Here is a 229,378-nt window from a genome sequence, read left to right as displayed (position 1 = left end):
GAAGACGGTCTCGCCGCCGCTGCCGTGGGCGATCTCCCACAGCGCGTTGATCCAGTCCTCGGCGGGGCCCATGCTGTACTGGCCCCGGTGGTTGTCGAGTCGGTCGACGCCCGCCTTCACCGCCACCGGATCGCTCGTCAGTCCCTGAAGGACCGTATAGACCTCGTCAGTGTCGGCGTCGACCTCCTGGTCGCCGTACGTGGCCACGGCGAAGCGCGAATCGGGCTGGGCCGCGAGCACCTCCTCGGTGATCTCGGGGAGCTCCTCCTGAAGTCTCTCGATCGGCGTCGCCATGCTGTACGTACCGTCCACCAGCAGCACGATGTCCGGCTTCGGCGGGATCACCGGCGTCAGCACCCGCTTGGCCACCGGCAGCGTCGCACCCGGGTCGAGCCGCTCCGTCACCACCGCCGGCGTGACCGGGTTCTCCGGGGCGGGCGCCTCGACGGCGGAACTGGGCAGGCTGCCCGCCAGAAGCAGCAGCAGTGCGAACGGGAGGACGCGCAGGGCGGGGGCCGGCCGCCTCCCGCCCGGACGCGGCGACCGTGCCGATACTCTCCCCGCCGCCGATTCCCACGCGCCCCGCGGTGCCCATCGGGTGGCCCACGACCCATGTGACCTCCGGGACCACCGCCCCAACCTCTGAGACCGCCGCACGGAATCCTCCCCCGATCATCGGCACGCGGCCCCCCACCATCCCCCGCTCGCGCTCCCCTCGGCAGGGGAGCGCGAGTCAGTCCTGTGGGAACGGGACTCTGCCCTTTCGGGCATCCGTCTCGCACCTGATTCCGCGCTGCTGCTCAGTGGTGGTTCCGCAGGTCGGTCGGTGTGCGGATGGTGAGCGGAATGTGCGGCGGAAATGTGTGAGTGGTACGAGTCGTGCGAGTCCTGTGCGGCCCGGTGAACAGGATTCGGGCCGCCGCGTTCCGAATCGCCCTCAGATCAGTCCCTGACGCAGTGCGTAGGCCACCGCGTGCGAGCGATTCCTCAATTGGAGCCTGGTCATGACCGCGTGCAGCACGTTTTTAATCGTGCGTTCGGAGTAGGCGAGCTTTGTCGCGATCTCCGCGGTGTCGTACCCCTCCGCGACCAGTCGCAGAACATCCATTTCGCGCGACGAAAGGCCGGTGAAGTGCAGTCCGCGCGGTCCGAGCACCTGGCCCTGCAACCGGCCGACCTGCTCCAACAGCCTGCCGAGCAGGTCGGCCGGCACATGCCCCTCGCCCTTCGCCACGGAGACGATGACGCGCGCCAGATGGTCCGGGGTCGCCTCCGAACGCCTGACCACCCCGGCGACGCCGCACTCCGCCGCGCTGACCAGCTTCTGTTCGTCGATCTCGGTGGCCACGAGCACGCCGCGGGCGCTGCCGCTGCGCTGAATGGAGCGCAGCATCCGCAGAGCTTCCTCGTCAATGACATCCACCACCACCACGACCACCTGTGGGGTGGGTCCATTCTCGTCCGAGCCGGTCAGCGTCACCTCCGGTCTGGTCCGTAATTGGCTGGCCACCCCCGCCTGGGAGATTGGATCCTGCGCGCGCAAACCAACGATCGTGCGTTCTGTCATGAAATTCCCCCTCCGCAAATGCGAACCGATCGCGTCATCACGGGCCTTGCAGGGCCAGGAGACATGAGCCTCTGTCGCCATACGCGTCGGCAGATACTCCTTTCCCATCCCATGCTGATGTGAAATCCGGACACGCCCGCCGGGCACCACTTCTGCCCGAAAGTGTTCCTGTCCGGCCGGTGTTCGCCGGAAAGCGCGGATCTACGGTGCCTCCTATGAGTGTTACGGCCAGCCTCGACGTCACGTCCGTCACCGCCGAGCCGGGCGGGGATACGGATGTCCCCCTACAGATCCTCAACTCCAGCAGCACCGTCGAGGAATACCGCTTCGAGGTGATCGGCGCGTGTGCGGCCTGGGCGACGGTGGAGCCGCCGGCTCTCTCCCTCTATCCGGGAGCCTCCGGCACGGTGCGGCTGCGGCTGCGCCCGCCGCGGGACGCGTCGGTGCCCGCCGGGGAGAGCCCCTTCGGCATCCGGGTCGTGCCGACGAGTGAACAGAGCGAGACGGTGGTGCCCGAGGGCACGGTCACCGTGGCGCCGTTCACCGAGGTGACCTCGGAGCTGGTGCCGCGCGGATCGAGCGGCGCCCGCCGGGGCCGGCATCAGGTCGCCGTGGACAACCGGGGCAACGCGCCCGTGACCGTGCGGCTGACGGGCCACACCGGCACCGAGCGGGCCCGCGTCGAGTTCACTGCCCCGGAGCTGGTGATCCCGCCCGGTCACGCGGACTTCGCGAAGCTGTCGGTGCGGCCCGCCCGGCGGCTCTGGCGCGGCACGCCGATCACCCATACGTTCCAGACCTTCGTGGTGCCGGTGGTGGCGGAGGGTCAGGAGCCGTACGAACAGCTGACGTTGGACGGCTCGTACGAGCAGCAGGCGATCCTTCCCCGCTGGCTGCCCCGCGCCCTCGTGCTCGCGGCGGTCGCGCTGATCGCGCTGGCCGGTCTCTGGTACGCGCTGCTGCGGCCGGCGGTGAAATCGGCGGCCAGGGAAGCCATCACCCCGGAGGCGATCGAGTCCGCCGCCGAGAAGACCCGGTCACCCGATGGCGGGGCGACGAACAGCGGTGCGGACAACGGGGGTTCCGGGAACGGGGCGGCGAACAGCGGGTCGTCGAGCGGCGCCGACGGCGGTGCGGACGGCGGTGGTACGGGCGGGAACGCGGGAACGTCGAACGGCTCCGGTTCCGGCGGTACGGCCACGGGTGGAGGTACGGCCGGGAGCGGCGCGGGCGTACCGACCAGCGCGCGCGTCGAGGTCAGGGACGCCGTCGGCGGTTCGCCGACCACGGACTCCGCCTACAAGGTGCCGGGCGGCAGCATCTTCGAACTCACCGACATCGTGGTCCAGAACCCGCAGGGCGACGCCGGCACGCTCATCGTCTCCAGCCGGGACGCCCCCGTACTGCGGCTGGCCCTGGAGAACTTCCGGGACTCCGACTACCACTTCGTGACCCCGATCCTGGTGCCGGCCGAGGGAGAGATCACCATGACCGTCGACTGCCGGCAGGTGGGCAAACCGGTCAAGGCCCCGACGCCGACGCGCTGTTCGCAGTCGCTGCTCCTGGGCGGCACCCTGCGGCCGGACATGGAGTCGTCCGACTCGTAAGCGCCGTCGGAGGGACGGACGGCGCACGAGCGGGGCCGCCGGGGGGAACATTCCCCCCGGCGGCCCCGCTCGCGCGCCGTGGTGCACCGACGTCCCGTGGTACCTGCCACGCGCCTCTCGCCTGCCGCTCCTCGTGCGCCGCTCAGTCGGCCGGGGCCTCCTCGTCCTCCTCCTCGGCCCCCTCCTCCGCCCGCTGGACGAACGAGCCCTGCACATCGGCCGGTTCCTCGTCCTCGTCCTCGGCGGACTCGCGCTGCACCGATTGCACGGACTGTACGGACGGGGTCGCCGGGGCCGGTGCCGGCTCCGCCGTCCGTACCGGATCGGGCACCGGCGCCGGGTCCGGGCCGGCCAGCACCCGGTCGGCGTTGGCGACCGCCTCCTGCTCGAAGCGGTCGGACGGATCGCTCACCCGGATGCCGCCCGGCGCCTCCGAGCCCTCGACCGGGCCGCTGCGCTGCTGCACCACATGGGTCAGTTCGTGCGCCAGCGTGGTGCGCCCGGCGGGCGAGGACGGGTCGTAGCTGTCGCGCTGGAAGACCACATGGTTGCCCACGGTGTACGCGTGCGCCCCGACGCCCTTCGCGGATTCGTGGGCCGCCGAGTCGGTGTGCACCCGGACGTCGGAGAAGTCGGCGCCCATCCGGCTCTCCATGTCCGTACGGGTGTCGGTGTCCAGGGGCGAGCCGCCGCCGGAGACCACGTCGTGCACGGGCGAGCGCTCCGCCACGGGCTCCGGCGCCTCCTCGGCCGCCTCCCTGCTGAGCACCGACCCGGCGGCGCTGTTTCCCACCGAGCGTTGCAGGCTTCTCATCCCGGCCGTCCCGACCACGTCGGACCGGCCCGCCACTGCGGCCCTGAACAGGTGGGTGGTTCCCGCCGGGTCCCGTGCGTCCTCGGCCTTCGTGGACCGGACGGATTCGTCGTGCTCATGCTCGTGGTCGTGGTGCCGCTCGTGTGCGCGCATCTGCGCCTCCTCCGGACCGTACCGCTCGCCCTGTTCCGGTCGTTCCGCTCCGCCTCCTCCCACCCTGGGGCCGGAATCGACGGCCCGTCCAGGCTGCCGCTCCACGGGGCGGGGGCACGGTGCCCTGCCCCTTGGGGCAGACGGCACCGATCGCGGGACCGCCGGACGGCAGGTGGGGGGAGAGGAAAGGGAGGAACGCCGGGGGCGGATCCGGCCGGGGCGCTACGCGGCCTTGTCGACGTTGTCGCGCAGGGCCGCGGCCCACTCCAGCAGGAGTACTTCGTACGCCTCCGCGGGCCACGTCCCGTCGGCCGCGTCGACAAGCGCGCGGATCCGCTCATTGGCCGCGGCGGCGCTGGAGGCGGCCGGGCCTGCGGATGCGGAAGAAGAGGACATGTGACAACCCTAGAGCCGGGGGAGTGCGCCGGCGGCCGTTCTGGGAGCGTCCTTGCTCACACTCACACCCCGCGACCGCCCGTATCCGCCCCGTACCCCCCATGTGCCCCCGCGATGCGCCTGCCGCCCCGGCGCCCGGGGGCTCCGCCGGGACCGGGAGTCCGGGACGGGGAGTCCGAGCCCCCGCCCCGGCCACCGTCGGCGGTCCCGGCGCGTCTACTCGCAGCCCACTCCGTCTCCGTCACGGTCGAGGTGTTTTCCGTACCCGGGATCCCCCGCGTGTACGGGCGCGGCACCCGCCGCGCGGGCGGCGTCGCAGTTCTTGTAGTAGACGGACCCGCCACCGGCACTGCCGCCGCCCGTGTCGCCCGCACTGTCGATCGCGGGTTCCACCGTGACCTTGACCGTCTTCGTCTCGGTGACGGTCGGGGCGGGCTTCGGTTTGGCCGTGACGGTCTCGGTGACCGCGGGCTCGGGCGCCGCGGTCTGTGTGGCCGTCGCCGTGACGGTCGCCACAGGGGCCGCCCGCACGCTGGCGGCTTTCTCCGCCTGCGCCGGATCATCGGCCGCGCCCATGCCGACACCGATGAGGAACAGGACCCCGGCGGCCGGGAGAAGCACGCGTTTCCGGGTCCACTTCGGGCGGCCCCCGGGCGGTGGGGGCGCGCCGTACGGGTTCGTGCCGGCTCGGGGCGGCTGCCCCCAAGGCGGCGGCTGCGGCGGCGGATTGTGCGACATGCGTCCCCCAGAGGTGGTTCGTGAGCGATGACCGTAACGGGTGATGTGGAGGAAGCATCACGGATGTGCACAGACAGTAATGTATTTGTGACCACGGGGTGGACAGGCGGTGTGCGCGACGCATGGGCGGTGTGCCCCGCCGGGGACGCCGACAGGCCCCCACCGTCTCCGGCGGGGGCCTGTCGGGGCCTGTCGGGGCCTCTCGGGGCGGACCTCGGCCCTCGGTGTCACGGCTCTGTGGGCGGACCTCAGTCCTTGTCGCGCACGGAGTCCTTCACGCCCTTGGCGCGGTCCACGGTGTCCTTCGCCTTGCCCTTGGCCTGGTCGGTCTTGCCCTCGGCCTCCTTGCGGCGGTCGCCGGTGACCTTCCCCGTCATCTCCTTGGCCTTGCCTTTGGCCTTGTCCATCGGGCTGTCGCTCATTGCGGCTCCTCGGTGATGCGAATGCAGACCCTCCCAAACTAGGGCGTACGGGTCATTCGCGCCTGGTGGGGCTGGAGCGCCGCCGCTTGGGTCTGTCGAGCGGCGGGCGCGCCTCCTCGGCCGCGCCGCCTCAGCCCGACGACTCGCCCGCGTGCGGGCTCAGCGTGTCCGTACCGACGAGAACGAACAGGGCGATGCCCAGAAGTACCCGGTAGATCACGAACGGCATGAAACTCCTGGTCGTGATGAACCGCATGAACCACGCGATGACGGCGTACCCCACCGCGAAGGCGATGAGCGTCGCGAACGCGGTCGGCCCCCAGGAGACATGGCCGTCGCCCGCGTCCTTCAGCTCGAACGCCCCGGAGGCGAGTACCGCCGGGATCGCGAGGAGGAACGAGTAGCGCGCCGCCGCCTCTCGTGTGTACCCCATGAGGAGGCCGCCGCTGATCGTGGCGCCGGAGCGCGACACGCCCGGTACGAGGGCCATCGCCTGGCAGAGGCCGAAGATCAGGCCGTCCTTGACGCCCAGATCCTTGAGCGACTTGCGCTCCCTGCCCGCCCGGTGCCTGCCGCCGGCCTCGTCGCGCGCCGCGAGCCGGTCCGCGACGCCGAGGACGACGCCCATCACGATCAGCGTGACGGCGATCAGGCGCAGATCGCGGAAGGGGCCGTTGATCTGGTCCTTCAACGTGATGCCGAGGACACCGATCGGGATCGAGCCGACGATGACCAGCCACCCCGTCCGGGCGTCGTGGTCGCGGCGCATCTCCCTGCTCACCAGCGACCGGCACCACGCGGAGACGATCCGGACGATGTCCTTCCTGAAATAGATCAGGACGGCCGCCTCCGTACCGATCTGGGTGACCGCGGTGAAGGCCGCCCCCGGGTCCTGCCAGCCGGCGAACGCCGCGGTCAGCCGCAGATGCGCGCTGGAGGAGATGGGCAGGAACTCGGTCAGTCCCTGAACGAGCCCGAGGACGAAAGATTCGAACCAAGACATGAGGTACTACGCCATCCAAGGATGTTCATGCACCGGCGGCCGGAGGCGCGGCGCGGTGACGGATCGGGCTTGCGGGCGGAGCGCTGCTGAGTGCTCAGGGGTGCTTCCGAGCACTCCGGAAGCGTGTCGTGTCGTGCGGGCGATCGCTCGGTCGTGCCGGGGATCGGGTCCTCGTCCAGATGGCTCCGCCCGGCGGTTCGGCAGTGAACGGACAGGACGCCGATGTGATGGCGGTCACGTTTTCGGCCTCGGCAGCGTATCGCCCGCGGGTTACGGGACGGTGGCACGCACCTGAACGAGGCGGGGTCCCCCTAGGGGGTTCCCCTGTTCGGAGTCCCGCCCGGCGCGGGAGACAGTGGCGGCCGGACCCGCGCGACGCTGGTGACACGCCCGGTCCGCCCGGCCCGTACCGAGGTCGCGCACCCCCCTACCCCGCCCCCTGCCGGACGGGGTACGGGAGAGCCTCCCGGCCCGGGCGCTCCGGCGAGTTGTAGGTCACAGCAACACGCTCTGCTGCGCCGCGATCGGACTGCCCTAACATCTGGGCCATGACGGTCCTGCCTGATGACGGGCTATCCCTGGCAGCAGAGTTCCCCGACGCGACCCGTGAACAGTGGCAGAGCCTGGTGGCAGGCGTGCTGCGCAAGTCCGGCCGGGACGCCGAGGGGCCCGCGGCCGAGGAGGCGCTCTCCACGAAGCTCCAGGACGGCGTGGTCACCCGTCCGCTGTACACCGCCGACGACGCCTCGGCCCAACCCGGATACCCCGGCTTCGCGCCCTTCACCCGGGGCGGCCGGCCGGAGGGCAGCGCGGTCGGCGGCTGGGACGTACGCCAGCGCCACACGGGCACCGACCCGGCGCGCGTCAACGAGGCCGTGCTCGCCGACCTGGAGACCGGCGTCACCTCCCTGTGGCTGGCCGTCGGTGACACCGGTGCCCCGGTCGCCACGCTGTCCACCGTGCTCGACGGGGTCTACCTCGACCTCGCACCCGTCGCCCTCGACGCCGGTGAGCAATTCGACCCCGCCGCCCGCGAGTTGCTCCGGCTCTACGACGAGCGCGGGGTGGCGCGGGACGCCGCGCGCGGCACCCTGGGCGCCGACCCGGTCGGCCAACTCGCCCGTACGGGACGGGAGGACGCCGACGCCACGGCGCGCGCCGCCGAACTCGCCGCGCTCTGCGACCGGGAGTACCCCGGACTGCGCGCCATCGCCGTGGACGCCCTGCCCTACCACGACGCCGGCGCCTCCGACGCGCAGGAACTGGGCTGCTCGCTGGCGACCGGCGTCGGCTGGCTGCGCGACCTCACCGACGCCGGACTCACCGTCGAAGCCGCCTGCGGACAGCTCGAATTCCGCTACGCCGCCACCGCCGACCAGTTCCTCACGATCGCCAAACTCCGCGCCGCCAGAAGGCTCTGGGCCCGCGTCGCCGAGGTCTGCGGCGCGCCCGCCGCCGGCGCAGCGCAGCGCCAGCACGCCGTGACCTCGGCGGTGATGATGACCCGTCGCGACCCCTGGGTGAACATGCTGCGCACCACGGTCGCCTCGCTGGCCGCCGGGGTGGGCGGCGCCGACGCCGTCACCGTGCTGCCCTTCGACCACGCCCTCGGGCTGTCCGACGCCTTCGCCCGCAGGATCGCCCGCAACACCTCCACCATCCTGCTGGAGGAGTCCCACCTCGGCCGGGTCATCGACCCGGCGGGCGGCTCCTGGTACGTCGAGCGGCTCACCGACGAACTCGCCCACGCGGCCTGGGCGTGGTTCCAGGAGATCGAACGCGCCGGTGGCCAGCGCGCCGCCCTGCGCGGCGGTCTCGTCGGCGAGCGGATCGCGGCCACCTGGGCGGAGCGCTCCGGCAGGCTGGCCGAGCGCCGCGAACCCATCACCGGTGTCAGCGAGTTCCCCCAGCTCGCCCAGGCGCCCGTCGCGCGCGAGCCGGCCCCAGGACCACCGGGCGGCGGGCTGCCCGTCGTCCACCGCGACGACGCCTACGAGGCGCTGCGCGCCCGCTCCGACGCCCACCTCGCCGCCACCGGAGCCCGGCCGAAGGTGTTCCTCGCCGCCCTCGGGCCCGCCGCCGCCCACACGGCCCGCGCCGGATTCGCCGCCGGCCTCTTCCAGGCCGGCGGGATCGAACCCGTGCACGACCCGGTGTCCGTCGACGCGGACACCGCCGCCGAAGCCTTCACCCGCAGCGGCGCCACCGTCGCCTGCGTCTGCTCCAGCGACGCGCTCTACGCGGAGGGCGCGGCGCCGGTCGCCGAGGCCCTCAAGTCGGCGGGCGCGCTGCGGGTGTTCCTCGCCGGGAGACCGGGCGACCAACGCGAAACGTATCTACGGGCCGGAGTCGACGAGTTCGTCGTCGCGGGCGGCGACGCGATCGCCGTCCTCACCTCCGTCCTCGACCGGATGGGAGTGGCGTGATGCGGATTCCGGACTTCTCCGAGATCGCACTGGGCTCCGGCGACAGCGCCGGAACCACCGAGGACCAGTGGCGTGGCGCCCTCAAGGAACAGACCGGCAGGACCGACCACGAACTCTTCTGGGACACCCCCGAGGGCATCGCCGTCAAACCGCTCTACACCGAACGCGACCTGGCGGGCCTCGACTTCCTCGGCACGTACCCCGGCATCGCCCCGTATCTGCGCGGCCCGTACCCCACCATGTACGTCAACCAGCCCTGGACCATCCGGCAGTACGCCGGTTTCTCCACCGCCCAGGAGTCCAACGCCTTCTACCGGCGCAACCTCGCCGCCGGACAGAAGGGACTCTCGGTCGCCTTCGACCTGCCGACACACCGCGGCTACGACAGCGACCACCCCCGGGTGACCGGGGACGTCGGCATGGCGGGCGTGGCCATCGACTCGATCTACGACATGCGCCAGCTGTTCGACGGCATCCCGCTGGACCGGATGAGCGTGTCGATGACGATGAACGGCGCCGTGCTCCCCGTACTCGCCCTCTACATCGTGGCCGCCGAGGAACAGGGCGTACCGCCCGAGAAGCTGGCCGGGACCATCCAGAACGACATCCTCAAGGAGTTCATGGTCCGCAACACCTACATCTATCCGCCGAAACCCTCGATGCGGATCATCTCCGACATCTTCGCCTACACCTCGCGCAGGATGCCGCGCTACAACTCCATCTCCATCTCCGGCTACCACATCCAGGAAGCGGGGGCGACCGCCGACCTGGAGCTGGCGTACACCCTCGCCGACGGCGTCGAGTACCTGCGGGCCGGACTCGGCGCGGGACTCGACGTGGACGCCTTCGCGCCCCGGCTCTCGTTCTTCTGGGCCATCGGCATGAACTTCTTCATGGAGATCGCCAAACTCCGCGCCGCCCGGCTGCTCTGGGCCAAACTGGTCAAGAAGTTCGATCCGCAGAACGCCAAATCCCTCTCCCTGCGCACCCATTCGCAGACCTCCGGCTGGTCCCTCACCGCGCAGGACGTCTTCAACAACGTCACCCGCACCTGTGTCGAGGCCATGGCCGCCACCCAGGGACACACCCAGTCGCTGCACACCAACGCCCTCGACGAGGCGCTCGCCCTGCCGACCGACTTCTCCGCCCGCATCGCCCGCAACACCCAGCTCCTCATCCAGCAGGAGTCGGGAACCTGCCGGGTCACCGACCCCTGGGGCGGCAGCGCGTACGTCGAGAAGCTCACCCACGACCTCGCCCGGCGTGCCTGGCAGCACATCGAGGAGGTCGAGGCGGCGGGCGGCATGGCCAAGGCCATCGACGCCGGAATCCCCAAACTCCGCGTCGAGGAGGCCGCGGCCCGCACCCAGGCGCGGATCGACTCCGGGCGCCAGCCCGTCATCGGCGTCAACAAGTACCGTGTCGAGACCGACGAGAAGATCGACGTGCTCAAGGTCGACAACTCCGCCGTACGCGTGCAGCAGATCGAGAAGCTGCGCCGGCTGCGCGCCGAACGCGACGAGGGCGCCTGCCGGCAGGCGCTGAACGCCCTCACCGCCGCCGCCGAGGCCGGACCCGGCCCCGGACTTGAGGGCAATCTGCTCGGCCTCGCCGTGGACGCGGCCCGCGCCAAGGCCACCGTCGGAGAGATCTCCGACGCCCTGGAGAAGGTGTACGGGCGCCACTCCGGCCAGATCCGTACGATCTCCGGTGTGTACCGCCACGAAGCAGGCTCCTCCCCGGCCGTCGACCGCACCCGCGCCGCCGTCGACGAGTTCGAACGCGCCGAGGGCCGCAGGCCGCGCATCCTGGTCGCCAAGATGGGCCAGGACGGCCACGACCGCGGCCAGAAGGTCATCGCCACCGCCTTCGCCGACCTCGGCTTCGACGTCGACGTCGGCCCGCTCTTCCAGACGCCGGACGAGGTGGCGCGGCAGGCCGTCGAGGCCGACGCGCACATCGTCGGCGTCTCGTCCCTGGCTGCCGGGCATCTCACCCTCGTCCCGGCGCTGCGCGAGCGGCTGGCCGCCGAGGGACGGGAGGACATCATGATCGTCGTCGGCGGGGTGATCCCGCCCCAGGACGTCCCCACCCTGCTGGAGATGGGCGCGGCGGCCGTCTTCCCGCCCGGCACGGTCATCCCGGACGCCGCTGGGGACCTGCTGACCGCGCTGTCGGCCGCGCTGGGCCACGGCGACGACGCGGACACCGACGCGCCCGCCGCTCCCGGCACCGAGCGGTGAGCGCGTGCCACCCCGTATCGACATCGACAGCTACGCGAAGGGCGTCCTGGACGGCTCGCGCTCGTACATCGCGCGCGCCGTCACCCTCGTGGAGTCCACCCGCCCCGACCACCGGCGACTCGCCCAGCGACTGCTGACCGAGCTGCTGCCGCACTCCGGCAGGGCCCGCAGAATCGGCATCAGCGGCGTACCCGGCGTCGGCAAGTCCACCTTCATCGACGCGCTGGGCACCCTGCTCACCGGCCTCGGCCACCGCGTCGCCGTCCTGGCCGTCGACCCGTCCTCCACCAGGACCGGCGGTTCCATCCTCGGCGACAAGACCCGCATGGAGCGTCTCGCGGTCGACCCGGCCGCCTTCGTCAGGCCCTCGCCGACGGCGGGCACGCTGGGCGGGGTGGCCAAGGCGACCCGCGAGACCATCATCGTGATGGAGGCCGCCGGATACGACGTGGTGCTGGTCGAGACCGTCGGCGTCGGGCAGTCCGAGACGGCCGTCGCCAACATGGTCGACTCCTTCCTCCTGCTCACCCTCGCCCGCACCGGCGACCAGCTCCAGGGCATCAAGAAGGGCGTCCTCGAACTGGCCGACGTCATCGCCGTCAACAAGGCCGACGGCCCGCACGAACGCGACGCCAGGTCCGCCGCCCGTGAACTCGCGGGCGCGCTGCGGCTGATGCACCCCGTCGACGCCGCCTGGACACCCCCGGTGCTCAGTTGCAGCGCGCGCGAGGGCAGCGGACTCGACACGGTCTGGGCCCGGCTGGAACAGCACCGCGAGATCCTCGAAGCGGACGGCCGGCTCGCGCGCAAGCGCGGCGACCAGCAGGTCGACTGGGTCTGGACCATGGTCCGCGACCACCTCCTCGATCTGCTGCGCCACCATCCGGGGGTACGGGAGTCGGCACCCGCCCTGGAACGGGAGGTACGGGACGGGAAACTGACCGCGACGACGGCCGCGGAACGGCTGATCGAAACGCTGGCGCTGCAACCCCCCGACCCCAACACGCCCTAGGGCGTGGCCGGTACGGCGCATACTGGCTCGCATGATCCATGACGACGCACCCGTACTGCTGGCGAGGGCGGGCGGTACGGCCCGCATCACCCTCAACCGTCCGCGCGCCCTCAACGCCCTCAACCCGGCCATGGTGGCGGCCGTCGACCAGGCACTCACCGAGTGGGAGCGGGACGACGGCGTCACGGCCGTCGTCCTGACCGGGGCGGGCGAACGCGGGCTGTGCGCCGGAGGCGACATCCGGATGATCCACGAGGAAGCCCGCACCGGCGGCGACGGCCGCGCCACGGCCGCCTTCTGGCGCGCCGAGTACCGGCTCAACGCCCGTATCGCCCGCTACCCCAAGCCGTACGTCGCGCTGATGGACGGCATCGTCATGGGCGGCGGCGTCGGTGTGTCCGCCCACGGAGACATCCGGATCGTCACCGAGCGGTCGGCCGTCGCCATGCCCGAGACCGGCATCGGCCTCGTCCCCGACGTGGGCGGCACCCATCTGCTCTCCCGCGCCCCCGGCGAACTCGGCACCCACCTCGCCCTCACCGGACGGGCCGTCGGCGCCGCGGACGCCATCCTGTGCGGGCTCGCCGACCACTTCGTACCGTCGGCCCGGCTGCCAGGACTGACCGCCGCGCTGGCCGGACCCGAAGTGCGCGACGCCGACGCCGTACGGGAGGCCGTACGGCGGCACGCCACCGAGGCGCCCGCCGGGACGCTCGGCGAGGACCGCGGGTGGATCGACGCCTGTTACGCCGCCGACTCGGTGGAGGAGATCGTCGAGCGGCTGCTCGGCAGCGGGCGACAGCCCGCGCGGGACACCGCGGGCATCCTGGCGACGCGCTCGCCCACCGCCCTCAAGGCCACCCTCGCCGCGCTGCGCCGGTCCCGGGGGCTGGCCACGCTGGAGGAGGCCCTCGACCAGGAGTACCGCTCCTCGTGCGCCGCCCTCACCTTCCCCGATCTGGTGGAGGGCATCCGCGCCCAGGTCATCGACAAGGACCGCGCCCCGCGCTGGTCGCCCAAGGAGCTGACCGAGGTCACGGACGCCGACGTCGCCCGGTTCTTCGCGCGGCCGCCCGGCGGCGACCTCGGACTCGGCGGCCACGCCTCCTCGTAGCGGACCCGGCGGCCGGAACCCTCCCGCGGTCGAGGAACGGCCGGGCGCCTCCGGTGTCGCTTCAGGACAGGTGGTGGCGCTTGCGCCAGGCCACCACCGCCGCGACCGCGCCGGTGACCACGATGAACCCCGTCGCGCCCAGGAACAGCGGAGACGTCGGGGAGGTCGCCCGGCTGCCCGCCACCACATAGGCGGCGGTGTTGGGGACCGAACCGACCGCCGTCGCCGTCAGGAAAGGCGCCCACCCCATCCGGGAGACCGCCGCGCAGTAGTTGGCCACGGCGAACGGCACACCGGGGAAGAGGCGGATCGCCAGCATCGACCGGAAACCGTGCCCGCTCAACTGGCCGTCGGCCGCCCGCAGCCAGCGGCCGCGCAGCAGCGGACGCAGCGCCTCCTGGCCCAGCAGACGGCCGAGACCGAAGGAGATCCCCGCCGCCAGCACCGTCCCCGCGACCGCCGCGAGCAGCCCGAACGCCGAACCGAAGACGGCGCCGGCGGCGAGATTCAGCAGCGGACGCGGGACGAACGCCACCGCGCACAGCCCGTACGCCACGGCGAACACCAGCACCGCAGCGCCCCCGCCCACCTGCGGCGGCCAGCCGTCCGCCAGCAGCCGCTGCGGCTCGTACAGCAGGACCAGCGAGGCCGCCGCGCCCAGCAGAGCGACCAGCAGGCCCAGCCGGGACCAGGGCGAGAGCAGCGCTCTGGAGGCGAGGCCCGCGGAAGGACGGGGGACGGACTCGGCGGCGGGCTCGGCGACGGACCCGGGGACGGTGTCGAGCATCCCGGGAGACTAGCCGACCCCGGTGAACAGCGGTGCGTCCGGGCGCTCACCGCCCGGGAGTCCGGCGCGCCGGCACCCGCCCGTCCCGCGCGTGAAAACCGTTCGACGCGGCGCCCGCCGTGCGCCATCATCGGGGCCATGTTCCGGTACGCCTTCCTCGCAGCGCCGTCCGCAGTCGCGGACGCGCCGAAGGCTGCCGCGTTCCTCGCAGCGGCACCGGCCGCCGCGACGGCGCCCCTCGGCGGCGCCCGAAGCTGACCCTTCCCGGAACGTCCGGCGGACCCCGTAGGGGGAGGGTCGGCAAGGCTCCGGGGTCCCGCTCACGCTTCGAGTACAAGCAGGGACGGCGATCATGCCCAAGACGGCGTACGTACGCACCAAACCGCATCTCAACATCGGCACCATGGGCCATGTCGACCACGGCAAGACCACCTTGACCGCCGCCATCACCAAAGTCCTCAGCGACCGGGGGACCGGCACGTTCGTGCCGTTCGACCGGATCGACCGGGCCCCGGAGGAGGCCGCGCGGGGGATCACCATCAACATCTCGCACGTCGAGTACGAGACCGACACCCGGCACTACGCGCACGTCGACATGCCCGGCCACGCCGACTACATCAAGAACATGGTGACCGGCGCCGCCCAGCTCGACGGGGCGATCCTCGTCGTCTCCGCGCTCGACGGGATCATGCCGCAGACCGCCGAGCACGTCCTGCTCGCCCGCCAGGTCGGCGTCGACCACATCGTCGTGGCGATCAACAAGGCCGACGCCGGCGACGACGAGCTGGCGGACCTGGTGGAGCTGGAGGTGCGCGAGCTGCTCACCGAGCACGGGTACGGGGGCGAGGCGGCCCCCGTCGTCCGGGTCTCGGGCCTGCGGGCGCTGGAGGGCGACCCGCGCTGGACCGGGGCCGTGGAGGCGCTGCTCGACGCCGTCGACACCTATGTGCCGATGCCCGTGCGGTACACGGACGCGCCGTTCCTGCTGCCGGTGGAGAACGTCCTCACCATCACCGGGCGCGGCACGGTCGTCACCGGCGCCGTCGAGCGCGGCACGGTGCGCGTCGGCGACCGCGTGGAGGTGCTGGGCGCCGGCCAGGAGACGGTGGTGACCGGTCTGGAGACCTTCGGCAAGCCGATGGAGTCCGCCGAGGCGGGCGACAACGTCGCACTGCTGCTGCGCGGTATGCCGCGCGACGCGGTCCGCCGCGGCCATGTGGTGGCGGCCCCCGGCAGCCTCGCGCCCAGCCGGCGCTTCACGGCGCGGGTGTATGTGCTCTCCGCCCGGGAGGGCGGCCGTACCACCCCGGTGACCAGCGGCTACCGGCCGCAGTTCTACATCCGGACGGCCGATGTCGTCGGCGACATCGACCTGGGCGAGGTGGCGGTCGCGCGCCCCGGCGACACGGTCTCCCTCACCGTGGAGCTGGGCCGTGACATCCCGCTGGAGGCCGGACTCGGCTTCGCGATCCGCGAAGGCGGCCGTACGGTCGGCGCCGGGACGGTCACCGCACTGCTGTGACGAAGTGACCGGCCCGTGCCCGCCCCTCCCGCGCCGGGGAGGGGCGGGCACGGCGCACAATGGGCGGGTGAGCGAACCGATCCCCGTCACCCGCGCCGTGGACCACGGCACCGCCAAGCTGCTGCCCGATGTGGACCGCGAGCGAGCCTGGCTGCTGACGGTCGACGGGGCGCCGCAGTCGTACGTCGACCTGGACGACCCGGCGCACCTGGAGTTCGAGTACGTACGGCGTCTCGCGCACGTCGTCGACCTCGCCGCCGGGGAGGGCGAGCCGCTCACCGTCCTGCACCTCGGCGGCGGCGCGTTCACCCTGCCCCGCTACACCGCCGCCACCCGGCCGGGCTCGGCGCAGGACGTGGTGGAGGACGACCACGGCCTGCTGGAGCTGGTCGCCGCGCATCTGCCGATACCGGGCTCCGCCGGAATCACCGCGCACGCGGCGGACGCCAGGAAGTGGCTGGAGGCCGCGCCGGACCGGTCCGTGGACGTGCTGATCGGCGACGTCTTCGGCGGCACGCGGGTCCCGGCGCACCTCACCTCCGTCGAGTACGCCCGGCAGGTCGCGCGGGTGCTGCGTACCGGCGGTGTCTACGCCGCCAATCTCGCCGACGGGGCGCCCTTCGGCTTCCTCCGCTCCCAACTGGCCACGTTCGCCGAGGTCTTCCCGGAGCTGGCGCTCGTCGCCGAGCCCGGCGTCCTGCGCGGCCGGCGCTTCGGCAACGCGCTGCTGATCGCCTCGCACACCCCCGTCGACCTCGCGGGCCTCGCCCGGCGCACCGCCGCCGACGCCTTCCCCGCCCGCGTCCAACACGGCGCCGCCCTGCGGCGGTTCACCGGGGACGCGACGGCGGTACGGGACAGCGACGCGGTGGACTCACCCCGCCCGCCCGACGGCGCCTTCGGCATCGGCTGACCCGGCGGGCGCGCCCGCCGGATCGCCGGTGACCCGCTCCGTACGCCTGGTCAGGTTCCGTACGTCGGGCACGAGCAGCACGGCCGCGGTCAGCAGCACGACCAGCGCGGCGCATCCCCACAGCGCGGAGGTGCGTCCGAACGCGTCCTCGGCCGGCCCCGCCAGCGCCGTGGCCACCGGGATCATGGCGAACGAGCCGAACATGTCGTACGAGGAGACCCGCGACAGCTTCTCCTCGGGGATCTCCTGATGGAGCATCGTCATCCAGGAGACCCCGAACACCTCGACCGACAGCCCCGTCGCGAACATCACCGCCATCAGACCCGAGGCGGACAGCGGTATCGCGAGCCCCACCGCCGGAAGGGCGAGCGGGAAGACCGCCAACGTGCCAGCGAGCAGCGGCCGGCGCGGGCGCCAGCGCACCATGACCAGCGCGCCGACGACGGTCCCGGCGCCGAACGCGGCGAGCGCCAGCCCCCAGGGCCCCGGACCGCCGAGTTCCTCCTCGGCGACCACGGGCCCGTACACCGCCTGGGTGGCCACGACGACCCCGTTGACCACGGCGAACTGCACGACGATGGTCCACAGCCAGGACCGGCCGGTGAACTCCCGCCAGCCGTCGCGCAGATCGGCGATCACGCTGCCGCCGGAGGCGCGCGCCGGGATGTGGCTGACATCGAGGAAGGCGCGCAGTGTGCCCGCGACGAGGAAGGCTCCGGCGTCGATGGCCAGCACCCAGCCGGGCCCGGTCACCGCGATGAGCGCGCCGCCCAGCGCGGCGCCGCCGATTCCGGCGCCGTGCGTGGCCATGCGGTAGAGGGCGAAGGCCCGGCCGGCCTGTTCGCCACTGACGCTGGACATCAGCATGCCCTCGTTGGCCGGGCTGAAGAACGCCTGCCCCGTGCCGCCCAGACCCGACAGCAGCATCATCTGCCACAGCCGCGGCTCGCCCGTCAGCACCAGCGCGGCGAAGGCGGCCTGCGAGACACAGTTGAGGGCGTTGGCCGCCACCATCACCCGGTGCCGCGGCAGCCGGTCGGCCAGCGCGCCGCCGACGAGCAGGAAAAGGACGAGCGGGACCGTGCGGGCCGCCGCCACCAGCCCCACGTCGCCCGCGCCGCCGCCGGTCTCCAGCACGGCGAACGCCGAGGCGATCAGCGCGCCCTGGCTGCCCAGTTGGGTGGCGACCGCGGCGGCGGTCAGCAGAGGATAGTTACGGCTCGACCGGCCGGCGGGCGGGTCCGGGCGGCGGCCGGGTCCGGCCGGGTCGGTGGTGGTCACCCGTGGACTATTCCGTGGCCGCGCCCGGATGCCAATCGATTTAGCGCCGGGGACATACGTACGTACCTCCCCGGCCGGCCCTCCCCGTGCCGGCCGGGTCGGTCAGGTCGGTCAGGAGGTGCTCTCCGGCTCCCCGGCCAGCCGTACGGTGCTCAGGATCTTCTTGATCGTCGCGTCCGGCAGCTCGTCCTTCACACTCGCGCTCGCGTGCAGGATCCAGGTCTTGAAGTCGCCCTCGGCGTTGGCGAAGGAGAAAGCGAACGCCTTGCCGTCCGTGTCGCACTTGTTCTTCTTGGTGATCCCGACGGACGTGGCCTTCGCGAGGCTGCCCTTGAGACCCGACGTGGTCGTGTAGGGCTTGGCGTCGCCGACCTTGATCTTCTCCTTGAGGGCGCTCTTGGGTTCGTGCTGCGCGTACGGCGCCCACGCCCAGTTGCCCGCCTCGTTCTGCGCCGCCTGCGCGGTGCTCTTGGCGCCCCTGGCGCCCTTGGTGCCCGTACCGGCGAGGGCCGTGTACTCCAGCTTGCCGTCCTTGTCGGTGTCCTGGGAGCACCACTCGGACTTGAAGTCGGCGGGTGCCGAGAAGGACACGACAGGCGTGCCGTCGCCCTTCGCCTCGTCCTCGAAGCCGGATATGACGCCGGGCTTGCTGACCTCCCAGTCGGGGGGCACGTCGAACTGCGTCCCGTGCTTGGGGTTGGTCACCACCTTCCACCCCGCGATCTGCGGCTCGGCGGCGTCCGAGCCGTCCCGGGGGTTGGCGAGCGAGGGCGCGGCGCCCGGGTCCTCGCCGGCGGACGCGGAGGACGTGGCGCCCGCCGCCGCCTGGTCGTCGCCGCCGCCGTCGTCCTTGTTCACCACGAAGTACGCGGTGCCGGCCGCGGCCACCACGACGACGGCGGAAGCGACGACCGCGATGACGGTCGTCCTCCTTCTGCCGTTGTCCTTCGTGGGCCCCGGACCGCCGGGACCACCCGGCTGCCCGGGTACGGCGTACTGCGGCGCCGTCGGCTGCTGGTACGGGTTGGGCTGCGCGTACCCCGGCTGCTGCTGCGGATATCCGGGCTGCTGCTGGGGATAGCCGGGTTGCTGCGGGTATCCGGGCTGCTGCTGATAGCCGGGCTGCTGATACGGATTCGGCTGCTGGTACCCCGGCTGCTGGTACGGATTGGGATTCTGGTCCTGCGGGTTCTGCTCGCCCCCGGGCGGCTGCTGTCCTGGCCACATGGCCAGTAACGATAGAGGGGCGCGGCCGCCCGGTGCCGGCCGCCCTGTCAGGGGATGGTCAAAATACGCTACTGACCGGTAACCTGCGGTTCATGAACGCTGAACAGACGACCGTCGGCGACATGCTCGCCGCCACCGTTCCCATGGTCAGGACCCTCGGGCTGGAGTTCGTGGCGGCCGGTGCCGAGCGGGCCGTGGTCCGGCTGCCCGACCAGGCCGAATACCACAACCACATCGGCGGACCCCACGCCGGCGCGATGTTCACCCTCGCCGAGTCCGCCAGCGGCGCCATCGTCATCGCCGCCTTCGGCGACCAGCTCCACCGGGCCGTCCCCCTCGCCGTCAACGCCGGGATCGCCTACCGGAAGCTGGCGATGGGCGCCGTCACGGCCACCGCCACCCTGGGCCGCCCCGCCGCCGATGTGGTGGCGGAGCTGGACACCGGCAAGCGCCCCGAATTCCCCGTCACCGTCGAAATCACCCGGGAGGACGGCGCCGTCTGCGGCGAGATGACCGTCGTATGGACCCTCCGGCCGCACTCCTGAGACCCCCTGCGACGCCGCCACGCCACCGGCGCCGCCCCCGTGTTCCGGACACCGCTGATTCCGGGCCGCGCCCCGCCAGCGGGTAGGCTGCCCGGCGTGCGCCTTGGCGCGCACGCCGGGCAGCCGGGCACGGGCCCCTCGGAGGCCGGCCCGGCCACCGGTCAGTCATCCACGGGAGGAACCGGCGTTGCACGTCCAGGAGTGGCTCGAAACCGTCCCCGCGGTCAGTGTCTATGTCCTCGTGGGGGTGGTGATCGGGCTGGAGAGCCTCGGGATCCCGCTGCCGGGTGAGATCGTCCTCGTCAGCTCGGCCCTGCTCGCCTCCCAGCACGGCGAGATCAATCCGTACGTCCTCGGCGCCTGCGCCACCGCCGGCGCGATCATCGGTGACTCGATCGGCTACGCCATCGGCCGCAAGGGCGGCAGGCCGCTGCTCGCCCGGCTCGGCGCCAAGTTCCCCAAGCACTTCGGCGAGGCGCAGATCGCCATGGCGGAGCGGTCCTTCCAGAAGTGGGGCATGTGGGCGGTCTTCTTCGGCCGCTTCGTCGCGCTGCTGCGGATCTTCGCCGGGCCGCTCGCGGGCGTGCTGCACATGCCGTACTGGAAGTTCCTGATCGCCAACGTGCTCGGCGGCATCGTCTGGGCCGGTGGCACCACCGCCGTCATCTACTCGGTGGGCGTGGTGGCCGAGGCGTGGCTCAAGCGCTTCTCCTGGCTCGGGCTGCTCCTCGCCGTGCTGATCGGGATCGTCTCGATGCTCGTGGTGAGGAACCGGGCCAAGAAGGCGGGCGAGCGCCCCGCGGCCGGCGACGAGACCGCCACCGAGCGGCCCGAGCCGGTGTCCGCCCCCGCCGCCGACTGATCCGGACCCCGGACGGGGTCACTGCACGACGGGCGTGAACGTCACCGGCAGTGAGGTCAGGCCCCGCATCAGAATGGAGGGCCGCCAGGTCAGCTCGTACGGTTCCACCGCCAGCACCACGTCGGGCAGCCGCTCCAGCAGCGTCTCGACCGCCGTACGCGCGATGACGTCGGCCAGCAGCGGACCGGGGTAGGGACAGCGGTGCTCACCGTTGCCGAAGGACAGGTGCGCCGAGTTCTCCGCCCCGATGTGTCCCTCCGGCCAGATCTGCGGATCGGTGTTGGCGGCGGCGAGCCCCAGGACCAGACAGTCGCCCGCCCTGATGTGCTGGCCGCCGAGCCGGGTGTCGCGCACGGCCCACCGGCCGATGTAGTTCTGCATCGGGGTGTCCAGCCACAGCACCTCGTTGAGCGCCTGCCCGACACTGAGCCGGCCCCCCGACACGTTCAGCGCGAACCGGTCGTCGGTCAGCAGCAGGCGCAGGGTGTTGCAGATCCAGTTGGTCGTCGGCTGCTGCGCGGCGGCGATGAGGGCGATCAGGTCCTGGACGATCTCCTCGTCCGTCAGCCCGACCGGATGCGCCAGCATCCGGGAGGTGATGTCCGGCCCCGGATTCTCCCGCTTCTCCTTCACCAGCAGCTCGATGCGCTCCTGCGCCCGCCGGTAGGCGGCGACGGGGTTGTCCGACTCGGCCGCGTCCAGGGAGATCCCCAGATCCCGTACGAGGTCCTCGGTGTCCTGGCTGTCGGGCGCCATCCCGCAGAGCCGGACCACCGCGTGCATCGGCACCGCGTGCGCGTACGAGGCCATCAGCTCGGCCCCGCCGCTGCCGGCGAAGGTGTCGATCAGTCCCTCGGCCAACTCGCGGCAGAGCTGCGCCAGTTCGAACTGGTCGACCGCCTCCAGCGCCTCGGTGATCACACCGGCCCGCTGCTGGTGCTCCGCTCCCTCCGCGAACAGCACCGAGGGCTGGTGGCGCAGGAAGGGCATCATGGGCCAGTCCTCGGGGATGGAGCCCCACTGGTTCCAGCGCCGGGAGTCCCGGCCGAACAGCTCGTCGTGGCTGGTGACATAGGTGACCTCGGTGTAGCCGAGCACCAGCCACGCGGGAATCCCGCCGTCCAGGACGACGGGGGCGATCGCGCCGTGCTCCGCGCGCAGCCGGCGGTAGAGCTGGGAGGGCGTCTGATGGTGTTCGAGACCGCTCAGCAGCGGCGCGTCCGGCTGTACGGGACAGCCCGGAGCCGCGACAGCCGCTTCGGGGCCGGTTCCTTCAGGGTCGGTCATGGTGTCAGCTCCCTGGCCACGGCCAGTTCGTAGAGGTGGTCCACGAGGGTGATCAGGACGTTCTTGCCGGATGCGCGCACCCGCGCGTCGCAGTCGATCAGGGGGACGTGCTCGGGCAGCGAGAGCGCCTGCCTGATCTCCGCCAGCGAGAAGGCGGAGACATCGTCGTCGAACCGGTTGACCGCGACGACGAACGGGGTCCGATGGTGTTCGAGCCGGTCGACCGCGTACCAGGACTCGCTCATCCGCCGGGTGTCGACGAGGACGACGGCGCCGAGGGTGCCGGAGAACAGCCGGTTCCACAGGAACCAGAACCGCTCCTGGCCCGGCGCCCCGAACAGATAGAGCACCATCCGGTCGTTGAGGCTGATGCGGCCGAAGTCGAAGGCCACCGTGGTGGTGGTCTTCGTGGTCAGTCCGGCGGTCTCGTCCACACCGATTCCGGCCTGGGTCATCACCTCTTCGGTGTTGAGGGGCCGGATCTCGCTGACCGAGCGGACGAGGGTGGTCTTGCCGACCCCGAATCCGCCCACGATGACGATCTTCAGACCGGTCTCGGCGGCATCGGGCAACGGGGTCCGGCGGGCCGGGAGTTCAGAGGTTGCGGAGTCCATGCAGCACCTCCTTCAAGAGGGCGGAGTCGGGCAAAGCGGAGGCGGAGCCGGCCGCGCGCGGGTGCCTGGCGGTGATCCGGCCCGTCGCGAGCAGATCGCCGAGCAGGATCCGTACCACCGTCACCGGCAGGTTCAGCTCGGCGGAGATCTCCACGACCGCCGTGGGATGGCGGCACACGTCGAGAATGCGTACATGCTCCGACTGCATACCCGGCGTGGGTTCGCACTCGCTGACGATCAGCGTGACCAGGTCGAACGAGTTGTCGTCAACCCGGCTGCGGCCTCCGGTGACGGTGTACAGACGGTCGGGGTCCCCGGTGTCGACCGGTCGCCCGGTCATGACGGAGTGCTCTCCTGGACCGGGGTGCGGGGCTCGGCCCGCAGGTGGTCACCGATCTGCTCGACCAGCTCGGTCATCTGATGCCCCACCACTCCGGGGTCGGCGCCGTCCTCGGCGATGACCGCGAGATGGGCGCCCGCGCCCGCCTCCACGATGAAGAGCAGACCGCCGTGGAATTCCGTCATCGAGTGCCGTACCCCGCCGGTGCCGTTGCCGAACTCGACCGAGGCGCCCTGGGCGAGCGCCTGGATGCCGGAGCAGATCGCGGCCAGCTGGTCGGCCTGGTCGAGCGTGAGATGGCGGCTCCAGCAGAGCTTCAGCCCGTCGCGCGAGAGGACCAGTGCGTGCCGGGTGCCCGGGGTGCGTTCCAACAGGCTCTCCAAGAGCCAGGTCAGACTGTTGTCAGTGGTCTGCATGGTGTGTGGGGCGGGGAGCGCCCGATAACGAGGTCACCTGCCCGTGTCTCCAATCTGGCGTTCGCGATGAGATGGGGCGCCGGTCCTCCGGACGCCGTACGGGGGAGCGCACCGTCGCCCGCTATCCGGCCGGGTGCTGCGCGGGCGGTGTGCGGCCCTCCGGCGGGTCGGGCGGCGCCTGGGACGGTGTTCCGTACGGCGCCTGCGGCGCGGAGGTGTGGCGCGCCCGGTGGAAGGCCCCGAACTGCGCACCCGCGTCGCGGCCGTCCCCCGTACCCCCCTCCTCCGGCTCCGTCCCCGGCAGCGGCCTGCCCCGGTCGGACGCGGCCATCGTGCGGCCGGGCGGCCGTACCGGCAGCCCGTTGGGGGTCGCCACCCGGGGGCCGCCCCCCGGGGCGGACGGCGAGGGCAGCCAGGCGGGCGCGGGGAGCGCGGGCTCGGCGGGGGAGTGGGGCGCCGGTGAGCCGTGCGAGGCGGACGAGCCCCGGGGGACGGGCGGTGAGGGCATCGTCGTCTCCGGGTCCGGGCGCCGCAGGAACTGTTCCGGAGCCATACCGCGCTGCTGGGCGAGGAGCTGGGGCGGGAGAAGCACCACGACACCGGTACCCCCGCGTGACGAGGGCCGGTAGTTGACGCTGACGTGGTACTTGGCGGCCAGCCGGCCGACCACGGCGAGCCCGAGCCGGGTGCCCTGGAGGTGGGCCAGGTCGGTGACCCGGCCCGACACGGACTCCTCGGCCCGCCGCATGGCGGCGGCGGCCATCTTCAGACCGCTGTCCTCGATGGTCACCACGATGCCGGCGGTGCGCTCCTCGACATAGACATGGACCTCGTCGATCGGCGGCGAGAAGTTCGCCGCGTTGTCCATGAGTTCGGCGAGCAGGTGCATCACGGGCTCGGCGGCGAACCCGGCGATCGCTGCGCCGCTGGAGCAGTGCAGCCTGACCCGCTGATAGGCGGCGATCCGGCCGACCGCGCCGCGCAGGATGGACTCCATCCGGATCGGCTTGTTCCAGGCCCGGCTGGCCCGGCCGCCCATCAGCAGGGCGAGCCGGTCGGTGAGCAGCCCGAGTTGGGAGGTGTTGTGGTCGAGCTTGAGCAGATCGCCGAAGACCTCCTCGCCGTGCCGGTCCTGCATCTCACGCAGGTCGGCCAGCATGCTGACGGCCTTGGCCTGCACCCGGCTCAGCGCCTTGGCGCTGGCCACCTGCGCGGCGGTGGCCCGTCGCTCGCTCAGCGCGAAGTCCCTGACCAGGGAGTCGATCAGGACCCGCAGCCGTGGATCCTCCGGCGGATCGACAGTGGCGAGCACGGTGTCGGCCGAGCCGCCGGAGCGCAGCCCGTTGAGCGCCGAGGGCAGTGTCCTGGTGGTCAGCCGGTCCAGGTCGTCGGCGGCCTTGGTCAGCTGGGCGACGGCCCGGTCCCGGTCCTCGACCGCCAGCGCCGCGCGCTCCTCGGCGTCGGCGATCTCGGCGGCGAAGACCTGCAGCACGCGGCGCAGTGGCGGATCCGCCGGTTCCGGGACGGCGGCGAGCGTCTCCTCGGGACCGACGCCGTCCCGCAGCCGCTTGGCCACGGCGGGCAGGGTGACGTTCAGCAGCAGCGCGCAGTCCGCGCCGACCTGGGTGAGCTGCGACTGCGCCGTCCTGCTCTCGCTCTCCGTCACCACGGCGCCGCGCCGGCCCTTCCGCAGCACCGCCGTCGCGGTGCCGGCGGTGACCGCCAGACAGGCCCAGGCGACGGCGACGGTCGCGGCCACCCAGGTGCGGACCGCCACGGGAGCGGTGACCGTCGCGGCGACCCCGGCGGCGCCCGCCACGACCAGCAGCGCCAGGGGAACGGTGAGCGGCAACGGCCGTGCTTTGCGTATGCGGCGCGGGCTGGGGGCGACAGGCACTGACATTCCGCGGTCCCTCGTACTTGAGTGCGGTGGGGGAATCTCGACTGCGGGTGGGGTGTTGCGCGGCCGACCCGGCGGGACTTCCGCACCACATGAGGCGCTCATGCTGCCACGGGCGGGGCCCCCGGAAGCCGCTTGACGGCCTCAGCCCACACAACGGGGGATTTCATGCCGAAGTGGCACACCGACGAGGGGTCTCGTGGTAAGTGACGGGCGCCTTCGGGCGCCTTCACCGGGCGGTCGTACGAACCGGTCGTACGAACCGGTCGTACGAACCGGTCGTACGGAGCGGTTGTACGAACCGGTCGTACGGAGCGGTTGTACGAGAGCGGCCGCGCCGCCGGGTCCCCGGGCGAGCGCCCGGCGCCGGGGGCGCGGCTCGCGGGCGGCCCGGAGCGGCCGTGGGGCGAAGGTCACAGCACCCGCCCCCGGCCCCACCGGGCCCCGCCGACTACGGTGTGCGCGTGCCGAAGAACAGAATCGCGTTCTCATCGCTGACCGCCTGGCGGCGGCGGATCGCCTCGGCGGCCGTGCACCGCGGCTGGCGCTGGATCCAGCAGGCGGGCGCGGTCAGCGCGGACCGGCCGGGCCGGCTGCGCTTCCGCCGGATCGGCACCGGCACCCGTCTCGCCTTCCCGCAGGGCACCGTCTTCGGCGAACCGTGGATCGAGCTGGGCGACCACTGCGTCATCGGCGAACAGGTCACGCTCACCGCCGGGATGATGCCGGGGCTCGACCTGGGGCCCGACAAGCTGCTGACGCTGGGCGACGGAGTGGTGCTGGGACGCGGCAGCCATGTCATCGCCGACACGACGGTGACCATAGGGCCGGATACGTACTGCGGCCCCTACGTCTACATCACCTCGACCAATCACAGCTACGACGACCCGAGGACACCCGTCGGCAAGCAGTGGCCCAGGACCGAACCGGTCGAGATAGGTCCCGGCTGCTGGCTGGGCACCGGCGCTGTGATCCTCCCCGGCGCCCGGCTCGGCCGCAATGTGGTGGTCGCCGCCGGAGCCGTCGTACGGGGAGCGGTCCCCGACCACGCCGTGGTGGCCGGTGCGCCCGCCCGTGTCGTACGGAGATGGGACCACGAGCGCGGCTGGCAGCCGCCGCTGCGCACCCCCACACCGGTGCCGATACCGGAGGGGGTCACCCCGGAGCAGCTGCTCGCGCTGGTGGAGCGGGCCCCGGACGCCTGATCCCCGTACAGTGCGAGGAACGGCCGGGCGCACCGCACGGCACGCGGGGTCCGTGCCCGAGGGGGCTCGTGCGCGCAGCCGCACGCTCCCGTGGAACAGAACGACCTTTGGACCGCAGGGGACGGAAACGTGTCGGACCTCGACCAGCTCACGCAGTCGCTCGCCCGCAATCTCAAACGCTGGCGCGGCGAACGGGGTTTCACGCTCGACGCCCTCGCCGCCCGCGCCGGGGTCAGCCGGGGGATGATCATCCAGATCGAGCAGGCCCGCACCAACCCGAGCGTCGGAACCACCGTCAAGCTCGCGGACGCGCTCGGCGTCTCCATCGCCACCCTCCTCGACCACGAGCAGGGCCCCCGGGTCAGGATCGTGCCCGAGGCGCGGGCCGTCCGGATGTGGTCCACCGGGGCGGGCAGCCGCAGCACGCTGCTCGTCGGCACGGAGGCCAGAGGCCCGCTGGAGATGTGGTCGTGGACCCTGACGCCGGGCGAGGCCGGGGTCTCCGACGCGCACCCGCCCGGCACCGTCGAACTGCTGCACGTCACCGCCGGTGAGCTGACGCTCGTGGTGGACGGCGCGCCGCATGCCGTACCCGCCGGAGCCTCCGCCACCTTCGAGGCGAACGTGCCCCACAGCTATCGCAACGACGGCACCGACACCGTCGAGATGATCATGTCCGTGGCCATCCCGCCGGCCCGCTGAGACGGCCGGAACGCGGGGGCGGGGCGGCTGTTAGCGTGTCGCTCATGCGCGCGCCCATCGGAGACTTCGACCACGCCACCCCGGCCCCCGACTGCCTCGACCTGCTGACCCCGCCCGTCGCCGACGCGGTGCGCGGCTGGCAGGGCGATGTCCCCGCCGAACAGCTGCTGTTCGTGGACACGGACCCGGCGATCGCCGACACGGCGGTCTTCGTGGAGCACTACGGTCCCCGTCTGCTCGACCAGTCCGCCAACTGCGTGGTCGTGGCGGGCAAGCGGGGCGGCGACGTCACCCTCGCGGCGTGCCTGGTGCTCTCGCGGACGCGGGTCGACGTCAACGGGGTGGTGCGCAAGCAACTCGGCGCGCGCAAGGCGTCGTTCGCCCCGATGGACACGGCGGTCGGCGAGACCGGCATGGAGTACGGCGGCATCACACCGATCGGACTGCCCGCGAGCTGGCCGCTGCTGGTCGACTCCGCCGTGCTCGACACCGAATGGGTCCTGATCGGCAGCGGCCGGCGGCGCGGCAAGATGATCGTGCCCGGCAAGGTCTTCGCACAGCTGCCCGGCGCGGTGGTCCTGGAGGGGCTGGGCGTCTGAGCCACCCGCCGGGCGGGCGGGCTCGCGCGGGCCCGCGTCCCGCCGCCCTCGCGCGTCTCAGTCCGCGAGTCTGGGGATCTCGATGGCCGGACACCGGTCCATGACCATGGCGAGACCGGCCGCCCGCGTACGCTCGTACGCCTTCTCGTCCACCACCCCGAGCTGGAACCACACGCCCTTCGCGCCGATCTCCACCGCCTCGTCCGCGACGGCTCCGGCCAGGCCGCTGTTCACGAAGACGTCCACGACATCCACGGGGAAGGGGATCGCGGCGAGCGAGGAGTACCCCCGCTCGCCGTGCACCGTCTGCGCGCTCGGATGCACCGGGACGACGCGCTTGCCGTATCGCTGGAGCACGGCGGCCACCCCGTACGCCGCCCGCGACCGGTTGGCCGACAGCCCCACCACCGCCCAGGTGTCCCCCGTGGCGGTGAGGAGGGAACGGACCGTCTCGTCGTCCGCGAAGGCGCCTGTGTCTGCGTACATGCCAGGGGAACGGTCCGCACGCCCCGGCCATTCCCGGACACGGGCCCCGCATAGGGTGGCCGGATGCAGGAGCAGTACCGCACCGTCGCCCGCCGGGGAATCCACGAGACCGAGATCAACCGGTCCCGCTTCATCTGCGCGCTGGCGCCCGTCGCGACGGAGGAGGAGGCACGGGAGTTCGTCGCCCATGTCCGCGCGGAGCATCCGACGGCCACCCACAACTGCTTCGCTTACGTGATCGGCGCCGACGCCTCCGTACAGCGGGCGAGCGACGACGGCGAGCCGGGCGGCACCGCCGGAGCGCCGATGCTCCAGATGCTGCTGCGCCGCGAGACGCGCTACACCGCCGCGGTCGTCACCCGGTACTACGGCGGGGTCAAGCTCGGCGCGGGCGGCCTGATCAGGGCCTATGGCGGGGTGGTCGGTGAGGCGCTGGACGCGCTCGGCACCCTGACCCGGCAGCGCTTCCGGCTGGCCACCGTCACCGTCGACCACGCCCGCGCCGGCCGGCTGGAGAACGAGCTGCGCGCCACGGGACGCGCGGTGCGCGAGGTGCGGTACGGGGAGGCCGTGACGATCGACGTCGGGCTGCCGGACGCGGAGGTGGCGGCGTTCCGCGCGTGGCTGGCGGACAGCACGGCGGGTACGGCGCGGCTGGAGCTGGGCGGCGAGGCGTTCGCGTGAGCGCCTGTCTGCCGGCCACGGCCCTCGGACCGCGGCGCCGGGACCCGGGGTCCGCCCCCCTCCGGGCGCCCGGCTAGCGTGGGGCCTCGACCACTGGGGGAGAGCTTGCGCATTCTGCACACGTCGGACTGGCATCTGGGGCGCTCGTTCCACCGCGTCAGCCTGCTCGAAGCCCAGGCCGCCTTCCTGGACCACCTGGTCGCCACGGTCCGGGAGCGGGAGGTGGACGTGGTGCTGGTGGCGGGGGACGTGTACGACCGCGCCGTACCGCCGCTCAGCGCCGTGGAGCTGTTCGACCGGGCGCTGCACCGGCTGGCCGGGGCCGGGGTGCCGACCGTGATGATCTCCGGCAACCACGACTCGGCCCGTCGGCTCGGTGTCGGCGCGGGGCTCATCGGCCGCGCGGGCATCCATCTGCGGACCGACCCCGCCCACTGCGCGGAGCCCGTGCTGCTCGCCGACGGCCGGGGCGAGGTCGCCTTCTACGGGCTGCCCTATCTCGAACCGGCTCTGGTGCGGGACGAGTTCAGGGCGCCGAAGGCCGGACACGAGGCGGTGCTCGGCGCCGCGATGGAGCGGGTACGGGCGGATCTCGCCGCCCGGCCCGCCGGGACGCGCTCCGTGGTGCTCGCGCACGCGTTCGTCACGGGCGGTGAGCCGAGCGAGAGCGAGCGGGACATCACGGTCGGGGGCGTGGCCTCCGTACCGGCCGGGGTCTTCGACGGTGTGGACTACGTCGCCCTCGGCCATCTGCACGGCGCGCAGACGCTGACGGACCGCGTGCGGTACTCCGGCTCCCCGCTCGCCTACTCGTTCTCGGAGACGACGCACCGCAAGACCATGTGGCTGGTGGAGCTGGGAGCGGACGGCGCGATCGCGGCCGAGCGGATCGACTGCCCGGTGCCCCGGGCGCTGGCCAGGATCCGGGGACGGCTCGACGACCTGCTGGCCGACCCGGAGCTGGCGCGCCACGAGGAGTCCTGGGTCGAGGCCACGCTCACCGACCCGGCCCGGCCGCACGAGCCGATGGCGCGGCTCGCGGAGCGGTTCCCCCACGCGCTCAGCCTGGTCTTCGACCCGGAGCGCGGCGACGACGACCCGCTCTCCTCGTACGCCCGGCGGCTGGCGGGCCGCACCGACCAGCAGATCGCGGAGGACTTCGTGGCGCACGTACGCGGCGGAGGCGGCCCCGACGAGGAGGAGCGGTCCGTGCTGCGCGCCGCTCTCGACGCGGTACGGGTCGACGCGACGGTGCGCGAGGTGACCCCATGAGACTGCACCGGCTGGCCCTCACCGCCTTCGGCCCCTTCGCCACCACGCAGGAAGTGGACTTCGACGCGCTCTCGGGCGCCGGGCTCTTTTTGCTGCACGGCCCGACCGGCGCCGGGAAGACCTCGGTGCTCGACGCGGTCTGCTACGCGCTGTACGGCTCGGTCCCCGGCGCCCGGCAGAGCCCGGGAGCGACGCTGCGCAGCGACTACGCCGCACCGGGCACCCCCACCGAGGTCACCCTCGAACTGACCGTCGGCGGAAGGCGGTTGGAGTTCACCCGGCGGCCGGCGCAGACGCGGCCCAAGAAGAAGGGCACCGGCCTCACCACCGAGAAGGCGCAGAGCGAACTGCGCGAGTACGACGCGCCGAGCGGCGGCTGGAAGGCCCTGAGCCGTTCGCACCAGGAGATCGGCGAGGAGGTCAAGCAGCTGCTGGGAATGACCCAGGAGCAGTTCTGCCAGGTCGTCCTCCTGCCGCAGGGAGACTTCGCACGCTTTCTGCGCGCCGACGCGGAGGCGCGCGGCAAACTCCTCGGCAGACTCTTCGACACCCGCCGGTTCGCGGCGGTCGAGGACCATCTCGCCGAGCTGCGCCGGGCCGCCGAGCAGCGGGTGCGCGCCGGGGACGAGCGGCTTCTCGCCGTCGCCCAGCGCATCGCTCAGGCGGCCGGCGAGGGCGTGGCGGGCGCGGGGTCGGACGCACCGCCGCCGGAGGGCAGGCCCGGCGATGTGGGGCTCGCGCCCGCCGTGCTGGAGTGGGCGGCGCTCGCCCGCTCCGCCGCCCGGGAGCGGGCCGACATCGCCGGCGCGGCGCTGACGGCCGCCGAGCGCGGGGAGGCCGCCGCGCGGCGCGCGCTGGACGCCGCGCGGGAACTCGCGGCGGCGCAGCAGCGGTTCGCGCAGACGCTGCGCCGCGAAGCGGAACTTGAGGCCCGTCGCCCCGAACACGACCTGGCCGAGGCGTCGTTGCGCGGCGCCCACCGCGCGGAGCTGGTCGCGCCCGCGCTCTCGCTGCGGGACGAGGCGGATCGGGAGCTGCGCGACGCGACCCGCGCGTACGACGCGGCCCGCGCACTCCTCCCGGCGTCCGCCGCCGAGGCCGGCGCCGAGCAACTCGCCTCGCTGGAAAGGTCGATGCGCCAGGAGCTGGGCGCGCTCGACGCGGCCGGACGCGACGAGGAACGCGACGCGGCGATCACCGCCGAACGCGCCGCGCTGGACCGGCAGGCGCGGGCCGACGAGGAGGTCCTCGCGGAGCCGGAAGGCGGCCCGGAGGGCTGGGAGTCCGAACATCGCGCGCTCCAGGGCCGGGTCGAGGCGGCCCGGGAGGCGTCCACCCGCGCCGAACGGCTGGCCGGACAGCTCGAACCCGCCGTGGGGCGGCTGGCCGCCGCCCGGCGGCGCGACACGCTCGACGAGGCGCTGACGGCGGCGCGTCGGCGGCTGACCGACGCGCAGACCCGGGCGGGCGACGCCCGCACGGCCTGGCTCGATCTGCGCGAGGAGCGGCTGCGCGGCATGGCCGCCGAGCTGGCCGCCCGGCTTGTCGACGGCGAACCCTGCGACGTGTGCGGCTCCGCCGACCACCCCGCGCCCGCGCGGACGGCCGATGGCCAAGTGGACTCGGCGGCCGAGGAAGCGGCGCTGACGGAGTATCAGCGGGCCGACGCGGTACGGGAGGAGACGGATCGCGCGCACGCGGCGGTACGCGAACAGTGCGCGACGGCCCGCGCCCAGGCGGGTGACGCGACGGTCGCCGAACTCGCCGCGCTGGTAAGGCGGCTGGAGGACGAACACGCCGAGGCGCGCCGTACCGCCGCCGGAACGCACGCGGCCCTGGAGGCGCTCGCCCGCGCCGAGCGCGAGCACCGGGAGCGGCTCGCCGCGCGCCACGAGGCGGAGCGCCGGACGGCGGCCCGTACCTCGCGGTCCGAGGCGCTCGAACGCGAACAGGACGCGCTGCGGGCCGGGTTGGCCCGGGCCAGGGGCGACGCCGCCAGCGTCGCCGAGCGGCAGCGGGAGCTGGCGGCCCGGGCGGACCGGATCGCCGGGGCCGTGGAGAGCGTACGCGCCGTGGAGACCGCGGCGCTGCGGCTGAAGGAGGCCGACGACCGGCTGGCCGGCGCGGCGTTCCGCGCCGGGTTCGACACTCCGGGCGCCGCCGCCGAGGCACTGCTGACCGAGGCGGCCCGGCGCGCGGCGCAGCGTCTCGTCGACGAATGGCAGGCCGAGGCCCACGCGCTCGCCGAGCGGCGCCGGGAGCCGGAGGCCCGGGACGCCGCCGCGCGTCCGCCCGCCGACACGGCCGGGGCGCACGAGGCGCACCGGACGGCGGAACGCGCTCTGCGCGCCGCCACGTCCGCCGCCGCCTCCGCTCGCGAGCGGGTGGCCGCGCTGCTCGCGCTCTCCCGGCGGGCCGAGGCCGAGGTGCGGGCGCTCGGGCCGCTGCGCGAGGAGTACGACCGGGTGGCCCGGCTCGCCGCGCTCACGGCGGGCACCTCCAGCGAGAACGAGCGCCGGATGCGGCTGGAGTCGTACGTGCTGGCGGCCCGGCTCGAACAGGTGGCGGCGGCGGCCACCGTACGGCTGCGGCGCATGTCCTCCGGCCGGTACGGGCTGGTGCACTCCGACGCGCGCGTGGGCGGCCGGGGCCGTTCCGGGCTGGGACTTCAGGTCGTGGACGCCTGGACCGGCCGGGAGCGGGACACCGCGACGCTCTCGGGCGGTGAGACCTTCTTCGCGTCGCTCGCCCTCGCGCTCGGTCTCGCGGATGTCGTCACGGACGAGGCCGGTGGTGTGCGGCTGGACACGCTCTTCATCGACGAGGGGTTCGGCAGCCTGGACGAACAGGCCCTGGACGAGGTCCTCGACGTGCTCGACTCGCTGCGGGAACGCGATCGCAGCGTGGGCATCGTCAGCCATGTCGCCGATCTGCGCCGCCGTATCCCGGCCCAGCTGGAGATCGTCAAGGACCGGCGCGGCTCGCGGGTCCGGCCGCGGCTCGCGGACCCGACACGCTGACGGGCCGTGCGGGGCGATCGACTCGCCCCGCACGGCCCGTTTCCCGACATGACGTCAGTCGGTCGTCTCCGCCGCGCTCGCGACCGGCCGGCGGGCCCGCCACACGGGGACCAGGACCGCGACGAGCGCCCCGGCCACCGCGTAGGCGCTGATCACGAGGAGATGGCCGGTGATGCCCTCGGCGCCGAAGTAGACGACGCGGCGCACGGCGTCGGTGCCCGCGCCGTTCGGCAGCCAGTCGGAGATCCCCCGCCAGAACGGCGGGAGCAGCGACGACTGGTACGCGCCGCCGGCCGAGGGGTTGCCGAGGATGACGAAGACCAGGACCGTGATCCCGATCCCGATGACGCCGAAGAGGGACTGGAAGGCCATGGTGGCCGCCGCCGCCGAGGCGACGAGCAGCGTGCCGATGCCCCACAGCGCCAGGAAGTGCCCGGTCAGCGCACCGAGGGCCTGGTCGGCGACGAGCGCGCCGCCCAGACCGGACAGGATCGCGTACGGCACCATCGCGCCGAGCCGGAAGACGGCCCGGCGGCCGGTGAGCGGCCGGGTGCCGGCGGCGACCCCGAGCAGGGCCGCGACGAGATAGCCGCCGACGATCCAGCCGATGACCAGGTAGAAGCCGCTCAGCCCGCGCCCGTCGCCCGACTGGAGCGGCACGATGTCGTGCGTCGTGACGGTGCGCTGCTGGTCGGCTTCGGCGCTGGTGATCACCGAGGTGACGGCGTCGGACTCCGCCTTCCCGGCGCCGGAGGCGACCAGCAGGGTGTCCTCGGTGCCGCCGCCGTTCACCAGAAGGGCGGCCGAGGTCCGGCCCGTACGGATCTGCTCCTCGGCTGCGGCCTTCGAGGCGACGGGCTCGGCCTTGACCGGGGTGGAGGCGATGCCGTTCAGCCCGGCGACCGTCTTCTCCGACATCTGCGCGGGGGCGACCACGGCCACCGGGATCTGGTGCGGCTTCGGAGCATGGAAAGCGCCGATATAGGACAAAATAAAGCCAAGTTGCAGCAAGAGGACACCGGCGATGAGCAGTATCGTGCGGAACTGGACGGCGTCCCGCAGCTCGGCCCAGAAACCCTGCGGGCTCGATTCGTCCGGTGTGCTCATGGTGGAACCCTTCGGCTGGGGGGTGGTCATCCGGGCCGGTGGGCCGCGGATGGTCCGGTCATCGAATACAATTATGTATCCGATTCATATGTGAATCGCAAGTTGGAGTGCGACCTTGGGAGTGTCACCGTGCCCGCTGACCCGAAGCCGTCCGATACCCCGGGCAAGTCGCCCCGCGTCACCAAGCGCCGGGCCGAGACGCGCGCGCAGCTGCTCGCGGCGGCGGCGGAGGTGTTCGCCCGGAAGGGGCTGGGCCGGGCGTCGATCGACGATGTGTGCGCCGGCGCGGGCTATACGCGCGGCGCGTTCTACTCCAACTTCAAGACGCTCGACGAGCTGATCCTCGCCCTCTACGACGCCCGCGCCGCCGAGCTGATCGACACCGTGGAGGCCGCCGCCACCTCGGCGGTCGCCGAGATCAGGGCCTCGGCCGGCCCGGCGGCGCAGGGGCCCGCCGGAGTGGCGGAGCTGGTCGAGGTGGTGACGCGGGTGGTGGCCACGCTCTCGGTCAACCGGGACGACCACCTGCTCCAGCTGGAATTCACCGCGCACGCCGTCCGCGATCCCCGGGCGGGCGAGGCGTTCGTCGCCCACCGGCGCACCGTGCGCGACGCGCTGATCCCGGTGGTCCGTGCCGCGATGCGCACCCTGGGCCACGACCCCTCGGACGCGCGGCTGGAGCGCGTCACCCGCGCCATGGTCGCCGTACGGGACGGGATGACCAGCCAGGAGGTGCTGGAGCCCGGCGACCGCGAGCTGCCCCGGCTCCACGAGGAGCTCATGGCGGCGACCATCACCATGCTGGAGTGATCGGAGCGGCTGGAGCGACACGGGTGACCGGCGGGACACGTGGGATACGCGGGACACGGCTGATCCCGGCGGTTCGGTGCGCAACGGCGGCGGGGCCGGCCCCCGCCCGGCGCCCCCGCGCGGCCCCGTGCTCCCGCCGCCCGCACCCGTCGGCGCCGCGCCACCCGCCGCGGGCCCGCACGGGCCGGCGGCGAAGGGCGGGGTAGCGCGGGTCAGAGCTTGGACAGCTCGTCCACCAGGTCGTCCAGGCCCAGCGAGCCCTGCGACAGCGCCGCCATGTGCCACGCCTTCGCGTCGAAGGCGTCGCCATGGGCCTTGCGCGCGTTCTCCCGGCCGGTCAGCCAGGCACGCTCGCCCAGCTTGTAGCCGATCGCCTGGCCCGGCATCGACAGATAGCGGGTCAGCTCGCTCTCCACGAAGTCCGCCGGACGCCCGCTGTGGTTCCCGAAGAACTCCTGCGCCAGGTCGGGCGTCCAGCGCTCGCCCGGGTGGAATGGCGACTTGGCCGGGATCTCCAGCTCCAGGTGCATCCCGATGTCCACGATCACCCGGCAGGCGCGCATCATCTGCGCGTCCAGATATCCGAGTCGGCGTTCCGCGTCCGGCAGGAAACCCAGCTCGTCCATGAGCCGCTCCGCGTACAGCGCCCAGCCCTCCGCGTTCGCGCTGACCTGGCCGACCGATGCCTGGTAGCGGGAGAGCTGAGCGGCGACGTGCGTCCACTGGGCGATCTGGAGATGGTGCCCCGGTACGCCCTCGTGGTACCAGGTCGAGACCAGGTCGTACACCGGGAAACGGGTGTCGCCCATGGTCGGCAGCCAGGTGCGGCCGGGGCGCGAGAAGTCCTCGGAGGGGCCGGTGTAGTACGGGGCGGCCGCGCCGCCGGGCGGGGCGATCCGGGACTCCACCTTCTTCACCCGCTCGGCCAGTTCGAAGTGGGTGCCGTCCAGGGCCTCGATCGCCTCGTCCATCAGGCTCTGGAGCCACTCCTTGACCTCCGTCACGCCCTCGATGTGCTTGCCGTGCACATCGAGATGGGCGAGCGCCTCCCAGGGGCCCGCGCCCGGCAGGATCTTCTCGGCCTCGGTCCGCATCTCGGCGAGCAGCCGGTGGTACTCGGACCAGCCGTACGCGTACGCCTCGTCCAGATCGAGATCCGTACCGTTGAAGTAGCGCGCCCAGCGGGCGTAGCGCTCCCGGCCCACGGTGTCAGGGGCGCCCTCGACGGCCGGTGCGTAGACGTCGCGCATCCAGTCCCGCAGCTCCGAAAGGGCCGCGGTGGCGGCGCGGGCCGCCGAGTCCAGCTCGCCGCGCAGCGAGTCGGGCCCTGCCGAGGCGAAGTCCTCGAACCAGCCCCTGCCCGACTCCTCGCCCGCCCAGTCCGTGAGCTGTCCGATGAAGGTGGCGGTGGGGCGCGGGGCACCCGGCAGCTTGCGCTCCAGCCCCAGGGCCAGCGAGGCACGGTATCCGGCCAGCGCGTCGGGCACCGCGCGCAGTCGCTCAGCGAGGGCCGCCCAGTCCTCGTCGGTCTCGGCCGGTGTCAAGGTGAACACCTCGCGGATGTGGTGCGCGGGCGAGCTGAGATTGCTGATCGCGCGCAGCCCCTCATCGGCCTCGTGGACCGCGAGTTCGGCGGTCAGCCGCTCGCGCAGCAGCCGGCCGCAGCGCCGCTCGGCATCGCTGTCCGCGCCGGGCAGGGCCTCGGCCGCGTCGAGCCGCGCGAGCGTGGCGCGGGCGAGAGCGGCCAGGGCCTCCTGCCCGGCGGGGGAGAAGTCGGGGAGGCGGCGGGAGGACTCCGCCACCCCGAGATGGGTGCCCGTGATGGGGTCGAGTGCGATGAGTGCGTCGACGTAGGCGTCGGCGACCTGGCGGGGCAGCGCGCTGCCGGGGGTGGTGTCTGACATGTGGCCATCCTCCCCAACGGGGAGCATCGCGTCACACTCGGCGCTGTCCGGGCGCACCGCCTTTGGCCGGATCCTGATCCCCTCCGGTCACCGGAGGGGATCAGCCGCCCCGCCGCCCCGCCACCGGATCACCCGATCGCGGTCGCGGCCGTCAGCGGTCGGCCTGCTCGTGGCCGGAGGGGACGGACCCCACCGCCGGGGATTCCAGCCGGGCCGTGATCACGAGGGTGCCCTCGTCGATCTGGTAGTCGAGCGGCAGACCGAGGTCGCGCATGGTGGCGACCATGCCCGTGTTGGACGCCTGCGTCACCGCGTACACGCTGCCGCAGCGGGCCTCGACCGCGAGAGCCACCAGCCGCCCGAGCAGCTCGGAGCCGATGCCCCGCCGCTGCCAGGCGTCCTCGACGATCAGCGCGACCTCCGTCTCGTCCCCGTCCCAGAGCAGATGGCCCAGGGCGACGAGCCGGCCGGACGCCGTCTGGACGGCGAGGGTGCGGCCGAAGCGGGGGCTCAGCAGATGGTTCAGATACCGGTCGGCGTCGCCCACCGGGCCGTGGTAGCGCAGCCCGAGCGTGCGTACGGAGCACCGGGCGTGCATGGCGAGGGCGGCTTCGAGGTCGTCGCCGTCGGCGCGGCGGACGGTGATCTCCTCACCCTCTGGCAGGGTCAGCACGTCCTGGCCGCGCGGGATGCGCGGGCCGAGCCGGGCGTCCAGCTCCACCAGGGCGCGGGCGCGGGCGAACTCGGTGGGGGTGAAGGGAAGGTAGGGGCGCTCGACGCTGATGGTGCCGCCGTTCGGATCGCGCAGCCGCATCTCCGTTCCCTCCAGTACGCCTTCGACGGGCGCGGTCCCGTCCGTGACGTGGTCGGTGTCCGATCCGGCGGGCCGGGAGTGGATCGTGCAGCGGCCGAGCAACTGGCGTAGTGCCAGCGGGAGTTCGGCGGCGTCCAGCGCGGTGCGGGTGGCCAGGCCCAGTACCCGGGTCGGGGTGTCGACCAGGTCGTGGGTGTCGGCGCGCTCGATCCAGGTGCTGCTGCCGCCCGCCGCCGAGACCTCGCGCGTCAGGTCCTTGGCCTGGAGCGCCGCCGGGGCGCGCAGCAGGAATTCGTCGACCGTGCCGTCGGCCAGTGGATGGGTCTGGAGGGTGAGGATGTCGACGCGGTGCGCGGCGAACGCGCCGCACAGGGCGGCCAGGCTGCCCGGCTCGTCGCGCACGGTGGTCCGCATCCGCCAGAGGGTCCGCTCCCCGGCGGCGGAGGAGCGGCGCTCGGCCGGCGCCGGCGCGGGCCCGTCGGGTGCGGGCCCGGCCCCGGACGCCGGTGGAGCGTGGCCGTGCTTCCGTGCCCACCAGGTGTGGAACATGGCGGTGGCGATCAGTGCCACCGCCGAGGCGACCAGCAGGAACGCTCCGTCGGGCCCGTGCGCGATCATGTTCGCCAGGGCGTCGGCGACGGCCACGGCGGTGAAGAGGGCGGCCAGTTCGACAAGGTCCCGCCGCCAGTGGTGCGGACGGCGGGCGCTTTTCGCGGAAGTCACATCGGTCATGACCTCACTTTGACGGAACGGTGTTGCGTGACCACGAACGGTTTGTGACTGATGGGTTAAGGATGGAAATGTTCCATTTTGAGCCATCTCTGGCCCTTTATGGCCTGGAGCGTTCGCTCCCCTGTCGCAATGCGGCCAGGAGCCGGGCGGCCTGGGCGACCGCCCGGGAGGTGCCGCCCCGCCCGGCCAACTCCGGCAGGCCCCTTATCTCCTGCGCCGCGCCACAGCGTTCGGCGCAGTCGGCGGCCACGGACAGTATCTCCCCGATCCCGTTCCCGGCGCCGCTCCGGGACCGGGTGCTCTTCCCGTCGCCCGGTACGGGAGCCAGCAGCGGCGGCAGGGCCGCGCCCAGCACCGACCAGACCGTGGCGTACGCGCCGGTCGCCGCCGCCGTACGGACCGAGTCCACCAGCCGGTTGGGCTTGACGGCGCCGGATCGCACCAGCCCGCCCAGCTCCGCGCCCAGCGAGCGACCGTCCAGATCGCCGCGGGCGGCCAGCACCAGCAGGGCGTCCACAGCCGACAGCCGGTCCTGCGGCTGCCGGGCCCCGAGCCCGTACGCCACGGCCCGGTGCAGCGAGCGGCCCGCCGTCCCGCCGCCCTCGGCGAGCGGGAGCAGCCACCAGGCACCGCCGCGATGATCTTCCTTCGCGCAGGCGGCCACCCCCGGCAGCAGCCAGCCCGCGAGGGTGTCCGGGTCCTCGGGCAGCACCTTGGGCCAGCCCGGATTCCGGTACTCCTCCCAGTGGAAGCAGCCCGAACGGGTCGGCCGGACAGGGCCGTCCAGCCAGTGGAAGGCCGGGGGAAACTCCCGGCGCACGGTCGGCCGCCGCCCGGCCTTCTCCGGCCGGAGCACCGGCCGGAGCACCGGCCGGAGAAGGCCCGGCCACCGGGGGCGGCCTTCCGGGCTGCCGTCCCCGTCCCGCGGCTCGGGCACCTCGGCGAGGTCGAGCGCGGGCAGCGCCGCGCCGCCCCCGGTCAGCCAGGCCGCCAGCCGGTCCGCCTCGGGCGTGCCGAGCGCCGCCGCGGCGCGCGCCGCCTCCGGATGCCCGGCTCGCCGCACCCGCAGGAGGGCCTGCGCGAAGTCCACGGGCGCCGGTGTGACGGACAGCCGGCGGTACTCGCCCAGCCGCTCGACCAGCACCTCGGGGTCGAGCGCGCCCGTCTCCCAGGTCGGGGTGGCGAGCAGGAAGGGCAGCGGTCGGGTGCACATCAGATGGGCGACCTCCCGGAACCGCGCGTCCACCACCCCGTCCAGCACGGTGTGGGCGCAGCACCGCCCGGCCGCCGCGCGCTTCGCCGCGTCCCGCAGCGTCCTGACGGAGACCAGCCCGCACACGGCGGCGGTCACCACCTCCAGTTGGTGGGTTTCCCAGCCGAAGGCGTTGTCCAGGTCCCGTTCCGGCGGCTCCCGCAGCCACCAGCGGCCGGCCAGCGCCGCGCGCAGTGCGGCGGCCAGCGCCTGCCGGTCCCGGTAGGCGTGGCGCACCAGCCCGTCCAGCACTCGTTCGAAGCACTCCCCGGGGACAGCGCGCGAGGAGATCAGCGCCGACACCTCCTCGACCAGCTCGGCGAGGTCGGAGGGGGCGGGCCGCGACCGGGTCGGGAGCGGCACGGGCGGGAGGATCTCCTCGTACGGAGTCCGGTCGGCGTCCGCGACCGGCTCGCCGAAGACCTCCACGGCCCGCGCCCGGTGCACCGGGGCCAGCAGCGCCGCGTAACCGGCCAGTTCGGACCGTATCCCCGCGTCGACGGCGGGCAGGTGACGGGCGACCAGCTTCAGCGCCCGCTCCTGGATGCCGCTGTCCTCGTGCCCGAACGTCTCCGCGACGACCGGCAGCAACGCGCCGGCCGCGCCCGGATCCGCCCGCAGCACCTTGCCCACCAGGACGAGCTGGGCCCGGACCAGCCTCCTCTCCGGCCGGAACAGCACGGAGCCCGAGACGTCAGCGAGGTCCCGCGTCGGCAGAGCGCCGGAGACGGCCAGCTCGGCCAGCACCCGCTGCGCGTGCTCCGCCACCGTCGGCGTGCCGTCCGCCGCCATGGCGGTCCAGTCGGCGAGATGATCCCGCTTCTCGCCGGCCGTCGGCTCCAGCCGGCCCAGCAGGCTCAGGAAGAACGCGGAATCGGCCGGCCTTCGGCCGCCGCGCAGCAGGCGGGCGATGGTGCCGTCCACCAGCGGCCGTCGCTCCACCAGACCCTCGGCGGCGAGGGCGGGGAGCACCGAAGCCCAGTGGCGCGGATCGTCGTGGCGCCGGGTGAACGGGCCGGGGACATCGGCCGTCGTGAACAGCCTCGGGACCATGACCGCCAGCCAGGGGTCGTCCCGCAGGGAATCCGCCGGACCGCCGCGCGCTCCCGCCGCGTCGACCCAGCCGTACACGAACTCGTCGGTGTCCGGCAACGCGCAGCCCGCCAGCCGGACCAGCCCCGCGATCAGCGGGTAGTCGACCCGGGCCGTGGCCGTACGGCCGGCGAGCCGGTGGGCGAGGTTCCCCAGCCACCGCGCGTCCCGCTCCGCGAGGAGGCCGAGCAGCGGCTCGTGCTCCACCTCGAAAGTCCCGCGCATCTCGCGTGAGCCGAGCCAGGCCGCCGTGTCCGCCGCCCCCGTGAGACAGCCCGTCCCCGCGATCAGCAGCGCGTCGTGCACCTTCTGGCGCTCCGCCCACCGGTCCCACGACCAGTCGCGCACCTCGGCGCGCAGCGCCTTCAGCCCGGTCAGCGCCTCCTTGCGCTCGGCTGCGGTCATCGACTTGACCAGCTCGGGAACGGCCTTGGCGCGACCGGCCCTGACCACATCGACCAGCGAACTCATCGCGCACCGCCCACGCTCGCCGCACCGGCGGCGGGGCCCGCGGCCGTACGGGCGGCCTCGCGGCGCGCCATCCGGACCGCGAGCGCGTGTTTGCACGGGCCACGCCCTCCACGGTGGTCCGCCCACCACTGGCAGGTGCAGCTCAGCACCCCGGCCGACTCCCGCACCCGATACACGCGCTCGCCCGAGGCGACCCGGGCCGGATCGCCGTCGATCTCCACGGCTCCCGCCGAGACCAGGGCGCGCGCCGAGACCAGCCGGGGATTGTGCCGCTCCGCCCGGTCCGCGTCGTACGGCAGCTCCCGGTGGAAGTAGGCGGCTTCCGCGACGTCGTAGCCCACCCGGCCCGCCGTCCCGAGCCGGATCAGCGCCGCCCGTATCCGCTGCACGGTCAGACCGGCCCGTGCCGCCAGCTCACCCGGATCGATCCGGGGCTCCCACGCCAGCAGGACGGAGACCAGCTCCGCGTCCGCGGCGGCCTCCTCGGTCGCCAGCGCCTCCAGCACCCCGCCCTCGCCGGAGAATCCGCGCGCCGTGTCCGGCGACAGGGTGAGCGTCAGCCGCATCCCAGGCAGCACCGCCTCCCACGCACCGGCGACCGCCGCGCCCTCGGCCACCGGCCCGTACACCCGCAGCGCCGTCGCGTCCCGCAGCACCCGGCGCAGCGCGGCCAGCCGCTCGGGGCCCGGCAGACAGACCGCGCCCGGCACCGGCCGGGTGGTCGGCCGCAGGGTCCGGCCCGCCGGGACGACCCACATGGCCCCGCGCGAAGCGGCGCCAGCGCGCTGCGGCAGCGACCGCAGGAAACGCACCGCCTCCGGGGCGCTCAGCTCGGCCCGCAGATCGAATCCGGCCGAGACGACCTGCGCCTCGGCGAAGCCACGCAGCCACCGGTCGGGCAGCGGAACCTTCTTCTCCACCACGGGGCCGTCGAGCGTGGTCACCGTCAACTCGTCCGGTCCCACCCGCAGATGCAGCGGATCGTCACCGGTCAGCCGCGAAAGGGCCTCGCGCAGCGGATTGTTCACGTCCACATTGGTCGTGCCGTGCCCGGTCGTGGCCCCGTCGAGCCCGTCCCGTTCCACATCGAGCCGCGCGTACACCCCGCAGCAGCCGGAGAACGACTCGAACCGCAACCGGTCCCCGTTCCCCGTCACCACCGGGTCGAGCGACGCGGTCGGCGTCGGCCGGTGGTACCGCGCGCCGGCCACGTCGGCCACCGCCAGCAGCCCGCGGGCGGCGGCCCGCGGCGACGAGAGGAAACCGGTGAAGAAGTGCGGAGCGGCCTCGGCTCCCCGGGGCGTGCGGCCGCCGGAGGTCTCCAGACCGAGCTGCCGTCCGCCCCGGATGCTCTCCAGGGCGGACGGACGGGAATAGGCCAACGCCTGCACGGATCGTGTCATGGAAAACACCGTAGGACCCGCCACTGACAATGGGCCCGGCGCGAACCCGGAGCCCGCGCCCCGGTGTTCGCGCCGCCGCGCCCCCTCGGGTCAGGCGCCGCTACTGGCCGACCCTGCCCGGCTGGAGCACCTTGGTGAACAGCACCGTCCCGCCCTGCTCCCGCAGCCGGACCGTCAGTTCGCCGCTGCCGCCGTCGATGGCCACCTCGCCGAAGAGGGGAGGGGTCTCCATCGGGGAGAGGTTCGACCCCTTGGGCGCCTTCACGAAGACCCGGTCCGGGCCGAAGGTGCCGTCCAGCTCGCTGGCGGGGAACTGCCCCGCCGCGATGGGCCCGGTGACGAACTCCCAGAACGGCGCGAAGTCCTTGAAGGCCGCGCGCTCCGGCGTGTAGTGCTGCGCCGAGGTGTGGTGGACGTCCGCCGTGAGCCACAGCGTGCCGGTGATCCGCCGGTGCTTGATGTACCGGAGCAGCTCGGCGATCTGGAGTTCGCGGCCCAGCGGGGCGCCCGGGTCGCCCTGCGCGACCGCCTCGAAGTCCGTCGTACCGTCCGGCACGACCAGCCCGAGCGGCATGTCGGCGGCGATCACCTTCCACACCGCGCGCGACGCCGACAGCTCGCGCTTGAGCCAGCGGAGCTGCTCGGCGCCCATGATGCCGGTGGTGTCGTCGGTCTGCCTGCCGGGCGAGTTGGCGTTCCGGAACGTACGCATGTCCAGCACGAACACGTCGAGCAGCGGGCCGTGGCCGATCACCCGGTGGACCCGCCGGTCCTGTCCGCGCGTGTGGAGCGTGGAGATGGGGAAGTACTCGCGGAACGCCCGGCCGGCGCGGGCGGCCAGCACGTCGATGTTCTTCTCGGTGTACCGGTCGTCGTCCAGGATCTGCCCCGGATACCAGTTGTTGCGCACCTCGTGGTCGTCCCACTGGGTGATCGAGGGGACCTCGGAGTTGAAGCGCCGTACGTTCGCGTCGAGCAGGTTGTAGCGGAAGTTGCCCCGGTACTCGGCGAGGGTCTCCGCGACCTTGGCCTTCTCCTCCGTGGTGATGTTGCGCCAGATCCGCCCGTCGGGCAGGGTCACGGACGGCTCGATCACCCCGTCCGCGTAGATGTTGTCACCGCTGGACAGGAAGAAGTCCGGGTTCAGCCGGCGCATCTCGTCGTAGACGCGGAAGCCGCCGAGGTCCGGGTTGATGCCCCAGCCCTGGCCCGCGATATCGCCCGACCACACGAACCGCACGTCCTGGCGGCGCCTGTCGGGCGCCGTGCGGAAGGTCCCGTACACCGGCTCGCCGGTCCGGCGCGGGTCGTCCGGGTCGGCCAGCGTCACCCGGTAGTGCACCTGCTCACCGGCGGGCAGCCCGCGCAGCGGGACGGTACCGGTGAAGTCCGTACCGGCGCCCAGCAGCGGTCCGTGCCAGTGCCGGGAGCGGCGGAACGAGGAGGTGGCCGAGGTCTCCACGACCATCCGGGCCGGCCGGTCCGACCGTACCCACACCAGCCCCGACGACGAGGTCACATCGCCCGCCTGCACCCCCCAGGCCGCGCGTGGCCGCCCGGACAGCGCCTGCGCGGGCGCGGCGGCGGCGACCAGCGCGCCGCCGGGCAGCGCCAGTGCCGCCGAGGCGGCGAGGGAACCGCGCAGCACACTGCGGCGGCCGGGGGAGCCACCGGCGGGGGAGCGGGGAGCGGGGGTGTTCACGGGGCCTTGCGACATCGGTGTGTCTCCTGGGCAGATCGGGACGCCATGGGTGTCCGTCATGCCTAGCGCCCGGCGACGGCCGGAGGGCGAACCGCACATGAACAACGGGCCGCCCGCGCCCCGGCGCGGCACGCCGCCGCGGGCGTGGTGACGCGGAGACGGGGCGAGGGCGCCGCCGCGGGGCATCGAGCGCGCCGCTCCACGGTGGAGCGCGGACCACGCGCGTACGAAAGTCCTGTGAACACCCGCGTTCGGGCACCGTTTCTCTCCGCAACCCGCGCAGGATTGGTCTTGACCAACGACCGGGGTGGTCCTATCGTCGGTTTTTAGTGCAGGAACCTTTAATAAACAAGGGCACGGAATACCCGCCGGTAGACGGCGATTGCGGAGGATCAGGGTGGGGACCACGCAGCTGGGAACGGTGCCGGAGCCCAAGTACTGGCATCTGAGGACCGTGCTCGCCGAAGCGCTCGACACCGAGTTCGCGGTGGGTGAGATCCTGCCGAACGAGCGTGAACTCGCCGCCCGGTTCGGCGTCGCCCGCGCCACGCTCAGGCAGGCACTCGAACAGCTGGAACTCGAAGGCCGGCTCCAGCGCCGCCGGGGTGTCGGCACGACCGTCGCGCCGCCGCGCCTGGGCGTGGACGTCTCGACCGCGGCGCACGCGTGGCCGGGCGCCGACCAGGACGCCTGGCAGCCGCGCGACTGCCATCCGGCGCCCGCGCCCGCCCCGGTGGCCCGCCTGCTGGAGACGGGGGCCGGCGAGGCCGTCCACACCGTCCGCCGGGTCCGGGTGAGCCACGGCCAGTCGGTGGCCGCCGAGCTGATCTACGTACCGTCCGCCTCGGTGCCCGAGCTGTCGGCCATCGACGTGCCCTCCGGACCTTCCCGCGCACGCGGTGTGCTGCGCGAGCTCCAGCGACTGGCGCTGGACGGCCAGGACCGCGCCGTGGAGCTGGGTTCAGCGCGAGCGGACGACGCCAAGGAACTGGACAGGCTGCCGGGCGCCCCGGTCCTGGTGGTCACGACGCGCTACGTGGTGGCCGGCCGTATCGCCGCCGTCTCGGTGGCCACGTACCGCGCGGACACCTGCCGCCTCACCTTCGGCGAGTCGGGCGATCTGGAGATCAGCGAGCAGCCGCAGGAACGCCGCGCCTCCTGACGCGCCGCCCGGCGCGGGGTGACGCGGCCCGGTCGCGGACAGACCTCGCGGACGGACCTCTGGTGCGTGCTTTCGTACGGGCCTTCCGCAGGGGGCCCTTTCCCAAGGCCCTTTCGTACGGTGAGGGCTCTCCGCCCGCCGAGGTCGGCCTCGGCCGCTGTTCCCACGCGGCGGGCAGCCCCGCACCCCCACCCTTCGGCGGCGGCCTGCCCGCCCCGCCGACGGTGAGCGTCAGCGGCGGGCCGTCACCGTGCCCTCCACCGCGAACAGCTGCTCCTCCACATGGTCCAGGGCGAGCCTCAGCGCCCCCGTCGCCACCGCCGCCTCGCCGAGCAGCGACAGCGCCACCCGGGGCGGGCGCAGACAGAAACGCGCCAGCTCGTGGCGCAACGGGTCGAGGACGCCGTCCAGCCCGGCCGCCCAGCCGCCGATCACCACCAGCTCCGGATCCAGCGCCAGCACCAGCGCCGCCACGTCGCGCGTCAGCCGTTCGATGAACCTCTCGACGGCTCGTGTCGCCCGGGCGTCGCCCTCCTTGGCACGGGCGAAGACATCGGCCACGGCCTGCTCGTCGAGCGGGGGCAGCGGTTCGTCCGTCGTCGAGAGCAGCTTCTCCGGGGTGACTCCCCGCCCCAGCAGGTGCAGCGCGCCGATCTCACCGGCGGCGCCGCCGAACCCCCGGTGCAGCCGCCCGCCGATCAGGGCGCCGGCCCCGGGACTCAGCCCGGCCAGGACGAAGACCACGTCGTCCGAGTCGGTCGCGGCTCCCTTCCACTGCTCCGCCACCGCCGCCGCGTTGGCGTCGTTCTCCACCAGCACCGGGCAGCTGAACGAACGGCGCAGCCGCTCGCCGAGGGCGAGCCCCGTCCACTGCGGCAGCGCGGTGCCCAGCCGTACGGTCCCGTCGGCCTCCACGATGCCGGGGCTGCCGACGCCGACGGCCCGCAGGGCGCTGTGGGCCACCCCGGCCCCCTCCAGCACGTCGGCGACGACCATCCTGACCTGTTCGAGCCGTTCGTCCGCGCCGGCGGTCTTGGTGACCTCCCGCGACCCGGCGCCGACGATCCTGCCGTCCAGCCCGGAGATCAGCGCGGCCACCCGGCGCGAACCGATCTCGACGCCGAGCAGGTGCCCCGCCTCGGCCCGGAATCTGAACCGTCGCGCCGGACGGCCCTGTTTGCGGGCCTCACCCTCCTCGGGAGCGGCCTCGGCCACCAGACACGCTTCGGTGAGCCCCTCCACCACACCCTCGACCGTCGGCCGGGAAAGCCCGGTGAGCCGGGTCAGGTCCGTGAGCGTGAGGGGGCCCGCGTCCCGCAGGGCGTGCAGCACCACGGCGGAGTTGATCCGCCGCAGCAGGGAAGGGTCTCCGCCGGTCAGCCGCCCCACGGTATGTCCTCCCAGCTCGCACGCTCGTGAGGCGGATCGTACTCGGTGCCCGACGGCGCTGCGAGGGTGCGCGTACCGGCCCCTGTCTCCCGCGCACGGCTGACGGGCGGCCAGTTGTCGGTGGCCGGCGCTTTACTGGACCCATGACCACCGCACGGCACCTCGCCGTCATCGATCTGCTGCGCGCCGCCGCCTTCCCGGCGGTGCGCGGCCCCACCGGGACGGGTACCGGCGGGCCCGGATACCACCTGGTGGAGCTGGCCGGGGGAGCGGACCCGGAGCAGTGCGGCGCGGAGCACACCGCGCTGGTCGACCTCCTGACCGTCCGGCTGGGCGAGCCCGACTTCCTGAGCCTCTGGAGCCTCCAGGCCCGGATCACCGGGGGCGAGGAGATACCCGAGCCCTGGCGGGAGCTGAGCAGCGGCCCTCTCCGGCTCCACCTGTGGTGGACCGAGGGCCGCTGGCTCGCGGTGGGGCTGGCGGCAGGCCCGGTGGACGGCGCGGGAGGTGCGGACGGTCCGGGATGCCGGCTGATCGCCGCCGTCACGGACACCGACCCTCCCTGAGGGCTGTCCCGTAACGCCCTGCGGGCGGACGGCGCTCCGAGCCGGACCCGCCTCGGGGCCCGCCCTCGGCGGGACGGGCGTTCACGCGCCCGCCGCGCCGGGTCAGTCGCCCACTTTCTCCAACCGGCCCCCGGTCACCGTCCCTTCCTGCCGGGCACGGGCCGCGCCCGGATCGGTGGCGTCGTACGGCAGGTTGAGATCGCGGTCTCGTGTCTCCGGGGCGACCTTCGACCCGGAGTTCAGCGCGACGAAGGTCGGCACCGGCAGCAGCACCAGCGCACCGAGGATCGTGGTGCAGACCGGTTTGCGGCCGAAGCGGTCGGAGAGGGTCCCGAAGCCGACCGCCGCGATCCCGCCGCAGACCGCGCCCAGCAGCAGCACCTCCGGTACGAACTTCTTGTCCACGCCCACCGTCGTCACCGGATAGGAGGCCATGAAGACCTGGTAGGTGCACGACTGCGTGCTGATGCCCCAGTTCATGAAGAGGACCAGGAGCATGGGCCTGCGGCCCTGCGCGAGCACGTCCTTCACCGGAGAGGCGGGCCGTTCCCGCTTCTCCTTCAGCTCCTGGAAGACCGGGCTCTCGTTGAGCTTGCGCCGGATGACCATGGCGGCGACCGTCACGACCAGACCGCTGCCGAAGACCAGCCGCCGGCCCCAGGTCATCAGCGCGTCGTCGGACAGCCGCTGCGCGAGGATCCACACGACCGCGCCCAGCGCGGTGCCCAGCGCAGCGCCGGTCATGACGAGGGAGGACAGCCTTCCCCTGCGACCCCTGGCCGCCGTCTCGCGGCGTGCCGGCGCAGAAACCCCGGCGCGGCAGGATCGCGGCGGAGATCGCGTCCTCGGCCATGGAGTTCTCGTGGTGGAAGGTGTCGGCGACGAGCGTGCCGGGCGCCAGCGCGGCCGTGTCGATCCTCTCCGTACCGGCGCCGGCCGCGTGCACCAGCCGCAGGCGCGGCGCGGCGGCGGCCATGGCGGCGGTGCACTGCCCGGAGACGAGGACATCGGCGTCGGCGAGGGCCGCCGTGACGGCGGCGTCGTCCCGGACGTCCGGCCAGCGGACCGGCGTCCCGGCGGGGAGCGCGGCCTCGAACTCGGTACGCGGCGGTGCCAGGTTGGAGTCGGCGACCACGACGGTGAGCCGTCGGTCGGCGGTGTGCCCGCTCGGGTCGCCCGGGGTGGCGTCGGTCGTCATGACGCGTCCTTCATCGGTCGGTCCGCGGCGGTGGCCCGCCACGAGGTGTGGTGGGTGGCCGGGCCGTTCGATCCGCGCACGATCAGCTGGGTCGCCAGCCGCAGCAGGCGCGGGGTGGACCGCTCGCCCGCCAGGACCTGGCCCAGCAGGTCGAGACTGAGCGCGCCGGCCTCGGCCATCGGTACGGCGATGCTCGTCGGGGACGGCTGCGACACCTCGGCGAACGGGATGCCGTCGACGCCGACGACACTGAGATCGTCCGGGACACGGAGTCCGAGCGCCCGTGCTCCGGCGATCACCCCGAGCGCCATCGGATCGTTGTGCGTGATCACGGCGGACGCGCCCGAGGCCATCACACTGGCGGCGGCCGCGGTGCCGCCCGCCACCGTCTCGGCCTGCCGGCCGAGCAACTCCAGCTCCAGGGAGGACCGTTCGGTCTCGGCGCGGATCAGCTCGACCCGGTGCCCGTTGGACCAGGAGCGCCGCGCGCCCTGGACGTAGGCGATCCGCCGGTGGCCGAGCGCGGCCAGATACTCGATGGTCTGCCGCATGCCGTGCGCGGCGTCGGCGATCACACAGTCCGCGCCGGCGGTCTCGCGGTTGACCAGGACGACGGGCGGGCGCCCGTAGACGTCGAGCAGCTCCGCCGCCCCCAGCCGGGGCGAACACACGATCGGCCCGTCCACCCGGTCGCGCAGATGGGCGATCACCTCGCGCTCACGGTCCGGGTTGAGGTCGGTGTCCGCGAGGACGACGGTCTGCCGGCGGTGCCACCCCTCGCCCCGGGCGGACTTCACGAACGCCCCGAACACCGGATTGGCGATAACGGGCACGACCACGGCGACGGTCGCGCTCTCGCCCTCGGCGGGCGGGCCACCACCCCGGAACACCCACCGCCCGGAAACACCCACCGACACGCCACGGACCCACGGACCCACGGCCCCGCGGCGCCTACGCGGCCGGAACGCCCGCCGCTTCCCGCAGCCGCCCGAACTCCTCGGCCATCGTCGCCGCCGTCCAGTGCGCGTTGAGTCCGCTCGGATTGGGCAACGCCCAGATCCGCGTCCCGCCGATCGTCCGCTCCTGCGGCCCGACGACCGCCCGCTTCTCGTCGAAGGCCGTCCGGTACGCGGTGATCCCGACCACCGCGAGCCACGCCGGCCGCAGCCGCTCCACCTTCGCCGCCAGGATCCGCCCGCCCGCGCGGAACTCCTCGGCGCTCAGCTCGTCGGCCCGGGCCGACGCCCGCGCCACCACGTTGGTGATACCGAGGCCGTACGTCAGCAACTCCTCCTGCTCGGACGGCCGCAGCAGGCGCGGAGTGAAGCCGGACAGGTGCAGCACCGGCCAGAAGCGGTTGCCGGGGCGCGCGAAGTGGTGGCCCGTCGCCGCCGACATCAGGCCCGGATTGATACCGCAGAACAACACACGCAAGCCGCCCGCGACCACGTCGGACAGGACGCGGTCGCGGGCGGCTTCGAGTTCCTCGGGGGTCATGCGCGGAACGCTCCGGCCGTCACAGGATGGACCCCGGCGTGTAGCCCGCCGCCTCGGGGCGCTGCTTCACGATCTCGTCGATCCGGCCGACGACGGTCGCGATCTGGTCCTCCGCCGCGCCCGTGAAGGACAGCTTGTCCGCCATCAGCGCGTCCAGCTCACCGCGGTCCAGCGGCATCCGGTCGTCCGCCGCCAGCCGGTCCAGCAGCTCGTTACGCTCGGCCCCCCGCTCGCGCATCGCGAGCGCCGAGGCGACGGCGTGCTCCTTGATGACCTCGTGCGCGGCCTCGCGCCCCACCCCGGCGCGTACGGCGCCCATCAGCACCTTCGTCGTCGCGAGGAACGGCAGATAACGGTCCAGCTCACGCGCCACCACCGCGGGGAACGCGCCGAACTCGTCCAGCACCGTCAGGAACGTCTCCAGCAGACCGTCGAGCGCGAAGAACGCGTCGGGCAGCGCCACCCGGCGGACCACCGAGCAGGACACGTCGCCCTCGTTCCACTGGTCGCCCGCCAGCTCACCGGTCATCGACGCGTATCCGCGCAGGATCACCATGAGGCCGTTGACCCGCTCGCAGGAGCGCGTGTTCATCTTGTGCGGCATCGCGGACGAGCCGACCTGGCCGGGCTTGAAGCCCTCGGTGACCAGCTCGTGCCCGGCCATCAGCCGGACCGTCTTCGCGACCGACGACGGCGCCGCCGCCAGCTGCACCAGCGCGGTCACCACGTCGTAGTCGAGCGAGCGCGGATAGACCTGGCCCACCGAGGTGAACGCCTGCGCGAAGCCGAGGTGGCCCGCGATCCGCCGCTCCAGCTCGGCCAGCTTCGCGGTGTCACCGCCCAGCAGATCGAGCATGTCCTGCGCGGTGCCCACCGGGCCCTTGATGCCGCGCAGCGGATAGCGGCCGAGGAGGTCCTCCAGCCGCCCGTACGCCACGAGCAGCTCGTCGGCGGCCGTCGCGAACCGCTTGCCGAGGGTGGTGGCCTGCGCGGCGACATTGTGCGACCGGCCGGCCATGACCAGCTCGCCGTACTCGCCGGACAGCTTCCCGAGCCGGGCCAGCACCGCCACCGTGCGGTCGCGCATCAGCTCCAGGGAAAGCCTGATCTGGAGCTGCTCGACGTTCTCCGTCAGGTCCCGCGAGGTCATGCCCTTGTGGACCTGCTCATGGCCGGCGAGGGCGTTGAACTCCTCGATCCGCGCCTTCACATCGTGCCGGGTGACCTTCTCGCGCTCGGCGATCGAGGCCAGATCGACCTGGTCGAGCACGCGCTCGTAGTCGCCGAGCGCTGCCTCGGGCACCTCGATGCCCAGGTCCCGCTGCGCCCGCAGCACGGCCAGCCACAGCTGACGCTCCAGCCTGACCTTCTGCTCGGGGGACCACAGCACGGCCAGCTCCGCCGAGGCGTAGCGGCCGGCAAGGACATTGGGGATACGCGGCTTGGCAGTCACGTGAGGTGATTCTACTGGCGGTTCGCGCAGGTGGGCGCCGCGGCCTTGTTCGTAGGTTGCTACGAGAGCCCGCCGGCGCCGTCCCGGGCGGACTTCCCGTGTCCGGCGGCCGACGTGCCGTCGGCCGGCGCGGTGTCCCCGTACGGCAGCAGCTCGGGGCGCTTCGCCGCCCGGCCGTCCCCCGAGGAGCGCCCGGTGAGACGGCGCATCACCCACGGCCCGAGGTGCTGCCGGGCGAACCGCGCGTCGCTCGTGCGCCGTGCGGCCCACCGCGCGGCCTCGGCGGCCGGCAGCCGGGCCCGCCAGTCCTCCGCCGCGTCCAGCCCCAGCGTCTGCCAGACCGCCTCGGCCACCCGGCGGTGACCCTCGGCCGTCAGATGCAGCCGGTCCATGTCCCACATCCGCTGGTCGCCGAGGACCGGCGCCCCGTACAGATCCACCACCAGCGCGCCGTGCGCCGCCGCCAGCTCGTCGACGACCGTGAACAGCTCCTCCATGCGCGGCCGGAAGCGGTCCATCACCGGGCCGTTCCGGCCGGGGCTGCGCATCAGCACGAGCTGCCCGCACGCCGGGGCGAGCCGCTCCACGGCCTCCGTGAGCAGCGCGCGCACCCGGCCCATGTCGACCTTGGGCCGCAGGGTGTCGTTGAGCCCGCCGACCAGCGTCACCACGTCCGGCGCCATCGCCGCCGCGATGTCGACCTGCTCCTCGACGATCTGGCCGATGAGCTTGCCGCGCACGGCCAGATTCGCGTAGCGGAAACCGGGGGTACGGGCGGCGAGCCGCGCCGCGAGCAGATCGGCCCAGCCCCGGTAGGAGCCGTCGGGCAGACGGTCGGACATGCCCTCGGTGAAGGAGTCACCCAGGGCGACGAAACTGGTGTATTCGGTGCGCGTCTCCATGGCGCGGTCGATCGTACCGGTCGGTATGCGCCCGCTCTCCGGGAGGGCCCGCCGCGAACGCCGGCAGGCGGGCCGGGCAGGTCCGAACGGCGGGCCCCCGCACGCCACGACGCGCCCCGCGCGCCCGGACGGCAGGACCTACGTGTGCCGCCCCACCAGCTCCCGCAGCACGTCCTCCATCGTGACCAGCCCCGCCAGCCGCCCGTCGTCGTCCAGCACCGCCGCCAGATGGGTACGGCTGCGCCGCATCGCGGTCAGTACGTCGTCCAGCGGCGTCGCCGCCCGCACCCGCGCGATCCGCCGCATCCCGGAGACCGGGAACGGCTCGTCGCGCGGCGCCGCGTCCAGCGCGTCCTTCACATGGAGGTAGCCCAGGATCCGGCGGGCGGGGTCCACCACCGGGAACCGCGAGAAGCCGGTCTCGGCGGCCAGGTTCTCCAGCGCCTCCGGGGTCACGCCCAGCCGCGCCGTCACCACCCGCTCCAGCGGCATCACCACATCGCGCACCGGACGGCGTCCCAGCTCCAGCGCGTCGTGCAGCCGCGCGGTGGCGCGGTCGTCCAGCAGCCCGGCATGGCCCGCGTCCGTGACCATCCGGGCCAGTTCGTCGTCGGAGGACGTCGCCGACACCTCGTCCCTGGTCTCCACCCGGAGCAGCCGCAGCAGCCCGCTCGCGAAGGCGTTGACGGTGAAGATGACCGGGCGCAGCGCGCGGGCCAGCCCCACCAGCGGCGGCCCGAGCAGCAGCGCGGCGCGCACCGGACCGGCCAGCGCGACGTTCTTCGGCACCATCTCGCCCAGCAGCATGTGCAGATACGTGGCCACGGTCAGCGCGATCACGAACGAGAGCGGGTGCACCAGACCGTCCGGCATTCCGACCGCGGCGAAGGCGGGCTCCAGAAGGTGGGCGATGGCGGGCTCGGCGACGATCCCCAGCACCAGCGTGCACAGGGTGATGCCCAGCTGCGCCGCCGCCAGCAGCGCCGACACGTGTTCGAGCCCCCAGAGGACACTGCGCGCCCGCCGGTCCCCGGCCTCCGCCTCCGGCTCGATCTGGCTGCGGCGCACGGAGATCAGCGCGAACTCCGACGCGACGAAGAAGGCGTTGACGACCAGCGTCAGCAGCCCGGCGAACAGCTGGAGCGCGGTGATCATCGGGCCTCCCCGGAGTCGTCGGTACGGCCGGAACGGGAGTCACGCGCCGCGCGCGAGCCGCCCGGATCACCGTCGTCCTCCCCGTCCCGCGGGAGGGGCGCGCGCAGCAGCAGCCGCGCCGCCCGCCGCCTGGTGACATCCACGACCTCGATGCCCCAGCCGTCCAGGGTCAGCCGGTCGCCCTCGACGGGCAGCCTGCCCAGCTCCGTGGCGACGAGCCCGGCGAGAGTCTCGTACGGCCCCTCCGGCATCCGCAGCCCCATCGCCAGCAGTTGATCGGCGCGCGCGGCGCCGTCCGCCGACCACAGGGCCCGGCCCTCCGCGTCCTCGCCGACCGGTGCCAGATCGGAGGTCTCGTGCGGATCGTGCTCGTCCCGCACCTGACCGACGACCTCCTCGACGATGTCCTCCAGCGTCACCACTCCGGCCGTACCGCCGTACTCGTCGATCACGACGGCCATCCGGGCCCGGCCCGACAGGCGGTCCAGCAGGGTGTCCACCGTCAGCGAGGCGGGCACCCGCAGCGGTTCCCGCAGCAGCCTGTCCACCGGGTGCCGGAGCCGCTGCCCGGCGGGCACCGCCAGGACGTCCTTGATGTGCACGACACCCACGACCGAGTCCAGGTTCCCCCGGTAGACGGGGAAGCGGGAGAGGCCGGAGGCGCGGGTGGCGTTGGCGACGTCCTCCGCCGTGGCCCGGATGTCGAGAGCCATCACGCGGACCCGGGGGGTCATCACGTTCTCCGCCGTCAGCGCGGACAGACTCAGCGTCCGGACGAACAGCTCGGCGGTGTCCGCCTCCAGCGCGCCCTCACGCGCCGAGTGCCGGGCCAGCGCGGCCAGCTCCTGCGGACCGCGCGCGGAGGCCAGCTCCTCGGTGGGCTCCAGGCCGAAGCCGCGCACGACACGGTTGGCCGTGTTGTTGAGATGGCCGATGAACGGCCGGAAGACAGTGGTGAAGTACCGCTGCGGGGTGGCCACCACCTTGGCGACGGCCAGCGGCGAGGAGATCGCCCAGTTCTTCGGGACCAGCTCGCCCACGACCATCAGCACCACCGTCGACAGGGCCGTACCGATGACCAGCGCGACCGAGGACGCCACCGAGGGCGAGAGCCCCACCGCCTCCACCGGGCCCCTGATCAGCTTGGCGACGGACGGCTCCGCGAGCATGCCGACGACCAGATTGGTCACGGTGATCCCCAGTTGGGCGCCGGAGAGCTGGAAGGTGAGGCTCCGTACGGCCTTCAGCGCGCCCGCCGCACCCCGCTCGCCCCGCTCGGCGGCCCGCTCCAGCTCCCCGCGCTCGACGGTCGTCAAGGAGAACTCCGCCGCGACGAAGGCCCCGCACAGCAGCGCCAGCAACACCGCCACCAGCAGCAGAAGCACTTCGGTCATCGGTTCACCTCCGTCCCATGGTCCGTCACCGGGAGGAGGAGCGCGCGATGTCGGGCGCGCGTCGTACGGATGCGTCGGGGAAGCGCGCCCATGGGCGGAAGCTCACGCCTTTCGGTCGACAGCGGATGACCCTTCACCGTAACCGGCCGCCCCGCGCTCCGGGGCGGCCCGCGACGCGTCGGGACGGACGGCTCAGCCGGCGTCGAGCGGCTTGGCCCAGCGCGTCCACTGCGGCTGCGGCCCGTACCCGGCCGCCCGCCACGCGTGATGCGCGCTCGTGTTGCGGTCCAGCACCATCGCGTCACCGCGCCGCCCGCCCAGCCGGACGAACCGCTCCTCGGCCGCCGCGAGCAGCGCGCTGCCGATGCCCAGACGCCGGTGGTCCGGATGGACCGCGAGCCGGTACAGATGGCAGCGCCATCCGTCGTACCCCGCGATCACCGTGCCCACGAGCACACCGTCCCGCTCCGCCAGGATCAGCGCCTCCGGGTCGCGGTCCACCAGCCGTGCGACGCCGTCGTGGTCGTCTGTGATGCTCGTCCCCTCGGCGGCGGCCGTCCAGAAAGCCAGTACGGCGTCGAGGTCAAGGGACGAGGCAGCGCGTATCTTCACGTCGTTCATGCCGGGGATCACACCACGGCCCGAGCTGCGCCCGCACCCGGATTTCGATCCGTGGTCACCCGCGGCGCAACTCCTCGATCACCGGAGCGAACTCCCCCATGAACGGGCCCCGTACGGCCGGCGGACTGACGCCGAACCGCTCCCGGCGCTCCCGCGCCCGTTCGGTCACCTCCGCGGCGGCCGTCGGGCGGGGAGCGGCGCGACCGTCCCCGGCTGGTCCGGCACCTGGATCACTCCGTACCCGAGGCCCTCGGCCCGCCGGCACCGCTCGCGCCAGGCCGCGCCGAGGGCGGGTGTCGTCATGTTCACGCGGAATCGGAAGGGTCGTGGCACGGACGCTCCTCACGGGTGCGGCGCTCGCCCGGGGCCGGGCTCAGGGACCGTCCCCACCCCGCCGCGGGCCAGTCACGCGTCACGCCGCGCGGATCACCGGCCCGCGCCCGCCCCCTCCCGGGCGGTGAACGCCTCGGCGTCCCACCCGCCGTCCAGCGCGGACGCCAGCCAGCGGGCCGCCCGGGCCCGGAACACCTCCGGGGCCAGCGCGCCCGCCCCCTGCGGCACCGCGCCCAGCAGCGGCGCGCCCGCCGCCACCGGCAGATCGGCCAGATTGCAGCGCGCCGCCAGATCGGGCGCGGCCGGCCAGCCGCCGATCACCACGCCCAGCGGCGTCAGCGACCGCGCGCGCAACGCCTCCGCCGTGAGCGCGGTCGCGTTCAGGGTGCCGAGCCCGGCGGGCGCGACCACCAGCACCGGCGCCCCCAGCAGCCGGGCCGCGTCCGCGAGGGTGGCGCCGCTCTCGTCGAACCGTACGAGCAGCCCGCCCGAGCCCTCCACCAGCACCAGATCGTGCTCGGTGGCCAGCTTCTCCGCCGCGACGGCCACCTCGTCCGGCCCGACGGGCGCCGCGCCGGCCCGGCCGGCGGCCGTCGCGGGTGCCAACGGATCGGGGTAACGGGCCAGTTCGACCGCTGTCACCCGCCCCGCCAGCCGCGCGACCTCCGCCGCGTCACCCGGCTCGCCCGGCCCGAGGCCGGTCTGGGCGGGTTTGAGTACGGCGACCGTACGGCCCCGGGCGAGCGCCGCCGCCGCGACGGCGGCCGTGACGACCGTCTTGCCGATCTCCGTACCGGTCCCGGAGACGATGATCACCGGCATGTCAGCCCTCCCGTGCCGCGGCGACGACCGCGCGGCAGATCCTGGCGACGTCCTCGTCGCCGGTGACGTACGGCGGCATCGTGTAGACGAGGTCGCGGAACGGCCGCAGCCAGACGCCCTCGCGCACCGCCGCCCGCGTCGCCGCCGCCATGTCCACGTCGTGGTCCAGCTGGACGACGCCGATGGCGCCCAGCACCCGTACCTCCCGTACGCCGGGGAGCGCGACCGCCTCCGCGAGGCCCGCGCTCAGTCCCGCGCCGATCCGCTCGACCTCTCCCGCCCAGTCCTGGCCCAGCAGCAGGTCGATCGAGGCGAGGGCGACCGAGGCCGCCAGCGGATTGCCCATGAACGTCGGTCCGTGCGCCAGCACCGGCACCTCGCCGCGTGAGATCCCGTCGGCCACCTCCGAGGTGCACAGCGTCGCCGCCATGGTGAGGTAGCCGCCGGTCAACGCCTTTCCCACACACATCACATCGGGGGATACGCCGCCCTGCTCGGCGGCGAAGAGCGTGCCCGTACGACCGAACCCGGTCGCGATCTCGTCGAAGATCAGCAGCACTCCGTGCTCGTCGCACGCCTCGCGCAGGACCCGCAGGTACGCGGGGGAGTGGAACCGCATCCCGCCCGCGCCCTGCACCACCGGCTCCACGATGACGGCGGCGAGTTCGTCGGCGTGTTCGGCGACGAGCGCGCGCAGTCCCGCCGCGTACGTCTCGTCGTACCCGGCGGGCGGGGCGTCCGCGAAGACCTGGCGCGGCAGCGTGCCCGACCACAGCTCGTGCATCCCGCCCTCCGGGTCGCACACCGACATCGGGTGCCAGGTGTCGCCGTGGTAGCCGCCGCGCCAGGTCAGCAGGCGCCGCTTGGCGGGCCGGCCGAGCGAACGCCAGTACTGGAGACACATCTTGACGGCGACCTCGACCGAGACGGAGCCCGAGTCGGCGAGGAAGACATGACGCAGCGGTTCCGGGGTGATCTCGACCAGCCGGGCGGCGAGCCGGACGGCGGGCTCGTGGGTGAGCCCGCCGAACATCACATGGCTCATCCGGTCGAGCTGCCCGTGCGCCGCCTCGTTGAGCACCGGGTGGTTGTAGCCGTGGACCGCCGACCACCAGGAGGCCATGCCGTCGACCAACTCGCGCTGGCCATGGGCCGGTTCGGCCAGCCGCAGCCGTACGCCCGAGGCGGACTCCACGACCAGCGGGTCCGTACGGCCCGGCATGGGGCCGTACGGATGCCAGACATGGGCCCGGTCCAGGGACAGCAGTTCGGCGGGGTCCAGGGGCCGCGCCGGTTCCCGACGCGGCGTCGCGGCGAGAACCGGCCCGGACCCCGACGCGTGGCGGGGCAGCTCAGGCATTGGGCGCCAGATCGGTGCCCGCGCCCCGGCGGCGTACCGACACCAGACCCGGGCGTGAGGCGAGGACCTCGGCGCCGCTGGCGGGCGCGGGCGACGCGGAACCGGCGGCCGGGCCGCCCCCGCAGCCGGACTCCGCCCCGGCCGGACCGCGGCCGGACCCGGACTCCGTCCCGCAGCCGCCCGCCCGGTGCCCGGGCAGCGTCGCCGTCTCCGCGCCCTCCACCTCGAATCCCGCGTCCGCGATCATGTCCAGGTCCGTCTGGCCCGCCTGGCCCTCGCTGGTGAGGTAGTCACCGAGGAAGATCGAGTTGACCAGGTGCAGGGCGAGCGGCTGCATCGAGCGCAGATGCACCTCGCGGCCGCCGGCGAGCCTGACCTCCACGTCCGGGCAGACGAACCGCGTCATCGCCAGGATGCGCAGACAGCGCTGCGGGGTGAGGTTCCACTCCGCGGCCAGCGGTGTCCCCTCCATCGGGATCAGGAAGTTGACCGGCACCGAGTCGGGGTCCAGCTGCCGCAGCGCGAAGACCACGTCGACCAGATCCGCGTCGCTCTCGCCCATCCCGGCGATCAGGCCCGAGCAGGGGGACAGCCCGCCGTCGCGGGCCTGCCGCACGGTGTCGACCCGGTCGGCGTAGGTGTGGGTCGTGGTGATGTCCCCGTACGTACCCTCGGAGGTGTTGAGGTTGTGGTTGTAGGCGTCGGCGCCCGCCGCCCGCAACCGCTCCGCCTGGCCGTTCGACAGCAGACCGAGGCAGGCGCACACCTCGACCTCCTCGTTCTGCTCCTTGATCGCCTCGATGGTCCGCGAGACCCGGTCGATGTCCCGGTCCGTCGGACCCCGTCCGCTCGCCACCAGACAGACCCGCTTGGCGCCGCCCGCCACACCGGCGGCCGCGACCTTGGTCGCCTCGTCGGGCTTCAGCCACGTGTACTTGAGGATCTCCGCCTTCGACCCCAGCCGCTGCGAGCAGTACGAGCAGTCCTCGGGGCAGAGCCCGGACTTGAGATTGATCAGATAGTTGAGCTTCACCCGCCGCCCGAACCACTGCCGGCGTACCTTCCCGGCCGCGGCCACCACGTCGAGCAGCTCGTCGTCGGAGGTCGCCAGCACGGCGAGTGCTTCTTCGCGGGTCGGCAGCTCGCGCCGCAGGCCCTTCTCCACCAAGGTGTTCAGCAGGTCCATGGGGCAGATCCTTTCCCACCGGAGACGCCGGGGCAAAGGAGGAACCCCACAACACCCTCGGATCGAGGTGTGTGTATCACCACACCCTGTCCTGTTCGGGGCGCGGTTAGAGTCTGTGCGCTGCCTACAAAAGGACGCTCGCCCACAAAAGGATGTCGCCCGGGTGGGCACGCAGCGCCCCACTGACGCCCGCCGGAGGCCCGGAACCGTGAAGCAGGACCCCTTCGACTGGACCGACGACGAGGCGCGGCGCCGTGCGGGGGCGGGACTGGTCCGCACGCTCCGGCCGCGCCCGGCCGGCCAGGACCTGCTCGACCTGGCGAGCAACGACTATCTGGGCCTCGCCAGGCACCCGGCCGTCACCGGGGCGGCGGCGGACGCCGCGCGCCGCTGGGGCGCGGGGGCCACCGGGTCCCGGCTGGTCACCGGCAGCACCGATCTGCACGCCGAACTGGAGCGCGAGCTGGCCGGGTTCTGCGGATTCGAGGCCGCCCTCGTCCTCTCCTCCGGATACGCCGCCAACCTCGCCGCGCTCACCGCGCTCACCGCCCGCGACGGGCTGCTCGTCTCCGACGCGGGCAACCACGCCTCGATCGTGGACGGCTGCCGGCTCTCGCGCGCCGAGACCGTCGTCGTCCCGCACGCGCGCCCCGACGCCGTCGCCAAGGCGCTCGACGCGCACCCCGGCCGGCGGGCACTGGTGGTCACCGACGCGGTGTTCTCGGTGGACGGCGACGCCGCTCCGCTGACGGAGCTGGCCGGGGTCTGCCGTACGGGCGGAGCCGCGCTGCTCGTCGACGACGCGCACGGCCTCGGCGTGCTCGGCGACGGCGGCCGGGGCACGCTCGACGCCGCGGGACTCGCCGGCGCCGACGGCGTGGTCGCCACCCTCACGCTCTCGAAGTCCCTGGGCAGCCAGGGGGGCGCGGTGCTCGGCCCGGCCCGGGTCGTCGACCATCTGGTCAACGCCGCCCGTACGTTCATCTTCGACACCGGGCTCGCGCCCGCGGCCGTGGGCGGCGCACTGGAGAGCCTGCGGCTGCTGCGCCGGGAACCGGCCAGGGCCGGCCGGGCGCGCGAGGTCGCCCGCGAGCTGCACCGGCGGCTCACCGACGCGGGGCTGACCGCCGTACGGCCGGACGCCGCCGTGGTCTCCGTACGGGCACCGTCACCGGAGGCGGCTGTGCGCTGGGCCGCCGACTGCCGCGCGGCCGGGCTCGCCGTGGGGTGTTTCCGGCCCCCGTCGGTGCCGGACGGCATCTCCCGGATCAGGCTGACCGCACGCGCCGACCTGACGGCGGGCCAGATCGACACGGCGGTCCGCACGGTCGTCGCGACAGCCCCGCGCTGACGTCCCGCCTGCACCTCGAAATCCCACTCCGTTCCGGAGAGCCCCTTCGCCACCTGGTCGAGAACGGTGAATCCGGATCATTGCTGTTCGGAATCGAGAAGAGAAGGAAAGGCCCGGCGAGCCCGGCATAACCGCCGCCCGTGGACGACAGCACCCGTGGAATATGCCGCACGGCCGTATCCGCCCTCCGCCCGTCGTCCCGTCTCTTCCTCTCTCTTCCCGTCGCGCGCCGGTGGCGGCGGGAAGCGAAATCGTCGACGCGGTAGCCGAATACGGTCTCCCGTCGCAGAGTTCACCGCATTGAGCGACAGATATATGCGGATCTCTGTGGAACGGTACGGGGAAGGACGCGATCAGTGGCAGGCTGTCGCGAAGCACAGTCCGAGGCCGTCCGCGCAGTCATCCGCTCTGTGTCGTCGTGCGGTCCGGTGTGGAAAGGGACGGCATCGTCATGGCAGACCATCAGGAAGCATCCATCACCCTGCCGAGTGATCCCGCCTCGGTACCGACGGCCCGAAGATATGTCGCCGATCTCCTGACGGAGTGGGGGCTGCCCGCCCGCGCGGAGACGGCCGACACGGTACGGCTGATCGTCTCGGAACTCGCCACCAACGCCGTGCAGCACACCCTCGGCCAGTCGCCCACGTTCACCGTGGAGATCAGGCTGGAGCGCGAGGAGCGACTGCGCATCGGTGTGACCGACAGCCATCCGCGCTGGCCGCAGCGGCTGCCGGCGGCCGTGCAGCAGGACAACGGCCGGGGGATGGTCATCGTCCGCTCGCTGGCCGCCGAGTACGGCGGACGGCTCTCCGTCACACCGACCCCGGAGGGCGGCAAGACCGTCTGGATCGCGCTGCCCTGGACGGTGGCGGGGACGGCCGCGGCCGTCCAGGTGCGCGGTGGCTGACCGGCGGGACCGGCCGGCGCCTGGCCGGTCCCGCCACTGATCACCGCTTGTCCGCGCCCGGCCCGCGAGTCACGACCGGGGCCGGTTCAGTTCACCCGTCCGTACCAGGCGCTCCTGGACCAGATCTTCTCCAGCCGCACCCGGGAGCCGGACTTCGGGGAGTGCCAGATCTTTCCTCGGCCCGCGTAGATCCCGACGTGGTACACGTTTCTGCCCGAGTGGAAGAACACCAGGTCTCCCTTGCGCCGCTTCGAGGACGAGATGTGCCGCGTCCTGTTGTACTGCTGCTGCGCGGTGCGCGGGAGCTTCTTGCCGGCCTTCTTGAACGAATAGACCGTCAGCCCCGAGCAGTCGAACCGGTACGGTCCTGTGGCCCCCCATTTGTACGGTGAGCCCTTCTTCGACGCGGCGACTTTGAGCGCCTTGACGGCGTGCGTCGCCGCCTCGGCCTCGGGCGCCGCGCCCGGTACGAGCATCGTGCCGCCGACAGCGGCGAGCGTGAGGACCGATACCGCGCCGGTCCTGGACAACAAAGACGGGACATATGTCTGCGCGGACATTGCGCAACCCTTCGTCAGCCGCCTGTGAAGGATGACCTGTCGGGTTCGGGCTGGCGAAGTTGCCCGGCCGCTGAGCCCTGTCGGAGACAGTTCCCGCGGCTTCACCCCAAGGGACGACCACGACTGGCGTCGTCCCGTACTGCTCGGGTCCTCCACTCCTGCCGATCCACTCTGTCGACTCAGACACCCGGAACGGCGGCAGGACTCGGCGTCCGCCCGGATCGCCCCGCCGGGGGTGGCGGGGGCTTGTCGTCCCAGGGATCTTGACCCAGGAGCGCGCCGATTTCCGAGCTGAAACGACGATATGTGAACTTCCTCACGGCTGATCCATAGGAGTGGCGAAGGGGTTTTTCCTACCGGGTTCCTGACGCCCGATGAGGTCCGCGCCTGCGGGGCATCAGGGCCGCGCCATAGCGGACCGGCCGCAGCGCGCAACTCGACTCCTCCGAAATGTGTCAGCAGTTCATACGTTGAACGGGTGAGGGTTTCTCATATGGACGCGCCCGTACGGGAACAGCCCACGGCGTTTCACCCCCGCCACGCTCCCGCCGCACCGCTTCCGCTCCTCACCCGCCGACGGAACCGAGCCGGCGCGCGGAGGTCTTCCGGCTCTCGATCACGTGGTCGATCAGCCCGAACGCCCTGGCTCCCGGCGCGTCGAGGATGGTGTCCCGTTCGACGGCGTCCGCGATCCGGTCCGCGCCCTGCCCGGTGTGCCGCGTCAGCATCGAGGTCAGCAGGGAGCGCTGACGCAGCATTTCCCGGGCCTGGATCTCCAGATCGGACGGCTGGCCGCGCAGGGGCTCCTCGGCCCTCGGCTGGCGCAGCACGAACCGGGCGCCCGGCAGGGCCATGCGCTTTCCCGGCGTCCCGGCGGCCACCAGGACGGCGGCGGTCGAGGCGGCCTGCCCGAGACAGGTCGTCTCCACGTCGCAGGTGACGAGCTGCATGGTGTCGTAGATCGCGGACAGGGCGTCGACCGAACCGCCGGGCGAGTTGATGTAGACCCGGATGTCCTGGTCGGGCGCGTCGTATTCGAGGTGGACGAACTGAGCGATCACGTCGTTCGCCGCGGTCTCGTCGACGGCGGTGCCGAGGAAGATGATCCGGTCCGCGAAGAGTCTGGAGTACGGGTCGAGCGTCCGGCTCCCGTTGGCCGTCCGCTCGGTGAACTCGGGCAGGACGTAACGGGCCGAAGGGCTGTTCATGGGCATACCTCTCCTCGGTGCGCGGGTCTCCACGGGCGGACGCGTCCGTAGAAAATGTACAGGACGTACAGAGTGACCTGATGGTGTACCGAGGAGAGACCCGGTGGCGTACCGGGGACGAAAGGGGCCCCACTCCAGGCCGACGGTGTCGATCCGGAGTGGGGCCGGTGGTCCGCGCCACGGTGGGCGGCAAGCGCGGCGCCGCTACCCGGGTCGGTGCGGCGCGGGGCCGGCTACGCGCTCAGCCGGGTGACGCACTGGGTCCAGGGGTAGAAGCCCATGCCGGACGCCGTGGTGTTGAAGTCGTGCTGCGTCTTGGCGGACTTCCGCTGGAGTTCCCCGTACCGCATGCCGTCGATCCCGTAGGCGGGGGCGTATCCGGGCTGGGCGAGGAAGGTGAAGCACTCGCCGAAGAGGAACTCCTTGGACAGTCCGGTGCGCTCCGCTGCCCAGTCGAGGAAGTCCACGACGGTACGCCAGCCCATGTTGACCTGGACGTCGCACATGGCGCGCAGGTGGCGCACGACGCGCCAGATGTACGTCTCGAACTGCGCCGCGCGGATGGCCTGGGCCTGGGCGGCGGGGGTGGCGCCGTACAGCTTCAGATACGCCTGCTGGGAGGCGTCCAGGTCCTTGCGGCCGAACAGATCGGCTGCCGCGTGCCAGTACTCCCACTCGCGCCAGAACGCCTGGCCCTCGGTGAGCGGAACCTGCATCGGGCCGGCGAGATTGAGCAGCGGGGAGGCCGCCCTTTCGGCGGAGAGGACGAAGTTGATGCCGTGTGAGTACTCGTGAACCAGGATGTTGATCAGGGTGAGGAGAGAGGTCGCCTTGCCCTGGGTGATGTAGAGGCAGGCTCTGGGGCTATTGGTCAGATAGTCGACCGCGATGTCCTGGCCGCCGGTGATCACCGAGGTCATGTACGCCGGGGTGGCGTCCAACAGGAGCGTGTCGTCCGCGGGAACCTCCACCAGGTGGTTGCGGGCGTAGTCGTTGCACGCTTTGGCGACCCGTTCATATGTCTCTGTGAAGCGGTCCGCCGGAACCGCCCACTTGGTGCCGGCCGCTTCCCAGACCTCGCCCACCGTGCTGTCGTGTGGGATCCTCAACAGGACGGCCAGTTCGGCGGCCAGCTCCTCGACGACGGGCATGTCCCGTTCGAGCCAGGCCGTGGCGGTGAGGTCCAGGTCGGACGCGCTCGGGGCGAAGTCGTAGAGATCGGTGATGAGTTGGGGGGGGGGTAACCCTCGGTGTAGACCGGGCTCGTGGTGGTCTCGCGCAGTGCCTGGAACATGACGCCGAAGTCGTCGGAGCCCAGGCCGGGTGCCGACACCACCTTCTCGAAGGCGGTGAGGTGACTGTCGACTTCGGTGATGTCCGCTGTCGGGAACTGTTTCTTGAGGATGGCCATGGTCTCCCGGCAGTAGGCCGCCGCGGAGAGGCACTGCTGACGGGGCGTGCCCTGGAGCGACAGCGGCATGAGCCGTTCGGTTTCGAGGGCGATCTTCTGGGCGGCGCTGCCGAGGAACCCCTGGAGCCAAGGTTCCGGCGAGGGCCGGGAGAAGGGTCTGCCGTGGAGCAGCGTGATGTAGAAGGCCCCGTCGCCGCAGTCCTGTACGCCCATGCCGGGCTGGGGGTAGGCGAGTTGGGTGGCGAGGAGATCCAGTTGCTTGTCGGCGGTCGTCTTGAGGCCGGGGTCCGTGATCTCACCCGTCCGCTTCTTCAGGGAGCCGATCGCCGTGTTGGCGTCCTGTACCTCCTTCTCGGTGGGGAGGAACAGGCTCTTGATGTCGGCCGCCCGCCCCGAGGTGTAGCCGGCGACAGGGTTGAGCCGGGCCCAGAGCGCGGTGATGTCCTCTTCGATCTTCGTGATGGCCACGGCTCAGTCCCTGCGCCCCTGAGACGGAACGACGACCGCAAGGTCCTTGTACGGGTACGGCGGGAGGGGGTGCTCCTCCTTCGGCCAGACCTCCTTCTCCCATTTGGCGATGTTGGATGTGATGAGATCGTCAATGCTCCAGCTCGTAGGCTTGTCGTTCTGTGCGAGCAGCACATAGGGAGCGCAGGCCAGTGCGGTGGCGGCGGTGCCGGGGGCGGAGTAGATGGCGCGGCCCGCTGCGTAGATCGCTTTGTACTGGGGCTTGCCGAAGTCCTCACCGCAGAGGGTGACACTCCGGGCGATGGCGTACTTGTGCTGTTCCAGCCGTGTCTTGACCTCATCCGGAGTGGGGTAGACGTGTTCTTTCCCTTGACGGTCCACGAAGGACTCGGCGGGGATGGTGCCGCAGTCCTCGATGAACAGGTTGCTCTCGACGCCCTTCTGGCTGTCCGCGACGATCGCAATCGCGATGAAGGACCAGGCGTAGGCGGGGCCGCGTACCGTCACGCTCTTGTTGGCGCAGATGACGTGGGCACCGGGAAGCGGAGGGTGCCGCTGGGCCTTGACGGATCCGAAGAGCCGGTAGGTCGCGTCGAGCAGTGGGGTGGCGTCGTAGACATCAAGGTCGGCCCCGCCGTCCTTGCGGGCGGAGGGTACGGAGTAGAGCTTCGATTTCAGATCCGCTTTCGCGAGGTGGTATCCCCACAGCGCGCCGTTCAGGCCGCAGAACGAGGAGGCCGTGCCCATGTTGATCTGGCCGATGTTGGCGTCGGCGGTCTCGCAGCGGTCGTAGGTGACGATGCCCGCGGTTCCCTCGTCCAGGATCGTGGCGTCGGCCGGGCTCACGGAACCCACCGAGAGCTTCATGGTGGCGATGTAGCCGGTGCCCTGGCTGGGCGGATGTGCGGTGAGATCCCCCATGGGATTCATGTATCCCATGGCGTAATTCTCCATGGGGCCGAAGGCGTTGGTGACCGCCGATGCGATGTTGCCGGGCGTCGGATTGTTGGACATTGAGGAAGTCCTTTCTGTGTGGTGCAGCCGGAAATGATGGAAGGGGAAGTTTTCAGTGGTGGGGAGGGAGGGAAACCCAGGAGTGCCCCGGGCGGTTCTTCATCTTCTTCTCCAGCCAGTCGTACTGGCGGTGCTTCTTCACGAAGTCATCGGCGGAGAAGGGTGTTCCGCAGGAGTTGCCCCAGCGTCCTTCGAAGGTCATCGCGGCGGCCATGTCGCTGTCCATGACCTTGCCGTCGTTCGCTCCCCATGGGTAGAACGGCCCCTGCCCGTGGTTGCCGATCCGGGCGTCGTCCAGTTCCAGATGGCCGCAGATCGTGCGGGAGCACGGTGTTTTGTCCATCCCCGTGAAGACGTCGTGGTGATCGGAAATGATGTCTCTGGCTTTCACGGCGGTCAGCCCGGTGGCGTCCTTCAGCAGCTGGTCGAACCGCACGCGCCGGGCGCCGTTGCCGCGGATGTCCGAGTAGGCGCCGGGGTCCGAGCATTCCTGGTTGCGGACCCTGAGGTCGGCCGCGACGTTGTATCCGCTGTAGTAGCCGTCCGTGGTCTCCTCGTAGCCGTGGAATTTCAGCCCGAGGTCGAACCGGGCGATCTTACGGCCGTTTTTCTCGTTCGGATTCTTGGTTTCGCCGAGCAGCCAGGTGTTGGCGTAGCCGCCGTTGTTACGGGTGAGCATGCGGTCGCACCATTCGCTGATGCTCGTGCTGTACTGGGCCGCGTGGCGGGAGCGCTGGAATTCCGGGTTCAGGCCGCGCTTGAATCCGCTGAAGCTGCCGATCGTGGTCTCGGTGATCATCAGCCCGGCGTCGGTCACCACCCAGTCCATGTTGCTGGTGATGTATCCGGGTCCTGCCTGCATCAGCATGCGGTGGCCGTCGCCGGGCGGGGGGACGATGTCGAGGATGATGTTGTAGCTGTCGCCGATGGCGTAGCGGTCCCATGTGTTGTGGGCCATGACGATTTTTCCGCCGTCCGTCCTGCCGCCCATGGCGATGAAGGCGCTGCAGTGTTCGAGGCCGCCCTTGGTGCGTACGGCGTTGCTGGGGGAGGCGCCGGGGGTGGCGGCGGGCCACCAGTTGCCGAGCAGTTCGGAGTAGCCGTTCCAGGCGACCAGCACATCCCTGGTCACTGGGATACCGCCCGGCGTGATGGGCGGGCCGGCGGCGGTGACGCCGTCGACGATGCCTCGGATCTCCTCCTCGTACTCCTCGTCGAGGGGGCCGAATGCCTCGTCGACACTCTCCGCGAAGTCCATGAGGCCGTCACCGGTGTCCCAGCGCGCCATGTAGTCACCGATGTCGAGGGCGTACAGCAGTTCCTTGGCCAGCGCCTGCCCGTGCTGTCTGCCCCGGGTGCGGGGGCCGCCCTCCAGCCGCACATAGATCCAGCCGTCGATCTCCACCCGGTCGCCGGGTGCCGCTGCCGTTGCCGCCGCCATGGGGCATCACCATCTCAGTAGCCGAACACGGTGGCCCCGCGAGTCGGCCCCCGTAGGCACCCGTAAGCCGCCCGCAGGCGCCCCCCGGGGCCTGTCGTCACCGGGAGAGTGGCACCGTCGGCCGCCGGGCGCATCCCTCCACCACTCGTTGTGGGGATAACGCGCCCCGTGTGGGGGACTCTTGGGGCGCGCGATGGACCCCATCACAGCCGACACACGTCGTTGTCCCTCCGCCCGACGCACTGCGGCCGATCATGGAAGTACGCCCCGGCCGTCACCGCGAGGCGGCTCGGGTACCCGGCACGCGTCGTTGGGTTGGCGACGCGCCCCGCAAGGGCCCCGCACCGGTGATCCGGCCCCGGCAGCTCGGGCGACCTCGGCCGTACGTGCCGTGACGGGTTCGACATCGCCAATGGCCGTACCGGCGCGAGTGGTTCGGGGCCGGACAGACCGGCCGCGTGGCGCGCCGACGCGTCGAGCGTCACCAGGGTGCGACCGCCCGCACGAGGTCCACCCGATGTCGCGACGACGCTGGGCTCCGAAGCAGTCATGGAACATGATCCTGTGGGCTGGCGAACAACTCGCTGCGGCTGAGGTCTCCAGCGGCCCGCCGCCTTCAGAAGCACGCGCCGAGCACTGGTGGCACCAGAGACAGCACCGATCGCCCAGCAGGCGCCACCCCCGTTGCACACCCCGACACAAGGAGTCCCATGAACACCAACCCGCCCGTGTCCGCCCTGGTGAACTGGACCCACACGCTGGGCCGTCCGGCCGTCTGCCTGGGACGACTGATCGTGCCCGCGACCGCACCGACGCCCGTCGTCGTTCTGTCCGAGATCGCACAGAACCCGGACGCGCTCGGCATCAGCGGCGACTTCCCCGCCGCCGCCACGGCCGCCTGGGCGGCCCTCGCCGCCCCGCACACCGACCCGGGGAAGGTCTCCTGGTACGCCCACCACGGGCCGTTCTCCTCCTACGATCCGACCTGCCCCGAAACGCTGACCGAGGTGACTCTCACCCACGGCGGAACGTCCTTCCACGGCAACCTGGACGGACACCGGCTGCTCTCCTCCTCCGACGCACAACGCCTTCTGGACCAGTGGAAGTTGGATTCGGTGGTCGTCGCTCTGGGGAAGCCGGGACGCGGGTGAGCGCCCACCGGTTGTCCGGGCGTGCCGTGCTGCGGCAGGACCGCGAGGACCTGGCGCGCTGACAGGAAGTGACAGCACCCATGGGGCTGAAGGGCAGGGTCGCACTGTGCCTGCGCACTCTCCGACCGGCCCCGGCCTGCGTGAACACCTTGACGTTCCAGGACGTGAACGTGCTGCCCGCGGCACACAGGCCGAGGCGCGGGCCCCGGCCTGTGTGCCGCGCGGCGCCGCCCTACGCTGCCTCCCGGCGCACGGTCCGCCAGGTGACGACCACGCTCGCCGTGATCGCCAGCACAAGGGAGCCGAGGATCACCGCGGCAATGGCGGACAGGTCCAGGCGCAGCCCGACCCGCGCGGAGGTCGCCTCGGACAGTCCGGATGCCATGCCGGCCAGCGGGCCCAGGGTGACCAGGACGCCGAGGGCCGCGCCGACGGCGACGACGAGGGTGGTCTCGGCGACGGAGAACAGCAGGAGTTGGCGTACCGTGCCGCCGGCCGACTTCATGACGGCGAAGTCGCGGCGCCGGCCGTGCGCGGTCATGGCCATGCTGTTGGCAATGGCGATCCCGCTGTAGCCGACCGCGATGACGATCAGCATGACCGCGAGGCTGTCGGTCAGTTTCGCGTCGGTGGCGTAGTCGTCGAGCGCGTACCGCACCGCGTCGTGCACGGCCGTGCCGGGAACGACCGAGGCGGGCTTCGCCTGCAACGGGACGAAGATGTCGTCGGTGAGCGCGGCGGGGTCGTGCGCGCGCACCAGCTGACGGGACATCACGAAATCACCCCGGGCCGGGTCGTCCGGCAGGACCTGGGCGACGCGCAGCCTCACCGTGGCACCGTCGGCGAACCTCACCGCGTGCTCGGCACCGGCCTTCACACCGAGGAGGTCCGCCATCCTCTCACCGAGCACCACCTGCCCCTGCTTGTTCCAGCGCGCATCGCGCGAGCCGAGCGCGTCGATGACGGTGAGCGTGCCGTCCTGGTCCCGGACGAAGGCCCGGGTCGGCAGCGCGGCCTTGCCCACCGGGTTGGCGGCGACCACCTCGTCGGTGTTGCCCGGGGTCCTGTCCGGCGTGACGATCACCTGTCCCGCGAGCTTGAGCGTGTCACCCGCCGGGTACGCCACGCGCATCGTCTCCACCATGCCGCTGAGCAGGACGGCGAAACCGACCGCCGCGATCACCGGGGCCGCGAGTGACGCCGCCCGGCGGGAGTTCGCGCGCAGCTCCGCCCGTACCAGTAGCGGACCGGCCGAACCGAGCCGCTCGAACGGTGAGGTGAGTGCCCGTCCCACTGGACCGACGAACACCGGGGCGAGCAGCGCCGCCGCCACGATGAGCACCATGGTCGCGAGGATCGCCATAGTGATCCGGGTGTCGGCGCCGACCGTGGCGGTCACGATCGCGAGCAGCACACCGAGGCCGAGCACGGTCAGGCCGCCGATCCAGCGGGCACGGCCCATCGTCCGGCTGTTCGTCCCGCTGTCCAGGAATGCCTCGATCGGCGCCACACGCGCGGCCGTCCGGCCGGCCGACCAGGCCCCCAGGACGCTGACGCCGACACCGATCGTGGCCGCCGTGAGCAGCGGCCACACCGTCACGCGCACGGTGAATTCCGGCGGCGTCACATCGAGGCCCCGCAGGATGTCGCGGAGCAGCGGCGCGGCGGCGATGCCCACCAGACAGCCTGCCGACGAGCCCAGCAGGCCGACGACGCCCGCCTCACCCAGGATCATGCGGCGCACCTGGCGCGGAGACGCGCCGATCATGCGCAGCAGGCCGATCTCCCGGCGTCGCAGCCCGGTCGCCAGGACCAGCATGGACGCGACCACGAACGCCGTGGTGAAGAGACCGAGCGTCGCCATGGCTCCGACGAGTTGCGTACCGAGGAAGCGCTTGTGCTCCACGTGCTCCGGCTGGAGCGCGGAGCGGTCCTCGCCGGAGACGATGACGCCCCGGTCGCCGACGACGCGCTCGGCACCCGCCGTGAGGGCGGCGACGGACGCGTCCTCGTCGGCGAGGAGCGCGATGGCGCCGACGCCCGGCGCCTGCCGGGCGGCGAAGTCGTCGGTGAAGTAGCAGCCCGGTCCGTCGACAGTGCCGACCACGCGGAACTCGGTACGTCCCTCGGTGATGTTGACCGTGAGCTTCGTGCCCTCGGCCACGCCGAGTGCTCGGTCCACGACGACCTCGCCGTCCGCGGCCGGCGCCCGTCCGGTGACGAGCTCGTACGGGGCGAGCCGTGCGCTCGACCAGCCGTGTCCCGCCACGAGGGCTCCTTCGTCCTCGACCGGCTCGCCGTCGAGGAACGCCTGCGCGTAGAACGAGCGGTCCACCACCACGGAGGCCACGCCGGGCACCGCGCTCAGCTTGTCGATCAGCGGCCGGGCCTCGTCGCGGCTCCACGGCGCCCGGTCTGCCAGGGCCCTGTGCTGGTCGACCGCCTGATCGGGGATGGCGAGCGCGGTGGCGGCCGACAACCGGGACTGGACCTTGGGGCGGGAGGCGTCGTAGATGATCAGCGTGGTGGTGATGAGCGCCACGCCCACCAGCACCGCGACGAAGGCCGCCAGAAAGCCGGCCCAACGTTCACGGACGTTCGCGAAGACCAGCATCACGCCTCCAGGCTCGCCATGTGCGCTGCGATCGAGGCCACGTTGTGGCGGTCGGAACCACGGCTCAGGCTGATCCGGTCCGCGATGCGGCCGTCCTTGAGGAACACGACCACATCGGCGACCGCCGCGGCCACCGGGTCGTGAGTGACCATCAGAGTGGTCTGTCCCTCCTGCTCGACCAACTGACGCATCGTCCGCAGCACTTCACGCGAGGTGGTGGTGTCCAGGGCACCGGTGGGCTCGTCCGCGAACAGCACGTCCGGCCGCGTCACGAGGGCGCGGGCGAGCGCGACACGCTGCTGCTGGCCACCGGACAACTCGCTGGGCCGATGGCCGGCCCGCTCCGCCAGCCCGACTGCGGCGAGCGCGGCGTCGACCTGCTCCCGGCTGACTCTGCGCCCGGCGAAACGGGACGGAAGCTCCACGTTCTGCGCCGCGGTGAGCGATTCGACCAGGTTGAACGCCTGGAACACGAAGCCGATGTGGTCGCGCCGCAGTTCGGTGCGCTTCTTCTCGCTCTCCCGGCCGATGTCGACGCCGGCCAGCATCACCCGCCCCTCGGTGGGCCGGTCCAAGCCGGCCGCACACTGCAGCAGCGTGGATTTTCCGGAGCCGGACGGGCCCATGACGGCGGTGAACGTCCCGCGCGGAAAACCGATGGAAACGCTGTCCAGTGCGGCGACCGAGCGGTCGCCGGTCCTGTAGATCCTGCGGACGGTCTGTAGTTGAACCGCGTCCGATGCGAGTGCCTGCCCAGTAGTGGTCACGGGGTCGATTTCAGTGGAGCGGCCCGGTGCACCACATTGATCCGTGCTCCACTTCGCGGGTAGAGCCAGCTCTACCGCGGTGAATCAGCCGTCTGACATAGCGTTTGCCCCATGCGTCCCAGAACGGCTTGGCAGGCGATGTCTCAGCGTCCTCTGACCTTCCTGACCTCCAGTTGGCCGTGGCGGTCACTGGCGTATCTGGCCACGGGTGTCGTGGTCGGAGCCGCGGCCGTGGCGGTGTTCGTGACCGGGCTGGTGGCCGGGCTGATCCTGTTGGTGGTTCTGGTGGGTGTGGCGCCCCTCGTCGGTGTCGTTCTGTCCTCGATCACGGTGGCGACGGTCGAGCGGCGCCGGCTGCGGCTCGTCGACCTCGATCCGATGCCGAACCCGCACCGGCGGGTGGAGGAGCCCGGACCGCGCGCCTGGGTGGCGACCCGTCTGACCGAGCAGGTCACCTGGCGCGAACTGCTTTTCACGCTCATCTCCGCGGCGGCGCTGTGGTGGCTGGACCTGCTGGTGCTCGCCTTCTCCTTCGGCCTGCCCGCGCTGACCTTCGCGTCGGCCGACCGGACCACCTGGCCGTGGGCGGCCTTCGGCGTCGTCGTGCTGCTGGCCTCGCCGTACACCGTGACATCGTGGGCCGGTGCGCGCGCGGCGCTCGCACGGACCGTCCTCGCCCCCCGCGACGACGAACTCGGGGAGTCGCTGCGGGAGGTGCACGCGTCACGGGTCCGGCTCATCGACTCCTTCGACGCGGAGCGCGTACGCATCGAGCGCGACCTGCACGACGGCGCGCAGCAACGACTGGTGGCGCTCGGGATGACGCTCGGTCTGATGCGGCTGGACATCCCCGAGGGGTCCCCGCTCGCCGCCCAGCTCACCGAAGCGGAGCGGCAACTCTCCGTAGCGCACAAGGAGTTGCGCAGTCTGATCCGAGGACTCAACCCCCCGGTTCTCGCGGACCACGGCCTCGTCGCCGCGGTCGAGGACCATGCGAGCCGTTTCCCCATTCCGGTCACCGTCGATCTCCGGCTGCCGGGACGACTTCCCCGGCAGCTGGAGACCAACGTGTACTTCCTGATCAACGAGGCCATGACCAATATCGCGCGACACAGCGGCGCCCGGAGGGCCAAAGTCCACGGCCGTTACCATTCGGACGTGTTGGTCCTGGAGATCACGGACGACGGACGCGGCGGCGCGGACCCGGCCTCCGGCACGGGGCTGACCGGCCTGGCCGACCGACTGACCGCCCTGGACGGCCGTGTGCGGGTGTCCAGCCCGCTGGGCGGTCCGACCCTGCTGCACGTGGAGATTCCATGCCACTTCGTGTGATCGTCGCGGAGGACGCGGTCCTGCTGCGTGAAGGACTGGTCGGCCTGCTCCAGCGGTTCGGGCACGAGACGCTCGCCGCGGTGGGCGACGCCGACGCGCTCGTCGAGGCCGTCCACCGGGACCGGCCGGACCTGGTGATCACGGACGTACGGATGCCGCCCTCGCACGGGGACGACGGGCTGCGGGCGGCCGTCGCCCTGCGCGAGTCGCACACGAGGCTGCCGGTCGTGGTGCTCAGCCAGTACGTCGAGCGGTCGTACGCCGTCCGGCTGCTCGACTCGTACGACGGCGCCGCGGTGGGCTACCTGCTGAAGGAACGGGTCGGCGCGGTCGCCGACTTCATGTCCGCGCTCGACCGCGTCGCGGCCGGCGGCACCGTGGTGGATCCCGAGGTGATCCATCAGCTCGTCAAGCTCCGCCCCGATCCGCTGGAGCGGCTCAGCGCCCGGGAGAAGGAGGTCCTGAGCCTGATGGCGGAAGGACGGTCCAACGCGAACCTGGCGGCGCACTTGTTCGTCAGCGAGGCCGCCATCAACAAACACATCGGCAGTATCTTCAACAAACTCGATCTGCCGGTGTACACGGACGGGCATCGCCGGGTCCTGGCGGTGCTGGCGTTTCTCAGAGCCTGATGCCGTACGCCTGTGACAGAACGAAGACGCCGCGGACGACCGACTGTAACTCGGTGCAAGATACAAATACTTTCGACCGCATCCGCCGCGCCACTCTTGGGGAAGCACCGTGAAGTACACCCGCAGCACCGCTCTCGCCGCCATCGTCGTCGCCGCCACCCTCTCGCTCACGGCGTGTGACGGCGACGACGTCGGGACGGACTCGTCCTCCAACAGCTCCTCGTCCTCGTCTTCTTCGTCCTCGGACGGTGGTTCGAAGGCGGAGGGCGGTGCGAATTCGGAGGGTGGCTCGGGCTCCGACGGCTCACAGGCCGGCAACGCGAAGTCGGGCTCCGGTGAGGGCACTGGGGCCGCCGCGAGCGGCGCGACGGAGACCGGTGGCGAGGTCGCGTTCTGCAAGACGGAGGACCTGGCCATCGACGCCACGGACGCCGCGCCCGACGCGGACTCCGGCAGGATCGATATCGCCATGATCAACCGGGGCTCGACCACCTGCTCGGCGACGGGCTTCGCCGGCGTCAACATCAAGGACGCCGACAACACCTCGAACCCCATCGAGCGCGGCCACGCGCAGCCGCGTGTCACCATCCTGAAGCCCGGCGACGCCGCTGTCTTCAACCTCGCCTACAGCATCGACAACACCGGCGAAAGCCTCGCGTCCCCGACCGACATCCAGGTGACGCCCCCGAACGAGACCCACACCGTGAGTCTGAAGTGGCCCGCGGGCGCGGGGGAGATCAAGGGCGCCTACCCCGACGTCGAGGTCTACCCCACGCAAACGACCAAGTAGGCGCGGCACGCACGGCCAGGTCCGGGCCGTGTTCCTCGGATCATGGCCGGAGCCGGAGCCGGAGCCGGAGCCGGAGCCGGAGCCGGAGCCGGAGCGCGGGAGCGCGGCGGGCGTAGCGGGGTTCGAAGCCGTCGATGCTCCCGGCGCCCGTGGGCCCGGCCTCAAGCGTCATGGTGACGGGCGGGAGAGTCTGGTTGTCGGTCATGCACGAGTCCAGGACGATGCGGACGGTCTCGCCCTGTCCGGTGACGTCGGCGGGTTCGGCCGCGACGCGGTTGTAGCAGGTCATTGCCCAGTGCCCAGTGCCCATTGCCCAGTGCCCAGTGCCCAGTGCCCAGTGCACAGCGCCCAGTCGCCCTGCGGTCGCCCTCGGCGCGGGATCGCGCCGAGAGCGGTCGGTGTGGCTAGAGCTGGGTGGCACCGCCGTCGACGAACAGTTCCGCGCCGGTGGTGAAGGAGCTCTGGTCCCCGGCCAGGTGGAGAGCGGTGGCCGCGACCTCGTCGGGACGGCCCGCGCGACCGAGCGGAGTCGGTGCGGCGGGCTCGGCGGCCTGACCGTCCTGCGGGATCGCGGCCCGCAGTTCGTCGCCGCCGGGAGTCGTGACCGGGCCGGGGGTGAGGGCGTTGACCCGGATGCCGCGTCCGGCGAGTTCGGCGGCCCAGGTGCGGGCGAACCGGACGCGGGGAAGTCGGCGAGGCGCCACGCGACCCGCTGCCGCTCGGGACTCGTCGTCTCATCCGTCCACCCGGACAACCGCACGGCGCGTACGCCCCGCAGCGTGCCCGCGAACACGGTTCCTTCGGTGGACGAGCCGGTGGACGAGCCGGTGGGCGACCGTGACGTCGGCGTGGTCGGCGTGGTCGGCGAACCGGTCACTGGCCCGGCACTGCGGATCGCACCGGGATCGCACAGGAGACGCGCGGCCAAGGCCCCCGGCGGCCGCCGCGCGGAGCCGGAGCCGCGTACTGACGTACGCGCCGCGCCGGGCCGGGGAAATAGGCTGGGGGTCATGGCCTACGAGATTCCGGTGACGCAAGCGCGGGCAGAGCTCGCCGAACTGATCAACCGCGTGGTGTACGGCGGCGAGCGCGTGGTCGTGACGCGCCACGGAAAGCCGCTGGTCGCGCTGGTCTCGGCGGCCGATCTGGAGCGGCTCGAAGGTGAGCCGGAACAGGCGGCGGAGCAGGTGATCAGCTCGGTGTCGGCGATCCGCCCGGCGGCGTCGTCCGGGCCGGAGGAGCGGCGCCGCTTCGGTATCGCGGCCGAGCACCGGCCGGAGCGCGAGTGAGGCAACGCGCGGGGCGGCGTGCGGAGAGGACCGCGCGCCCCCGTCCGCTACAGCGGGGGCGCGCGGCCGGTCGGAGGGGCGGCGGGGGTCAGCCGACGGGTACCGGCTGCGCCGCGGAGTCCCGCGTCGCCGAGGCGTCGGCGTCAGGCGCTGCCCGGCGGATCCGACCGCCGACGAGCACCGCGGCCAGCCCGAGCGCCGCCCACAGCGAGAGCGTCAGCGCCGGGGCCCCGGCCGCGCCGCCGTCGAAGTACGCGACCGACCGGAGCAGCGAGCCGCCCGCGCCCGGCGGCAGCAGCTGACCGAGCGTGCCGACCGGGGAGGGCAGCAGTTCGGGTGCGCTCGTCACGCCCGAGAAGGAGTTGCCGAGCAGCACCATCAGCACGCCGCCGACGCCGAGCCCGGCCTGTCCGATCAGCGCCGCGAGCCCGGCGACCGTCGCGCCGATGGCCAGTACGGTGAGCCCGATCGCCCCGGCCTCCGCCCACCACGCGCCGGTGATCACCCCGAGCCAGTTGTGCGCCAGGACGGTGACGGCGATGCCGCCCGCCACCGCCGCGCCGGTCAGCGCGAGCGCCGCCCGCGTCCCGCGCAGCCCCAGCACGGTCACCGCCGCGCCGGTCACCATCCCGGCCAGCGCCAACGGCAGAAGGCTCGCCCCGAGCACCCCGCCGCGCGGGTCGGCCGAGGGCGTCGGCACCACATCGACCACCGGGACGGAGGCGTCCCCCGGTGACCCGGCGCTCACCGCCTGGGTGAGGAGCTGCGCCACCACCGGGCTCGCCGCCGACGCGGTCAGCAGCCGGGTCCCCTCCGGGGTGACCACCACCGCGCCGTATACGGTCCGGTCCTCGACGGCCGTACGGGCAGCCGCCTCGTCGTCGTAACGGTGGAGTTCGAAGGCGCCCCGGTGCTCCTGTTCGAGCCCGGCGGCCACCCGGTCCGTCGCGGTCGGCGGTCCGGCGATTCCCAGCGGCAGGTCGCGCGGGGTGATACGGGCGGCGGGCCAGGCGAAGGCCCACAGGGCCAGGGCCGCGACGAGGGGAGTCAGGATCATCACCGCGATCACGCGGCGCGGCGGCGAGCTGGGCATGGTGCCTCGATTCGGGAGGGAGTGGCGGAGGGGAGAGGGGGAATTTATAGAGAAGGAGCGTTCGTTTTACGTCGCGACCACTGTCGGCGCGAAGGGAGGCACTTGTCAAGAAGGAACGTTCGTTTTAGATTGGGCACATGGCTCGTGTATCCCAGGAACACCTCGACGCCCGCCGTCGGCAGATCCTCGAAGGCGCCTCGCGCTGCTTCGCCGACAACGGGTTCCACGCCACGTCCATGCAGGACGTGCTGCGGGAGGTCGACCTCTCCGCCGGCGCGGTCTACCGCTACTTCGCCGGCAAGGAGGAGCTGATCGGAGCCATCGCCGCCGACGTGCTCGGTGCGGTCCGGGGCGCCTTCGACAGGGCCGCGCGCATCCACCCGCTTCCCCCGCCCGATGTGCTGCTGGGCGAGGTCATGCGGGAGCTTCTGGAGGGGGGGACCCCGGTGGTGGGCGGCGACCTGCGCGCCTCGTCGCGGCTGATCGTCCAGGTGTGGGCCGAGACGCTGCGCAACGAGCAGTTGGCGGAGGTGCTCCGTGACGGGTTCGAGAAGCTGCGCGCGGTGTGGGTTCCGCTGATCGAGGCGTACCAGCGGGCCGGTCTGATGCGGGCGGACATGCCGGCCCTCGATGTCGCCAGGACCATGATCGCCGCGGCTCAGGGGTTCATGGTGCAGCAGGCACTCTTCGGCGAGACGCCCATCGAGGTCCTCCAGAACGGGCTGCGCGCCCTGATGTCCATGGGTGACGGCGGACCCGACGACGCCGCTGTTGTTAACGCGCCGGTAAAACTTCCGTCCTAACGTGCGCATCCGGCTGTGAAAGTCCCGGCCGATCTTCAACGAAATGTTGAATGTGGCTAGGCTCGCGCTGCACCCGGCCGTCACCCGGCCGGAGAGGATCCGGAGGACGACGAGGTGGACGCGTGCAACTGACACCCCATGAGCAGGAACGCCTGCTCATCCATGTGGCCGCGGATGTGGCCGCCAGGCGGCGGGCGCGCGGGCTGCGGCTGAACCACCCCGAGGCGGTCGCCCTGATCACGGCGCATCTGCTCGAAGGCGCCAGGGACGGCAGGACCGTCGCCGAACTCATGGTGTCGGGCCGCGAGGTGCTGGGCCGGGACGACGTCATGGAGGGCATCCCCGAGATGATCCACGACGTCCAGGTCGAGGCCACCTTCCCGGACGGCACCAAGCTCGTCACCGTCCATGACCCGATCGTCTGACGGGGGAGCGCCGATGATTCCCGGAGAGATCCTCCACGCGCCCGAGCCGGTCGTCATCAACGAGGGCCGCGAGGTCACCTCGCTGACCGTGCTCAACACGGCCGACCGGCCCGTCCAGGTCGGCTCCCACTACCACTTCGCCGAGGCCAACCCGGGCCTGGAGTTCGACCGCGCCGCCGCCCGGGGCAAGCGCCTGCACATCGCCGCCGGCACCTCCGTGCGGTTCGAGCCCGGAATCCCCGTCGCCGTCGCACTCGTCCCCCTCGCCGGACTGCGGATCGTCCCGGGCCTGCGGGGAGAGACCGGAGGAGCCCTCGATGACTGAGCAGTCCAGCACCGGCAGGGCCACGCTGTCCCGCGCCCGGTACGCCGATCTCTTCGGCCCCACCACCGGCGACCGCGTCCGGCTCGCCGACACCGATCTGCTGGTCGAGATCGAGGAGGACCGTTCGGGCGGCCCCGGACGGTCGGGGGACGAGGCGGTGTTCGGCGGCGGCAAGGTGATCCGCGAGTCGATGGGCCAGTCCCGTACGACCCGGGCCGAGGGCGCGCCCGACACCGTCATCACCGGCGCCCTGATCATCGACCACTGGGGTGTCGTCAAGGCCGACATCGGGATCAGGGACGGCCGGATCACCGGAATCGGCAAGGCGGGCAACCCGGACACCATGGACGGGGTCCATCCCGATCTGGTGATCGGCCCCGAGACCGAGGTCATCTCGGGCAACGGGCGGATAGTCACCGCGGGCGCGATCGACGCGCACGTCCACTTCATCTCCCCGACCGTCGTCGACCAGGCGCTGTCGAGCGGCATCACCACCCTCGTGGGCGGCGGCACCGGACCGGCGGAGGGCACGAAGGCCACCACCATCACCCCGGGATCCTGGCACCTCGCCCGGATGTTCGAGGCGCTGGAGACCTTCCCGGTCAATATCGGGCTGCTGGGCAAGGGCAACACCGTCTCGCGCGACGCGATGCACGCCCAACTGCGCGCCGGAGCGCTCGGGTTCAAGATCCATGAGGACTGGGGCGCCACCCCCGCCGTCATCGACGCCTGCCTGGGAGTGTGCGAGGAGACCGGCGCGCAGCTCGCCATCCACACCGACACCCTCAACGAGGCGGGCTTCGTCGGTGACACCCTCGCCGCCGTGGCCGGGCGCACCCTGCACGCGTACCACACCGAGGGCGCGGGCGGCGGGCACGCACCGGACATCATCACGGTCGTCTCCGAGCCGTACATCCTGCCCAGCTCCACCAATCCGACCCGGCCGCACACCGTCAACACCATCGAGGAACACCTCGACATGCTGATGGTCTGTCACCACCTCAACCCCGCAGTGCCCGAGGACCTCGCCTTCGCGGAGTCCCGCATCCGGCCCTCGACCATCGCGGCCGAGGACATCCTGCACGACCTCGGAGCGATCTCGATCATCTCCTCCGACGCCCAGGCGATGGGCCGGGTCGGAGAGGTCGTGATGCGCACCTGGCAGACCGCGCACGTGATGAAGAAGCGCCGGGGCGCGCTGCCGGGCGACGGCCACGCGGACAACCACCGGGTCCGCCGCTATGTCGCCAAATACACCATCAACCCGGCGGTCGCGCAGGGACTCGACCACGAGATCGGCTCGGTCGAGACCGGCAAGCTCGCCGACCTGGTGCTCTGGGAGCCCGCCTTCTTCGGCGTCAAGCCGCAACTCGTCATCAAGGGCGGCCAGATCGCGTACGCGCAGATGGGCGACGCCAACGCCTCCATCCCGACGCCCCAGCCGGTCATGCCGCGGCCGATGTTCGGGGCGCTGGGCAGGGCGGCGGCGGCCGGTTCCGTCAACTTCGTCTCGGAGGCGGCGATCGAGGACGGACTGCCCGAACGCCTCGGTCTGGGAAAGGAGTTCGTACCGATCCGCAACACCCGGCGGCTCACCAAGGCGGACATGCGGGAGAACGACGCGCTGCCGCACGTCGAGGTCGACGCCGACACCTTCACGGTGACCATCGACGGCGAGCCGGTCGAGCCCGCGCCCGCCGCCGAACTCCCTCTCGCCCAGCGTTACTTCCTCTTCTGATGGGCGCACCCACGAAGGTGAGCCCACCCACGAAGATGAGCCCAACCACGGCGGCCGTCGTGGGTACGGGACCAGCGCGCGGCGCGGCCTCCCGTGCCGCGCTGCTCGTCCTCGCCGACGGCCGGTTCCCCGCCGGTGGCCACGCCCACTCGGGCGGCGCCGAAGCGGCCGTCAAGGCGGGCCGGATCAAGGACGCCCGCGGCCTCGCGGACTTCTGCCGGGGTCGGCTGCACACCACCGGTCTGACCTCGGCGGCGCTCGCCGCCGCCGCGGCCGGTGGCCTGGATCCGCTGGAACTCGACCACGCGGCCGACGCCCGTACCCCCTCGCCCGCGCTCAGGGCCACCGCGCGCAGACTCGGACGCCAGCTCATGCGCGCCGCCCGGGCCACCTGGCCGGGGCCCGAACTGACCGCGCTCGCCGCGGCCCTGCCGCGCGGCGCGCACCAGCCGGTGGTGCTCGGCCTCACCGCCGGGTCCGCCGGGCTCACCCCCGAGGACGCCGCGTACTGCGCGCTGTACGAGGCGGTCAGCGGCCCGGCCACCGCGACCGTACGGCTGCTCGGGCTCGACCCGTTCGAGGCCACCGCCGTGCTCGCCCGGCTCGCGCCCGAGCTGGACGAGGTCGCGGCGCACGCCACCGAGCGGGCCGCGCGGGCGGCGTACGAAGGGACCGACGCGCTGCCCGCCGCCTCCGGGCCCCTGCTCGACATCACCGCCCAGGCCCACGCCGGCTGGCCCGTCCGGCTGTTCGCCTCCTGACCCCTCGCCCCCTTCTCTCCTCCCCGCCCCTCCCAGGAGCCGCACCATGCATCTCGACCACAGCCACGAAGGCCCCGCCGCCGTCAGCGCCGACGCCCTGCGCCCCGACGGCCGGCGGCGCGCCCTGCGCGTCGGACTCGGCGGGCCCGTCGGCTCCGGCAAGACCGCGACCGTCGCCGCGCTCTGCCGCGCCCTGCGCGACCGGTACTCGCTCGCCGTCGTCACCAACGACATCTACACCCGCGAGGACGCCGAATTCCTGCTCAGGGAGGCCGTCCTGCCGCCCGAGCGCATCCAGGCGGTCGAGACCGGCGCCTGCCCGCACACCGCGATCCGTGACGACATCTCCGCCAACCTCGAAGCCGTCGAGGACCTGGAGGACGCCCTGGGGCCCCTCGATCTGATCCTGGTGGAGTCCGGTGGCGACAACCTCACCGCCACCTTCTCCCGGGGACTGGTCGACGCGCAGATCTTCGTCATCGATGTGGCGGGCGGCGACGACATCCCGCGCAAGGGCGGCCCCGGCGTCACCACCGCCGACCTCCTCGTGATCAACAAGACGGACCTCGCCCCGTACGTCGGCTCCGACCTCGGCCGGATGGCGCGCGACGCCAAGGAACAGCGCGGTGAGCTGCCCGTCCTGTTCACGTCCCTGCGGGGCGAGGACGGCGTGACCCCCGTCGCCGACTGGGTGCTGGCGCGGCTCGCCGCCTGGACGGCGTGAGCGTCCGCGCCACCGCCCGGATCGTCGCCTCCCGTACCGGGCTCCCGGTGCTGGCGGGCGAGGGGCCGCTCGCGGTACGCCGTACCCGCGCCGAGGGGCCGGGCAGCCGGGTCACCGTGATCGGGGCGATGAGCGCGCCCCTGGGCGGCGACCGGCTGGCCGTCGAGGTGGAGGTGGGGGACGGGGCCGGGCTCACCGTGGACTCCGCCGCCGCGACCGTCGCCCTGCCCGGACGCCGCGACCGCGCGGACGGCCCGGCCCACTACGACGTGCGGCTGACCGTGGGGGAGGGCGCCCGGCTCAACTGGCTCCCGGAGCAGCTCATCTCGGCGTACGGCAGCGAACTGCGCATGCGCACCCGCGTCGAACTCGCCGCCACCGCCCGGCTCGTGCTGCGCGAGGAACAGGTGCTCGGCCGCCACGGCGAGCCGCCTGGCACCCTCTCCAGCAGGCTGACCGTGTACCGCGCCGGACGCCCGCTGCTCGACCAGGAAGCGGGCTACGGCCCCGGCGCGCCGGGCGGCTGGGACGGCGGGGCGGTGCTCGGCGGACACCGTGCCGTCGGACAACTGCTCTGCGTGGCGCCCGAGTTCGCGGAGAGGCCGGTACCGCCCCGGATGCTCGGCGACACCGCCGTCCTCACCCCGCTCGCCGGGCCCGCCTTCCTGGTCACGGCGGTCGCGCCGGACGCCCTGCGGCTGCGCCGGGTCCTGGACGGCGTGCGGGACGAGCTGTGGGAAGACGTACCCGGCGAGGTACTGGACGCGCACCGCTGAGCGGCACCACACTCTCCGGTTATTGGTTCGGTAAAGAAAGGGTGGCCCGGCCTGTTGCCGGCCGCCTCACACGCGGAAGGATCCGGGGAGCCCGACGGAAGACCGGATCAACCGATCGGCGAGGAGCGCACCGCCGGGAGCGGCGCGCCACACAGGGGGAGGAAGCACGTGAGACGTACCACGGTGTTCGGTTCGGCCGGCACTCTGATAGCGGGCATGCTCATAGCCGGCGCGATCGCCGCCCCGATCGCGAACGCGGACGGCAGTGGCGCCGGCGGGCCGGTGGCCGGCGGCTCTGCCGCACGTGAGACGGCCCGCGAGACAGCCCGTGAGGCCGTGGCGAAGGCCGCGGCGGCGAGCGGTACGGCCGTCGCCGCCGCCCGCGCCGCCCGGCAGGGCGTCGACTGGCGCGACTGCCCGGCCGACTGGGCCCTGGAGAAGCCGATCCAGTGCGGCTGGGTGAAGGTGCCGCTCGACTACACGAAGCCCCACGGCAAACAGATCAGGATCGCCGTGGACCGTGTCGGCTCCACCGGCACCAAGGGCGAACGCCAGGGCTCCCTGGTCTACAACCCCGGCGGCCCCGGCGGCTCCGGCCTGGCCTTCCCGCGCCGCGTCGTCACCGGCAACGCGATCTGGGCGGACGCGGCCAAGGCGTACGACTTCGTGGGCTTCGACCCGCGCGGGGTGGGCCACTCCGCGCCCATCTCCTGCGTCGACCCGCAGGAGTTCGTCAAGGCGCCGAAGGCCGACCCCGTACCGGACAGCGAGGCCGACAAGCGCGCCCAGCGCAAGCGGGCCGCCGCGTACGCGGCCGGCTGCAAGGAGCGCAGCGGCGAGATGCTGCCGCACATGACGACGCCGAACACCGCCCGCGACCTGGACGTCATCCGGGCCGCGCTCGGTGACAAGAAGCTGAACTACGTCGGCGTCTCCTACGGCACCTACCTCGGCGCCGTCTACGGCACACTGTTCCCCTCGCACGTACGGCGCATGGTCGTCGACAGTGTGGTGAACCCGTCGAAGGAGAAGATCTGGTACCAGGCCAACCTGGACCAGGACGTCGCCTTCGAGACCCGGTTCCGCGACTGGATGAAGTGGGTCGCGCAGAACGACGCCACGTTCCACATCGGTGACACCGAGGCCAAGGTCGCCGAGGAGTGGGACAAGCTGCGCGCCACCGCCAAGAGGAAGCCGCTCGGCGGGGTCGTCGGTCCCTCCGAACTCCTCGACGTCTTCACCAGCGCCCCGTACTACGACTCCGCCTGGGTGTCGACCGCCACCCTCTGGAGCAAGTACGTCGCCGGTGACCCGCAGCCGCTCATCGACGCGGGGTCGCCGGACCCGGCGGACACCGCGGGCAACGCCAAGTCGGAGAACAGCAACGCGGTCTACACCGCCGTGGAGTGCACCGACGCCGCGTGGCCGGCCGACTGGAAGACCTGGGACCGGGACAGCACCCGGATCCACCGCGACCATCCCTTCCTCACCTGGTCCAACACCTGGATGAACCTGCCGTGCGCCACCTGGGGCGTCAAGCAGCAGACCCCGGTGGAGGTCAAGACCGGCAAGGGACTGCCGCAGGTGCTGATCACCCAGTCCACCCGGGACGCGGCCACGCCGTACGCGGGCGCCGTGGAGCTGCACAAGCGCTTCCGGGGCTCGCGCCTGATCACGGAGAAGGACGCCGGTTCGCACGGCATCACCAACCTGGTCAACCCGTGCGTCAACGACCGGGTGAAGGCGTATCTGCTGACGGGAGCGGTCGACAGCCGCGATGTGACGTGCGACCCGCACGCCACCCCCAAGCCGTAGCCGCACCGGCCCCCGGAGGCATCAGGTGACCATGGCGGCGGGCGACCGGCAGCACACCGGCCGCCCGCTGCCGGGCGGTTCACGAGGGCCGGCCCTCAGTACGCCTCGCCCCGGTCGTACGCCGCCAGCCAGGCGTCCTCGGCCGCGTACCCGAAGAGACGGTCGGCGCCGTAGGAACGGACCAACTGGGGGAAGACCTCCGTCCACTCCCGGCCGCGCACCCGCTCGACCAGCCACTCCACGGTCGTCGGCAGCGAATCGACATAGCCGGTGACGGCCCGGTATCCCAACTCCCGCTCGGCGGCGGACATGTCGAGGACGACAGGGTGCTCGATGCCCCACGGGTGCGCGCCGACCACTCCGTCCGGGGAGGGCCCCGCCAGCAGTACCGTCTCGGTCTCCCGGCCCATCACCGCGTCGATCGCCGCCCCGATCTCCGTGACCGTCGGGGCCTGCGGATCCGCCGCGTTGAGCACCCGCGCGCCGGGCCTGCGCGCCGCCAGCCTGATCAGCTCGGCCACATTCGACACATGGACGGGATGGAACCGGCTCCCGCCGCCGTACGCCAGCACCCGCCGACTCCGGCCGTCCAGCGCCCGCTTGACGAAGTACAGCTCGCGCGGCGAGCGGCTGTACGGGCCGTGGACGGCGCCCGCCCGCAGGAGCGTCACCGGGAGCGCCTCGGCCGCCGCCAGCAACTCCCGCTCCAGCAGGGCCTTTCCTCGGGCGTAGGTCGCGTCGCTCGGCGCCACGGTCCGCTGCTCCTCGGGCATCGGCACCGGATAGCGCGGGGAGCCGCCCGGCTCGCCCTGGGTCTCGAAACCGCGTCCGTCGTCGTCCTCGTACACCGCGACGCTGGAGATGACGACCGCCGAACCGATCCGGTCCGCGAGTCCGGTCAGCTGGTGGGCGTGCGAGCGCCCGAACGCCGTGAGATCCACCAGGACATCGCAGCCGTCGCCCACCAGGGCCGCCGTGGCCGCCCCGTCCTCCCGGTCCAGCCGCACCGGCCGTACCCCGTCGGGCCAGCGTGCGTCCGCGCCACCCCCGCGCGATGCCGCGCGCACCTCCCAGCCGTCCTCGGCGAGCGCCGCCACGGCGGCCCTCCCCGTCTGTCCTGTCGCCCCGATCACCACTGCGTCGCCCCTGCTCATACGAGGGACGCTAGACGTACGGCGTCCCCGGGCCCAGAGGCGTTCGCCCATGGCGATTCCGCTCTCAGCGGTACGAACCGGGTCGACCGGGCGCCGGCCGGAGCCGCCACCCCGCGCGCCTCCAACTCGCGTGGTGACACAGGTCACATCAGGGTGATCGTGACGTTCCGTCGGGTACGGGGTCCATCCCCTGTGGGCACCCGACGAACGAGCGGCCCCGTCACCCACGTACACCTCATGGACCCGAGGAGCACACCATGGCGAACGCCACCACCGTCACCAGCAACGTCAGCGGTGCCCACATCCCGGGTGACGACGAGGGCGACGACGGGGCCGAGTCCGGCCGGGTGCGGTGACCCGCGCGGCCCTCCACGGCCGCCGCACGCTCCGGCGGGCAGCGCGGAACCCGCCCGGCCGCGCCCTCGCCTCCGCACCCGTACCGGCTCCCCACCACCCCAGGAGAATCCCCCATGAGCAGCACCCACGCCGGACTGCTGACCGGTCTGGTCCTCGGACTCGCCGCGGCGTTCGGCGGCTTCGGCGCCTTCCTCGTCGTCCTCGTCCTCGGCTTCTTCGGACTGCTCGTCGGGCTCCATCTGGACGGCAGGATCGACCTCGCCCAACTCGTCGGCCGCGACAGGGGCTGACCGCGATGACCACCGCCACGACCACCACCACCGCGACCGGGGCGCCCGCGCGGACCGCGCCGGGCGCCGACCTGCCCCCGGTGCGAAGTCCCCACGACGAACGGGGCGTCACCACCATCACCGAGCGTGCTGTCGAACGCCTCGCCGCGCACGCCGTGACCGAGGTCGAGGGAGTGGGCGGCGCGGGCCGCCGGGCGCTCGCCGCCGGCGCCGGTGCACCGGGCCGCGACGCCACCGTCTCCGCCCGGATCAAGGGCGCCACCACCTCCCTCGACGTACGCCTGTCGGTGGGCTACCCGGCCTCCGTGGCCCGTACCACCGAGGCGGCGCGCGCCCATCTCACCCAACGGCTGGGGGAGTTCACGGGGCTGACGGTCTCGCGTGTCGACATCACCGTGACCGCCCTGCGCGGCGACGCCGCCGACACCGGGAGGGTCCGGTGAAACGCCGCCCCCGCCGCTCCGCCCCCGCCGCGCTCACCGCGCTGGCGCTGCTCGCCGCCTGCGTGGTCGTGGCCGCCGCCGCCGTGCGGACGATCGCGGGACAGACCCCGTGGATCAGCTACGGCTCCGTCGCCGACGCGCTGCGCGCCACCCACTGGAGCGACCGGGCCCCGGCCGTCGCGGGCGGAGTCGCCGCGCTGGTCGGGCTGGCCATGGTGGTGGCGGCGGTCCTGCCCGGCCGGCCGACCGTCCTGCCCCTGGCGGGCGATCCCGACTCCGGCGCCTCCCGGCGCGGTCTGCGCGGCACACTGCGGACCGCCGCGGCCGGCGTCGACGGGGTCGACCGCGTCACGCTGACACTGCGCCGCCGCCGGGTCGCCGCCCGGGTCAGGACCGGCCGCACGAACACCGAAGGTCTCGCCGACGCCGTGCGCGCCGCCCTCGAACAGCGCCTCGACCAGATCGGCCCGGCCCGGCGCCCGGACGTGAAGGTCGAACTCCGCGCCACCAGGAGCACGTCATGACCGCCCTGAACCGCCCGGCCCGGCTCAACCGCGTGCTGCTGGCCCTGCTCGGGCTGCTCCTGCTCGCCGGGGGCGGCTTCGTCTGCGCCACCCACACCGGCCGGCTCACCGTGCTCGACCCGGACGCCGCCCTCGTGCCCGGTACCGCCGCCCCGCCCACCTGGGCGCCGTACGTCACCGCGGGCGCCGCGCTCGTCGTCGGGCTGCTCGCGCTGCGCTGGCTGGCCGCCCAGCTCGCCCGCCGGCCCAGGACGCGCACCTGGCGCCTGGAACGGGACCCGGACCGGGGCCGTACCGAGCTGGCCGCGGGCGTCGCCACCGGGCCCCTCGTCGCCGAGGTCACCGCGTACGAAGGCGTACGCGCCGCGCACGCCACCCTGGCCGGCACCCGCCGCGCTCCGGTCCTCGCCCTGGTGATCAGCGCGGACCAGACCGCCGACCTGGGCGCCGTCCGGTCCCGGCTGGCAGCCGAGGGGCTGCCCCGGCTGCGCCGGGGGCTCGATCTGGAGACCCTCCCGGTCACCGTCGAGTTCCGGTTCGCCACCGAGAGTGCGGGCCCCCGCGTCCTGCGCTGAACCGGGCCCCGGAGCCGGCGCCCCGGAACCCCGGGCGCCGGGGCGCCCGGCCCAGCCGAATGCCTTCGAGCTCTACGGAAATGATCACTGAACGCCTAAACTCTGGCCAAGGCACCAGTGAGACCGGTACCGGTACGCGCCCCCTCGCACGGAGCGCTGGACCGGGGAGGAGCGAAGATGGCAGCGCAGCATTCTCCGGAGGACCGCTTCAACACGGGGGAGGCGCACTCGGCGCGCGTCTACGACTACATCCTGGGCGGCAAGGACAACTACGAGGTCGACCAGGAAGCCGGCGACTCGATGTGCCGGGAGTGGCCAGCGCTGCCCGTGCACATGCGTGCCAACCGGGAGTTCATGCACCGCGCGGCCCGCCATCTCGCGCGGGAGAAGGGCATCCGGCAGTTCCTGGACATCGGCACCGGCCTGCCCACCTCGCCCAATGTCCACGAGGTCGTGCAGGAGGTCAGCGCCGACAGCCGGGTCGTCTACGTCGACAACGACCCCATCGTCCTGGCCCACGCCCGCGCGCTGCTCACCAGCGCGCCCGAGGGCCGTACCGCCTACATCGACGCCGATATGCGCGACCCCGACGCGATCATCGGCTCGCCCCAGTTCCAGGAGCTGCTGGACCTGCGCGAGCCGGTCGGGCTCATGATCATCGGCATTCTGCACTTCATCCTCAAGGACGACGACGACCACGGCCTGGTCCAGCGCCTGCTGGAGCCGCTGCCGGCGGGCAGCTACCTGGCCATGACCATCGGCACCGCCGACTTCGCCCCGGCCGAGGTCGGCCGCGTCGCCGCCGAGTACGCGCGCCGGGGCATGCCGATGCAGCTGCGTACCCACGCCGAGGCCGAGGAGTTCTTCGCCGGTCTGGAGCTGGTCGAGCCCGGCCTCACCCAGGTCCACCACTGGCGGCCCGACGCGGGCCGGCAGCCGATGGACGACCGGGACATCGCCATGTACGGCGCCATCGCCCGCAAGCCGGCCTGAGCAGCCACCCGCGCGGGCCGGGGCGGAACGGGTTGGGGCAGGTCGGAGGGAAGCGGCTCAGAGGAAGCGGCGGATCGGGACGACGACCGCCTCACCGGCCCGCTGGAGCGGCGAACGGCGCTTCCAGCGGCCCTCCTTGATCTCCTCGCTCACCGCGAGGTCCTCCGTGTAGTGACGGTCGAGGGTGGTCGTGAACGCCTCGTCCAGGACGGCGAGCATGACCTCCTCGTCGTGGTCGAGCGAGCGCCGGTTGAAGTTGGTCGAGCCGACCAGTGCGGCCACCCCGTCGACCGTGATGACCTTCGTGTGCAGCATCGTCGGCCGGTAGTGGAAGATCCTCACCCCGCAGGCCAGCAGCTCCTCGTAGTGGTTCTGGCCCGCGAGCTGGCAGACCCTTTTGTCGGTGTGCGGCCCCGGCAGCAGGATCTCCACCGTCACCCCGCGACGCGCGGTCGCGCACAGCAGCTCGATGAAGTACGCGTCGGGCGCGAAGTACGCGGTGGCCACCCGTACCCGTTCCTGCGCCGACTCCAGCACCACCCGCAGCAGCGTCTGCATGTCCTGCCAGCCGAAACTCGCCGACCCGCGTACCACCTGGACGACCGCGTCGCCCTGCGGGCTGTGCTCGATGAACCGGTCCCGCGTGTCGAACAGGTCCTCGTGGCACTCCGCCCAGTTCTGCGCGAACGCGGCGGCGAGTCCGTCCACCGCCGGGCCGCTCACCCGCACATGCGTGTCACGCCACTCGTTCTCGTCGCGCGCGTCGCCGCACCACTCCTCGGCGATCCCCACCCCGCCGGTGAAGGCCGTCATCTCGTCGACGACCAGCACCTTGCGGTGGCAGCGGTGGTTCTGCTTGAAGGGGGAGAGGTAGAGCGGCTTGCGGAACCAGGCCACGCGCACCCCCGCCTCTTCCATCACGCGCAGCTGGTCCTTCTCGATGAGTCTGCTGCCGAACCCGTCCAGCAGCAGCCGTACCCGGACGCCGGCGCGGGCCCGGTCGGCGAGCGCCTCGGCGAACCGGTGGGCGATGTCGCCCTTCCAGTAGACGAACGTCATCATGTCGATGGTGTGCTCGGCGGAGCCGATGGCGTCCAGCATCGCGGCGAAGATCTCGTCCCCGTTCCGCAGCGGGACCAGCGCGTTGCCCTCGGTCGCCGCGATCCCGATCAGCCGCTCCAGCCGCCGCCGTATCCGCAGCGCGCGCTCCTCGGGGGAGAGCGGCGGGTCCGTACGCCCGCCGGTGACACCGGGGCGGAGCGCGGGCTCCTGCTGTGTGCTGCTCATGGGCTCTACCTCGACGGCGTGATGGTGCGGGAGTGGCGCGGGCACGTACGGGAGCGGCGTCGGAGCGCCGCGGGAGAAGGCCGGGGCGGACACGGTCCGCCCCGGCCGGTGGTCCTGCCCGTTGTCACTCCTCGGCCAGCATGCCCGTCCTCAGCTTGGCGAGTGTCCGGGTCAGCAGCCGGGAGACATGCATCTGCGAGACGCCGAGCCGCTCGCCGATCTGTGACTGGGTGAGTTCCTGGCCGAAGCGGAACTCCAGAATGCGCCGTTCGCGCTCGTCGAGGGTGGTCAGCAGCGGGCCGAGGGCGTGGAAGTCCTCCACCAGCTCCATGGCAGGGTCCCGGTCGCCGAGAGTGTCGGCGTACGTACGGCCCCCGCTGCCCGGCCGCCCGTCGTCGCTGTCGGCCGGCAGGTCGAGGGAGCCGGCGCTGTAGCCGTTGGCGGCGACGAGCCCTTCGACGACCTCCTCCTCGCTCAGCTCCAGCTGCTCGGCCAGCTCCGCCACCGTGGGTTCACGGTCCAGCAGGAGTGCGAGCTGCTCCTTGGCCTTGGCCAGCTCGACGCGCAGCTCCTGGAGGCGGCGCGGGACATGGACGGCCCAGGTGGTGTCGCGGAAGAAGCGCTTGATCTCACCGACGATATAAGGGACGGCGAAGGTGGTGAACTCGACTTCACGGGAGAGGTCGAAGCGGTCGATGGCCTTGATCAGACCGATGTTGCCGACCTGGAGGATGTCCTCCATCTCGTCCGCGCCCCGGTTGCGGAAGCGGCTCGCGGCGAACCGCACGAGCGACTGGTTCATCTCGATGAGCGTGTTGCGCGCGTAGCTGTACTCACGCGTGCCCTCTTCCAGGACCTGGAGCTGGTCGAAGAACAGCTTCGACAGGGCCCGCGCGTCCTTCGGGGCGATCTTGCCGGCGTTCTCGATCCACGGCAGTTCGCCGGTCCGGTCCCGGGCGCCGCCGTCCGGGAGGTTCGTCACCGGTGCGGACGACGCGGCCGGTGCGGTGGACGTGGCGGCGGACGGCGCGGATATCGGCATGACGTGATTCCTCCCGAGGCTGCTGTTCTGCGACCCTGCGTCTGCCCGGCCGGCCCCGGAGTATGCGCGGCATCGGCGACTTAATTTTCGGGCGGTGCGCGGGGCGACCGGCCCCCGCCCGGCCCGGTCGCCGCGGTGCCCACCCCGGCGCTATGCGGAGTAGGGTGAAAAAAGCGAGGATAATAAGGACATATCGCCGTCGGCGGCTCTGCCGGGGGCGCCCTTGACGAGGCCCGGAGCGCGCCATGACCGCATCAGGTGGAGCGACGACGTATGTCCGCGGCAGATGACTCCTCGCAGAGTCCGATCGGCGCGATCGGCAGAGTGACCGTGCCGATCCCGGCCGATGGGCCCGGTGAGGTACTGGTGTCCGTACGGGGCGGCTCCGAGGCGTACGCGGCCTGGGCGGACCGTCCGATCGGCAGACACCTCCGCGTGATCGTCGTCGAGTCGATCTCGGCGCGGTCGGTGATCGTGGAGCCCCTTCCTTCCTGAACACGGGGTGCCTCCCCGCAGCCACGGGGACAGCAACGGGGAAGCGATCAGCCGGCGGTGACCGGCAGGCAGTAGGACAGGAGTCCGTCATGCTCTTCTGGCATGTACCCGCGCCCAATGAGGCGATGCTCATATCCGGCTCCAAACGCCAGGAGCAGGACACCCAGTTCCGGATCGTCACCGGGCACGGCAGCTTCGTGATGCCCGTCAAACACAAGGTCCGGATGCTGTCCCTGGCGCTGCGCGAGGCGGAGATCGTGGAGGACTGCGTCACCCAGCAGGGAATCCTCCTCAACGTCCGCGCGGTGGCGGTGTTCAAGGTGGGCGACGACGCGGTGTCGATCGCCAACGCCGCCCGCCGGTTCCTGGCGGAACAGGACCGGATGGAGGAGCTGGTCGGCCGGATCTTCGCGGGCCACCTCCGCTCCATCATCGGCGGACTGACCGTCGAACAGATCATCAGGGAGCGCGACCGGGTCGCCCAGGAGGTCAAACAGGGCAGCCACTCCGAAATGGAGAAACTCGGCATCGTCGTGGACGCCCTACAGATCCAGGAGATCGGCGACGCCACCGGCTACATCCAGAACCTCGCGGCCCCGCACGCCGCCGCCGTCGCCAGCCAGGCCAGGATCGCCCAGGCCGGCGCCGACCGGCAGGCGTCCGAGCGCGAGCAGCAGGCCGCCGCGCTCAAGGCGGAGTACGAACGTGACACGGCGATCAAGCGGGCCGGCTTCCACGCCGAGACGGAGCAGGTCAACGCCCGCGCCGCGCAGGCGGGTCCGCTCGCCGAGGCCCGGGCCTCGCAGGAGACCACCGAGCAGCGGACCGAGCTGGCCGAGCGCCAGGCACGGCTGGCCGCCCAGCGGCTGGAGGCGGAGGTGCGCCGCCCGGCGGACGCCGAGGCGTACCGGCAGCGCACCCTGGCCGAGGCCGCCCGTGACCGGGTGAAGTTCGAGGCGGAGGGTGACGCCTACACCGAGCGCACCCTCGCCGAGGCCCAGGCCGCGGCGAACACCGCGCGCGCCGCCTCCCTCAAGGACGGCAACCAGGAACTGATCGCGGCCAACCGCACCGTCGAGAACCTGCCGGCGCTGGCCGACGCCGCCGCTCGCGGCATGGCGGGCGCGCGGCTGACCGTGCTGAGCGGCACCGACGGGGTGAACGACGTGGCGGCGGGTCTGGTGGGCCAGGGCATGGCCATCCTCAACTCGCTCAAGGGCGCGACGGACGGCCTGAAGGACGCCCCGAGCGTCAACGGAAAGCCTTCCCTGCGCGTCACCGAGTCCAACTGACACCGGCTCCCACCGGTCACGAGGGCGGGCCGTACGCCACCTCAGCCGTACGGCCCGCCCTCGTACGCCCCGGCGCCCACGCACGCACGGCCCACGGACACCCGACACACCGCTGACGGACATCCCTCGCGCACCGGCACCCCCGGCCTCGTACGCCCCGCGCGCGTGCCCGTCAGCTCCGTGTCGCGGCCATCCCGATCGTGATCAGGCACAGCACCACCCAGCCGAACCACAGCCAGCCGCTGCTGCCCAGCGCGGCCGTGTACCCCGTCACCGCGACCAGCGCGCCGACGGTCACCACGCCCATCGTCTTCGTGGATCCGGACATGCGCGTCCTCCTCCGGGCCGGGGCCGTGACGCCCATCGTCACCCGTGACCAGGGTTCCGCGCTACTGCCCCCGGGCCTGGAGGGAGGCCAGATACGCGTTGTACCGTGCCAGCTCCTGGTCGCCGTCCCGGTCCGCGGCCCGGTCGGAACGCCTGGCCTGCCGCTGCTCCGAGCGGTACCACTGGTACACCAGCGCGATCAGCACCAGCACCGACGGGATCTCGCTGAACGCCCAGGCGATACCGCCCGCCGCGTTCTGGTCGGTCAGCGCGTCGATCCCCAGCGAGGCGGACGGGGAGCTGTACGTGGCGACCATCGGCTCGCTCGCCATCATCAGCGCGATCCCGAAGAACGCGTGGAACGGCATCCCGGCGAACAGCTCCAGCATCCGCATCACATAGCCGGGCCGGTGCGGTCCCGGATCCACGCCCATGATCGGCCAGAAGAAGACCAGACCGACCGCGAGGAAGTGCACCATCATCGCGATGTGGCCGGTCCTGGAGCCCATCAGGAAGTCGAAGATCGGGGTGAAATACAGCCCGTACAGGCTCGCGATGAACAGCGGGATCGTGAACGCCGGGTGCGTGATGACCCGCAGGTAGCGGCTGTGCAGCAGCGCGAGCAGCAGCTCGCGCGGACCCCTGGCGCCGCGCCGGCCCGCCACCGGAAGCGCCCGCAGCGCCAGCGTCACCGGGGCGCCGAGCAGCAGCAGGATGGGGGAGACCATGCTGATCACCATGTGCTGCACCATGTGCACGCTGAACATGACCATGCCGTAGTCGTTCAGCCCGGTGCACATCATCAGCGCCACGCTCAGCACACCGAGGACGAACCCGATCGTGCGGCCCACCGGCCAGCCGTCGCCCCGCCGCCGCAGCCGCAGCACTGCCCAGCCGTAGAGGGCGAGCGCGAGAACGCAGCCGACCAGGAAGAAGAGATCCGGCGAGTACGCCAGCCCCCGTCCCAGCGTGAACGGCGGCAGATCCATGGTCATGCCGTGCCCGCTGTGATCCATCCGTGTGCTCCCGTGGGACGAGCGTGAAACAGCCCGGCCCGATTCACGCCGGTTGTCCGCACCAGAGTAGAACCGCCCCCGACCGCGTCGGCGGGCGGGGGCGGTTCCGGGCGACCCGGGGACGCGGAGCGCGGGCGGTACGGGTCAGAGCACGCACTCCGCCTCGGCGTAGCGCTCGACGGGCACCGTCTTGAGCGTCTCCACCGCCTCGCCCAGCGGGACCATGACGATGTCCGTGCCGCGCAGCGCCGTCAGCATGCCGAACTCGCTCCGGTGGGCGGCCTCGACCGCGTGCCAGCCGAAACGGGTGGCCAGCACCCTGTCGTACGCCGTGGGGGTGCCACCGCGCTGGACATGGCCGAGTATCACCGGCCTGGCCTCCTTGCCGAGCCGGTTCTCCAGCTCGGTGGAGAGCTGCCGCGCCACACCGGCGAACCGCTCGTGGCCGTACACGTCCGTGCCGCCCTCGTCGAACTCCATCGAGCCCTCGCGCGGCTTCGCGCCCTCCGCGACCACGACGATCGCGAACCGCTTGCCCGCCGAGAAACGCCGTCCGACCAGCTCGGTCAGCTCGTCCATGTCGAAGGGCCGCTCGGGCACCACGATCGCGTGCGCACCGGCGGCCATCCCGGAGTGCAGCGCGATCCAGCCGGTGTGCCGGCCCATGACCTCGACGATCAGCACGCGCTGGTGGGACTCGGCGGTGGTCTTCAGCCGGTCCAGCGCCTCGGTGGCGACCCCGACGGCCGTGTCGAACCCGAAGGTGACGTCCGTGGAGGCGATGTCGTTGTCGATGGTCTTAGGTACGCCGACGATCGGCAGCCCTGCCTCGGACAGGAGGTGCGCCGCCTTGAGGGTGCCCTCACCGCCGATCGGGATGATCGCGTCCAGCCCCAGGTCGGCGACGTGCCCCCGGGCGCGCTCCACCCCGTCCCGCAGATGCGCGGGCTGCACCCGGGACGAGCCGAGGATGGTCCCGCCGCGCGCCAGGATGCCGCCCACGGCGTCCAGGTCCAGCTTGCGGTAGTCGCACTCCAGGAGGCCCTTCCAGCCGTCGTGGAAGCCGATCACCTCGTCGCCGTGGTCGGCGACGGCCCGGTGCACGACGGACCGGATCACGGCGTTGAGGCCGGGACAGTCGCCGCCGGAGGTGAGCACACCAATACGCATAGCCCGGGATACCTTTGCAACGTGGGCCGACGGCCGGACACCGTTGTCCGGCCAGATCGCCGCCACCCTACCGGCGGGCGGCGGCCCGGCCGAACCCGGCGTCCGACTGATGGACACCCTCCGGCGCTCCGCGTCAGGCGGGCTGGGTCGCCGCGGCGACCCGCTCGGCGCGCAGTGCCTCGTACCACCGGTCGTCGGTCGGCGGCAGGGCGTTCACGTCGAGCGCCAGCTTCAGCAGCAGGTCGGCGATCTGCGGATTGCGCGCCATCACGGGACCGTGCATGTACGTGCCGAAGACGGTGCCGTTGTACGCGCCCTCCGTGCCGTCGCCCGTGCCGTTGCCCCGGCCGAGCCGGACCCGCGCGAACGCCCGGGCCGACGGACCGAGGTGCGTGATGCCCTGGTGGTTCTCGAACCCGGTCAGCTGCTCCAGGTTGAGCTGCGGGTCGATGTCGGCCAGTACGTCACCGACGCACCGCTCGCCCTCGCCCCGGGTGGAGACCACGTCGAGCAGCCCCAGTCCGGCCTCGCGCTCGCCCAGGTCGTTGACGAACTCATGGCCCAGGATCTGGTAGCCGGCGCACACCGAGAAGACGATGGCCCCGTTGGAGACGGCCCGGCTGAGCCCGCCGTCCCGGCGCAGCCGCTCCGCCGCGAGCCGCTGCGGGCGGTCCTCACCGCCGCCGATCAGATAGATGTCGCCGGACGTCGGGACCGGCTGGTCGCTGCGCACGTCCACGCGGGTGACGCCCAGTCCGCGCTGCCGGGCCCGGCGCTCCACGACCAGGGCGTTCCCCTGGTCGCCGTACGTGCTCAGCAGGTCGGGATAGATCCACACCAGCCGCAGGCTGTTGTCACTCATTCTCGCTCGTCCTCCAGGGGTCCGAGGTGTCCAGTTCTCCGGCACGGCGTCAGTTGCCCACTCTTCGGCGGAGGTCCTGGAACGAGGTGTAGTTGGCGATGGCCTCGATCCGTCCCGGCGGCGCCATCCGCACGGCCTCGTCGGGGGTCTCGCAGACCCGGAAGTCCAGACCGGCCACTTCGAGGCGCACGGCGAGGTCCAGCTTCCGGTCGCCGATCACGAAGATCGGATGACCGGCGAGCCGCGTGTAGTCGACGTCCCACAGCCACGAGGTGTCCGTGCCGTCGGCGCCGCGGGCGTTGACCGCGAGGATCACCGGGGTCGGCGGCGGGTCGATGAGGGAGAACGTCTCCAGCCAGCCCGCGGGGTTCTTCGCGAGCAGCAGCCGCAGATCGCGGCCGAGGAAGGACACCACGTCGTACCGGCCGGCCACCGCCTGCACCTGGTACATCCGCTCCAGCGCCACCTGCGGCGGCACCCCGAAGGTCGCCACGACGGCGGCGGAGGTCGCCGCGTTCGCCTTGTTGGCGCGCCCCGGCAGCTGGAGGTGGATCGGCCAGGCCGAGCCGTGCGGGTCCAGTACGTGATCGCCGTGCAGCGCCCAGCTCGGCGGCGGCCTGCGGAAGCCGCACTCGCCGCAGAACCAGTCGTCGCCGGGACGCTGCATCACACCGCCGCAGGAGGGGCAGGACCAGGCGTCGTCCTTCCACTCCTGTCCGGCCGCCACCCACACCACATTGGGCGAGGAGGAGGCGGCCCACACGATCAGCGGGTCGTCGGCGTTCGCGATGACGACGGCCTTCGTACCGGCCAGGCCCTCCCGCCACTTCTCCGCGAGCATCCGGGTCTCGGCGGCGCGGTCGAGCTGGTCGCGCGAGAGGTTGAGCAGCGCGATCGCCTTGGGCGTCGTGTCGCGCGCCACCCCGGCGAGGTACTTCTCGTCGACCTCGATCACGCCGAACTTCGCGTCGGAGCCGCCCGCCAGGGCCGAGGTGATACCGGCCGGCATGTTGGCGCCGAGCGCGTTCGACACCACGGGCCCGGCGGCCCGCAGGGCCTCGGCGATCAGCCGGGTGGTGGTGGTCTTGCCGTTGGTCGCCGACACGAGGATGACGTCGAGGTGCTGCGCCAGCCGCCCGAGCAGATCCGGGTCGAGTCTGAGCGCCACCTTCCCGCCGATCACCGATCCGCTGCCGCGCCCAGCGGCGCGCGACACCGCCGCCGCGGCCTTGCCCGCCGTCACGGCGAGCTTGGCCCGCGGGGACAGCGGGTCCGTGTTGCCTGACATCGCCTTGATCCTCCTTGCGTCGGTCCGTGGGTCAGCCTATCGAGATCCGGCCAGGGACCCGAACCGTGGCACCGGGCGGAAGGCGGGGATGAGTGTGGACCGTACCCTGAGCGACATGCGAAACCGTTCGATCCCCGGCAGTTCCGGGCGAGTACGAGCCATGAGAATGCTCGGTGATCCCGTGCTGCACACGCCCTGCGAGCCCGTCACGGACTTCGGTCCCGCGCTCGCCGAACTCGTCGAGGATCTGTTCGCGACGATGTACGAGGCCCGTGGTGTCGGGCTGGCGGCCAATCAGATCGGCGTGCCGCTGCGGGTGTTCGTATACGACTGCCCCGACGACGAGGACGTCCGTCACCTCGGACACGTCGTCAATCCGCGGCCGGTCGTCACGGACGGCGTCGTGCTGCGCGGCCCGGAGGGCTGTCTGTCGCTGCCGGGCATCGAGGCGGGTACGGAGCGGGCCGACCACGCGGTGGTGGAGGGTGTCACCCGCGAGGGGGAGCCCGTACGGGTCGAGGGCACCGGGTTCTTCGCGCGCTGCCTCCAGCACGAGAGCGACCATCTGGAGGGCTTCGTCTACCCCGACCGGCTGACCGGACGGCGGAGGGCCAAGGTGCTGCGGACGGCCGCGCGGGCGCCGTGGGCCGGCGCGTCCGACCCGTACGTCTGAGACCCGTACCCCGGAGGCGGGTCCCCGTACGGGCCCCGTGCCCCATGCCCGTGCCCGTGCCCGCGCGGCCCTGCTCCGTACCGGCCGTTTCAGAATCCGGGACCGCCCGGGCGGTCGTCCACCGCGGCCAGCCGCCCCCACAGCAGGTCCGCCAGACTGTGCACCAACTGGGCCCGGGGGCAGGGGCGTTCACCGAGCCACCAGTCACCGGCGCCGTGCATCATGCCGACGATGCCATGGCCCCAGACCCGGGCGAGCTGCTCGCTGTCCCGGCCGAGGTCGACGCGCTCCGCGATGACCTCGGCCAGTTCCTCGCCGAGCCGGCGCAGCAGCGGGGCCGAATGGCGGCCGACGTCGAAGCCCTGCTCCGGCAGGTGGGCCTCCTCCGCCGGATGCATCAGGAACCGGTACACCTGGGGCCGGGCCTCGATCGCCGCGAGATAGGTGTCGAGCGTGGCCTCGACGCGCTCGCGCCGCCCTGCCGGGGCGTCGAGCGCGGTCCGCAGGGCGTCCAGCAGCGCGTCGGTATGGCGCTTGGCGAGCGCCCGGTACAGGCCGCCCTTGTCGCCGAAGTGCCGGTACAGGATGGGTTTCGTGATCCCGGCCTCGGCTGCGATGGCGTTCATGGAGGCGTGCGGGCCGTCCCTGAGCACCACCCTGTCGGCGGCCTCCAGCAGCTGCCGGCGCCGCTGCCGTGCCGATCGCTGCTGCTCGGCCTGGTGTGTGGTCTCCATGGGTGATGTCTCCCCGCGCGTGCGATCGCCTCGCGCACCGGCAACCGCGACCGCCGGTACGCCACGGAAACGTAACACCCCGGCCGGGGTCGTCGCTGATCGGAAGGTGGCTGGTTGACATCGCCTACTTGTGAGTAACAGACTGTTGTTACCGCAAGTAACATTTCTGTGCGACGCAGTGCCGAGTGCTGGAGGGAACATGACCGGGTTCACGCTCGATCTCAACGACGACCAGAGGCAGGTCCGTGACTGGCTCCACGGCTTCGCCGCGGACGTCATCCGCCCGGCCGCGGCCGAGTGGGACGAGCGTGAGGAGACTCCCTGGCCGGTCATCCAGGAGGCCGCCAAGGTCGGCATCTACTCCCTCGACTTCTACGCCCAGCAGTTCTTCGACCCCACCGGGCTCGGTATCCCCATGGCGATGGAGGAACTGTTCTGGGGCGACGCCGGCATCGCGCTGTCCATCGTCGGGACGGGCCTCGCGGCCGTCGGAGTCCTCGCCAACGGCACCGAGGAACAGATCGGCACCTGGATCCCGCAGATGTACGGCGACCCGGACGACGTGAAGCTCGCCGCCTTCTGCTCCTCGGAACCCGACGCGGGCTCCGACGTCTCGGCCATGCGCACCCGCGCCGTCTACGACGAGGCGAAGGACGAGTGGGTACTCGACGGCACCAAGACCTGGGCGACCAACGGCGGGATCGCCAACGTCCATGTCGTGGTCGCCGTCGTCGACCCCGCGCTCGGTTCGAAGGGCCACGCCTCCTTCATCGTCCCGCCCGCCACCCCCGGCCTCTCCCAGGGGCAGAAGTTCAAGAAGCACGGCATCCGCGCCTCCCACACCGCCGAAGTCGTCCTGGACGGCGTCCGGGTCCCCGGCCACTGCCTCCTCGGCGGAAAGCAGAAGCTGGACGAACGCCTCGCCCGCGCCCGCGAACGCGCGGCCTCGGCGAAGGCCGACGGCGGCGGACGCGTCAAGAACGCGGCCATGGCCACCTTCGAGGCATCGCGCCCCGCCGTCGGCGCCATGGCGGTGGGCACCGCCCGCGCGGCGTACGAGGTCGCACTCGACTACGCCACGACCCGCAGCCAGTTCGGCCGCCCGATCATCGACAACCAGGGCATCGCCTTCCAGCTCGCCGACATGCGCACCCGGATCGACGCCTCCCGGCTGCTGGTCTGGCGCGCGTCCTGGATGGCGGCCACGGGCAAGCCGTTCACCTCGGCCGAGGGCTCCATGTCCAAGCTGTACGCGAGCGAGACGGCCAAGCAGGTCACCGCCCAGGCCGTACAGATACTCGGCGGCAACGGCTTCACCCGCGAATACCCGGTCGAGCGCATGCACCGGGACGCGGCCATCTACACCATCTTCGAGGGGACGAGCGAGATCCAGCGCCTGGTCATCGCGCGTACCCTGTCGGGCGTGCAGATCCGCTGACTGCACGCCCCTTAACGACTTCTCCCGCAACCGCTGAAGGTACGCGGCCATGGCCAACTCCTCGCGGCGCCCTGCCCGCACACATCGGATGCCATCTCTCCGTGTACCGATCGCCGCCGCGAAGCAGCCGACCTCCCCTCGGTGCATTGAACACCCATTCCGAGTCAGGTCGGTATCCGGCAAGTTGACGCAGGAGCGAGGCAAGGAGCGGTGCGATTGGCCGTACGGCGCTGTAGTGCTGCCGGTATCGTCGGCTTGAGCTGACCGATGCTGGCGGCACTGATCCGGCGCGAGAAGCCCAGGTCAGGAAGCGTAGTCCCCGCGCGTGCGGGGGTGGTCCCATGTGTCTCACAGTTAACTCCGCCGGGGTCCGGTAGTCCCCGCGCGTGCGGGGGTGGTCCCAGAGCCGCGAGTTGTTCGCCCACCACGTCCGCGTGCCCGCCCGCTCCGCCGTGCCCCTCCGTCCCAGCCTTCGGGCTCGGACGGAGGGGCGCTTTCGTCATGTCCGGTGCCGGTTCAGGACCGCCGGGCGGCTCCGTCGGGCCATACCACGTCCACGGGGACGCCGGTCGCGCATGCTTCCGCGACGACGTCCGCTGTGCCCCCGCCCTTCCCCGTCGGGGGCTGGCCGTTCCAGACTGCGACGAGGCGGTCCGCACGCTCCAGGAGGACGGCGTTCGCGGACTCGTACGCCTGCCGGTTCGCTGACTCGTGCGGCATCGTCAGCACCTCGGAGGCGGCCTCCACCAAGTGATCGAAGATCGGCGCATGATCAGGCTTGACCTTCGCTGCCCGGTAGTCCTGAGACGGGATCACCACGACGAGGCGACCGCCGATGGCTGTCACCTCCTCCGCGAACAGCGAGTCGGATCCGGCAGCGATGCATGACACCCCGGTCAGATCCTCGCGGTACGGCGCCAGGACCTCGCGCAGCGCGGCCCGTACGAGCGGCACACTCTCCTCGGTCAGGTCCATGTGCCCCGTCACAGCCAACGTCGTCATGCGCCCACCCCTCAGCTCGACAGCAGATCGCGGACACTATCCCGCGCGTCCCGGACCGTACGCGACGCGCTGTGTCCCACGGTGTACGGATAGAGCTGGCCGAGCTGGCCGCGGACCCGCCCGGACCGGGTGAGCCGGGCAGCCGCGACCGCCCGGTGCGTCTCCTCCGCACCGCCCTCGATGTCGCCGACGAGGTAGTGGCATTCAGCGAGTCCGATCCGGTCGAGCGCGTGTGAGCGCCCTGCCTCGGATCCCCGTGAGGAGAGCGCGGCGCGGATCTCGGCGGCGGCTCGGTCGGCGTGCTGCTTCGGATTCTGCCGAGCCAAGTCGAGGAGCCGACCGCCAGTGACGCCGGCCAGTTCGGCATCGTCGAAGTAGGCGATCCAGTAGGGCTCTTCCTCACCCGGCCCCGCAGTGGCAAGTGCCTCGGCAGCTCGGGCGGTCGCGCGCTGAAAGCCCGCAGTACGGCCCTGAGCCGCATACGCCCATGCCTCGCGGGTGTGGAGCATCGCTCGGACCCGGTGCCCGATCACGTCCCGGGCGCCTTCCTGGGCCAGGTGAATGAGTTGAAGCGCGTCGTCGGGCCGGTCACGGTACAACATCTGCCTGGCCATCCCGGCGAGGACGTTCGCGCCGAACACCGGGTCGTCGCCCGCGTGCGCCGAGCGCAGGGCGAGCCGGTAGTACTCCTGCGCGCGTCGGTGAAGGCCGGAGTCCCAAGCCATCGTGGCCGCGGTACCGGCGAGTTGCGCCATGATTCGGTAGAGGCGCGTCTCGACGGCAGGCGCCTGGTGGTCATCAAGGGCACTGGCGATCTCGCTGAGCTGGCCGAGCACGGCCTTGCGCCGGAGCCCGCCGCCGTACTGGTGGTCCCACTGCCGAAATGCCCTCGCGGTGATCTCCAGCTCGTCTATCTCCCGCATCCCGAGCCGACCCCGGCGGGCCGGTGCAGGCAGTGCGGCGGCGGGCTGGAGCCACCCCTCCAGAGGGTCGAGCAGGGCGGCACCGGTCACTGCGGCTCCGGCCAGTGCGCGTGTGACTGCGCGTCGGTCCATCACGAGATCACTCCTGGTCAGATCTGCCGCCAGATCTACCGTCACGTCGGACCGCCACGGAATGTCGTCGGCGGCCGGCCGGGCGCGCGGCAGCGTCAGCGGGCGCTGTTGCTCGGCGTGTTGCTGGTGCTCCCAAGGGCGCGGCGCCAGGCCGAGGAGACGCCCCGGGATCCGGAGTCCGTCGGCGATCCGGCACATCACGTCGAAGCTCGTGACGCGCTGGCTGCCGCTGATGATCGTGGAGACCTTGCCGGGGGTGAGCTGGCAGGCCGCCCCGATCCGGTTCTGGGAGAGGCCGCCCCACTTCTTGATGAGGGCGAAGACCGAGGCGAAGTCGTGCTCAGCGAGTGCTCGCCGAACGTCGTCCCTGTCAAGGATGTCGGGAGCGAGCGGGCCGGGGGTGGTGGCTTCCATGGGGGCCGACTTCCGGAGTGATCCTATGCACGTGCGGGGCGCCTTACTGGAGCGCCAACGAGTGTATTACCGCCTCGGTAACCCCTGCTGGTCATCCCACCATCAGCGAATGACGGCGACGCTACTTCCATGACCCAATCGGCTGATGAGAGGGATGCGGCATGCCCGCCCAAGTGACCACTGAGACTGCGATCTCCCGCTGGCTGGCATCGTCCATCCGGGACCCCGAGAGCGCCTTCCGGGACTGGGCTGACGGGCGGCCCGCCATCCTCGCCCTCGGCGCCCGCTTCGACGCCGTCAAGGCCCCGGGCCGCCTCGTGCACGCGGCGGCCGACGCCCCCGAGCACGACGCCGTGGCCGTGGTCCTGGACCGGCTCGGCGGCCCCGTCATCTGGGCACCGCCCACCTGGTACATGATCCTCGTCCCGACCGGAACAGCGGAGGAGTGGGTCTCTCCGTACGCCTCCGCGCTCAGCCGCGGCACCTACCTCACCGTGCCCCGGCTCGACCGCACCGGTCCCGCCGGCATCCACTGGGCTGTCCCGCCCACGCGTGCGCGGGCCCTCTGCGCCCCGGACGAGGTCGCGCGGCTGCTGCACCTCGGGCACCAGCGCCAGGGCGACATCCGGTGACGGCGCGCACCGGCGACGCGCCCCGCCCGCGTATCCCCGGCATGTGCTGGATCCCGCACCCGGACGACGCTCTCCGCTGCACGGAGAGCGAGGGGCACTCGGATACGGCCGATGACCACTACCACTGGCCGACGAAGACGTTCTGGCCGCGGTACGAGGGCGAACACCAGTGACTGCGGCGACGCTCCAGGCATGCCGGAAGCGGCAGGTGCCGCCCGCGCGGGAGCTGACCTGGGATCAGGCCCTGGGCCGCGCGTGCTGTGCGTGCGGACGGCCGCTGTCCGGCGGGGCGATACCGCGCGGACGCGCGGAGGGCCGGCAGGGCGTGCATGACACCGGGGCCGAGGTCTGGTCCTGTCCCTGAACCCCCGCGCGCCGCTGCCGTCGTCGTCCGCGGCGCGCGGGACGGGCGCCCGGCCGTGCGTGGCCGGGTGCCCACCTACCGCCCCGGCCGGCCGTCTTCCCCCATGGGCCCCGGCCCCCGTGGACCCCGGCCGGGGCTCCTCCCGTACCAGGCCCGCGACCGTTGCGCCGATCGCGTGAGAGACGCGCAGCGGTCGCGTCAGGTTCGGAACGTGGCCGCCGGTCCCGTACCGGTGGATCGCCCCGCGCTCGAACGCTGAGGACGGGATCCGGCAGACCCCCGCCCGACCACCCCCACCGCCGCGCACCGGGTCGCCGCGTCAGGAGGGCGCGGGCAGCTGCGCCTCGATCGCCGCGACGACCTCCGGGGCCTCCGGCTCCGTGCGGGGGCGGATCCGGGCGACGACCTCGCCCTCCGGGGAGAGCAGGAACTTCTCGAAGTTCCACTGCACCTCCCCGGCGGCGCCCTCCGCGTCCGCCGCCCGTGTCAGCTCCGCGTAGAGCGGGTGGCGGTCCTCACCGTTCACGTCCGTCTTCTCCAGCAGCGGGAAGCTCACCCCGTACGTGGTCGAGCAGAACGTCCGGATCTCCTCGGCGCTGCCCGGTTCCTGGCCGGCGAACTGGTTCGAGGGAACGCCGAGGACCGTGAAGCCCCGGTCGGCGTAGGTCTGCTGAAGCCGCTCGAGACCGGCGTACTGCGGGGTGAGCCCGCACTTGGAGGCGACGTTCACGATGAGGACGGCCTTGCCCGCGTAAGCGGCCAGGGAGGTGGGCTCACCGGTGAGGGTGCGCAGCGGAATGTCGTACAGAGCCATCGGGATCTCCTCGGTTTCCGGCGTTCTCCCCTCATTGTGGACCTGCCGGTGAACGCGGGGGCGCGCGGGCTGGTAGACGTGGGGGGTGGACGAATCCCTGAACGCGCCCCGGCTGCCCGGCTCGGAACCCGACAGCCCGGCCGTGCCCGGCGACTCCGCCCGTCGCGAGGTGCGGTGCGGGCTGTGCGGCCGGCCGCTGCGGGGGACGGCGTCGCGCCGCAGCGGGCTCGGCCCCTCCTGCGACGCCAAGCTGCATCCGTCCGGGCCGGAGATCAGGACCCGGCGGCGCGCGGCCGAGCAGGACCCGATCCCCGGCATCTGAGCGGGGTGTGTCCGCGCGGGTCAGGTCGCGGTGGCCGCCGCGGCCGCGCGTCCCGCCGCCCGGCCGGAGAACAGGCAGCCGCCGAGGAACGTGCCTTCCAGCGACCGGTATCCGTGCAGCCCGCCGCCGCCGAACCCGGAGACCTCACCGGCCGCGTACAGCCCGGGAACCGGCGCGCCCGCCGCGTCGAGGACCCGGCCGGACAGATCGGTCTGGAGCCCGCCCAGGGTCTTGCGGGTGAGGATGTTCAGCCGTACGGCGATCAGCGGCCCGGCGCTCGCGTCCATGATCTTGTGGGCCGAGGCGGTACGGCTGAGCAGGTCCCCGGTGTACTTCAGGGCGTTGTGGATCCCCATCACCTGGACGTCCTTGGTGTAGGGGTTGTCGATCTGCCGGTCCCTGGCGTCGATCTGCCGTTTGAGGTCGGCCAGGTCGATCAGGCCGTGACCGGTCAGCCTGTTCATGCCGAGGACCAGCTCGGACAGGCTCGACGCGACGACGAAGTCGACGCCGTTCTTCTTGAACTTCTCGATCGGCTCGGGTGTCTGCCAGACGCGCGAGAGGGTCAGCAGGATGTCCTTGTTGGTGAGATCCGGATTCTGCTCGGAGCCGGAGAGCGCGAACTCCTTCGCCAGGATCTTCTGCGTCGTCACGAACCAGGAGTAGTCGTACCCGGTGTCGGTGATCGCCTTGAGTGTGCTGAGGGTGTCGTAGCCGGGCAGGTTCGGCGCGGAGAACCGCTTGCCCGTGGCGTCCAGCCAGAGCGACGAGGGGCCGGGCAGGATACGGATGCCGTGCCCGGCCCAGATCGGGTCGTAGTTCCGCAGCCCCTCGGTGTAGTGCCACATCCGGTCCGGGTTGACGATCCGCCCGCCGGCCCGCTCGGTGATGGCGAGCATCCGGCCGTCCACATACGCGGGCACCCCGGTGATCATGTCCTTCGGCGGGGCCCCGAGCCGCGCCGGCCAGTTCTGCCGGATCAGCTCGTGGTTGGCGCCGATACCGCCGGAGGTGACGATCACCACCGGGGCGCGCAGCTCGAACTCGCCGACGACCGTGCGCGAACTGGCCTTTCCCCGGGCCGCGTCGCTCGGCTCCAGGATCGCGCCCCGGACCCCGCTGACGGCGCCACCGGTACGGACCAGCTCATCGACGCGGTGCCGGAACCCGAACGTCACCCGCCCCCGTGCCACCGCCGCCCGCACCCGCTTCTCGAACGGCTCGACGACGGCCGGGCCCGTCCCCCAGGTGACGTGGAAACGGGGTACGGAGTTGCCGTGGCCGTCCGCCAGGCCGCCGCCGCGCTCGGCCCAGCCCACGATCGGGAACCAGCGCACCCCCTGCTGATAGAGCCAGGACCGCTTCTCGCCGGCGGCGAAGTCCACATAGGCTTCGGCCCACTTGTACGCCCAGTGGTCCTGCCCGCCCGGATCGGTGGTGCCCCGGTCGAAACCGGCCGCGCCCTGCCAGTCCTGCCATGCCAGCTCACGGGTGTCCTTGATGCCCATCAGCCGTTGCTCGGCCGAGTCGACCAGGAACAGTCCGCCGAACGACCAGAACGCCTGCCCGCCCAGATTCGACTCCGGCTCCTGGTCCAGCAGCAGTACCTTGCGCCCGGCGTCCGCCAGTTCCGCCGTCGCGACCAGGCCGGCCAGGCCGCCGCCGACGACGATCACATCGGCGTCCGCCGCCCCGGCCGCGTACGCCGGAGTGACATGGGGGAGGGCAGCGGCGCCGGCGAGCACGCCGCCCGCCACCGTGAGGGCGCGGCGACGGGTGAACAAGGCCGAATCTGCGGGCTTTTCCATCGGGTTGCCTTCCGGAAGGGGGGTACGGAGGGTGCCGTCCCGGGAGCAGCGCTGTTACCGTGCGGTAGCTCACATCTCATCAGGCCGACACCGGGCGGTGGTAGGCACCGGGAGCCAATGTGGCGGCCCTCTCGTTGTACGCCGGACACAGCGCGCGAACGGATCCGGCGGATGTCACGGACCGGAGGGAGAGGAGCGAGGCGCATGACTGTCACGCACCGGCGCGAGCCGGTCACCGGCGTCCTGCGGGACATGGCCGCCGACGCCGACGTCTGCGGTGAGCTGGTCCACGCCGCCCGCAGCCGCTCGCCCGAGGTGGCGCGGCTCGCCGAGGCCGAGACCCACCGCCATGTCGCCGCGATGATCGCCCAGGCCGGCGGGTGGCTGGCCACCTTCGGCCGGATCGAGGAGCAGGACTTCGCCGCCGCTCTGCTGCTCGGCGGCGACCGGGCCGGTCAGGGCGTCCCGATGACCGCCCTGCTGCGCGGGGTTCAGGCCGCGCTCACCCGCGCGGCGGAGATCGCCGTCGACCGCTGCCGGTCCGCCGGGGTGCCCGACGGCTCGCTGCTCACCGCCGTACTGCTGCTGAAGGAGTACGGCGACGCGGTCGAGCGGCAGGTGATCCACGGGTACCGCGCCGTCGAACTCGCGCCGCCGCCCACGGCCGCCGAGATCCGCACCCGGCTGCTGCGCCGCCTGCTGACGGGCGACGCGGCCCCCACCGCCGAGGAGGCCGCGGAGCTGGCGAAGGCGGGCATCCACCGGGACACGCCGGTGCACTGCCTCGCCACGGACGCAGCCGACCCCGCGCCGGTCCGGCTCCTCACCCGCCGGCTCTCCTGCTCCGGCGGCCTCTTCGCGCTGGTCGACGGGCGGCTCGCGGGCCTGTCCCGCCGGATTCCCCCGGCCGACGAGATCGGTACGGGCACGCTCGCCGTGGTCTCTCCCGCTGTCCCCCGGCAGGAGCTTCGCCCGGCCCACCGGCTCTGCGTCCGTGCTCTGGACATCGGCGGCCGGCGCGGGCTGCGCGGACTGTACGGACTCACCGACTTCGCCGGCGAGATCGCGCTCGACGGCCAGCCGCTGCTGGGCGCCTGGCTCGGCGACCGGCTGCTGGGCTCCCTCGACCGGTCGGACGGCTTCCACCGGCAACTCGCGCTCACCGCACTGACGTTCCTCGAACACGGACAACGCCTCGACCAGACCGCCGCGATCCTGTTCACCCACCCCAACACCGTCCGCTACCGGCTCGGCAGGCTCCAGCGGATCACCGGGCGGTCGCTGACCGACACTCCGGCCGGCGGCCGCCCCGGCCCCCTGGACACCCTGCACTGGTGGTGGGCGCTGACCGCCTGGCTCCGTACGCCCCCGACATCCCCGGCCGTGTCAGGACCACCCGCGACGAACGGCTGAAACAGCCACCCGACAGGCCCTCAGCCGTCCAGCCTGCGGAACAGCCCCTCCTGCACCACCGACACCAGCAGCCGGCCCTCCCGGTCGTAGATCCGCCCGCGTGCCAGCCCCCGGCCGCCCGTCGCGATCGGGGACTCCTGGTCGTACAGGAACCACTCGTCCGCGCGGAACGGGCGGTGGAACCACATCGCGTGGTCCAGCGACGCCATGTCGAAGCCGCGCGGGCCCCACAGCGGCTCGACCGGGATGCGGACCGCGTCCAGGAGCGTCATGTCGCTCGCGTACGTCAGCGCGCAGGTGTGGACCAGCGGGTCGTCCCCCAGGGGCCCCACCGCGCGCATCCACACCGCGCTGCGCGCGTCGGCGTTCCGGATCTCCTCCCGCGTCCAGCGCAGCCGCTCCACGTACCGGATGTCGAAGGGCTGGCGCCTGGCCATGCGCTCGAACGACTCGGGCAGCCCGCCGAGATGCTCACGCACCTCCTCGGTGACCGTGGGCAGCGAATCGGGATCGGGGAACTCCAGCCGGGGCGGCAGCTGGTGCTCGAAGCCGCCCTCCTCCGGCCGGTGGAAGGAGGCCGTCAGGTTGAAGATCGTGCGGCCCTGCTGGACGCCGGTCACCCGGCGGGTCGTGAACGAGCGGCCGTCCCTGATCCGTTCCACCTGGTAGACGATCGGGACCCCCGGACGGCCGGGCCGCAGGAAGTACGCGTGCAGCGAGTGGACCGGCCGGTCCCCGTCGGTGGTACGGCCGGCCGCGACCAGCGCCTGGCCCGCGACCTGTCCGCCGAAGACCCGTTGCAGGGACTCCTCGGGGCTGCGCCCCCGGAAGATGTCGACCTCGATCTGCTCCAGATCGAGCAGATCGACCAGCCGTTCGGCGGGGTTCGTCATGTGCGTCGTTCTCCGTTCTCGGCGCTCCGGCCGGATGGTCAGAGCTGTCCGACCGACGTGACCCGCACGACGGCCAGTCCTTCCTCGTCGGAGGCCGCGAGATCGACCTCCGCGCTGATGCCCCAGTCGTGGTCGCCGTTCGGGTCGGCGAAGGTCTGCCGGACCCGCCACAGGCCGTGCGCCGGGTCCTCCTCGATGGCGAGCAGCTTCGGGCCGCGCGCGTCGGGCCCCGTACCGAGGTCCTCGTACTCGTCCCAGTAGGCGTCCATCGCCTCGCCCCACCGGTCCGCGTCCCAGCCCGACTCGCTGTCCAGCTCGCCCAGGTCGTGGAACCGGTCCAGGGCGGCCAGCTCGACCCGGCGGAACATCGCGTTGCGCACCAGCACCCGGAAGGCGCGCGCGTTGGCCGTGACCGGCCTGACCTGGTCGGCCTTCTCCCGGGCCTCCTCGGCGCTCTCCGTCTCCGGGTTGGCCAGCTGCTCCCACTCGTCCAGCAGGCTGGAGTCCACCTGGCGGACCATCTCGCCCAGCCAGGCCGTGAGGTCCTCCAGATCCTCCGACTTGAGGTCGTCCGGAATGGTGTGTTCCAGCGCCTTGTACGCGCCCGCCAGATAGCGCAGCACGATGCCCTCGGTCCTGGCCAGCTCGTAGTGCGAGGTGAACTCGGTGAAGGACAGGGCGCGTTCGTACATGTCGCGGATCACGGACTTCGGCGAGACCGGGTGGTCGCCGACCCACGGGTGGCTGGTGCGGTAGGTGTTGTACGCGTGCACGAGCAGTTCTTCGAGCGGCTTGGGGTACGTGACGTACTGGAGCCGCTCCATCCGCTCCTCGTACTCGATCCCGTCCGACTTCATCGCGCCGACCGCCTCGCCGCGCGCCTTGTTCTGCTGCGCGGCCAGGATCTGGCGCGGGTCGTCGAGGGTCGACTCGACCACCGAGACCATGTCCAGGGCGTAGGACGGCGAATCGGGGTCCAGCAGCTCGAAGGAGGCCAGCGCGAACGTCGACAGCGGCTGGTTGAGCGCGAAGTCCTGCTGGAGGTCGACGGTCAGCCGGACGATCCGGCCCTCGGCGTCGGGGGTCTCCAGCCGCTCCACCACCCCGCCGTCCAGCAGGGAGCGGTAGATGGCGATCGCCCGCCGGATGTGCCGCAGCTGCTGCTTGCGCGGCTCGTGGTTGTCCTCCAGCAGATGGCGCATCGCCTCGAAGGCGTTGCCCGGCCGGGCGATGACCGACAGCAGCATCGTGTGGGTGACCCGGAAACGCGAGGTCAGCGGCTCGGGATCGGAGCCGATCAGCTTGTCGAACGTCGTCTCCGACCAGGCGACGAAGCCCTCGGGAGCCTTCTTGCGCACCACCTTGCGGCGCTTCTTGGGATCGTCGCCCGCCTTCGCGAGCGCCTTCTCGTTCTCCACGACGTGTTCCGGCGCCTGCGCGACGACGAGTCCCGCCGTGTCGAATCCGGCCCGCCCGGCCCGGCCCGCGATCTGGTGGAACTCCCGGGCGCGCAGGGTGCGCACCCGATTGCCGTCGTACTTGCTGAGCGCCGTGAACAGCACCGTACGGATGGGCACGTTGACGCCGACGCCCAGGGTGTCCGTACCGCAGATGACCTTCAGCAGCCCGGCCTGGGCGAGCTTCTCCACCAGCCGGCGGTACTTGGGCAGCATGCCGGCGTGGTGCACACCGATCCCGTGCCGTACGTAACGGGACAGGTTCCGGCCGAACTTGGTGGTGAAGCGGAAGTTGCCGATCAGCTCGGCGATCCTGTCCTTCTCCTCGCGCGTGCACATGTTGATGCTCATCAGCGACTGGGCCCGCTCCACGGCGGCGGCCTGCGTGAAGTGCACGATGTAGACCGGCGCCTGCCGGGTCTCCAGCAGCTCGGTCAGCGTCTCGGTGATGGGGGTGAGGCGGTACTCGTACGTGAGCGGTACGGGCCGGGTCGAGGATCGCACGACGGAGGTCGGCCGGCCGGTGCGGCGGGTCAGGTCCTCCTCGAAGCGCGAGACGTCCCCGAGCGTCGCCGACATCAGGACGAACTGGGCCTGCGGCAGCTCCAGCAGCGGGATCTGCCAGGCCCAGCCCCGGTCCGGCTCGGCGTAGAAGTGGAACTCGTCCATCACGACCTGGCCGATGTCGGCGTACTTGCCGTCACGCAGCGCGATGGACGCCAGCACCTCCGCCGTGCAGCAGATCACCGGCGCGTCGGCGTTGACGGACGCGTCGCCGGTCAGCATGCCGACGTTCTCCGTGCCGAAGAGTTTGCAGAGGTCGAAGAACTTCTCCGAGACCAGCGCCTTGATCGGCGCGGTGTAGAAGGTGACCTTGTCCTGCGCCAGCGCCGTGAAGTGCGCACCCGCCGCGACCAGGCTCTTTCCCGAGCCGGTGGGGGTGGAGAGGATCACGTTGGCCCCGGACACCACCTCGATCAGCGCCTCCTCCTGCGCCGGATAGAGCGTGATGCCCCGGTCCTCGGCCCAGGAGGAGAAAGCCTCGAAGAGGGCATCGGGGTCGGCGTCCGGCGGCAGCTGATCGATAAGGGTCACGCCCCCATCTTGCCTGCCTTCCGTCCGGATGCGGGAACCGGACGGCCCGATGAAGATCATGGACGATACGCTGGCCCGTCAACTGGGCACCAGGACAGTGGGCTTCACCATGAGCCGCACACGGGGGCTCCACCACCATTGCAAGGGGACGGGTACGACCATGATGGGACCGGCACACTCACTGTCAGGGGCGGCGGCCTGGCTGGGGGCGGGCGCCGCGGCGGCCGCGTTCGACCACGCCATGCCCTGGCCGGTACTGGTCGTCGGCGCGCTGATCTGCTCGGGAGCCGCGCTCGCGCCCGACCTCGACCACAAGGCCGCGACGATCTCCCGGGCGTTCGGCCCGGTGTCCAAGACGCTCTGCGAGGTCGTCGACAAACTGTCGTACGCCGTCTACAAGGCGACCAGGAAGCCCGGTGACCCCCGCCGCAACGGCGGGCACCGCACGCTCACCCACACCTGGCTCTGGGCGGTCCTGATCGGCGCGGGCGCCTCCGCCGTGGCGTACACCGGCGGCCGCTGGGGCGTGCTCGCCGTCCTCTTCGTCCATATGGTGCTGGCGGTGGAGGGCCTGCTCTGGAAGGCCGCCCGGGTCTCCAGCGACATTCTGGTCTGGCTGCTGGGCGCCACCAGCGCGTGGATGCTCGCGGGCATCCTCGACCAGCCGGGCAACGGGTCGAACTGGCTGTTCACCGAGCCGGGCCAGGAGTATCTCTGGCTCGGACTGCCGATAGTCCTCGGCGCGCTCGTGCACGACATCGGTGACGCGCTGACCGTCTCCGGCTGCCCGATCCTGTGGCCCATCCCGCTGGGCCGCAAGCGCTGGTACCCGCTGGGCCCGCCGAAGGCGATGCGCTTCAAGGCCGGCGCCTGGGTGGAGGTGAAGGTGCTGATGCCCGCCTTCATGGTCGCGGGCGGGATAGGCGCCGCGTTCGCCCTCAACCTGGTCTGAGGCGCCCCGGTGGTGGGGCGCCCCGCCGGGGCCCTGCCACCGGGGCGCCCGGCGCCGCGCCGGTCAGCCGTGCCAGGACCGCCACAGCGCGGCGTACGCGCCGTCCGCCGCCACCAGCTCGTCATGGCTGCCCAGCTCGCTGATCCGGCCCTCCTCGACCACCGCGATCACATCCGCGTCGTGCGCCGTGTGCAGCCGGTGGGCGATCGCCACGACCGTACGGCCCTCCAGCACCCGGGCCAGCGACCGCTCCAGATGGCGGGCCGCCCGGGGGTCCAGCAGCGAGGTCGCCTCGTCGAGCACCAGGGTGTGCGGGTCCGCCAGCACCAGCCTGGCCAGGGCGATCTGCTGCGCCTGGGCCGGGGTCAGGGCCGTGCCGCCGGAGCCGACCTCGGTGTCCATGCCGTCGTCCAGCGCCCGCGCCCAGCCGTCCGCGTCGACCGCCCCGAGGGCCGCCCACAGCTCCGCGTCCGCCGCTCCGGCGCGGGCCAGCAGCAGATTGTCCCGCAGGGAACCCACGAACACGTGGTGCTCCTGATTGACCAGCGCGACATGTTCCCTCACCCGCTCGGCGGGCATCCGGGACAGCTCGGCACCGCCCAGCGAGACCCGGCCCTCGCGCGGACCGTAGATGCCCGCGAGCAGCCGGCCCAGCGTCGACTTCCCGGCGCCCGAGGGGCCGACCAGCGCCAGCCGGGTGCCGGGGCTGACCTCCAGCGTCACCTGGTGCAGCACATCGACGCCCGCCCGGTAACCGAAGTGCACCCGGTCAGCGCTGACATCCCGCCCCTCCGGCACGACGGAGGCGTCGCCGGCGGCCGGCTCGATGTCACGGACGCCCACGAGGCGGGCGATGGACACCTGGGCCACCTGGAGTTCGTCGTACCACCGCAGGATCAGCCCCACCGGGTCGACCAGCATCTGGGCGAACAGCGCGCCCGTCGTCAGCTGGCCGACGGTGATCCAGCCCTGGAGGACGAACACACCGCCCATGACCAGCACGGCGAGGAAGATCGTCACATGCGTGAGGTTGATGACGGGGAACAGCACCGACCGCAGCGAGAGCGTGTACCGCTCCCAGGCCGTCCACTCCTTGACCCGCCGCTCCGACAGCGCGACCCGCCGGCCGCCGAGGCGGTGCGCCTCCACGGTCCTGCCCGCGTCGACGGTCTCCGCGAGCATCGCCGCGACCGCCGCGTACCCGGCCGCCTCCGAGCGGTACGCCGAGGGCGCCCGTCGGAAGTACCAGCGGCAGCCGACGAGCAGCAGCGGCAGCGCCACCAGCACCGCGAGGGCCAGCGGCGGCGCCGTCACCGTCAGGGCGCCGAGCAGCAGCACCACCCAGACGACGCCGATGGCGAGCTGCGGCACGGCCTCGCGCATGGCGTTCGCCAGCCGGTCGACGTCCGTGGTGATCCGGGAGAGCAGATCGCCGGTGCCCGCCCGCTCCAGCACCCCCGGCGGCAGTCCCACGGACCTGACGAGGAAGTCCTCCCGCAGATCCGCGAGCATCTCCTCACCGAGCATCGCGCCGCGCAGCCGCACCGTGCGGGTGAAGAGGGTCTGGACCACCAGCGCGACCGCGAAGATCACGGCGACCCGCTCCATGTGCAGCTCACGCGCGCCGCTGGAGAGGTCCTCGACGATGCCGCCGAGCAGATAGGGGCCGACCATCGAGGCGACCACCGAGACCGCGTTGACGGCGACCAGCACCAGGAACGCCCGGCGGTGCCGGCTCAGCAGCTCGCCGACGTAGGCCCGTACGGTCGCGGGGGTGCCGACGGGCAGGGTCGTCGCCGACTCCGGGGCCGCCGGGTCGTAGGCCGGAGGCGCCACGCCGATCATGCTGATTCCTCGATCTCTTCCCGTGCCCGCGACAACGCCGGCGTGATGATCTGTCTCTCGTCGCCCCGCCGCGCGTCCGCCTCGTCGTGCGGGCCGTCCGCCGGGTGCGAGCGGTCGTGCCCGGCGGTGTTCTCCTCGTCCGTCTCGCGCGTGACGACCTCCCGGTAGGCGGGGTCGCCCGCCATCAGCTCGCGGTGTGTCCCCACCGCCGCCACCTTGCCCTCGTGGACGAAGGCCACGGTGTCCGCGTGGTCCAGCAGCAGCGGCGAGGAGGCGAGGACGACCGTCGTACGGCCCGCGCGCAGCTCCTTCACGCCCCGCGCGATGCGCGCCTCGGTGTGCGAGTCCACGGCGGAGGTCGGCTCGTCCAGCACCAGCACCTCGGGGTCGGCGACCAGCGAACGGGCCAGCGCGAGGCGCTGCCGCTGCCCGCCGGAGAGCGACCGGCCGCGCTCGGTGATCCGGGAGCGCATCGGATCACCGCTGCCGTCCACCGAAGCCTGGACCAGCGCGGCGAGCACATCGCCGCACTGCGCCGCCGCCAGCGCGCTGTCGGCGTCGACCGCACCCGATGCGGGCACGTCCAGCAGCTCGGTCAGCGTCCCGGAGAGCAGCACCGGGTCCTTGTCCTGGACGAGCACACTGGCCCGCGCCGCGTCCAGCGGCAGACCGTCCAGCGGCACCCCGTCGAGCAGCACCGAAGGAGCGGGGCCCGACTCGGCCGCGTGTCCGCCCAGCCGCTCCGCCAGCCGCCCCGCCGCGTCCGGGTCGCCGCACACGACGGCGGTCAACCGCCCGGCCGTGACACGCAGCCCGCTGAGCGGGTCGTACAGATCGCCGGCCGGCCGCGCGTCGTCGAGACCGCCGCGCTCGTCCTCGTACGCCGTACGCCTCAGCGACAGCACCCGGGCCGCGCGCTTGGCTGAGGGCCGGGAGAAGGAGTACGCCATGGCGATCTCCTCGAAGTGCCGCAGCGGGAAGAGGAGCAGGGTCACCGCGCTGTAGACGGTCACCAGAGAGCCGACGCCGATCCGCCCGTCCAGCGCGAGATGGGCCCCGTACCAGACGACCGAGATCAGCAGCACGCCCGGCAGCGCCACCTGGATGGCTGAGATCAGGGCCCACATCCGGGCGCTGCGCACGGCGGCCGCGCGGACCTCCTGCGAGGCCCGGCGGTAGCGGCGCAGGAACAGCTCCTCGCCGCCGATGCCGCGCAGCACCCGCAGCCCGGCGACGGTGTCGGAGGCCAGCTCGGTGGCCTTGCCGGCCTTCTCGCGCTGGATGTCGGCCCGTTGGGTGGCGCGCGGGAGCAGCGGCAGCACGGAGAGGGCGAGCACCGGGATGCCGCAGGCGATCAGCGTCCCCAGCTCCGGCAGATAGAGGACCAGACCGACGCAGATGAGGACGATCGCGATGACGGCGGCCAGGAAGCGCGAGAGCGCCTCCACGAACCAGCCGATCTTCTCGACGTCCCCGGTGGAGACGGCGACGACCTCACCGGCCGCCACCCGCCGGGTCAGCGCTGAGCCGAGTTCGGCCGTCTTGCGGGCCAGCAGTTGCTGGAGCCGGGCGGCTGCGGTGATCCAGTTGGTGATGGCGGCACGGTGCAGCATCGTGTCGCCGACCGCGATGGCGACGCCGGTCAGCGCGATCAGTCCGCCGGCGACCGCCAGCCGGGAGCCCGAGCGGTCGATCACCGCCTGGACGGCGAGCCCGGCTCCCACCGGGAGCCCGGCGATGCCCGCGAAGTGCACCAGGCCCCAGCACAGCGCCTTGAGCTGTCCGCCCAGTTGACCCCGTCCGAGCCAGAGCAGGAACCGGGGGCCCGACCGGGTGTCGGGAACCCCGGGGTCGGGATACGGAAGGTCGCGAATCTGCATGATGCCCCATGGCTCGTGGAGTGGCCCAAACCGTGCAAGGTTCGCTCCGACCAGGGGGATGAGGCAATGGGTTTTCCGCTTCGGGTGCCACTTCGAGCCAGGGGAGGGGCCGGTGGCGGAGCAACTGTCCACCGCCCGGCGCCACTTCACACCGACGGGCTCAGCAGCGCTGCTCGGGTCCTTCGGCCACCAGAGTGGTGAGCAGTCCGCCGAGCACCTCGCGCTGCTCCGGGGTGAGCGGGGCGAGGACGTCCTCGGCGGCCGACCTGCGGGCGTCGCGCAGCCCCCGCAGGGTGGCCCTTCCGGTGTCCGTCACCTCGACGCGCACCACCCGGCGGTTGGTCGGATCGGGGACCCGGCGCGCCCAGCCGCCGGCCTCCAGGCCGTCGACCAGGGTCGTCACGGCGCGGGGCACGACTTCGAGCCGCCGGGCCAGATCCGCCATCCGGGGCGGAGTCTCGTACGACGCGAGGGCGCGCAGCAGCCTCGCCTGGGCCGGAGTGATGCCGATCGGCCCCAGTTGATGCTTCTGGAGGCGCTGGAGCCGGCGGGTCAGCCGCAGGAGCTGCTCGGCCAGCGTGCCGTCGGCGTCGTGGATGCTCATGCCGGAATATTATCAGGACTACGCTCATTGTGAACATAGGTAACAATGACTTATGCTCTGCTGTGTCCGGCCCGCCCGGCCGGCCCCGTCCGCACGACGGGGCCCCGCTCCGTGGCCGCCCCCGCACGTTTCCCGAAGGAGCCCATGAAACCCGAATCACCCACCTGGACACCCTCGCCCCGCCGCGTCGCGCCGGGGCAGCCGGAGCCGCCCGCCCAGCTGCGGCGCATCTTCGGCCTCTTCCGCCCCTACCGCGGCCGGCTCGCCCTCGTCGGGCTGCTCGTCGGCGCCTCCTCGCTGGTGACGGTCGCCTCGCCCTTCATGCTCCGCGAGATCCTCGACACCGCGATCCCGCAGGGCCGTACCGGGCTGCTCACCCTGCTCGCGCTGGGCATGATCCTCACGGCCGTCGTCAACAGCGTCTTCGGTGTCCTCCAGACGCTGATCTCCACGACGGTCGGCCAGCGCGTCATGCACGATCTGCGCACCGGCGTCTACAGCCGCCTCCAGCACATGCCGCTCGCCTTCTTCACCCGGACGAGGACCGGCGAGGTGCAGTCCCGCATCGCCAACGACATCGGCGGTATGCAGGCGACCGTGACGTCGACCGCGACCTCCCTGGTCTCCAATCTCACGGCCGTGATCGCCTCGGTCGTCGCGATGCTGGCGCTGGACTGGCGGCTCACCCTCGTCTCGATGATCCTGCTGCCCGTCTTCGTCTGGATCAGCCGCCGGGTCGGCCGCGAGCGCAAACGCATCACCACCGACCGCCAGCGGCAGATGGCCACGATGGCCGCCACCGTCACCGAGTCGCTCTCGGTGAGCGGCATCCTCCTCGGCCGCACGATGGGCCGGTCCGACTCCCTCACCACGTCCTTCGCCGGCGAGTCCGAGCGGCTGGTCGATCTGGAGGTGCGCTCCAGCATGGCGGGGCGCTGGCGCATGTCGACCATCGGCATCGTCATGGCCGCCATGCCCGCCGTCATCTACTGGGCCGCGGGCATCGCGCTGGGCAGCGGGAGCACGGCCGTCTCCATCGGCACGCTCGTCGCCTTCGTCTCGCTCCAGCAGGGCCTCTTCAGGCCCGCCGTCAGTCTGCTCTCCACCGGAGTGGACATGCAGACCTCACTCGCCCTCTTCCAGCGCATCTTCGAGTACCTCGATCTGCCCGTCGACATCACCGAGCCCGAGCGGCCGGTCGCGCTCGACAGGATCCGCGGTGAAGTGCGCTTCGACGCCGTCGACTTCAGTTACGAGGAGAAGGAGGAGAAGGAGGAGAAGAAGGAGGAACGGGACGGGACGCGGGACGACGAGCCCGGCGACGCGCGCGAGGGAAGCGGCGAAGCCGCCGCGCGGACGCTCAGGGGCATCGACCTGACGGTCCCCGCGGGCACCGGACTGGCCGTCGTCGGGCCCACCGGCTCCGGCAAGTCGACGCTCAGCTACCTCGTACCCCGGCTGTACGACGTGACGGGCGGCCGGGTCCTCCTCGACGGTGTGGACGTACGCGACCTGGACTTCGACACGCTGGCCCGCGCGGTCGGCGTCGTCTCCCAGGAGACCTATCTGTTCCACGCCTCGGTCGCGGACAACCTGCGCTTCGCCAAGCCGGACGCCACCGACCTGGAGCTGGAGACGGCGGCCAGGGCCGCCCAGATCCACGACCACATCGCCTCGCTCCCCGACGGCTACGACACCCTGGTCGGCGAGCGCGGATACCGCTTCTCCGGGGGCGAGAAGCAGCGCCTGGCGATCGCCCGCACCATCCTGCGCGATCCGCCCGTGCTGATCCTCGACGAGGCGACCAGCGCGCTGGACACCCGTACCGAACACGCCGTGCAGCAGGCCATCGACGCGCTCTCCGAGGGGCGCACCACGATCACCATCGCCCACCGGCTCTCGACCATCAGGGACGCCGACCAGATCGTGGTCCTCGACGCGGGCGTCATCGCCGAGCGCGGTACCCACGACGAACTGCTCCGGCGGGACGGCCGCTACGCCGCCCTGGTCCGCAGGGACACCCGGGCCGCGCGTGAGGCCGCCGCGCCCACCGCGGGAGCCGGCGCGGACTCCGCCGGACCGGCCGGGGAACTGGCGCCGGCCGTGCTGTGAAACGCGGCGCGCCGCCACTCCCGTGGGACGGGGAGTGACGGCGCGGCGTTGGACGGCGGTGTGTCAGACGAGCCAACCCACGAAGTGGACGATGCCGGCGAGCAGGTTGGTGAGGATGTTCATCGAACTTCTCCTTGTGCGTGGTGCATGGTGAGGACAGTGCGATCGCGGTCTGCAGCCCGTCGTTCGCGCTCCGTAAGCATGTCGCCACGGAGTGCGGCGAAGCAATGGATTCTCGTACGATCACACGTTCTGACGAACACCCGATCCCCTGTTCGTGTGTTCGTGCTCCGGCTGCCGAGCCGTCCGTGTGCCCTCCGTGTCGCCGCGCCGCCACTGCCCGGATCCGCGATCACGCCGGGTTAGCGTGCGCGCATGAGCAGACCTCGTCTGACCCGTCGTGGCCGGATCGCCCTGACCATGAGCGCGGTGCTCACCGTGGCGGCGGCGGTGCTGGTGCCCGTGTTCACGCTGACCGGCGGCGACGACGACGGCGGGAGACGCACGGCGCTGGTCGTCCCGGAGGGGCACCGCGCCCGTCAGGTCTACGCCGCCGTGGACGAGGCCCTGCGGCTGCCCGGCGGCACCACGGCCAAAGCGGCGCTGATGGCGGAACTCCCGCTGCCGAAGGCCGCTCGGGGCAATCCGGAGGGCTATCTGTTTCCGGCCACGTACCCCATCGGGTCGGACACGACCCCGGCGGGTCTGCTGCGCTACATGGTCGCCACGGCGCATCAGCGGTTCGGCCCGGGTGGCGGCGCCGCCGGGTCCCGCTCGTCCCGCGACGGAACCGAAGCGGCGACCTACCGTACGGTCACCATCGCCAGCATCGTGCAGGCCGAGGCCGCTACGCCGGCCGACATGGGCAAGGTCGCCAGAGTGGTCCACAACCGGCTCGCCCTGGGCATGCCGCTCCAGATGGACTCGACGATCAACTACGCGCTGGGCCGCTCCACCCTGGACACCAGCCACCGGGACACGAAGACCGACAGCCCGTTCAACACGTACGGGCACAAGGGCCTGCCGCCCACGCCGATCGGCAACCCGGGGGAGGAGGCGATGCGCGCGGCGGCCCGTCCGCCGCGCGGGGACTGGCTGTACTTCGTGACCGTGAAGCCGGGGGACACCCGCTTCACGCACCGGTACGCGGAACAGCGCCGGAACGTCGAGGAGTTCAACCGCAACCGCGCCGGGGCGACGGCGGGGTGATCCCGTGGGGGAACGGGCCGGTTCCGTCAGGCCGTGGCCGTGGCCGCTGCCGCCGCGGTCCCCGGGGCCGCCGCCCCCGCGCGGGCCAGCAGCCCTCCGATCTCCCGGACCGCGGCCCGCCCCGCCCGGTTCGCGCCGATCGTGGAGGCCGAGGGCCCGTACCCCACGAGGTGGACGCGCTCGTCCCGTACGGCACGCGTCCCCTCGACCCGGATGCCGCCGCCCCGCTCCCGCAGGCCCAGCGGTGCCAGATGGCCGACGGACGCGCGGAAGCCGGTCGCCCAGAGGATCACATCGGCGGCCACCGTCCGTCCGTCGTCCCAGGCCACACCGTCCGGGGTGATCCGGTCGAACATCGGCAGCCGGTCGAGCACCCCTTCCTCGCGTGCCCGCGCCACGGCCTCCGTGACCGGCAGGCCGGTGACGGACACCACGCTCAGCGGCGGCAGCCCCCGCCGCACCCGCTCGTCGACCAGCGCGACGGCGGCCCGTCCCAGCTCCTCGTCGAACGGCCCGTCGCGGAAGACGGGCGGCCGGCGCGTCACCCACGTCGTGCCGGCCGCCACCCGGGCGATCTCCATCAGGTGCTGGGTGCCGGAGGCCCCGCCGCCCACCACGACCACGCGCAGCCCGGCGAACTCCGCCGGCCCGGGGTAGTCGGCCGTGTGCAACTGGCGCCCCCGGAAGGTCTCCTGGCCCGGCACGCGCGGCCAGAACGGCCGGTCCCAGGTGCCCGTGGCGCTGATCAGGGCCCGCGCCGACCAGGTGCCCTCGGACGTCTCCACCCGCAGTCGGCCGCCCGTCCCCTCGCGTACCGCCGAGACGTGCGCCGGCCGGTGGACCCGGAGGCCGAAGCGCCGCTCGTACGCGGTGAAGTACGCCCCGATCACCTCGGCGGACGGCCGCTCGCCGTCGGCCTCCGCCGTGACCAGCTCCATGCCGGGAAGCGCGTGCATGCCATGGACCTTGCCGTACGTCAGCGACGGCCAGCGGAACTGCCAGGCGCCGCCCGGCCGCGGGGCGTGGTCGAGCACGACGAAGTCCTGGTCCGGTACCAGCCCCGTGCGCCGCAGATGGTGGGCGGCGGACAGACCCGCCTGCCCGGCGCCGACGACCACCACGTCGATGTCCCGTACCCCAAAGTCGTTCACGTTTCTACTAACGACGGAAGGGGGCGGAACCTTCCCGGAGGGACCGGCCCCCGAGGCCGGGTCAGATCCGTACGGCCTTGGCCCCGGGACGCTCGGCGGGGTCCTGGACCGGTGCGTCGAGCGGGCGGGCGAGTCCCGCCACACCCTCGTCGAGGCGCTGGAGATGACGCAGCACGCGGGAGGTGACCGTACCGGAGGGAAGACCGGCCGGCGCGTCGGTCCTGAGCATGGAGGCGATGCTGGCGCCGGACTCGACCCGGCCCTCGGGCTTCTCGTCCTTGACGTGCGCGGCGAGGACACCGATGTTGTGGGCGATGCGGCGGCCGGCCGACTCCAGACGGGGATCGGCCGTGACGCTCCTGCTGAGCGGGACCAGTTCGGCGGTCGCGGCCAGCGAGCGGGCGTGATAGGCGCAGGTCTCCAGGAGTGCGACGAGATAGCGCACGGTGCGGCGGCGGCCGCGCAGCGGGGTGATGGGGTGGGTGAGCGGCTTGGTGGAGGCGCGCAGGTCGTCCAGGGCCGTGTCCAGGTCCCGCGCCTTGCCGAGCAGGTCGGAGGCGGGGCCGCCGCTGAGCTGCTCCACCGACGCCGACACGACGTCGCCCAGCCGGTCGAGGACGGTCGCCAGCAGTTCGTCGGTGCGCCGGTCGGTGTGCACGGGCAGCACGAGTACGGCCGCGACGATGCCGCAGACGGCGCCGAGCGCGGTCTCCTCGATGCGCAGCACCAGCACGGCGAGGCTGTAGGTGTTGAGCAGGGTGTAGAGCAGCCCGAGCATCGCCGTCACGAAGAAGGACATCAGCGCGTACGACAGCGGAGCGGTGAAGAACATCGCGAAGATGAAGACGAGGACGAGGGCGAAGGCGACCCAGGTGTGGTGGCCTACCACGCCCGCCAGCACCACGCCCGCCAGCACCCCGAGGACGGTGCCCAGCACCCGGCGGTAGCCCTTGACCAGGATCTCCCCGGTCGAAGCGGTGTTGAGGAACACCACCCAGCAGGTCAGCACCGCCCAGTACCAGCGCTGGGTGGAGAGGAGTTCACCGCCGGTGATGGCCAGGACCGAGCCGACCGAGACCTGGAAGGCCGCTCTGGTGGTGGGGCGGCGCAGCCCCGTACGGTCGTCCTCCACCTGCTCCTCGTCACCGGCGAGCGCGATGTCCTCGGCGTCGAACTCCTCGCGTGAACGGGTCGTGGCCGGTGAGTCGTTGGACTCGTCCTGCGGCCCGTCGAGCGCGAGCCGCAGCGCCACGACGGAACGCGCCGCCTCGCCGAGGCCGCGGAAGACGTCCTGGACGGCGGTCGATCCGCGCGGCAGCCGCTCCTCGTCCCGGTAGCCGAGCAGCCGGTTGCGTACGTGGGCCACGCCGGTGTTCCGGTCGCCGGAGGCGGGCCGGGACACCAGCAGAAGCAGTGCGCCCAGATCCCGGCGGAGCGTGGCGGTCGTGTCGACCTCGGCCGAGATCAGATCGCCGGTGGCGGGCACGGGCGCGTTCGGCAGATGCAGGGTGAGGGTGTCCGCGCTCTCGGCGCTGCGGGCGCCCAGCAGCAGTACGCCCAGGCGTTCCGTGGCGATCTCGGCGTCCGCGACCCGGCGTTGCAGCAGCGCGGCCGTGGCCGCGTCGCTCGTACCGTCCTCCAGCCGGCTCTGGATCATCAGCGCGGCCTCGTGCAGCCGGGCGGTGCGCCGGCGCAGCGTGCCGAGGACGCCGTCCAGCTGTTCCGGCGTGGCGTCCAGCAGCTCGATCTGGGTGGCGACGAGTTGCGCGAGCCGGGCCCGGAAGGCGTCGCGCAGCCGCCGCAGAATGCGCGCGGGCGTCTCCGGAACGAGGGCGAACCGGGCGCCGGCGCTGCACGCGAAGGCGATCGCCAGGGTCAGATACAGCGGTGGCAGGGTCGCCACGGTGGCGCCCACGAACAGGGCGACGAAGTAGATCTGGAAGCCGATCAGGCCCAGCGCCGTACCGCGTTCACCGAAGCGGCGGCTGTAGACGGCACCGAAGATCAGGACGACGAAGAAGGCGTCCCCCACGACGATCCGGTTGTGCAGCAGCGCCGCCAGGGACATCGCGAGCAGGGCGATCGGCAGGCCGAGCGCGAGCGTGACCGCCTGGCCGCGCACCTGCTTCTCCTTGACCGCGAAGGTGGAGACCATCGCCGCCATCGCGCCCGCGACCATATGAGTGACATCGGTGTTCAGCAGGGCCAGGACGGCGAGGGTGAGCGCGATCGCCGCGACCGTGCGCAGCCCCGCCATCAGCCGCAGCAGACCGGGGTCGGACGCCACGAAGCGATCCCACGCGCCGGTCCCGCCCCGCCGTTTCGCTGCCCTCACGCCGCTGAACTCTCCTGACTCCGCCGCACCGACCGGATCCGGCCGAACTGACCGGACCCGCCCGGTCGGACCCGACCGTTCGGACACATCAGCATCGCACGGGCGGTGCTCTCCGGACGTGGCCGGGCGCGTCCGCCGCGTTCCGGCAACCGGGGGCCGCGCTCGGCGCGGCCCCCTCCGGCCCTTCGGCATCCGGAGCGCCCGGCCCTGACCGAACGGGCCATACGGGTCAGGCGCGCCGCGTCCGCAACTCCCGTACCCCCGCCACCGCCAGCACCAGCGCGGTCGCGCCCAGCGACCACAGGAGCTGCGGGCGCGCCGTGTCGTCGGTCAGCATCAGCCCGAACACGACCGCCATCGCGGCGAGCGCCAGCCAGGTCAGCCAGGGAAAGAGCCACATCCGCAGCACCAGCCGCTCCGGCGCCTCCGCCTCGATGCGCGGACGCAGACGCAGCTGGGACAGGGCGATCAGCGCCCATACGAACAGCAGCACCGCGCCGACCGCGTTGAGCAGGTAAAGGAAGACCGAGTCGGGCCACTTGAGATTGAGGAGGACCGAGAAGAACCCGAACGCCACGGACGCCAGCACCGCCCGGCGCGGCACGCCCGCGCGCCCCACCTTCGTCAGAGCCCGGGGCGCCTCGCCCCGTTCGGCCAGCGAGAAGACCATCCGGGACGATCCGTACAGATTGGCGTTGAGCGCCGACAACAGCGCCACGAACACCACGATGTTCATGATCTGCCCGGCCGACGGCACACCGATCGAGTCGAGGACGGTGACGTACGGGCTGAGCCCCGCCCGCTGCGCGGTCCAGGGCAGCACCGTCACGATGACCACCATCGAACCGATGTAGAAGAACAGGATGCGGAACATCGAGCTGCGCACCGCCCTGGCCACCGAACGCACCGGGTCGTCGGACTCGGCCGCCGCGATCGTGACGACCTCCAGGCCGCCGAAGGCGAAGATCACGGCGAGGACGCCCGAGATCACGCCCTGCCAGCCGCCCGGCAGGAAGCCGCCCTGTCCGGTGATGTTGGCCAGGCCGACCGGGCTGGTGTCCGGCAGCAGCCCGAAGACCGCCAACAGCCCGAGCAGCAGGAACGCGACGATCGCGAAGACCTTCAGGGCCGCGAAACAGAACTCGAACTCGCCGAAGTTCCTCACGGCGGCGAGGTTGGCGCCCGTGAAGACCAGCATGAAGAGCAGCACCCAGGCCCACTGCGGCACGGACGGCAGCCAGCCGTGCGCGATGCCCGCCGCGCCGGTCGCCTCCACCGCCAACACGACGACCAGCAGGAACCAGTAGAGCCACCCCACGCTGAACCCGGCCCACCGGCCGAGGGCCCGCTCGGCGTGCACGGAGAACGACCCCGACGCCGGCATCGCGGACGACATCTCGCCCAGCATCCGCATCACACACATCGCGAGCGCGCCCGCGATCAGATACGACACGATGATCCCCGGCCCGGCCAGCGCGATCCCGGCCCCCGATCCGACGAAGAGGCCGGCGCCGATCACCCCGCCGAGGCCGAGCATGGTCAGGTGGCGCTGCTTCAGTCCGCCCGCGAGCGGCTCCCGCGGTCTCTCCGTCCCGGCTCCCGGCTCGGTGACCGAGGCGTGGGGCGGAGGCGGGGGGATCTGGTCGTGCATATGCGGTCAGGCTGCTTTCGGGGTCGGGGGGGGCGGGGGGCTTCCGAGATCGGGGCGTGGGGGCCTGGGTCGGGGCGACGGGTCCGTACGTACTCGCGCGGACGGCGCTGGGCAGCCGCCCGGACGGGACCCCTCAGTCTCTCCGGGCGGGGCGCCCGGGGGCAAAAAAGCGGATCGCGCGCCACCGTCGGCCGGACCCCCCCTGGCGACTCCCCGGCCGGACCCCCCTGGCGACTCCCCGGCCGGACCCCCCTGGCGACTCCCCGACCGGAGTCCCCGACCGGAGTCCCCTGACCGGAGTCCCCGACCGGACTCCCCGGCCGGGCGGGAGGGCACTGTGCGGTGGGGTGCGGTCACGAGATATCTTGATGTCGAGAATTGTTGCAGACGTGGAGCGGAGCACCCGGTGACTGACTCGACCATCATCTATACGCACACCGACGAGGCCCCGGCCCTGGCGACGTATTCGTTCCTGCCGGTGGTCGAGGCATACGCCTCGACGGCCGGGGTCGCCGTGGAGAGCCGGGACATCTCCCTGGCGGGGCGGATCATCTCCTCCTTCCCCGAGTACCTGGAGGAGGGCCAGCGCATCGACGACGCCCTCGCTGAGCTGGGCGAACTGGCGCAGACCCCCGGTGCCAACATCATCAAGCTGCCGAACATCTCGGCCTCCATCCCGCAGCTGAAGGCGGCCGTCGCCGAGCTCCAGAAGCAGGGATACGCGCTTCCCGACTACCCGGACGACCCCAAGACCGACCAGGACCGCGACGTCCGCGCGCGGTACGACAAGGTCAAGGGCAGCGCCGTCAACCCCGTGCTGCGCGAGGGCAACTCCGACCGCCGCGCCCCCGCCTCGGTGAAGAACTACGCCAAGGCGCACCCGCACCGCATGGGCGCCTGGACGGCCGACTCCAAGACCAACGTGGCCACCATGGGCGCCGACGACTTCCGCTCCACCGAGAAGTCCGTGGTCGTCGCCGAGGCCGGTTCGCTCCGTATCGAGCTGGCGGGCGAGGACGGCTCCACCACCGTCCTGCGCGAGTCCGTGCCGGTCCTGGCGGGCGAGGTCGTGGACGCTTCGGTGCTGCGCGTCGCGGCGCTGCGCGAGTTCGTCGCGGCCCAGATCGCCCGCGCCAAGGCCGAGGGCGTGCTGTTCTCCGTGCACCTCAAGGCCACCATGATGAAGGTCTCCGACCCGATCATCTTCGGCCATGTCGTGCGCGCCTTCTTCCCGAAGACGTTCGCCGCGCACGGCGCGACGCTCGCCGCGGCCGGCCTGACCCCGAACGACGGTCTGGGCGGCATCCTCAAGGGCCTGGAGTCGCTGCCGGACGGCGCGGAGATCGCCGCGTCCTTCACCGCCGAGCTGGCCGAGGGCCCCGCGCTGGCGATGGTCGACTCCGACCGAGGCATCACCAACCTGCACGTACCGAGCGACGTCATCGTCGACGCCTCCATGCCGGCCATGATCCGCACCTCCGGCCACATGTGGGGCCCGGACGGCGCCGAGGCCGACACCATCGCCGTCCTGCCGGACAGCAGCTACGCCGGGGTCTACCAGGCCGTCATCGACGACTGCCGCGCCAACGGCGCCTTCGACCCGGCCACGATGGGCTCCGTGCCCAACGTCGGCCTGATGGCGCAGAAGGCCGAGGAGTACGGCAGCCACGACAAGACGTTCGAGATCGCGGCGGCGGGCACGGTCCGCGTCGTGAACGAGGCCGGCGAGACCGTGCTGGAGCAGCCGGTCGGCGCGGGTGACATCTTCCGCATGTGCCAGACCAAGGACCTGCCGATCCAGGACTGGGTCAAGCTCGCCGTCACCCGCGCCCGCGCGACCGGCGACCCGGCCGTGTTCTGGCTGGACGAGGGACGCGCGCACGACGCCAACCTGATCGAGAAGGTCAAGGCGTACCTGCCGGAGCACGACACCGACGGTCTCCGGATCGAGATCATGACGCCGGTCGAGGCGACCGCCTTCTCCCTGGAGCGCATCCGCCGGGGCGAGGACACCATCTCCGTCACCGGCAACGTGCTGCGCGACTACCTCACCGACCTGTTCCCGATCCTGGAGCTGGGCACGAGCGCGAAGATGCTCTCGGTCGTCCCGCTGATGAACGGCGGCGGCCTCTTCGAGACCGGCGCCGGCGGCTCCGCGCCCAAGCACGTCCAGCAGCTCGTCAGGGAGAACTACCTGCGCTGGGACAGCCTGGGCGAGTTCCTCGCGCTGGCGGTCAGCTTCGAGCACCTCGCGCAGACGACGGACAACCCGCGCGCCCAGGTCCTCGCCGACACCCTCGACCGCGCGACCGGCTCCTTCCTCAACGAGGACAAGTCGCCCAGCCGCAAGATCGGTGGCATCGACAACCGCGGCAGCCACTTCTACCTGGCGCTCTACTGGGCCCAGGAGCTGGCGAAGCAGACGGACGACGCGCAGCTCGCGCAGGCGTTCGGCGCTCTCGCCAAGACGCTGGCCGAGCAGGAGGAGACCATCGTCGCCGAGCTGGCGGCGGTGCAGGGCTCGCCCGTCGACATCGGCGGCTACTACCAGCCCGACCCGGCCAAGGCCGCGTCCGTGATGCGTCCCTCGGCCACCTTCACGCAGGCGCTCGCGACCCTCGGCTGATCCGGGAGACGCGCGGCCGCTGAACGGCTGAACGACCGGTGGGGGGGGGGGGGGGGGGGGGGGGGGGCGCCGCGGCGCCCCCCCCCCCCCCCCCCCCCCCCCCCCCCCCCACCGGCTTCTCCGCACCCGCGGCGGACCGGCACGTCCCGCGCCACGCCCGACTCGCCGCCACGCCCGACTCGCCGCCGCGCCGGACGGCTGACGGTCCAGGACTCCGGACGCCTTCATACGGGCGTTTCCTCCGCCGCGGCGCGGGCGTCCAGTGCCGCCACCTCCGCCGCTGTCGGGAACGACGCCTGCGCGCCCTCCCCGGTGACGGCGGCGGCCCCCACCCGCGCCGCGTACCGCGCGGCGGCGCCCAGCTCCGCGCCGGCACCGAGCCGCCAGGCCAGCGCGGCCGTGAACGCGTCGCCCGCCCCCGTCGTATCCACCGCGCGCACCGGTACGGACGCCACCAGCTCCGTCGTCAGGCCGTCCGCCACCAGCGCGCCCCGGGCGCCCAGGGTGATCACCACCGACCGGGGGCCCAGCGCCAGCAGCGCCCGCGCCCACTCCCGGGGGTCGTCACCGACCGGCCCGCCGAGCACCACCCGTACCTCGTGCTCGTTGAGGACCAGCGGGTCGCAGGCCGCGAGGATCGCGGCGGGCAGCCGCACCGGGGGAGAGGGGTTCAGCACGAAACGCCTACCGGGGGCCATGCTCCGGACCACCTCGGCGACCGTCTCCAGCGGGATCTCCAACTGCGCCGAGACCACCCGCGCCGCCCGCAGCAGATCCGCCGCGTCCCGCACGTCCCCGGGCGACAGCCGTGCGTTGGCGCCCGGGGACACCACGATGCTGTTGTCGCCGGAGGGGTCCACGGTGATCAGCGCCACCCCGGTGGGCGCTCCGCCGCAGAGCACCCCGGCGGTGTCGACGCCCGCCGCGCGCTGCGCGTCGAGCAGCAGCCGCCCGTGCGCGTCGTCACCGACCCGGGCCAGCAGCGCGGTCCTGGCCCCGAGCCGCGCGGCCGCCACCGCCTGGTTCCCGCCCTTGCCGCCCGGATGGACGGAGAGATCGGAGCCGAGCACCGTCTCCCCGGGGCCCGGGCGCCGCTCGACGCCGATCACCAGATCGGCGTTCGCCGACCCCACGACCAGCAGGTCGTACGCGTCCCTCACTGTCTCTCCGTTTCCTCGGGTTCCTCGGGGCACGATCCCTCGGGGGGTACGGGCCGCCCCCGCCAGCAGCACGGGCCCGCCAGGAGCACGGGCCCGCGCGGCGTCAGGAGAAGTCGGCCACGTTCTCCGCCGTGACCACCTTCACCGGCACCTTCACCGTCGCCTCGGTCCTCCTGCCCCCGGCCGCCTCGATCGCGTTGCGCACGGCGAGCCTGCCCAGCTCACGGGGCTGCTGGGCGACCGACGCGTACAGCGTGCCCGCCCCGACCGCCTTCAGCCCGTCGGGTGTGCCGTCGAATCCCACCACCTGGACCGACCTGCCCGCCCTGGCGCCCAGCGCCTTGACCGCACCGAGCGCCATCTCGTCGTTCTCGGCGAAGACACCGTTCACCTCGCCGCCCGCCTGGAGCATGTTCGTCATCACGTCGAGGCCCTTGGTGCGGTCGAAGTCCGCGGGCTGCTTCGCGACGACCTCGATCCCCGGATACGCCGCGATGCCCCGGGCGAAGCCCGCGCCGCGCTCCCGGCTCGCCGAAGTGCCCGCGGTGCCCTGGAGGATCACGATCCTGCCCTTGCCGCCGAGCTTCCCGGCCAGCGCCCGCGCCGCCTGCTCGCCGCCCGCGACGTTGTCGGAGGCCACGAGCGTCGCCACATCGGCCTCGTTGACACCGCGGTCGGCGGCGATCACCGGGATGTCCGCCCGGTTGGCGGCCCGCACCGAGGGGCCCGCCGCGTCCGAGTCGACCGGGTTGACGATCACCGACGACAGGGCCTCGCTGGTGAAGTTCTCTATCTGGTTGGCCTGTTGGGAGGCGTCGTTCTGCGCGTCGGTGACGGTGAGTTCGACCCCGCGCGCCTTCGCCTCGGCCTGGGCACCCGCCTTCAGCTGCACGAAGAAGGGGTTGTTGAGCGTGGAGACGGACATGCCCAGCCTGGTCGCGCCGCCCGACGATCCACTGTTCCAGAGGGAGACACCACCGACGACGGCCGCCACCAGCACCGCGGCGACCGTGTATCCCACCGTCCGCGCCTTCCCGCCCCCCGGCCCGCCCGCACCCCCGGTACCGGCCGCTCCGCCCGCGCCCGCCGTCGCGCCGGCCCGCCGGCGCACGGTGTCGAGCAGCACCGCGAGCGCGATGACCACACCGATGACGACCTGCTGCCAGAACGCCGACACCGACAGCAGGTTGAGCCCGTTGCGCAGCACCGCGAGGATCAGCGCGCCGATCAGGGTGCCGGACGCCTTGCCGACCCCGCCCGACAGGCTGGCGCCGCCGATGACCACGGCGGCGATCGCGTCGAGTTCGTACCCCTGCGCGGCCTGCGGCTGCGCCGAGGCGAGCCGGGAGGCGAGGACGATGCCCGCGACGGCGGCGAACAGCCCGGACAGCGCGTAGACGGCGACCTTCTGCCGCTTGACCCGCAGTCCGGAGAGCCGCGCGGCCTCCTCGTTGCCACCGATCGCGTACATCGAGCGGCCGAGATACGTGCGGCCCAGGATCACCGAGGTGACCAGGCCCGCCACGATCATCACGAGGACCGGCACCGGCAGCCGGCCGCCGAGTGTGTCGCCCAGCCGCGCGACGGAGGAGGGGAAGGCGATCGGGCTGCCTCCCGAGATCACCAGGGACAGACCCCGGCCCACCGAGAGCATCGCCAACGTGGCGATGAACGGCGGGAGTTTCCCGTACGAGACGAGCGCGCCGTTGACGAGCCCGCACGCCGCGCCGGTGGCGACGGCGAGGACGACGGCCGACCACACCGGCACCCCGGCGGACGTCGCCGACCACGCCAGCACGGTCGCGGACAGCGCCGCCACCGAACCGACCGACAGGTCGATGCCCGCCGTGACGATGACGAAGGTGACACCGAACGCGAGGATCGCGGTCACGGCGGCCTGCACACCGACATTGAGGAGGTTCTGCGTGCTGAGGAAGTCCCCGGACAGCAGCGACATCGCCACCACCAGGACCACCAGGGCGCTCAGCGCGCCGTTGTCGAGCAGCAGGCGGCGCAGCCCCGGTGTGCCGCCACCGCCCGTCGTGTGCTTCCCGCTCTTGAGCGTGTCAGTGGCCATGGGAGCCCTCCACCCCTTCTTCGTCCGCCGCCCGGTCGTGTGTACCGGCGGACCCGCCCGGGACGGCGAGCGCCATCACCGCGTCCTGGGTGGCCTCGTGCGCCGCGAGTTCACCGGCGATGCGGCCCTGGGCCATCACCAGCACCCGGTCGCTCATCCCGAGGACCTCGGGCAGGTCGCTGGAGATCATCAGCACGGCGTGACCGGCGGCGGTGAGCGCGTTGACCAGCTCGTAGATCTCGACCTTCGCACCGACATCGACCCCGCGCGTCGGCTCGTCGAGGATCAGCACCTTCACCTCGGCGAGCAGCCACTTGCCGATGACGACCTTCTGCTGGTTGCCACCGGACAGCGTGCCCACCCGCTGATCGAGCCCCGCCATCCGGATACCGAGCCGCTCGGCGATCCGGCCGGCCGCCGTGCGCTGCGCCGTGCGGTCCACCAGCCCGGCGCGGGTCGCCGAACGCAGGGTGACCAGGCCGAGGTTCTCCGCCACCGAGGCGTCCAGCAGCAGGCCCTGGCCCTTGCGGTCCTCGGGCACCAGCCCGATCCCGGCGGCCGTCGCCGCGCCGATGTCGTGCCGGGCCAGCGGCGTGCCCGCCACCCGTACGGTGCCGGTGTCGTAGCGGTCGGCGCCGAACACCGCCCGCGCCACCTCGGTCCGGCCCGCGCCCACCAGCCCCGCCAGGCCGACGACCTCACCGGCCCGCACCTCGAAGCCGATGTCGTGGAAGGCCCCTCGCCTGGTCAGCCCGGCGACGCTGAGCAGCGGCTCACCCGTTGCGGTGGCCCGGCGCGGATACCGCTGCCCGATGGAACGGCCCACCATGAGCCGTACGAGTTCGTCCTCGGGGGTCGACGCGGGCACCTGGTCCACACTGCGGCCGTCGCGCAGCACGGTGACCCGGTCGCCGAGCGCCGCGATCTCCTCCAGACGGTGGGTGATGAAGACGACGGCCACTCCGTCCTCGCGCAGCGCGCGCACGATACGGAAGAGTTTCTCCACCTCCTCTGAGGTCAGCACGGCCGTCGGCTCGTCCATGATCAGCACCCGGGCGTCCAGGCTGAGTGCCTTGGCGATCTCGACCATCTGGAGCCGGGCGATGCCCAGTTCGCGCACGGGGGTGTGCGGCTCGACGCCGACCCCGACGCGCTCCAGCAGCCCGGCAGCGTCCGACTCCATCCTTCCGCGGTCGATCAGACCGAGGCGGCGGGGCTGGCGGCCCAGGAAGATGTTCTCGGCCACGGTCAGATCCGGTACGAGGTTGAACTCCTGGTGGATGGTGGCGATACCGAGCCGCCGCGCGTCCTGCGTGCCGTGGATCCGTACCTCCCGCCCGTCCACGAGGATCCGTCCGGCGTCCGGGCGGCAGGCGCCCGAGAGCATCTTGATCAGGGTGCTCTTGCCCGCGCCGTTCTCCCCGAGCAGGACATGCACCTCGCCCCGGCGCAGATCGAAGTCGACGCTGTCGAGGGCGACCACACCGGGGAAGGTCTTGCGCAGGCCCTCGATACGCAGCAACTCGTCCGGATGGCTCATGAGTTGCTCCTTCGCCCGGCGGATGACCGATGCGGGTGGTCCACCGGCGGCGGCGCGCCGCACGAGCGGCGTACGACCAGCCGGGCGGGCAGGGTGACGGACGGCGGGACGCGGCCACCGATGCGCGCGATCAGCGCCCGCACGGCGGCCCGGCCCAGCTCCTCGGTCGGCTGCGCGATGGCCGTGAGGGGCGGGTCGGTGTGCACGAACCACGGGATGTCGTCGAAGGCGGCGAGCGCGATGTCACCGGGAACGCCCAGCCCCCGCGCGCGGATCGCGTCCAGCGCGCCGAGCGCCATCAGGTTGTCCGCAGCGAACACGGCGTCGGGCGGCTCGGGCAGGGCGAGGAACCGCTCGGCGGCGCGGCGCCCGCTCTCGGCCTGGAAGTCGCCCTGGCCGACGTACGCCTCCGGCAGCACCACGCCCCGCTCGCGCAGCGCGGCGCGGAACGCGTCGACGCGTTCGCTGCCGGTCGTGGTGGCCGCGGGACCGGCGATGATCGCCACTCCGCGACGGCCGAGCCGCAGCAGATGGTCCACCAGATCCGCCACAGCGCCGCGCCCGTCGGCCCGTACGACCGGTACCTCCACGCCCGGCACCCAACGGTCCACGAAGACGACCGGAGTCCCGGCGCGCACCGTGTCCGCGATGAGCGTCGAGCCGGGGGCGGTGGGCGACAGCAGCAGCCCGTCGATGCGCCGGTCGAGCAGGGTACGGACGTGGTGGTCCTGCAACTCCGGCCGCTCGTCGGCGTTTCCGATGATCACGCTGTAGCCGAGGGCCCGCGCCTCCTCCTCGACGGCCCGGGCCAGCGCGGTGAAGTACGGATTGAGCACATCGCTGATGACCAGACCCAGCGTGCGGGTCCGGTCGGTGCGCAGTGAGCGGGCCACGGCGTTGGGCCGGTAGCCCAGCGACGCCACGGCGGCGAACACCCGGGCCCGAGCCGCCGGGCTGACCGACGGATGGTCGTTGAGCACGCGCGACACCGTGGCGGCGGACACACCCGCCTCGGCCGCGACGTCCTTGATGCCGGCCATCGTCGGTCCACCTCCTTGTGGAGTCGATGACAACGAGGATTGGAATCGATTCCACGACGAGAGACAAGAGCCGGACGGCATTCCGAGACCGGATCGTGACGGGGACGGCGGGCGGGCGAACGGGAGACGGGAGAACGGGAGACGTAAGGCGGGAGAACGGGAGGCGGGAGACGTAAGGCGGGAGAACGGGAGACGGGCGGCGGCGGAGCGGCGACCACTCATGGCCCCGGACGCGCGACGGTCCGGTCGGCGGGCACGTCGGCGCGGCCCGTGCTTCCCGTGACACCAGAGGTACCAGTGACAGTTCGCCGGTGGACCGCGAACATGGGGACGGGGACATGACCTTGACGGACAGCCGTCCGGAACCGGGCGGCGAGCGGCGACGGAAGAGGACGGCACATGCGCGAGAGCATCGTCGTGGTGGGCGGTGGGGCGGCGGGAGCAGGAGCGGCGGAGTCCCTGCGGCGCGAGGGATTCACCGGGCGGCTGACGCTGGTGGGGGAGGAGCCGGGCCTGCCGTACGACCGGCCGCCGCTGTCGAAGCAGGTCCTCTCGGGGGCCTGGCAGCCGGACAGGACCGTACTGCGGGACCGGGACCACTACGACGGTCTCGCCGTCACCCTGCGGCCGGGGCGGGCCACCGGCCTGGATGTCGCGGGCCACCGGCTGCGCCTCGAAGACGGTACGGCGCTGGACTACGACGGTCTGGTGATCGCCACCGGCGTCACCCCGCGCCGGCTGCCCTTCGGGCACGAACTGGCGGGCGTCCATGTGCTGCGTACCGTCGACGACGCGACCGCGCTCGGCGGCGCCCTGGCGGACGCCCGCCGGCTGGTGGTGATCGGCGCGGGCTTCCTGGGCACCGAGGTCGCGGCGGTCGCCGCGCAACTGGGCCTGGCCGTCACGGTGGTCGACCCCCTGCCCCTGCCGATGGCCCGTCAGCTCGGCGGCGCGGTCGCCGAGCGGCTCTGCACCCTGCACCGGGCGCGGGGCGTCACCCTCCTCACCGGAGCCTCGGTCGGCGGTTTCACGGCGTCCGACGGCCGGGTCGAGGGGGTGCGGCTCGCCGACGGCACACTGCTGGAGACCGATCTCGTCCTCGTCGCCATCGGCTCCGTACCCGCCGTGGACTGGCTGCGGGACTCCGGCCTCGCGCTGGACAACGGGGTCGTCTGTGACGCCTACTGCCGTGCCGCGCCCGATGTCTACGCCGCCGGGGATGTCGCGAGCTGGCCGAACGCCCGCTACGGCAGGCGGATGCGGCTGGAGCACCGGACGAACGCGGGCGAGCAGAGCGCGGCGGCGGCCCGGAATCTGCTGCGTGGCGACATCGAAGCGTTCACCCCGCTGCCGTACTTCTGGTCGGACCAGTTCGACGTGAAGATCCAGGCCCACGGTCTGCTGGCCGAGGACGCCGATGTGGAGATCGTCGAGGACGAGGGGCCGGGCTTCGTGGCGCTCTACCGCTCCGGCGGCCGGACCGTGGGCGCGCTCGCCTGGAACGCGTTCCGGCAACTGCGCCCCTACCGCAAGGAGTTGGCCGATCAGCCGTTCCCGGCCGGCGAACCCGCCCCGGCCCCCGGCCCGGCGGCCGTGGTCTGAGCCTCCGGCCGGGCGGGCGCCGGAGCCACCGGCGCCGCCCGGCCCACCGACTCGACCAGCGGAAGCAGCCGGTGCGCCACGCGCTCGCGCAGCGCCATCTCGGTCCGGGTGCGGACCACGCCGGGCAGCCGGATCAGCCGCTGGACCACGTCCTCCAGATGGCCGTTGTCGCGTGCCACGACCCGGGTGAGCAGATCGCCGGCGCCGGTGATCGAGAACGCCTCGATGATCTCGGGGACCGTGGCGAGCGCGTCGCCCACCTCGTCCAGATGCCCCTGCGTCACCTCGATGTGGACGAAGGCGAGCACCGGGTGGCCGAGCGCGGCGGGGGAGAGATACGGTCCGGTGCCGGTGATCACACCGGTGCGTTCCAGCCGGTCGAGCCGCGCCTGGAGCGTGCCCCTGGCGATCCCGAGCAGGCGGGCGTACTCCCGCACCGAGGTGCGTGGCCGCTCGATGAGGAGCCGCAGGATACGGGTGTCGAGCGCGTCCACTGCCATGGGTCTGCCGGGGCCTTCCGCCGTCGTCCGTACGCGGCGTCCACTGTACCGACGGCCGGTCCCCGCCCCGGTCGGCCCGGCCGTCCGCCGGTGGACCGGCCGCGCCGGGCCGGGACGGCGGCGCTACCCTGGCGCCCGTGACCGATGCCGATGATGTCCGTCGTATCGCGCTCTCCCTCCCGGAGACCCTGGAGAAGGAGGCGTGGAGCATGCCCACCTTCCGTGTCGCGGGAAAGATGTTCGTGACGATCCCCGACGACCTGACCTCGTTCGCCGTGCGCTGCCCCAAGTACGAGCGGACGGAACTGATCGCGGCCGAGCCGGAGAAGTTCTGGGTGCCGCCGCACGAGGCGGGTTCCGCGTGGGTACGGGTGCGGCTCGCCGCGCTGGAGGACCTGGACGAACTGCGCGACATCGTCGTGGACTCCTGGAAGCAGGCCGCCCCGGACCGCCTGGTGGACGCGTACACGTCGCCGGATCGGGACGAGCACGGCTGAGGGCGGCCCAGCCGCCTCCGTGAGACACGACGGCGCCTCGCCGACGGTGTCCGGGTCAGTCGCCCGGCCCGGCGGCGTCGTCGAGGAGGAGCCGGGCCAGCTCGCGCGGCCGGGAGAACATCGGCCAGTGGCCGGTGTCCATCCGCGCCAGGCGCCACTGTTCGCCGCCCAGCAGCTCGGCCACGGCGTCGCTCGGCTGCTCCCCGTCCAGCAAGCACTCGATATATGTCGCGGGCAGCGCGCCGAGCGGGCCCGCCAGGACAGCGGGCTCGGTCAGCGAGGCGCCCGGGTGCGGCGTGGAGCCCGCGACGATGCGCGTGATGTGCGCGTCGTCGAGGTCCTGTCCCGCGTAGTCGGCGGCGCCGAGCGGCGGCCAGAACCCGCCGTTCGCCGCGATGGCCGCCTCCACCGCCGCCCGGCCGTCCGGCCGGCCGGACACGAACGACTCGCCGTCGGCCGGCACGTTCGCGTCGACGAAGACCACCCGGGCCAGCCGGTCACCGATGAGCACGGCGGCCTGCCCCACCGGGATGCCCGAGTAGCTGTGTCCGACCAGCACGACATCGCGCAGATCGCGGCGCTCGACCTCGTCCACGATGTCCCGGACATGGGTCCGCTGTCCGGCCGCCACACCCCGCTTCTCCCCGAGCCCCGACAGGGTCAGGGCGTGGGCGCCGTGGCCGGCGGCGCGCAGCTCCGGCACCACGTCGTCCCACGCCCACGCTCCGAGCCACGCCCCTGCGACAAGTACGAATTCAGTCATGGCGGCAACGTAGCCGAGGGGTCCGACAATCGAGGGCCCGGCGATCCCCCGTGGTCCGTGCGGCGTTCGCACCCGCCGCCGAAGGCGGCGCCCGGCCGCAATCGGCCGCCACGCGGCTGGACTTCACCGCAACCATCGGGCGTCGCGCCGATCGGTGAGCCCGTCTCCGCCCGGATCGCCCTGCCGCGACCCGGCCGAGGCGGCCCGGAACGGGCCGCCGCCCAGCGTGCTTTTCGGGACCTTCACCACTGGTGCCGGGTGGGGCCGCCCGCCTGCCCGGCTGCGCCACCCGGCGCCGCACCGCGGGTTGGCAGCGCTCTGACCTGCGACGATCACGAACGCGGGCGCGGTCTCCCGCAGCGGGCGCGTGGGGCGCGGCGAGGACGGACCGAGGACGCCGGTGCGGGCGCCGAAGACGGTCGACGGGATCGGCATGACCGATGACGCCGGTACGGTAGGCGTTGGGTATGACATGCCCTCATGCGGAGCTTTGTCCGCACTGGCGGAACGTCATATTCCGGCCGCCGAGGCCAGTTGACACGGCCGTACCGCCCCCACCAGCATGCGTGGTGCCACCGAGGGCCCCACGGCCCGGTGTGCGACCAAACCACTTCAGCCCGGCCCAGCCCCGGCCTGCCCCGCTCCTGCGTGCGGCGGGCGGCGTCGCGTGGCGATTCGCGCGAAACGCGGTGTCCTGGTCCGGGCCACGCGCAGCACAAGATGGGAAACGCATGGCCATATCGAGACGTGTCACGGCGTTGCGCCTGCTCGGGACCGGCGCCGCCGCCCTGGCCCTCACCACCGCGGCGGCCGGCTCCGCTTGGGCCTCCGACTGCCCCGGCGGCAAGGGCTGGGACAAGGGGAACCACGGCGGCTACAAGCCCGGCCAGGGCGCCGGCACCCCGGTCACCCCGGTCACCACGACGGACAAGTGCGAGTTCTCCCTCGACGGCCGTGACTGGTACTCCCAGATCAAGGTCGACGATCTCAGCCTCAAGGCCGGCGACGACGGCAAGGTCCACGTCAAGGTCCGCACCTCGTCCGACGCCGCGAAGTGCACGGTGTCGCTCGCCTCGTACCGTACGCACGGCGCCACCTGGAACACCTCGGGCGAGCAGGTCTTCCACGACTTCGACAGCGTCGAGATCAAGCACGGCGGCCAGGACACGCTCGACGTGGCCTTCCCCGACGTCGGCTGCTACGCGCAGGTCGACCTCTACCGGGGCAAGGTCAAGTACGACGGTCTCAAGGATGCGAACGACGGCTTCGAGCACGGCGACCTCCCGATCGGGCCCAGCCGCTCGGTCATCAAGGACCAGCTGATCGCGGCCTGGAACGGCGGTACGAAGGACTGCACCGCGCAGGAGATTCCGCCGGTGCCCGAGCCGTCCGTAACCGAGTCCACGCCCGAGGAGTCGCCGACCGAGTCGACGCCTTCCACCGGGACGCCGTCCGAGCCGGCCTCTCCGAGCCCGTCCGCCTCGGAGACCGACGAGACGCCCGCCACCGGCTCCTCGCCCACCCCGAGCGCCTCCGAGCCCTCCTCGACGGGCTCCACGCCCGCCAACGAGCCGAGCCAGGCGTCGACCGGCGGCAACGGCGGCGCCGAGGGCGACCTCGCGGAGACCGGCGGCGGCAATGTCGTCCCGATCGCCGCGGGTGCCGCCGTCCTGCTGGCCGCCGGTGGCGCGGTCGTGATCATGACCCGTCGTCGTAAGGCCGCCACGGGCAGCTGAGCCTGACGGCCCCACCGTTCTCCCACCGGCCCCGCGGGTCCGGCGCGCCGCACCCGAGCGCACCGGACCCGCGGGGCCGCGGTCGTCACCGCCGCCGGAATCCGCGCGGCCGCCGCCCCTATCCGCGCGGCCGCCGCCCCTATCCGCGTGGCGACCGCCCGTATCCGTGTGGCGGCCGGCCGTCGCTCTGGTCCATTGGCGCTCTCCCGGCCCTGTCCTTCGCTGATTGACTGGGCCAATGGACCAGCCGATCGAGGATCGGTTGAGCCATGGATCATGAAGATGCTCTGATGTCGGTATCGATGGCGCTGCGGAACCCCGCGGCGCCTTCGGTATGCCGGGCGCCATACCGGGTGACAGGGGTGAAACGGTGTTGAAGACGGTGTTCGTCGCTCCCGACCCGGGCCGGCTGCGGCTGCGCGCCTCGGCCCGCGCCGTACTGGGCATCGGCGCGGCCGTGGCGGTCTCCGGCGCGGCCGGGTACTCGCTCACCGCGGTCATCGCCTGCGGTCTCGCCGCCCTGCTCGCCCTCTTCACCGTCATGGACCCCACCGTCCGGGGCCAGGCCCTCACCACCGCGCTGCTGCCCGTCGCCGGTTTCCCCGTACTGGCACTGGCGGCCTCCCTCCACGACCACCCGCGGGCGCGGGACACTGCCTTCCTCGCCGTCGTGTGCGCCGGGGTGTACGCCCGCCGCTGGGGGCCGCGCGGGCACGCGCTGGGGATCTTCGGGTTCATGGCGTTCTTCATGACCCAGTTCCTGCACACCCGCCCGGCCCAACTCCCCGAGCTGGCAGGCGCCATGACGCTCTCCCTGATCGTCTCCTCGGCCGTCCGGTTCGGGTTCTGGTGCTACGAGCGCGGGCTGCCGCCGCCCGTCGTGCCCGCGCCACCGGCTCCGGGCCGGGGCCTGACACGGACCACCACCCGTCAGGCCCTCCAGGCGACCGCCGCCTGCGCCGTCGCCCTCGCGGCCGGACAGGCCCTCTCCGAGGACCGCTGGTACTGGGCGGTCGGCACCGCCTGGTGGATCTTCGTCAACACCGCCTCGCGCGGCGAGACGCTGGTGCGCGGCTTCCGCCGGGTCGTCGGCACGGTCGTCGGCATCGCGGCCGGGCTGCTCGTCGCCGTGCCGCTGGACGGCGCGCTCGCACCCACCGCCGCGCTCGTCGCCTGCTGCGTCTTCGGGATCTTCTACACCGCCGCCGTCTCGTACTCCTGGATGACGTTCTTCGTGACGGTCATGGCGGGCCTGCTCTACGGCCTGCTGGGCGTGCTGCACCCGGGACTGCTCCTGCTGCGCTTCGAGGAGACCGCCGCGGGCGCCCTCGGCGTCGCCCTCGCCGTCACTCTGATCCTGCCCGTCACCACCCACGCCGCGACCAACGCGTGGATCGGCCGCGCGCTGACCTGCGTCCACACCTGCACCACCACGGCCGCCCGGCGGCTCGCGGGGGACGAGGACGCCGATCCCGGCCCGCCGGCGGCGGAGCTGGAGGCGCTGCTCGGGAAGGTACGGATGTCCCTCGCCCCGCTGGTCCACCCGCTCAGCCCGCTGCGCGCCCGCAGGGCCCGCGCCCGCCGGGTGCTCGCCCTGCTCGACGACTGCGCCCGTGAGGCACGCGGGTTCGCCGCCCTGGCCGCCGAGCCCGACACCTCGCTCGACGCGGAGCTGGCCGCCGCCTGCCGCCGGGTCGAGAACGCCGTGGAGCACGCCGTACACGCCCTGGGGGCCGCGCACGCGGGCCCGGCCGCCGAGGCGCCGACTGCGCCGTCCCGCCACCCGGCCGCCGAGGGCGCGCTCGCCCATCTGCACAGTCTGGAACGGGCGCTGGCCGAACTCTCCACACCGCTGCGCACCGCACCGCGCGCTCCTCTCGCGCCGGTCTGACCCCGGGACCCACCTGCTAACGTCGCCGGTCGGACAGGATGTCGAGTCGGACGGAAGAGGACACAGGGTGATCCACGGGAACGGCGTGCGTGCCTTCATCGGATCGTTCACGTCGGCGGGAGGGCGTGGGGTCATCACCGCCGATCTGGACCAGGAGACCGGCGCGCTCACCGAGCGCGCGGCCACCGACGCCGTCGCGGACCCCTCCTATCTCGCCCTGTCCCCGGACGGCCGGGTGCTGTACGCGGTCTCCGAACGCGAGGACGGCGCGGCGGCGGCTCTGGACGTACGGCCCGAAGGCGACGCGATACCCCGGCTGTTGGGCGCGCCCGTACCGGTACGCGGCTCCGGCCCCACGCACCTCGCCCTCGTGCCCGGCCGGCTGCTGACCGCCAACTACGGCTCGGGCAGCGTCTCCGTCCTGCCGGTCGCCGCCGACGGCGGACTCCGTGAACCCGTCGCGGTGTTCCAGCACACGGGCACCGCACCGCCCGGCGGACACCCGCCCGTCCCCCACGCGCACCAGGTCGTGGCCGCCCCCGGTGGGCGCTGGGCCCTGTGCACCGACCTCGGGACCGACTCCGTGCGGATCCTCGCCCTCTCCGCCGCCGGGGAGCCGGCGCCGTACGGGGAGACGGCGCTGCGCCCCGGCACCGGGCCGCGCCACCTCGCCTTCCACCCCGGGGGCCGGCACGTCTATGTGGTGGGCGAGCGGGAACCGACCCTCACCGTCTGCCGCTGGGACGCCACGACGGGGGTGCTCGAACCGGTCGGTGAGACGCCGGTCCTGCCCGGCGGGGTCGCGGGGGAGAGCTTCCCCTCGACGGTGGTCGTGTCGCGGGACGGCCGGTTCGTCTGGGTGGCCGTCCGGGGCGACGACAGGATTTCCGTGCTCGCGCTGGACGCGGCGTACGAGAAGCCGGAGCCGGTCACGGCTGTGGACTGCGGCGGCCGGTGGCCGCGCGATCTGACGCTGGACCCGACGGGCCGCCGGCTCTACGTGGCCAACGAGCGGTCCGGGGACATGACGTGGTTCGACCTCGACCCGGAAACCGGTGTCCCGGCCCGCGCGGGCGCGCTGGCGGCCCCGGCCGTCTCCTGCGTCGTCTTCGGCTGACGGGACCCGCTCCCGGCCGCGCTCCGGCCCGCCTCCGCCCACGCGACGCACCGGGCCCCGTACCGCCCTCGCGACCGGCACCGCCCCGCAAGCGCGCCGCCCCGGGAAACGCGCCGCTCCGGGCAACCGGAAGGGCCCGCTCCGGAGTGTTTCCGGTGCGGGCCCTTTCCCACTGGTCGCCGTCCGTGCCGCGCGGCCGTTCAGTGCGCCGGGGCCCCCTGCGGCTGCGTGCTGATGCCCAGCGCCGACGCGTACTTCGACAGCACCAGCTTGCCGATCGCCGGGTACGCGCCCAGCGGCTCGGCGGCGGCGCAGTCCGCCTCCTTGAGCGCGGCGTCGAGCAGGCCCTCGGGCAGCTCGGGGCCCACCAGGTACGGGGCGAGCGCGAGCTGGGTCGAACCGGCCTCGCGCAGCTGCTCGGCGATCGCGGCGACCGAACCGTCCTCGTCGAGTGCGGCGGCCATCACCGGCACGGCCAGCCGCGCGGCCAGCAGCATCCCGGTGATCCCGGCGGTCTGCACGGACTCCGTGCCGCCCACCGTGGCCAGGATGATCCCGTCGGCCGCCGTGGCGACCGTGAACAGCCTGGCACGGTCGGCGCGTGCGAGACCGGCCTCCGACAGGCGTACGTGCAGCCCCTCGGCGAGCAGCGGGTGCGGACCGAGGACGTCGGTCAGCTCGACCGCTGCGCCGCTCTCCGCGGCGGCCTCGCCTATGTGCTTGATCAGGTTGCTGTCGGGACCCGCGAGCAGCGGCACGATGACGGCGGCCGGACCCTCGGGCTCGGCGACCTCCCGACCGGCCTCCTTCGCCATTTCGTAACGCTCGGTGCGCAGCGCGGCGGTCCCGGCCAGGACCGACAGCAGCGTCGGGTACTCCTCGTCGTCGCCGTCCAGGAAACCGATGGCGGCGTCGAGGCCCGGCAGCTCGGAGCGGGCGATGCTGACGACCTCTTCGGCCAGCCCGCGCACGGCGGCCGAAGGGGGCCCGGGCACAGCGAGGACCAGCGCGGGAGCCCCTTCGGGGGCCGCTACCGGTTCGGGTCGGCGGTGGCGCCCCGACTGGCGGGGGCGCGGCATTCGTACAGGCAGGCCGGATGCGGGCCCAGTGGGGGTGCTCATGGCGTCGAATGCTACTGGTTTTGTGGGTGTGGCTGTTCGGGGAGGGGCCGGTCGCGAACCATCTGTCCTTATTTATCCGTTAGGTAATTTTCCCCTCATCTGTCCTGTTCTGCCGGTACGTTGAGTAGTCCCGGTCCGGGGCGGCGCCGTCACGGCGGGAAGAGGGCCGCCCGGCGGTCCGGTCGCGACGGCGGCCGCGGTGGCAGGGGACGGTCGGCCGGCCGGTTCCCGCGTGGCGGTACGAGGGGGAGCACGCCGGGTCCGAACGGGCCACGGACCAGGGCGACTTCGCACGGAACGGGCGGTGGCCCGGCCGCGCCGCCGGGTTCCGTGATCCGGTCGCCATCGGAGCGGAGAGCCCCGCCGGTACCGTGTCGTGGGCCGCCGGGGGCGGCCGTCGCCGCGCGGAAGGGACGAGCGCGCCCGGCCGATCGGTACGCGGGGGTGACGGTCCCGGCGGCGCGGGCGCCGACCCGAACGGCTTGTGTCCTGGACAGCAGTGCGGACGCGTCACCCGCGCATCCGCCGGTCCCGTGTGCCCGGGGCCGGGCGGCCGGCGTGGGTCGGCGGTCGCCCGGCGGTGCGCTCAGGGCAGTCGCCAGTCCACCGGCTGAGCGCCCTGGCCGATCAGCAGGTCGTTGGCCCGGCTGAAGGGGCGTGAGCCGAAGAAGCCGCGGTCGGCCGACATGGGGGAGGGGTGCGCGGATTCGATCGCGGGGTGGTCGCCGAGCAGCGGGCGGGCGTTGCGGGCGTCGCGCCCCCACAGGATGGAGACGAGCGGCTTGCCCCGTGCGGCCAGGGCCCGGATGGCCTGCTCGGTCACTTCCTCCCAGCCCTTGCCCCGGTGTGCGGCGGGCTTGCGGGGCGCTGTGGTCAGGGCTCTGTTCAGCAGAAGCACGCCCTGCTGGGTCCACGGGGTCAGATCGCCGTTCGAGGGGCGCGGCAGCCCCAGGTCCGCGTGCAGCTCCCGGAAGATGTTCTCCAGGCTGCCCGGCAGCGGCCGTACCTCCGGCGCCACCGAGAAACTCAGCCCCACCGCGTGCCCGGGCGTCGGATAGGGGTCCTGACCCACGATCAGAACCCTTACCTCGTCGAAGGGTTGCTGGAAGGCGCGCAGGACGTTCGCTCCCGCGGGCAGATAGGTACGGCCCGCCGCGACCTCCGCGCGCAGGAAGTCGCCCATCTCCGCGACGCGTCCGGCGACGGGGCTCAGCGCCTGTGCCCACCCGGGCTCTACCACTTCGTTCAACGGTCTCGCTGTCACGGGAGTTCACTCTACTGACCCGTGCGACGGCGCACCCGGCGAAGGGTCCTGGTCGACGGTGAAGTGCGGTGCGGTGCGGTGCGGCATGTGCAGACGTCGGGCGCTGCGCCGGATCGCGGCTCCCCGGAGCCCGCCCGGCCTCCCGCTCGCGTGCGCGGGGCCCGCGCGGGCTTTTTATTTGACAGGCTTCGTAGTACGGAATATATCGTACTAGCCGAGTCATTAGCAGGAGTGTCACCTTCGCAGCACAGGAAACGGAGCACCCGTGAGCGCCCTGTTCGAGCCGTACACACTGAGGTCGCTGACCATTCCCAACCGTCTCTGGATGGCACCGATGTGTCAGTACTCGGCCGCCCCGGACGGCGCCGAGGCGGGCGTGCCCACGGACTGGCATCTCCAGCACCTGGCCGCACGCGCCGTCGGCGGGGCGGGGCTGATCCTCGCCGAGGCCACCTCGGTGAGCCCCGAGGGGCGGATCAGCGCGTGGGACCTGGGGCTGTGGAACGACCGGCAGACCGAGGGCTTCCGACGCGTCACCGCCTTCCTCAAGAGCCAGGGCGCCGTTCCGGCGATCCAGATCGCCCACGCGGGCCGGAAGGCGTCCACCGAGCGCCCCTGGGTGAACCGGGGCGCGGCGATCCCGCCGGGCGAGCAGCACGGCTGGACGCCGGTGGCGCCCAGCGCGATCCCCTTCGGGCCCGGCTCGACCGTGCCGGAGGAGCTGTCGGTGGCGCGGATCGACGAGATCGTCGAGCAGTTCGCCGCGACCGCCCGCCGGGCGCTGGAGGCCGGGTTCGAGGTGGCCGAGATCCACGGCGCCCACGGTTATCTGATCAACCAGTTCCTCTCCCCCCACAGCAACCGGCGCACCGACGAGTACGGCGGCTCCTACGAGAACCGCATCCGGTTCGCGCTGCGGGTCGTGGACGCCGTACGCGCGGAGTGGCCCCAGGAGCTGCCCGTCTTCTTCCGTATCTCCGCCACCGACTGGCTCTCGGAGAACGAGGAGGACGAGCGCGAAGGCTGGACGGCCGAGGACACCGTCCGGTTCGCGGCGGATCTGGTCGCGCACGGAGTGGACCTGCTGGACACCTCCACCGGCGGCAGCGCCCCGGACGCCAGGATCGTGCCGTCCCCCGGCTTCCAGGTGGGCTTCGCCGAGCAGGTCAGGAAGGAGACCGGCATGCCGGTCGGCGCGGTCGGCCTGATCACCGAGCCCCGGCAGGCGGAGGAGATCATCGCGGCCGGCCGGGCCGATGCCGTACTGATCGGGCGCGAGCTGCTGCGCGACCCGTACTTCACCCTGCGCGCTGCGCGCGAGCTGTCCGTCGAGGTGCCCGGGCCGGTCCAGTACCACCGGGCGCTCTGAACCGACCCCTTCCCCGACACCGGTGGCCCCGGCGAGGTACACACCTCGCCGGGGCCACCGGTGTGTCCGGAGTGTTTCCGCGCGGGCCGCGTTCCCGCCGAAGCGGGAACTCCGGTTTAACGAAGCAGCAATCGCGTGGACACTCCGCCCGGACACAGTGACTGGCAACTGTTTACAGAACCTCCTGAACAGGGAGAACGCCAGTAGGGAGCAGTCCGGTGAGAGCAAAAAACACGCGAACGGCCGCAGTGTGCACCGCCGTTGTCCTGATGGCCGGGGTGTCCGCCTGCGGTGGTTCCGGCACGGGGGCGCCGAGCGGCCCCGCCGACGTCTCGCCGCCCGAGAACCTCGCCTCGTCCGGCACTCTGACCTACGGCACGGCGGCGAGCTTCCCGCCGTTCGAGTCCCAGGGGACGGGCGGCCGACTCCAGGGCTTCGACATCGACATGATCGCGGCGCTGTCCGCGTCGATGGGGCTGAAGCCCAAGGCCCTCGACATCGATTTCGACGGGCTCATCCCGGCGCTCTCGGGGAAACGGACCGATGTCATCAACTCGGCCATGTACATCACGCCCGAGCGGGAGAAGCAGGTCGACTTCGTTCCGTACCTGGTCATCGGGGAGACCCTGCTGACGCCCAAGGGCAACCCCAAGAAGATATCGAGGGTTCCCGAGGACCTCTCCGGACGCACCGTCGCCGTCACCCGGGGTGCCATCGGTGAGACGTACATGAACGCGTACAACAAGGAGCTGAAGCAGCGGGGCCGCGCGGAGATGAAGATCATGTCGCTCCCGAACAACCAGGACGCGATGCTCGCGGTCCAGTCGGGCCGGGCGGACGCCTTCGACACCTCCACTCCGGGCGCCGCGGCCACCCTCGCCGCCACCAAGGGCACGTTCACCCTCGCGGCCACCTTCAAGAACGAGACGAAGATCGGGATCGCGGTCCGCAAGGGCGACACGTCGACCAGGACCGCCATCACCGAGGCGCTCCAGCGGTACGTCTCGTCCGGCGCCTACGCGAAACTGCTGGCCACGTACGAACTCCCCGAGGAATCCAACTACTTCGCCTCATCGGGCGCCGGGTCGGCCGCACCTTCCGCCGCGGTTCCGTCCTCCTCCTCGCCGGGCGGTTCGTAGCATGGAGTTCCTTCACAAGGCGATATCCGCCGACTTCCTGACCGCGTCGCTGCTGACCTTCGTCCTCACCGTCCTGTCCATGGCGCTCGGTGTCGTGGGCGGCGTCCTGCTCGCCCTGGCCAAGGGCGTACGGTTCGCGCCCCTGCGCCGGCTCGTGGACGCGTACATCTGGTTCTTCCGGGGCACGCCCGTCCTGCTCCAGCTCATCTTCGTCTTCAACGTACTGCCGTTGTGGGGGCTGAGCCTGTCCCCGTTCACCTGCGCGGTCATCGCGCTGAGCCTCAACGAGGTCGCCTACATGGCGGAGATCGTCCGGGGCGGCCTGCTCGGTGTGGACCGGGGCCAGCGCACGGCGGCGCGGATGCTCGGGCTGTCCGAGGCGGGCATCCTGCGCTGGGTGGTGCTCCCGCAGGCGACCCGGCTGATCCTGCCGCCCACCGGCAATCAGTTCATCGGGATGCTCAAGACCTCGGCGCTGGCCTCGGTGGTCAGCGTCCAGGACCTGATGCTCACCGCGCAGCGCCAGGCCGCCGCCGACTTCGACTATGTCGGATCGCTCGGCGCGGCAGCCGTCCACTACCTCGTCCTGACCACGGTGTTCACCTTCGCCCTGCGGCAGGTGGAGCGCCGTCTCGACGTCAACCGGCGCGCCGCCGCCCGGCGCACCAAGGAGCCCGTCGTCACGACGGCGGCCGTCGACCCGGCGGCCCGATGAGTTCCGCGCGGACCGCCACCGGAACCGGAAAGGGCGCAGCCATGAGCGACGCCAGGCCAGCAGCCACGGCGGGGTCCGGTGCGGACACCACCGAGGCCACCGCCCGCACCACGACCCCCGCCGGGCCCCCCTCGGCCAGGCCGCGCACCGTCCTCGTCGCCGAGAACCTCGGCCGCAGCTACCACGGCACGGCCGTGGTCAGCGAGGTGAATCTGACGATCCCGGCCGGCCAGACCGTCGCCGTTCTCGGCCCCTCGGGGGCCGGCAAGTCCACGATGCTGCGCTGTCTGGCCGGGCTCGAACCACTGGAGACCGGCAGTGTGGGTTTCCAGGGCGAGTTGCTCTCGAAGGCCGGCTCCAAACCGCGCTCGGTCGGCGGCCGGATCGGCATGGTCTTCCAGCAGTTCAACCTCTTCCCGCACCTCACCGCCGCACAGAACGTGGCGCTGGCGCCCGTCCGGGTACGGGGGGTCTCCCGCGACCGGGCCCGCGAGGACGCCCACGAACTCCTGGCGCGCGTGGGGCTCGCCGAGCGCCGCGACCACTATCCGTACGAACTCTCCGGAGGCCAGCAGCAACGGGTGGCCATCGCCCGCGCCCTGGCCATGCGACCCGAGCTGATGCTCTTCGACGAGCCCACCTCGGCGCTCGACCCGGAGTTCACCCGCGAAGTGCTCGCCGTCATGCGGGACCTCGCCGACAGCGGGATGACCATCGTCGTCGTCACGCACGAGATGGGGTTCGCCCGCAGGAGCGCGGACCGGGTGGTGTTCATGGCCGACGGCCGGATCGTGGAGGACGGCCCGTCGGAAACCCTGTTCACGGCGGCGCGACACGCGCGAACCCGCTCCTTCTTCGAGCAGATCCTCGGAGAGTAGGACCATGACGACTCCACCTCCGCCACGCCGTGTCTCCTCCGCCCGCCCGACCGCCCCCTGGAGCCTGCGCAAACAGGACTGGGCCTACCAGCAGCTCCGCGAGCGCATCCTGACCGGGGCCCTGGCCCCGGGGGAGCAGCTCAGCCAGGAGGCGCTGGCCCATGAACTCGGCATCAGCCGGGGCCCGTTGCGTGACGCCCTGTCGCGGCTGGTCGCCGAGAGTCTGGTGGTCGACCGCCCGCACCAGAAATCCATCGTCGCCGAGGTCTCGGTGGCCGACGCCCGGGACATCTACAACGGGCGGGCGGCGCTGGAGAGCGTGCTCGCCGCCGCTGCCGCCCAGGCCGACACGGGCGAACGCGACTTCCAGGCGGCCGACTTCGGTCTGCTGCTGGAGCGCCAGCGCGTCGCGGTGTCGCTCGGGGACGCCGCGCAGGTGCGCATGCTGGACCGGCAGTTCCACGACGCCGTCTACGCGATGGCCGCGATGCCCGCCACCCTGGCCGCGCTCAATCAGCTGCGGGCCAAGAGCGACCGCTATCTCGCCCTCTATCTGGCGGACGCCCAACGGGCCCAGATCTCGGTCGACGAACACACCGCCATCCTGGACGCCCTGCTGAGCGGGGACGCCGAACGGTCCGCCGCGCTGACCCGGTCCCATGTACTGGGCGGGCTCACGCTGCTGACGGGCTCCATCGTCGGCCAGCCCGCCCGGGCGGCGGACCCCGTCTGACCGACCGCGCGGGGCCCGCTCCCGCACCGCCCGTACCGCCCGTAACGCCGGGCCACACTCCGCCCGGCACCACCCGGCACGGTCCGGCACAACACACCACCGGACCGACACATCGCCCGCCACAACACACCGCTCGCCGCACCCCCGTCCGGCGCGGGCCTCCGCCCGGCACAGCACTCCCACCCGACGCACACGACACAGTGAGGAACCCGACCGTGATCCATCAGCCCGAGGCCATCGAGCGCCTCTCCCTGCCCGAACACACCGCCCGGCTCGGAATGTCCGTCCGCGCGGCCGAACGCGAGCTGGAGAACGGCCCGGGCCCCGACCGTCTCCTCGACGCCACCTACGCCGACACCCACCGCTTCCCGGCCCCCGCATGGGCGCTGCCCACCTTCAACGCCGCCGCCGGTGGCGACGGCATGACGTACACCCCCTACCGGGGCGACCGAGCCGTGCGCGAGGCCGTCGCCCACAACGTCTCCACCCGCCTCGGGATCCCCGCCACCGGGCCCGCCGACGTCATCCTCACCCCCGGCACCCAGGGAGCGCTGTTCACCGCGCTCGCCGCGATCCTCTCGCCCGGCGACCTCGTCCTGCTGCCCGACCCCGACTACCTCTCCACCGAGCGGATGCTGCGCTACTTCGGCGCCCGCGTCCGGCGCATCCCGATGATCTGGCCCGACGAGTCCACCGGCGGCGCCCGCACCCGCCCCGGCCTGGACCTCCAGGCGCTGGAGGACGCCGCAGCCGAGGGCCCCCGGCTGATGGTCTTCTCCCACCCCAACAACCCGACCGGCGCCGTCTACGGCGAGGAGACGATCGCCGCGATAGCCGACGCCGCCCGCCGCCACGACTTCACCGTCATCGCCGACGAGCTGTACTGCCGGCTGGTGTACGAGGGCGAGAAGTTCCACCACCTCGCCGCCTTCGACGCAATGGCCGAGCGCACGGTCACCCTGCTCGGACCGTCCAAGACCGAGTCGCTGTCCGGTTACCGGCTCGGTGTCGCCGTCGCGCCCACGGCGCTGGTCGACGCGATGGAGGACGTGCAGTCCTGCACGGCGCTGCGGGCCCCCTCGTACGCCCAGCACCTGCTGGCCCGCTGGATCGCCGAGGACACCGATTTCCTCGACCGGCGGCTCGTGGAGTACCAGGCCCTGCGCGACACCACCGTGAAGAAGATCAACGCGTCCTCGGTCATGCGCGTCAACGCCGCCTACGGCACCGCCTACCTCTTCCCCGAAGTGCTGACCGGAGCGAGCGACCAGGCCGTGGCGCTCGCACTCAAGGAACACGCGGGCGTCGTCGTCAACCCCGGCTACCAGTTCGGTCTCGCGGGCACCGGCCGGATGCGGCTGTGCTTCGCGCAGGAGGAGACCGTCTGGGACACCGCCCTCGACCGGATCATCGAGGTCGTGGGCTCGCTGGACCCGGCATGACGGCCGGCCGGGGCCCGCGCGCGGTGCCGCCCGCCGTGGCCGAGGTGCGGTACGGCGTGATCGGCCTGCCCCTGCGGCTGAGACTCCGTCATACAACCGTCGACACAGCGGAGTTGACGGAAGTGTTTCTGCGGATCGAGCTGACCGACGGACACATCGGCTGGGCCGAGACACGGGGCAACGGGGCGTACGCCACCCACCACACGGCCGGTGACATCGCCGCCGCCCTGGCCGCACTGCCCCCCGCCACCGACCCGGCGTGGGCCGCGCCCGCCGCCCTCGCGGACCGCCTGGCCGCACACTGCCCACCGGCCGCCGCGCTGCTGGACATCGCCTGGCGCGACGCCTCGGCCCGCGCCAGGGGCCTGCCGCTGTGGGCCACGCTGAAGCCGCCGGGCGCACCGGCTCCGGGGGCGCTGCCGACCCACGCGCCGATCGGCTTCGGCACGGTGCGGGAGGCGGCCGAACTGGCCACCGCCGCCGCCCGGGCCGGATTCGGCCGGGTCAAGGTGCGCGTCGGCGGCGACCCCGCCCTGGACCGGGCCAGGATCGCCGCCGTACGCGCGGCCGTCGACCGGACCGCGGGCAGCGGTACGGTCGCGCTGGCCGCCGACGCCAACGGCGGCTGGGCCCCCGATACCGCCATCGCCGCCACGCGCTGGCTGGCGGACCACGCAGTCGCCTGGCTCGAACAGCCCACCGCCGCCGGTGACCTGACCGCCCTGGCGGCGGTGCGCGCGGCCTCGCCCGTGCCGGTGTGGGCCGACGAGTCGGTCCGCGACGCGGCCTCGGTGCACGCCGTCGCCGACGCGGGCGCCGCCGACGGTGTGCACCTGAAGCTGGAGAAGGCGGGCACCGTCGCCGCCCTGGCCGCCGCGCTCGGCGCCGCCCGCGCCCGAGGGCTCGACGTCGGGCTCGGGCAGATGGACTGCGGGCGCCTCGGCTGCGCGACCACCGCCCAGTTGGCGGCCGGTCTCGGGGTCACGGTGGCCGAACTCTGGGGCTGCGCCCACCTCGCGCACGACGTCACCGAGGGAATCGGCCTGCGCGACGGCTCCGTCCGCCTGCCCGACGCCCCCGGACTCGGCGTCCGGGTCTCGGTGGACCCCGCCCGGCTGACCCCGGTGGGCACGCCCCTGCCGACGCCGGTCTCCGTACAACTCTCCGACCCAGCAAGGACGTTCGCACCATGATCTCTGCCCCGGAACCCACCGGTACGACCCGCGCGGCGGGAACCGCGGAAGCGGCCCCGACGACCGGGACCACGGGTACGACCGCCACCGCACCGGCCGCACCCGCGTCCGGCCGTACCGCCGCCCCCGACGTACTGGCCCTGCTCACCGCCATGGTCGCCTGCGACTCCACCACCCCGACCGGCGAGGAGGAGACCACCGCCGCGCTGCTCGCCGAGCCGCTCGCCGCCGCCGGGTTCGAGGTGGAGACCGAGCGGCTGGCACCGGGGCGGGTCAACCTCACCGCGCGCCGAGGGTTCGGCCCGGGCGGCCCCGTGATCATGCTCAACTCGCATCTGGACGTGGTCCCGGCGGGCGGCGGCTGGACCAGCCCGCCCTTCCGGCCCGCCCTGCGCGACGGACGGCTGTACGGCCGGGGCACCGCCGACGCCAAGGGACCGCTCGCCGCCATGGCGTGCGCCGCGATCGAGCTGGCGCGTGCGGCGGAGACCGGCGACGGCAGGGCCCCGGCACGCGGCGAGATCGTCTTCTCCGCCGTGTCGCAGGAGGAGGGCGACTCGACGGGCGCGCGTCATCTCGTACCGCTCCTCGCCCGTGCGGGAAGGCTGCCCGACGCGGTCGTCGTCGGCGAACCCACCGGAATGCGGCTGCTGACCGCCCACAAGGGCTCGGTCCGCCCGGTGATCGAGGTCGTCGGGGTGGCGGCACACGCGGCCACCCCCGCGCGGGGTGTGAACGCGGTGACGGCCGCTGCGCGCGTCATCGCCCTGCTGGAGGAGTACAGCGCCTCGCTCACGGACCACGGCCACCCGCTGCTGGGCGCGCCCACCTGCACCCCCGTACTGATCGAGGGCGGCGAGGCGCCCAACGCCGTACCCGAACGCTGCCGGATCACCCTGGACCGCCGGCTGCTGCCGGGGGAGACCCAGGAGTCCGTGGTGGCGGCCGTCGGAGAGGTCCTCGACCGGTTCAACGCGGAGCGGAGCGGGGCGAGCGCCTCCGTGGTGGCCTGCGCCCCCAGCACCGGCGGCCCCTCGGAGACCCCCGAGGACCATCCGTTCGTACAGCTGTGCCGCCGGGCGCTCGCGGAAGCCGGCGCCGACGACGCACTCGGCGGACTCACCGTCAACTGCGACATGACCCACTTCAGGGCGGCCGGGGTGCCGGCGCTCGTCTGCGGCCCCGGAAGCCTGGAGGTGATGCACGCGGTCGACGAGCACATCACCGTCGACGAACTGCGCGACTCCGTCGGCCTCTACCGGGCGATCCTCACCGAGGCCCTCTCGGCGGACCCGGCAAGCCCGGCGTGGAACCAGGAGGGCCCGGCATGGAGCTGACGATCGCGCTCGGCCAGGCGGAGAGCGTCCCCGGCGACCTCGCCGCCAACCTCGCCACCGCGACCCGGCTGGTGGCCGTCGCGGCGGCGCGCGGCGCCCGTGTCCTGGCGCTGCCCGAGCTGTTCGCCTGCGGATACGATCCCGACTCGATCCGCGCCGACCCCGACGGCCGCTCCCTGGCCGAGCCCCCGCCCGGTACCGAGCCGCCACCGGGCTCCCCGCTGGCGCCGCTGGCCGGGGCGGCGGCCGAGCACGGCGTCTGGGTGCTCCTCGGAGCGGCGGTCGCCACCGGAGGGCGGCCGGCCAACGCCGTGCTCGTCATCGATCCGTACGGCAGGGCGCGCGGCCATTACGGCAAGGCACATCTGTGGCACGGCGAGCGCGCGGCCTTCGCCCCCGGGACCGGGCTCGTCATGATCGAGGACGGCGGGATCTCCCTCGGCCTCGGCATCTGCTACGACGCCGGTTTCCCCGAGCTGACCCGCGCCTACGCCCGCGCCGGTGCCCACGCCGTCCTGTTCTCCTCCGCCTTCGCCCACGGCCCCACCGAGTACCGCTACGGCGTCTACCACCCGGCGCGCGCCGTGGAGAACACCGTCTCCACCCTGGTCGTCAACGCGGTCGGCGACCTCGCGGGCGAGCGCTACTTCGGCCGCAGCGGCGCCTGGAGCCCCGACGGCCATCAGCTGGCCGCCTGTGCGGACGGCCGGAGCGACCTGCGCGTCGTGACCGTGTCCGCCGCGGCGACCGCCGCCGTACGGGAGGAGCTGCCGTACCTGACCGATCTCCGCACCGACCTGTTCGGGCCCGCCGCGCCGCCCCCGCTCACCCGGATCTCCCTGCCCGCGCGACCCGATTCCCCCGACCACACCCCAGGAGCACCCCATGCCGCCCGTCTTTCCCGCCGCTGAGTACGACCGGCGCCTGGCCGCGCTGCGCGCCACCCTCAAGGCCCAGGAGCTGGACGCCGTCATCGTCCACACGCCGGAGAACGTCTGTTACCTCTCCGGGCACGCCACCCCCGGCTACTACACCTACCAGTGCCTGATCGTCACGGCGGACGGCGAGGCCGCGCTGCTGACGCGCGAGACCGAGACGGTCAACGCCGCCGAGACCACGTACTTCGAGCGGATCACCGGCTATCCGGACAGCTCCGACCCGATCCTGGCCACTGCCGAACTCCTCGCCGAAGTGGCGCCCGGCGCCCGCGCCGTGGGGATGGAGGCCCGCTCCTGGTTCCTGCCGCCGGAGCCGTTCCTCAGGCTGACCGCCTTGCTGGACACGGCCGGCGCGCGGATCACCCACATCGACGGAGTGCTGGCCGCCGCCCGGCTCGTCAAGTCACCGCTGGAGATCGAGCAGATCAGGGCGGCCGCCCGCGCCACCAACGCGGGCATGACGGCGGCGGCGGAGGCGGCCGTTCCCGGCGCCTCGGAGCGTACGGTGGCCGCCGCCGCGTTCGGCGGACTCATCGCCGCCGGCTCCGAGTACTTCGGCATGGAGCCGTTCGTCGCCTCCGGCCCCCGCGCAGGGACGATCCACGCGAGCTGGACGGACCGGGTCGTCCGCGCGAACGAACCCGTACTGCTGGAGATGTCCGCGACCGTCGGCCGGTACAACGCGCCCCTGATGCACACCGTGTGGACCGGTCCGCTCTCCGGCGAGCCCGCGGCCATGGCCACGGCCTGCGCGGCGGCCAGGGACGCGGCCCTGGCCCATGTCGTCCCGGGCGGTTCCCCGGCGGCGGCGCACGCGGCCTGCAAGGCGGCCATCGCGGACGCGGGCCTGGCCCACACCTACCGCAAGCGCAGCGGCTACTCGGTCGGGATCGCCTTCGCCCCCGACTGGGGCGAGGGGCACCTGCTCTCCCTCGGGGAGAACGAGCAGCGCCTCTTCGAGCCCGGCATGGTGGTCCACGTGGTGCCCACACTGCGGGTGCGGGACAGCGCCGGGATCGGTCTGTCGGCGACCGTCCTGATCACCGAGAGCGGCCACGAGGTCCTCACCTCCTGCGACACGGGACCGCTGCGATGACCGAGCCGGTGGACGGTACGGAGCGACCGGAGCCGGCGGCCGGGCCGGTGCCCGACGCGCCCGTCCCGGCGGGGGACTACGCCGCAGCGCGGATCGCCGGCGGGCTGGTCTTCACCGCGGGGATGACCCCGCGCGCGGGCGGCGGCGTCATCGCAGCGGGCGTCCTCGGGGCCGGCCTGTCCGTCGCGGACGCGGTCCCGCTGGCCGCGCTCGCGGCCGGGCGCGCCGTCGAGGCGGCGCGCGGGGCGGCCCGGTCGGCCGGACTGCGGCTGGACGCCGCCGTCTCGATGACGGTCCATCTCGCGGTCGTGCCGGGCTTCACCGAGCACAGCCGGGTCGCCGACGGGGCGAGCGCTCGGCTGCGTTCCCTGCTGGCCGGACCGCCGCCCGCCCGTACGGCGGTCGGGGTGGCCGCTCTGCCGTCGGGGGCGCCGGTTGAGGTGACGCTCGTCCTCTCCACGGCGGCGGCGGGGGAGGCGGGGGAGGCGACGTAGGCAGGGGGAACGGCGGCGGCCGGGAAGCGACGGAGGCGGGACTCCGGCCGACTCATAGGACGAAATGGTTCCAATTACGAAAGGCATCGTACAATGGGGTCCACCCCGACGAAGTGGAGCCGCCGTGGCCGTCGCGACCAGCACCCGCGAACTCGCTCACCCCTCGCGCTCGGAGATCCGTCTTGAGGGTGTACTGAACGCGCTCTCCGACCCGCTGCGCCTCCGCATCGTGCGGGACCTGGCGCGGGTGGACAGTGAGCTGTCGTGCTCGCACTTCGCGCTGCCGGTCTCCAAGTCCACCACCACGTACCACTTCAGGGTGTTGCGCGAGAGCGGTGTGATCCGGCAGTGCTACCGGGGCACGGCCAAGATGAGCGGGCTGCGCTTCGAGGATCTGGACGCTCTCTTCCCCGGGCTGCTGGACAGCGTCCTGGGCGCGGCGGCGGCTCAGGACGCACGACTTCCGGATGTTGCGGCCGTCCCGGTGCGATGAGCCGACAGAGTGCCGTACGGATCATGTGCGTGCGCGCCATGACAATAAGGGCGGATTGCCTGATTAAGTGGTGAATGTGTCGGAACATAAATTGATTTCCGCCCAGGAACCACATGAGCCTGACGTGTGCGAGTGGCCCGCATGGGAGGTGCAGGGGCACGGCACCGTCACCGGAGCCGGTGACCCCAGGGACGGCGCCGCGCGGCGCGAGATCCGGCCGCCCTGGGTCGATGTACGGCTGACTTTCGCGGACGGCGCCCGGATCGATGTGCTCGCGGTCGTGCGCGACGGCCATATCGCCATCGAGGACGCGCAGGCCGATCCGCCGCTGGCGCTGAAGGGCTTCGCCGAACTCGCCGAGGCGATCGAGGCGCCGCTCCAGAACGCCTGCCAGGTCGTCGCCGACCCGCATCGGCCCCCCGTGCCGCAGCCGGCCGGCGTTTCCGTCGTCGCCGAGGCGGCCGTCGTCGCCGAGGACGGGGACATGGCCGGGGCCGGGGCCCAGGCCGAAGTTCAGGTGGAAGGAGAAGCCGGACCCGAACCGCGGCCCCCGTCCGAGTCCGAACCGCGGCTCACCTGCGAGTCGGAACCGCGGCTCGCGTCCGAGTCCGAGGCCGGGGGAGCGGAACCGGCGCCGGACTCGGCGGCGTCCGCCGGGTCCGGCCGGCATCGGGCCGCCCCGTCCCTGCCGCGCGGCAGCGCCGCCCGGCGTGGTGTGGCCGAGGTCTACCGCGCCGCCCAGCGCGCCGGCCAGGACCCGGTGCTCGCGGTGATGGCCGCCACCGGATTCAGTCGCCGCAAGGCTCTCAAGCTGATCGCGGGGGCGCGCGGCGAGGGTCACCTGACGCCCCGTCATCATCGGCGCTGACGGCTCGCGACTGGCCCGATCGGGGGCGCGGACGGGGGCGCTCCTCGGTCCTCGGCCGGAACGCCGTCACCGCGAACGCACTCACCGCGACGGTCTCGGCGGGATGGTCTCGGCGGGATGGTGCTCAGTCCGGCCGGGGGTCGTTCACACCACGGCGATCACATCGAGCGCATCCGGTTGATCTCGATGCTCTGCTGGGAGATGACGTCCTTCGCCATATCCGCGACCTGGGTGTTCCTGCCGTCCGAGACGGCGTCGGTCGCCATGGTGACGGCGCCCTGGTGATGAGTGATCATCAGCTTGAGGAACAGCTCGTCGAAAGCCGCGCCCCTGGCCGCCCGCAACCGCTTGAGCTGGGGCTCGGTGGCCATCCCCGGCATCGCGCCGTGGTCGTGCCCCTGATGGGCACGCGCGCCGCCGTTGTTGTCCAGCCAGCCCTGCATCGCGCCGATCTCCGGCTTCTGGGAAGCGGCGATCCGGGCCGCGAGCCGCTTCACCGTGTCCGACTCCGCCCGGTCCGCGACGAGGTCGGTCATCGTCAGCGCCTGACCGTGGTGGACGATCATCATCCGCGCGTACAGGAAGTCGGCGGAGTTGGGAGTGTTGTCGGGCGCGGCCTTCACCGCCTCCTCGGCCGAGAGCGTCCTCGCCGGCTCGCCCGGCTTCCCCGGTGCCACCACGCCGGGACCCTGGCCCGCGGTGGCCTTCGCGCCGGCGTCGTCGTCCCCCGAGTCGCAGGCTCCCAGGGCCAGTACGGCGACGGCCGCCGCCACGACGGACACGGACCGGCGGATGCGCGGACTGCGGCGACGGACCAACACGGCTACCTCCTGCGGTACATGGGGTGATGGAACTCGTTCCTAGCACGCTTCCGTGTACGAGTGATCAAAAACTTTTATTACGTCTCTGTTGCCATCTGTTGAGATGTACATGAGGAGGGCGATACTGCCGAGTCCGAGACCGTTCATCCGAACGGATACTAGGGAGGAAGCAGTGACCTCGTTGCACACCACCCGCGTGCGGCGCAGACGCCTGGGCGTGGCGGCAGCCGCGGCCGGTCTCTTCGCCGCTCTGCTGACCGCGGGGCCGGCGATGGCCAGCCCCGATCCCGGTGACAGCCCGGCCAAGGGAAAAGTCTCCGGCAGCCAGGCCGCCGAGGTGAAGGCCGCCATCGAGAAGGGCGCGATACCCGGCGTGGACGAGATCGTCCACAGCTCGAACATCAAGCACCTCGCCAATGTGCCGAAGGACCTCATCAAGGGGACCAACTCGGACCTGGCCTTCCAGGGCGACTACGCCTTCAGCGGCAACTACGACGGCTTCCGGATCTTCGACATCAGCAACCCGAAGGCTCCGAGGACCGTCGCACAGGTGCTCTGCCCCGGATCGCAGAACGACATCTCCGTCTCCGGGAACCTGCTCTTCCTGTCGACCGACTCCTCCCGCAGTGACAACTCCTGCAACAGCGTCGCGCAGTCGGCGACGATCAAGGAGTCCTGGGAGGGCATGAAGGTCTTCGACATCAGCGACAAGCGCAACCCCAAGTATGTCGCCGCCGTCGAGACCGCGTGCGGTTCGCACACCCACACCCTGGTGCCCAAGGCGAAGGACGTCTACATCTACGTCTCGTCGTACGCGCCGAGCGCCGCCTTCCCCGACTGCCAGCCGCCGCACGACGGCATCTCCATCATCAAGGTGCCGCGCAAGGCCCCCCAGAAGGCCGCGCTCGTGAAGTTCGAGGTCCTCTTCCCGGACGGCGGCAACCCGGGTGCGCCCACCAACCCGGGCGTCAGCGCCACCTCCGGCTGCCACGACATCACCGTGCTGCCGTCCAAGAACCTCGCGGCGGGCGCCTGCATGGGTGACGGTGTCCTGATGGACATCAAGAACCCGGAGCGTCCGAAGGTGATCGACCAGGTCCAGGACAACGTCAACTTCGCGTTCTGGCACTCGGCCACGTTCAACCAGAGCGCCGACAAGGTCGTCTTCACCGACGAGTTGGGCGGGGGCGGCGCCGCCACCTGCAACGCCGAGATCGGACCGAACCGGGGCGCCGACGGCATCTACGACATCGTCGGCAAGGGGGACAAGCGCAAGCTCGTCTTCCGCAGCTACTACAAGATCCCCCGCCACCAGGCGGACACCGAGAACTGCGTCGCGCACAACGGCTCGCTGATCCCGGTCAAGGGTCGTGACCTCATGGTCCAGTCGTGGTACCAGGGCGGCGTCTCGGTCTGGGACTTCACCAACTCCTCGAAGCCGAAGGAGATCGCGTTCTTCGAGCGCGGCCCCCTCTCCACCGAGTCCCTGGTCGGCGGTGGCACATGGTCGGCGTACTACTACAACGGCCACATCTACTCGAACGACATGGTCAAGGGCTTCGACGTACTGAAGCTCGACGACCGGCTCACCGACCCCGCGAAGCGGGTGCGGATGCATGAGCTGAACGTGCAGACGCAGCCCGACTACTTCGAGGACTTCCGGCACTGAAGGAAGACGTTCTGACCCGTTCCGCCGGGCGGCTCCCCGTCCGGCGGAACGCCCAGATCCCACTCCAGCCCGTAGCGCGTGAACAGCTCCGCGCGCAGCCTGGCCGGCGGCATCGGCGCCCCCGGCAGCAGGATCGCGAACACCGCGCCCATCAACAGGGCGCGCAGCATCGGGTAATCGCTGTCCGGCGCCCGCGACCCGTACCGCTCCACCGTCTCACGCAGCAGCACGGCTAGCCGCTGCTGCTCCGGACACTGGACGAAACCCTCGGCCTGGAGTATTCCGGCCATGTGCGTACGCATCAGTACGGGCCACCGCGCCGTCAGCCCCAGGATGGCGTCGATCGCCCGCGCCAGCAGCTCCCGCCCGTCCTCGGTGGCGGGCTCGCGCCGCAGACCGGCTTCGAGCGTGAGATGCATGAGCCGGTGCACCGCCGACTGGAGCAACTGCTGCTTCCCGGGGAAGTAGTACGACACGAGCCCCCGCGCGCACCCCGCCCGGTCGGCGATGTGCGCGAGCGTCGTGGCCTCGTAACCCCGCTCGGAGACCAGCTCCACCGTCGCCTGGAGCAACCGTTCCCTGGAACGTCGACGGAGTTCTTCATTGACCGATGGGCGACGCGGGGACATGCTTGACTCCTGCGTTGACTGGCTCTCAGCCAGTATACTCGCAGCGCGCCGTCACGGCCCTTGCCGGGCCGGTGGACGGGCCGTCGGCTGCCTTGGGCGACGCGGGGGATCGCCCAAGGTCAGCGGCGTCTTTGCCGAGTTGCCCGACGTGTCCTGAGCTCGATGACGGGCGTCCGGAGCGGCGCGGAGAGCTATTGGCGTGCCCCTTCAGGCGCTGAAGCGTTCGACGAGCATCCTCATGGTGTCGAAGGCGGGCTGGGGGAGTAGTCGTCGGTGGTGAGCCCGAATCGATGGAACAGTCCGATGTCAGCGCTGTTGGCGTCTCGCGGCGCGACATGCGTGTAACCGCGCAGGTGGAGTTGGCTCGATTGGGCGGCGATCACATTGACCGTGGTCTCGACGACTTCAGCCTGCCGGTGCGGGTGGCGTTCGGGTCCGGTGGGTCAGCCGTGCTCAGTGATGTGTAGTGGTAGGTGTCCCAGGCCAGAGGGCGCCAGCACCGAGTCACGGTAATCACGGAGCAGCCCCTAGGGCGTGTCCGCAAAGTCATGGAAGCCAGAGCTGTAGGCAAGCGAGGGTGACCATCGCTTGGTAGTGGGTGGCTCGTTTGTCGTAGCGGGTGGCGAGGGCTCTGTTCTGTTTGAGACGGCTGAAGCATCGCTCGACGACATTGCGGCGTCGGTAGACAGTGCGGTCAAGGCGGCAGAGTCTTTCGCCGCGTCTGAGTCGGCCGTTGATCTGGTCGATGCGTTCGGGGATCATGCAGGCAATTCCGCTTTTGCGCAGGTAGGCGCGGATCTTCCGGGAGGAATACGCCTTGTCGGCGGCAACCCGCCCGGGCCGAGTCCTGGGCCTTCCCGGGCCCGGCCGGGCGACTCGGATGCTGTCCATCACGGGTTCGAACTGGGTGCAGTCGTTGGTGTTGCCACCGGTCAGGGTGAAGGCCAGGGGCCGGCCCTGTCCGTCGCATGCGAGATGGATCTCGTGGTCAGTCCGCCGCGTGACCGGCCGAGGGCCTCGCCTGCCCAGAGCCCCCTTTTCGGGCTCCGGCCGCGTGCTGATGGGCGCGCACAGTCGTAAAATCGACGCAGACGAGAGACCAGTCGACGTCACCGACCGCGTCGGAGTGCTGTTGAACGTGGGCCAGGAGTCTGTCCCACGTTCCGTCCGCCGACCACAGGCGGAAGCGTTCGTAGACCGTCTTCCACGGCCCGTATCGCTCCGGGAGATCCCGCCAGGCCGCCCCGGTCGACAGTTTCCACAGGATCCCGTTCATGACCTGCCGCCGGTCGCGGACGGGTCGACCCATCCGCGACCGGCAGCAACAACGGCTCCACCACAGCCCACGACTCATCGGTCAACTCATGACGACGCACCACGACTTACCCACGGACAAACCACTTTGCGGACACGCCCCAGAACGAATTGCGGAACCCGAGAGCGGCCTTGGCCGCCCCAGCAGCGGCTGATCACCCGCACCTTCTACGAAACGCTCTGCGGCGGCCTTCATCCGTGGCAGCTCAGGCCCCTGACGGTTCTCCCTGCGGACCTCCGATCTCCGCCGGCCGTACGTGCGGCTGACAGAGGCCGGAGTCCGGTGAACGTCAGGCGCCGGCGGGGCCGCCTGAGAGGATGGCTGCGCCTCGCTGGTGCGGGGTCGTCAGGTGATGGCCTGGTATCCGCTCCAGCCGTTGCCGACGTCCCGGAGGGGCTGGTCGCCCTTGGTCATGCGGGGCAGGAACCAGAGGTGTCCGGTGTCCAGAACTGTCCACAGGTCGGGGATGCCGTCGCGGTCGGCGTCTCCGGGTGAGGTGATGAGGGGGCTGGTTTGCGCGGTGAGCTGACGGCCGATCGGGGCCTTGGTCTTCTGGTCGGTGAGGCCGTCGCCGTTGTCTCCACTCGCGTGATAGATGAAGACGTCGCCCGTGGTGCGGTCGCGCGCGCCGAGGTCGGCGAGGCCGTTGCCGGTGGTGTCACCGGGGGCGAACAGGTCCGTGTTCTTCCAGCCGCTGTCGCCCAGGAGGACGGGTTCGCGGTCGGTGTCGAGGTGGTTGTCGGGTGATCCGTAGTAGAGCCAGAGGAGGTCTCCGTCGCGGACCAGGAGATCGGGGTGGGCGGGGACATCGGCGGTTCCGTCGTTGTCGACGTCCAGCGGGCCGTCGACGTCGCCGATGGCGAGGATCTCGTCGGCGTTGCTCCAGTGGTTGTTCGCGGGGTCGTAGACGGTCAGTTCCTGGGGTTCGGTGTTTTCGCCGGTGCAGTCGGTGCAGGCGAAGCCGTAGCCGTCGTTGGGGTGGATCCACAGGCGTTTGGTGCCGGAGGTGGGATCGGGGCGCAGGGCGATGAGGTCTTCGTATCCGTCGCCGGTCCAGTCGCCCCGGTGGGTGATCTTCACTCCGTTCCAGTTGCCGTCGGAAGGGCTCTCGGCGCTCTCGGTGAGGGTTCCGTCGCCCGCACCGTAGTAGCGGTGCAGGGCTCCGGCTTTGTCGATGCCCCAGAGGTCGGGGTTGCCGTCGCCGTTGATGTCGCCTGGGGCATCGGGCTGTTTGAGGCCGTTGGCGTAGAAGAGGTAGTCGGCGTTGTCGGACTTGTTGCCGGCTTTGTCCACGCTGCGGGCGTAGAGATGGTTGGAGCCTGCGGTGGTGGGGGTGAGTTTGACGGTGACGCTGCCGCCGGTGGTGGTGGGGGTGGCGGTGCGGACGGTGGGGGCGGTGTCGGTCCAGTATTCGTATTTCGCGATGTCGGTGATGCCGCCGCTGGAGAGGGTGAAGGTTCCTTCGCTGCGGACCGAGCCGGTTTCCGCGGGCCAGCCTTCGCTTCCTTCGGGGAACTGGTTCGAGGCGATGACCGGCGGGGTGCTGGGCCGGTTGGGGTCGAACACGAAGCGGCATCCGGGCTTGCCGGCGCCGGGCGTCCAGGCGGAGGTGGTTTTGCCGTCGTCGGCTCGGGCCTTCCAGGAGAAGTTGCCGTTGGCGACGGTGAGGTACTTGGCGAGGGTTGCTTTGGGGACCTTAAGTTTGGCGACGGTGCCGGAGGTGACGGACACGCTCTGGTTGACGATGATGACGCCCTTGGGGTCGTCGTTGGGGTGGTGTCCGGTGGCCCAGAGGTTGAACTGCGCCTTGACGGTCCCGCCGTCCTTGTCGGTGACCTTGGCGGTCAGGTAGATGTCGGTGTTGCCGATGAGGCCGTAGGGGGCGGTGTCGCCGCAGCCTTTGGAGTTCTTGGTGCTGGGGACGGTGTCAAGGCCGGTGGGCACGTTGGGCGGCGTGTTGTACTCGGTGGACAGCACGGCGGACTTGGCGTCGAACTTCTTCCACCCGTACACGTCGGACTCGTTGTTGGCGGCGAGTTCGAAGATGATGGTGTTCCACTTGCTCGATGCCGCCTGCTTGGCTCCGGCTGTGACGTCGAAGGCCAGGTTGCCCGCCGCGCAGCCGGAACTCCAGCCCTTGGCGTCGGTGACGCTGTCCAGCATGACCCGGCGGGTGGGGCGTTTGTTCCAGGTGGTGGAGGAACCGATTTCGGTGGTGCGCCACAGGTCGACGCGCTTCTTGGTGCAGGACCAGGACCAGGTGTTCTTGATGCGGAACGTGGACTTGATGACCTGCTTGTCGGTGCTCCACAGGTTCTTGGTGTTCATGCGGAAGTAGGAGCGGGCCAAGCCGTTGGTCTCGTTCTCGTAGCCGACGCGGGCGGTGGAGGTGGAGGAGCCTGAGCCGCCCCAGCCGGCGCCGTTGAAGAAGGCGCTGTTGGGATATTTCTTGTAGGCGATGGTCCAGGAGTAGCGGGAGCCCTCGACGTAGGGGTCGATGTAGACGGGGTAGCGGGTGTCCGCGCCGGTCATCAGTTCGGGGTCGGTGGTGAGTTCGAGTGCGCCGTCCTTGACTTCGACCGGCATGGCTGCTTGCTGTGCGCCGTGTCCGGGTTCGAACTCGTCGGTGTCCGGTGCCGGGCCGCCCGGTTCGTCTGCTGTTCTGGCCGCTGTGCGGGTTGCGGGTTGGCTGGTGGTGCTGTCCCACATGCGAGGGGTGGGGGCGGTGAAGAGTTCTTGTCCGCCAGGGTTGACGGCGCTGAGGTTGCCGTGTTCGTCCGCGGTGACGTCCACGCCGCGGCTGGACATGTCGTAGGCGATGGTTTTGAGTGCCGGGTCGGCCGCGGCCTGGGGGGTTTTGACGACCAGGAGCTGGGCGAAGCCGGATGCGCCGGCACGTAGTTTCAGGTCGACGTCGGGCAGGATGTCCGGGTAGGTGACGGTGTCGTCCGTGATGTGCGGCCGGGGCAGGTCGGTGGGCCAGGACAGGGTGATGCTGCGCCCGTCGCGGGTGATGGTGGCCAGCGGTCCTCCGCCACCGCCGGAGAACTCAAGCCCCACGCCGGTCGCCCTCGGGGTGATCTTTCCGTCCGCGCCGAGGCTCAGTGTGGTGTCGATGTCCACAAGCTTGTTGCCCTGGCGGGCCCACTGGGCGGTGGCGTAGCGCTCCTCGGTGAAGGTGCCCGAGGGGTTGGCGAACACCTGGGATGCCTCGGTGCGTTGGGAGAGTACTTCCACGGGTTCGCCGGTGTCGGCGGCTTCTTCGAGGGCCCTGACTTCGGCAGTCGTCTCCGGGCGGTCTGTCAGTTCGGACGGTTCCTCAACTGCGTTAGCTGGTAGGGCAGTTATGAGAGGTGCGGCTATCGCGAAGGCCAGCACGGCGGCCAGTGAGGAGTGGCGCGACGCGCCTTTCCCGAGTCTCTTCCGATGGAATCTCATCACGCTTCCTTTTCAGTTTGCACACGGCATTTTCGGCACCTTACAACCCTGGCGATCAAGAGCGGCAATGACCCACACGGATAACCGCGCAACTCTCCCGACAACGTTTCAGACAATCCACTCTAATCAGCATTTACAATCTTTAAGGGTTGATTACTCTCCGATCTGACACCACCTCCCAATGTCACTTTGCGCAGCTCAGAGGCAGTGCCCGCGAGAGCGTGTGTGGAGTTCTTCTTGGTCTACACCTTTCGCCGCTGACATGTTTTTGATATAGCGCGCTGGCATTCATCGCGGCCGGTTCCTCAGCGTCAGGAGCGGCTCTTTGCTGTTGCGTTGCGTGATGCTAGGGTCCCTCCTTGATCTTCATAGTTGTGAACTTTCCGTGGGGGGAATCGGTGTCCAATGCGCGGGCGAAAATATTTCGCCGTGTCACACGTACGGCCAACAGACGTATGCGGTATGCGCGTTGGACCGCACTGATGCTTGTGGCCTTCCTGACCGCAGGGTTGCTGGGCGCCCCGGTCGCGGCCGCGGCCGGACTGGAGCTGCTGAAGCTCGGGCAGCCCGACCCGGTTCCTACCTCGACGGTCAAGGAAGACAAGATCTCCCGGCCGGATGAAGCCGCCCGGAACACCTCGAAGTCGGCGCCGAAGTCCGTCTGGCCCAAGGCCGGCACCGCCACGGCCTCGATAGCCCGGACCGTTAAGACGAAGAGCCGCGCGGGCGCACTGCCTGTCCGGCTGGGCCGCGTCGGCGCCAAGAGCGCGAAGGCTGCCGTACCGGAGCGGGCCCAGGTCCAAGTGCTGGAGCAGACCGCTGCCCGGAAGCTGGGCATCGATGGTGTCCTGCTGGCCGTCAGACCCGTGACGGGCGGCAGGGGTCCCGTTGAGGTGGAGGTCGACTACAGCGGTTTCCGTCACGCGTTCGGCGGGGACTGGGCGTCACGTCTGACGCTGCAGCAGCTTCCCGCGTGTGCCCTTACCACACCCGGCGTCAAGGGATGCGGCACGGGCAAGGTCCTGCGGACGGTCAATGACACCGACAGCGCTACCGTCTCGGCCCCCGTCCAGCTTCCCGCCGCCGACGACGCCCAGGCCTCGCCCGCACCCGTCACCAGCGTCGCGGCGTCCGAGCGCTCGGCCACGGGTCTGTCCGCGAACGCGGGAGCGGTTCTGCTGGCCGTGACCGCTGCCACGTCGGGTTCCTCGGGCGATTTCGGTGCCACCTCGCTGGCGCCGTCCTCCTCCTGGTCGGCCGGCGGCAGCAACGGCGGCTTCTCGTGGACCTATGACATCAATGCTCCCGAGGTCGCCGGCGGCCCGGCCCCCGACATCTCGCTGGCCTACTCCTCGCAGTCGGTCGACGGCCGTACCGCGGCGACCAACAACCAGGCCAACTGGATCGGTGACGGCTGGTCCATGGAGCCCGGCTACATCGAGCGCCGTTACGTCTCCTGCACGGATGACACCAAGGACAGCAACGCCACCGGCAAGGTCGGTGACCTGTGCTGGAAGAAGGACAACGCCGTCCTGAACCTCGGCGGGACGACGGCCACCCTCGTCAAGGACGACTCCGTCAAGGACAAGCCCGAGGGTGAGTGGCGGCTGGAGAGCGACGACGGCACCAAGGCCGTCAAGCTCACCGGCTCCGACCGGGGCAACGGTGACAACGACGGCGAGTACTGGGTGGTGACCACCCCGGACGGTACCCGCTACTACTTCGGCTACAACCGGCTGCCCGGCTGGAGCGAGGGCAAGCCGGAGACCAACTCGGCTTGGACCGTGCCGGTCTTCGGTAATCAGAGCGGCGAGCCCTGCCACGCCAGTGCCTTCAAAGACTCCTGGTGCCAGCAGGCCTGGCGGTGGAACCTCGACTACGTCGTCGACCCGCACTCCGACGCCATGGCCTACTACTGGGAGAAGGAAACCAACCACTACGGCCGCAACGTCAACGACACCACTGGGGCCTCCACCGCCACCCCCTACACCCGGGGCGGCTACCTCAAGCGCGTCGAGTACGGCCTGCGTTCCAACAGCGTCTACAGCCAGAAGGCAGCCGCCAAGGTCGACTTCACCGTCTCCGAGCGCTGCCTGAGCGACTGCTCCACCTTCGACAAGGCACACGCCAAGAACTGGCCCGATGTCCCCTTCGACCAGTACTGCGCCTCCGGCACCGAGTGCAAGGACCGCTACTCCCCCTCGTACTGGAGCCGTAAGCGCCTCACCCAGATCGACACCTCCGTGCTCACCGGCGGCGCCTACAAGCCGGCCGACACCTGGAAGCTGACCCACCAGTTCCCCGCCACGGGGGACGGCACCGACCCCGCTCTGTGGCTCCAGTCGCTCACTCACACCGGCCACACCGGCACCGGCGACATCACCATGCCCGCCGTCACCTTCAAGGGACAGCAGCTGGCCAACCGCGTGGAAGGCGCCGCCACCGTCGGCGGCAAGGCCGACCCCGTGCCGCCGCTGGTGCGCTACCGGATCTACGGCATCGACACCGAGACGGGCGGCACCATCGGCGTCACCTACTCCGCCGCCGACTGCAAGGCCGGCAGCATCCCCTCCCCCGCCTCCAACACCCGCCGCTGCTACCCCGTCATGTGGTCACCGCCGGACTCCCCGGGCGCCGACTACGAGCCCTACCTGGACTGGTTCCACTCCTACGTCGTCACCCAGGTCCTGGAGTCGGACAACACCGGCGGAGCGCCGGTGCAGCAGACCGACTACGCATACCTCGACGGTCTGGCCTGGGCCAAGTCGAAGAACGACGAGTTCACCAAGGCCAAGTACCTCACCTACGACGACCGCAAGGGCTACGGACGCCTCCAGGTACGCACCGGAGCCGGAGCCGACCCTCGTACCCTCAAGGAGTACCGCTACTTCCGCGGCATCGACGGCGCCGAGGTCAAGGACCAGGAGGGCGTGGCCATCACCGACCGTGAGGCCTTCGCCGGAATGACCCGCGAGGAAGCCCTCTTCGACGGCGACGGCGGGAAACTGGTCACCTCCACCAGCTACGAGCCCTGGAGATCGGCCGCGACCGCCACCGAATCACGCCCCGAAGGCCTACCCGCGGTCAAGGCATACGCCACCGCGATCAAGTCGGAGAAGACCCGCACCGCTGTCGGCGCCGGCTGGCGCAGCACGAAGACCGACCGCACCTTCGACACCTACGGGCAGGTCCTGACCGAATCCCGGCTCGGCGACACCGCCAAGACCGGCGACGAGGAATGCACCACCACCAGCTACGCTCGCAACGCGGCCACCAACCTGCTCGACCTGCCCTCCGAGGTCAAGACCGTCGCCAAGGCCTGCACCGCCACCCCCTCGCTGCCCGACGACCTGATCTCGCTGGCGCGCTACTACTACGACGACGCCACCAGCCTCACCACCGCGCCGGTCAAGGGTGACCTCACCCGGCTCGACGAGCAGGACGAGAAGGGCACCGGCTCCCTCACCACCGCCAGGACAACCTACGACCAGCACGGCCGTGAACTCACCGATACGGACGCGCTCGGCAACAAGACCACCACCGACTACCTTCCGGCCACGGTCGAGTCCCCGGCGTCGAAGACCGAGACCAACGCGCTCGGCCACAGCGAAAAGGTCGAGTACGACCCCGTGCGCGGCATTCCCACCGCGAACGTGGACGCGAACGGCAAGCGCACCGACGCCGTGCACGACGGTCTCGGTCGTGTGTTGAAGGTGTGGAACCCCGGCTGGACCAAGGCCGACCACCCCACCCAGCCCTCCGCCGAATTCGCCTACACCATCTCCAAGACAGCCCCCAACGCGGTGGCCACCAAAACCCTGCAGTACAACGGCTCCTACGAGACGATGTACACCCTGTACGACGGACTCCTGCGTGAACGCGAGACCCAGGCACCGGCCCTCGGCACGAAGGACCGTGTCGTCACCGAAACCCTCTATGACACGCGCGGCTTCACCTGGAAGACCTACGCGCCCTACTACGCCACCGGTGCTCCTTCCAGTTCCCTGGTGACCGGAGCCGACAACAAGGTTCCCGCCGCCACCGAGAACATCCACGACGGCCTGGGACGGATCACCACCGAGATCTCACGGACCTTCGGCGACGAGAAATGGCGCAGCAGCGCCGTCTACGAGGGCGATCGCACCACGGTAATCCCGCCTCTGGGTGGCACCGCCAGCACCGTCGTCACCGACGCCCGCGGCCGTACCACCGAGCGCCTCGAATACACCAACGCCGCCCGCACCGCGTCGCAGAAGACGACCTACTCCTACGGCAAGTACAACGAGCCGAGCGCCGTCACCGACCCGGCTGGCAACACCTGGAGCTACACCTTCGACAGCCGCGGCCAGCAGACCGAGGTCCACGACCCCGACAAGGGCGACTCGGTCACGGGCTACGACAAGCTCGGCCAGGCCATCACGGCCACCGATGCCAGAGGCATCACCCTGACCACCGGCTACGACAAGCTCGGCCGCACCACCGACCTCACCCAAGGCAGCACGGCCCTGGCGAAATGGACCTACGACAGCGTCGCCAAGGGCCAGCCCGCCAGCAGCAGCCGGTACATCGACGGCAAGGAATACCGCACCACCACCGACTCCTACAACGACAACTACCAGCCCACCTCAAGCACCGTCACCGTCCCCGCCGAAGCCGGACCGCTCGCCGGCACCTACAACTGGACCTTCGGCTACAACCAGTACATCGGCGTCCCCGAATGGATCAAGCACCCGGCCGTCGGTGACCTGCCCAGCGAACGCCAGACCACCGTCTACGGCGGCGGCAACCTCCCCAAGAAGACCACCGCGGGCTCCATCACTCTGGTCAACGCCACCACGCACGACGTGTTCTCACGCCCCGTACGCACCGAGTACGGCACGCTCGGCAAAAAGGTCTACAAGTCCCAGGTCTACGACGAGCACACCGGACGCCTCACCCGCCAGACCACCGACCGGGACCTCGCACCGCAACGCATCGACGACACCGCCTACGGCTACGACCCGGCCGGCAACATCACCGGCATCACCACCGCCAGCGGCCAGGACACCACCCGCTCGGTAGACGCCCAGTGCTTCACCACCGACGCCCTCGGCCGGCTGAGCGAAGCATGGACCGCCAAGAGCGACTGCTCCGCGGCCCCCTCGGCGGCTACCGTCGGCGGGCCGGACGCCTACTGGCAGACCTACGGCTACGACATCCTCGGCAACCGCACCACCCTCGTCGAACACGGCACCGGCGCCATGGCCGGATCCGACGCCACCACCGCCTACACCCACCCCGAGCCCAAAACCGGGCTCCCTCACGCGGTAAAGGAAACCTCCGTCACCGGCGGCACCCACGACGGCACCACCAGCCGCTACGAGTACGACCCGGCCGGCAACACCACCAAGCGCGTCACCGGCGACCAGAACCAGGACCTGGCCTGGGACAGCGAAGGACACCTGGCCACCCTCACCGAGGCGGGCCGCACCACCAGTTACCTCTACGACGCCGACGGCAACCGCATGATCACCCGCGACGCCGACGGCAGCCAGACCCTCACCCTCCCCGGCGGCAACGAACTCAAAGCCACCAGCACAGGGGCCAAGGAAGCCGTCCGCTACTACACGCACGGCGAAGAAACCGTCGCCGTCCGCACCAGCAAGGGCTTCTCCTTCCTCCTTCCCGACCACCAGGGCACCGCCATGGTCGCCATCACCATGACCGGCCTCACCCTCACCCGCCGCAAACAACTCCCCTTCGGACAAATCCGCTCCGAACAAGCCGAACAGTTCCCCGGCACCCGCGGCTTCGTCGGTGGCACCACCGACCCCACCGGCCTCACTCACCTCGGCGCCCGCGAATACGACCCCGCCCTGGGCCGCTTCCTCTCCGTCGACCCCGTCATCGACATCAACACCCCCGCCCAGATGAACGCCTACAGTTACGCCCACAACAACCCCGTCACCCAATCCGACCCCACCGGCCTGTGCCCCGCCGACCTCTGCGGCAACGGCTACCCCATCGGCGGCACCGGACAAGTCAAGGGCGACAAAACACGCTACGTCTCCAAAGCCTCAACCGGAAACCGCTACACACTCGGCCCCTACGTAAACAGAAACGGCAAAGCCGTCAAAACATCCGGCTACAAATCCCCCCAACAAGCCAAGGGACAAGCCGCAGCCAAAAAAGCCATCCAAACACAGGCCGCAGCAGACAGAAGAGCCAAGGCAGCGGCACAGGCACAAGCCGCTAAAATAGCCAAACAGAAAGCAGAAGCAGAACGGCGCAAAAAGGATGGAATCTTCACAAATGTCTTGAAGGGCAACCTCAACGCCGCCTGGGACAACACCAAGAACTCCGCCGCTGGACAATGGGTGGGGAATCATTGGGAAGACATAAAATTGGGTATCACCGTTGTCGGATTCGGAGCATGCCTCATAGTTTCAGCAGGTACATGCATCGTCGCGGGGATAGCCGGAGCTTCATTGTCATATGTCGGTGACTACATTAAGACCGGAACGATGGACTGGGGCGGATACGGGAAAACCCTTGCTTGGACAGTGGGAGGCGGCGCTATAGCAGGAGGGGCCGCTCGCGCCATGGGTGCGAGTAGTTGGTCCAGCGCCTTTACCGGCAATGCCCTGGAGCGGGCAAGCGTGAAAGTACCTGCATACAGAACCAAGATGGGCTACGGCTCAGGATCCGGCGGGGGAAGAAAAGGCTGGGCGACAGAGTCGGCCGACGTGGTTGACCGCAGCAGAACCGCACTGAACATCGGAGCAAACGCACACCTCTCCTGGGCATTCTGCGGGGCGGGCAACGCAAGCGCTCTCACCGGCAAGGGGTGTTAGAGTTGGTCAAAATGACAGAGACTCCTTCCAAACTGATCCTGCGTCGCCGTTCGTGGCCCGTGATGAGCTGGGCCGGGATCATCACCCTCTGGGCCGTATTCATGATCGCGCTACTCGCTGCGTTGGCACGCGAAGATTATGCCAACGCATGGTTCTTCGCCTCCGTACTGAGCATCACCAGTGTACTGGTGCGAAGGATCGGCAGCTGCCGCGTAACGCTCCACTCCGATTTCCTACTCACCGACAACACTATTCACTCTTATCGGATTCCATACGAGAATATTCGGAAGGTAGAGATGACATCTTCCGGCGGTATCCGGATCGAGACTTTCAGCAAAGAAGAAGTGAGACCTTTCGCTTTCGGCGGATCCATACTGGACAGCCTCTTCAAAACGAGCGAAAAAGCAGTTGCAGAAATCAACAAGAGAATACCCAAAAGGAAAAATTTCCCAAAAAACGAAAAATTCTCGTTCGATCGAAAGTTCCGCCGGTCCTGGCCAGCAGAATCTTTTCTCGCGATCTCTGCAATTACGGCCGCAGCAGGGCTGATCACGAAAATAATCTAGACCGACAGCACGTTGTGATCAGAGTCGATCTCCACTTGCCCGCCGGCCCATGTTAATGATCGAGTGTTAATGATCGAGCGGGGCGTGGTCCACCAGAGGAACGCTCAATCGCTGAACTCGGTAGCGACTGAGTTGGGAGCTTCGCTGGCATGCGGCCGGCCTGGGAGCGGCAGCCGACTTTGTGCGGATGGGGGTCGCTGCATCGCGGGCCTTGATCAGGTGACGATCCGTTGTGATGTGAGCGGAATGCTCCTGCTTCGGGGCGCACGGCGCGAGGAAGCAGGCATGCTTCGGGGCGGAGCTCACGCCGAGATGGCGTCCGATTCCGCCTGCTGCGGGGCCGTGGGGCGGGTGGGCGGCGCGCTCGTGGGCCGGGGCGGGGTGCGGAGCACAGCCGCGGCGGTCACCAGGGCGCCGAGGCCGAAGCCGAGGGCGCGGGGGAGCCGAAGCCGTGGTCCGCCGCCTCGACGATGGTGTAGACGGCCGGCATGAGTGCGGTCGTGATCAGTACCGTGCCGAGCGCGTCGGTGCTCTTGCCCCGGCTCGTGCCCTGCTCCGGGCGCAGGTCGCACCGGCCCATGACGACGACCACGACGCCGAGCGGCACGTTGACGAAGAAGATCCAGTGCCAGCTGATGACCTGCGTCAGCACATCACCCAGCAGGAATCCGAGTGTGCCGCCCGCGGACTGCACGAAGCTGTAGACGCCGATCGCCTTGGCCCGTTCCTCGGGCTCGGTGAACATCGTGACGACCATGGCGAGCGTGACGAAGGAGGTCACCGCGCCGCCCACACCCTGGAGGAAGCGGGCGAGGAGCAGCATCGTCGAGTTCTGCGCCAGCCCGCACAGCAGGGACGCCGCAGTGAAGATGGCCAGACCGGTGATGAAGATCCGCTTGCGGCCGAAGGGGTCACCGAACCGGCCCGCGAGCAGCAACAGGCCGCCGAAGGGAATCAGATAGGCGTTGACCACCCAGCCGAGTTCCGGCGAGGAGAAGCTGAGACTCTCCTGGATGGACGTAGAGCCACGTTCACGATGGTGCCGTCGAGGATCACCATCAGCTGGCCGGCGCAGAGGATCGCCAGTTCCAGCCGGCGAGAAGCGTGGCCTACGGGCGATGGCGCGGCCTGAGTGGCCATGGAACTCTCTTTCATGGGTGCACTTTGTAACGGGCTCCATCTTGTGTAGCCATCACCGCCGACGGAAGGAGGCGGTTTTATGTCGCGGGGGCACATCGATGTGACGGACCTGGTGGCGAACCCGGCGTGCCCCGTGAGCGAGGTCCTGGACCGAGTGGCCGGGAAATGGGCCATCGGCATCCTTGTCGCCACGGCGAAAGGGCCGGTGCGGTTCACCGAACTGGAGCGCTGCATCGACGGCATCAGCCGCCGCATGCTCACCCTGAACCTGCGCAAGCTGGAGCGCGAGGGTCTGCTGATCCGCACTGTCTATCCGACCGTTCCGCCCGAGGTCGAGTACGAGTGCACCGAGATGGCGCTCGAACTCCACGAGGCCCCTCTCTCCCTGGTCGGCTGGGCCGAGCGGCACAGCGGCGACATAGCCCGTGCCCACGCCGTCTACGACGCCGGGCACACCCCCGATCAGGAAGTGGCCCGCACCCGCCCGATGTCCACTCCGGCCTAACGCCTCGACATATCGATTTGCGCGTAGGCGAGTTCGAGGGCAGGTCGGGACCGGGCCGGTGGATCGCGGAACCGACCTGCTATGGCCGAGGGGGCTCGTGGACGCTGCCGCGCACCGGGTCGCGCTGTCACACCCCCTGGTGGCCGCCGTCGGAGACCACGCGCATGCCCAGTCCCCGCACCCGGTAGATGCACGTGTCGTCACCCCACAGCGTCGCGTCCGCCAGCGCGTACGGGCCCCGCCCGTCCGTACCGGACTCGACGATGTCCATGTCCACCCGGATCAGCCGGTTGGCCGGGGTGATCTGGCCGCGGTACGTCCACGCCGTCTCGCCGCCGGGCCGCACCGGCTCGAACCGGGGGTGCGGGATGCCGTCGGCGGCGCCGCGTTCGAGCAGGTGGTACTGGAGCAGCTGGCACATGGCCTCCAGCCCCAACGACCCGGGTTGTACCGGGTCCTGGAAGAAGTGCGCCCGGAAGAACCACTCGTCCGGGACCACGTCCTTCTCCGACCGCAGCCGGCCGAGCCCCGCCCGGCCCCCGTCCGGCCAGAAGCCGGTGATCCGGTCGAGCATCAGCAGCATCGGGCCGGGCAGCCGCGGCAGCCCGGCGAAGTACCGTGCGGGCCGTGCGGTCAGATCGACCGCAGGGCCGCAGGGCTCGTCGAGCCGGGCCCGGTCCTCGGCGGACACCGGGAGACCCGGTTGGTGGTCGAAGGCCGAGGGCGGGAAGTAGCCGAAGACCGTGGAGAGTTCGAACAGCGGCGCCCCGTCGGCGGTGCACCTCACCCGGAAGGACTCGACGATCATGTCCCCGCCGCGGGAGATACGGGTCAGTACGGCATGGACGCGGACCGTGCCCGTCGCCGGGGTGACCTCACCGCTGACCGTTCCCGACCCGTCGAGGTTGCGGAACAGCAGGTCCGTGCCGGTGGTCTGCGCGCTGCCCACGTACGAGGCCAGCCACCCGCAGGGTTGCAGCGCCACCTCCATGAGGACGGCGAAGGGCATCGTACGGCCGCCGCTCTGCTCGAAGTACCAGGCGCGCGCGGGTACGTCGTACTCCGCGACGACACCGCTGTCCTCCCGCATACCGCCCTGCGGCCCGTCCACCGAGACGATCCGGCTCATGAAGTGGTACGGAGGGCCGGGCAGCCGGGCGACCCTGCGGGTGCCGTCGAAGGGTGCGTACGCGGCGCCGAACGCCTCGCTCGGTCTGCCCCAGGCGCACGCCAGCAGCGAGGCGTAGCCGAGGGGGAGGCCGTCTGCCGTCGTCGCCACCGGCTTCTCCTCCCGGTGCCCGGCCAGCCCGCCGAGCAGGGCGAGCGGCACCGGCAGGCCGTCGGCCTGGGCGGCGGGCGGGCCGGACCGCCGCCAGTGCGACAGCGGCCAGTCGGGCACCAGGCGCAGCGCCACGTCGCGGCCCAGGAACGCCCGCGCGCCGTCCACCGAGCCCAGCACATCGGCGTAGAGCGTGGGCACGGGACCGGCCGAGACACCGCGCACGAACACCTCGTAGACGACCCGCCGGCCGGACGGGGTGGCCTGGCCCCGGCACATCGTCCGGCAGGGATGGCCGGCGACGGGCTCGAAGCGCCAGCCGTCCCGGTCGATGGTGAAGCCCATGGCCGCCAGATAGAACGCCATCGCCTGGAGACCGCCCTGAAGCATCAGGGTGCCCGGCATGCAGGGGTCGTTCTTGAAGTGCCCGCTGAAGAACCAGTCGTCCGGCGCCAGAGGGGTCTCGGCCCGCAGATAGCCACGGCCCCACGGCCCGCCCGCCGGATCGAACGCGGTCACCTCACGCACCAGCAGCAGCCGGCCGCCGTCGAGTGCCGGTGAACGGATATGGGCCGCCGTCGCCTCCCAGCCGGGCCCGAAGCAGTCCGCCGGCCGCCCCTGGACCAGGGCCGACACCCGCTCCGCGCCGAAGCGGGTCAGCTCGCAGCGTACGGCGGGCGGGTCGAGCGGCAGATCGGCACCGGGCGGCCGCTCGGCGGGGTCCCACCGCACCCCGCCACCGCCGGCCAGCTCTTGCGGGGTGAAGAATCCGGCCTGGCCTTCGCGGATGCTCAGCCGCAGTTCGCCGTCCACGAAGCAGTCGTAGTGGAAGAAGGCCAGCCGGATGCCGTCGTGCTCCGCGTGACCGTCGACGTGGATCTCGTAGCACAGGGTGTCTCCCGCCTCCGGCGGGCTGCCGTGGTACGTCACCTCGCACCCGAGCAGCCGGTAGGCGCGTTCGCCCCGGTTGAGGAGATCGACACCCAGCCAGCTGAGCAGGAGCAGGTCGGCCTGGCCCGCCTCGATCAACAGCCCGGCCGGAACGCGCCCGGTGGAGTCCAGGTACCAGCTGTCGGGCAGGACATCGGTCTCGGTCCAGATCATCCCTTCGGTGCGTACCGGACCTGGCGCGGCGAGCGCCGCGGGCACCGCGTCGATGCCGGTGACCCGGTCGGCGAACAGCATGGGCGGCTCGGGCATCCGGGTCTGCACCGCGTACGCGTCCTGCTCGGCGAACCGGGGGCCGAACAGCGCGGAGACCTTCCCGGAGGCGAGGTGCTCCAGCTGGGCGCGGTCGAACTTCGGCCCGGGCCGCACGGGTTGGGCGGGTGTGCGGGCGGTGGCGGGTACGGCGTCCGGCAGCCGCTCGGTACGTACCGGGGTGGGCGGCCCGGCGGCCGGACGCGCCGCCGGGAGGCCGGGCGGTCGCGCGGGGACGGGGCCGGCCACCGTCAGCGCGGTGACGGCGAGGGCCGAGATCCGCAGAAACCGCTGGTGGGCCTCGGTGTGTACGGCCATGATCTCCTGGTGCAGCGCGGCGACCCGCTGACTCTGCCGGGCGACCGCACCACGGACCCCCGGAGCCCCAGCCGTCCCCGGCGCTCCCGCGGCGACGGGAACGGCGACGGGAACGGCGACGGCGTCGGCGACGGACGGGGGCGTGGCGACAGGGCCCGGAGTGCCGGGCCGACCGGCCTTCGGGGCGTGCACCGGAAGGAGTTCGGGAGCCCGTGGCAGGGTCACCACGGCCGGCTCCGCGAACGGCAGACACGGAGTCGCCGGTACGGGAACGGTGACGGTGCGCCCCGGACGCGGGACCTCGGTGGCGGCGTCCGCGAGGTGTGCGAACAGGTCGTCGGCGCGTAACGGCACTCCGGCGACGACGAGTTCGGCGACCGCGAGGCACAGCTGCCGCAGCCCGGTGTCGCCCGGTGCGTCCAGGGCGACCGCCACGTGTTCCCGGTCGCCGAGCACCCGCTTGACCCAGCCGGTGCACAGCTTGCGCGGCCCGTGCTCCACGAAGATCCGGACACCGTCGGCCCACGCCCGCTCGACCGTGGCCGCGAAGTCGATCGTGTGCAGCCCCTGCGCGGTGAGCGCCTCGGCGGCCCGCTCGCTCGTCGGCCGGTAGGACTGTCCGGTGGCCCCGCTGTAGAACCGCACTCCGGGGACATCGACGGTGGGACGGTGGTGTGCCTCGCGCCAGGCCCTTTGAACCTCGACCAACTCCGGCGCGTGAGCGGCCAGTTCGTAGTCCAGCTCGATCGCGCGGTCGGCGCCGATCCGGGCCACGACGGCCGCGCACGCGCGGGACTCGCCGCCGATGACGCAGACGCCGGGCGCGTTCACCGCCATCAGATGGACCGCGACCTCGCCGGCCAGCTCCGAACGCACCTCTTCCAGGGGCGCGTTGACGAGGTAGGTGGACCAGCGGGAGCCCTCGACACCCAACCGCGCCCAGTGGCGCCGGACCGCCCGGAGTTCACCGGTGAGTTCCGTGGTGAACAGGCCGCTGTCCAGGGTGGCGTCGTACAGTCCCGAGGCGTCCGGCCAGGCGCCCAGGGCGACCAGCGCGGCCGACTCGCCCGAGGAGTACCCGATCGCGGCGTCCGGCCGCAGCCCGAGGACATCCCGGGTGAGCACGGTGTGGACGACGGCGAGTTCGGCGGCGGCCCAGATCTGGCCCAGCACGCCCCGCTCCGTCCCGGAGCGCAGCCGGGTGCCGATCGCCCCGTGCCCGGCCCGGACGGCCTCCCCGAGGGACGGCAGCGCGAGCATCAGCTCATGGCCCATACCCCGGTACGCGGCCGAGCCGTTGGTGTAGACGAACGCCGTCTGCCCCGTGACGGGCCTGTCCCGGTACAGCACGTCCGCCGGACGGATTCCGCCCTCGGTCAGCCAGCGGCGGGCGGCCTCCTCGCGGCCCGGCAACGCGGCGTCGTCGTCGACCACGAGCGCCAGCCGCGCCGGGCCGGCGTCGGACCGTACCTCCGTCCGCACACCGGACTCCAGCGCCGCCAGCACCTCCCGGCGGTCGGCCCCGGAGAAGACGTGCAGGCGTGGCGCCCCTCCGCGCAGCCAGGGCCGGGCGTCCCCCGCGCGCAGCCGGACGCTCGCGACGGGCCCCTCCATCGGTGTCACCGCGACCTTCGCGGTGTGCGCGACGGCCCCGGCGTCCGCCGGCCCGCCCGCACGCGGTACCGCGCGGTGCTGGAGCGAGAGCGCGGCGACCGCGACGGAGACCAGTCCGTACGCCGCGTGCGCGCGGCCGAAGGCCGACGCCGGGTCGAACACCGCGTCGGGGCCGTCCCCGATGACCATGTCGGGCACATCGGCGGCGGAGGCGGTGGAGGCGGGGGTGGTGGAGGCGGTGGTGGTGGAGGCAGCAGGTGCGGTGGGTGCGGTGGGTGCGGTGTGGGCGACGGGCCCCTCGTCGAGCAGGGCGATGACGGTGTCGCCGTCCCTGCGCGCGGTGTCCAAGGACTTGAGGACCAGGACGACGGCGGCGTCCCCCGGTTCGCTCTCGTGCCCCAACTCCCGCAGCGCGGCACGGTGGACGACCTCGTGGGACAGGTCGGTGCCACCGACGAGCGCGGCGTCCGCCTCTCCCGACCGGATGGCCCGGGCCGCGACGTCCAGCGCCACCAGACCGGACGCCTCCTCCGCCGACACCGCGAAGCCGGCCCCGCCCAGGTCGAGTTGGGTGCTGATGCGGTTGGCCACCAGGTTCGGCATGCTGCCCACCACCGCCTCCGAGGTCATCGGCCCCACGAAGGCGTCCTGGGCGCCGGCCGTGGACGGTACCGGTCCTGCCGGTCCTGCCTGCTCCAGCCAGTACGGAACCCGCCAGCGGGCACCCGCCCGTGCCACTTCCGGGTCCACCCCCATCCCGATGACCACCATGGTCCGCTCACGCGGCAGGGACACCGTCCGTACGGCCTCCCGGGCCGCCTCCAGCACCAGGAGCTGATGGCGTACGGTCCGCTCCAGGGCGAACGGCGGGAAGCACAGGTCCGTCAGCTCCACGGCGATCTCCGCGGCGGGCCCGCGCCGCTCGCCGCCCAGCACCGCGCGGCGGAAGTCCTCGGTGCCGGTCCCGCCACCGACCCGGGCGCCCAGGGCGACGATCGCCACCGGGGCCCGGCCGCCCGGCGCACCCCCTACCGGGGCCGGGGCGGGCGCGGCGGACACCGGGCGCGCCGGGGAACGTACGGCGGACACCGGGCCGTCGTCCGGGAGGTCCACGATCAGATGCGCGTTGGTCCCACCGAAACCGAACGCGCTCACCGCCGCCCTGCGCGGCCCCGGCCACGGTTCCGGCGCGGTCAGCACCCGCAACGGTGTGCCCGCCAGCGCGTCCAGCGGACGTTCGGCGCCGAGTGTCGCCGGGCGGATTCCCGTACGCAGCGCGCCGAGGACCTTCAGCAGCCCCGCCACTCCGGCCGAGGCCAGCAGATGCCCCACGTTCGACTTCACCGAACCGATGGGCACATCGTCACCCGCCCCGAAGACCTCGGCCATGCCGCGCGCCTCCACCGCGTCCCCGACCGGCGTCCCCGTCGCATGGCACTCGACGAGCGACACGCTTCCGGGCGCGAGGCCCGCCGCCTCGTACGCCAGACGCATGGCCCGTACCTGGCCCTCCTCCGCCGGGCTGATCAGCCCGGCGCCGCGCCCGTCGTTGGACAGCCCGACCCCGCGGATCACACCGAGCACGGGCAGTCCGGCGGCGCGGGCCCCGGACAGCCGCGTCAGGGCGACGAACCCGGCGCCCTCGCCGTGCACCAGCCCGTCCGCGTCCCGGTGGAAGGGCCGGCTGCGGCCCGTGCGGCTCGTCGCCGACAGACCGCAGAACCCCACGTGCAGATAGAGGGGGTCGGCCCGGCTCACCGCTCCCGCCACCATCAGGTCCGCCGTGCCGTCGTGAAGCCGGTCGCACGCCAGCTTGATCGCGTACAGCGAGGAGGCGCAGGCGGCGTCGAGGGACCAGGCGCCCGCGCCGAGTCCGAGCGCCCGGGCCGCGAGGTGGGCGGGCAGCCCGGACGAGAAGCGGTTGCGGGCGTCGGGCCTTACCCGGCGCTCTCCCGTCAGCAGGGCGTCCCGGACCGGGGGCCGCTGCGCGGACAGCCAGACGTGCTCGGCGAAGGCCGTCCCCAGGGGCGTGGGATAGGACAGGTTTCCCAGCACCAGCCCCGCGCGCGGCAGCGGGCCCTCGCGGCCCGCCTCCGTGAGGGCCTGGCGGACGCCGTACATGACCCACTGGAAAAGCGGGTCCAGTGAGAGGATCCGCTCCGGGGCGATCCCTAGGCCGCTCGGATCGAAGACGGACTCGAACCCCCTTACGTACCCGCCGACATCGGAGTAGGTGCGGTCGAGGTGGTCGTCCACCGGGCCCTTCGCCCAGCGGTGCGGCAGCCGCCAGCGGCCCTCCGGGACGGCCGACAGGCTGCCGCGACCCGCCGCGATGTTGTCCCAGAAGGTGTCCGGATCGAGAGCGCCGGGCAGCACACAGCCCCGGCCGACGACGGCGATCGGTTCGAATTCCATGCGCGTCTCACTTCAGGGCGGTGCTGGGCAGGGAGGCCGGGGCAGGGCGAGCGGTCGGTGACGGGGGGCTTTCGGAACACGCTTCAGGAGGGCCGGCCGACGAGTTCCACGCCGAGCAGTTCCAGACGGACCGACCCGTCGGCGTCGATCAGCGCCGCGTCGCAGCGTGCTCCCGTGCTGTGTGTCTTGCGGCCCCGCACCACACACCGCACGGGGCCGTCCACCGGGCCGCTCCGGTGCACCCGGCATTCCGCGACCGCCATCGGCAGAGTCGCCGCTCCGGTGGCGTTCCGCGCCCAGAGCAGGGCGAGTTGGAGCGCGCCGTCCACGGCGGCGGGGTCCAGCGGCCAGTGTTCCCCCGGCCAGCCCAGGTCGCGCAGGCCCGCGACGGTCGCCTCGGCGCCGTGTTCGGAGACACCGCGCAGGGTGCGGACGGCCTGGAACAGGGGGCCGTGGAAGAGGAGTTCTCCGTCGTAGAACTCCGTGCGGTCCAGCTGCTCCAGACCGTCCGGGCTGCCCCAGGCGGCCGGATCCGCCTCCTCGGCCCCGGTGTCCAGCACGGCCCGGAAGTGCGTCACACCGTCCGCGCCCCGCAGCTCCGCCTCCAGCCCCGACGCCGAACCGGCCGCGCCCCTGCTGCCGTGCACGGTGAGGGGGTGGCCCTCGCCGGCCAGCTCCGGCAGGGCGAACGTCCTGTACACCCGCAGATCGCGCAGGACGAGCGGTCCGGCGTCCGGCCGCCAGGCGGTGGCCGCCCCGGCGAACCAGTTCAGGACCGCCGCCACGGGCAGTACGGGAACCCCGGCGACGGCGTGGTCCGCCAGTTGCGGCCATGTGTCCGCCCGGACCAGCAGCTGTGCCCGGGGAGGGTCGCCTGCGGGCGACAGCGCCGCCGGACCGTCCCCGACCGCCAGGATGACCCGCGCCTCGCCGGTCGTGGCGTCCAGCTCGGCGGTGAAGGAGGCGGCGCCCTGTTCCAGGGGGATCAGCGGAACCCCGGACCGGTCGAAGTGCGCGGCCAGGGCGGATGTGACCATGCCGCCCTGCCACGGCCCCCAGGCCACACACCGCACCAGACAGCCGGGGCGGCGGGCCTGCTCGGCGGAGGCCACGTGGCCCAGGACCTCGTTGGCCATGGCGTAGTCGCTCTGCCCCGCGTTGCCGAACACGGCGGCCACCGAGGAGAACAGGCAGATCACCTCCAGCGGATCGTCCGCCGTCGCGGCCAGCAGCGCGCGCAGACCGTCCACCTTGGTGGACATCACCTGCTCGATCTGCGCGTCGGACTTGTCGACGATCCGCTTGTCGGCGAGTACCCCCGCACCGTGCACGATGCCGGTGACCGGGCCCCATGCCTCGCGTACGTCGCGCAGCGCGGCGGCGACGGCCTCGCCGTCACGGGCGTCCACCTGGACGTACCGGGCGGGGGACCCCGCCGCCGTCAGTGCCGCCAGCGTCGCCCGTACCTCACGCGCCGCCAGGATCTCCCGGGCCCGCACCGCGATCCGGGCGGGCGCGGCGTCCGCCGGGGCCGCGGCGGGGTGCTCCGAGGAGCGCCCGGCTGAGCGCTCCGCGAGCAGCCGGACGAGCGCCGGTTCGTCCTCGGCCGACGCCAGCCCCTCGGGCTCGGGGACCTGTTCGGTCCGGCCGAGCAGCACGATCCGCGGCCGGTGTGTCCTGGCCAGGTCCAGCAGCGCGGCGGCCGTCACCCCGCGGGCCCCTCCCGTGGCCACGATCACCGACGAGGAGGTGATCCGCCGCGTGGCGGCGGGCGTCACCGGCGCGGGCACCGCCCGTGGGACGACGCGGGTACCGTCCGCGCGGAGACCGGCCTCCGTGGCGGGGCCGCCTTCGAGCAGTTCCCGCACGATCGCCCCGGCGACCGCCTCGTCGTCCCGGCCGCCCCGCTCGCAGTCGACGGCCTTGACCGAGGCGCCGGGCCACTCCTTCGCGGCGGTCCTGACCAGACCGGCGACACCGCCCAGCCACGCGCGGTCGGGCGCTCGGCCACCGAGTCCGAAGTCGCCCCCGGTGTCCTGCACGGTCACGAACAGGCCGCCTCGATCCGCCGCCCGGGCCGCCAGCGAACGCGCCGCGCCGAACACCGACCGGTGGACCTCCCGCGCCTCGTCCGGCGTACCGCGCCCGGTCAGCGCGCCGAGGTGTACGACACCGTGCGCGTCCTCGGGCACCTCGGCCACGGCGGTGGCGTCCACGCCGCGCTCCGTCAGCTTCCGTGCGACGAGGCCGGTGAGCCCGCCGCCGTCGGGGCCCTCGCCGGTCACCACGATCGGCCCGTCCAGGAGTCCGGCCATCGCCAGACCCGCCGCCGGTGACTCCACCGCGCGCTGCACCAGCCTGGTCAGCGCCGCCTCCGGCCCGGCCCCTGAGCCGACGGACGGGGCGGGGGCCTCCGGGACGGCGGCGGTCGCGGGGGCGGTCGCGGGGGCGGTCGCCTGGCCGGCGCCCGCCGGCCCGGCGCCGGGGGGCACGGTCGCGGCGGGGGAGTGCGGCTCCGGGGCGACAGGGGACACCGGATCGGTGGCTGTGGTGAGCGCCTCGACGATCTCGCGCAGCGTGCGGAGCTTGCCCAGCCGGCCGACGTCCCCCGCCGCGACGTCTCCCACCTGCCGCCGTACCGCCGACAGGATCTCGACCCGCTTGATGGAGTCGACCCCCAGATCCGCCTCCAGCTCCATGTCCACGCCCAGCATCTCCGTGGGATAACCGGTGAGCCGGGCCACCACCGAGAGAAGCAGCTCCTCCAGCTCCGACGCCGAGGGGGGCGCTTCAGCGACAGCCGGTGCCCGGTTCCCGGCGGCGGCGGACGGTACGGGCACCGGTACGGGGGCGGGTGCGGCTGCCGCGACCTCGGCCGGGGCAGCGGCCGGGGCCGGAGTCACGGGCACCGGTGCCGGGTGCGGCGCCGAAGGGCGGGGGAGCGGCAGCGGCGCGAGCAGCGCCGGGGCCTCGGCCGCCCTGTCGGGGCCCCGGTCCCCGCCGCCCTGGACTCCTCGCACCTCTTGTCCCACCTGCCCGCCGTGCACCCCGAGCATCGCGGCGAGAGTGGTCTCGGTCATCCGCAGGAAGGCGATATGACTGTCCGTCAGCATGCGCTGACAGGCCGCGTGGGCCTCCGCCGTCTGCCGCTGCACGCTCTCGACAGCGGCGTACCAGTCGGCGCCGACGACGGCGCCGGGCACGGAGTGGTGGGCGGGCTCCGGGGCGTCGGCGGGGGCTGTTCCGTACGCCGCCGGCTCCGAGGTGGGGAGGGTGGGGGAGGCGTACGCGTGCATGGGAACCGCCAGGGTGTCGGGAGCGGGAGCGGGAGCGGGAGCGGGAGCGGGAGCGGGAGCGGGAACAGGCGCGGGAACAGGCGCGGGGCCGGGGTCGAGGGCCGGACCGGAGGCCGGACCGGGGGCGGGGCCGGGGGCGGCCTGCGGCGGACGCGCCAGCTGCCGGCCCGGCGCGGGCGGCGGTGGTGGTTCGCCGGTCCCGGCGCGAGGCGGGTAGAGCTGACCGTAGTTGGCTCCGCTGATCGTCACGGTCATCCGGGGCCCGGCCTCCTTCGCCGGCGTTCCGGGCGAGGCGTACGGCGCCCAGAGGGGGTCGAAATCGAGGGGCACACCGCTTACGGCGAGTTCGCCGAGCGCGGTGTGCAAGGTACTGATCCCGGCCCCGCCCGGCCGGTCCAGCGGGACCGCCGCGTGCTCGCGGTCGCCGAGGATCTGTCCGACCAGACCGGTCAGCGCGGCGCCCGCGCCGACCTCTACGAAGGTCCGCACCCCCGCCGCGTACATCGCCTCGATCTGGTCCTGGAAGAGCACGGGCGAGGCGAGGTGGCCGGCGATCCGGCGGCGTACCTCGCCGGGCGAGGCCGGATACGGGGACGCGTCCGCGTTGCCGTAGACCTCGATCCGGGGCTCCGCCAGCGGGACACCGCGCAGGAACGCGGCGAGCGGCTCACACGCCGGGGCCACCAGCGGGCAGTGGAAGGCGGTCGAAGTGGTCAGCCGGCGGGTGTCGACCCGCTCCGCCGCGAACACCCTCTCGGCACGCGCGACCGCCTCCTTCGTCCCGGAAAGGACCGTCTGGAGCGGGGAGTTGTGGTTGGCGGGCCAGAGGTCACCGAATCCGCCACCGGCCAGCACGGCCGCCACGTGCGCGCGATCCGTCGACACGGCGAGCATCGCGCCCGGCGCGGCGGCCGCGTCCCGCATCAGCTCACCGCGTCTGCGGGCCACGGTGACCAGCGACCCGGCGTCCAGGACGCCCGCGCAGTGCAGTGCCACCAGCTCACCGAAGCTGTGGCCCGCCACGCAGTCGGGCCGCAGCCCCAGGGACCGCACCACGTCCAGCAGCGCGAGCGCGTGCACCGCGAGCGCGGGCTGCGCCCACTCGGTGGCGGCCAGCGCCGCCTGCTGCGCCGCGCGCTCCTCGTCCGTGAAGGCGGGCGGCGGGAACACCACCCGGTGCAGCGGCAGCCCGTCGAACCCGGTGCCGCCCAGCTCGTCCCACACGGTCTGGGCGGCCGGTGACAGCATCGCGAGTTCGGCGCCCATTCCCACGTACTGCGAACCCTGGCCGGGGAACAGGAAGCCGATACGGCCGGGCGTGGGGACCCCGGAGGCGTACCGGATTCCCGTCGGTGTCGAGAACGCCGTACCGGGCCGCCGCCGGATCAGCGTGAGCGCCCGCGCGTACCCCGCCCGCAGCTCCTCGACGTCGCCGGCGACGACGGCCAGCCGTACCGGCGCTGTGGGCGAGAACGTGCCGTGGCTCTCCCGTGCGAGCGCGGCCAGCGAACGGCCGCCGTCGGTGTCCGGCGCCATCAGGTCGGACGGCGACGCGCCGCTGAACAGGACGAGTTCGCTCGGTGCGCAGCGATGGCGCGGCGCCACCCGGCCCGGGGTGCTCGGGGCGCCCGAGGCCGCTGGAGTGTCCGAGGTGCCCGAGGTGCCAGGGGCGCCCGGGGGTACGTACTCCTCCAGTGTGACGTGGAAGTTGCTGCCCCCGAAGCCGAAACTCGACACCGACGCCCGGCGCGGGTGACCGGCGGGCCGAACCCAGGGGCGGGCCTCGGTGTTGACATAGAACGGACCGTCGGACGTGGCCGCCGCCGGATTCGGCCGGCCTACCTTGATGGTCGGCGGGAGCACCTTGTGGTGCAGGGCCATGACCGCCTTGAGCAGCCCCGCCGCGCCCGCGGCGCACTTGGTGTGGCCGATCTGCGACTTGACCGAGCCGATCGCGCACCACTGCCCGTCCGTACGCCCCGACGCCCCGAACACCGCTTTCAAAGCGGCGAGTTCGGCGGTGTCCCCGGCCTTGGTGCCCGTCCCGTGCGCCTCGACCAGCTCCACGGTCTCCGGACCGTAGCCCGCCTCCTCGTAGGCACGGCGCAGGGCCCGCGCCTGCCCGTCGGGCAGCGGCGCGTAGATGCCCGGACTTCTGCCGTCGGACGAGGTGCCGATGCCCCGGATCACCGCGTGGACGCGGTCGCCGTCCCGTTCGGCGTCGGACAGCCGCTTCAACGCGTACATGACGACCGCTTCGCCGAGCATCGTGCCGTCCGCCGTGTCCGACAACGGCCGGCAGTCACCGCTGCGGGACAGCGCGGGGGTCTTGGAGAAGGACAGGAACATGCCGATTCCGTTGCCGGTGTCCACACCACCGCTGATCACCAGGTCGGCCCGGCCGAGCGCCAGTTCGCCGACCGCGGTGGACAGCGCCGCCAGGGAGCTGGCGCAGGCGGCGTCGGTGGTGTGGTTGGTGCCGTGCAGATCGAACCGGTGGGCGATCCTGCCCGCGACGACATTGCCGAGCAGCCCGGGGAAGGTCGACTCCCGCCACGGGGTGTAGTGCGCCGCGATGCGGTCGCACACCGCCCGCGCCTCCGCCTCGGCGAGACCGCTCTCCCGCAACGCCTTGAGCCACACCGGGCGTTCGGTGCGCCCGTACATGTGCGGAAGCAGCTCCAGGGCCGACACTCCGAGCACGACCCCGACCCGGTCCCGGTCCAGGCCCGCCAGGCCACCGGCATCGGTCAGCACCTGGTCGGCCACCATCAGGGCGAGCAGTTGGGAGGTGTCCGTCGCCGACAGGTTGGTGGGCGGCACACCGTACGTCATCGGGTCGAAGTCGATGTCCGGCAGGAACGCGCCCCGGCGGGCGTACGTCTTGTCGGGGGCGGCCGGGTCCGGGTCGTAGTGGTCCGCCACCAGCCAGCGGGACGGGGGCACTTCGGTCATCAGGTCCCGGCCGCCGGTCACGATCCGCCAGTAGCCGGCCGCGTCCAGCGCGCCGGGTACGAGGGCGCCGGCGCCGACAACGGCGACGGGCACCTGGCGAGGGGTGGCGGCGGTCACGGTCTCTCCTCGGGTTCGGGCAGCGGGAACTGGTGCCTCCTGGGCACCGGGGCCGCTCATGCCAACGCGCACGGGGTGTAGGCCAACGCCTCGGAGGGCAACGGGACTCCGTAGGTGCGCAGTTGATGGGCACGGGTCAGCACGGCGGCGCCTTCGAGCAGATTGAGCGCGATCTGCACCACGGACCGGTTCGCCGGTTCGGCCAGGAACGTGCCCGCGGCCCACCGGTTGAACGCGCCCATCGCCGGACCGCACCAGATCTGGTAGTCGGCGCGCCGGGCCGTCTCGCCGGTGATCGCCCACCGGCTGGCACTGCCCAGGTACCAGCGGAAGACCAGCGCCATCCGGTGCTTCGGGTCGGATTCGGCCCGCGCGATCTCGGTGGGATCGCGCCGCTCCCAGAACGCGACGGTGCGCTGCCAGATCTCGTCGAACGAGGCGCGCAGGACGTCCCGTTCGATCGGGGCGCGCACCGCGGGCGGGATCTCCTCCAGCGAACCGTACGACCGGTACGCCGCGCGGAGTCTGCCGGCCCGTCGGGCGAACATCGTTCCCCGGGACAGCACTTGCAGCTGGACCCCCAGCTCGAACATGTCCGCTGCCGGTGCCATGGTCACATCGGCGATGTCCGCCTCGCAGAGCATCGCCTTCGCCTCGTCGGACAGCCCCGCCTCGGTAGCCGTCTGGTTCACCGACCCGACGACCACGTAGGACGCGCCGAGGGCGAAGGCGCCGGCCACCGCCTCCGGTGTGCCCAGCCCGCCGGCCGCGCCGACCCCGACCGCCCGGTGGTAGCCGAACCGCCGGCACAGTGTGTCGCGCAGCGCGGCGATGCTCGGCAGCAGCACCGACAGCGGCCGGTTGTCGGTGTGTCCTGCGCTGTCCGCCTCGACGGTGATGTCCTCGGCCACCGGCACGAGGGCGGCGAGTTCTGCCTCCGGACGCGTCAACTCCCCCTGCGCCACGAGCCGGTCCAGCAGCGCGCCCGGGGCGGGAGAGAGGAACCTCTCGGCCACCTCGGGGCGGGAGACCTTGGCGAGCAGCCGCGTACGCCGGACGATCCCCCCGTCCGGGCCCCGGCGCAGCCCCTTGGCCGAACACAGCACCACGGCCGGGGTCAGTTCCATGAACGCCGACGCCGAGATCCGGGGCACCTCGCGGCGCAGCAGCAGCTCGGCGACGCGGAACTCCAGCTCCGGTTCGGCCGGTGAGTGGATGAGGTTCACACCCCAGTTCGGGTGCGGGCGCAGCTCGTCGGCGAGCGTGTGCACGGCCCGCTCCACGTCGGCGTAGCCCAGGCCGCCGGCGCCGAAGAACCCGAGCATCTCGGCACGGGCCATCGCGGACACCATCCGGGTGGTCGCGATGCCGTTCGCCATCTCGCCCGCGACATAGGGGAAACGGACACCGTGTGCCTCGCAGAAGGTACGGCCGCCGAGCCACTCGGGGTACAGCGGCGGCAGCGTACCGAGCACCGGGCCGCTGGGTACGGGTCCGGTCGCGAGCCCCAGTTCACGGCCGTCGGGACCGCTCACGACATGGACGGGCTCCCGGATGAGCCGGGCGCGGGCGGCGATCCCCTCGGGGGAGAAGACCGGCGTGGCGGCGGCGGAGGCGTCGGGAGCGGCGAGGACGGACACGGGGGCTCCAGCGGGAGAGGCGGGTCTGACGGGCACTCGAATGATGTGACGGCCGATCAGGAGTCCCTGGGGGAAGGGGATCCGACCGGTGGCGTGGCCGGCGGCCCGGTGGGGACGCGGTCCCGCACGGCCAGGCCGGAGCACAGATAATCGAGGTCGACCCGCTCGGAGGCCGCCGACGGCCCCAGCAGGGTCCTGACCCGGGTGTCGTCGAAGCGCCGCCGGTGAGCGAGATAGGCCGTCAGACCGGGATAGAAGTCCAGCAGGGACTCCATCGCCGACGGGTCGTCCGGCTCCGAGCCGACCAGCTCGATCGAGACCGGCACCAGCCGTTCCAGCAGGGCCACGACCGTCGGCACGGGCACATCACGGTCGTGGACGACGTGGTACGTGTCGACTCCGCCCGAGGGCGCCCGGTCGGCGAGGCGCACCATGACCTCGGCCGCGTGCTCCACCTGCATCAGGTTCAGCCGGCCGTGCGGATGCCCCACCAGCCGGACCCGGGGGCGGCCGTCGCGTTCCGGGGCCCCGCTGCCGGCGGTGCGTCGCGCGTCGCACATGATCCGCTCGACGACCTGGAGCGGATGTGAGGGAAGCTCCGGGTGCGGGGGCAGATCCGTGACGAGGATGCTCGGCCGCAGCACGACGACCGGCCGGGCATGCTCCCTGGACCATGCGTGAACCAGCTTCTCCGCCTCGTACTTGGAGTGCTCGTAGGCGTTCTCGAAGCCGTACGCGTCGTCCAGCTCGTCCTCGTACGCCACCCCGTCGCGCCGGCCGCCTGCCACGAAGGCGGTACTGACGTGGTGGACCACGGGCCGCCCGCGCCCGGCGGCTGCCAACTCCAGTACGCGCCGGGTTCCTTCGACGTTGGTGCGGCGCAACGCGGGCAGGTCGCCCTCCAGGTTGATACTCCCCGCGCTGTGCCAGATCGCGCCGAGGCCATCGGCCAGTTCGTGGAAGGCACATTCCGCGAGACCCAGCCGGGGGCGTTCCAACTCGGTCTGCACCACCCGCAGCCGGTCGACGAGTCCGGAGGTGAACGACCGCGGCGCACCCGTCAGTTCGAAGAACCGGGTGATGCGGCGCAGCGCGTCGCCCGAGCCCGCGTGGACCAGGACCGTCACCGACCGGTGCGTGGCGAGCAGGCGACGTAACAGGCGCAGTCCGAGGAATCCTGTGGCGCCGGTGAGGGCGACATGCACGACCATGACTCCAAAGGCTTCGAGAGGGACGAGACCGCGACCGCGTGCGGTGGGCGGGTCGCCGTCGTCGCGGAGCTACCAGGGGGGGCGGCGGTGCGGGGAGTGGGTGTGTCCGGGTGTGGCCGCCCGGTCGGAGGCCGCCCCGAAAGACTCTCGGACCTTCCTTCCGGGCCCGGCGACCGCTGGCGCAAGGCACACAGTGTCAGAAGGCGGGCGGTGGGAGCGTCCCGATTCCTCCCACTCACCTGAACGGAGTACCCGGCCCGCGGTCCGGAACGCGCCCCGGATCGCGCCCCGGAGAGCCCGACAGGGGACTCGTCGCAGATCAGCGCGGTTCACGGTACGGACGCGACGGGCGGGGGCAGGGCCACGGCCACGCGGGTCGCCGTGTCACGTCCCTCTTTCGGGTGATTCCACGGGTAGCGGCCGGGGTGCGGCCCCCGGCAGACGCCACGCTGATGACCGGCGGTGCGGGGTGCCGGAACCGGCAGGGCACGGGGAGAGCGCGTGCGCCGGTACGGGCGGGGCGGCCTCAGCCGTCGGACGGCCGACCGTCCGGCGTCCCTCCGCCGCGCCCCCGACCCCCGGTCTGTCCCCGCGTCCCTCCGTCGCCGCTTCCCTCCATCGGCACGAACTGGAGTCGTCCCATGCCCGAGTCCGTTCCGTCAGCCCCGCCCATTCCCTCGCCCCGCCACCCCGCCCACGCACTCGACCGCGCGTTCCTCAGCATGCAACGCCGCCGCCCCGGCGTCCGCTGGGATGCCGGGGGCATCGCGTATCTGAGCGGTCCGCCCCCGAGCCTGGCGGATTTCCGTGCGTACGTGGGCTTCCGCCTGGCCCAACTGCCCCTGCATACCAGCAGGATGGAGGGCAGCACGCGACACCTCCGATGGCGGCCGGACGCGGACTTCCCCCTGGACCGGCATGTGCACGAGGTGGTCGCCGGCGATCCGGCGGAGTGGGACTCCGCCCTGCACACCGCGCTCAACGCCCCATTCGAACCCGGCACTTACTGGGGGGTCTGGCTGCTCCACGGCCATAGGCCCGACCAGTACGCGGTGTGTTACCGCTTCCACCACGCCTGTCAGGACGGTTCGGCCGCCGCGATGACGTTCCGGGCCATGCTGGGAGAGGGGGAAGCCTCGGCCCGACCCGTGCCCGGAAAGGGGCGCCGGGCCCGTCTGCCCCGACGGGTGGGCATGGCCGTCGGACTGGCCGCGAAGTTCGCGTCCGGCGCCTTCGTCGCTCACGGCCCCCGTCCTGCCCTCCCCTTCGTACCCACGGGCGAGAGGCGGCTGTGGCGCGGCCGGGTACCGGCGGCAGACCTCCGCCGGATCGGCTCGGCCCACGGCGGCTCGGCCCACGATGTCCATCTGGCCGCTCTGGCAGGCGCGTTGGTGGCCTGGTCGGTGCGGTCCGGCGTGCCACTGCCACGGGTGACCGCACTGGTCCCCGTCGACGCGCGCCGCTCCGAGGAGGAACAGACCTGGGGCAATCGCTGTTTCGCCCTGCCGCTGGAGCTGCCCGTACGGTCGGGCCCGGAAGGCGGCAGCGCTCCCCGGGAGGGCGACCCGCCTCTCTGGCGACTGGAGCGTGTCATGGCGAGGACCCGGAAGCTGCGGGGCGAGACCTGGCGACAGGCCATTGAGGACATGGTCCGGTTCATGCCGGACCGCCCGACCGAGTGGTATCTGCGACGGGTGATCTCCCCGCGCGTCACCGACGTCATGGCCACATCCATGCCTCTCGCCGACAAGGGCAGCCTGGGCGACACCCGGGTGACCGGAACCGCCCTGCTCCCCCTGCTCGTTCCCGGACACCTCTTCGGAGTGGGCCTGTCCTTCTTCGACACCTGGGCCGAGGTGTCCTTCGTCGCCGACCCCGGCCTCCCCCTCGGGGAGACGCTGCCGGAGCTGTGGGAGCGGGCCGTGGCCGAACTGGGTGGGACCCCGGCCCACGGGTGAGCGGCGCGCGGCGCCCCACCACCTCGGCACCGGGAGCCCCGCATCCCTCCCCGCCCCCGGTGGCCGTGAGGACATCACCGGCGGAGGCCAACGCGTCGGGGCCGGGGAGCGTCCCGGTGCGCGGACAGCGGTTGCGCACGGCTTGGCCTGTTCCCGATCCACTCCGGGCACGGCGGCTCCCGGTCATCCGGCACCACAGGGTCCTTCGGATGTATACCGGGGAGAACCAGGAGAGTCGTCGTGCGACGTCGGCAGCCGGTGGCCCTCGGGCGCACTGGTGGGAGGGACAGACATGGGGCAGGAGATGGGGCAGGACATGGGGCAGCCTTTCGGCTCCTACCAGAACGAGATCTACCTCGACGGGCTGCGCGGCGTCGTACCGCGATTCCCGATGAGCTTCGCTGAGCTGGAGGACAGGGCACGGTCGGCGCTGTCCTCCTCGCTGTGGTCGTACGTCGCCGGGGGCGCCGGCGACGAACACACCCAGCGGGCCAACGTGACCGCCTTCGAGCGCTGGGGGCTCGTTCCCCGGATGTTCGTGGGCGCGGCCGAGCGCGATCTGTCCGTGGAACTGTTCGGGATGCGGCTGCCCTCACCGCTGTTCATGGCGCCGGTCGGGGTCGTCGGCCTGTGCGCCCAGGACGGGCACGGCGATCTCGCCGTCGCGCGGGCGGCCGCGCGTACCGGCGTGCCGATGATCTCCTCCACGCTCTCCGTCGATCCGATGGAGCGGGTCGCCACCGAATTCGGGGACACCCCGGGCCTCTTCCAGCTCTACACCCCCACCGACCGGGAACTCGCCGCGAGCCTCGTCCGCCGTGCCGAGCGGGCGGGCTACCGGGGCATCGTGGTCACGCTGGACACGTGGATCACCGGCTGGCGTCCGCGCGACCTGGCCACCGCCAACTTCCCCCAGCTGCGCGGCCACTGTCTGGCCAACTACACCGGCGACCCCGTCTTCCGCGCGCGGCTGGAGCGCACGCCGGAAGAGGACCCGCAGGGCGCGGTCCTCCTCTGGACCGAGATCTTCGGCAACCCCCTCACCTGGAGCGACCTGCCCTGGTTGCGCTCCCTCACCGACCTGCCGCTGATCATCAAGGGCATCTGCCACCCCGAGGACGTGCGCCGGGCCAAGGACGCGGGCGTGGACGGCGTCTACTGCTCCAACCACGGTGGCCGGCAGGCCAACGGCGGACTCCCCGCCCTCGACGCGCTGCCCGCCGTCGTGGAGGCCGCCGACGGCCTGCCGGTTCTGTTCGACTCCGGCGTCCGCAGCGGAGCCGACGTGGTGAAGGCCCTCGCCCTGGGCGCCTCCGCCGTGGCCGTCGGACGCCCGTACGTATACGGTCTCGCCCTCGGCGGCGTCGACGGCGTCGTCCACGTACTGCGCTCGCTCCTCGCCGAAGCCGACCTGCTCATGGCCGTCGACGGCTGTCCCACGCTCGCGGACCTCACTCCGGAGAGCCTTCGACGCGTCGTATGACGACCACCTTCTGTCCGGGCCCTCTCCGCGAGGCGCCGGGGCGCCCGGCCCACCCGCGAGGACCGACCGCCGGAGGCTACCCCTCCGGCGTGGGCCGCGCCATCAGCGCCACCAGGCTCTCCTCCACGCGGGTCAGGGAGGCGTGTGTCTCCTCCCGTGACCGCGCGTGCGCCTCCACGACCCGTTCGGTCTCCCGCTCGATCTCCGCCGCCCGCGCGGCGGCCCGTGAGAGCAACTCCGCGGCCCGTGTCCGCGCCGCCTCGTCCAGACGTTCGCCCTGTTCCCCCGCGTGTGCGAAGATCCGGCGGGCTTCGGCGAGCCGGGCTTCCGCCTGTGCGGTCAGTTCGCTCCGTTCGGCCTCCAGCGCCCGCGCGCGCTCACCGAACTCGCGCTCCAGCGCGGCCAGCCGTTCACCGCGATCCCGTTCGGCGTCGTCGATCACGCACTGCGTGCGCCGTCGTACCTCCTGGAGCGCGGCGCGCCCCTCCGCGCCCTCCTCCTCGATCGCGACCGCCGCCGCACCGAGCAGCGACTCGGCCGCCTCGCCCGCGGCGGCCAGGATCTCCCGCGCGGACGCCTCCGCCTTCTTCCGTACGGCGTCGGCCTGTTCGCGGGCCCGCTCGCCCATCTCGCGGGCCTCGGTGTCGCCCGCGTCCAGCAGCGCCCGGCGTTCGGCCCTGGCCCGGGCCCTCACCGCCTCCTCCTCCGCCACGGCGACGGCGAGGACCTGCTGCGCGCCCGGTCCGAGAGTCTCGTAGGTCTGAGGTCCGAGAGCGGCGACGCGCTCCCACAAGTGGTCGTTCTCCGCCTCCAACTGCGAGGCGAGAACGGTGAGACGCGCCGCGCGCTCCCACAGTTCGTCGCGCTGGCGGCAGAGTACGGACAGCCGCAGGTCCACCTGTTCGGGGCGGTAGCCACGCCCGCGGACAGACGTGAAGCCGTGCGCCGACACCGAAGCAGCAGTCATCGCCGAAGCCCCTCTTCGAAGCGTCTGGGTAGGATTCGCAATCCTTCCAGAAGGCGCCAAACCGCCATAAAGCGACACTCCGCCGCGAGGGGCCGGGCTGAACGTCCGGCGCGGATCAGGCTCCTGTCAGGAGCATCGCGAGGAGTACGAGCACGAGCAGGACGACGTACGCGACGGAGTGCACGCGGTCCGGGACGCGTCCGGCGACGCGCTTCACCAGCGCGATGGTGGGCAGCGACCCGCCGAGCAGGGCGGCGCAGGCGGCCAGGTCGACATAGCCCACCCGGCCGGCGTGGGCGGGCGCGCTGGTGGCGAGCAGGTAGACGATGCTCCCGGCCACCGCGACGGGCACGCTGAGCGGGTTCGCCATGGCCGTCGCCTCCGCCATGGGGAGCCCCCTGCGGCGCAGCAGCGGAACGGTCATGACGCTGCCGCCCACCCCCAGGCTCGCGGCGACCGCGCCGATCCCCACCCCGCCGAACGTCGTGGTGAACCGTCCGAGGGGCGCCGGTCCCGAGCTGTCCGGGAGGGAGAGGAATCCGCGGCGCAGCAGGCTGTCGGCGATCGTCACCACCAGGTAGGCGGCGAACAGGACACGCAGCAGCGGGCCGCCGGCCCAGGTGGCCGCGTACGATCCGACGACGGCGCCGACCGCGACGAAGGCCGACAGCGGCCAGAGGTACTCCCGGCGCAGCCGACCCGCGCGCAGTTGCGCCCAGGTCGCGGTCAGGGAGTTGACGAGCATGACCGCCGTCGACGTCGCCACCGCGACATGCATCGCGTCCGTACCCGGATCCGCCGCGACGGTCAGGGAGCCGTAGAGGACCGGGACGGTGATGAACCCGCCGCCGAAGCCGAAAAGCACCGTCGTGACACCGGTCAGGCACCCGAACAGGAACAGGACGAGAAGAAGATCGAACGAGAGAGTCAGCACCCTGGCGACGCTACGGACGGCTCCCGCTGGCGGGCAATCGACCGATCGCCACGTTCTTACGCGTACTGGACAGCCCGGGTTAGGCTTGCCGGGTGCGCAACATTCCCGTCGCCGAGGTGGACGGCCTCGATCGTGCCGTGCTGGCCATCGGCACCGACTACCCGCCCGACCACTTCCTGCCGCTCCACGAGCACCGCCGTGCCCAGGTCCTCTACGCCGCCACCGGCGTCATGCGGGTCGGGACCGCCGACGGCACCTGGACCGTCCCCACGCACCGCGCCGTGCTCATTCCGGCCATGACGCCGCACAGCGTCGCCATGGCGGAGGTCAGCACCCGCAGCCTCTACATCGAACCCGGCGCGGTCCCGTGGTTCCCCGCGCGCTGCCGTGTCGTCGAGGTCTCCGCGCTGCTGCGCGAACTCGTCCTGGAAGCCGTCGACATGGCGCCCCGCTACCCCGAGCACGGACGCGACGCGACCGTCGTCCAGCTGATCCTCCACGAGATCGGAAACCTCGCGCCGCTGCCGCTCGACCTTCCACTGCCCGCCCACCCCGGGCTGCGCCGGCTGTGCGACGCGTTCCTGCGCGACCCCGGCATCCACGACCCGCCCGCCCGCTGGGCAGCCGCCCTCGCCGTGAGCGAACGCACACTGGGCCGTCTCTTCCGCGCGGGCACCGGCCTGAGCTTCGCGCAGTGGCGGCTGCGCGCCTGTGTGCTGCACTCGCTGCGCGGTCTCGCCGCCGGGATGCCGGTCGCCCGGGTCGCGGCCACGCTCGGGTACGAGAATCCCGCCGCGTTCACGACGGCGTTCAAGAACCTCCTCGGGCGGCCACCGACCGCGTACGCCGGTTCGGGCGCTGCCGTACGCGTCCGGGGAGAGGGTTCGGGAGGGAGCTGAGGGGGGCTGAGGGGAGCCGGGGACGCCGCCCGGAGCCGGTCCGTGGGCTCGGGACGGCTCCGGCTCCAGCCACAGAGGACGCGGCTCCGACGGCCCGGGCTCCGACGGCCCGGGCTCCGAGCGGCGTCCCCGCCCGTAGCCCGGAGCCCCGAGCCCGGAGCCCCGAGCCCGGAGCCCGGAGTCCGGGCCGGGCGTGTGGCGGTGTCAGGCCAGCGGGCCCGCGCCGGCCAGGGCGACGACGGGGCGCAGCCCGCAGGGCCGTTCCTCCACCGGCAGATGGTCCACGAAGTGGACCGAACAGCCCAGCTCGGCGGCGCCCCCGTCCGCCTCCCGGTCGTCGCCCACCATCAGCACATCGTGCGGATCCTGCCCCAACTCCTCGCAGGCCACCCGGAATAGCCGCGCGTCGGGTTTCTGGACGCCGTGCTCGTACGAGAGGACGTACGTGTCCACCAGGGCGTCGAGCCCGTAGGCGCGGAAGACGGGCCGCAGGTCCCAGCCGATATTGCTGACCACACCGATGCCGACCCCGCCGCGCCGCAGCGTGCCGAGCACTTCGGCGGCGTCGGCGTACGGGCGCCAGGCGGCCGGGGTCATATGACGGTCGTAGAGCGCGTCGTACAGCCCGGGGGCCGGCAGCTCCACCTGGCGCGCCATCCCCGTGTAGGCGGCACGGTGCCGCTCCGCGCTCTCGTCCCGGGTCGACCACACCTCCGCCAGCTCCGGCGGGACGCGCTGCGGCGACGAACCGCCGGGCAGCGCCCCGGCCACGGCCAGCATCATCGCGTACCGCCGCACCTCGTCGGGGGGCACGGCGACCCCCGACTCGTCGAGCACGGCCCGCAGCCAGGACCCCGCTGATTCGATACGGAACAAGGTTCCGGAGAAGTCGAAAAGTACACCCTTGAACGTCATACGTCCGATACTCGCCGGGCCACCACCTCCGGGACAAGGCCAACCGCCCGTATGTGGTGACCGAGAGCCGGACCGGCGCCCACCGAGCGGCCAGCCGCCCACGCGATGTCCGAACCCCAGTGCGCTACCGGCCACCATCGGGTGAACCCCAGTCGATATGAAGCACTACTACGGCCTGACGGCCAACCCCGAGGAAATCGCTGCGCTGGAGCAGATGCTGGGCACCTGCGACCAGTGACGCGATCGGCAGTAAGGCGCCATGGTGCTGTTGGTATCGTCGGCCTGAGCTGACTGATGCTGGCGGCACTGAACCGGCGCGAGAAGCCCAGGTCAGGAAGCGTAGTCCCCGCGCGTGCGGGGGTGGTCCGTTCGTGGACACCGCCGCCCGCTACCTCTGCCGGTAGTCCCCGCGCGTGCGGGGGTGGTCCTTTGGTGGCCCTGGTGCAATGCGGTTGTTTGAGAGGTGCAAGTAGTTCCTCTCCCAGGCACGGTGACCGCCGGGGTCTGTTCGTTGATCCAGACCTGCTGCCGGAGCGCCAGCCTTCGCCGGATCAGGCCGGATCGTCTGGTCGCGGCCGTTTCCCGGCCGCCTCCCGGCGCATCCTTGCGGCGAGGGCCAGGAAGACGGAAAGATTCTGGACCATCTCTACGGGGAGCCTGGCCCACGGCTTTCCGTCGCCGTGCCGATGGATCTCCAGCCAGCCTTGTTTCACCGCGACCCGGCCGACCTCGCGCCAGTCGAGCCGGTGGTCGAGGTACCCGACACCGGCGGGATCGAGGTGGGCCCCGAAGAAGTCGACCCGTTCGCCCGCCCTCAGCCGGTCCCTGTCCTGCGGCAGCCGTACGTGCGTGAATGTCTTGTCCAGTTCGTCGATGAACTGTGCGACCCCCTTGTACGCGTCGGTCACCGTGATCTCGGCGCCCTCACGGGGACGCACCCAGAGTTCGTGTGTGGTGACGCTGGTGATCCCGTTCGTCACTTTGGTGCTGCTCCGCCGAATGCCGTCGATCTCGTCCCATGAGTACGCCTCCGGCACGTGCCCAGCGACCTCCCGGACGATGCCGTGCTGGTAGTGACCTACCCAGACCTGCGCCTGCCGTCTCGTGAGCGCGAGGAAGAGGAAATACCCGGCTGCGGCGACTATGGCGGTCCCCAAGATGAGCAGCGGCAGCCCGTAGTACCAGGCGCCGTGGCTCCGCTGGCCCTCCACTGCGGCCGAAATCCCCAGCCAGAGCACCGGCAGTCCGACCAGTGTCGGCAGCAGCACCACGATCCACGGGAAGCGCTTGGGCTCGGTCCACACCAGCCCCTGGCGCGACCCGAGTTCGAAGTCCCGCGCGACTCTGCGCATGGTGGGTGGAACAGGAGTGGAACCACGATCCGACACAAGCCCCCCCAAGGCCAGACAGCGGAGGGCCATTATCGGGGAGAGGAGCCCGTACGGGAAGAGCGCCCCGGCCCGGCGCATCGGTTATGCGGACGGTCCCGCGCCCTCGGGCTGGGACGGTCCCCCGCTCTCGTCGCCGCCCCCATCGCTCGCTGGCTGGCATCGTCCATCCCGGATCCCGAGTCCGCGCACCGGGACTGGGCTGACGGGCGACCCGCGATCCTCGCCCTCGGTACCCACTTCGACGCGGTGAAGATGCCGCAGCGCCTGGTGCACGCGGCGGCCGGCGCACACGAGCACTCAGCCGTCGCGACCGTCCTCGCCCCGCTGAGCGGCCCGGTGATCTGATCACCGCCCGGCTGGTACTTGGCCTTCGTCGCGCCGGGGACGACGGCCGACTGGGATTCGCCGCACGCGGGCGCGCTCGGCCACGGCACCCACCTCACGGTGCCGCGCCTGGACCGCACCGGGCCGGAGGGCATCCACTGGACCGTACCGCCCGCCCACGCCCGCGTCCTGTGCTCCCCGGCCGCAGTCGCCCACCTGCTCCAGGTGGGCGCACGATGACCGGGCAGGAGACCGTCAACATCCCCGGCCTCTGCTTCATCCCGCACCCCGACGATGCGCTTCGCTGTACCGAGTACGAGGGGCACGGCAAGAGCCGCCGCCCCGGAGACGAGGGCGAGAAGCAGTGACCGCGCCTGCGGGCCCGCCGGCCCGCCCCGAGTGCCGGGTCGAGGAACACGAGCTGTGCGATGGCGACGAGGGCATCCGCGTGGACGGGCGGGTCGCTCTCCGTCTCTGCTGCGGCTGCACCTGCCACTCCGGAGACTCCCGCGCACTGACGGCGGACCGCGCGCGGGACAGGAGCACCGGCCGGGGCTTCCCGACCGACCAGGAGCAGCAATGAACAGAACCATGCGGCGTGCGGTCGCCGATATCGGCTGGGGGCTCGGGGTGATGGTGTGCTGCGGCCTCATCTCGCTCGGGCTGGTCTTGACGGCCCGTACTGGATGAAGGGCGAGGACCGCCGCCAGCGACGCGTGATGGTGGCTCTGATCAGCATGGGGCTCACGCTGATCGCGTGTGGAGCGGCTCTTGCCGCTCTGGTCATCGCGCTCACGGTCCGAGCCGTCTGAGAACACACCACTGACCCCCCCCCGTGCACCGCTGATCAGCTCGCGGTGCGCGGGTCGCCCCCCGACCGGCCTCTGGTTCCCCCGGCCGTCGCCGGCCGGGGCTCCCGCTGCGGGGCCCTGCTTCCAGGGGCCCGCAGCATCTTGATCGTTCATCCGGCGCGTCCCGGTGCTCCGTGGGCCCTTCCGGGCGGTCTGGTGGAGGCTGGGGAGTCTCCGGTGGAAGCTCTACGGCGTGAGGTCCACGAGGAGCTGGGGATCGAGGTCGACGTACAAGCCGCGGACCTGTTCGCCGTCGAATGGGTCCAGGCCACCCGCCGTGGACGTCGGGACCGCCTCGCGTTTGTCTTCGCGGGCCCATGCCTCTCGGAGACGGAGACGGACCGTATCACCTTGCAGTTCAACGAGTTGGACCGATGGGCCTGGGCGAGGCCCGAGGATGCTCTGGACCTCCTGCACCCGAGGATCGCGGCCCGTATCCGGGGACCGCTCCAGCTCCCCGGCCAGACGCTTTACCTTGAGACCCACAACGAGAGGATCACCACACCGTGAACCACTTCCCGGCCGACCGGATCTTACGGATCGGCACCCGCAGTTCACCGATGGCACTGGCTCAGGCCGACCTGGTCGCCGTCCTGCTGCGCAAGCGCGAGCCTGAGATCAGCATCGAGATCGTCCCCGTCACCACGGAGGCGGACCTATGGCAGGGAGACCTGGCTCAGCTCGGTGGAAAGGGCCTCTACGTCAAGCAGATCGACGTCATGCTCCAGCGCGCCGAGATCGACATGGCCGTCCACTGCGTCAAGGACGTCCCCGGGGACGTAGCTATGCCGCAGGGGTTGGTCTTCGCCGCCCACCTTCCGCGCGACGACGTACGGGACGTCCTGCTCTTTCCCGAGGGGTCCGAGATGCGGACACTCGATGACCTTCCCGCCGGTGCCACGGTCGCCACCTCCGCCGTACGGCGAAAAGCCCAGATCAACCGGGTCCGCCCGGACCTGAATGTCGTACGGGTGCGGGGGGCGGTGGGAACCAGGATCGAAAAGCTGGACGGCAAGAAGAAGATCGACACCAAGCTGGACGCCATGATCCTGGCGACTTCAGGGCTGGAGCGGTTGGGTCTTCAGCACCGCGGCGCACAGGTCTTCACGACGGACCAGTTGCTCCCGGCGGTGGGAGCGGGTGTCCTGGGTCTGGAGTGCCGCCGTGACGACGACGCCGTGGGCGGGCTCCTGACCGGCGTCAACGACACGAAGACCATGACCGAGGTGACGGCGGAGCGGGTAATGCTCCACGGTCTGCGAGGGCACTGCAACAGCCCCATCGCAGGGCATTGCGTCACCGAGCCCGATGGGCAACTCGGCCTGCGAGGGATGGTGTTCTCCCGCGACGGCTCGAAGTTCGTCCACGCCCACATCTGGGGAGAGCGAACCAACGACCCGGCCACTCTCGGAGCCCGCGTCTGCGCGGAACTGCTGCGGCAGGGCGCCCGCGAGATCATCGCCGGCATTCCGCACTGACCGACGAGAAAGAGCCCTGGTCGCCATCACGGCCGCCGGGAACCTGTTGCGGCGGGATGGTGTCATTCACGCCCCGCGCGGGCTCGGTGTACCGGGACGCCCTGAACACCCTGCCGATTCGCGCTGGCCCCGGTTACACCATGTGGGAATCGCGCCCCGCCCTGAGAGGCCCGGAAGCCTTTCAGGGCGGGGCCGTTTCGTGTCTGAATGCGGCCAAGACCTGTCCTGACCTGCGTCTATTTCGCTCTAAACTTAGAGGGGGAATTTGCGTATTAGATAAGTCGAAAAGTGCACCCTTCGCACCGGGGGCGCGTGAACAGTGCCGCTCAGCCCTTGGCGACCCTCGCCGAGGCGAACACGCCTGATATCGTCCGCGAGGTTCGTATGCCCGTCAGCTCCTGGCGCGGGTCGAGAACTTTACGATCGGATGCCGTCCCTCAGTGAACAGCGACGACCTTTCCACCCGTCCGGCCTCCTTGCACCGGCCGTTCCGGCTCATCGTGACGGGCGGAGGAACGGGCGGGCACACCTATCCCGCACTCACCGCTGTGCGCGAACTGCAGACCCGGCTCGCCTCCCTCGGATCGTCCCTCGATGTCCTGTGGGTGGGCACGGCCGAAGGACTCGAAGCGCGTGTCGCGCCGGCCGAGGGCATCCCCTTCAAGGCTGTGTCCACGGGGAAGTTGCGGCGTTCCTCGAACCCACTGGCCATGATCAACCGGGAGAACGTGCGCGACATGGGCCGCGTACCGAAAGGCGTCGTCGAAGCCCGCTCGATCGCGGCCGACTACAAGGCGGACGTCATCCTGTCGACGGGCGGCTACGTCGCCGTACCGGTGGGGCTCGCGGCCCGCATGACGAAGACCCCGCTCGTGGTGCACGAGCAGACCGTGCGCCTCGGGCTGGCGAACCGTATTCTGTCGCGCTTCGCCACGGCCGTCGCGGTCTCCTCCGAGTCCTCGGTGAAGCTGCTGCCGAGAAGAGTGGCCGCCTCAACAGTGGTGACCGGCAACCCCGTACGCCCGGCGGTCTTCACCGGGGAGCCCGAGAAGGCCCTGGCTTCGCTCGGGCTGTCCGGCTTCGACAGCGCCCTGCCCAGCGTGTACGTGACGGGCGGCGCGCAGGGCAGCGCGCAGATCAACGGCCTGGTCCGCGACATCCTGCCGTGGCTGCTGACGGTCGCCAACGTCATCCACCAGTGCGGGGCGACGACACTGGAGCAGTCGCGCCACTTCGCCGGAACGCTCCCGGCCGGGCTGCGAAGCCGGTACTGGGTGAGCGACTTCGTCGGACCGGAGCTGCCCGATGTGCTTGCCCTGGCCGATGTCGTCATCGCCCGAAGCGGCGCCGGCACGATCGCCGAACTGACGGCACTGGGCAAGCCGTCCGTCCTGATCCCGCTGGCATCGTCAGCCGGGAACGAACAGGCACACAACGCGCTGCACCTCCAGGAGGCCGCGGCAGCCGTCGCACTGACAGGGGAACGGGCGAACCCCGAGGAACTGCGCCGGGCACTGGAACCGCTCATCACGTCCCGGCAACACCGCGAGCACATGGCCGAACGAGCAGCAGCCCAGGGGCTCCCCGACGCGGCGGCCAGACTGGTCGACCTGCTGCTGAGTGTCGGTCTGGCACGCTGAGACGTGTTGCGCGTTCGCCAACGACCTGCCCCGCTCTCAGCTCCTCGCCGTATCGGCCGGCTCGCACCGTTCTGAGGGCGGCAAGGGAACCCGCGCGACGGAAGCCGATGCCGAGCTACTGGGTGCACGTACGGTCGCGCCCGGATCTCGGCGAAGCTCGACCATGGGCTGGCGGCGAACTCTGAGGAGGTCGCGGCGTTGGAGCGGATGCTCGACTCCTGCGACGGCTGACGGCTGACGGCGACGTAGGGCTGCGGGTATGGTCGGGCTGAGCCGACTGATGCTGGCGGCGCTGATGCGGCGCGAGAAGCCCAGGTCAGGAAGTGTTGTCCCCGCACGCGCGGGGGTGGTCCTCCGGGTCACCACGACCGCCCCGGCGAGCTGGAGTTGTCCCCGCACGCGCGGGGGTGGTCCGGGCTGGTGTAGATGGTGCGGGACCCGTGCACAGTCGTCCCCGCACGCGCGGGGGTGGTCCGTACGGCAAGGTCGCCGGCGACCTGTACGCCGGGTCGGTCGTCCCCGCACGCGCGGGGGTGGTCCGCCGCCGGGGAGCCCACTTGCATTGGTCCCTTACCCGATCGACTGACTACCTTGCCGTGGCTATGATCACGCCTTGGCGAGGTCGTAGCACAGAGGTAGTGCGCCTACACAGCATGGAGGAGGACGCCGGTTCGAATCCGGCCGCCCCGCCCGCGCCCCTGCTTGGCCTCGGTCGGGCAGGGGCGCTTTCGTCGTGTGTTGGGGCGTCACTCCGTGATCGGAACTGCTGCCCCGTTCAGTACGGCCTTCACCAGGCCGGCAGTGTCCCGTAGGTCGGGCAGGACCGTGTCGGCGCCCGAGCCGCGAAGTGTTGCCACGCTGTTCTTGCCCGTTGCTACGGCGATCACGTACACGCCGTGCGCGCGCCCGCCCCTGACGTCTGCTGGTGTGTCGCCGATCAATACCGCATCGCGTGCGGCGAATCCGGCGCGCTCCAGAGAAAGCTGTACGAGATCGGCGCGGTCGTCAGCGTCTTCCCCGTAGGCGCCGACGTCCCAGGCGATGTGGCGGTCAAGGCCGAACACGCTGAGTTTGATCTCACCCGCGGGCCGGATGTTCCCCGTCACCACGGTCTGTGTGACTCCCGGAGACGATGCGAGAGCCTCCAGAGCGGCAGCAGCGCCGGGTAGGGCATGGCCGCCTTCGCGCAGTTCGGCGGCGCGCGTCAGGTGTTCTTCGGCGAGGGCCTGGGCGAAGCGCTCGAAGTCGGCCCGGCCCGTCGCCAGGCCGTGTAGCGTTGCCGTCTCCCGAAAAATGACGGGTTCTGTGATGCCGTCGATGGCGGCTTGCTCGCGCATCTCGACGCCAAGTGTCCGTTGGAAGGCCGCAGCGGACAGGTCCCGTCCTACGCCCCGCGTCGAAATCAGGGTGTGGTCGATATCCCACAGCACCAGCCGTGCCATACGTCCTCCAAGTACTTGGGGGTTCAGTACAAGTTCTCACACGAACGGGGACTGCTTGTCGGCGCTGCTCGAAATCGGCCTTACGCTGACGGAACCCCCAAGCCATCGAAAGGGCGACGGCATGGATTCTCCACATAACCGGCTTGGAGACCGGGTCAAGCGCTACCGGAAGGCCACCGGCCGAAGCCAGCCGGTCATCGCGGGACTGTGCGGCATCTCCGTGCGGTACCTCTCCCTGATCGAGGGGGGCCGGAAGACGCCGTCCGTGGACGTTCTGTCCCGCCTGGCCGCCGAGTTACAGGTACCGATCGGTGCACTGCTCAACGACAGCACCGTCACCGAACCGACATCCCCTGACCGAGCCGCCGCCGACATCGCCGGAGCCCTCATGGGCTACCGAAGACCAGCCAGCGGCACGCCAGCGGTTCCTGCCGTCGTTCTGCGTGAGCGGGTTGAGAGCGCCTGGGCAACCTGGCAGTCCAGCAAGACGCGGTTCTCTGAGGCCGAGGACACACTCCCCGAGCTGATCGGTGATGTGGAGCACGCCATCCAGACTCATCGGCGCGGAACGGACGTGGAGGCTCGCCGCGACACCCTGCGCACGGCCGCCGACTTGTACGGGCTGCTGAGGTCCTACTGCCGCCGGGCCGGCCGCCTGGATCTGTCGCTCATGGCCGCAGACCGTGCGATCCGGGCAGCAGAGGAAGCCGATGACCCGGTCCGGCTGGCCAGTGCCCAGTGGAATCTCGGACACGTCCTGCTCTCTGACGAGCGGGCCGGAGCGGTCGAGGAAGCGAAGGACGTCGCTCTCAACGCTGTCGACCAGTGCAGGAGAGAAGCAGACACCCCCGAACTGACAGCCTTACGTGGCGCCCTGGAGCTGGTGGCGGTCGTCGCGGACGCCCGGCAGCGCCGATGGTGGGACGCCCGGCAGCGCCTGGAGAAGAAGGCTGCCGTACTCGGAGATCGTGCTGGTGAGGGGAATGTGCAGCGCACCGTGTTCGGTCCGACCAACGTGTCGCTGCACGCGATGAGTATCGAGATGCTGGCTGGCGAAGCCGCAGAAGCACTCAGGCTGGCGGACCTCGTTGACACGACCGGGCTGCCCTCTCGCGAGCGCCGGTTCACCTTCGGCCTGGAGGTGGCCCGCTGCCACCACCTGCGCGGGGAAGACGCCTCCGTCTACGTGCACCTGCTGGGCTTGGAGGAGCTGGCCCCCGAGGACCTGGTGCGCAGCGCTCAGGGACTCGCTCTGGTCAATGGCCTACTGGGGCGCGTCCGGCCTACCTACCGCGACCAGGTCACTGACCTTGCTGAACGACTCGGCGTGATCTGACCGCCCCGAACTGAGCGTTCCCCCGAACTCTCAGTTCGGGGTGTGCGCCCGCAACCTTCGTACGGTCTCAGGACCAGTAAGCGACCGCCACGGAGGCGAAGCGCATGAAGACCTCAGTCAACGGTGGAATCAGCCCGCCCCTGCCCGCGAAGACCAGACTCCTGGGAGCGGGCGGCGATGCCGTACGGGTTGCGCGTTTCCACGCGCTTCAGGCCCTGGACCAGCTCCCCGCCCCGGGTGCTGTCGCAGTGAATCCGGTGCCGGTAGCGCCATCGGTGCTCTTCCTCGTACAGCCGGGGAACAGCGCGCACTGGGACGTTCCGCAGACGGTCTTGCTCGAAGAGGGCTTTTTCGACCTGCCCGTGGGCAGCCGGCAGGCGCCGCCGGGCGTGTATTGGCTCATCCCTCCCCGCCACGGCCGCCGTCTCTGGACCGATGTTGTGCAGCTTCAGCTGGTCCTGCGCGGCGTCCTGGGTCTCGTACGGTGAGGCCGGCGATGCAAGGCCGGGCATCGTCGGAATCGATCGCTCGATGGTTGTTGTGTGCTGCTGATGACGCGGGTCAGGCACAACGCGATTGGGACAGGGGTGCTCCCGCTCTGCTTCCTGTCGGTCGGGAGTTCGATGCTGTGAAGGCGTCGGCCGATCTGGTGCACGCCGGGGTGGCCGGCGGCGTGCCTTCGGGTGTCTGTGGCGCGCTGTCGGTTCTGGGTGGGCCGGTGATCTGTGATCCGGGGGTGTGGTTCTACGCGTTGGTCCCAGTCGGTACCGCCGGCGTGTGGGCCGGTCCGCCGGGTGTTGTTCTCGGGGCGGGTGTGTGGTGTGCCGTCCCGTCTGTCGGCAGCACTGTTCCCGAGGGGCGGCGGCCGTACTGGTCCGTGCCACCGGAGAGTCCCGGGCAGTTGTGCGATCCGGAGAGGGTGGCGGCGCTCCTTCGGGCCGGGCGTGAGCGGCTGGAGACGGTGGAACGCCTGGAGAGCGCCCATCGCGCCCTGCTGGATCATTTGCAGGCGTGTTCCGCCTGCTCGGTGGAGGAGAGTGTCCGGGGCATCGCGGGTGACTGTGATGCCGCGCTGGCGTCGCATCAGGCTCGCGCGACGCATGCGGTGCTGACCGGCCGGGCCGAGCTGATGCGGCGGCACCTGACCATGCTGGTCGCGATGACGGAGGCGCGGCGCGGGGAGTACGTGGAGCGGGACCGGGCGCTGGTTGCCGGGGCTCTGCGGGATGCTGAGCAGCTTCTCGCCGCTGCGCCGCGGGAGGACCGTGTCAGGACATGGGTGCAGTTGCGGGCTCTTGCTCGGGTGGCCCGCGTTCTGGCTGATGCTCATGGGCGCCGTCTGGACCGGTCGGCTGGTGTGGTCTGTGAGGCTGGGGCGGCTTTGCGGCTTGTTGCGCGGCGGGCGCGATGACCTGTTGTTGTGACGATGGCTATGTCTGTGTCGGTGGTGGCGTGGGGGTCTGGTGTGAGGAGCGGGGGGTCACTGTTCTTTTCCGTGGTGTCGCGCTCCCGTCCGCCGGTGTGTCGGTGGTTGCGGGTGGTGGGGTGCTGTGCGCGCCGTGTCTGGCCGCTGATCTCTTCGGGTTGGTCTCCCCGCACCGCTGCACGGGCACGGTTCACGGTCCGGAGTCCGGTCATGGGTCGGCGTTGCCGGGCGTCTTGCTCTGTGGGTGCGACTGCGGGACGACGGAGGGTTTGTGACGGGGTGGGATGTGGAGGTGCGTGGGTGGGTGGTCATGGGTGACTGTTTCCGTTGTGACCGTGGTGGGCTTCAGGTGGGCCGGGTCGGTGAACTGGTCGGCCCGCGCGGCGGCGAGACCCCCCTGTATGCGTGCGGAGCCTGCACCGAGCGGCTGGCGGCCATGCACGACCAGTCCGGCGAGACCCCCGTCCGTCCCTACATTGCCCGCCGTGCCGATCCGCGATGAACGGCCGGCGGATCTGCCCACCAGGAGCCGGATCTGCCCACCGGGAGTACGGGATGAAGCGAACGACACGACGCGCCGCCGCCCGGATCGCTTGGGGGCTGGGGGTGATGGCGTGTGGTGCGCTGATCGCGCTCGGGTTGCTTCTGGCGGTCCGTACACCGTGAGGGACGAGGAGCATGGCCAGAAACGCGTGATGGTGGCACTGATCAGCATGGGGCTGACGCTGATCGCGTGCGCGGCGGCGGTGGCTGCCCTGGCCGTCGCGCTGATAGTCCGAGCCACCTGAAGACACACCACTGCCCCACGCAGCGCTGACCAGCTTGCGGAGAACGGATCGAACGCCCCGACTGGCCTGGTTTCCCGTGCCGTCGCCGGTCGGGGCTCCCCCGCTGCGGGGTCCGCTTCCAGGGGCCCCGCAGCACCACCCACGGCGACCGGATCGGGTTAAGGGTCGCAACTTGTGGAGGCCGGAGAGTCTCCAATGGAAGCTGTACGACGGGAGGTCCGCGAGGAGTTGGGGATCGAGGCGGACGTACACGCCACGGACCTGTTCTCCGTGGAATCGGTCCAGGCCACTGCCCCCGGCCGCCGCGACCGCCTCGCGTTCGTCTTCGCGGGCCTGCGCCTTCCGGCGACGGAGACGGACCTCGTCACCCCCGAGCCGGAGCCGGATACGCCCACTCCACGGGTGGTCGGCGTCCATGAGGGCGACGTAACCCCGGAAGCGAATCGAGACGACATTCACAGCAACGAGCTTTCTCTGACCTTGCGATGACGGAATCTGACCTTGCGATGACGGAAGCCGGAAGCCCACGGCGGTTCTGGCAAGACCAGGACGAGCAGCTGCGAGGCAGGACCGGCCGCGGCCCAATCCCACTGCTGTTCAGGACAGGAGCTGACCTAATACACGTCTATCGTCACTGCCCGACACCAATATCAGCGAAAGGACCGCGATGCCCGAGCAGACCAGTGCCGCGCCGGAGGGCTACACGACCGTTGCGCCCTGGGTCGTCACCGATGACACGGGGGCCTTCCTCGACTTCGTCACCCAGACGTTCGAGGGCGAGGAACTCGGGCGGGTGCCGACCGAGGACGGCTTGATCGGGCACGGTGAGATCCGGGTCGGCGACACCGTCGTGCTGGCCTTCGACCGGCACGCGGACTGGCCCACCATGCCGAGCCTGCTGCGCGTCTTCGTCGCCGACGCGGACGAGGCGTTCTCACAGGCCGTCGCGGCCGGCGCCCAGGTCGTCACCGCTCTGGCGGATGACGCGTTCGGGCAGCGCGGAGGGCGTATCAAGGACCCCTTCGGCAACATCTGGTGGGTGGTCAGCCGCGTCGAGGACGTCGCTGAGGACGACATGTGGAAGCGGCTGCAAGACCCTGTCTACGCCGAGGCCATGCGGGTGGCTCAGGAGACACTCGACGCCGAGCTGAGCGGTCGACACCACGGGCGCAGCAGTGCACCGGTCAGGACGACCGGCCCATGATGCCGGGGCGCGCAGGCGCCGGGCCGGCGGCCAAGGAGCGCCGCGCCTTCCCGGGGGCCGTCCACGACGTCCGTGCGGACCGTAGCCACGGCATCATCGACGCACTTGCCGAGGTCGGCGTCAACTGCTGAGCCGAAAGAGGCTATTTGGGCGCCGGAGGCACGGCCCGTGTATCTTGCCGCGCCCGGTGGGACGCGCTGTCTGCCAGGCGCGGGAGGGCGATCTCCCCGCCAAGATCCGGGTGCCTGTCGCGCTCGTCGATCCCAGACGTACAGCGGGCTGTGTGCGGATGCGAGAAGTCGAGACGTACACCTCGCATGTCCTACGCCCGTTCCAGGCCGTGTTCCGGGGTCACCATCCCCGCCGGGACACGGCCAACCGCCCGTACGTGGCGACCGAGAGCCAGACCAGCGCACCGCCCAGCAGCCAGCCGCCCACGACGTCCGAAACCCAGTGCACTCCCAGCCACAATCGGGTGAACCCCACTCCGGCCACCGATACGACCGCGACGACCACCGCCGTACGCCGTACCCAGGGGCTTGCGCCGTGACGGTATGTCAGCCAGAGCAGCAGGCCGCAGGTGACGGTGGCCGTCATGGCGTGTCCCGAGGGGAACGCCGCGAAATGGGCCGAGTCGACCGGGTCCGGCCAGTGTGGCCGGTCCCGGTCCACGGCCCACTTCATTGCCTGCTGCGCCAGGGACCCCAGCACGCTCGTGGCCGCCACCCACAGAGCCGGCGGCCGTTCGCCCCGCAGCCACAGCACGACCACGGCGAGCGCCGTCAGCGCACGCATCGTCCAAGGGTCCCAGAGCCAGTCGCTGAGCAGCCGGTTGACCCGGGTGAGGCCGGGCTCGGCCACCGCCTGCCCGTGCAGCCACCCGGCCACCGCCCGGTCGAGGGAGAGCAGCGGCCCCCACTCGGCCGTGACCAGCGCGGTGAGCAGCACAGCGAGCCCCAGGAGGCCGGCCCCGAGGGCGGTGGCAACCCCCGGCGACGGGGTGCGACGGGGTGCCGGGGGCTGTCCGGGCGGGTGGGGAGCGGGTGTGGGGACCGGAGCGGAGGGGGAGTGCATGCGAGCGATCCTCGCTCATCGCGGAGCCTTCGGGCCAGATCCGTCGCCCGGACGGCGCCCCGTCGCCCGTGCGTGGGCCGATCTGCCGGACGACAGGTCGACCGCCCGGACATGGGTCGACGCGCCGGACCAGGAGCGCGGCGCCGGAACGCGCGGAACGCGGCGGAAGCCGCAGAAGCCGCAGAGGCGGACTCAGCCCAGCGTGCGCAGCGCCGGTACGAAGGCGACCAGCACCGGTACCACCGGCACCAGCGCCGCCGCCGCCGTCAGCCGCAGCCTGCGGGCAGCGGTGAGCCGGGGGACCGGGGAGAGCAGCCGGTTGACGCGCTGCGGCAACTGCGCGTCCGGGGCGTTGCCGGGGCCGAACACGCCCCGGTCCTCGTTGAGTTCGACCAGCGCGAGGGCGATCGTCAGCCGGCCGAAGCGGCGTGAGGCGACATCGTCGGCTGCCAACTCGACCAGCCGGTGCATCTCGTCACGGAACGCCGCGAACACCGGCACCTGCGGGAAGCCGTTCGCCAGCGCGCCCGAGCAGTGCAGCAGCCAGTCGTGCCGGGCGCGCGCGTGGTTCTGCTCGTGCGCGAGCACGGCGTCGAGCTGACGGCCCTTCAGGCGACGCAACGCGGCGGTGGTGATGACCAGTTGGGGCGCGGTGCCGGGCAGCCACCAGGCGTCGGGGCGCTCACCCTCCAGCACCACGAGCCGTTCGCCGGCCGGCTCCTCGCCGGGCAGTACGGGGGCGCGTACGAGCAGTTCCTCGCGACGCCGCCTGCGCCGACCGCGCGCCCGGTGGATCTCACGGGTGAGCATCGCCGCCGTCCACAGTCCGCCGCTCGCCAGCACCACCGCCAGCACCGCCGACCAGGGCCGGTGCGAACCGAAGGCGTACGCCTCCACCACACCGCGCGGCGCGGGCGCGAACATGTGTCCCCGTACCGCAAGCCACGCGGCGGCCGCGCTGAACACCATGGAGAGCGCGAAGCTCAGCAGGACGGCCGCCACCACGCACTGCCATACCCACAGGGCCACCACCGGCTCGCGCTCGGGCCATTCGGCTCGCGCCAGCAGTCGCGGAGCGACGACGGCGGCCAGTGCTCCGAGCAGCAGCAGTGCCAGGGAGACCATCATGGACACCAGAGTATGAGCGGGGCCCCGCTCATGGGTATCGTCTTGCCGGGCAAGTGATCCACGACACGTTTCCGCGCGGCATGGCTCAGACCGTCAGCAGCATCGCGAGCATCGCCAGCCCCATGGACAGCCGGCAGGCGAACGCCAGCTCGGGACGGTCGCCCCAGCCCGCCACACCCGCCGGCCTCGGCACGCCGGGTTCCCTCGCCGCCCTCGCGGGCAGCGGAGCCACGGCCGCCATGGCCGCCGTGGTCGCTGTGTCCCCGCCGCCCCGCGCGCTGGCCTGGGCGGGCAGCGGCACCAGACGGCTGCCCGCCCACAGCACATAGCCGGTGAAGTAGAACAGCAGAGCGCCGGTGACCAGCGGCGCCCCGCCCGCGCCACCCCCCGCGTGGGAGGAGTGGCCGCCGCTCGGCGCGGTGGCCATCGCCCCTGCCATGTAGACCATCGCCAGCGTGCCCAGCAGATGATGCGACCTGTGCGGGTGCGGGTGCGGGTGCCGCCGCCCCCACCGGCCGCGCGCAGGCAGGAGCGCGTGCAGTGCCGCCCCGCCGAACACCACCACGTACACCAGCCAGACCCAGCGGGGCGGCGCCAGCACGGCGGCGGGCACCGCCATGGCCGCCATCCCGAACCCCATCAACGCCTCGTCGCCCGCCGAACCACGCTGCTCCGCCGCCGCGCTGCGTGTCCGGAGCAGGCACAGCCCCCCGGACGCCGCGCAGAGCGCGACCAGCAGCCAGCCGGCCGTCGCCGGTCCATGCACCGCGCACCTCCCCGAATCGTCCTCGGCCGATCAGCCGTTCGGACGGCATCGGCATCGGCAACGGTGTCGGCAAGGTCATGCCCCGTGCGGCCGGCCCGGATACGGGCGCATACGGGCGCAACGGGACACAGGGGGAGCACACTTCACGGAAGCACCGGTTCCACTCCTTCCGGTCGCTCCGCACGTTCCGGCTGTCGCGATTGTCCCGGCTGTCCCCGCTGCTCCTGCCGTCCCTGCCGTCCCTGCCGTCCTGGCTGTCCCGACCATCCCCGCCATCCCGGCTGTCCCCGCCATCCCGGCTGTCCCGACCATCCCCGCCATCCCAGCCGTCCCCGCCGTCCCGGCACCCCGGTCGTCACGGCCGCACGTACGCGACCGGCTCCGGTCGGACGCACGCACTGGCCACCGGCAGCGCCCGGCCCTCCCGCGCCGCGTCCAGCAGCGTCAGCATCACATCGAGGACATGGCGCGCCAGCTCGGCGGAGGCCCGGTGCGGCCGCCGCTCGGCCAGTGCCCGCGCCAGATCCGCGAGACCGGTGCCGCGCGCCGCGCCCGGATATCCGGCCGAGACGGGGAGGGTCTCCCACCCGCCGGCGGTCCGGTGCAGTGCCACCGGCCCGTCGAAGCGGTTCGGATCGGGAACCGAGAGGGATCCGCCGGTGCCGTGCACCTCGATGGGCGGCAGCCTGGCGGCCTGGATGTCGAAGCTCATCATGAGCGTGGTCAGCGCCCCGCCCGCGTGCCGGAGCACGCCGGTGACATGGGTGTCCACGTCCACCGCGAAACGTTCGCCGGCCCGCGGCCCCGAGCCGATCTCCCGCTCGGCCCTGGGCCTGGAGGCCGCGCCGCTGACCTCGACGACCGGCCCCAGCAGATGGACGAGCGCGGACAGGTAGTAGGGCCCCATGTCGAGGAGCGGTCCGCCGCCCGGCCGGTAGTAGAACTCCGGGTCCGGGTGCCAGCGTTCATGGCCCGGGGTGGTCATGAAGGCCGTCGCGGCGACCGGAGTGCCGATCAGCCCCGCGTCGACGGCCGCGCGCGCCGTCTGGACTCCGGTGCCCAGCACGGTGTCGGGGGCGCAGCCGATCCGCAGACCGGAGGCCGCGGCGGCGGCCAGCAGCCGGTCCGCCTCGGCGCGGGTGGTGGCGAGTGGCTTCTCCCCGTAGACGTGCTTGCCCGCGGCCAGCGCGGTCAGCGCCACCTCGGCGTGGACCGCCGGAAGCGTCAGATTGAGAACGGCGTCGACGTCGGGGGCCGCCACCAGCTCGGCGACCGTACCCGTGGCGCGTACGCCCCGCACGCGCCGGGCCACGGCGGCGGCGCGGCGGGGATCGAGATCCGTGACGACCGTGAGCCGTACGTCGTCGGCCAGCCGCTCCAGGGTGTCCAGATAGGCGCCGCTGATCGCGCCCGCCCCCACCATGCCGATCCTCAGCGGCTGGCCCACAGCAGACCCCTCTCGGTGAGCGTGCGCACCTCGGGCACGTCGAAGTCGTCCGGCTTGTGGCCGATGGCGGAGACGAAGACGCGTCCGGCGCCCCAGCTCCTGGTCCATACGGCGGGCATGGTCACCGGCCGGGACCGGTGCTCGTCCGCCGCGAACTCCGTGGTCGCCAGTACGTCGATCAGCGGGTCCGTGGCCAGCCAGTACTTCTCCGTGTGCACCCGGAAGTCACCGAGTCCGGCTATCACGGGATGGTCGGCGCGCTCCTCGACGAGCGTCACGCCGTGCTCGGAGAAGCCCGCCGGGTGCATCACGAACTGGCCGCCGGTCAGCAGCTGATAGCCGAGATCCCCCCGGAAGGAGTCGACGATGCCGCCGTGCCAGCCCGCCAGCCCGGTGCCCGCAGCGACCGCCGAGGCGAGTCCCGCGCTCTGCTCGGGGGACAGCTCGCCCATCGTCCAGCACTGCACCACCAGGTCGGTGGTGCCGAGCAGTTCGGCGTCGGCGTAGACGTCCAGGGTGCCGGATGTGCGGACGGTGTAGCCGTGGTCGCGCAGGAAGGGCAGGAACAGCTCCGTGATCTCCACGGGCCGGTGTCCCTCCCAGCCGCCACGGACGACCAGGGCCTGCCGGGCTCGGGATGTCAAGGTCCTCGCACACTCCTGTCGGTTCGCTTCGGTTCGCTTCGCTTCGGTTCTGTTCGGTCGCTCGGGTCCGGTTCGCTGCGCTGCGCGGCTGCCCGTATCGATGCCGCCGCGCTCCCCGTTGACCCTGCCCGCCCCGGCCCCCGGCTACGCCGCGCCGCCGCGCTACGCTGCGGCGTCCCAGCACCGGACCGGAACAGGAACCCGCGCACCATGGAAACCACCGCACCGCACCCCCTCGGCGAACTCACCTTCCGGGACGCCACGGCCGCCGACGCGCCGGCCCTGGTCGATCTGGTGGAGTCCGCCTACCGGGGCGACAGCAGCCGTACGGGATGGACGACGGAGGCCGACCTCCTGGACGGCCGGCGCACCGACGTACAAGCGGTGCTCGATGTCATACAGGCTCCCGGGAGCCGGCTGCTGGCCGTCGAGCAGGCCGGCCGGCTGACCGCCTGCTGCCAGCTCGAACACCGAGGGGAATCGGCCTACTTCGGCATGTTCGCGGTTCGGCCCGGGGCGCAGGGGGGCGGTCTCGGCCGGCGGGTCATAGCCACCGCCGAGCGTCTGGCGTGCGAGAGCTGGTGCGTGCGTGAGATGGAGATGACCGTGCTGACGGCGCGGGAGGACCTGATCGCCTGGTACGAGCGGCGCGGCTACCGCCGTACGGGAAAGAGGCGGCCCTTCCCGTACGGCGAAGAGCGGTTCGGCGTGCCGCGCCGCCCCGGCCTGGAGTTCGAGCTGCTGGTCAAGCCGCTGGTCTGACGGCGCTCCCGGCCCCACGGTCCCGCCCTCCGAGGGCCCGGCCCTCGTCGTCCGGGCCTCCGCCGGCCGGCTCGCGGTCGCGGGCGGTCGCGGTCAGGCCGTGAACCGCCCGGTCCGCCGGATCTCGGGGAAATCGGTGGTCACCGCGGACAGCCCGAAAGCCCGCGCCAGCCGCAGCTGATCCTGGGTGTTCACCACCCAGCCGATGATTCCCAGTCCCTCGCCGTGCGCACGCTCCACGACCTCCAGGGTCAGCCTGCGGATGTTCAGCGCCAGCCGCGCGGCCCCCACCGCTTTCGCGCGGTCCACCACGTCGGGGCCCCAGCGGCTGGCGATCAGCACCGTGCGCACGCCCGGCACCAGCGAGGCGATCTCGGCCACGGCCTCGTCGTGGAACGACGACACCTCGACCCGCTCCACGAGCCCGCGCTCCCGCATCACCGCCGCCAGCGCGCGCGCCGCCGCCACGTCCTTGATCTCGGCCTGGACCGGCGAGGCGACGGCCTCCAGCACCTCCTCGAAGACCGGTACGCGCTCGCCCAGCCCCGCGTCCAGCTCCCGCAGCTCGGCGAGGGTCCGGTCGGCGATGGCGCCCGTACCGTCGGTCGTACGGTCCACTTCGGTGTCGTGCATGACGACGAGGGCGCCGTCCTTGCTCAGATGGAGATCCAGTTCGATGGCGTCCATGCCGACCTGCTCGGCGTGGCGGAAGGAACGCAGGGTGTTCTCCGGTTCGACACCCATCACTCCGCGATGACCGATGGTGTGGAAAGTCAAGACAGTCTCACTTCCGTCGAAGGCCGCTCCGGGCCGAGCCTAGTGCCCCTCCCGGCACGCTCCGCCCCGTCGCGGTGTCCGGCACGCTCGCTCGCCGTTTTGGCCAAAAGCCCTGGTGGCTCCGCTACGACGACTACGACGACTACGACGCCGTCCGGCCGCCCCGCGGTCGGACGTGCCGGACACCGCTCCTTCGGGGCGGGCTGTGCCGGTCGCGGCGCTGGTCACCGTCCCGGTCACCGGACCCGGCCACGCACCATCCGTGGAAAGTGCACGCTGATTCCCTGTATCACAGGAAAAACAGCGGTGACCACCGGGTATCGACAGGATGTTTTCCGCTTACTCCGGTTGTACGGGGGAACCAGGGGCCTATACGGTGAGATCACGCCAGGATCTACGGTGAGGAAGTGACATGACGGAAATTCTTGCGAAGGACGCCGCTGTATCCGGGATAACCGGCGTCGGCAGGCTGATCGATCACCCGGCCTGGCCGGAACTCAAGAATGCCGTCGAGGAGATCCGCCCCTGGCAGTCCGCGGACGGATCGATCGACTTCACCGCCGAGGGCGCTCCGGCGCGCGCGCTGGTGGAGGTCGCACTCGACCGGGTGACCGCCGCGGTCGAGCAGCTCGCCCCGCTGCTCCCGCACGACGCCGCCTATCACCAGGCACTCCTGTCCGACCTGCGCAAATGGTCGGACGGTGGCTTCGCCGTCCCCGACTTCCTGGACTCACTGCTCGCCTTCCGGCCCGCCGCCGACCGCGCCGACGGACGGCAGCATCTGGCCGTCTTCCCCATGTACACGCAGAACGGCAACCCGGACCGCAACCTCGAAGCCGTCGCCCTGCGCATGGTCTGGCCCGACTGGCTGGCCGAGCTGGAGCGCACCCGTTACGACAACCCGCTTTTCTGCGGCATCACCTTCGAGGACTTCACCTCCGGATACGACACCAACTCGGCGGTGTTCTTCCCCGAGACCATCGCCGTGCGCGAGGCGCCCGACCGGTTCAGCTGGGGCGGGATCTTCTGCGACCGTGAGGCGGCCCGCTTCCGCCGGGTCATCGACGCCGCCGTGGCCACGCTCGGGGTCGAGCTGCCGGCCGACCTGCGCGAGATGGTCGGTGACCAGGAGCGCTGCCAGCAGGCGTTCGTCCTCTGGGACATGGTCCACGACCGCACCCACAGCCACGGCGACCTGCCCTTCGACCCGTTCATGATCAAGCAGCGCCAGCCGTTCTGGATGTACGGACTGGAGGAGCTGCGCTGCGACCTCACCGCGTTCCGCGAGGCCGTGCGACTGGAGGCCGACGGCTTCCCGCAGGGCCGGGACGTGCAGTTCGCCGTGCTCTTCGACCGGATGTTCCGCTTCCCGGTCACCGGCGCGCGCGTGAAGAACTACGACGGTCTCGGCGGCCAGCTGCTCTTCTCCTACCTCCACCGGCACGACGTGGTGCGCTGGACGGACAACACCCTGCGCATCGACTGGGAGCGGGCGCCCGCCGTCACCAACCAGCTCTGCGCGGAGATCGAGGACCTCTACCGGGCGGGCATCGACCGCCCCAAGCTGGTCCACTGGTTCGCCGCGTACGACCTGGTCTCCACCTATCTCGCCCCGCACCCCGGCTCCCGCTGGGCCAAGGGCCCCGACGCCCTCGACCTGACGCAGCCGCCCCGCAAACTGGTCGACGAGGTGCTTCCGGACGAGTTTCCGCTCAGCATGTTCTACGAGGCGCTCTCCAAGAAGCTGAAGAGTGTGATCGCCTCCACCAAGGGGATCACCGCGACGGACACCGGACGCGTGGCCGCGTGAGCGTTCCGAGCCAGGAGGAGACCGGTATGGACGCCAATGCCCGTACGAGCGGAGCCGGCCCCGCCGACCCGGACGGAGTGCTGCACGGCGCCGTCGTCGCGGTGGCCGGAGCGGCGGGTCCGGCCGGGCGCGCCGCTCTGCTGAGGCTCGCCGAGGCCGGCGCGACCGTCGTCGGCGCGGACGCGGACGCCGAGCGGCTGGCCGAGGCGGTCGACGCCGCCCGCTACGCCCACGGCGGAGCCACCGTCATCGGTGACACCGTGGACCTGCTCGACCCCGCCGCCACCCGGGCCTGGGCCGACCGCACGGAGAAGGAGTTCGGCCGGATCGACGGCCTGGTCCACCTCGTCGGCGGCTGGCGCGGCGGCGCCACCTTCGCCGGGACCGACCTCGCGGACTGGGAGCTGCTGGAGAAGCTGCTGATCCGTACCGTCCAGAACACCTCGCTGGCCTTCCACGACGGACTGCTGCGCAGCGACCGGGGACGGTACGTCCTGATCAGCGCGGCGGGCGCGTCGAAGCCCACGGCGGGCAACGCCGCCTACGCGGCCGCCAAGGCCGCCGCCGAGGCGTGGACCCTCGCGCTCGGCGACGCGTTCCGCAAGGCGGGGGGCGAGGAGGGGCCCCGGGCCGCGGCTGCCATCCTGGTGATCAAGGCGCTGGTGCACGACGCGATGCGCGCCGAGCGACCGAACGCGAAGTTCGCGGGCTTCACGGACGTCCAGGACCTGGCCGAGGCCATCGTCGGCGTCTGGGACCGGCCCGCCCGGGAAGTGAATGGAAACCGCCTGTGGCTGACCCCAGGACCGTGAGGTCCCGTACGACGGACGCGCGCCGCCACCACGACCCGGAGGTGCGCGGCTTCGCCAGCGACAACTACGCCGGCGCCCACCCCGAGATCCTCGCGGCGCTGGCCGTGGCCAACGGCGGCCACCAGATCGCGTACGGCGAGGACGACTACACCGGCCATCTCCAGCGGATCATGCACAGCCATTTCGGGCAGTCGGCGGAGGCGTTCCCGGTCTTCAACGGCACCGGCGCCAATGTGGTCGCGCTCCAGGCGCTCACCGACCGCTGGGGCGCGGTCATCTGCGCGGAGTCCGCACACATCAACGTCGACGAGGGCGGCGCGCCCGAGCGGGTCGCCGGACTCAAGCTGCTGACCGTGCCGACGCCCGACGGCAAGCTCACCCCCGAGCTGATCGACCGGCAGGCGTACGGCTGGGACGACGAGCACCGCGCCATGCCCCAGGCCGTGTCGATCACCCAGAACACCGAGCTGGGCACGGTCTACACGCCCGACGAGATCCGCGCCATCTGCGAGCACGCCCATGGCCTCGGCATGAAGGTCCACCTCGACGGCGCCCGGATAGCCAACGCGGCCGCGTCGCTGGACGTGCCGATGCGCGCCTTCACCAACACCGTGGGAGTGGACGTCCTCTCCTACGGGGGGACGAAGAACGGGATGCTCTTCGGCGAGGCCGTGGTCGTCCTCAACCCGGACGCCGTCCGCGCGATGCCGCATCTGCGCAAGCTCTCCATGCAGCTGGCGTCCAAGATGCGCTTCGTCTCGGTCCAGTTGGAGGCGCTGCTCGCCGGCGACCTGTGGCTGCGCAACGCCCGGCACGCCAACGCGATGGCCCAGCGGCTCGCGGCGGGCGTGGGCGCGGTGGACGGGGTGGAGATCCTCCACCGGGTCCAGGCCAACGCGGTCTTCGCCCGGCTGCCGCACGAGGTGAGCGTGCGCCTCCAGGAACGCTTCCGGTTCTACTTCTGGGACGAGAAGGCCGGTGACGTCCGCTGGATGTGCGCCTTCGACACGACCGAGGACGACGTCGACGCCTTCGTCCAGGCACTGAAGGAAGAGATGGCCGCATAAGCCGGACCGTCTCGCGACGCATGGGTATGCACTCAACCGTAAGAGTATTGCTTTTCGGTTGAGTGCATATCTATGCTCGACGTCATGCGCCTGATCCAGCAGAATCCCGATCTCTCCCCCTATCTCGGCGCTGACGCTGCCATCGATCATGACCATCCACAGGTACGGGCAACCGCCGCACGCCTCCGCGGGACCGGTCTCGACGCATACTCATACGCCAAGGCGGCCTTCGAATTCGTCCGCGACCACATCCCGCACTCCCACGACGCGGACGACCCCCGGGTCACCTGGCGCGCCTCGGACGTCCTCGCTCTGCGCACCGGCATCTGCTACGCGAAATCCCACGCCCTGGCCGCGCTGCTGCGCGCCGAGTCCATCCCGGCGGCCCTCTGCTACCAGCGGCTCACCGACGACGACGGCCGGGACCCGGTCGTCCACGGGCTGGTCGCCGTCCGGCTCCCCGGCGGAGCGCGGTGGTTCCGGCAGGATCCGCGCGGCAACAAGCCCGGCGTCGACGCCCGGTTCTCCCTGGCGGAGGAGCGGCTGGCCTGGACCGTACGCCCGGAGTGCGGCGAGGTGGACTACCCGCTGCTCCACGCGGCGCCCCACCCGGCCGTGCTCGACGCACTGAAGGCGGCCCCCGACCGGGCCCGCCTCTGGCGGACGCTGCCCACGGAGCTCGCCGCGACGGGCTGACGCGGTGGTGGGGGAGACGGTCCGACGGCCGAGGCGGGCCCGGCCCGGCCCCCGGACGCGTACAGGTGCGCGGAGAGACGTTTCAGCCGTCCTCCGCGCACCCGTCCCGTCAGCTCCTGTCGGCCTCGCGCGCCTCGGTCGCCGTCGGCGCCGTACCGCCGAGGTGGGCCGGGACCCACCAGGTGTCGCTCGCGTCCCTGGGCCGCACCGGATACGCGCGCTGCGCCGCCTCCAGCAGCTCCTGCACCCGGTCGCGCAGCCGCCGGGTGATCGCGCCCGCGTACTGGTCGGCGGGTGCCTCCACCTGCTCGCCGACCCGGATCGTCACCGGGATGTGGCTGCGCTTGAAGTTCCGGGGCCGGCCCTTGGTCCACACCCGCTGGGTGCCCCAGAGCGCGACGGGGATCAGCGGGACGCCCGCCTCCTGCGCCATGCGGGCCGCGCCCGACTTGAAGCTCTTGAGCGTGAAGGACTGCGAGATGGTGGCCTCGGGGAAGACCCCGACGATCTCGCCCGCCCGCAGCGAGTCCAGCGCGTGCGCGTAGGCCGTCTCGCCCTGCTTGCGGTCCACCGGGATGTGCTTCATGCCGCGCATCAGCGGGCCCGAGATCTTGTGCCGGAAGACCTGGTCCTTCGCCATGAAGCGCACCAGACGCTTCTGCGGCAGGGCGGCGAGTCCGGCGAAGATGAAGTCCAGATAGCTGATGTGGTTGCTGACGAGCACGGCACCGCCGGTACGCGGGATGTGCTCCGAACCCTGCGTGTCGATCTTCAGGTCCAGCGCCTTGAACATCGTGCGTGCGGCGCCGATGACCGGCCGATAGACGAGCTCTGCCATCTGGGGAGGACCCTTCTGTTCCGGGGAGGTTCTCCCGGCGGAAGTTACGCAGCCGTAGGTTTTCGGCATTCCGCCGATCGTGCCCCATACGCGGCCCCGTGGCCAGTCCTGGTCTGTGTGCGGGGCGAGATTCTCGTCACTCCGCCCCCGAGTCCGGAATATTCGGCGGTGACGTGATCGCTCCCACCACGACAGAACGACGGCGGGAGCGACGGGCGGCACGGGCCCCGAAGCCGCGCCGGAACCCGGAGGCTGACGGTGCCAGATGAGGACGCGAAGCGGCTGGGGTCGTACGGTCGGATCGGGACGGACCGGGGAGCGGCGCCCGACCCCGCGAGCCCGGTGAGCCCGGCGAGACCCGTACGAGAGGCTCTGGGCGCGGACGAGCTGGGCGCGGAACTGGGGGAGCGGGCCACGCTCGTCCAGTTCTCCTCCGCGTTCTGCCGTCCCTGCGCGGCGACCAGACGCGTCCTCGGCGAGGTGGCCGCGATGGTCGACGGTGTCTCCCATGTGGAACTGGACGCCGAGGAGCGGCTCGAACTCGTCAGGGAACTCGGCATCGCCGCCACCCCGACCACCCTCGTCCTCGACGCCGCCGGCCGCATCGTCCGCTCCGCCACCGGGCAGCCGCGCAAGGCGGATGTGATCGCCGCGCTGGGGGAAGCGGTGTGACGGGCCGTCCCGAGCCCCGCGCGGGGAACGCGCCCGACCCGCCCGCCGGCCGCCGGCACCCTGACGGGACGGCGGCGGGGCCCCGGCCGCTTCCGGCGGGCCCCGGCGGGCCGGGCCCCGGCGTGCGCACCCGCTGTCCGGGCGTCCGAGCGCCCACGGCCCCCGTTCGCCCCTCTCGCGGAAGGACCCCCTCCATGACGACCTCAGCCGATCCGTCCACCGCCCGGCCGGGCTCTCCCGCGCTGCTCCGCTCCGTCTTCCGGCACCACGCGGCGGGCGTCGCGGTGATCACGGCACGGGGCGAGCGGCCGGTCGGCTTCACCGCCACCTCGCTCAGCTCCGTGGCCGCCGAACCGCCGCTGCTCACCTTCGGCGTGGGCGTCACGTCGTCCAGCTGGCCGGTCCTGGCCGGGGCCACGCACGTGGGCGTGCACATACTCGGCGAGCACCAGGCCGAGCTGGCCGCCACCTTCGCGCGCCCGGGCGCCGACCGGTTCGCCCCGCCCACCGGCTGGCGGGACGGGCCCGAGGGCGTTCCGGTGCTCGACGGCGTGGTCGCCTGGCTGGTCTGCCGGGTGGTCGCCCGCGTCCCGGCCGCCGACCACCGTCTGGTCGTCGCCCAGGCCGTCACCGGCGAGTCCGCCGGCGCGGGCCGTCCCCTCCTCTACCACCAGGGGCGCTTCAACGCGCTGCGGGACTGAGAGTTCCCGCGACGCGCTCTCCTGCCGCGTTGGGTAGGTCACAGTTCCAAGCGCTTGCTCAGCGGGCATGCTCTGGATGTACTGGTGAGTAATATTTACTGCGGTGTGCCGGTCTCCCCGACCGGAAACCGCCCGACAAGGCGCCTATGCTGCGTGCAACAAGGCAGCCCGGAAATGACGATGCAGTAGGAGAGCCGGCGTGAGCTTGAGGATCGTTGTCTGTGTGAAGTACGTGCCCGACGCCACCGGCGACCGGCACTTCGCCGATGACCTGACGGTCGACCGTGACGATGTCGACGGTCTGCTGTCGGAGTTGGACGAGTACGCGGTCGAGCAGGCGCTCCAGATCGCCGACGAGGCGGACGACGCGGAGATCACCGTGCTGACCGTCGGCCCCGAGGACGCCAAGGACGCGCTGCGCAAGGCGCTGTCGATGGGCGCGGACAAGGCCGTTCACGTCGAGGACGACGATCTGCACGGCACGGACGTCATCGGCACCTCGCTGGTCCTCGCCAAGGCCATCGAGAAGACCGGCTACGACCTGGTCGTCTGCGGCATGGCCTCCACCGACGGTGTCATGGGTGTGCTGCCCGCGATCCTCGCCGAGCGGCTCGGGGTTCCGCAGGTCACGCTGCTGTCCGAGGTCTCGGTCGACGGCACGGTGGTCAAGGGCCGCCGTGACGGCGACACCGCGAGCGAGGAGCTGGAGGCGTCCCTGCCGGCCGTCGTCTCGGTGACCGACCAGTCGGGCGAGGCCCGTTACCCCTCCTTCAAGGGGATCATGGCCGCCAAGAAGAAGCCGGTGGAGTCGCTGGACCTGGAGGAGCTGGAGATCGACGCCGACGAGGTCGGTCTCGCGGGCGCCTGGACCGCCGTCGACTCGGCCACCGAGCGTCCGGCCCGTACGGCGGGCACGATCGTCAAGGACGAGGGCGAGGGCGGCAAGCAGCTGGCCGGGTTCCTCGTGGAGCAGAAGTTCATCTGAGCCCAGGCCGCTCACCCGCCCGCCCCGATACCTCGTACGCGCAGGAGATCCCACCCATGGCTGAAGTTCTCGTCTTTGTCGACCACGTGGACGGTGCCGTCCGCAAGCCCACCCTGGAGCTGCTGACCCTCGCCCGCCGGATCGGTGAGCCCGTCGCGCTCGCCGTGGGCGCGGGCGCGGAGGCCACCGCGCCGGTGCTCGCCGAGCACGGTGCGGTGAAGGTCCTCACCGCCGATGCCGCCGAGTTCGCCGACTACCTCGTCGTACCGAAGGTCGACGCGCTCCAGGCCGCCTACGAGGCGCTCTCGCCGGCCGCCGTCCTGCTGCCGTCCTCCGCGGAGGCCAAGGAGATCGCGGCCCGGCTCGCGGTCCGTATCGGCTCCGGGATCATCACGGACGCCACCGATCTGGAAGCCGGAGACGGCGGACCGGTGGCCACACAGGCGGTGTTCGCCGCCGCGTTCACCACCAAGTCCCGTGTCTCCAAGGGCACTCCGGTCATCACCGTCAAGCCCAACTCCGCCCCGGTCGAAGCCGCGCCCGCCGCGGGCACGGTGGAGACGCTGACCGTCACCTTCGGTGAGAAGTCGACCGGCACGAAGGTCGTCTCGCGCACCCCGCGCGAATCCACGGGACGCCCGGAGCTGACCGAGGCCGCGATCGTGGTCTCCGGTGGCCGCGGGGTCAACGGCGCGGAGAACTTCGCGGTCATCGAGGCGCTGGCCGACTCCCTCGGCGCGGCCGTCGGCGCCTCGCGCGCCGCCGTGGACGCCGGCTGGTACCCGCACGCCAGCCAGGTCGGCCAGACCGGCAAGAGCGTCTCCCCGCAGCTGTACATCGCCTCGGGCATCTCCGGCGCGATCCAGCACCGCGCGGGAATGCAGACCTCGAAGACGATCGTGGCGATCAACAAGGACGCCGAGGCGCCGATCTTCGACCTGGTCGACTACGGCATCGTCGGCGACCTCTTCGAGGTCGTCCCGCAGCTCACCGAAGAGGTCAAGGCCCGCAAGGGCTGAACCGGCCCTTTCGGCACACTCCCGGGGCCGCGCGGTGGACGCCACCGCGCGGCCCCGCGCCGTTCCCGACGCGCCCCGGCCGCCATTGACGCGGCCGGGCTCCGCCGCTTGACTTCCGCCAACGGATCACCGATTCCGTCAGACGGAAACAAGAAGGGTGCCGGAATGGGGCAGCACGAGAAGATCGCGACCAGCCTCCCGGTGGGGGTCGCCGAGGCCGTCGGCGCCTCCCTCGCGGGCGTCGACGCCGAGCTGGCCCGCCGCTACCCGGGCGACCCCGGCACCCGGCAGCCCGTCCACACCGTCTACGTACCCGCCGACGCCTTCGACGCCGGCACCGTACGCACCTGGGGCGACGAGGCGCTCGCCGCCCTCGACGAACACGCCCCGGACGCGGCCTGTCTGGCCCGGGTGCTCGGCCTCTCCGACGAGCTGGCGGAACCGGTGTACGAGCGGGTACGGGCCAAGCTGACCCGCGAGCCCGTCGAGGATCTGCGCGTCGACTTCGAGGACGGCTACGGCCCCCGCCCGGACGACGAGGAGGACGAGGCCGCCGCCCGCACCGCCCGGCTGGTCCACGAGGCGTACGCGAACGGCACGGCGGCCCCGTACACGGGCATCCGGACGAAGTGCCTGGAGGCGGCCGTCCGCGACCGCTCCATCCGTACCCTCGACATCTTCCTCAGCGGACTCGTGGCGGCCGGCGGACTGCCCGGCGGCCTCGTCCTCACCCTGCCCAAGGTCAGCTACGCCGAGCAGGTCGCGGCGATGGCGCGACTGGCCGGGGAGTTCGAGAAGGCGCACGGCCTGGAGGCGGGCCGGATCGGCTTCGAGATCCAGATCGAGACGAGCCAGTCCATCCTGGCCGCCGACGGCACCGCCACCGTGGCCCGGATGATCGACGCGGCGGACGGGAGGGCCACCGGGCTGCACTACGGCACGTTCGACTACAGCGCCTGTGTCGGCGTCAGCGCCGCCTATCAGTCGAGCGACCACCCCGCCGCCGACCACGCGAAGGCCGTCATGCAGGTCGCCGCCGCCGGGACGGGCGTACGCGTCAGCGACGGCTCCACCAATGTCCTCCCCATCGGCCCGGCCTCCCAGGTCCACGAGGCGTGGCGGCTGCACTACGGCCTGACGCGGCGTGCTCTCGCCCGCGCCTACTACCAGGGCTGGGACATGCACCCGGCCCATCTGCCGACCCGCTACGCCGCCGTCTACGCGTTCTACCGGGAGGGTCTCGAACCGGCGGCGGCGCGGCTGGCCGCCTATGTCGCCCGGACCGGCGGCGCCGTCATGGACGAGCCCGCCACCGCCAAGGCGCTCAGCGGGCATCTGCTGCGCGGCCTCGACTGCGGCGCCCTGGACGACGAGGAGGTCGCCCGGCTGGCCGGGCTGAGCCGCGCGGAGCTGGAGGGCTTCCGCGATCCGGGCCGCGCGGGCTGACGGTCCGTCCGGCGACGCCGGTCGGGCCGCGGAACCCGCGCGGGCAGGTGGACGTGCCGCTCACGCCGAACCCCGGTAGGGGTTTCAGCCGTCCGCCGGCGGCGGGATCTCGCCGGAGCCCCGGGCGACCAGCCGCGTCGGCACCACGACCCGGGCCGGGTCGTCCGCCCCGCCGTCCAGCCGGTGGAAGAGGCGTTCGGCCGCCGTACGCCCCAGGGTGGCCGCGTCCTGCGCGATGACGGTGAGGCCGGGGTCCAGCAGATCCGCCAGCTCGATGTCGTCGAAACCGACCAGCGCGACCGGGCGGTGATGCTCCGCCAGGACCCGGACCACCGTCACCGTCACCCGGTTGTTGCCGGTGAGGATCGCCGTGACCGGCTCGGGCAGGGCGAGCATCGCGCGAACGGCCTCGCGCACCCGGCCCGGCGCGGTCGTACCGAGCGAGACCCACTCGTCGTCGATCACCAGACCGGCGTCCGCCATCGCCGTCCGGTAGCCGCGCAGCCGCTCGCTCGCGGTGTGGATGCCGGGCTGGTCCCCGAGGAAGCCGATCCTGCGGTGGCCGTGCGCGATCAGATGGGCGGCGCCCGAGCGGGCACCGCCGAAACTGTCGGAGAGCACCGCGTCCGCGTCGATCCGGCCGGCCGGCCGGTCCACGAAGACCGTCGCCACCCCGGCCCTGATCTCCGGCTCCAGATAGCGGTGGTCGTGCCCGGCCGGGATCACGATGAGCCCGTCCACCCGGCGCGCGCAGAGCGCGAGCACCAACTCCTGCTCGCGCTCCGGGTCCTCGGCGCTCGACCCGTTGATGAGCAGCGCGCCGTGCGCGCGGGCCACCTCCTCGACGGCGCGATTCAGCGGACCGTAGAAAGGGTCCGCGAGATCCTCCAGGACCAGTCCGATGCTCGACGTACGGCCCTTGCGCAGCACCCGTGCCGAATCGTTGCGGCGGAAGCCCAGCGCTTCTATCGCCTCCTGCACCCGGCGTTCGGTGTCGGCGGTGACACCCGCCTCTCCATTGACCACGCGGGAGACCGTTTTGAGCCCGACTCCGGCGCGCGCGGCCACGTCCTTCATGGTGGGCCGGTTGCCGTAGCGGCTCTCGGGGCGGTGGGCGGTATCGGCCACAGTGCGCTGTCCTGTCGTTTCTCGGCGGTTCTTCCGTCAGGTCCGTGCGCCGCGGGTCTCGTCCGGGGCGGTGCCGTCGAGCATAGGGCCTGGACAACGTTGTCAAGTGAATGGAGACTGGGGAACGAAGCCATATTCCGTACATCCCCCCTCTCCGGGGGATACCTCGTCGCCGGGAGATCCCAGACCGATGCATACCGAATCCGTCGCCGCACTCGACATCGGCGGTACCAAGATCGCCGGTGCGCTGGTGGACGGCCGCGGCCGGATCCTCGTACGGGCCCAGCGGCCCACTCCCGCGCGGGAGGACGGCGAGACGGTGATGCGCGCCGTCGAGGAGGTCCTCGCCGAGGTGTCCGCCTCGCCGCTCTGGCCGTCCGTCACGGCCGTCGGTATCGGCAGCGCCGGTCCCGTGGACGCCTCCGCCGGTACGGTCAGCCCGGTCAACGTCCCCGGCTGGCGCGGGTTCCCGCTGGTGGACCGGGTGCGGGCGGCCGTCGGCGGGCTGCCGGTGACGCTCGTCGGCGACGGTGTCGCCATCACGGCGGCGGAGCACTGGCAGGGCGCGGCCGGCGGCTATGACGACGCGCTGTGCATGGTGGTCTCCACGGGTGTCGGCGGCGGGCTCGTCCTGAACGGCCGGCTCCACCCGGGCCCCACCGGCAACTCCGGTCACATCGGGCACATCAGTGTCGAGCTGGACGGCGATCTCTGCCCGTGCGGCGGCCGTGGCTGTGTCGAGCGCATCGCGAGCGGCCCCAACATCGCCCGCAGGGCGCTGGAACGCGGCTGGGAGCCCGGCCCCGACGGCGACCGCTCGGCGGCCGCCGTGGCCGCCGCCGCCCGCGCCGGGCATCCGGTGGCGATCGCCTCCTTCGACCGGGCGGCCCAGGCGCTGGCCGCCGCCATCGCCGCGACGGCCACGCTGGTCGAGATCCGGATCGCGGTCATCGGCGGCGGGGTCGCGGGCGCGGGCGAGGTGCTCTTCGCGCCGCTCCGCCGGTCCCTGCGCGACTACGCGACGCTCTCCTTCGTCCAGCGGCTGGAGGTCGTCCCGGCGCGTATGGGCACGGACGCGGGCCTGGTGGGCGCGGCGGCCGCCGCTCTGCTGGGGAGCCGGGACGGGACGAGCCCCGCGGTGGTGGGCGGCTGATCACAGCCGTACGGGCGGCGCCCGACCGGGGTCAGCGCGGGGTCTGGCAGGCCATGCGCTGACTGCCCCGGAACTTCACGCACAGCTCGGTTCCCGTGCCGGTGTCCCCGGTCGGCCAGGTGTGGGTCAGGGCCCTGTCCGAGCGGGTGGCCGTCGCCGTGTCGACGAGCTGTCCGCCCCGGTGGAGCGAGACCTCGCGGGAGGCGAGATCCGCGGGCGGGTTGGTCCAGATCGCGGTGACCGCGTTCCGTCCGCCCTGTCCCACCAGCCGGATACAGATCTGCGGCCCCGAGAAGTGGTGCGTGCAGGCGCTGCTGTCGGCCACCGCGGGCGCGGCGGACAGCGGGACGGCGAGGCACGCCAGGACGAGGGCCAGGGCGGACCGCCGGGGCGTGGCCGGATTTCTGCGCATGATCGGGACTCTCCGGTCGTATGGAACTCTTCGGGGGCCGGCGGCGCGACGGTGCGCGCACCGCCGGCCGCGGCGCCGGGGGGCGACGGCTAAGCGGGGGAGTCGGTCGCCTGCTGCGGCACGACCACCAGGAACACGTCGGAGTCGAGGTCCATCACCACCTCCGCCGGTGTCCCCTCGTCCCGCCGCGCCCGCGCGAACTCCTCGGCGGGCCAGCTGCCACGCGGTCCGCCCGCGGGAAACCTCTCCAGCACCGTTCGGCGCATTGTGAACCCCCTCGCCACATCTGCCCGTTCAACGACGTGCGCGGGGTTTGTGTTACGGCCCGGCACCTACATCGATCCGTACAGTGGACCGCTCTCCGGCCACCGAACGACATCGAACCGGCCACAGCTTGCCCACGGTCGCACGGCCGGGCAGGCTCTCCGGACCCGGCGGGTGTTTCCGTGGCAGGGTGTTGCGGGCAGTCCTCTGGGAGCTATGACAGAGGGGGAACCGTGATCGTCTGGCTCAACGGCGCGTTCGGAGCGGGCAAGACGAGTACCGCGCGCGAACTGGTCGACCTGCTCC

At 72.1% G+C, this 229,378-nt stretch carries 193 protein-coding genes, 1 tRNA gene, 5 pseudogenes, 1 CRISPR repeat array and 1 riboswitch (2 of these 201 cut by a window edge); of the genes and pseudogenes, 99 read left to right on the top strand and 100 right to left on the bottom strand.

Features of this window, described 5'->3' with window-relative positions; genetic code table 11:
• Positions 1-405 carry the start of a VWA domain-containing protein gene (locus ACFY6S_RS20905; RefSeq protein ID WP_388830012.1) on the bottom strand. It extends 1,551 nt beyond the left edge of the window, so the window shows 405 of its 1,956 coding nt (coding positions 1-405); it begins with the start codon at positions 403-405; the stop codon falls past the left edge of the window.
• A gap of 532 nt (positions 406-937) precedes the next feature.
• Positions 938-1,567 carry a response regulator transcription factor gene (locus ACFY6S_RS20900; protein WP_388830015.1) on the bottom strand — a complete coding sequence of 210 codons (630 nt, stop codon included), beginning with the start codon at positions 1,565-1,567 and terminating at the stop codon, positions 938-940.
• Between the two features lie 215 nt (positions 1,568-1,782).
• Between ACFY6S_RS20900 and ACFY6S_RS20895 the strand changes: the two genes are divergently transcribed.
• The gene (locus tag ACFY6S_RS20895; protein ID WP_388830018.1) at positions 1,783-3,174 is read left to right on the top strand and encodes a hypothetical protein; all 1,392 of its coding nucleotides are present in this window, start codon (positions 1,783-1,785) and stop codon (positions 3,172-3,174) included.
• 142 nt (positions 3,175-3,316) lie between these two features.
• On the opposite strand, the gene ACFY6S_RS20890 is transcribed toward ACFY6S_RS20895, so the two are convergent.
• The 5 genes from ACFY6S_RS20890 to ACFY6S_RS20870 all read right to left on the bottom strand — a co-directional run bounded on the left by ACFY6S_RS20890 (position 3,317) and on the right by ACFY6S_RS20870 (position 6,700).
• Positions 3,317-4,141 carry a DUF4157 domain-containing protein gene (locus ACFY6S_RS20890; protein WP_388830021.1) on the bottom strand — a complete coding sequence of 275 codons (825 nt, stop codon included), beginning with the start codon at positions 4,139-4,141 and terminating at the stop codon, positions 3,317-3,319.
• Between the two features lie 222 nt (positions 4,142-4,363).
• Positions 4,364-4,537 (bottom strand): hypothetical protein, encoded by a 174-nt coding sequence (locus tag ACFY6S_RS20885; protein ID WP_388830024.1) that lies wholly within the window; start codon positions 4,535-4,537, stop codon positions 4,364-4,366.
• 216 nt (positions 4,538-4,753) lie between these two features.
• Positions 4,754-5,158, bottom strand: a complete 405-nt coding sequence (locus tag ACFY6S_RS20880) for an excalibur calcium-binding domain-containing protein (protein WP_388830027.1) — start codon at positions 5,156-5,158, stop codon at positions 4,754-4,756.
• Positions 5,159-5,523: 365 nt separating this feature from the next.
• Positions 5,524-5,697 carry a CsbD family protein gene (locus ACFY6S_RS20875; RefSeq protein ID WP_388830031.1) on the bottom strand — a complete coding sequence of 58 codons (174 nt, stop codon included), beginning with the start codon at positions 5,695-5,697 and terminating at the stop codon, positions 5,524-5,526.
• Between the two features lie 130 nt (positions 5,698-5,827).
• A complete protein-coding gene (locus tag ACFY6S_RS20870; RefSeq protein WP_388830033.1) occupies positions 5,828-6,700 on the bottom strand; it encodes an undecaprenyl-diphosphate phosphatase in 873 nt (290 codons plus the stop codon).
• A 548-nt stretch (positions 6,701-7,248) separates the two neighbouring features.
• Here ACFY6S_RS20870 and ACFY6S_RS20865 point away from each other — a divergent pair.
• The 4 genes from ACFY6S_RS20865 to ACFY6S_RS20850 are packed head-to-tail and all read left to right on the top strand — an operon-like array spanning position 7,249 to position 13,495.
• Positions 7,249-9,126, top strand: coding sequence for a methylmalonyl-CoA mutase family protein (locus ACFY6S_RS20865; RefSeq protein ID WP_388830036.1), 1,878 nt, complete (start codon positions 7,249-7,251; stop codon positions 9,124-9,126).
• The gene (gene scpA, locus ACFY6S_RS20860; RefSeq protein ID WP_388830039.1) at positions 9,126-11,369 is read left to right on the top strand and encodes a methylmalonyl-CoA mutase; all 2,244 of its coding nucleotides are present in this window, start codon (positions 9,126-9,128) and stop codon (positions 11,367-11,369) included. The genes ACFY6S_RS20865 and scpA overlap by 1 nt, the downstream gene beginning before the upstream one ends.
• A gap of 4 nt (positions 11,370-11,373) precedes the next feature.
• Positions 11,374-12,381, top strand: coding sequence for a methylmalonyl Co-A mutase-associated GTPase MeaB (gene meaB / locus ACFY6S_RS20855; protein ID WP_388830042.1), 1,008 nt, complete (start codon positions 11,374-11,376; stop codon positions 12,379-12,381).
• Between the two features lie 31 nt (positions 12,382-12,412).
• The gene (locus tag ACFY6S_RS20850) at positions 12,413-13,495 is read left to right on the top strand and encodes an enoyl-CoA hydratase/isomerase family protein (protein WP_388830045.1); all 1,083 of its coding nucleotides are present in this window, start codon (positions 12,413-12,415) and stop codon (positions 13,493-13,495) included.
• Positions 13,496-13,556: 61 nt separating this feature from the next.
• Here the strand turns inward: ACFY6S_RS20850 and ACFY6S_RS20845 are convergent, their stop codons facing one another.
• Positions 13,557-14,282 (bottom strand): TVP38/TMEM64 family protein, encoded by a 726-nt coding sequence (locus ACFY6S_RS20845; protein WP_388830049.1) that lies wholly within the window; start codon positions 14,280-14,282, stop codon positions 13,557-13,559.
• 352 nt (positions 14,283-14,634) lie between these two features.
• Between ACFY6S_RS20845 and tuf the strand changes: the two genes are divergently transcribed.
• Both tuf and ACFY6S_RS20835 read left to right on the top strand, forming a co-directional pair.
• Positions 14,635-15,804 carry an elongation factor Tu gene (tuf, locus tag ACFY6S_RS20840; protein ID WP_388830052.1) on the top strand — a complete coding sequence of 390 codons (1,170 nt, stop codon included), beginning with the start codon at positions 14,635-14,637 and terminating at the stop codon, positions 15,802-15,804.
• 67 nt (positions 15,805-15,871) lie between these two features.
• Positions 15,872-16,717, top strand: coding sequence for a spermidine synthase (locus ACFY6S_RS20835; protein ID WP_388830055.1), 846 nt, complete (start codon positions 15,872-15,874; stop codon positions 16,715-16,717).
• Here ACFY6S_RS20835 and ACFY6S_RS20830 read toward each other — a convergent pair.
• A complete protein-coding gene (locus ACFY6S_RS20830) occupies positions 16,679-17,998 on the bottom strand; it encodes an MFS transporter (protein WP_388830058.1) in 1,320 nt (439 codons plus the stop codon). The genes ACFY6S_RS20835 and ACFY6S_RS20830 overlap by 39 nt on opposite strands.
• A gap of 111 nt (positions 17,999-18,109) precedes the next feature.
• A complete protein-coding gene (locus ACFY6S_RS20825; protein ID WP_388830061.1) occupies positions 18,110-19,225 on the bottom strand; it encodes a hypothetical protein in 1,116 nt (371 codons plus the stop codon).
• A 92-nt stretch (positions 19,226-19,317) separates the two neighbouring features.
• On the opposite strand from ACFY6S_RS20825, the gene ACFY6S_RS20820 reads away from it, so the two are divergent.
• Together ACFY6S_RS20820 and ACFY6S_RS20815 are read left to right on the top strand one after the other, a co-directional pair.
• Entirely contained in the window at positions 19,318-19,770 is a 453-nt protein-coding gene (locus ACFY6S_RS20820) for a DUF4442 domain-containing protein (RefSeq protein ID WP_388830064.1), read from the top strand.
• A 187-nt stretch (positions 19,771-19,957) separates the two neighbouring features.
• On the top strand, positions 19,958-20,632 hold the full coding sequence (locus ACFY6S_RS20815; protein ID WP_388830067.1) for a DedA family protein: 675 nt from the start codon (positions 19,958-19,960) through the stop codon (positions 20,630-20,632).
• Positions 20,633-20,650: 18 nt separating this feature from the next.
• On the opposite strand, the gene ACFY6S_RS20810 is transcribed toward ACFY6S_RS20815, so the two are convergent.
• From ACFY6S_RS20810 to ACFY6S_RS20790, 5 genes are all read right to left on the bottom strand, one after another.
• Positions 20,651-21,919, bottom strand: coding sequence for a cytochrome P450 (locus tag ACFY6S_RS20810; RefSeq protein ID WP_388830070.1), 1,269 nt, complete (start codon positions 21,917-21,919; stop codon positions 20,651-20,653).
• The gene (locus tag ACFY6S_RS20805) at positions 21,916-22,533 is read right to left on the bottom strand and encodes an ATP/GTP-binding protein (protein ID WP_388830073.1); all 618 of its coding nucleotides are present in this window, start codon (positions 22,531-22,533) and stop codon (positions 21,916-21,918) included. The genes ACFY6S_RS20810 and ACFY6S_RS20805 overlap by 4 nt, the downstream gene beginning before the upstream one ends.
• Positions 22,514-22,873 carry a DUF742 domain-containing protein gene (locus tag ACFY6S_RS20800; RefSeq protein WP_388830076.1) on the bottom strand — a complete coding sequence of 120 codons (360 nt, stop codon included), beginning with the start codon at positions 22,871-22,873 and terminating at the stop codon, positions 22,514-22,516. The genes ACFY6S_RS20805 and ACFY6S_RS20800 overlap by 20 nt, the downstream gene beginning before the upstream one ends.
• Entirely contained in the window at positions 22,870-23,289 is a 420-nt protein-coding gene (locus tag ACFY6S_RS20795) for a roadblock/LC7 domain-containing protein (RefSeq protein ID WP_114626342.1), read from the bottom strand. Before ACFY6S_RS20795 ends, ACFY6S_RS20800 begins: the two co-directional genes overlap by 4 nt.
• 121 nt (positions 23,290-23,410) lie before the next feature.
• Positions 23,411-25,192, bottom strand: coding sequence for an ATP-binding protein (locus ACFY6S_RS20790; protein ID WP_388830079.1), 1,782 nt, complete (start codon positions 25,190-25,192; stop codon positions 23,411-23,413).
• A 461-nt stretch (positions 25,193-25,653) separates the two neighbouring features.
• On the opposite strand from ACFY6S_RS20790, the gene ACFY6S_RS20785 reads away from it, so the two are divergent.
• The 3 genes from ACFY6S_RS20785 (at position 25,654) to ACFY6S_RS20775 (ending at position 27,695) form a co-directional block, all read left to right on the top strand.
• Positions 25,654-26,394, top strand: coding sequence for an acyltransferase (locus ACFY6S_RS20785; protein WP_388830082.1), 741 nt, complete (start codon positions 25,654-25,656; stop codon positions 26,392-26,394).
• A 129-nt stretch (positions 26,395-26,523) separates the two neighbouring features.
• Positions 26,524-27,096: a helix-turn-helix domain-containing protein gene (locus ACFY6S_RS20780; protein ID WP_388830085.1), complete on the top strand. Its 573-nt coding sequence runs from the start codon at positions 26,524-26,526 to the stop codon at positions 27,094-27,096.
• Positions 27,097-27,140: 44 nt separating this feature from the next.
• The gene (locus ACFY6S_RS20775) at positions 27,141-27,695 is read left to right on the top strand and encodes a YbaK/EbsC family protein (RefSeq protein ID WP_388830088.1); all 555 of its coding nucleotides are present in this window, start codon (positions 27,141-27,143) and stop codon (positions 27,693-27,695) included.
• A 57-nt stretch (positions 27,696-27,752) separates the two neighbouring features.
• On the opposite strand, the gene ACFY6S_RS20770 is transcribed toward ACFY6S_RS20775, so the two are convergent.
• Positions 27,753-28,181 carry a CoA-binding protein gene (locus tag ACFY6S_RS20770; protein ID WP_388830091.1) on the bottom strand — a complete coding sequence of 143 codons (429 nt, stop codon included), beginning with the start codon at positions 28,179-28,181 and terminating at the stop codon, positions 27,753-27,755.
• 63 nt (positions 28,182-28,244) lie between these two features.
• On the opposite strand from ACFY6S_RS20770, the gene ACFY6S_RS20765 reads away from it, so the two are divergent.
• From ACFY6S_RS20765 to ACFY6S_RS20755, 3 genes are all read left to right on the top strand, one after another.
• Positions 28,245-28,865, top strand: a complete 621-nt coding sequence (locus ACFY6S_RS20765) for a YigZ family protein (protein ID WP_388830094.1) — start codon at positions 28,245-28,247, stop codon at positions 28,863-28,865.
• Positions 28,866-28,970: 105 nt separating this feature from the next.
• Entirely contained in the window at positions 28,971-30,137 is a 1,167-nt protein-coding gene (locus ACFY6S_RS20760; RefSeq protein WP_388830097.1) for an exonuclease SbcCD subunit D, read from the top strand.
• Positions 30,134-33,157 carry an AAA family ATPase gene (locus tag ACFY6S_RS20755; RefSeq protein WP_388830100.1) on the top strand — a complete coding sequence of 1,008 codons (3,024 nt, stop codon included), beginning with the start codon at positions 30,134-30,136 and terminating at the stop codon, positions 33,155-33,157. Before ACFY6S_RS20760 ends, ACFY6S_RS20755 begins: the two co-directional genes overlap by 4 nt.
• 54 nt (positions 33,158-33,211) lie before the next feature.
• Here ACFY6S_RS20755 and ACFY6S_RS20750 read toward each other — a convergent pair whose 3' ends face one another.
• Positions 33,212-34,264 (bottom strand): DUF3533 domain-containing protein, encoded by a 1,053-nt coding sequence (locus ACFY6S_RS20750; RefSeq protein WP_388819755.1) that lies wholly within the window; start codon positions 34,262-34,264, stop codon positions 33,212-33,214.
• A 129-nt stretch (positions 34,265-34,393) separates the two neighbouring features.
• Between ACFY6S_RS20750 and ACFY6S_RS20745 the strand changes: the two genes are divergently transcribed.
• Positions 34,394-35,074 carry a TetR/AcrR family transcriptional regulator gene (locus ACFY6S_RS20745; RefSeq protein ID WP_388819753.1) on the top strand — a complete coding sequence of 227 codons (681 nt, stop codon included), beginning with the start codon at positions 34,394-34,396 and terminating at the stop codon, positions 35,072-35,074.
• Positions 35,075-35,286: 212 nt separating this feature from the next.
• On the opposite strand, the gene ACFY6S_RS20740 is transcribed toward ACFY6S_RS20745, so the two are convergent.
• From ACFY6S_RS20740 to ACFY6S_RS20720, 5 genes are all read right to left on the bottom strand, one after another.
• Entirely contained in the window at positions 35,287-36,978 is a 1,692-nt protein-coding gene (locus ACFY6S_RS20740) for a DUF885 domain-containing protein (protein WP_388819750.1), read from the bottom strand.
• 151 nt (positions 36,979-37,129) lie between these two features.
• Positions 37,130-38,524, bottom strand: coding sequence for a GNAT family N-acetyltransferase (locus tag ACFY6S_RS20735; RefSeq protein WP_388819747.1), 1,395 nt, complete (start codon positions 38,522-38,524; stop codon positions 37,130-37,132).
• A 97-nt stretch (positions 38,525-38,621) separates the two neighbouring features.
• A complete protein-coding gene (locus ACFY6S_RS20730; RefSeq protein ID WP_388819744.1) occupies positions 38,622-41,339 on the bottom strand; it encodes a DUF6493 family protein in 2,718 nt (905 codons plus the stop codon).
• Positions 41,336-42,742, bottom strand: coding sequence for an SWIM zinc finger family protein (locus ACFY6S_RS20725; RefSeq protein WP_388819741.1), 1,407 nt, complete (start codon positions 42,740-42,742; stop codon positions 41,336-41,338). Before ACFY6S_RS20725 ends, ACFY6S_RS20730 begins: the two co-directional genes overlap by 4 nt.
• Before the next feature lie 100 nt (positions 42,743-42,842).
• The gene (locus ACFY6S_RS20720; protein ID WP_388819738.1) at positions 42,843-44,459 is read right to left on the bottom strand and encodes an alkaline phosphatase D family protein; all 1,617 of its coding nucleotides are present in this window, start codon (positions 44,457-44,459) and stop codon (positions 42,843-42,845) included.
• A 382-nt stretch (positions 44,460-44,841) separates the two neighbouring features.
• Between ACFY6S_RS20720 and ACFY6S_RS20715 the strand changes: the two genes are divergently transcribed.
• Positions 44,842-45,606, top strand: a complete 765-nt coding sequence (locus ACFY6S_RS20715; protein ID WP_388819735.1) for a GntR family transcriptional regulator — start codon at positions 44,842-44,844, stop codon at positions 45,604-45,606.
• A gap of 231 nt (positions 45,607-45,837) precedes the next feature.
• Here the strand turns inward: ACFY6S_RS20715 and ACFY6S_RS20710 are convergent, their stop codons facing one another.
• Entirely contained in the window at positions 45,838-46,995 is a 1,158-nt protein-coding gene (locus ACFY6S_RS20710) for an ROK family protein (RefSeq protein ID WP_388819732.1), read from the bottom strand.
• A 143-nt stretch (positions 46,996-47,138) separates the two neighbouring features.
• Here ACFY6S_RS20710 and ACFY6S_RS20705 point away from each other — a divergent pair, with 143 nt between their 5' ends.
• Positions 47,139-47,561 carry a hypothetical protein gene (locus tag ACFY6S_RS20705; protein ID WP_388819729.1) on the top strand — a complete coding sequence of 141 codons (423 nt, stop codon included), beginning with the start codon at positions 47,139-47,141 and terminating at the stop codon, positions 47,559-47,561.
• A gap of 102 nt (positions 47,562-47,663) precedes the next feature.
• Here ACFY6S_RS20705 and ACFY6S_RS20700 read toward each other — a convergent pair whose 3' ends face one another.
• The 11 genes from ACFY6S_RS20700 to bioB form a co-directional block, all read right to left on the bottom strand.
• The gene (locus tag ACFY6S_RS20700; protein WP_388819727.1) at positions 47,664-48,305 is read right to left on the bottom strand and encodes an MFS transporter; all 642 of its coding nucleotides are present in this window, start codon (positions 48,303-48,305) and stop codon (positions 47,664-47,666) included.
• A 450-nt stretch (positions 48,306-48,755) separates the two neighbouring features.
• Positions 48,756-49,676: a LacI family DNA-binding transcriptional regulator gene (locus ACFY6S_RS20695; RefSeq protein WP_388819724.1), complete on the bottom strand. Its 921-nt coding sequence runs from the start codon at positions 49,674-49,676 to the stop codon at positions 48,756-48,758.
• Positions 49,677-49,710: 34 nt separating this feature from the next.
• Entirely contained in the window at positions 49,711-50,256 is a 546-nt protein-coding gene (gene mug, locus ACFY6S_RS20690; RefSeq protein WP_388819721.1) for a G/U mismatch-specific DNA glycosylase, read from the bottom strand.
• Between the two features lie 19 nt (positions 50,257-50,275).
• Positions 50,276-51,709 carry an adenylosuccinate lyase gene (purB, locus tag ACFY6S_RS20685; RefSeq protein WP_388819718.1) on the bottom strand — a complete coding sequence of 478 codons (1,434 nt, stop codon included), beginning with the start codon at positions 51,707-51,709 and terminating at the stop codon, positions 50,276-50,278.
• A 59-nt stretch (positions 51,710-51,768) separates the two neighbouring features.
• The gene (locus tag ACFY6S_RS20680; RefSeq protein ID WP_388819716.1) at positions 51,769-52,611 is read right to left on the bottom strand and encodes an SGNH/GDSL hydrolase family protein; all 843 of its coding nucleotides are present in this window, start codon (positions 52,609-52,611) and stop codon (positions 51,769-51,771) included.
• Between the two features lie 138 nt (positions 52,612-52,749).
• Positions 52,750-53,763, bottom strand: a complete 1,014-nt coding sequence (locus ACFY6S_RS20675; protein WP_388819861.1) for a hemolysin family protein — start codon at positions 53,761-53,763, stop codon at positions 52,750-52,752.
• Complete coding sequence (locus tag ACFY6S_RS20670) at positions 53,763-55,160, bottom strand: hemolysin family protein (RefSeq protein ID WP_388819713.1); 1,398 nt, start codon at positions 55,158-55,160, stop codon at positions 53,763-53,765. Before ACFY6S_RS20670 ends, ACFY6S_RS20675 begins: the two co-directional genes overlap by 1 nt.
• A 192-nt stretch (positions 55,161-55,352) precedes the next feature.
• Complete coding sequence (locus ACFY6S_RS20665) at positions 55,353-55,781, bottom strand: GNAT family N-acetyltransferase (RefSeq protein WP_388819710.1); 429 nt, start codon at positions 55,779-55,781, stop codon at positions 55,353-55,355.
• 426 nt (positions 55,782-56,207) lie between these two features.
• Positions 56,208-56,936, bottom strand: coding sequence for a dethiobiotin synthase (bioD, locus tag ACFY6S_RS20660; protein WP_388819707.1), 729 nt, complete (start codon positions 56,934-56,936; stop codon positions 56,208-56,210).
• A gap of 1 nt (position 56,937) precedes the next feature.
• Positions 56,938-58,296: an adenosylmethionine--8-amino-7-oxononanoate transaminase gene (locus ACFY6S_RS20655; protein ID WP_388819705.1), complete on the bottom strand. Its 1,359-nt coding sequence runs from the start codon at positions 58,294-58,296 to the stop codon at positions 56,938-56,940.
• A complete protein-coding gene (gene bioB / locus ACFY6S_RS20650) occupies positions 58,289-59,482 on the bottom strand; it encodes a biotin synthase BioB (protein ID WP_388819702.1) in 1,194 nt (397 codons plus the stop codon). The genes ACFY6S_RS20655 and bioB overlap by 8 nt, the downstream gene beginning before the upstream one ends.
• A gap of 208 nt (positions 59,483-59,690) precedes the next feature.
• On the opposite strand from bioB, the gene ACFY6S_RS20645 reads away from it, so the two are divergent.
• Positions 59,691-60,833, top strand: coding sequence for an 8-amino-7-oxononanoate synthase (locus tag ACFY6S_RS20645; RefSeq protein WP_388819699.1), 1,143 nt, complete (start codon positions 59,691-59,693; stop codon positions 60,831-60,833).
• Positions 60,834-61,284: 451 nt separating this feature from the next.
• Positions 61,285-61,740 (top strand): ATP-binding protein, encoded by a 456-nt coding sequence (locus ACFY6S_RS20640; RefSeq protein ID WP_388819696.1) that lies wholly within the window; start codon positions 61,285-61,287, stop codon positions 61,738-61,740.
• An 86-nt stretch (positions 61,741-61,826) separates the two neighbouring features.
• On the opposite strand, the gene ACFY6S_RS20635 is transcribed toward ACFY6S_RS20640, so the two are convergent.
• From ACFY6S_RS20635 to ACFY6S_RS20610, 6 genes are all read right to left on the bottom strand, one after another.
• Positions 61,827-62,300, bottom strand: coding sequence for a C40 family peptidase (locus tag ACFY6S_RS20635; protein WP_388819694.1), 474 nt, complete (start codon positions 62,298-62,300; stop codon positions 61,827-61,829).
• 4 nt (positions 62,301-62,304) lie between these two features.
• A riboswitch (cyclic di-AMP (ydaO/yuaA leader) is annotated at positions 62,305-62,508 on the bottom strand.
• A gap of 358 nt (positions 62,509-62,866) precedes the next feature.
• Positions 62,867-63,508, bottom strand: a complete 642-nt coding sequence (locus ACFY6S_RS20630; protein WP_388819691.1) for an ATP-dependent Clp protease proteolytic subunit — start codon at positions 63,506-63,508, stop codon at positions 62,867-62,869.
• Between the two features lie 233 nt (positions 63,509-63,741).
• Positions 63,742-64,659, bottom strand: coding sequence for a hypothetical protein (locus ACFY6S_RS20625; RefSeq protein WP_388819688.1), 918 nt, complete (start codon positions 64,657-64,659; stop codon positions 63,742-63,744).
• Positions 64,614-65,387 carry a hypothetical protein gene (locus ACFY6S_RS20620; RefSeq protein WP_388819686.1) on the bottom strand — a complete coding sequence of 258 codons (774 nt, stop codon included), beginning with the start codon at positions 65,385-65,387 and terminating at the stop codon, positions 64,614-64,616. The genes ACFY6S_RS20625 and ACFY6S_RS20620 overlap by 46 nt, the downstream gene beginning before the upstream one ends.
• 3 nt (positions 65,388-65,390) lie before the next feature.
• Entirely contained in the window at positions 65,391-66,401 is a 1,011-nt protein-coding gene (locus tag ACFY6S_RS20615) for a histidine decarboxylase, pyruvoyl type (protein ID WP_388819683.1), read from the bottom strand.
• Between the two features lie 52 nt (positions 66,402-66,453).
• A complete protein-coding gene (locus ACFY6S_RS20610) occupies positions 66,454-67,842 on the bottom strand; it encodes a C45 family autoproteolytic acyltransferase/hydolase (RefSeq protein ID WP_388819680.1) in 1,389 nt (462 codons plus the stop codon).
• Between the two features lie 710 nt (positions 67,843-68,552).
• Between ACFY6S_RS20610 and ACFY6S_RS20605 the strand changes: the two genes are divergently transcribed.
• Positions 68,553-68,993 carry a hypothetical protein gene (locus ACFY6S_RS20605; RefSeq protein ID WP_388819677.1) on the top strand — a complete coding sequence of 147 codons (441 nt, stop codon included), beginning with the start codon at positions 68,553-68,555 and terminating at the stop codon, positions 68,991-68,993.
• Positions 68,994-69,225: 232 nt separating this feature from the next.
• On the opposite strand, the gene ACFY6S_RS20600 is transcribed toward ACFY6S_RS20605, so the two are convergent.
• Positions 69,226-71,607 (bottom strand): ABC transporter permease, encoded by a 2,382-nt coding sequence (locus ACFY6S_RS20600; protein WP_388819674.1) that lies wholly within the window; start codon positions 71,605-71,607, stop codon positions 69,226-69,228.
• Entirely contained in the window at positions 71,607-72,374 is a 768-nt protein-coding gene (locus ACFY6S_RS20595; RefSeq protein WP_388819671.1) for an ABC transporter ATP-binding protein, read from the bottom strand. Before ACFY6S_RS20595 ends, ACFY6S_RS20600 begins: the two co-directional genes overlap by 1 nt.
• 111 nt (positions 72,375-72,485) lie before the next feature.
• Here ACFY6S_RS20595 and ACFY6S_RS20590 point away from each other — a divergent pair, with 111 nt between their 5' ends.
• The 3 genes from ACFY6S_RS20590 to ACFY6S_RS20580 all read left to right on the top strand — a co-directional run bounded on the left by ACFY6S_RS20590 (position 72,486) and on the right by ACFY6S_RS20580 (position 75,128).
• Complete coding sequence (locus tag ACFY6S_RS20590; protein ID WP_388819668.1) at positions 72,486-73,706, top strand: sensor histidine kinase; 1,221 nt, start codon at positions 72,486-72,488, stop codon at positions 73,704-73,706.
• Entirely contained in the window at positions 73,691-74,338 is a 648-nt protein-coding gene (locus tag ACFY6S_RS20585) for a response regulator (protein ID WP_388819665.1), read from the top strand. Before ACFY6S_RS20590 ends, ACFY6S_RS20585 begins: the two co-directional genes overlap by 16 nt.
• Positions 74,339-74,447: 109 nt before the next feature.
• Positions 74,448-75,128, top strand: a complete 681-nt coding sequence (locus ACFY6S_RS20580) for a DUF4232 domain-containing protein (protein ID WP_388819663.1) — start codon at positions 74,448-74,450, stop codon at positions 75,126-75,128.
• Between the two features lie 40 nt (positions 75,129-75,168).
• Here ACFY6S_RS20580 and ACFY6S_RS20575 read toward each other — a convergent pair whose 3' ends face one another.
• Together ACFY6S_RS20575 and ACFY6S_RS20570 are read right to left on the bottom strand one after the other, a co-directional pair.
• A complete protein-coding gene (locus ACFY6S_RS20575) occupies positions 75,169-75,417 on the bottom strand; it encodes a hypothetical protein (protein WP_388819660.1) in 249 nt (82 codons plus the stop codon).
• A gap of 115 nt (positions 75,418-75,532) precedes the next feature.
• A pseudogene (locus ACFY6S_RS20570) lies at positions 75,533-75,799 on the bottom strand (SDR family oxidoreductase); the annotation flags it as partial.
• A 339-nt stretch (positions 75,800-76,138) separates the two neighbouring features.
• On the opposite strand from ACFY6S_RS20570, the gene ACFY6S_RS20565 reads away from it, so the two are divergent.
• Positions 76,139-76,417, top strand: coding sequence for a type II toxin-antitoxin system Phd/YefM family antitoxin (locus ACFY6S_RS20565; RefSeq protein ID WP_388819858.1), 279 nt, complete (start codon positions 76,139-76,141; stop codon positions 76,415-76,417).
• Positions 76,418-76,505: 88 nt separating this feature from the next.
• Here the strand turns inward: ACFY6S_RS20565 and ACFY6S_RS20560 are convergent, their stop codons facing one another.
• Positions 76,506-77,510 carry an ABC transporter permease gene (locus ACFY6S_RS20560; RefSeq protein WP_388819657.1) on the bottom strand — a complete coding sequence of 335 codons (1,005 nt, stop codon included), beginning with the start codon at positions 77,508-77,510 and terminating at the stop codon, positions 76,506-76,508.
• A gap of 137 nt (positions 77,511-77,647) precedes the next feature.
• On the opposite strand from ACFY6S_RS20560, the gene ACFY6S_RS20555 reads away from it, so the two are divergent.
• The 8 genes from ACFY6S_RS20555 to ACFY6S_RS20520 all read left to right on the top strand — a co-directional run bounded on the left by ACFY6S_RS20555 (position 77,648) and on the right by ACFY6S_RS20520 (position 84,877).
• Positions 77,648-78,313 carry a TetR/AcrR family transcriptional regulator gene (locus tag ACFY6S_RS20555; RefSeq protein WP_388819655.1) on the top strand — a complete coding sequence of 222 codons (666 nt, stop codon included), beginning with the start codon at positions 77,648-77,650 and terminating at the stop codon, positions 78,311-78,313.
• A gap of 122 nt (positions 78,314-78,435) precedes the next feature.
• On the top strand, positions 78,436-78,738 hold the full coding sequence (locus ACFY6S_RS20550; RefSeq protein ID WP_329070742.1) for an urease subunit gamma: 303 nt from the start codon (positions 78,436-78,438) through the stop codon (positions 78,736-78,738).
• 13 nt (positions 78,739-78,751) lie between these two features.
• Entirely contained in the window at positions 78,752-79,063 is a 312-nt protein-coding gene (locus tag ACFY6S_RS20545; RefSeq protein WP_388819651.1) for an urease subunit beta, read from the top strand.
• A complete protein-coding gene (locus tag ACFY6S_RS20540) occupies positions 79,056-80,801 on the top strand; it encodes an urease subunit alpha (RefSeq protein ID WP_388819648.1) in 1,746 nt (581 codons plus the stop codon). Before ACFY6S_RS20545 ends, ACFY6S_RS20540 begins: the two co-directional genes overlap by 8 nt.
• A gap of 35 nt (positions 80,802-80,836) precedes the next feature.
• Positions 80,837-81,562 carry an urease accessory protein UreF gene (locus ACFY6S_RS20535; RefSeq protein ID WP_388819645.1) on the top strand — a complete coding sequence of 242 codons (726 nt, stop codon included), beginning with the start codon at positions 80,837-80,839 and terminating at the stop codon, positions 81,560-81,562.
• A gap of 46 nt (positions 81,563-81,608) precedes the next feature.
• On the top strand, positions 81,609-82,286 hold the full coding sequence (ureG, locus tag ACFY6S_RS20530) for an urease accessory protein UreG (protein WP_388819642.1): 678 nt from the start codon (positions 81,609-81,611) through the stop codon (positions 82,284-82,286).
• Complete coding sequence (locus ACFY6S_RS20525) at positions 82,283-83,062, top strand: urease accessory protein UreD (RefSeq protein ID WP_388819639.1); 780 nt, start codon at positions 82,283-82,285, stop codon at positions 83,060-83,062. Before ureG ends, ACFY6S_RS20525 begins: the two co-directional genes overlap by 4 nt.
• A 216-nt stretch (positions 83,063-83,278) precedes the next feature.
• Complete coding sequence (locus tag ACFY6S_RS20520; protein ID WP_388819855.1) at positions 83,279-84,877, top strand: alpha/beta hydrolase; 1,599 nt, start codon at positions 83,279-83,281, stop codon at positions 84,875-84,877.
• Between the two features lie 95 nt (positions 84,878-84,972).
• Here the strand turns inward: ACFY6S_RS20520 and ACFY6S_RS20515 are convergent, their stop codons facing one another.
• Positions 84,973-86,031, bottom strand: a complete 1,059-nt coding sequence (locus ACFY6S_RS20515) for an NAD-dependent epimerase/dehydratase family protein (RefSeq protein ID WP_388819637.1) — start codon at positions 86,029-86,031, stop codon at positions 84,973-84,975.
• A 470-nt stretch (positions 86,032-86,501) separates the two neighbouring features.
• Here ACFY6S_RS20515 and ACFY6S_RS20510 point away from each other — a divergent pair, with 470 nt between their 5' ends.
• From ACFY6S_RS20510 to ACFY6S_RS20490, 5 genes are all read left to right on the top strand, one after another.
• Entirely contained in the window at positions 86,502-86,678 is a 177-nt protein-coding gene (locus ACFY6S_RS20510; protein WP_388819634.1) for a hypothetical protein, read from the top strand.
• Positions 86,679-86,683: 5 nt separating this feature from the next.
• Positions 86,684-87,121: an Asp23/Gls24 family envelope stress response protein gene (locus ACFY6S_RS20505; RefSeq protein WP_388819631.1), complete on the top strand. Its 438-nt coding sequence runs from the start codon at positions 86,684-86,686 to the stop codon at positions 87,119-87,121.
• Entirely contained in the window at positions 87,118-87,645 is a 528-nt protein-coding gene (locus tag ACFY6S_RS20500) for a DUF6286 domain-containing protein (protein WP_388819628.1), read from the top strand. Before ACFY6S_RS20505 ends, ACFY6S_RS20500 begins: the two co-directional genes overlap by 4 nt.
• Positions 87,642-88,220: a hypothetical protein gene (locus ACFY6S_RS20495; RefSeq protein ID WP_388819625.1), complete on the top strand. Its 579-nt coding sequence runs from the start codon at positions 87,642-87,644 to the stop codon at positions 88,218-88,220. Before ACFY6S_RS20500 ends, ACFY6S_RS20495 begins: the two co-directional genes overlap by 4 nt.
• A 177-nt stretch (positions 88,221-88,397) precedes the next feature.
• Positions 88,398-89,213 carry an SAM-dependent methyltransferase gene (locus ACFY6S_RS20490; RefSeq protein ID WP_388819622.1) on the top strand — a complete coding sequence of 272 codons (816 nt, stop codon included), beginning with the start codon at positions 88,398-88,400 and terminating at the stop codon, positions 89,211-89,213.
• A 57-nt stretch (positions 89,214-89,270) separates the two neighbouring features.
• On the opposite strand, the gene ACFY6S_RS20485 is transcribed toward ACFY6S_RS20490, so the two are convergent.
• A complete protein-coding gene (locus ACFY6S_RS20485; RefSeq protein WP_388819619.1) occupies positions 89,271-90,500 on the bottom strand; it encodes a phosphatidylserine/phosphatidylglycerophosphate/cardiolipin synthase family protein in 1,230 nt (409 codons plus the stop codon).
• Positions 90,501-90,624: 124 nt separating this feature from the next.
• Positions 90,625-91,542, bottom strand: coding sequence for a SigB/SigF/SigG family RNA polymerase sigma factor (locus ACFY6S_RS20480; protein ID WP_388819616.1), 918 nt, complete (start codon positions 91,540-91,542; stop codon positions 90,625-90,627).
• A gap of 273 nt (positions 91,543-91,815) precedes the next feature.
• Between ACFY6S_RS20480 and ACFY6S_RS20475 the strand changes: the two genes are divergently transcribed.
• Positions 91,816-92,037, top strand: coding sequence for a hypothetical protein (locus ACFY6S_RS20475; protein ID WP_388819613.1), 222 nt, complete (start codon positions 91,816-91,818; stop codon positions 92,035-92,037).
• Positions 92,038-92,126: 89 nt separating this feature from the next.
• Positions 92,127-93,329: an SPFH domain-containing protein gene (locus ACFY6S_RS20470; protein WP_388819610.1), complete on the top strand. Its 1,203-nt coding sequence runs from the start codon at positions 92,127-92,129 to the stop codon at positions 93,327-93,329.
• A 172-nt stretch (positions 93,330-93,501) separates the two neighbouring features.
• Here ACFY6S_RS20470 and ACFY6S_RS20465 read toward each other — a convergent pair whose 3' ends face one another.
• From ACFY6S_RS20465 to ACFY6S_RS20445, 5 genes are all read right to left on the bottom strand, one after another.
• Entirely contained in the window at positions 93,502-93,657 is a 156-nt protein-coding gene (locus ACFY6S_RS20465; protein ID WP_388819607.1) for a hypothetical protein, read from the bottom strand.
• 61 nt (positions 93,658-93,718) lie between these two features.
• Positions 93,719-94,672 (bottom strand): cytochrome c oxidase assembly protein, encoded by a 954-nt coding sequence (locus ACFY6S_RS20460; RefSeq protein ID WP_388819604.1) that lies wholly within the window; start codon positions 94,670-94,672, stop codon positions 93,719-93,721.
• Between the two features lie 144 nt (positions 94,673-94,816).
• Positions 94,817-95,842 (bottom strand): 6-phosphofructokinase, encoded by a 1,026-nt coding sequence (locus tag ACFY6S_RS20455; RefSeq protein ID WP_388819601.1) that lies wholly within the window; start codon positions 95,840-95,842, stop codon positions 94,817-94,819.
• A 133-nt stretch (positions 95,843-95,975) separates the two neighbouring features.
• Entirely contained in the window at positions 95,976-96,704 is a 729-nt protein-coding gene (locus ACFY6S_RS20450; protein ID WP_388819598.1) for a type 1 glutamine amidotransferase, read from the bottom strand.
• Positions 96,705-96,753: 49 nt separating this feature from the next.
• Positions 96,754-97,992: a MurT ligase domain-containing protein gene (locus ACFY6S_RS20445; protein WP_388819595.1), complete on the bottom strand. Its 1,239-nt coding sequence runs from the start codon at positions 97,990-97,992 to the stop codon at positions 96,754-96,756.
• A 115-nt stretch (positions 97,993-98,107) separates the two neighbouring features.
• Here ACFY6S_RS20445 and def point away from each other — a divergent pair, with 115 nt between their 5' ends.
• A complete protein-coding gene (gene def, locus ACFY6S_RS20440) occupies positions 98,108-98,665 on the top strand; it encodes a peptide deformylase (protein WP_388819592.1) in 558 nt (185 codons plus the stop codon).
• Positions 98,666-98,754: 89 nt separating this feature from the next.
• Here def and ACFY6S_RS20435 read toward each other — a convergent pair whose 3' ends face one another.
• Complete coding sequence (locus ACFY6S_RS20435; protein WP_388819589.1) at positions 98,755-99,399, bottom strand: TetR family transcriptional regulator; 645 nt, start codon at positions 99,397-99,399, stop codon at positions 98,755-98,757.
• Positions 99,400-99,598: 199 nt separating this feature from the next.
• On the opposite strand from ACFY6S_RS20435, the gene ACFY6S_RS20430 reads away from it, so the two are divergent.
• Entirely contained in the window at positions 99,599-100,837 is a 1,239-nt protein-coding gene (locus ACFY6S_RS20430; protein ID WP_388819586.1) for an acyl-CoA dehydrogenase family protein, read from the top strand.
• A 516-nt stretch (positions 100,838-101,353) separates the two neighbouring features.
• On the opposite strand, the gene ACFY6S_RS20425 is transcribed toward ACFY6S_RS20430, so the two are convergent.
• Both ACFY6S_RS20425 and ACFY6S_RS20420 read right to left on the bottom strand, forming a co-directional pair.
• The gene (locus ACFY6S_RS20425; RefSeq protein ID WP_388819583.1) at positions 101,354-101,839 is read right to left on the bottom strand and encodes a hypothetical protein; all 486 of its coding nucleotides are present in this window, start codon (positions 101,837-101,839) and stop codon (positions 101,354-101,356) included.
• 11 nt (positions 101,840-101,850) lie between these two features.
• Positions 101,851-103,308, bottom strand: a complete 1,458-nt coding sequence (locus ACFY6S_RS20420) for a hypothetical protein (protein WP_388819580.1) — start codon at positions 103,306-103,308, stop codon at positions 101,851-101,853.
• A 173-nt stretch (positions 103,309-103,481) separates the two neighbouring features.
• On the opposite strand from ACFY6S_RS20420, the gene ACFY6S_RS20415 reads away from it, so the two are divergent.
• Entirely contained in the window at positions 103,482-103,940 is a 459-nt protein-coding gene (locus ACFY6S_RS20415; RefSeq protein ID WP_388819577.1) for a hypothetical protein, read from the top strand.
• Positions 103,937-104,113, top strand: a complete 177-nt coding sequence (locus ACFY6S_RS20410) for a hypothetical protein (protein WP_388819574.1) — start codon at positions 103,937-103,939, stop codon at positions 104,111-104,113. Before ACFY6S_RS20415 ends, ACFY6S_RS20410 begins: the two co-directional genes overlap by 4 nt.
• Positions 104,114-104,623: 510 nt before the next feature.
• Here ACFY6S_RS20410 and ACFY6S_RS20405 read toward each other — a convergent pair.
• Positions 104,624-105,118 carry a glutathione peroxidase gene (locus ACFY6S_RS20405; protein ID WP_388819571.1) on the bottom strand — a complete coding sequence of 165 codons (495 nt, stop codon included), beginning with the start codon at positions 105,116-105,118 and terminating at the stop codon, positions 104,624-104,626.
• 112 nt (positions 105,119-105,230) lie between these two features.
• On the opposite strand from ACFY6S_RS20405, the gene ACFY6S_RS20400 reads away from it, so the two are divergent.
• Complete coding sequence (locus tag ACFY6S_RS20400; protein WP_388819852.1) at positions 105,231-105,440, top strand: DUF6011 domain-containing protein; 210 nt, start codon at positions 105,231-105,233, stop codon at positions 105,438-105,440.
• 20 nt (positions 105,441-105,460) lie between these two features.
• Here ACFY6S_RS20400 and ACFY6S_RS20395 read toward each other — a convergent pair whose 3' ends face one another.
• The gene (locus ACFY6S_RS20395) at positions 105,461-107,248 is read right to left on the bottom strand and encodes an FAD-binding dehydrogenase (RefSeq protein ID WP_388819568.1); all 1,788 of its coding nucleotides are present in this window, start codon (positions 107,246-107,248) and stop codon (positions 105,461-105,463) included.
• Positions 107,249-107,452: 204 nt separating this feature from the next.
• Here ACFY6S_RS20395 and ACFY6S_RS20390 point away from each other — a divergent pair, with 204 nt between their 5' ends.
• A complete protein-coding gene (locus ACFY6S_RS20390) occupies positions 107,453-108,661 on the top strand; it encodes a PucR family transcriptional regulator (protein ID WP_388819565.1) in 1,209 nt (402 codons plus the stop codon).
• A gap of 20 nt (positions 108,662-108,681) precedes the next feature.
• Here the strand turns inward: ACFY6S_RS20390 and ACFY6S_RS20385 are convergent, their stop codons facing one another.
• The gene (locus ACFY6S_RS20385) at positions 108,682-109,554 is read right to left on the bottom strand and encodes an acyl-CoA thioesterase (protein WP_388819562.1); all 873 of its coding nucleotides are present in this window, start codon (positions 109,552-109,554) and stop codon (positions 108,682-108,684) included.
• 38 nt (positions 109,555-109,592) lie between these two features.
• A complete protein-coding gene (locus tag ACFY6S_RS20380; RefSeq protein ID WP_388819559.1) occupies positions 109,593-112,166 on the bottom strand; it encodes a DEAD/DEAH box helicase in 2,574 nt (857 codons plus the stop codon).
• Between the two features lie 100 nt (positions 112,167-112,266).
• Here ACFY6S_RS20380 and ACFY6S_RS20375 point away from each other — a divergent pair, with 100 nt between their 5' ends.
• Positions 112,267-113,058 (top strand): metal-dependent hydrolase, encoded by a 792-nt coding sequence (locus ACFY6S_RS20375; protein ID WP_388819849.1) that lies wholly within the window; start codon positions 112,267-112,269, stop codon positions 113,056-113,058.
• Between the two features lie 63 nt (positions 113,059-113,121).
• Here the strand turns inward: ACFY6S_RS20375 and ACFY6S_RS20370 are convergent, their stop codons facing one another.
• From ACFY6S_RS20370 to ACFY6S_RS20360, 3 genes are all read right to left on the bottom strand, one after another.
• Positions 113,122-114,903, bottom strand: a complete 1,782-nt coding sequence (locus ACFY6S_RS20370) for an ABC transporter ATP-binding protein (RefSeq protein ID WP_388819556.1) — start codon at positions 114,901-114,903, stop codon at positions 113,122-113,124.
• Positions 114,900-116,783: an ABC transporter ATP-binding protein gene (locus ACFY6S_RS20365; protein ID WP_388819553.1), complete on the bottom strand. Its 1,884-nt coding sequence runs from the start codon at positions 116,781-116,783 to the stop codon at positions 114,900-114,902. The genes ACFY6S_RS20370 and ACFY6S_RS20365 overlap by 4 nt, the downstream gene beginning before the upstream one ends.
• A 160-nt stretch (positions 116,784-116,943) precedes the next feature.
• Entirely contained in the window at positions 116,944-117,387 is a 444-nt protein-coding gene (locus ACFY6S_RS20360) for a MarR family winged helix-turn-helix transcriptional regulator (RefSeq protein ID WP_388819550.1), read from the bottom strand.
• A gap of 144 nt (positions 117,388-117,531) precedes the next feature.
• Between ACFY6S_RS20360 and ACFY6S_RS20355 the strand changes: the two genes are divergently transcribed.
• Positions 117,532-119,499, top strand: a complete 1,968-nt coding sequence (locus ACFY6S_RS20355; RefSeq protein ID WP_388819547.1) for an ABC transporter ATP-binding protein — start codon at positions 117,532-117,534, stop codon at positions 119,497-119,499.
• Positions 119,500-119,874: 375 nt separating this feature from the next.
• Positions 119,875-120,708 (top strand): endolytic transglycosylase MltG, encoded by an 834-nt coding sequence (mltG, locus tag ACFY6S_RS20350; protein ID WP_388819544.1) that lies wholly within the window; start codon positions 119,875-119,877, stop codon positions 120,706-120,708.
• 26 nt (positions 120,709-120,734) lie between these two features.
• On the opposite strand, the gene ACFY6S_RS20345 is transcribed toward mltG, so the two are convergent.
• From ACFY6S_RS20345 to ACFY6S_RS20335, 3 genes are all read right to left on the bottom strand, one after another.
• Complete coding sequence (locus tag ACFY6S_RS20345; protein ID WP_388819541.1) at positions 120,735-121,859, bottom strand: NAD(P)-binding domain-containing protein; 1,125 nt, start codon at positions 121,857-121,859, stop codon at positions 120,735-120,737.
• 61 nt (positions 121,860-121,920) lie between these two features.
• Complete coding sequence (locus ACFY6S_RS20340; RefSeq protein ID WP_388819845.1) at positions 121,921-124,116, bottom strand: FUSC family protein; 2,196 nt, start codon at positions 124,114-124,116, stop codon at positions 121,921-121,923.
• A gap of 307 nt (positions 124,117-124,423) precedes the next feature.
• On the bottom strand, positions 124,424-125,845 hold the full coding sequence (locus ACFY6S_RS20335; protein WP_388819538.1) for an amino acid permease: 1,422 nt from the start codon (positions 125,843-125,845) through the stop codon (positions 124,424-124,426).
• Positions 125,846-126,251: 406 nt separating this feature from the next.
• Here ACFY6S_RS20335 and ACFY6S_RS20330 point away from each other — a divergent pair, with 406 nt between their 5' ends.
• Positions 126,252-128,471 (top strand): NADP-dependent isocitrate dehydrogenase, encoded by a 2,220-nt coding sequence (locus ACFY6S_RS20330; protein WP_388819535.1) that lies wholly within the window; start codon positions 126,252-126,254, stop codon positions 128,469-128,471.
• Positions 128,472-128,695: 224 nt separating this feature from the next.
• On the opposite strand, the gene ACFY6S_RS20325 is transcribed toward ACFY6S_RS20330, so the two are convergent.
• From ACFY6S_RS20325 to ACFY6S_RS20310, 4 genes are all read right to left on the bottom strand, one after another.
• Positions 128,696-129,631: a ribokinase gene (locus ACFY6S_RS20325; protein WP_388819532.1), complete on the bottom strand. Its 936-nt coding sequence runs from the start codon at positions 129,629-129,631 to the stop codon at positions 128,696-128,698.
• A 103-nt stretch (positions 129,632-129,734) separates the two neighbouring features.
• Positions 129,735-131,708, bottom strand: coding sequence for a substrate-binding domain-containing protein (locus ACFY6S_RS20320; protein WP_388819529.1), 1,974 nt, complete (start codon positions 131,706-131,708; stop codon positions 129,735-129,737).
• A complete protein-coding gene (locus ACFY6S_RS20315; RefSeq protein WP_388819526.1) occupies positions 131,698-133,248 on the bottom strand; it encodes a sugar ABC transporter ATP-binding protein in 1,551 nt (516 codons plus the stop codon). The genes ACFY6S_RS20320 and ACFY6S_RS20315 overlap by 11 nt, the downstream gene beginning before the upstream one ends.
• A complete protein-coding gene (locus ACFY6S_RS20310; protein ID WP_388819523.1) occupies positions 133,245-134,288 on the bottom strand; it encodes a LacI family DNA-binding transcriptional regulator in 1,044 nt (347 codons plus the stop codon). The genes ACFY6S_RS20315 and ACFY6S_RS20310 overlap by 4 nt, the downstream gene beginning before the upstream one ends.
• A 399-nt stretch (positions 134,289-134,687) precedes the next feature.
• Between ACFY6S_RS20310 and ACFY6S_RS20305 the strand changes: the two genes are divergently transcribed.
• The gene (locus ACFY6S_RS20305; RefSeq protein WP_388819520.1) at positions 134,688-135,890 is read left to right on the top strand and encodes an NAD(P)/FAD-dependent oxidoreductase; all 1,203 of its coding nucleotides are present in this window, start codon (positions 134,688-134,690) and stop codon (positions 135,888-135,890) included.
• On the opposite strand, the gene ACFY6S_RS20300 is transcribed toward ACFY6S_RS20305, so the two are convergent.
• Entirely contained in the window at positions 135,833-136,390 is a 558-nt protein-coding gene (locus ACFY6S_RS20300) for an Lrp/AsnC family transcriptional regulator (protein WP_388819517.1), read from the bottom strand. The genes ACFY6S_RS20305 and ACFY6S_RS20300 overlap by 58 nt on opposite strands.
• A 137-nt stretch (positions 136,391-136,527) precedes the next feature.
• Between ACFY6S_RS20300 and ACFY6S_RS20295 the strand changes: the two genes are divergently transcribed.
• On the top strand, positions 136,528-136,887 hold the full coding sequence (locus tag ACFY6S_RS20295; protein ID WP_388819514.1) for an MmcQ/YjbR family DNA-binding protein: 360 nt from the start codon (positions 136,528-136,530) through the stop codon (positions 136,885-136,887).
• Between the two features lie 55 nt (positions 136,888-136,942).
• On the opposite strand, the gene ACFY6S_RS20290 is transcribed toward ACFY6S_RS20295, so the two are convergent.
• Complete coding sequence (locus ACFY6S_RS20290) at positions 136,943-137,650, bottom strand: alpha/beta fold hydrolase (RefSeq protein WP_388819512.1); 708 nt, start codon at positions 137,648-137,650, stop codon at positions 136,943-136,945.
• A gap of 731 nt (positions 137,651-138,381) precedes the next feature.
• On the opposite strand from ACFY6S_RS20290, the gene ACFY6S_RS20285 reads away from it, so the two are divergent.
• The 3 genes from ACFY6S_RS20285 to ACFY6S_RS20275 all read left to right on the top strand — a co-directional run bounded on the left by ACFY6S_RS20285 (position 138,382) and on the right by ACFY6S_RS20275 (position 142,394).
• A complete protein-coding gene (locus ACFY6S_RS20285) occupies positions 138,382-139,386 on the top strand; it encodes an LAETG motif-containing sortase-dependent surface protein (RefSeq protein WP_388819509.1) in 1,005 nt (334 codons plus the stop codon).
• A 370-nt stretch (positions 139,387-139,756) separates the two neighbouring features.
• Positions 139,757-141,277, top strand: a complete 1,521-nt coding sequence (locus tag ACFY6S_RS20280; protein ID WP_388819506.1) for an FUSC family protein — start codon at positions 139,757-139,759, stop codon at positions 141,275-141,277.
• Between the two features lie 67 nt (positions 141,278-141,344).
• Positions 141,345-142,394 (top strand): lactonase family protein, encoded by a 1,050-nt coding sequence (locus ACFY6S_RS20275; RefSeq protein ID WP_388819503.1) that lies wholly within the window; start codon positions 141,345-141,347, stop codon positions 142,392-142,394.
• Positions 142,395-142,594: 200 nt separating this feature from the next.
• On the opposite strand, the gene ACFY6S_RS20270 is transcribed toward ACFY6S_RS20275, so the two are convergent.
• The gene (locus tag ACFY6S_RS20270) at positions 142,595-143,515 is read right to left on the bottom strand and encodes a sirohydrochlorin chelatase (protein WP_388819500.1); all 921 of its coding nucleotides are present in this window, start codon (positions 143,513-143,515) and stop codon (positions 142,595-142,597) included.
• Positions 143,516-144,101: 586 nt separating this feature from the next.
• Positions 144,102-144,779, bottom strand: coding sequence for a uracil-DNA glycosylase (locus ACFY6S_RS20265; RefSeq protein WP_388819497.1), 678 nt, complete (start codon positions 144,777-144,779; stop codon positions 144,102-144,104).
• A 265-nt stretch (positions 144,780-145,044) separates the two neighbouring features.
• Between ACFY6S_RS20265 and ACFY6S_RS20260 the strand changes: the two genes are divergently transcribed.
• From ACFY6S_RS20260 to ACFY6S_RS20200, 13 genes are all read left to right on the top strand, one after another.
• Positions 145,045-146,148 (top strand): NADH:flavin oxidoreductase/NADH oxidase, encoded by a 1,104-nt coding sequence (locus ACFY6S_RS20260; RefSeq protein WP_388819494.1) that lies wholly within the window; start codon positions 145,045-145,047, stop codon positions 146,146-146,148.
• A 269-nt stretch (positions 146,149-146,417) separates the two neighbouring features.
• On the top strand, positions 146,418-147,287 hold the full coding sequence (locus ACFY6S_RS20255; RefSeq protein WP_388819491.1) for an ABC transporter substrate-binding protein: 870 nt from the start codon (positions 146,418-146,420) through the stop codon (positions 147,285-147,287).
• A 1-nt stretch (position 147,288) separates the two neighbouring features.
• Positions 147,289-148,002, top strand: coding sequence for an amino acid ABC transporter permease (locus ACFY6S_RS20250; RefSeq protein WP_388819488.1), 714 nt, complete (start codon positions 147,289-147,291; stop codon positions 148,000-148,002).
• Positions 148,003-148,043: 41 nt separating this feature from the next.
• On the top strand, positions 148,044-148,880 hold the full coding sequence (locus ACFY6S_RS20245; RefSeq protein ID WP_388819485.1) for an amino acid ABC transporter ATP-binding protein: 837 nt from the start codon (positions 148,044-148,046) through the stop codon (positions 148,878-148,880).
• 4 nt (positions 148,881-148,884) lie between these two features.
• Entirely contained in the window at positions 148,885-149,613 is a 729-nt protein-coding gene (locus ACFY6S_RS20240) for a GntR family transcriptional regulator (protein ID WP_388819482.1), read from the top strand.
• 215 nt (positions 149,614-149,828) lie between these two features.
• The gene (locus tag ACFY6S_RS20235) at positions 149,829-151,055 is read left to right on the top strand and encodes a pyridoxal phosphate-dependent aminotransferase (protein ID WP_388819479.1); all 1,227 of its coding nucleotides are present in this window, start codon (positions 149,829-149,831) and stop codon (positions 151,053-151,055) included.
• Positions 151,052-152,248, top strand: a complete 1,197-nt coding sequence (locus ACFY6S_RS20230) for a mandelate racemase/muconate lactonizing enzyme family protein (RefSeq protein WP_388819476.1) — start codon at positions 151,052-151,054, stop codon at positions 152,246-152,248. Before ACFY6S_RS20235 ends, ACFY6S_RS20230 begins: the two co-directional genes overlap by 4 nt.
• Complete coding sequence (locus ACFY6S_RS20225) at positions 152,245-153,585, top strand: M20 family metallopeptidase (RefSeq protein WP_388819473.1); 1,341 nt, start codon at positions 152,245-152,247, stop codon at positions 153,583-153,585. The genes ACFY6S_RS20230 and ACFY6S_RS20225 overlap by 4 nt, the downstream gene beginning before the upstream one ends.
• On the top strand, positions 153,576-154,496 hold the full coding sequence (locus tag ACFY6S_RS20220) for a carbon-nitrogen hydrolase family protein (RefSeq protein ID WP_388819470.1): 921 nt from the start codon (positions 153,576-153,578) through the stop codon (positions 154,494-154,496). Before ACFY6S_RS20225 ends, ACFY6S_RS20220 begins: the two co-directional genes overlap by 10 nt.
• On the top strand, positions 154,471-155,619 hold the full coding sequence (locus tag ACFY6S_RS20215; protein WP_388819467.1) for a M24 family metallopeptidase: 1,149 nt from the start codon (positions 154,471-154,473) through the stop codon (positions 155,617-155,619). The genes ACFY6S_RS20220 and ACFY6S_RS20215 overlap by 26 nt, the downstream gene beginning before the upstream one ends.
• On the top strand, positions 155,616-156,113 hold the full coding sequence (locus ACFY6S_RS20210) for a RidA family protein (RefSeq protein WP_388819464.1): 498 nt from the start codon (positions 155,616-155,618) through the stop codon (positions 156,111-156,113). Before ACFY6S_RS20215 ends, ACFY6S_RS20210 begins: the two co-directional genes overlap by 4 nt.
• A gap of 124 nt (positions 156,114-156,237) precedes the next feature.
• Positions 156,238-156,606 (top strand): ArsR/SmtB family transcription factor, encoded by a 369-nt coding sequence (locus tag ACFY6S_RS20205; protein ID WP_388819461.1) that lies wholly within the window; start codon positions 156,238-156,240, stop codon positions 156,604-156,606.
• A 124-nt stretch (positions 156,607-156,730) separates the two neighbouring features.
• Positions 156,731-157,474 (top strand): DUF6214 family protein, encoded by a 744-nt coding sequence (locus tag ACFY6S_RS20200; RefSeq protein WP_388819458.1) that lies wholly within the window; start codon positions 156,731-156,733, stop codon positions 157,472-157,474.
• A gap of 158 nt (positions 157,475-157,632) precedes the next feature.
• Here ACFY6S_RS20200 and ACFY6S_RS20195 read toward each other — a convergent pair whose 3' ends face one another.
• Positions 157,633-158,295 (bottom strand): DUF305 domain-containing protein, encoded by a 663-nt coding sequence (locus tag ACFY6S_RS20195; protein ID WP_388819455.1) that lies wholly within the window; start codon positions 158,293-158,295, stop codon positions 157,633-157,635.
• A gap of 172 nt (positions 158,296-158,467) precedes the next feature.
• On the opposite strand from ACFY6S_RS20195, the gene ACFY6S_RS20190 reads away from it, so the two are divergent.
• Positions 158,468-159,964 carry an LVIVD repeat-containing protein gene (locus ACFY6S_RS20190; RefSeq protein ID WP_388819452.1) on the top strand — a complete coding sequence of 499 codons (1,497 nt, stop codon included), beginning with the start codon at positions 158,468-158,470 and terminating at the stop codon, positions 159,962-159,964.
• Here ACFY6S_RS20190 and ACFY6S_RS20185 read toward each other — a convergent pair.
• The 4 genes and pseudogenes from ACFY6S_RS20185 to ACFY6S_RS20170 all read right to left on the bottom strand — a co-directional run bounded on the left by ACFY6S_RS20185 (position 159,940) and on the right by ACFY6S_RS20170 (position 165,145).
• On the bottom strand, positions 159,940-160,593 hold the full coding sequence (locus ACFY6S_RS20185; RefSeq protein WP_388819448.1) for a TetR/AcrR family transcriptional regulator: 654 nt from the start codon (positions 160,591-160,593) through the stop codon (positions 159,940-159,942). The two genes, ACFY6S_RS20190 and ACFY6S_RS20185, sit on opposite strands and share 25 nt — an antisense overlap.
• Before the next feature lie 207 nt (positions 160,594-160,800).
• Positions 160,801-161,120, bottom strand: a pseudogene (locus ACFY6S_RS20180) (hypothetical protein); the annotation flags it as partial.
• Between the two features lie 19 nt (positions 161,121-161,139).
• Positions 161,140-161,969: pseudogene (locus ACFY6S_RS20175) on the bottom strand (IS5 family transposase).
• Positions 161,970-162,253: 284 nt separating this feature from the next.
• Complete coding sequence (locus tag ACFY6S_RS20170; protein WP_388819445.1) at positions 162,254-165,145, bottom strand: FG-GAP-like repeat-containing protein; 2,892 nt, start codon at positions 165,143-165,145, stop codon at positions 162,254-162,256.
• Between the two features lie 683 nt (positions 165,146-165,828).
• Between ACFY6S_RS20170 and ACFY6S_RS20165 the strand changes: the two genes are divergently transcribed.
• Both ACFY6S_RS20165 and ACFY6S_RS20160 read left to right on the top strand, forming a co-directional pair.
• A complete protein-coding gene (locus tag ACFY6S_RS20165) occupies positions 165,829-172,179 on the top strand; it encodes an RHS repeat domain-containing protein (protein ID WP_388819442.1) in 6,351 nt (2,116 codons plus the stop codon).
• 11 nt (positions 172,180-172,190) lie between these two features.
• Complete coding sequence (locus ACFY6S_RS20160; protein WP_388819439.1) at positions 172,191-172,745, top strand: hypothetical protein; 555 nt, start codon at positions 172,191-172,193, stop codon at positions 172,743-172,745.
• A gap of 365 nt (positions 172,746-173,110) precedes the next feature.
• On the opposite strand, the pseudogene ACFY6S_RS20155 reads toward ACFY6S_RS20160, so the two are convergent.
• A pseudogene (locus ACFY6S_RS20155) lies at positions 173,111-173,804 on the bottom strand (MFS transporter); the annotation flags it as partial.
• A gap of 160 nt (positions 173,805-173,964) precedes the next feature.
• On the opposite strand from ACFY6S_RS20155, the gene ACFY6S_RS20150 reads away from it, so the two are divergent.
• A complete protein-coding gene (locus ACFY6S_RS20150) occupies positions 173,965-174,390 on the top strand; it encodes a winged helix-turn-helix transcriptional regulator (protein WP_388819436.1) in 426 nt (141 codons plus the stop codon).
• 127 nt (positions 174,391-174,517) lie between these two features.
• Here ACFY6S_RS20150 and ACFY6S_RS20145 read toward each other — a convergent pair whose 3' ends face one another.
• From ACFY6S_RS20145 to ACFY6S_RS20130, 4 genes are all read right to left on the bottom strand, one after another.
• Entirely contained in the window at positions 174,518-181,216 is a 6,699-nt protein-coding gene (locus ACFY6S_RS20145; protein ID WP_388819433.1) for a beta-ketoacyl synthase N-terminal-like domain-containing protein, read from the bottom strand.
• 83 nt (positions 181,217-181,299) lie between these two features.
• Positions 181,300-187,584 carry an SDR family oxidoreductase gene (locus ACFY6S_RS20140; protein ID WP_388819430.1) on the bottom strand — a complete coding sequence of 2,095 codons (6,285 nt, stop codon included), beginning with the start codon at positions 187,582-187,584 and terminating at the stop codon, positions 181,300-181,302.
• A gap of 56 nt (positions 187,585-187,640) precedes the next feature.
• A complete protein-coding gene (locus tag ACFY6S_RS20135; protein ID WP_388819427.1) occupies positions 187,641-189,224 on the bottom strand; it encodes a PfaD family polyunsaturated fatty acid/polyketide biosynthesis protein in 1,584 nt (527 codons plus the stop codon).
• 56 nt (positions 189,225-189,280) lie between these two features.
• Positions 189,281-190,435 (bottom strand): SDR family oxidoreductase, encoded by a 1,155-nt coding sequence (locus ACFY6S_RS20130; protein WP_388819424.1) that lies wholly within the window; start codon positions 190,433-190,435, stop codon positions 189,281-189,283.
• A 641-nt stretch (positions 190,436-191,076) separates the two neighbouring features.
• Here ACFY6S_RS20130 and ACFY6S_RS20125 point away from each other — a divergent pair.
• Together ACFY6S_RS20125 and ACFY6S_RS20120 are read left to right on the top strand one after the other, a co-directional pair.
• Positions 191,077-192,393, top strand: coding sequence for a wax ester/triacylglycerol synthase domain-containing protein (locus ACFY6S_RS20125; RefSeq protein ID WP_388819421.1), 1,317 nt, complete (start codon positions 191,077-191,079; stop codon positions 192,391-192,393).
• A gap of 316 nt (positions 192,394-192,709) precedes the next feature.
• On the top strand, positions 192,710-193,876 hold the full coding sequence (locus ACFY6S_RS20120; protein ID WP_388819842.1) for a lactate 2-monooxygenase: 1,167 nt from the start codon (positions 192,710-192,712) through the stop codon (positions 193,874-193,876).
• A 76-nt stretch (positions 193,877-193,952) separates the two neighbouring features.
• Here the strand turns inward: ACFY6S_RS20120 and ACFY6S_RS20115 are convergent, their stop codons facing one another.
• Both ACFY6S_RS20115 and ACFY6S_RS20110 read right to left on the bottom strand, forming a co-directional pair.
• Positions 193,953-194,843 carry a cellulose-binding protein gene (locus ACFY6S_RS20115; RefSeq protein WP_388819418.1) on the bottom strand — a complete coding sequence of 297 codons (891 nt, stop codon included), beginning with the start codon at positions 194,841-194,843 and terminating at the stop codon, positions 193,953-193,955.
• Positions 194,844-194,958: 115 nt separating this feature from the next.
• Complete coding sequence (locus ACFY6S_RS20110; RefSeq protein ID WP_388819415.1) at positions 194,959-195,777, bottom strand: sulfite exporter TauE/SafE family protein; 819 nt, start codon at positions 195,775-195,777, stop codon at positions 194,959-194,961.
• A 92-nt stretch (positions 195,778-195,869) separates the two neighbouring features.
• Between ACFY6S_RS20110 and ACFY6S_RS20105 the strand changes: the two genes are divergently transcribed.
• Positions 195,870-196,676 carry an AraC family transcriptional regulator gene (locus tag ACFY6S_RS20105; protein ID WP_388819412.1) on the top strand — a complete coding sequence of 269 codons (807 nt, stop codon included), beginning with the start codon at positions 195,870-195,872 and terminating at the stop codon, positions 196,674-196,676.
• A 204-nt stretch (positions 196,677-196,880) separates the two neighbouring features.
• Here ACFY6S_RS20105 and ACFY6S_RS20100 read toward each other — a convergent pair whose 3' ends face one another.
• Both ACFY6S_RS20100 and ACFY6S_RS20095 read right to left on the bottom strand, forming a co-directional pair.
• Positions 196,881-197,591 carry an HAD family hydrolase gene (locus ACFY6S_RS20100; RefSeq protein WP_388819409.1) on the bottom strand — a complete coding sequence of 237 codons (711 nt, stop codon included), beginning with the start codon at positions 197,589-197,591 and terminating at the stop codon, positions 196,881-196,883.
• A gap of 551 nt (positions 197,592-198,142) precedes the next feature.
• Positions 198,143-198,943, bottom strand: coding sequence for a DUF6585 family protein (locus ACFY6S_RS20095; RefSeq protein WP_388819406.1), 801 nt, complete (start codon positions 198,941-198,943; stop codon positions 198,143-198,145).
• A 402-nt stretch (positions 198,944-199,345) separates the two neighbouring features.
• On the opposite strand from ACFY6S_RS20095, the gene ACFY6S_RS20090 reads away from it, so the two are divergent.
• The 7 genes from ACFY6S_RS20090 (at position 199,346) to ACFY6S_RS20060 (ending at position 203,966) form a co-directional block, all read left to right on the top strand.
• Entirely contained in the window at positions 199,346-199,546 is a 201-nt protein-coding gene (locus tag ACFY6S_RS20090) for a hypothetical protein (protein ID WP_388819403.1), read from the top strand.
• Positions 199,543-199,674: a hypothetical protein gene (locus ACFY6S_RS20085; protein ID WP_388819400.1), complete on the top strand. Its 132-nt coding sequence runs from the start codon at positions 199,543-199,545 to the stop codon at positions 199,672-199,674. The genes ACFY6S_RS20090 and ACFY6S_RS20085 overlap by 4 nt, the downstream gene beginning before the upstream one ends.
• Positions 199,671-199,889, top strand: coding sequence for a hypothetical protein (locus ACFY6S_RS20080; protein WP_388819396.1), 219 nt, complete (start codon positions 199,671-199,673; stop codon positions 199,887-199,889). The genes ACFY6S_RS20085 and ACFY6S_RS20080 overlap by 4 nt, the downstream gene beginning before the upstream one ends.
• A gap of 274 nt (positions 199,890-200,163) precedes the next feature.
• Positions 200,164-200,667: an NUDIX domain-containing protein gene (locus ACFY6S_RS20075; protein ID WP_388819393.1), complete on the top strand. Its 504-nt coding sequence runs from the start codon at positions 200,164-200,166 to the stop codon at positions 200,665-200,667.
• Entirely contained in the window at positions 200,664-201,635 is a 972-nt protein-coding gene (hemC, locus tag ACFY6S_RS20070; RefSeq protein ID WP_388819390.1) for a hydroxymethylbilane synthase, read from the top strand. Before ACFY6S_RS20075 ends, hemC begins: the two co-directional genes overlap by 4 nt.
• Positions 201,636-202,075: 440 nt before the next feature.
• Entirely contained in the window at positions 202,076-203,275 is a 1,200-nt protein-coding gene (locus ACFY6S_RS20065) for a glycosyltransferase (protein WP_388819387.1), read from the top strand.
• 325 nt (positions 203,276-203,600) lie between these two features.
• Positions 203,601-203,816: a CRISPR direct-repeat array (repeat unit 26 nt; unit sequence GTCCCCGCACGCGCGGGGGTGGTCCG).
• Between the two features lie 75 nt (positions 203,817-203,891).
• Positions 203,892-203,966 (top strand) — tRNA-Ala (locus ACFY6S_RS20060).
• A 55-nt stretch (positions 203,967-204,021) separates the two neighbouring features.
• Here the strand turns inward: ACFY6S_RS20060 and ACFY6S_RS20055 are convergent.
• A complete protein-coding gene (locus ACFY6S_RS20055) occupies positions 204,022-204,717 on the bottom strand; it encodes an HAD family hydrolase (RefSeq protein WP_388819384.1) in 696 nt (231 codons plus the stop codon).
• A gap of 55 nt (positions 204,718-204,772) precedes the next feature.
• Between ACFY6S_RS20055 and ACFY6S_RS20050 the strand changes: the two genes are divergently transcribed.
• Positions 204,773-206,053, top strand: coding sequence for a helix-turn-helix domain-containing protein (locus ACFY6S_RS20050; protein WP_388819381.1), 1,281 nt, complete (start codon positions 204,773-204,775; stop codon positions 206,051-206,053).
• A 113-nt stretch (positions 206,054-206,166) separates the two neighbouring features.
• Here the strand turns inward: ACFY6S_RS20050 and ACFY6S_RS20045 are convergent, their stop codons facing one another.
• Positions 206,167-206,622, bottom strand: a complete 456-nt coding sequence (locus tag ACFY6S_RS20045) for a hypothetical protein (RefSeq protein ID WP_388819378.1) — start codon at positions 206,620-206,622, stop codon at positions 206,167-206,169.
• Between the two features lie 59 nt (positions 206,623-206,681).
• Here ACFY6S_RS20045 and ACFY6S_RS20040 point away from each other — a divergent pair, with 59 nt between their 5' ends.
• From ACFY6S_RS20040 to ACFY6S_RS20025, 4 genes and pseudogenes are all read left to right on the top strand, one after another.
• A complete protein-coding gene (locus tag ACFY6S_RS20040) occupies positions 206,682-207,464 on the top strand; it encodes a DUF6415 family natural product biosynthesis protein (RefSeq protein ID WP_388819375.1) in 783 nt (260 codons plus the stop codon).
• 977 nt (positions 207,465-208,441) lie between these two features.
• On the top strand, positions 208,442-208,756 hold the full coding sequence (locus tag ACFY6S_RS20035) for an NUDIX domain-containing protein (protein WP_388819372.1): 315 nt from the start codon (positions 208,442-208,444) through the stop codon (positions 208,754-208,756).
• A 178-nt stretch (positions 208,757-208,934) separates the two neighbouring features.
• The gene (locus ACFY6S_RS20030) at positions 208,935-209,471 is read left to right on the top strand and encodes a VOC family protein (RefSeq protein WP_388819369.1); all 537 of its coding nucleotides are present in this window, start codon (positions 208,935-208,937) and stop codon (positions 209,469-209,471) included.
• A gap of 44 nt (positions 209,472-209,515) precedes the next feature.
• Positions 209,516-209,677 (top strand): annotated as a pseudogene (locus ACFY6S_RS20025) (IS5/IS1182 family transposase); the annotation flags it as partial.
• 145 nt (positions 209,678-209,822) lie between these two features.
• Here ACFY6S_RS20025 and ACFY6S_RS20020 read toward each other — a convergent pair.
• The 5 genes from ACFY6S_RS20020 to ACFY6S_RS20000 all read right to left on the bottom strand — a co-directional run bounded on the left by ACFY6S_RS20020 (position 209,823) and on the right by ACFY6S_RS20000 (position 214,530).
• A complete protein-coding gene (locus ACFY6S_RS20020; protein ID WP_388819366.1) occupies positions 209,823-210,545 on the bottom strand; it encodes a phosphatase PAP2 family protein in 723 nt (240 codons plus the stop codon).
• Positions 210,546-210,737: 192 nt separating this feature from the next.
• Positions 210,738-211,673 carry a M56 family metallopeptidase gene (locus tag ACFY6S_RS20015; protein WP_388819363.1) on the bottom strand — a complete coding sequence of 312 codons (936 nt, stop codon included), beginning with the start codon at positions 211,671-211,673 and terminating at the stop codon, positions 210,738-210,740.
• Between the two features lie 85 nt (positions 211,674-211,758).
• Positions 211,759-212,439, bottom strand: a complete 681-nt coding sequence (locus ACFY6S_RS20010) for a DUF5134 domain-containing protein (RefSeq protein ID WP_388819360.1) — start codon at positions 212,437-212,439, stop codon at positions 211,759-211,761.
• Positions 212,440-212,794: 355 nt separating this feature from the next.
• On the bottom strand, positions 212,795-213,886 hold the full coding sequence (locus ACFY6S_RS20005; protein WP_388819358.1) for a Gfo/Idh/MocA family protein: 1,092 nt from the start codon (positions 213,884-213,886) through the stop codon (positions 212,795-212,797).
• Entirely contained in the window at positions 213,871-214,530 is a 660-nt protein-coding gene (locus ACFY6S_RS20000; RefSeq protein ID WP_388819355.1) for a ThuA domain-containing protein, read from the bottom strand. Before ACFY6S_RS20000 ends, ACFY6S_RS20005 begins: the two co-directional genes overlap by 16 nt.
• A gap of 210 nt (positions 214,531-214,740) precedes the next feature.
• Between ACFY6S_RS20000 and ACFY6S_RS19995 the strand changes: the two genes are divergently transcribed.
• Positions 214,741-215,292, top strand: a complete 552-nt coding sequence (locus ACFY6S_RS19995) for a GNAT family N-acetyltransferase (RefSeq protein ID WP_388819352.1) — start codon at positions 214,741-214,743, stop codon at positions 215,290-215,292.
• A gap of 93 nt (positions 215,293-215,385) precedes the next feature.
• Here ACFY6S_RS19995 and ACFY6S_RS19990 read toward each other — a convergent pair whose 3' ends face one another.
• The gene (locus ACFY6S_RS19990; protein ID WP_388819349.1) at positions 215,386-216,069 is read right to left on the bottom strand and encodes a glycerophosphodiester phosphodiesterase; all 684 of its coding nucleotides are present in this window, start codon (positions 216,067-216,069) and stop codon (positions 215,386-215,388) included.
• A gap of 412 nt (positions 216,070-216,481) precedes the next feature.
• Here ACFY6S_RS19990 and ACFY6S_RS19985 point away from each other — a divergent pair, with 412 nt between their 5' ends.
• The 4 genes from ACFY6S_RS19985 (at position 216,482) to ACFY6S_RS19970 (ending at position 220,454) form a co-directional block, all read left to right on the top strand.
• Positions 216,482-217,879, top strand: coding sequence for a DUF6421 family protein (locus ACFY6S_RS19985; RefSeq protein ID WP_388819346.1), 1,398 nt, complete (start codon positions 216,482-216,484; stop codon positions 217,877-217,879).
• A 26-nt stretch (positions 217,880-217,905) separates the two neighbouring features.
• The gene (locus ACFY6S_RS19980) at positions 217,906-218,691 is read left to right on the top strand and encodes an SDR family NAD(P)-dependent oxidoreductase (protein ID WP_388819344.1); all 786 of its coding nucleotides are present in this window, start codon (positions 217,906-217,908) and stop codon (positions 218,689-218,691) included.
• The gene (locus ACFY6S_RS19975) at positions 218,670-219,758 is read left to right on the top strand and encodes a threonine aldolase family protein (RefSeq protein ID WP_388819341.1); all 1,089 of its coding nucleotides are present in this window, start codon (positions 218,670-218,672) and stop codon (positions 219,756-219,758) included. Before ACFY6S_RS19980 ends, ACFY6S_RS19975 begins: the two co-directional genes overlap by 22 nt.
• A gap of 84 nt (positions 219,759-219,842) precedes the next feature.
• Positions 219,843-220,454, top strand: coding sequence for a transglutaminase family protein (locus ACFY6S_RS19970; RefSeq protein ID WP_388819338.1), 612 nt, complete (start codon positions 219,843-219,845; stop codon positions 220,452-220,454).
• Positions 220,455-220,563: 109 nt separating this feature from the next.
• On the opposite strand, the gene ACFY6S_RS19965 is transcribed toward ACFY6S_RS19970, so the two are convergent.
• Positions 220,564-221,292, bottom strand: a complete 729-nt coding sequence (locus tag ACFY6S_RS19965; RefSeq protein ID WP_388819335.1) for a lysophospholipid acyltransferase family protein — start codon at positions 221,290-221,292, stop codon at positions 220,564-220,566.
• A 342-nt stretch (positions 221,293-221,634) separates the two neighbouring features.
• Between ACFY6S_RS19965 and ACFY6S_RS19960 the strand changes: the two genes are divergently transcribed.
• The 5 genes from ACFY6S_RS19960 (at position 221,635) to ACFY6S_RS19940 (ending at position 226,115) form a co-directional block, all read left to right on the top strand.
• Positions 221,635-221,964, top strand: coding sequence for a TlpA family protein disulfide reductase (locus ACFY6S_RS19960; RefSeq protein ID WP_388819839.1), 330 nt, complete (start codon positions 221,635-221,637; stop codon positions 221,962-221,964).
• 194 nt (positions 221,965-222,158) lie between these two features.
• Positions 222,159-222,665 (top strand): flavin reductase family protein, encoded by a 507-nt coding sequence (locus ACFY6S_RS19955; RefSeq protein ID WP_388819333.1) that lies wholly within the window; start codon positions 222,159-222,161, stop codon positions 222,663-222,665.
• Positions 222,666-222,864: 199 nt separating this feature from the next.
• Positions 222,865-223,650, top strand: coding sequence for an electron transfer flavoprotein subunit beta/FixA family protein (locus ACFY6S_RS19950; RefSeq protein ID WP_388819330.1), 786 nt, complete (start codon positions 222,865-222,867; stop codon positions 223,648-223,650).
• A gap of 56 nt (positions 223,651-223,706) precedes the next feature.
• Positions 223,707-224,669: an electron transfer flavoprotein subunit alpha/FixB family protein gene (locus ACFY6S_RS19945; RefSeq protein WP_388819327.1), complete on the top strand. Its 963-nt coding sequence runs from the start codon at positions 223,707-223,709 to the stop codon at positions 224,667-224,669.
• Between the two features lie 165 nt (positions 224,670-224,834).
• Complete coding sequence (locus ACFY6S_RS19940) at positions 224,835-226,115, top strand: DUF6986 family protein (RefSeq protein WP_388819324.1); 1,281 nt, start codon at positions 224,835-224,837, stop codon at positions 226,113-226,115.
• An 84-nt stretch (positions 226,116-226,199) separates the two neighbouring features.
• Here the strand turns inward: ACFY6S_RS19940 and ACFY6S_RS19935 are convergent, their stop codons facing one another.
• Positions 226,200-227,243: a LacI family DNA-binding transcriptional regulator gene (locus ACFY6S_RS19935; RefSeq protein ID WP_388819321.1), complete on the bottom strand. Its 1,044-nt coding sequence runs from the start codon at positions 227,241-227,243 to the stop codon at positions 226,200-226,202.
• A gap of 190 nt (positions 227,244-227,433) precedes the next feature.
• Between ACFY6S_RS19935 and ACFY6S_RS19930 the strand changes: the two genes are divergently transcribed.
• Positions 227,434-228,396: an ROK family protein gene (locus ACFY6S_RS19930; protein ID WP_388819318.1), complete on the top strand. Its 963-nt coding sequence runs from the start codon at positions 227,434-227,436 to the stop codon at positions 228,394-228,396.
• A 31-nt stretch (positions 228,397-228,427) separates the two neighbouring features.
• Here the strand turns inward: ACFY6S_RS19930 and ACFY6S_RS19925 are convergent, their stop codons facing one another.
• Both ACFY6S_RS19925 and ACFY6S_RS19920 read right to left on the bottom strand, forming a co-directional pair.
• Positions 228,428-228,808 (bottom strand): hypothetical protein, encoded by a 381-nt coding sequence (locus ACFY6S_RS19925; RefSeq protein WP_388819315.1) that lies wholly within the window; start codon positions 228,806-228,808, stop codon positions 228,428-228,430.
• 89 nt (positions 228,809-228,897) lie between these two features.
• On the bottom strand, positions 228,898-229,074 hold the full coding sequence (locus tag ACFY6S_RS19920; protein ID WP_388819312.1) for a hypothetical protein: 177 nt from the start codon (positions 229,072-229,074) through the stop codon (positions 228,898-228,900).
• Between the two features lie 231 nt (positions 229,075-229,305).
• Here ACFY6S_RS19920 and ACFY6S_RS19915 point away from each other — a divergent pair, with 231 nt between their 5' ends.
• On the top strand, positions 229,306-229,378 hold the 5' portion of the coding sequence (locus ACFY6S_RS19915) for an NUDIX domain-containing protein (protein ID WP_388819309.1). Its footprint extends 965 nt past the window's final position; 73 of the gene's 1,038 nt are visible here — the first part of the coding sequence; its start codon is at positions 229,306-229,308; its stop codon lies beyond the right edge, outside the window.

The sequence above is a fragment of the Streptomyces sp. NPDC012835 genome (genome assembly GCF_042900885.1).
Taxonomy (GTDB): domain Bacteria; phylum Actinomycetota; class Actinomycetes; order Streptomycetales; family Streptomycetaceae; genus Streptomyces.
The sequence above is the reverse complement of the archived record's forward strand: the minus strand, read 5'-3'. Positions and strand labels throughout refer to the sequence as shown.

Excerpts from the sequence above, each read along its gene's own strand:
- ACFY6S_RS20900 (WP_388830015.1), bottom strand. The coding sequence starts at position 1,567 with ATGACAGAACGCACGATCGTTGGTTTGCGCGCGCAGGATCCAATCTCC.
- ACFY6S_RS20895 (WP_388830018.1), top strand. The coding sequence starts at position 1,783 with ATGAGTGTTACGGCCAGCCTCGACGTCACGTCCGTCACCGCCGAGCCG.
- ACFY6S_RS20890 (WP_388830021.1), bottom strand. The coding sequence starts at position 4,141 with ATGCGCGCACACGAGCGGCACCACGACCACGAGCATGAGCACGACGAA.
- ACFY6S_RS20885 (WP_388830024.1), bottom strand. The coding sequence starts at position 4,537 with ATGTCCTCTTCTTCCGCATCCGCAGGCCCGGCCGCCTCCAGCGCCGCC.
- ACFY6S_RS20875 (WP_388830031.1), bottom strand. The coding sequence starts at position 5,697 with ATGAGCGACAGCCCGATGGACAAGGCCAAAGGCAAGGCCAAGGAGATG.
- ACFY6S_RS20870 (WP_388830033.1), bottom strand. The coding sequence starts at position 6,700 with ATGTCTTGGTTCGAATCTTTCGTCCTCGGGCTCGTTCAGGGACTGACC.
- ACFY6S_RS20865 (WP_388830036.1), top strand. The coding sequence starts at position 7,249 with ATGACGGTCCTGCCTGATGACGGGCTATCCCTGGCAGCAGAGTTCCCC.
- scpA (WP_388830039.1), top strand. The coding sequence starts at position 9,126 with ATGCGGATTCCGGACTTCTCCGAGATCGCACTGGGCTCCGGCGACAGC.
- ACFY6S_RS20850 (WP_388830045.1), top strand. The coding sequence starts at position 12,413 with ATGATCCATGACGACGCACCCGTACTGCTGGCGAGGGCGGGCGGTACG.
- ACFY6S_RS20845 (WP_388830049.1), bottom strand. The coding sequence starts at position 14,282 with ATGCTCGACACCGTCCCCGGGTCCGTCGCCGAGCCCGCCGCCGAGTCC.
- tuf (WP_388830052.1), top strand. The coding sequence starts at position 14,635 with ATGCCCAAGACGGCGTACGTACGCACCAAACCGCATCTCAACATCGGC.
- ACFY6S_RS20825 (WP_388830061.1), bottom strand. The coding sequence starts at position 19,225 with ATGTGGCCAGGACAGCAGCCGCCCGGGGGCGAGCAGAACCCGCAGGAC.
- ACFY6S_RS20820 (WP_388830064.1), top strand. The coding sequence starts at position 19,318 with ATGAACGCTGAACAGACGACCGTCGGCGACATGCTCGCCGCCACCGTT.
- ACFY6S_RS20810 (WP_388830070.1), bottom strand. The coding sequence starts at position 21,919 with ATGACCGACCCTGAAGGAACCGGCCCCGAAGCGGCTGTCGCGGCTCCG.
- ACFY6S_RS20805 (WP_388830073.1), bottom strand. The coding sequence starts at position 22,533 with ATGGACTCCGCAACCTCTGAACTCCCGGCCCGCCGGACCCCGTTGCCC.
- ACFY6S_RS20800 (WP_388830076.1), bottom strand. The coding sequence starts at position 22,873 with ATGACCGGGCGACCGGTCGACACCGGGGACCCCGACCGTCTGTACACC.
- ACFY6S_RS20795 (WP_114626342.1), bottom strand. The coding sequence starts at position 23,289 with ATGCAGACCACTGACAACAGTCTGACCTGGCTCTTGGAGAGCCTGTTG.
- ACFY6S_RS20790 (WP_388830079.1), bottom strand. The coding sequence starts at position 25,192 with ATGTCAGTGCCTGTCGCCCCCAGCCCGCGCCGCATACGCAAAGCACGG.
- ACFY6S_RS20775 (WP_388830088.1), top strand. The coding sequence starts at position 27,141 with ATGCGCGCGCCCATCGGAGACTTCGACCACGCCACCCCGGCCCCCGAC.
- ACFY6S_RS20770 (WP_388830091.1), bottom strand. The coding sequence starts at position 28,181 with ATGTACGCAGACACAGGCGCCTTCGCGGACGACGAGACGGTCCGTTCC.
- ACFY6S_RS20765 (WP_388830094.1), top strand. The coding sequence starts at position 28,245 with ATGCAGGAGCAGTACCGCACCGTCGCCCGCCGGGGAATCCACGAGACC.
- ACFY6S_RS20755 (WP_388830100.1), top strand. The coding sequence starts at position 30,134 with ATGAGACTGCACCGGCTGGCCCTCACCGCCTTCGGCCCCTTCGCCACC.
- ACFY6S_RS20750 (WP_388819755.1), bottom strand. The coding sequence starts at position 34,264 with ATGAGCACACCGGACGAATCGAGCCCGCAGGGTTTCTGGGCCGAGCTG.
- ACFY6S_RS20740 (WP_388819750.1), bottom strand. The coding sequence starts at position 36,978 with ATGTCAGACACCACCCCCGGCAGCGCGCTGCCCCGCCAGGTCGCCGAC.
- ACFY6S_RS20735 (WP_388819747.1), bottom strand. The coding sequence starts at position 38,524 with ATGACCGATGTGACTTCCGCGAAAAGCGCCCGCCGTCCGCACCACTGG.
- ACFY6S_RS20730 (WP_388819744.1), bottom strand. The coding sequence starts at position 41,339 with ATGAGTTCGCTGGTCGATGTGGTCAGGGCCGGTCGCGCCAAGGCCGTT.
- ACFY6S_RS20725 (WP_388819741.1), bottom strand. The coding sequence starts at position 42,742 with ATGACACGATCCGTGCAGGCGTTGGCCTATTCCCGTCCGTCCGCCCTG.
- ACFY6S_RS20720 (WP_388819738.1), bottom strand. The coding sequence starts at position 44,459 with ATGTCGCAAGGCCCCGTGAACACCCCCGCTCCCCGCTCCCCCGCCGGT.
- ACFY6S_RS20705 (WP_388819729.1), top strand. The coding sequence starts at position 47,139 with ATGACCACCGCACGGCACCTCGCCGTCATCGATCTGCTGCGCGCCGCC.
- ACFY6S_RS20700 (WP_388819727.1), bottom strand. The coding sequence starts at position 48,305 with ATGACCGGCGCTGCGCTGGGCACCGCGCTGGGCGCGGTCGTGTGGATC.
- mug (WP_388819721.1), bottom strand. The coding sequence starts at position 50,256 with ATGACCCCCGAGGAACTCGAAGCCGCCCGCGACCGCGTCCTGTCCGAC.
- ACFY6S_RS20680 (WP_388819716.1), bottom strand. The coding sequence starts at position 52,611 with ATGGAGACGCGCACCGAATACACCAGTTTCGTCGCCCTGGGTGACTCC.
- ACFY6S_RS20670 (WP_388819713.1), bottom strand. The coding sequence starts at position 55,160 with ATGACCGAAGTGCTTCTGCTGCTGGTGGCGGTGTTGCTGGCGCTGCTG.
- ACFY6S_RS20665 (WP_388819710.1), bottom strand. The coding sequence starts at position 55,781 with ATGAACGACGTGAAGATACGCGCTGCCTCGTCCCTTGACCTCGACGCC.
- bioD (WP_388819707.1), bottom strand. The coding sequence starts at position 56,936 with ATGCCGGTGATCATCGTCTCCGGGACCGGTACGGAGATCGGCAAGACG.
- ACFY6S_RS20655 (WP_388819705.1), bottom strand. The coding sequence starts at position 58,296 with ATGCCTGAGCTGCCCCGCCACGCGTCGGGGTCCGGGCCGGTTCTCGCC.
- bioB (WP_388819702.1), bottom strand. The coding sequence starts at position 59,482 with ATGGACCTGCTGAACACCTTGGTGGAGAAGGGCCTGCGGCGCGAGCTG.
- ACFY6S_RS20640 (WP_388819696.1), top strand. The coding sequence starts at position 61,285 with ATGGCAGACCATCAGGAAGCATCCATCACCCTGCCGAGTGATCCCGCC.
- ACFY6S_RS20635 (WP_388819694.1), bottom strand. The coding sequence starts at position 62,300 with ATGTCCGCGCAGACATATGTCCCGTCTTTGTTGTCCAGGACCGGCGCG.
- ACFY6S_RS20630 (WP_388819691.1), bottom strand. The coding sequence starts at position 63,508 with ATGAACAGCCCTTCGGCCCGTTACGTCCTGCCCGAGTTCACCGAGCGG.
- ACFY6S_RS20625 (WP_388819688.1), bottom strand. The coding sequence starts at position 64,659 with ATGCCCGTCGTCGAGGAGCTGGCCGCCGAACTGGCCGTCCTGTTGAGG.
- ACFY6S_RS20615 (WP_388819683.1), bottom strand. The coding sequence starts at position 66,401 with ATGTCCAACAATCCGACGCCCGGCAACATCGCATCGGCGGTCACCAAC.
- ACFY6S_RS20610 (WP_388819680.1), bottom strand. The coding sequence starts at position 67,842 with ATGGCGGCGGCAACGGCAGCGGCACCCGGCGACCGGGTGGAGATCGAC.
- ACFY6S_RS20605 (WP_388819677.1), top strand. The coding sequence starts at position 68,553 with ATGAACACCAACCCGCCCGTGTCCGCCCTGGTGAACTGGACCCACACG.
- ACFY6S_RS20600 (WP_388819674.1), bottom strand. The coding sequence starts at position 71,607 with ATGCTGGTCTTCGCGAACGTCCGTGAACGTTGGGCCGGCTTTCTGGCG.
- ACFY6S_RS20590 (WP_388819668.1), top strand. The coding sequence starts at position 72,486 with ATGCGTCCCAGAACGGCTTGGCAGGCGATGTCTCAGCGTCCTCTGACC.
- ACFY6S_RS20585 (WP_388819665.1), top strand. The coding sequence starts at position 73,691 with ATGCCACTTCGTGTGATCGTCGCGGAGGACGCGGTCCTGCTGCGTGAA.
- ACFY6S_RS20575 (WP_388819660.1), bottom strand. The coding sequence starts at position 75,417 with ATGACCTGCTACAACCGCGTCGCGGCCGAACCCGCCGACGTCACCGGA.
- ACFY6S_RS20565 (WP_388819858.1), top strand. The coding sequence starts at position 76,139 with ATGGCCTACGAGATTCCGGTGACGCAAGCGCGGGCAGAGCTCGCCGAA.
- ACFY6S_RS20560 (WP_388819657.1), bottom strand. The coding sequence starts at position 77,510 with ATGCCCAGCTCGCCGCCGCGCCGCGTGATCGCGGTGATGATCCTGACT.
- ACFY6S_RS20555 (WP_388819655.1), top strand. The coding sequence starts at position 77,648 with ATGGCTCGTGTATCCCAGGAACACCTCGACGCCCGCCGTCGGCAGATC.
- ACFY6S_RS20545 (WP_388819651.1), top strand. The coding sequence starts at position 78,752 with ATGATTCCCGGAGAGATCCTCCACGCGCCCGAGCCGGTCGTCATCAAC.
- ACFY6S_RS20540 (WP_388819648.1), top strand. The coding sequence starts at position 79,056 with ATGACTGAGCAGTCCAGCACCGGCAGGGCCACGCTGTCCCGCGCCCGG.
- ACFY6S_RS20535 (WP_388819645.1), top strand. The coding sequence starts at position 80,837 with ATGAGCCCAACCACGGCGGCCGTCGTGGGTACGGGACCAGCGCGCGGC.
- ureG (WP_388819642.1), top strand. The coding sequence starts at position 81,609 with ATGCATCTCGACCACAGCCACGAAGGCCCCGCCGCCGTCAGCGCCGAC.
- ACFY6S_RS20520 (WP_388819855.1), top strand. The coding sequence starts at position 83,279 with ATGCTCATAGCCGGCGCGATCGCCGCCCCGATCGCGAACGCGGACGGC.
- ACFY6S_RS20515 (WP_388819637.1), bottom strand. The coding sequence starts at position 86,031 with ATGAGCAGGGGCGACGCAGTGGTGATCGGGGCGACAGGACAGACGGGG.
- ACFY6S_RS20510 (WP_388819634.1), top strand. The coding sequence starts at position 86,502 with ATGAGCAGCACCCACGCCGGACTGCTGACCGGTCTGGTCCTCGGACTC.
- ACFY6S_RS20505 (WP_388819631.1), top strand. The coding sequence starts at position 86,684 with ATGACCACCGCCACGACCACCACCACCGCGACCGGGGCGCCCGCGCGG.
- ACFY6S_RS20495 (WP_388819625.1), top strand. The coding sequence starts at position 87,642 with ATGACCGCCCTGAACCGCCCGGCCCGGCTCAACCGCGTGCTGCTGGCC.
- ACFY6S_RS20490 (WP_388819622.1), top strand. The coding sequence starts at position 88,398 with ATGGCAGCGCAGCATTCTCCGGAGGACCGCTTCAACACGGGGGAGGCG.
- ACFY6S_RS20485 (WP_388819619.1), bottom strand. The coding sequence starts at position 90,500 with ATGAGCAGCACACAGCAGGAGCCCGCGCTCCGCCCCGGTGTCACCGGC.
- ACFY6S_RS20480 (WP_388819616.1), bottom strand. The coding sequence starts at position 91,542 with ATGCCGATATCCGCGCCGTCCGCCGCCACGTCCACCGCACCGGCCGCG.
- ACFY6S_RS20475 (WP_388819613.1), top strand. The coding sequence starts at position 91,816 with ATGTCCGCGGCAGATGACTCCTCGCAGAGTCCGATCGGCGCGATCGGC.
- ACFY6S_RS20470 (WP_388819610.1), top strand. The coding sequence starts at position 92,127 with ATGCTCTTCTGGCATGTACCCGCGCCCAATGAGGCGATGCTCATATCC.
- ACFY6S_RS20465 (WP_388819607.1), bottom strand. The coding sequence starts at position 93,657 with ATGTCCGGATCCACGAAGACGATGGGCGTGGTGACCGTCGGCGCGCTG.
- ACFY6S_RS20460 (WP_388819604.1), bottom strand. The coding sequence starts at position 94,672 with ATGGATCACAGCGGGCACGGCATGACCATGGATCTGCCGCCGTTCACG.
- ACFY6S_RS20455 (WP_388819601.1), bottom strand. The coding sequence starts at position 95,842 with ATGCGTATTGGTGTGCTCACCTCCGGCGGCGACTGTCCCGGCCTCAAC.
- ACFY6S_RS20450 (WP_388819598.1), bottom strand. The coding sequence starts at position 96,704 with ATGAGTGACAACAGCCTGCGGCTGGTGTGGATCTATCCCGACCTGCTG.
- ACFY6S_RS20445 (WP_388819595.1), bottom strand. The coding sequence starts at position 97,992 with ATGTCAGGCAACACGGACCCGCTGTCCCCGCGGGCCAAGCTCGCCGTG.
- def (WP_388819592.1), top strand. The coding sequence starts at position 98,108 with ATGCGAAACCGTTCGATCCCCGGCAGTTCCGGGCGAGTACGAGCCATG.
- ACFY6S_RS20435 (WP_388819589.1), bottom strand. The coding sequence starts at position 99,399 with ATGGAGACCACACACCAGGCCGAGCAGCAGCGATCGGCACGGCAGCGG.
- ACFY6S_RS20430 (WP_388819586.1), top strand. The coding sequence starts at position 99,599 with ATGACCGGGTTCACGCTCGATCTCAACGACGACCAGAGGCAGGTCCGT.
- ACFY6S_RS20425 (WP_388819583.1), bottom strand. The coding sequence starts at position 101,839 with ATGACGACGTTGGCTGTGACGGGGCACATGGACCTGACCGAGGAGAGT.
- ACFY6S_RS20420 (WP_388819580.1), bottom strand. The coding sequence starts at position 103,308 with ATGGAAGCCACCACCCCCGGCCCGCTCGCTCCCGACATCCTTGACAGG.
- ACFY6S_RS20405 (WP_388819571.1), bottom strand. The coding sequence starts at position 105,118 with ATGGCTCTGTACGACATTCCGCTGCGCACCCTCACCGGTGAGCCCACC.
- ACFY6S_RS20395 (WP_388819568.1), bottom strand. The coding sequence starts at position 107,248 with ATGGAAAAGCCCGCAGATTCGGCCTTGTTCACCCGTCGCCGCGCCCTC.
- ACFY6S_RS20390 (WP_388819565.1), top strand. The coding sequence starts at position 107,453 with ATGACTGTCACGCACCGGCGCGAGCCGGTCACCGGCGTCCTGCGGGAC.
- ACFY6S_RS20385 (WP_388819562.1), bottom strand. The coding sequence starts at position 109,554 with ATGACGAACCCCGCCGAACGGCTGGTCGATCTGCTCGATCTGGAGCAG.
- ACFY6S_RS20380 (WP_388819559.1), bottom strand. The coding sequence starts at position 112,166 with ATGATCTTCATCGGGCCGTCCGGTTCCCGCATCCGGACGGAAGGCAGG.
- ACFY6S_RS20375 (WP_388819849.1), top strand. The coding sequence starts at position 112,267 with ATGATGGGACCGGCACACTCACTGTCAGGGGCGGCGGCCTGGCTGGGG.
- ACFY6S_RS20370 (WP_388819556.1), bottom strand. The coding sequence starts at position 114,903 with ATGATCGGCGTGGCGCCTCCGGCCTACGACCCGGCGGCCCCGGAGTCG.
- ACFY6S_RS20365 (WP_388819553.1), bottom strand. The coding sequence starts at position 116,783 with ATGCAGATTCGCGACCTTCCGTATCCCGACCCCGGGGTTCCCGACACC.
- ACFY6S_RS20360 (WP_388819550.1), bottom strand. The coding sequence starts at position 117,387 with ATGAGCATCCACGACGCCGACGGCACGCTGGCCGAGCAGCTCCTGCGG.
- ACFY6S_RS20355 (WP_388819547.1), top strand. The coding sequence starts at position 117,532 with ATGAAACCCGAATCACCCACCTGGACACCCTCGCCCCGCCGCGTCGCG.
- mltG (WP_388819544.1), top strand. The coding sequence starts at position 119,875 with ATGAGCAGACCTCGTCTGACCCGTCGTGGCCGGATCGCCCTGACCATG.
- ACFY6S_RS20340 (WP_388819845.1), bottom strand. The coding sequence starts at position 124,116 with ATGGCGGGGCTGCGCACGGTCGCGGCGATCGCGCTCACCCTCGCCGTC.
- ACFY6S_RS20335 (WP_388819538.1), bottom strand. The coding sequence starts at position 125,845 with ATGCACGACCAGATCCCCCCGCCTCCGCCCCACGCCTCGGTCACCGAG.
- ACFY6S_RS20320 (WP_388819529.1), bottom strand. The coding sequence starts at position 131,708 with ATGGCCACTGACACGCTCAAGAGCGGGAAGCACACGACGGGCGGTGGC.
- ACFY6S_RS20315 (WP_388819526.1), bottom strand. The coding sequence starts at position 133,248 with ATGAGCCATCCGGACGAGTTGCTGCGTATCGAGGGCCTGCGCAAGACC.
- ACFY6S_RS20310 (WP_388819523.1), bottom strand. The coding sequence starts at position 134,288 with ATGGCCGGCATCAAGGACGTCGCGGCCGAGGCGGGTGTGTCCGCCGCC.
- ACFY6S_RS20305 (WP_388819520.1), top strand. The coding sequence starts at position 134,688 with ATGCGCGAGAGCATCGTCGTGGTGGGCGGTGGGGCGGCGGGAGCAGGA.
- ACFY6S_RS20300 (WP_388819517.1), bottom strand. The coding sequence starts at position 136,390 with ATGGCAGTGGACGCGCTCGACACCCGTATCCTGCGGCTCCTCATCGAG.
- ACFY6S_RS20290 (WP_388819512.1), bottom strand. The coding sequence starts at position 137,650 with ATGACTGAATTCGTACTTGTCGCAGGGGCGTGGCTCGGAGCGTGGGCG.
- ACFY6S_RS20285 (WP_388819509.1), top strand. The coding sequence starts at position 138,382 with ATGGCCATATCGAGACGTGTCACGGCGTTGCGCCTGCTCGGGACCGGC.
- ACFY6S_RS20270 (WP_388819500.1), bottom strand. The coding sequence starts at position 143,515 with ATGAGCACCCCCACTGGGCCCGCATCCGGCCTGCCTGTACGAATGCCG.
- ACFY6S_RS20255 (WP_388819491.1), top strand. The coding sequence starts at position 146,418 with ATGGCCGGGGTGTCCGCCTGCGGTGGTTCCGGCACGGGGGCGCCGAGC.
- ACFY6S_RS20250 (WP_388819488.1), top strand. The coding sequence starts at position 147,289 with ATGGAGTTCCTTCACAAGGCGATATCCGCCGACTTCCTGACCGCGTCG.
- ACFY6S_RS20245 (WP_388819485.1), top strand. The coding sequence starts at position 148,044 with ATGAGCGACGCCAGGCCAGCAGCCACGGCGGGGTCCGGTGCGGACACC.
- ACFY6S_RS20240 (WP_388819482.1), top strand. The coding sequence starts at position 148,885 with ATGACGACTCCACCTCCGCCACGCCGTGTCTCCTCCGCCCGCCCGACC.
- ACFY6S_RS20230 (WP_388819476.1), top strand. The coding sequence starts at position 151,052 with ATGACGGCCGGCCGGGGCCCGCGCGCGGTGCCGCCCGCCGTGGCCGAG.
- ACFY6S_RS20225 (WP_388819473.1), top strand. The coding sequence starts at position 152,245 with ATGATCTCTGCCCCGGAACCCACCGGTACGACCCGCGCGGCGGGAACC.
- ACFY6S_RS20220 (WP_388819470.1), top strand. The coding sequence starts at position 153,576 with ATGGAGCTGACGATCGCGCTCGGCCAGGCGGAGAGCGTCCCCGGCGAC.
- ACFY6S_RS20215 (WP_388819467.1), top strand. The coding sequence starts at position 154,471 with ATGCCGCCCGTCTTTCCCGCCGCTGAGTACGACCGGCGCCTGGCCGCG.
- ACFY6S_RS20210 (WP_388819464.1), top strand. The coding sequence starts at position 155,616 with ATGACCGAGCCGGTGGACGGTACGGAGCGACCGGAGCCGGCGGCCGGG.
- ACFY6S_RS20185 (WP_388819448.1), bottom strand. The coding sequence starts at position 160,593 with ATGTCCCCGCGTCGCCCATCGGTCAATGAAGAACTCCGTCGACGTTCC.
- ACFY6S_RS20165 (WP_388819442.1), top strand. The coding sequence starts at position 165,829 with ATGCTTGTGGCCTTCCTGACCGCAGGGTTGCTGGGCGCCCCGGTCGCG.
- ACFY6S_RS20160 (WP_388819439.1), top strand. The coding sequence starts at position 172,191 with ATGACAGAGACTCCTTCCAAACTGATCCTGCGTCGCCGTTCGTGGCCC.
- ACFY6S_RS20150 (WP_388819436.1), top strand. The coding sequence starts at position 173,965 with ATGTCGCGGGGGCACATCGATGTGACGGACCTGGTGGCGAACCCGGCG.
- ACFY6S_RS20145 (WP_388819433.1), bottom strand. The coding sequence starts at position 181,216 with ATGGAATTCGAACCGATCGCCGTCGTCGGCCGGGGCTGTGTGCTGCCC.
- ACFY6S_RS20130 (WP_388819424.1), bottom strand. The coding sequence starts at position 190,435 with ATGGTCGTGCATGTCGCCCTCACCGGCGCCACAGGATTCCTCGGACTG.
- ACFY6S_RS20125 (WP_388819421.1), top strand. The coding sequence starts at position 191,077 with ATGCCCGAGTCCGTTCCGTCAGCCCCGCCCATTCCCTCGCCCCGCCAC.
- ACFY6S_RS20120 (WP_388819842.1), top strand. The coding sequence starts at position 192,710 with ATGGGGCAGCCTTTCGGCTCCTACCAGAACGAGATCTACCTCGACGGG.
- ACFY6S_RS20115 (WP_388819418.1), bottom strand. The coding sequence starts at position 194,843 with ATGACTGCTGCTTCGGTGTCGGCGCACGGCTTCACGTCTGTCCGCGGG.
- ACFY6S_RS20100 (WP_388819409.1), bottom strand. The coding sequence starts at position 197,591 with ATGACGTTCAAGGGTGTACTTTTCGACTTCTCCGGAACCTTGTTCCGT.
- ACFY6S_RS20095 (WP_388819406.1), bottom strand. The coding sequence starts at position 198,943 with ATGCGCAGAGTCGCGCGGGACTTCGAACTCGGGTCGCGCCAGGGGCTG.
- ACFY6S_RS20085 (WP_388819400.1), top strand. The coding sequence starts at position 199,543 with ATGACCGGGCAGGAGACCGTCAACATCCCCGGCCTCTGCTTCATCCCG.
- ACFY6S_RS20055 (WP_388819384.1), bottom strand. The coding sequence starts at position 204,717 with ATGGCACGGCTGGTGCTGTGGGATATCGACCACACCCTGATTTCGACG.
- ACFY6S_RS20030 (WP_388819369.1), top strand. The coding sequence starts at position 208,935 with ATGCCCGAGCAGACCAGTGCCGCGCCGGAGGGCTACACGACCGTTGCG.
- ACFY6S_RS20020 (WP_388819366.1), bottom strand. The coding sequence starts at position 210,545 with ATGCACTCCCCCTCCGCTCCGGTCCCCACACCCGCTCCCCACCCGCCC.
- ACFY6S_RS20015 (WP_388819363.1), bottom strand. The coding sequence starts at position 211,673 with ATGATGGTCTCCCTGGCACTGCTGCTGCTCGGAGCACTGGCCGCCGTC.
- ACFY6S_RS19995 (WP_388819352.1), top strand. The coding sequence starts at position 214,741 with ATGGAAACCACCGCACCGCACCCCCTCGGCGAACTCACCTTCCGGGAC.
- ACFY6S_RS19985 (WP_388819346.1), top strand. The coding sequence starts at position 216,482 with ATGACGGAAATTCTTGCGAAGGACGCCGCTGTATCCGGGATAACCGGC.
- ACFY6S_RS19980 (WP_388819344.1), top strand. The coding sequence starts at position 217,906 with ATGGACGCCAATGCCCGTACGAGCGGAGCCGGCCCCGCCGACCCGGAC.
- ACFY6S_RS19970 (WP_388819338.1), top strand. The coding sequence starts at position 219,843 with ATGCGCCTGATCCAGCAGAATCCCGATCTCTCCCCCTATCTCGGCGCT.
- ACFY6S_RS19965 (WP_388819335.1), bottom strand. The coding sequence starts at position 221,292 with ATGGCAGAGCTCGTCTATCGGCCGGTCATCGGCGCCGCACGCACGATG.
- ACFY6S_RS19955 (WP_388819333.1), top strand. The coding sequence starts at position 222,159 with ATGACGACCTCAGCCGATCCGTCCACCGCCCGGCCGGGCTCTCCCGCG.
- ACFY6S_RS19945 (WP_388819327.1), top strand. The coding sequence starts at position 223,707 with ATGGCTGAAGTTCTCGTCTTTGTCGACCACGTGGACGGTGCCGTCCGC.
- ACFY6S_RS19940 (WP_388819324.1), top strand. The coding sequence starts at position 224,835 with ATGGGGCAGCACGAGAAGATCGCGACCAGCCTCCCGGTGGGGGTCGCC.
- ACFY6S_RS19930 (WP_388819318.1), top strand. The coding sequence starts at position 227,434 with ATGCATACCGAATCCGTCGCCGCACTCGACATCGGCGGTACCAAGATC.
- ACFY6S_RS19925 (WP_388819315.1), bottom strand. The coding sequence starts at position 228,808 with ATGCGCAGAAATCCGGCCACGCCCCGGCGGTCCGCCCTGGCCCTCGTC.
- ACFY6S_RS19920 (WP_388819312.1), bottom strand. The coding sequence starts at position 229,074 with ATGCGCCGAACGGTGCTGGAGAGGTTTCCCGCGGGCGGACCGCGTGGC.